The sequence below is a fragment of the Azospirillum endophyticum genome (assembly GCF_016595245.1).
Classification (GTDB): Bacteria; Pseudomonadota; Alphaproteobacteria; order Azospirillales; family Azospirillaceae; genus Azospirillum; species Azospirillum endophyticum.
The window spans coordinates 1-199,567 of record NZ_JAENHM010000084.1 but is presented as its reverse complement, the minus strand read 5'-3'; the positions used below and the strand labels follow the sequence as shown (position 1 = coordinate 199,567).

The window sequence follows — 199,567 nt, the reverse complement described above, 5'->3', positions numbered from 1 at the left end:
CTACTCTCGCGACGAATCGCGCGAGCATCAACAACCTAACCGATTCTGAGTCGGACTCTAAGGAGCACGGGCTTTTCGCTGTTCCGGCCTTCGTCCTCTCTCCAGGACGGCAGGTGCGAAGGGGCGGGCGCTGTGGGAGCCCCGTCGGAAGACCGCCGGCATCCGTGGGGCCGGGCCGCTGATCGGGGGAACTTGCCGACCATGAAGGCCGCAGCGCCGCCGATCAGGTGGAGGTGGCCTTCTACGCAGCGCTCGCCGCCGGTCTCAGCCCGAAGATCTCGCAGGGTACCGTGCCTGACGCTGTCCCCGCCGCTGTCCCTCGCCAGGGCCGATCTGGAGCGGGCCTTGGCGGTAGTCGCATACACGAGGCTCCGCCGGGTGTGCTTCCCGCATTTTAGTTCGCTCCACAAATGGTCTGTTCTCCCGTCATACCATGCCTTAGCATGGCTGCGGCAACGTGACCCTTATGGTGAGTCCCGTCTTCTTTCCGGTCGGACAGGAGTTTTCCGCTGGTCCAGGCGAACCGGCTGAAATGCAGACCACCGGCAATCCGAGCCGAACTCCCCCGGAATCCCGATATTCCAGAACGAGGATGCAGAAAAATGTCAGGCAAGAACCATGTGCGGGCTGCGGGTGCCTTCCGGCAGCTTTTGAAGGACCGCAAGCCGTTGCTGGGGACCTTCATCAAGACGCCGACGAGCCACACTGTCGAAGTGTTCGGCGAACTCGGATTCGATTTTGTCGTGATCGATGCCGAACATGCTCCGTTCGACCGCCGTTCGATCGATGTTGCGCTTCTGGCGGCACGCGCCGCCGGAATTGCCGGTCTCGTCCGTGTTGCAGAACCCAGCCCGTCGCAAATCCTTGCGGCTCTCGACGACGGAGCGGCGGGCGTGCTGGTTCCCCATGTCGCCTCGCCGGAAGCCGCCGCGGCCGCCGTATCGGCCTGCCGCTACCGGGGCGGAAGGAGAGGGTTCTCCAATTCGCCGAGGGCCGGTCGCTATGGTGGGATGGCGCTGTGGCCCCATGTCGAGGCGCAGGATGCCGCCGTCGCCGTCATCGCGATGATCGAGGACCCGGAGGCGCTCGACGTCCTGGATCCGATCATGGCCGTCGAAGGGCTGGATGCGGTTTTCATCGGCCGCGCCGACCTTACCGTCGCCCTCGGCGCCGCTTCACCAGAGGCGCCGGAGGTGCGGTCTGCGGTCATGCAAATCATCGAGGCTGCCTCCAGGGCCGACCTGCCGGTCTGCATCATGGCGGCGACCGTCGAGGAAGCGGAGTCCTTCGCCCAACTGGGGGCGACCGGCTTCATGATCGGTTCCGACCTGGGGCTGATGCGTCAGGCGGCAAGCCGCATCCATGGCGATTTCGCCGGAGTGAGGCAATCGTCCGGTGGGTGAGGGAAGGCAGGATGGATGACGCGCATGAAAGGGGCGCCCCATTGAAAATATAACGTTGACAGCACGAACCATCGGCGCAATCATATAAATATATTGAAACGGCATTTCAATATTCAAAACATCAGCCACGCAGCTCAGCAGAATACCAGCAAACTGCCGGTCAAGGCCGTCGTTTGCCTATCGGCAGGCGCGATGAATGAAATGCCATTTCAATATTTGAAACGTCACTGGAGTGATGCGGTGCCAGTCGATCAAAAGGCAGTCCGGAAGCCTGTCGATCACGCGATCGAGGGGCAGAAGGCAGAAGGGAAGGAGCCCGCGGGAACCAGCACGCTGGATCTCGCCCTTCGTGCGCTGGAATTCCTGGCGCATGAAAGCCAGCCCCTGTCCCTGGCCCACATCGCCGAAGCGCTTTCGGCGTCGAAAGCCACGATCTATCGCCATCTCGTAACCCTGCAACGCCACGGCCTGGTCAGCCAGGATCCAGATACCGGGCGTTACGAGGTCGGGGTGAAGCTGCTGGTGCTGGGCGAGGCGGTGCGTGCGCGCTTCGACGTGGTGTCCGCCGCCCGCGAGGAGCTGATGCGCCTGCGCGACGCCACCGGGCAGGCGGTCACCATCTGCCGGATGGTCGACGGCGACCTCGTGGTTCTGGACTTGATCCAGGGCCGTTCGGTCATCGAATTCGGCACCCGGCCAGGAACCCGCTTCGATCTGCACGCCAGCGCCCACGGCAAGGTCTGGATGGCCTTCGGGGCGCCGGCCCTGCTCGGGCGGACCCTAGCCGCGCCGCTGAAACGCTGGACACCCCACACCATCGCCGACGCCGGCCGCCTGCAAGAGGAGGTGGACGTCGTCCGCCGCCAAGGCTGGGCCGTCGCCGCCGACGAAATGATCACCGCCGTCAATGCCCTTGCGGCACCCGTCTTCGACCACCGCAACCAGATCGCCGGTTCGATCGCGATCGTCGGTGCCACCCAATTCATCCCTTCCCCCCCTGATGCCGTCCAACTGGAGAAGCTGCTTGCCGCCGCGCAGGCCATCTCCCGCGGGCTCGGCTGGAGATCGAGCCGATGAGCTATTCACTCGCCGTCGATATCGGCGGCACCTTCACCGACATCGTGCTGCGCAATTCCGACGGCCGGCTGACCGTCGACAAGACCTTGACCACTCACGAGGATCTGCTGTCGGGCTTCTTCGGCGGCGTCCAGTCGGTCCTGAAGAAGGCCGGCGTTGCGGCCGGCGATGTCGACGGCGTCGTCGTCCACGCCACCACCGTGGTCACCAACGCGTTGATCGAGCGCAAGGGGCCGCCGACGGCGCTGGTGGTGACGGAGGGGTTCCGCGACGTGCTCGCCATCCGCAACGAGCACCGCTACGACATGTACGACCCGCAGATCGAGTTCCCGGAGCCGCTGGTGCCGGACGAGCTGACCTTCGGCTTCCGCGAACGGACGCTGGCCGACGGCACGGTGCTGGTCGAGCCGACGGCGGATGACATCGCGGCTCTCGCCGAGCGCATCCGCGACAGCGGGGCGAAGGCTGTGGCGGTGTGCTTCGTCAACAGCTTCGCCAACCCGGCCAACGAGGCCGCCGTCGCCGCGGAACTGGCGCGCCGGCTCAACGGCGTATTCATCTGCACCTCGTCCGACGTGGCGCCGCAGATCCGCGAATATCCGCGCGCTTCGACCGCGACGGTGAACGCCTACACCATGCCGATCTCGCAGCCCTATCTGCGCCGGCTCAGCGACCGGCTGCGGACCGAGGGCTTCGGCAACACGCCGCTGATCATGCTCAGCTCCGGCGGGGTCGTCGGTGCCGAGACCGCCGGGCGCAACCCGGTGCGGATGATCGAGAGCGGCCCGGCGGCGGGCGCGCTCGCCGCCTGCCATTATGCCGAGATTCTCGGCATCGACCGGCTGATGTCCTTCGACATGGGCGGCACCACCGCGAAGGCCTGCCTGATCGAGAACCGCACCCCGCTGGTGACCGGTCTGTTCGAGGTCGACCGCCGATACCGCTTCAAGGAGGGCAGCGGCCTGCCGGTGACGGTTCCCTCCATCGACTTGATCGAGATCGGGGCCGGCGGCGGCAGCATCGCCCATGTCGATGGTCTCGGCCTGCTGAAGGTCGGGCCGGAGAGCGCCGGCTCCAACCCTGGTCCGGCCTGCTACGGCCGCGGCGGGCGCAGCGCCACCGTCACCGACGCCGACCTGATGCTCGGGCTGATCGATGCCGACAACTTCCTCGGCGGCGAGATGAGGCTGGACCGGGCGGCGACCGAGGCGGCCTTCGCCGAGCTGGCCGGTGCGCTGGGCGGCACGCCGGTGCAGGCGGCGCGCGGCATCTACCGCGTGGTGACCGAGGCGATGGCGTCGGCCGCCCGGTCGCACGCCACCGACCGCGGCGTCGACTACCGCGGCCTGCCGCTCTTCGCCTTCGGCGGCGCCGGTCCGCTGCATGCCTGCGGCGTGGCGGAGCTGCTGCAAAGCTCGTCGGTCATCGTGCCGCCGCAGTCGAGCGTCTTGTCGGCCTTCGGCACGCTGGTGACGCCGCTGCGGCTCGATCTCGTGCGCAGCGACCTGATGCGGCTGGACGGCGTCGACTGGGAACGGGTGGACCGCATCCTCGCCGAGCTGGAGAAGGAGGGACGCGGCGCCCTGACCGAGGCGGGCTGCGCCCCGGCCGACGTCCGTGTGCTGGTCGGCGCCGACATGCGCTACACCGGCCAACAGAATGAGGTCACGGTGATGTTCGACCGCGACCCGCGCAAGGCGCGCGACATCGACGCCTGCGTTGCCCAGTTCGCCGAGACCTACCGCGTGCTCTACGGCATGAACCCGTCGCACGTCCCGGCCGAGATCGTCACCTGGCGCGTCACCGTGCAGGGGCCGGCCATCCGCTTCCATTCCGCGGGCCGCATGGCCGGCGAGCCCGGCAAGCCCAAGGGAACCCGCCCCGTCCATGCCTGGCAGGACGGGCAGGCGGTTCCGGTCTACGAGCGCGGCGACCTCGCCGTCGGCCAGACCGTCGCCGGCCCGGCCATCATCGAGGAGCGCGAGACCACCACGGCCATTCCCCCTGGCTGGATCGCCGCCATCGACCCCATGGGCTGCATCGTCGCCACCGCGGCCCCCGCCGCCCACGCTTGACCCGCCCACGCCCGAACACACCCCATCACAGGAGCCGGAACATGGACGGCGTCGAACTTGAAATCCTTTGGTCCAACCTGATCGGCGTGGTGACGGAACGCGCCAAGGCGTTGCAGCGCATCGCCTTCAGCCCGATCGTCCGCGAGGCCGGCGACCTCGCCTGCGCGCTGTTCGACCAGCGCGGCCGCATGGTCGCCCAGGCCAACACCGGAACGCCCGGCCACATCAACTCGCTGGCCTTCGCCGGCGCCCATCTGGTCAAGGAGTTCGCTGGGCGCTGCGAGCCGGGGGACGTGTTGATCACCAACGACCCGTGGCTATCGGCCGGCCACTTCTTCGACATCACGACCCTGACGCCGATCTTCCGCGGCGACAGGCTGATCGCCTATATCGGCTCGACCATCCACCACACCGACATCGGCGGCTACGGCATCGGCGCCGGCGCCCGCGACGTGCATGAGGAGGGGCTGTGGATCCCGCCGCTGAAGCTCTATGAGCGGGGCACGCCCAACCCCGTGCTGCACGCGATGATCCGCCGCAACGTCCGTACCCCCGACGCGGTGTTCGGCGACCTCGCCGCCCAGGTTTCGAGCGGGCAGGCCGCCGCCGAGCATCTGGTCGCGCTGTGCGAGCGCCACGGGTTGGAAGACATCGAGGCGCTGTCCGACGAGATCATCGACCGCTCGGAGACGAGCACCCGCGACGCCATCCGCCGGCTCCGTCCCGGCACCTATCACGGTGAGTCGGTGTTCGACGTGCCGGGCGGCGAGAAGATCACGCTGAAGGCGGCGCTGACCATCGACACGGAGACCGGCACGATCACGGTCGATTTCGCCGGCAGCTCGATGCAGACCTCCACCGGCATCAACGTCGTCCTGAACTACACCCACGCCTACGCCACCTTCGCCATCCGCAGCTGCCTGAACCACGAGCTGCCCAACAACACCGGCAGCCTCGCCCCCATCCAGGTCAAGGCGCCGGAAGGATCGATCATCAACTGCCGCTACCCGGCGCCGGTCAACGCCCGCCATGTCGTCGGCATGTATGTGCCGATGCCGATCCTGAAGGCGCTCTACCAGGTCTTCCCCGAAAAGGTGCTGGCCGAGGGTTCAGGCGCGGTCTGGACCATCCAGATCGAGGGCCGCAAGGCCGACGGGCGCCCCTTCACCTCGTCGATGTTCAACTATTCGGGCGGGATGGGCGCGCGCGCCGGCAAGCCCGGCCCCAGCGCAACCTGCTATCCGACCGGGGTCGCCGCCGTGCCGGTGGAAATCCTGGAAGCCGCCATGCCGATCGTCTTCGACCGCAAGGAGCTGCGACGCGGATCGGGCGGGGCGGGGCGCATGCCGGGCGGCGACGGCCAGATCATCGCCTTCCACATGAATACCAGCGATCCCTGGCTGCTCAATGCGGTGCCGAGCCGGCTCGACATGGGGCCGGAAGGTCTCGGTGGCGGCGATCCCGGCCAGCCCGGCCGCTTCCTGGTCAATGGCGAGTCGGTCAGTCAGGCCCGCAAGCTCAGCATGAAGGCGGGGGACGCGGTGGTGCTGGAAACGCCCGGCGGCGGCGGTTACGGCGCGGCGTAGGGGGCGGCATCCTTCCGTCCCCTCCCTGACCCTCCGCCGCGCTCGGACTGGCCGGTTGGCCGGGCGCGGGGGGAGGCTCGGAGAGGGGGCAACCGCCGCAACGGCGCTCCAAGAAAAAAGCGAACCAAACACGGGAGGATAGGAGCATGTCCTTGCGAAACGCGCAGCGGACGGTTGCGATGACTGCAGCGATGGCTGCGGCCCTGCTGTTCGGCACGGCGCCGGCCCAGGCCGCCGATGTCCTGAAGATCGGAATCTCGGCCGGCCTGACCGGCTACGCCGCCACCGTCGACCGTGCCTGGCGCGACGGGGTGCAACTCGCCGCCGACGCCCTGAACGCCAAGGGCGGCGTGATGGGGCGGAAGGTCGAGGTGGTGGTCGAGGACAACCGCTCCGAACCGCAGGAGGCGGTGACCGCCTATCGCAAGATGATCTCCTCCGACGGGGTCGACGTCTTCATCAGTGGCTGCGTTTCGGCCGGCAATTTCGCCGCCGCCGGCATGGTGGCGCGGGCCGAGAAGCCGATGATGCTGTGCTCCATCCTGCCGCAGCAGGCCTCCCAGGTGAAATGGGCCTTCACCACCTTGCCGCCGGCCGGATTCGAGGTGGAGAAGCGGTTCGAGTACCTGCGCGACAAGACGCAGATCCGCAAGGTCGGCGTCCTGCACGATCCGACACCCTATGCGCTGCTGCAGAAATCCGTCGCCGAGAAGATCGCGGGCAAATACGGGCTGGAGGTGGCCGGCGTCGAATCCTACAAGCAGGATGACGCCGACCTCAGCGTCCAGCTCACCAAGCTCCAGTCGGCCGGTGCCGGTGCGGTCATCAAGATCGGGCTGGGCGGCACCACTTTGACCGCCGCCAAGAACATGAAGCAGCTGGGCTCCTCCATGCTGCTGATGACCAGCCTGGAGGATCTGGCCGTCTTCAAGCCGGTGTCCGAGGTGCTGGGCGACCGGTTCCTGTTCGTCGCCTCGCCGTCGCAGGTGTTCGACGCGCTGCCGGAAAGCGCGACCAGGACGGAAATCTCCAAGTTTCTCGAACCGTGGCGCGCCAAGTACGGCGATCGCGATCCCAACTGGGCGTCGCGCGGCTGGGATGGGGTGATGCTGACCGTGGCCGCCATCGAGGCGGGCAAGTCGGCCGCCGGTCCGTCCATGCGTGACCGGATCGAGACGATCACCGGCTTCCAGGGCACCACCGGCATCTACAACTTCACGCCCGAAAACCATCAGGGCATCACCGCGAACCCCTTCGTCCTGGCGACCATCGCCGACGACCGGGTGAAGATCGTCCAATGACGGCGGCCTTCCGCTCACCCGCGGTGTCTCCCGTTGCGGTTCCCGGTCCGTCGGCATCCGGTCCGGCCGCTCCGGTCCTGGCGGCAAAAGGGCTCAGCGCCCGCTACGGCCAAGTCCAGGCGCTGGCGCCGCTCGATTTCGAGGTTGGGTCCGGCGAGCTGGTGGCGGTGCTCGGCCCCAACGGGGCGGGGAAGTCCACCCTGCTGCGGGCCATCCTCGGGCTGGTCGCCACCGGTGGCGAAGTCAGTTTCCAGGGCACGGTGCTGCCCCGCCGCAATCCGGCGGCGGTGGCATCGAGGGGGGTGGTGCTGGTGCCGGAAGGGCGCGGCATCTTCGGGCCGATGACGGTGGCCGAGAATCTCGAACTCGGCGCCTGGAGCCTCGGCGGCGGACGGCGGAGCCGGGTGGCGCAGGAGCGCCGCCTGTCCTGGGTTTTCGAGCTGTTTCCGCGCCTGAAGGAGCGGCTTGGCCAAACCGCCGGATCGATGTCCGGCGGCGAGCAGCAGATGCTGGCGATTGGCCGCGCCCTGATGGCCGACCCGAAGATCCTGCTGCTCGACGAACCGTCGCTCGGCCTCGCCCCGCGGGTGACCGAGGAGATCCTGGAGACGCTGGGCGTCCTCAACCGCTCCGGCCTGCCCGTGGTGCTGGTGGAACAGCGCGCGCCCTCGGCGCTGAAGCTGGCGAACCGCGCCTATCTGCTGTCGCTCGGCCGGCTCGCCGCCGTCCTCGACCCCCGCGAGGTCCAATCGCATGACCAGCTCGCCCAATATTATTTCGCGTAAGGGCCCGGATTTGCGCAGGGTCTTCCCGGTGCCGGCCCAGCCGGCGCCGCGCAACCGGCTCGCCGCCGCGGCCCCCTGGTTGGTCGCCGCCTGCATCGTCGGCTACGCGCTGTTCGCCGGCGGCTATCCGGCCACCGTCGTCGGCTTCGCGCTGATCTATGCCATCTTCGTGTCGGGCTTGAACATCTTCATGGGGCTGACCGCCCAGGTCTCCTTCGGCCAGAGCGCCTTCGCGGCGGTCGGCGGCTACGCCTCGGCGATCCTGACGACCCAGTATGACTGGGGCTGGCTCCCCGCCATGGTCGCCGGCATCGCCGCCGCGCTGGCGGCGGCCTTCGCCATCGGCTATCCGACCCTGCGCCTGAAGGGCCATTACCTGTCGATGGCGACGCTCGCCATCGGGCTGATCGCGCATGAGATCGCGGTGGAATGGGAAAGCGTCACGATGGGCTATCTCGGCATCTCCGGAATCCCGCCCATCGACATCGCCGGCTATGAGCTGGCGGGCGACCGCGCGATCCTGATCATGCTCAGCCTCTGCGTCGCCGCCACGGTGTTCGCCGTTTCGCGCATCCGCAGCTCCCGCCTGGGCCGCGCCTTCGCCGGCCTTGCCGGCAGCGAGGATGCCGCCCGTGCGCTCGGCATCGACGTCGCGCGCTACAAGCTGGTCTCCTTCCTGCTGGCCGCCTCCTTCGCCTCCTTTTCCGGTTCGCTGTTCGTCCATGTGGTCGGCTATGTCAGCCCGGAAGTGTTCAGCCTGCACATGGTGATCCTGTCCTTCACCATGCTGTATGTCGGCGGCATCGGCACGGTCGCGGGACCGGTGATCGGTGCGCTGGTCGTCAGCGCCCTGCCGGAGACCTTCCGCGCCTTCCGCGACTACCAGGACCTGGCTTACGGCACCGCGCTGATCCTGCTGCTGATCTTCGCCCCGCGGGGACTGGCGGGCCTCTTCGCCGCCCTCGACCGGAAGCCTTCCTCCGACCGTGGGAAAGGGGGGACGGCGCCATGACCGCCTGTCTGGACGTCCGCGACGCCACCCGCAGCTTCGGCGGCCTCGTCGCGGTGAACGCGGTCAGTTTTCAGGTGATGCCGCGCAGCGTCACCGCGGTGATCGGACCGAACGGAGCCGGCAAGACCACCCTGTTCAACCTGATCTCCGGCGCCATCGCCCCCAGTTCCGGCCGGATCCTGTTCGAAGGCACCGACATCACCCGGGAGGCGCCCGAAGCCAAGGCGGCGCGCGGCCTGATCCGCACCTTCCAGCTGGTGAAGCTGTTCGCCGACCTCAGCGCGGTGGAGAACGTGAAGGTCGGCTTCCATCTGCGCAGCCGGGGCGGGCTGCTGGCGGCCCTGCTGCGCCCGCGCCGGGTCCGCGGGATGGAGGCGGCGATCGAGCGGCGCGCCCGCGAACTGCTGGACCTCGTCGGGCTGGGCGCCGCCGCCGATCTTCCGGCCTCGGCCCTCAGCTATGGACAGGGCCGGCTGCTGGAGGTCGCCCGCGCGCTGGCCGCCGAACCGAAGCTGCTGATGCTGGACGAGCCGGCGGCCGGGCTGAACGCCGACGAGACGGCGCGGCTGTCCTCCCTGATCCGTCGCATCGCGGAGGGGGGCACGGCGGTTCTCCTGATCGAGCACGACATGCATCTGGTGATGAACACCGCCGACGACGTGGTGGTGGTCGATTTCGGCAAGAAGATCGCCCAGGGCGCGCCCGACCGCATCCGCCAGGATCCGGCCGTCATCGCCGCCTATCTCGGCTGACCGGGGAGGAGACCCATGGACGCGACGCTCATCGGCCAGAGTCTGGTCAGCGGCCTCGGCATCGGCTGTGTCTACGGCCTGATCGGGATCGGCTTCTGCGTGATCTACAACGCCAGCGGCATCGTGAATTTCGCCCAGGGCGCCTTCGTGATGCTGGGCGGCATGATCACCCACGTGCTGCTGGTGCGCGGCGAGCTGCCCTACGGCCTCGCCATCCTGCTGGCGGTGCTGATCGTGGCACTGCTCGGCGTGGCGGTCGAACGGCTGGTGGTGCGCCCGCTGTGGAACCGCAATGCGCCGATGTTCGTGATGATCCTGGCGACGCTGGCCGCCCAGATCGTCATCGAGCGCCTGACCTACCTGGCGATCGACGACCAGCCCAAGACCCTGCCGGTCTTCACCGACCTGCCGCCGGTCATGCTGCGCGGCATCGCCGTCAACATGCAGTCGCTGTGGATCGTCGCCGGCTCGCTCGCCATCGTGGCGGCGCTGGCGCTGTTCTTCAAGACCACGCGCACCGGCAAGGCGATGCGGGCCTGCGCCATCAACCGCGAGGCGGCGGCCCTGCAGGGCATCCCGGTCCATTCGATGCTGGCGCTGGCCTTCGCGCTCAGCGCCGGGTTGGGCGCGGTTGCCGGCATCATGCTGACGCCGACGCAGTACACCGCCTTCGACATCGGCGTGCCCTTCGCCATCTCCGGCTTCATCGCCGCCATCATCGGCGGCTTCGGCCGGCCCTTCGGCGCCTTCCTCGGCGGGCTGATGCTGGGCGTGACGCAGGCCGGCGCCATCCTGGCCTTCGGGGCGGGGATGAAGACCATCGTCGCCCTGTCGATCCTGCTGCTTTTCCTGTTCGTCCGCCCGTCCGGCATCCTCGGCCCGGCCAAGTGACACTCCCACGGAATTTGGAGACATCCGACATGACGCTTCCCAACGTCGACTGGAACGCGCTGCCCTGGACCCCGGTGCGGCCGGGCGTCGACCGCAAAGTCTTCACCGGTGAGGGCGCCACGCTGGCGCTGCACCGCCTGATGCCCGGCCATGAGCCGCGCCCGCACAGCCATGTGCACGAGCAGATCGTCCTCATCCTTGCCGGCACCATCCGCTTCCACGTCGGCGGCGAGGAGCATCTGGTCGGTCCCAACGGCCTGCTTGCCATCCCGCCCAACGCCGAGCATTGGGGCGAGGTCGTCGGCGACGAGCCGGTGCTGAACCTGGACATCTTCACTCCGAAACGGCCAGAATATTTGTAAGCCCAGCGGAAGGTGCGCCGGAATGCGCCGCCCGATTGAAGGGGCCAGTCCAACAGGGGAACAGTGCCGGTGAATCTCTTCTCGCTTCTCGATCAGGCGGCGGCCCGCCATCCCGACCGCGGGGCGGTGTTCCGCGGGACCGAAGCGGTCCACAGCTTCGCGGGCTTGCGCTCGCGGGCCTTGCGCCTCGCCGCCGGGCTCCGCGCCGCCGGAGAACCGGGCGACCGGATCGCCATCGCCACCGAGAATGTGCCGGAATATGTCGAGCTGTTCTTCGGCGTCTGGGCCGCCGGCATGGCGGCGACGCCGGTGAACGCCAAGCTGCATGCCCGGGAACTTGTCCAGATCCTGGAGGATTCCGGTGCCTCCACCGTCTTCGTCTCGCCCAAGCTTGCCAGCGGGCTGGAGGAGACGCTGGTCGGCTCGCCGGCGGCATCCTGCCGCCGCATCGTTATCGGCGGGGCCGATTACGCCGCGCTGGCGGCGGGAGATGAGTGGACTGGCCCGATCGATCCCGACCCGCAGGCGTTGGGCTGGCTGTTCTACACCAGCGGCACCACCGGGCGGTCAAAGGGGGCGATGCTGTCCCACCGCAACCTGCTGGCCATGACCATCGCCCATCTCGCTGACGTCGAGACGGTGGACGAGGAGTGCAGCCTGCTGCACGCGGCGCCGATGTCGCACGGTTCCGGCCTCTACATGGCGGCCTATGTCGGCCGTGGCGCCCGCCAGGTGGTTCCGGCATCGTCCGCTTTCGAGCCGGCGGAATTCCTCGACCTCTGCGACCATCATCCTGGTTGCGGCGCCTTCCTGGCTCCGACCATGGTCCAGAGGCTGCGGCTGGAGGCCGAGCGCACCGGCCGCCGGCCGGCCAACCTGCGCAGCGTCGTCTATGGCGGCGGCCCGATGTATGTCGAGGAGCTGCGCCGGTCGCTCGCCGCCTTCGGGCCGGTCTTCGTCCAGATCTACGGCCAGGGCGAGGCGCCGATGACCATCACCTGCCTGCGCCGGCGCGATCATGCCGACGACGAGGCGGTGCTGGGCTCGGTCGGCTTCGCCCGCAGCGGGGTCGAGGTGGCGGTGGTGGATGCCGGCGGCCGGCCGTTGCCTCAGGGCGAGGTGGGGGAGATCGTCTGCCGCGGCGACGTGGTGATGGCGGGCTATTGGAACAATGCCGGGGCGACGGCCGACGTGCTGCGCGGCGGCTGGCTGTTCACCGGGGACATGGGCTCCTTCGATGCCCGCGGCTACCTGACGCTGCGCGACCGGTCGAAGGACGTGATCATCAGCGGCGGCACCAACGTCTACCCGCGTGAGGTGGAGGAGGTCCTGCTGCGCCACCCGGACGTCGCCGAGGTCTGCGTCACCGGCCAGCCCGACCCGGAATGGGGCGAGATCGTCGTCGCCTTCATCGTCGCCGAAGCCGGCCGCGACACTTCCCCCGCTAGCCTCGACGATCACTGCAACGCCAACATCGCCCGCTTCAAGCGGCCCAAGCGCTACCTGTTCGTCGACGGGCTGCCCAAGAACAACTATGGCAAGGTGCTGAAGCGCGAACTGCGCGAGCGTCTGGTTGCCGGTGCGTAGGACAGCAATGGAGAGGCCCATGGCAACCGCCATCGTCGGTTGGGCGCACACGCCCTTCGCCCGACACGAGACCGAAAGCCTGGAAAGCCTGATCGTGACGGTGGCGCGCGGAGCGCTCGAACATGCCGGCATCGGGGCGGCCGAGGTGGACGAGATCGTCCTCGGCCATTTCAACGCCGGGTTCTCGGAGCAGGATTTCACCGCGTCCCTGGTGCTGCAGGCCGACGACGCGTTCCGCTTCACCCCGGCGACGCGGGTGGAGAATGCCTGCGCCACCGGCTCCGCCGCCATCCACCAGGGCATCCGCGCGATCGAGGCCGGCAAGGCGCGCATCGTGCTGGTGGTGGGGGCCGAGCATATGACCGGCGTCCCAGCCCCCGATGTCGGGCGAAACCTGTTGCGGGCGTCCTATCTTCGGGAGGAAGGCGGGATCGAGGCGGGCTTCGCCGGCGTCTTCGGCCAGATCGCCGGAGCCTATTTCCAGAAATACGGCGACCAGTCGGACGCGCTGGCCCGGATCGCCGCCAAGAACCACCGCAACGGCGCCAGCAACCCGCTGGCGCAGATGCGCAAGGATTTGGGTTACGAGTTCTGCCGGCGGGAGAGCGAGAAGAACCCCGTCGTCGCCGGACCGCTGAAGCGGACCGACTGTTCGCTGGTGTCCGACGGTGCCGCCGCCCTGGTGCTGGCCGACGTCGAGACGGCGCTGCGCCTGCGGCGTGCGGTGCTGTTCCGCGGCACCGCCCATGTGCAGGATTTTCTGCCGCTGGCCAGGCGCGACATCCTGAAGATGGAAGGCTGCGCACGGGCCTGGAACGCGGCGCTGTCAGCTGCCGGCATCGGCCTGTCCGACCTGTCCTTCGTCGAGACGCACGATTGCTTCACCATCGCCGAGCTGATGGAGTACGAGGCGATGGGCCTGACGCCGGAGGGCCGCGGCGTCCAGGCGATCGAGGAGGGTTGGACTGAGATCGGCGGCCGGCTGCCGGTGAACGCGTCGGGCGGTCTGAAGGCGAAAGGCCACCCCATCGGCGCGACCGGGGTGTCGATGCATGTGCTGTCGGCCATGCAGCTGTGCGGCGAGATGCCAGCGCCGATCCAGGTGCGGGACGCGGCATTGGGCGGCGTCTTCAACATGGGCGGCACGGCGGTCGCCAACTATGCCAGCGTGCTGGAGCGCATCCGCTGACATCCGGCCACCCTTGGCATCAAGCGGCCGTGCTGTGATCACAGTGCCTGCCGCACCCCGGTACGGCCTTCAGCAGGTCGGCGGCGAGGTCGTAATCGGCGACCTGGAAGATCGGCACTTTCTCATCCTTCATGCCGGCCGGATGGCGCCCGAGATGCCGTCGGCGATCTACAGCATCGTGCGTTTAATTTGAAACGCACGATGCTGTAGGCTTTGATTGACGATCGGCTTCACGCTTCAAATCGATTCCGATTTTACGCGATCCGATCTACGGCTCCGGCGCCACGATCTTGCCGGTCCGGCCGACCCCGCAACCGCTCGGCACGAAGCCCGCCTTTCAGGCCGGCAGCAGGATGGTGAAGCGGGCTCCGGCTCCGGCGCTGCTGTCGACCGTCAGCGTGCCGCCCGCGCGGTCGACGAGTGTGTAGCTGATCGACAGGCCGAGCCCGGTGCCGTGCTGCGGCTTGGTGGTGAAGAAGGCGTCGAAGACGCGGTCCTTATGTTCGGGCGGGATGCCGATGCCGGTGTCCTCCACCTCGATCGCCACGGCCGGCATGCCGTCGACCTCGCGGTCGGTGCTGCGGATGGACAGGGTGCCGCCGTCGGGCATGGCGTGGATGGCGTTGACGAACAGGTTGATCAACACCTGCTGCAGGTCGGTGCGATTCATTCGTACCCGGCCGGTGGCGCGGTCGCTGCGGAGGACGGCGACGGACGCGCGGTTGACCAGATGCCGGACCAGCAGCAGGCTGTCGGCGATGACCTCCGCCGGGCCGGCCGGTTCCGCGGTTTCGGCGAATTCCGCCGGCTTGGCGAATTGCAGGAGCTTGTTCACCAGCAGCATGATGCGGTGGACCTGCTGGTCGATCAGCCGGAATTCGGTGGCGACGGCATCGGCCGCCGGGCCGATCGTCTCGCGGGCAATGTCCAGGTTGCCCTGGATGACGGCGATCGGGTTGTTGATCTCGTGGGCGATGCCGGCGGTGATCTCGCCGATGGCCGCCAGCTTTTCCGACATCACCAGGCGCTGCTGGGCCTGCTTCAGCCGGATGTTCGCGGCTTCCAGCTCCCGTGTCCGCTCGCTCACCCGGCGATCCAGCTCCTCCGCCCACAGGCGCAGCTCGCGGTCGCGCTCCTCCAGCCGGTCCAGCAGGACGTCGAGATGGCGGGCGACCCGCCCGATCTCGTCGGAGCGCTCCACCGGTCCGGTGCGGGCGCCGAGGTTGCCGCCCTCCACCGCAGCGATGGTGCGGTCCATCTGCTCCAGCGGCCGGAAGATGCCGCGGACCCAGCGCAGGAAGATCGGAACCGTCACCAACGCCGCGATGGTGAAGGCCGCCAGCACGGCGACCAGCGCCGCGTATTTGATCGCCTGGAAGGGAGCCTGGAGAAAGCCGACATAAAGCATGCCGACCCGCCGGTTGTGGCTGTCGACGATCGGTTCGTAGGCGGAGATGTACCAGTCGTTGACCACGAAGGCGCTGTCCCGCCAGACTTGGCCGTCGTCCAGCACCGCGCGGCGGACCGCCGCCGAAACCCGCGTGCCCAGCGCCCGTTTTCCGGCGAACAGGCGCACGTTGGTGCTGATGCGCACGTCGTCCAGGAACAGCGTCGCGGTGCCCTGGCTGCCGTCGGGCAGGGTGGCCGGCTTGTAGACGAGGTCGTTGATGGTGTCGATGAAGTCGAGGTTCTGGTTCAGCAGCCTGCCGCCGACCAGCGCACCCGTGCGGCCGTCCGGCAGCCGGACCGGGGTGGCCGACTGGATGACCATGCCGCGGGTCTCGATGGTCCGGTCGGTCGGCACCGCCGCCGGGGTCGGCACCAGTTCGATGCGGGCGCGCTCCGCCGCGTCGGGGGCCAGCCGCGCGAGCTGCTCTCCGTTCATCACGTCGATGGCGGTGGTGGCGCGGCCGGCCAGGGCTGAGCGGATCACCGGCCATTCGGCGGCGGCCTCCGCGGCGATCCCCGCTGTACCCGGCTCCTGCGGCGTCACCAGCCGGAGGAAATCGAGCGACAGGCCGTTGCGCCGGGATTCCAGGAAGGCCGCGATCTCGCCGTCGTTCCCGCCGGCGAGCATCCGTTCGAAACCGGCGCTATCGCCCAGCGCGTGCAGCGACTCGCCGCTACTCTCCATCAGCCGGTCGAGATACTGGCGGGCGATGGTCAGGTCGCCGTTGACCTTGATGGTCAGCAGCCGGTCGAACTGGGTCGACCACCAGATGGCGACGAAGACCAGCAGCGCCGGCAGCACGATGGCCGTCGGCATCAGGGCGATGGCGAGCAGGCGGAAACGGACCGACGGCCCCTTCGAGGCGGGGGGCTGGGGTACGGTGCCGGACATGCCGGTCAGACGTTCCAGGCCGCGCATTTGCGGTCCAGCGTCTTGCGCGAGACGCCGAGACGCCGCGCCGCCTCCGCCCGGTTGCCGGCGGCGGCCTCCAGCACGGCCAGGATGTGGCTCTTCTCCACCGCTTCGAGCGAAGCCGGTGCCGAATCCGGGGCCGTCAGCGGGTCCGCCCGGCCGGTCACCACGTCGCTGGGGAAGGTGCCGAGGATCAGCGAGCGCTCGATGACGTTGCGCAGCTCGCGGGCGTTGCCGGGCCAGTCGTAGGCCTGGAGGTCGGCCAGCACGCCCGGGGTGAGATCGAGCGGCGCGACGCCGAGCCCGGCCGAGATGTCGGCCATGAACAGCCGGGCCAGCGGTTCGACATCCTCCGCCCGGTCGCGCAGCGGCGGCAGATGGATGCTCATCACGTTCAGCCGGTAATAGAGATCCTGGCGGAAGCGGCCGGCCGCGACGGCGGCGGCGAGGTCGGCGTTGGTGGCGGCGATCAGCCGCACGTCCACGGCCGCCTCGCGTTCCGATCCCACCGGGCGCACCCGCTTGTCCTCGATGACACGCAGCAGCTTCGACTGCATGGCGGGCGCCAATTCGCCGATCTCGTCCAGGAACAGGGTGCCGCCCTGGGCGTAGAAGAACAGCCCCTCCCGCGAGGAGGCGGCGCCGGTGAAGGCGCCCTTCAGGTGGCCGAACAGCTCGCTTTCGATGATCTCCGGCGGGATCGCGGCGCAGTTGACCGGGACGAAGGGCTTGTCGGCCCGCGGCGAGCGGGTGTGGAGTGCCCGCGCCGTCACCTCCTTGCCGGTGCCGGATTCGCCGGTGATCAGCACCGTCGTCGGCAGGGGGGCCACCCGGTCGATGATCGCCCGGGCCTGGCGGATGCCGGTGGAGGTTCCGACCAGCGTCCCTGGCTCCTGCCGGAGACTGGCATGCCCGGTGAGCTGGCGCTTGAGGACGAAGTTCTCGCGCTGGAGCCGGGCGCGGTCGAGCGCGCGGCCGACGGCGTTGAGGATCTGGTTGGACCGGAACGGCTTCAGCACGAAATCGGAGGCACCGGCCCGCAAGGCCCGGATCGCGGTATCGAGATCGGCGAAGGCGGTGATCAGGATCACCTCGCCGAAGAAGCCGGTGTTGCGGAGATGCTGAAGCCAGTCGATACCGGAACGGCCGGCCATGATGTTGTCGAGGACGATCAGGTCGAAATGGCTGCCGTCCAGCATCCGGGACGCCGCCGCGGTGTCCTCCGCCTCGGCCACCCGCTTGCAGCGCGGCGCCAGCGCGCGGACCAGGAAATTGCGCATTCCCGGCTCGTCGTCGACGACCAGCACGGTCGCCTCCGCCATCCAGGGGCTGAAGGACTGGCCCGGTTCCCGTTCGGTCACGCCGTCCGCCGCGATCGGTTCGGGCGGTTCGGACGCGGGGTCCTGGGTGGAACGGGACGGGGCGTTGGTCATGGAGAGCTGTCTTCCGTTCCGGCCGGGGGCTGCCGCGATCCGGTCCGAACCCGGTGTCCGGTGCCGCGCGCCCATGATCGTGGACGCACGAACATGGCCCCACGATCATGGGTCGATCGCCGCCGCGCGGCAACAGTCGCGTCGCCGGATCGCTCCGACGACGCGAAGCCGTCAGTGGAACAGTGCCACCGCCTTCTGCAGGGTGATCCATACCCCCCAGGCCAGCGGGATGCCGACCGCGGCCCAGGCGAAGGCCACCAGGGCGGGCGGGGTCGTCCGCAGCGAGGCGACCTTCCCGGCCGCCTGCGGCAGCGGCATGGCACCGTCCTTGCCCTCTTCGACGAAGTCCTCGAAATCGGCATGGACCTCGCTTTCGCGGCGGGCGACGGCGGCGGCGCTGGTTCCCTGCTTGCGCGCGACCTCCTCGTCGGACATGTGGTGGCGTTCGGCGACCGGGCGGACCAGCAGGTTGCACAGGAAGCCGGCGACCAGGAGGCCGGCCAGGATGTACATGGTCTGGTCGTAGGCGGCGGAGCGGGGAATGCCGGCGGCGATCTGGTATTCGCGCAGGTAGTTGACCAACACCGGCCCCAGCACGCCGGCGGTCGCCCAGGCGGTCAGCAGCCGGCCATGGATGGCGCCGACCATGTGGGTGCCGAACATGTCGGCGAGATAGGCGGGAACGGTGGAGAAGCCGCCGCCGTACATCGACAGGATGATGCAGAAGAACAGCACGAACAGCGCCACGCTGCCCGAATGGGCCGCCCAGGGCGCCGCGGCATAGAGGGCGAAGCCGAGGACGAAGAAGACCGCATAGGTCATCTTGCGGCCGATGCGGTCGGAGAAGGAGGCCCAGGCGAAGCGGCCGCCGATGTTGCACAGGCTGAGCAGCCCGGTGAAGCCGGCGGCGATGGCCGCGATCTGGCCCTTCTGTGCCGCGGTCAGCTCGGAAAAGCCGGCGGCGACGCCGATCAGCTGGCCGCCGAACATCTCCTGCAACATGGGAGAGGCCATGCCGATGACGCCGATGCCGGCCGACACGTTCAAGCACAGGGCGCCCCAGATCAGCCAGAACTGCGGCGTCTTCCAGGCGACGTCGAGATGGACGTGGCGGTGGGTGACCATGCGGTTGGCTGCGGCGGCCGGCGCGGTCCAGCCGGCCGGCTTCCAGCCTTCGCGCGGAACGCGGTAGCTCAGCGCGCCCGCCACCATGAAGACGAAATAGATGGCGGCCATCGCCAGGAAGGTCTCCCAGACGCCGACCGAGGTCGGCGAGGCGAACCTCCTCATCAGCAGGTCGGCCAGCGGCGCGCCGATCATGGCGCCGCCGCCGAACCCCATGATCGCCATGCCGGTCGCCATGCCGCGGCGGTCGGGGAACCATTTGATCAGGGTCGACACCGGCGAGATGTAGCCCAGCCCGAGCCCGATGCCGCCGATCACGCCCGATCCCAGCCACAGCATCCAGATCTGGTGGAGGTAGACGCCGGCGGCCGAGACCACCAGCCCGCCGCACCAGCAGGCGGCGGAAACCAGACCGGCCTTGCGCGGGCCGGCATGCTCCAGCCAGCCGCCCCAGATGGCGGCCGACGAGCCCAGCAGCACGAAGAACAGCGTGTACATCCAGCCGAGCATGCTGATCTGCCAGTCGCAGCCGGTGGCGAATAGGGACTGGACGAAGCCCATGTCGGCCGGGCAGGCGAGCGGTTCGGTGATGCCGACGGCGCGCGACAGCGGCAGCCAGAACACCGAGAAGCCGTAGGCCATGCCGATGCAGAGATGGATCGCCAGCGCCGCCGGCGGCACCAACCACCGGTTGAAGCCGATGCCGACCACCGTGCGCTCACGGCTTAGGAAATGCGGGTGCGGATATGCGGGAACGGACATGCTTCCTCCGGCGTCGTTCTTATGCGTGGGTGTCGGGACCGCCGGGGCGGTCCCGCGCCGGGGGGCCTTTCAGCAAAAGCGATGCCATGATCGGTTGGCCATACGGATCAACGGGTCGATCGAGGCCGGCTGGACAGAATGTCCATTTCGTCGCCGCTGAGGAAATGCGGGAGGGACAAATTGTCCATCAGGCGATGTGTTTGGGGGATGAGGCGGCTGGATGGGAGATGGTGCCGCGGGAGCCGGCAGGCCTGTCGGCCGGCGACGATCGCGCGTGGCATGGAGGACCATCGGCATTCGGACGGCGCCGAATACCCCTATCGGTTCGTCAGCATCGACCGGCTTCTCGCCGACTTCGTCGCAGCCATCCGGCAATGGAGGACCGAGCATGATCGAACGTGACATCCGCGTCGATGCCGACGCACTGGATCAGGCGGCCGCGGAGGTCGCCGCCGCGTGGAAGGCCGCCGAAACCGGCCACCCCGCCGTTCCGACCGACCGGCTCTATTTCGCGAGTTGGGAGGCCTTGTGCGCTGTCCTGACGCCGAAGCGTTACGAGTTGCTGCGTCATCTTCGGCAGGCGCCGGCTGAGGGCATCCGGGCGCTTGCGCGGGATCTTGGGCGCGATGTCAAGCGTGTCCACCAGGACGTCACCGCACTCCGGGAACTGGGGCTGATCGAGCGTGGTGCCGACGGCCGCCTCACGATACCCGTCGACGAGATCGCCTTGTCGATCCGCTTCGCCGCCTGACCCTCGTCCGGACGAGGTGGGGCGGAGCCGTCCGCGTCACCGCAGCCCGATCGCCCGGTCGCGGGCGCTGAGGATGTGGGTGCTGATCGCGGCCTTGGCCTGGTCGGGATCGCGGGCCAGGGTGGCATGGATGATGGCCAGATGCTCGCGCATCGTCGGCGCCAGTACGGCGGTGTTCAGCTTGGTCTTCGACTGCTTGATCAGCCGGATCTTGATCTGGTTGACCCGGTAGGCATCGGAGATGATGGCGTTGCCCAGCGTGTCGATGATCGTCAGGTGCAGGGCCCAGTCGATGTCCTGGGCCTCCTTCAGCAGGTCGGGCGGAATTCCGCCGCCTGCACCGTCGGCCTCCGCCTCGGTACAGGCGGCGACGATGCGCTCATGGTCGTCGAGCAGCGCGCGGATCGTCGCTTCCGGCGCCTCCTGGGCGAAGACCGCCACCGCCTCGCGCTCCAGGAACAGGCGGAACTGGAAGGCGTCGCGGATCAGGTTGAGGTCGACATGCGCGACCTGCATGCCGCGCTGAGGCACGGTCTTCACCAGCCCCTCGGCCTCCAGGCGGGGGATCAGCTCGCGGATCGCCCCCAGCGGCAGTTCGGTCAACTCGACCAGCTCGCGCTGCGAGATGAACTGCCCGGGGCGGATCTCGTCCGCCAGCAGCCGCCGGGTGAAGCTTTCGTAAGCCCGGCTGCGCAGGTTGACCGTCTCGCGGTCGCGTTTGGCGGAGGTCGTCATCCGTTTGCTGTCCCGTCAGGAGGGCTCCGTCAGGCGGCCTTTTCCGCGAAGACCCGGTCGAAGAGGTGGCCGAGCGCCGTGGTGTCCGCCGGAGACATAGGCAGCAAAGGCGCCCTCACCGTCAACCACGCGCTGTCGCCGGTGGCGTGCGACACCAGCGCCTTCACCGCCGGGGTGACCGGATGGAGCAGCACCGCATCCACCAGCTCGACCAGCGCCGCATCGTCGCGGCCCTGATGGACGACGCTGCGCAGCCGGCCCGGCACCAGGTTGGCCATGCCGGAGATGGCGCCCTGGCCGCCGTCGCGCACCGCCTGGGCCAGCACCCGCTCGTCGCCGATCAGCACGGCGAGGTCGTGGCGGTGGGCGGCGAGAAGCTGCTGGCTGTAATTCCAGTCGCCTGCCGAATCCTTGACCGCGGTGATCGCCTGCGGGAAGGCGGCCTTCAGCCGGCCGATCAGCGCGATCGACAGCGGGACCGCGGTGACGGACGGGATGTGGTAGAGGATGATGTCGCGCGCCCGGTCGCCGAGCTTGGCGATCAGGCTGGAGAACCAGGCGAACAACCCGTCGTCCGACACGCCCTTGAAGTAGAAGGGCGGAGCGACGAGCAGCGCCCGCGCCCCGGCGTCGAGCAGTTGGTTGGCTTGGTCGAGCGCGTCGTGCAGCGACGCGGCGATGACGCCGCCGACCACATGGCTGCGGAAGTCGATGCCGGCCCCCTTCAGCGCGCCGATCATCTGGTCGCGCGCCACTTGGCCCAGCAGCGGCCCCTCGCCGGTGGTGCCGAACAGGGTGACCGAGTCGCAGCCGTTGGCGAGGCACCAGGCGGCGTGCCGGGTCAGGCGGGCCAGATCCACGCTGCCGTCCTCATGGAACGGGGTGGTCAGCGCGCAGGACAGGCCGAAGCGGCCAGTGGATTGAATCACTTTGCATTTCTCCCTGGGGATCGGCCGGGAACCGGCCGGAGTCCGACCTCGCGGCCGATGTGTTCCGACTAACATGTTACTAGGATGTTTTTCGATTGCAAGAGGTGCGCGCGGGATTTATACGTTGACCCAGCAATCAAATCGGTGGCGGCGCGGATCCGCGTCGCTCAGAGTGTGCATCCTGTGCCGGTCCGATCCGGGCGCCCGCACCGATCGCGGTCCCGACGACACAAAGGCCAGGCGAAAACGGGGAGGAGTGCATCTTGACGTCGAACGGAATGTCTTTGTCGCGCCGCCAGCTTCTGGCGGCGGGTGCCGCGGTCGGCGCCCTGGGCCTGAGCGGGATCGGCCTTCCGGCCTTCGCCCAGACCGGTGGTGCCAACTCCGGTGGGGTCAACTGGCGCAAATATGCGGGCACCAAGATCGAGGTGAACCTGATCAAGAGCCCGCGCGGCGACACGCTGACCAAATACCAGAAGGAATTCGAGGAGCTGACCGGCATCACCGTGGTGTCGGAACAGACCCCCGAACAGCAGCAGCGCCAGAAGGCGGTGATCGAGCTGACCTCCGGCCGGCCGAGCTTCGACGTCGTGCACATCAGCTACCATGTCCAGAAGCGCCAGTTCGAGAAGGGCAAATGGCTGGCCGACCTGACGCCCTTCATCAAGGATCCGGCATTGACCGATGCCGGCTTCCTCGACGATTTCTCCGAAGCCGGGGTCACCTTCGCCCGCAATCCCGACGGCGGGATCGGCGCCTTGCCCTTCTCGGTCGATTACTGGATCGTCTATTGGAACAAGGACCTCTTCGCGAAGAAGAACCTGTCCTTCCCCAAGACCTTCGACGAGATGGTGGCCGCCGCCGCTGCGCTGACCGACCCGGCGAGCCAGACCTACGGCTTCGTCGCCCGCGGCATGAAGAACGCCAACACCCCGGTGTGGACCAGCCTGCTGCTCGGCTATGACCAGTACAGCGTCGACGCCAACCGCAACCTGCTGACCGACACGCCGGAAGCCATCGAGGCGGCCAAGCTCTACCAGACGCTGATGACCAAGTCGGCGCCGCCGGGCGTCACCGGCTTCAACTGGGCGGAATGCCAGTCGGCCTTCCTCCAGGGCCGCGTCGGCATGTGGTTCGACGGCGTCGGCTTCGCCCCGCCGCTGGAGGATCCGGAAAAGTCGCGCGTCGTCGGCAAGGTCGGCTACGGCCTGATGCCCAAGGGGCCGAAGGCGCACGCCGCCGCCACCACCGGCGACGGCATCGGCGTCACCGCGGCGTCGAAGAACAAGGAGGCGGCCTATCTCTACTGCCAGTGGGCGACCGGCAAGCTGATGGGCGCCCGCCTTCTGCAGGCCGGGGCCGGCGTGCCGTTCCGCAACTCCGTCCTGTCGGACGCCGAGGTGCGCAAGGGGGTGAAGATGCCGGCCGCCTGGGTCGACGCCGTGGTCGAATCGGCGAAGATCAGCCGCCTCGCCCTGCCGGTCATCATCCCGGTCACCGAGTTCCGCGACGTGCTGGGCGGGGCGCTGACCAACATGATCTCCGGCAGCGATCCCGCCGCGGAACTGAAGCGCGCCACCGCCGACTTCAAGCCGATTCTCGAGCGCAGCGAGAAAGCGTGAGCATCCTGGCCTCCTCGGACCGCGTGGCCGGCGCCGCTTCCGTCGGCAGGACGAAGCGGCTGCGGCCTTCCTACTGGCCCTTCGTCGTGCCGGCGCTGGTCGTCGTCGTCGGGGTCATCGTCTTCCCTTGGGTCTTCACCCTGTGGATGAGCGCCATGGAGTGGCGCGTCGGCGAGGAGCAGCGCTTCGTCGGCCTGCAGAACTACGTCCGTCTGGCGACCGACCTGCGGTTCCTGGAGGCGCTGGGCCACACGCTGGTCTACACCGCGCTATCGGTGGTGGCGCCGCTGGTGCTCGGCACGGCGGCGGCGCTGGCCTTCAACACCAAGCTGCCGGCCCGCGGCCTGCTGCGCGGCATCTTCGTCATGCCGATGATGGCCACCCCGGTCGCCATCGCCCTGGTGTGGACGATGATGTTCCACCCGCAGCTCGGCGTGCTGAACTACCTGCTGTCGCAGATCGGCATCGGGCCGCTGCAATGGGTCTATCACCCGAGCACGGTGATCCTGTCGTTGGTGCTGGTTGAGACCTGGCAGTGGACGCCGCTGGTGATGCTGATCGTGCTGGGCGGGCTGGCGTCGCTGCCGACCGAGCCCTACGAGAGCGCGCAGATCGACGGCGCCACCGCCTGGCAGCGCTTCCGCTACCTGACCCTGCCGATGATCAAGCCCTTCCTGATGGTGGCGGTCATCATCCGCAGCATCGACGCGCTGAAGAGCTTCGACATCCTCTACACCATCACCCAGGGCGGGCCGGGCACGGCGTCGGAGACGATCAACCTGTATCTCTACAGCGTCGCCTTCACCTATTACGACATCGGCTACGGCTCGGCCATCGCGGTGGTGTTCTTCGTGCTGATCATCCTGCTGTCGCTGGTGCTGCTGCACCTGCGCCAGCGCAGCGCCTGGAATTCGGGAGACGGGAAATGAGCCGGCCGCTGAGAAAGCTCCTGGACAAGGCCGGCATGGCCGTCTGCGTCCTGCTGCTGGTGTCGCCGGCGCTGCTGTTCTTCCTGTGGATGCTGTCGCTGTCGCTGAAGTTCGAGATCGACAACGGCGCCTACCCGCCGATCCTGATCCCCGACCGCTTCGCCTGGAAGAACTACACGACGATCTTCGAGGGCAACAGCTTCCTGCTCTATTTCTGGAACAGCCTGATCGTCACCGGCGCCGCCACCCTGTTCGCGCTGCTGGTCGGCGTGCCGGCCGGCTACGGCATCGCCCGGATGCGGGCGCACAAGTCGGCGGTGGTCATCATGATCGCCCGCATGACGCCGGGCCTGTCCTTCCTGATTCCGCTGTTCCTGCTGTTCCAGTGGCTGGGGCTGCTCGGCACGCTGTGGCCGCAGATCATCATCCATCTGGTCGTCACCGTGCCCATCGTGATCTGGATCATGATCGGCTATTTCGAGACGACGCCGATGGAGCTGGAGGAGGCGGCGATGGTCGACGGCGCCACGCGCTGGCAGATCTTCGCCAAGGTGGCGCTGCCGATCGCCAAGCCCGGCATCGTCGTCGCCTTCATCCTGTCGGTGATCTTCTCCTGGAACAACTTCGTCTTCGGCATCGTGCTGGCCAGCCGCGAGACGCGGACCCTGCCGGTCGCCGTCTACAACATGCTGTCCTTCGAGCAGGTGAGCTGGGGACCGCTGGCCGCCGCCGCCCTGGTGGTGACGCTGCCGGTGCTGATCCTGACCGTGGCCGCCCAGCGCCAGATCGTGGCCGGCCTGACCGCCGGCGCCGTCAAGGGCGGCTGATCCTTTTCAAGAGAGAGACGACCCCATGGCCTCCGTCAGCATTCGGAACGTCCGCAAATCCTACGGTCCGGTCGAGATCATCAAGGGCGTGTCCATCGACATCCAGGACGGCGAGTTCGTCATCCTGGTCGGCCCGTCCGGCTGCGGCAAATCCACCCTGCTGCGCATGATCGCCGGGCTGGAGGAGATCAGCGGCGGCACCGTCGCCATCGACGACCGCGTCGTCAACGACGTGCCGCCGAAGGACCGCGACATCGCGATGGTGTTCCAGAACTACGCGCTCTACCCGCACATGACCATCGCCGACAACATGAGCTTCGCCCTGCGGCTGAAGAACACCGCCAAGAGCGAGATCGCCGCCAAGGTGGAGCGCGCGGCCGGCATCCTCGGCCTCGGGCCCTTGCTCGGCCGCTTCCCGCGCCAGCTCTCCGGCGGCCAGCGCCAGCGCGTCGCGATGGGCCGCGCCATCGTCCGCGACCCCAAGGTCTTCCTGTTCGACGAGCCGCTGTCCAACCTCGACGCCAAGCTGCGCGTGCAGATGCGCACCGAGATCAAGGAGATGCACCAGCGGCTGAAGACCACCACCGTCTACGTCACCCACGACCAGATCGAAGCGATGACGATGGCCGACAAGATCGTGGTGATGCATGACGGCATCATCGAGCAGATCGGCGCGCCGCTCGACCTCTACGACAACCCGGCCAACATGTTCGTCGCCGGCTTCATCGGCTCGCCGGCGATGAACTTCATTCCCGGCAGCATCGGCGGCGACGGCTTCACCACCGAGGACGGCTCCCGCCTGCCGCTGGGCGGGCGCGTGCCGGCGGCCTCCGACGGGCGCCCCGCCGTCTATGGCGTGCGGCCCGAGCATTTCCGCCTTGCCGACGAAGGGCTGGCCGCCGAGGTGGTGGTGGTGGAGCCGACCGGATCGGAGACCCAGATGGTTCTGCGTCCATTGGGGGTGAAAGCCGGGCGGGAGGATCGCAAGCGTGAGCTGACCTGGGTGCTGCGCGAGCGGACCGGCGCCCGGCCGGGCGAGGTGGTGCGGATCGCCCCCGATCCGGCGCTGGCCCATCTGTTCAACCCCGACACCGGGCTGCGCCTGTGATGACGCTGCCGACCAGATTGCCGACCAGAACGTTGGGCCGCACCGGCATCGCCGTTTCGGAGATCGGCTTCGGTGCCGCGCCGCTGGGCGACCTGTACGGCCGTCTCGACGAGGCCACCGCCGTCGGTGCCGCGGTCGCAGCGCTGTCGGCGGGCGTCACGCTGCTCGACACCTCGCCGCTCTACGGCCATGGGCTGGCGGAGGCGCGCTGCGGTGCCGCCCTGCGTCAGGCCGGGCGTGACGGCGTCGTGCTGTGCAGCAAGGTCGGGCGCTGGATGGACCCGACGCAGGGACGGGGGGACGGGTCGGGCTATGCCGGCGGTTTTCCGCACCGCGCGGTGATCGACTATTCCTATGACGGGACGCTGCGGTCGGTGGAGCAGTCGCTGCTGCGGCTGGGCACCGACCGCATCGACGTGCTGCTGATCCATGACGTCGATGTCTGGACCCATGGCGCCGACCGCATCGAGGCGCGCTTCGCCGAGGCGATGGAGGGTGCCTACCGGGCGCTTGACCGGCTGCGCGCCGACGGCACGGTCAAGGCCATCGGCGTCGGCGTCAACGAGGCGGAGATGTGCGTCCGTTTCGCCCAGGCCGGCGATTTCGACGCCATGCTGCTGGCCGGGCGCTATTCCCTGCTGGAGCAGCCGGCACTGGACGAATTCCTGCCGCTGGCCCAGGTCAAGGGCATCGGCGTGATGCTGGGCGGCGTGTTCAATTCCGGCATCCTCGCCAGCGGCGCGGTTCCCGGCGCCAAGTACAATTACGGCCCGGCCCCGGCCCATATCCTGGAGCGGGTCGGGCGGATCGAAACGGTCTGCCGCGCCCATGGCGTCCCGCTCGCCACCGCGGCTTTGCGTTTTGCTCTGGGACATCCGGCGGTGTCGTCGGTGGTGCTGGGGGCGGTATCGGCCGACGAAGTGCGCCGCAACCTCGACGCCATGGCGGCGGCGGTGCCGGCCGCGCTGTGGGCCGACCTGAAGGGGGCAGGCCTGCTGGCGGCGGGTGTGCCGGTGCCGCAATGACCGCGATCCTGACCCTGATCATTCGCCTGGAAGGACAAGCGCCATGCTGAAAGGGCTCGACCCGCTTCTGTCTGCCGATCTGCTGTGGGTGCTGGCCGCCATGGGCCATGGTGACGATCTGGCGCTGGTCGACGCCAATCACCCGGCGGAGACCATCGCCCGCGCCACTGTTTCCGGCCGGCTGATCGTCCTGCCGGGGGTGACGATGGCGCGCGCCGCCCGCGGCATCCTGAGCGTGTTTCCGCTTGACGGATTCGTGCCCGACCCGGTACGCCGGATGGAGGTGGTGGGCGATCCCGCCGCATTGCCCGTCGTCCAGCGTGAGGTGCAGGCCGTGATCGACCATGCCGACGACCGGCCGCTGCCGCTTCAGGGAATCGAGCGCTTCGCCTTCTATGAAGCGGCCCGCCGCGCCTTCGCCGTCGTGCAGGTCGGCGACCCGCGCCCCTATGGCTGCTTCCTGCTGCGCAAGGGCGTCATCGCCGCCGAGCCGACCGACTGAGCCGGCTGCCTTGAGCTGGCCGACTGGGCCGACACGACCAGACCCGCTTCCCAAACTCCGGATTCAGATATGCTCCAGCAGCTTCCCGTGGATGTGACCCATACCCTTCCCGTCGACGGTTATGCCGGCACGCTGGCCGGACGGGTCTGGCGGCCCGGCATCGGCCCGTCGGTGGTGGCCTTGCGCGCCGACGGCGTGTTCGACGTCACCGCCGCTTTCCCGACCATGAGCGACCTCGCGTCGCGCCCCGATCCGGCGGCGGAGCTGGCCGCGGTGGCGGGGGAGCGCATCGGTGCGCTGGCCGACATCCTGGGCAACACGCCGCCGGACGGCCGCGATACCGGCGCCCCCTGGCTGCTGGCGCCGACCGATCTCCAGGTTCTGAAGGCGGCCGGGGTCACCTTCGCCGTGTCGATGCTGGAGCGGGTGATCGAGGAGCGCGCGCGCGGCAATCCCGACGCCGCCGAGGCGATCCGCGCCGAGGTGCAGCGGCTGGTCGGCGACGATCTGGCGGCGCTGAAGCCCGGCTCCGAGGCGGCGATGAGCCTGAAGGAAGTGCTGATCGCCCAGGGCGCCTGGAGCCAGTATCTGGAGGTCGGCATCGGTCCGGACGCGGAGGTCTTCACCAAGGCCCCCGTCCTGTCGTCGGTCGGCACGCTGATGGATGCCGGTCTGCACCCGAAATCGACCTGGAACAACCCGGAGCCGGAGGTGGTGCTGATCGTCGCCCCCGACGGGCGCATCACCGGGGCGACGCTGGGCAACGACGTGAACCTGCGCGATTTCGAGGGGCGGTCCGCCCTTTTGCTGTCGAAGGCGAAGGACAACAACGCGTCCTGCGCCGTCGGTCCCTTCATCCGTTTCTTCGACAAGACCTTCACGCTGGACGACGTGCGGACCGCCGACGTCGCGCTGACGGTCGAGGGGCCGGAGGGCTTCCAGATGACGGGCCTGTCCTCCATCTCCCGGATCAGCCGCGATCCGGAGGACCTCGTCGCCCAGACCGTCGGCCCGGTCCACCAGTATCCCGACGGCTTCGCCCTGTTCCTCGGCACCATGTTCGCGCCGACCCAGGACCGCGACAATCCCGGCGGCGGCTTCACCCACAAGGAGGGCGACATCGTCACCATCGCGGCGCCCAAGCTGGGCGCCCTGGTCAACCGCATGCGGCCGAGCGACGCCTGCGAACCCTGGAGCGTCGGCATCACCGAGCTGATGCGCTCGCTCAGCCGGCGGGGCGCGCTGAAGGGGTGAGGGAGCGGGCGCTGCTGAGCATATGCCTGATCTGGGCGTAGCGCGCCAGCGCCTCCACCACCTCGAGCTGGGCATCGGGCCTCCAGCGGGCGGCGGTCAGGCCTTCGAGGATCATCCGCTTCTCGGCAGGCCCGAAGCCTGACAGCCGCTTCAGCACGCCGCGCAGCAGCGGCGGCAGCGGAACGGGCTGCGGGGCCGCCGCCCGGCCCGCCGCCGGCCCGCCGTAAGCGGTCAGGAACGTCGCGATCCGCCGGCCGTAGGCGGCCGGGCTGTAGATGTCGTCGCACAGCCGCGCCAGCCCGTCGAGCAGTTGCCGCCGGCTCATCCGCGCTGGTCGGATGTTGGTGTCGAACGGGCTGGCGGCACTCTGCGGGCTGGCATCGGCCAGCCGTCCCTCGGCGGCGAGGCGGTCGTGCAGCGGGGTCCCCGGCGGCGCCACCAGGGCGCCCACCGACAGCACCGGCACGGGGGACTCGTGGATAAAGCCGGCCAGCCGGTCGAAGATATCCGGCCCGTCGGCGTCGAAGCCGACGATGATGCCGCCGGATACCGCGATGCCGTGCGACAGGATGGCGGCCAGCGCGTCCGAGGTCGACTGGTACAGGTTCTGCCGCTTGCCGGCTTGGCGCAGGCTCTCCTCGTTGATCGTCTCGATGCCGATGAAGACGCTGTCCAGCCCGGCCGCCTTGCAGGCCGCCATCAGATCGGCATCGCGGGCGAGGTCGATCGACACCTGGGTCATGAATCGCATCGGCGCGTCGGCATGCGCCTCGTTCCACCGGCGCAAGGCGGCGAGCATGTCGTGCGCGCGGTTGCGGTAGACGGTGAAGTTGTCGTCGGCGAGGAAGACGCGGCGATAGCCGTGGCGATGCAGCACTTCAAGTTCGGCGACCACTTGGTCCGGGTCCTTGTGGCGCTGCTTGCGGCCGAGATACTGGATGACGTCGCAGAAGTCGCACTGGAACGGGCAGCCGCGGGAGGTCTGGATCGCCCCCAGATTGGCGCCCTGGTTGGGGTAGAGATCCCAGCGCGGTAGCGGGGAGCGTCGGAGATCGGGTCGCGTCCCCTGGTAATGGTCGCGCGGCTTTCCGGCCGCCAGATCGGCAAACAGCTCCGCCGCGATGTCCTCGATCTCGCCGGTGACCAGCACGTCGGCGTGGGGCCGCACATCTTCCGGGCTGAGCGAGGCGTAGGAGCCGCCGATCACCACCCGCCGCCCCAAGGCGCGATAGCGGTCGGCCAATCGCAGCATGCGGTTGCGCTGGGACACCTTGCCGGTGATCGCCACGATGTCGGCGTCTTCCGCGGCGGGATGGTCCGGCAGCGGGGTGATCGCCTCGTCGGTGAGGCGGATGTGCCAATTCGGCGGCACGAAGGCGGCCAGGGTCGTCGTCGATAGGTCGGCTACCGTGGTGCGCCCGCCGAGATCCCAGGCGGCGAAAACATCGGCCGTGTGGTAGCTGGGGAAATCCGCCGCCGGGTTGATGATGTGTATTCGCACCTGCACCCGCTCCCGTCCGCCATCCAATCCGATCACCGCGGATTAGGGGCTGAACAATCACGCGCGGGCAAGGCATTGTTGCGAGGAAGAAGGCTACAGGCGCACGACCCGGTTGCGCCCGGCGATCTTCGCCCCATAGAGCGCCTTGTCGGCCCGACCGACCAGAAGTGCCGGGGTGTCCCCGATTCGGAAGGAGGTGACGCCGAGGCTGACGGTCTTGCTGTCGACCACCGGTACGCGGCTTTCCTGGACGGCCTTCCGCATCGTCTCGGCCACCTGTTCGGCCTTGTCGGACGGCGTGTTGGGAAGGATCGCCAGAAACTCCTCTCCACCCCACCGCCCGAAGGTGTCGCAGTCGCGCAGCATCCGCTTCATCACCTGGGCCACATGGACGATGACGGCATCGCCGACATTGTGGCCGTGACGGTCGTTCACCTGCTTGAAATGGTCGATGTCGATCAGGATGACCGAGAAGGTTTCGCCGTGCCGGTTGCTGCGGCTGATCTCCTTATCAAGGGTGACGTCCAGCATCGCCCGGTTGCTGAGCTGGGTGAGCTTGTCGGTGATCGACAGGCGCGTCAGTTCCCTGTTCGACGCTTCCAGGTCGCGGGTGACGGCGTCGATGAAATGGACGAGGTGGGACACCACCCGGGAATGCTTGTTGGCGTAGGGATCCGCCACTTCCGCCGGAAGCTCGGCCGCCGGGGGGACGGCAGCGCCTTGTGCGATCCGCGGGCCCTCGCGCATGCCGACTGCCACCATCGTGGAGTTCAGAAGGTGCAGGCCGTGCCCCTGGCCGAAGAATTCCCCGTAGGTGTAGAAGCCGGCGGTCGGCGCGATCGTCTGGAAAGGCGCGGTTTCCAGGTCGGCGTCTTCCTGCATGAGGAAGCGGCGGCAGCCGCAGGTATAGAGAAAGACCGCTTCCGGGGCGAAGCGGCTCATGGTGTCCTGGATGGTCCTGGCCTCCGCGACGATCATGGACGGATTGCCGTAGCCGAGCCGGAACGTTTCCCCTACCCCGATATCGGCGACGAAGCGCAGGGCGCCGCCCGGCTCCACCGCAATCGGCACCCTCGCCAGCTCCTGTCCGTCGCGCTGGAACAGGAACGGGAATTCCAGCCCGTTCAGGAAGAAGTTCCGGTCGTCGGGAATGCCGAGGTATCGTCGGTAGATGTCGAAGGCCGGGCCATCGTCCACCGTCCTGACCAGCGTGCCCTCCACGCCGGTGACCGTCATTTCCCGGCTCAGCGGCTGCCAGCCGAGATAGGTCCTGCGCTCGATCGCCAACGCACTGCCGAAGAACAGGACGGCGACGGCCCCTCGTTCGAAGCAGGTCGTGCCGAGGCTGACCAGCGACCGTCCCATGACGGCATAATCGCCCGCTCCACCCCCGAACACCGGGACGTCGGCCGCGGTGTCGGCGATGCCGCGCAGCAGCTGGGCGGCATCGAGGCTGAGCGGTGTCGCCAGCAGAAGGAGGCCGGCCGGAGGCTCGCCGCCGCCTGCCGCCGCCCGGCCGATGCGGCTGCCGGCCGCGTGCTCTTCGCCCGGTTCACAGGCGAAGGCGACCGGCACCAGATCGGTCGAGTCGAAGAAGGAGAGGGCGAGCGTCGTCGTGCCGACCACGGTTCGCCCGTCGGCCACCTCGCCGACCGTGGTCGCCCCGATCACGACGGCCTTGGGGAGGGCGCGCAAAGCCTCTCCGGCAACGGTTTCGATCCATTGCCGATCGGTCGGCGCCGAGAATATCTGGACGAGGATCGAGCGGGCGCGGGCGCCTTGCTCTCGGATGTCCGAGGACGACAGCGCGTCGGACAGCGTCGCGACGTCCGTGAAGTGGAGGTTCCGTTGCCTCAACCGTCGAAGCCCCTGCCGACCGAGCCGGGGCGACTATAGGAGCGCGGAGGGAACAGCGTCAACTTGGTTACGGCGGGCTGCCGGAGCAGCGAATTCGGGTTGAGGTCCCCCTCTCATCCTGTGCCCGCGGGCTGCGGCCAAAGCAAAGGCTCTCGGTCCCGGGATGCCGGGACCGAGAGCTTCGGCGAGCGGCCATCAATCCACCGCCGGGGTCAGGCCTCCAGTTCCAGTGCGCCGCCGGAGACCGTGCCCGGCCGCGCCTGTGGTCCACCCACCGACCGCAGGTGCAGGCTGCGCCATGCCGGCTGGTAGCGGCCGTTCGCATCGGCCGAGACCACCACGGCATCGCCGTCGCGCACCGCGGTGACGCGGGTCACCAGCCCGGCGCCGTCCCGCCAGGCGGCGGTGTCGCCGTCGTCGTCGTAGAGCAGGGCCGTGGCGCCGGCCGCATCGCCATAGGCCACCAGTTCGCGCTCGGTGTCCGTCGCCGGATCGACGCGCTGACCGGCGGCGCCCAGCGGCAGCAGGGCGCCGGACCGCACGAACAGCGGGGCGCGGCCGAGCGGGGCCGCCACCGTCGCGACCGCTCCGCCCGGATGGTGCGTGCCGTCATGGAACAGGTACCAGCCGCCGGGATTCTCGGGCAGCCGCACCGACCGGCTGTCCGCTCCCGGCTCCAGCACCGGCGCGACCAGCAGGTCGGGGCCGAGCATGAAGGCGTCCTCGGTCGCGACCGCACCGGGATCGTCGGGGAAATCGTAGAACAGCGGACGCACCACCGGCTCGTCCGCCTCCGCCGCCCGCCACATCCGGGTATAGAGATAGGGCATCAGGCGGTAGCGCAGGCGGATCGCCTCGCGGATCGGGGCGATGACTTCCGGGTGCATCCAGGGCAGCGTGGTGACGCCGTCGCTGTTCCAGCTGTTCATCATGAAGCGCGGCCAGAAGGAGCAGAACTCGACGAAGCGGCAGAGCAGCTCCGGCCCCGGGCTCGGCCCATGGAAGCCGCCGGTGTCGTGCCCGATGTCGAACATGCCCGACAGGCTCATGTTGAGCCCTTGGGTCAGGTTGAAGCGCAGTGTCTTCCAGGCGGTGGCGTTGTCGCCCGACCAGGTCTGGCCGTAGCGCCACAGCCCGGCCGAGCCGCCGCGGGTGATGGTGTAGGGCCTCTTGCCGGGCGCCCAGGCCGCCTGGGTCTCATAGGCCAGCTTGGTCATCAGCAGCGCCTGGGCGGGACGCGCCAGCGTCTGGGGGAAGGGCCGGCCGTCGCCGGCCGCCACGGCATCCTCGTCCCAGATCTCGTATTCGTTGTTGTCGTTCCACACCGACACCATGCCGGGGGCGAGCAGCGCCGTCTCGATCCCGTTGCGCCACCAGTCGCGCGCCTTGGCGTTGGTGAAGTCGAGATGGTAGCCGAGCCCGTCCCAGAACTGCGCCACCGCCGGCTCGCCGCTCTCGCCGTCGCTCACCAGCCCGCCGACCCCGGTCACCTCCGACAGGCGGGGATGGTCGTCGAGCAGGCAGGGCTTCAGGTTGGCGACCGGGTGCAGCCCGGCGGCGTTCAGCTTGGCGAGCGTCGCGGCCGGATCGGGGAACTTGTCGTGGTTCCAGTTGAAGGCGTAGCGCCGCCCGCCGATCATGGTGTAGCCGGAGCCGAAATGGAAACTGTCGCAGGGGATGGCGTGCTCGGCGCAGCGGTCGACGAAGTCGGCGATGCGGGCATCGGCGTCGGCGGCGTCGGCGATCGCCATCGAGGTGGTGGCGAAGCCCAGCGTCCATTTCGGCCCGAAGGCATGGCCGCCGGTCAGGCGCGAGAAGGCGCGCACCACGTCCGGAACCCCCGGCCCGGCGAAGACGTAGGCGTCGAAATCGCCGTCGTCGGCGCGGTAGGAGCGGAACGTGCCGTGGTAGTTGTCGATGGTGGCGCCGAGGTCGATCTCGGCGGTGGCGAGGTTGTCGTAATAGACCCCGTGCGCGCCCGTCGGCCCGGCGACCAGGACGAAGGGGATCATCTTGTAGAGCGGGTCGCTCAGCTCGGCGTCGAAGCCGCAGGGATCGACCGCGTCGACGCGGAAGCGGCGGCCGGTGCGGTCCAGCGGGCCGGCCTTGTCGCCCACCCCGTAATGGCGTTCGTCCACGGCGCGCTCGACGAAATGCGAGAAGGCGTGGGTCTTGCGCGAGACGAAATAGGCCTGGGTGCGGCGGTCCTGCAGGAAGGGAACGTCCTCGCCCGCCCGGTACCAGGCGATGCCGAAGGGCTCCAGCGTCACGACGGCGCGCAGCTTGATCCCCCGCAGCGTGACCGTGCCCTCGCCCTCCTCGATGTCGGCGGAGGGGCAGGCGAAGCCGGTCAAATCATCGCGGTCCCGCCCCGCATAGGACGGATCGGCGCGGTCGGGCGCCACCGCCCAGCCGCGGTCGAGGCGGTAGCCGCCGTCGCGCCGCATCACGACGCGGCCGAGGTCGTCCTCCAGGAAGCCGATGCGCAGATCGACGCCATGGTCGAGTTCGAACAGGGCATAGATGCCGTCACGCCCGCGGAAACGGGCTCGGGTCAGGGCCTTCATGAAGGACTCCGGGCGAGAAGGGGTTCGGGACGGCAGGCGAGGCCTGCGGCGTCGAAGCGGTGGAGATGGTCGCGGCTGAACCGCACCGGCAGCACGTCGCCGCGGGCAAGACGGCTCTGACCGTCGCAGCGGATGGTGAGCGGAACGTCGTTGGGACCGGTGGTGTAGAGGAAAGTCTCGCCGCCGAGCTGTTCGACGAGCTCGATCCGCACGGTCAGGTCGGCCTCGGCCTCCTGGCAGGGTTCGACATGCTCGGGCCGGATGCCCAGCGTCGCCGCCGTGCCGGCCGCCTCTCCCTTCACCAGTTCCGTCGGCAGCAGGTTCATCCGCGGCGAGCCGATGAAGCCGGCGACGAAGAGGTTGGCCGGCCGGTTGTAGAGGTCGAGCGGCGTGCCGATCTGCTCGATCCGCCCGCCGTTCAGCACGACGATGCGGTCGGCCAGCGTCATCGCCTCGACCTGATCGTGGGTGACGTAGATCATCGTCCCGCCGATCTCGGCATGGAGGGCGGCCAGCTCCTTGCGCGTCGCCACCCGCAGCTCGGCGTCCAGGTTGGACAAGGGCTCGTCGAACAGGAAGATCTTGGGGTCGCGCACGATGGCCCGGCCGATGGCGACGCGCTGGCGCTGGCCGCCGGACAGGGCGGCGGGCTTGCGTTGGAGGTAGTCGGTCAGCCGCAGCATGCGGGCGGCGCGGTCCACCCGCGCCGATATCTCCGCCTTGGCGATCCCCATGTTCTCCAGCGCGAAGCTCATGTTCTGGTGGACGGTCATGTGCGGGTAGAGCGCATAGGACTGGAACACCATCGCCAGCCCGCGGTCGGAGGCGGCAAGCCGCGTCACCTCCGTCCCGTCGATGTGGATGTCGCCCGCCGTGACCGTCTCCAGCCCGGCGATGACGCGCAGCAGCGTCGATTTCCCGCAGCCCGACGGGCCGACGAAGACCACGAACTCGCCGTCGGCGATGCTGAGGTCGATGCCCTTCAGGACGGCGGTGGCGCCATAGTCCTTGCGGATGCCGCGAAGCTCCAGTCCGGCCATTTATTTCATCCCCGTGTTCGCGATGCCGCTGGTGATGAAGCGCTGCAGGAAGGCGAAGACGAGCGCCACCGGCAGCAGGGTCACCACGGTCATGGCGAGCAGATAATGCCATTGCGTCTGCAGCTCGCCCTGGAAGGCGTTGAGCGCGATCGGCAGCGTGTGGACCTCGGTCTTGGTCAGGACGGCCAGCGGCCACAGGAACTCGTTCCAGCGCCACATGACCGAGAAGATCGCCAGCACCGCCAGCGCCGGCATCGACAGCGGCATGACGATCCGGGCGTAGATGCGCCATTCCGACGCCTTGTCCATCCGCGCCGCCTCGATCAGGTCGCGCGGGATGGTCAGCATGTACTGGCGCAGCAGGAAGACGCCGGTCGGGGTGGCGGCACCCGGCAGGATCACCGCCCACAGCGAGTCGACGAAGCCCAGCTTGGTGACCACCAGATAGACCGGCGCCAGGATGATGGTGATGGGGATCATCAGGGTGCCGATCACCCCCAGCATCGCCAGCGACTTGCCGCGGAACTCGTAGATGGACAGGGCGTAGGCGGCCATCGAGTTGATCACCAGCGTGATGATGGTCGCGACCACCGTCACCACCAGCGAATTGCGCAGGAAGCGCAGGAAATCGAACTGGGTCAGCGGGTCGGTGTAGTTCTCGACCGCCAGCGCCATGTGGCGCACCGGCGTCCGGCGGTCGGCCGGCACGCGGATGGTCTGGCCGGGTTCTTTGGGATCAACCATCTGGGCGACGATGCCGACGCGGCGGACCTGCGCCAGCTCGCGGACCGAACCGTCCTCCATCGTCACCCGGAACAGCGGCAGGGGCTGCGGATAGCCCTGCACCGACACTTCGCTCTGCGCCATCGGCAGCAGCGACGGCGGAAATTCCAGCAGGGCGGCGGGCGTCTTGAAGGACGACAGCGCCAGCCAGGCCACCGGCCCGAACATCAGCAGCACGCCCAGCGCCAGATAGGCATAGCTGGCGACGTCGGTCCAGTGCCAGGAGGCGCCGCCGCGACGGGCCAGGAGCAGGCGGCTGAGTTTTCCGGTGCGGAGTTTTCCGGTCATGATGCCCTCCGCCGGGTCAGGAAAAGCTGGATCAGGGTCAGGACGAACAGCACGGCGCCCAGCAGCACCGACGCGGCGCCGGCCAGCCCGAAATTCTGCACCTGGTTCGCGAAGGCGGTGGTGTAGATGTACTGGACGACCATCATCGTCGCCGTGCCGGGTCCGCCGCCGGTCAGCACGAACACCTCGTCGAACACCTGCACCGAGCGGATCAGCACCAGCACCAGCACGACCAGCAGGTTGGGCCAGAGCAGCGGCAGGGTGATGCGGTGGAAGACGCGCCAGGGGCGGGTGCCGTCCATCTCGGCGGCCTCGTAGACGTCGCGCGGGATTGCCTGAAGGCCGGCCAGCAGGATCAGCGTGTAGAAGCCCATATGCGCCCAGACCGAGACGAAGACCGCCCAGAACATCGCCCAGCCGGGATCGACGAAGAACAGGATCTTCTCGCCGCCCGCCGTGGTCAGCACGGCGTTGAGCAGGCCGTCGCGCTGCAAAATCCATTTCCAGATCAGCGCGACGACGACCGGCGACAGCAGGACCGGGAAGAAATAGACCGCGCGGAAGAAGCCACGGCCGCGGATGGGCCGGTTCAGCACCAGCGCGGTGACGAGCGAGAACAGCACCATCGCCACCATCTGGAAGACGGTGAAGGTCAGCGTATTCCCCACCCCGCGCCAGAACAGATCCTCGCGGCAGCTCGCGGCTTCCAGGTAGGATCCGCAATCGAGCAGGCGGGCGTAATGCTCCGCCCCGACATAGGGCCGCTCCGACGGGAACAGCGCCGTCCCGCCCGTCACCGAGAAGACGATGTTGATCCCGATGGGCAGGAAGACGAACAGCCCGAAGAAGACGAGGTTCGGCAGCAGGAAGACGTAGGGCATGCGCAAGGCGCCGATCAGCCGCTGCACCGCCCGCATCGGCGGGTCGGTGAGGCGCATCAGGGCGTTGGCGCTCCCCGTGGTGACGGCGGCCGCGGCGGACGGACCGCGCGCGGGGGCACCGTGCGATCTAATGGTGTCGGTCATGATCCACCGCCCATGGTTGGAGCCAGGGCAATCGCTTATGGCAATCATGATCCTAGACAAGGAAGCCCGTCATTCCCGCGAAGGCGGGAATCCAGCCATCTCAGTCGCTTTGCACGAGAGTTTTCTGGATCCCCGCCTGCGCGGGGATGACGTAAGTCCCTTCATAGGACTCCAGAGTCCAAATGCGATTGCCGCGGGGTTGGGGCAATTTCCGGGAGTCACTGCTTCTTCTTGCGCTCGGCGATCTGCTGGGCGACGTCGCTGGCGATGCGCTGATAGGCGTCGTCCAGGGTCGTTTCGCCGACCACCACCTGGCCGAGGCGGCTGATGGCGGCGTTGAAGACGATGCGGCTGCTGGGATCGCCCTGGATGCGGTAGGCCACCGGATCGAGCTTGCCCACCGCGTCGCCGAACACCTTCAGCGCGGCGGCTGCCTGCGGCGAGGCCGACTTGTAGGCGATGCCTTTCTTGGCGAGGCCGATATGGCCCGGCACGAAGAGGGTGCGGGCATAGAACTCGCTGGCGACCTCTTCGCTGGCGAGATAGTCGAGCAGGCGCCCGACCTCGGCCGGATGGCTGCTGGTCTTCAGTGCGACCAGCGCTGCGCCGCCGGGCATGCTGGAACAGTTGGCCGGACCGCAGGGCGTCGGCACCGCGATCCAGTCGAAGGCGTCGCCGATGGTCTTGTCGAACTGCGCGGTCTGCCAGGATCCCGATTCGTAGAAGACCACTTGAGCGTTCTTGAATTCCTCGTTGGCGCCGCGATAGGCGGTGCCGGACACGGCGCCCCACAGCTCCTTCGACATCACGCCGGACTTGTGCCAGTCGACGACCAGCTTGGCGGCGCGCTTGAATCCGTCATCGACCGGCTTCAGCTCGCCGCCGACCTCGGCCATCTGCGCCCCTTGCGAGACGGCGAGGCCGAAGAAGCGGTGGCCCGAGCGGTCGAAGGCGACGGGGAACGGCGCCTGCACCTTGTCGGCGACCGCCTTGGCGGCCTTGCCCCAATCCTCCCAGGTCGCGTTCGCGCCCGGCATGGCGACGCCGGCCTGTTCGAACAGCGTCTTGTTGACGAAGGGGCCGGTCACCGTCAGCTGCGTCATGTAGCCGGGGATCGCGGTGGTGTTGCCCGGGACCCGCATCCATTGCAGGAACGGCCCGTAATTCTGCTCCCAATAGGCGGCGTCCTTCACATGGGCGCGGACATCCATCAGGTAGGGGGCGAGGCCGCCCATGTCGGTGATGCGGGCGAGGTCAGGACCCTGGCCGGAGGCCAGCTGCACCGGCAGCGTCTCGTTGATCGCCTTGAAGGGGACCTGGTCGAGGACGATTTTGACGTCCTTGTTCTTGTCCTCGAAGCGGCGGAGCAGGTCGTTCATGACCTCGCCCTCGTTGCCGTCGGAATACCACATGATGCGCAACGTGGTCTGGGCCTGCGCCAGGGCCGGGATCCCCGCGGACCCGAGGACCGACAACGCCAGCGCACAGCCGGCCACCCATGCTGTCCTTTTCATTGCGTTTCCTCCTGTGGGGGCCCTCCCGGACCCGTGCCGGCCCTTTGCCGGATTGATAGTCTTGCGGGTGCCGACGAGTGCCGGGAGACGGATTTTCCTCGGCGCCGCTCTTCGGACTTGAACATGGCAAACGTTTGCCTAAACTGTCAACAGGAATGTTCGATACACAAATGGAGTGGTTCATGAATGATCGGCGCCGTGAACCGGGCCAGAGTTCCGGACAGAACTCCGGACAGATTTCCCTGGCCGACATCGCGGCCGAGGCGGGGGTGTCGGTGTCGACGGTTTCGCGCATCGCCAACGGCGATCTCGGGCGGGCTTCCGCCGCGACCGTGGCCAAGGTGCAGAAGCTGATCGCGGATCGAGGTTATCGTCCGAACCCGATCGGCCGCAGCCTGCGCGGTGGCGACAGCCGGCTGGTCGCCATGCTGGCGCCCAACCTCGACAACCCGGCGATGGCCGCCATCGCCGCATCGACCGAAGCCGCCCTGCGTGCCGCCGGCTATGTGATGATCCTGTGCGACACCCACGACCGGTCGGATTTGCAGGACGAATATCTGCGCGCCATGCGCTCGCGCTTCGCCGAGGGGTTCATCGTCGTCAGCGCGGTCGCCAGCCCGGAGTTGGAGGCGTCGCTGGAGCGGGGCGAGCCGATCGTCTTCGTGAACCGGCGCAATCCCTATGGTGGCGGCCCCTTCATCGGGATCGACAACCGCCAGGCCGGGGCGGATGCCGCCGATCATTTGCTCACCTGCGGCGTGCGGGCACCGGCGGTGATCCACCCGGCGGATCTCTCCTCGACCATCCGGGAGCGGGTGGAGGGATTCCTCGACCGGCTGCGGGAACGGCGGCCGGACATGGCGGTGCGCCGCTGCGACGGGGCGGGGACCAACCATCTCGATTGCGGCCATGCCGCCGCGCTGCGGCTTGCCGCCGACGGCGGCTGGCCCGACGGCATCCTCTGCCCCAGCGATCTGATGGCCTACGGCCTGTTCCGCGCCGCCGGCGAGCAGGGGGTGCGCATCCCGGAGGACTGCCGCCCGGTCGGCATCGACGACAACGACCTCAACGATTGGATCGCCCCCTGGCTCAGTTCGGTCAAAATCCCCTACCACCGGTTCGGCGACGCGGTCGTCGCCAGCCTCCGCGACCTGCGGGCGGGAAACAGCGTCGGGGAGGTGCTGCTCGACCATCGCCTGGTTCGCCGCCGGTCGGGATCCTCCATGGCCGGGGATCCCGCTTGAGAGGCCGTGGCAACTTCGGGAGGTCTTCGCCGCATCCTGGGCATCCCCATTCCTATCCGTCGTAAGCCGGTCGGTGCCGCCCGATTTGGCCGGATGCCGATCGCGGCGGCTTGCCGTAGAGTCGGCTCCGCTTTCGATCGAGGGAAGAATGGACAACTGGAACGTCGACCTGTTTCTGGCCATCAACGGCCCGGCCGCACCGGCGCCATGGATGCTGCATCTGGCGATGGTTTGTGCGGAGGGCCTGGTCTATGTCGTGGCCGCTCTCGCCGCCGGGCTGTGGATGTGGGGGGCGCCGCAGCGGCGGGGCGGCCTGGTCGCCGTCGGCTGCGGCCTTCTGCTCGCGTTCGCGGTCAACACCGCGATCGGGATGGTCTGGTATCATCCCCGGCCCTTCGCGGCGGGCATCGGCCACCAGTTGATGGCGCACGACATGGCGACCTCCTTCCCCAGCGACCATGGGACGTTCCTCTTTACGGTCGGGCTGGGGCTGATCGCCACCGGGGCGGCGCGCCGGTGGGGGGCCGTGGTGCTGGCGCTCGGCGCCGCCACCGCCTGGGCGCGGGTCTATCTCGGCGTGCATTGGCCACTCGACATGGCGGGGGCCTTCATCCTCGGCGGCGTCTGCGCCCTGTTCGCCGTGATCCTGCGGCCGGTGGCCGACGCGCATCTGGCGCCGCTCGTCGAGCGCCTCTACCACCGGCTTCTCGACGGCCTGCGCCTGCCGCTCGCCATGTTCCCGCGGCGACGCTCCTCCGTCCGATGACCGGGCGGGCCCGATCAGGAGATGGGGTCGACCAGGAAATGGACCTGGAGCTTTCCGTGATGGGGTGAGCGTTCGACATGGGCGCTCACCCCGAAGACGTCCCGGATCGTCTCGGCGGTCAGCACCTCGTCCGGCGGTCCGGCGCAGACCACCCGCCCATGGTGCAGGATCGCGATGGTGTCGCAGAACAGCGCGGCGAGGTTGAGGTCGTGAAGCGCGACGATGCTCGTCGCCGGCAGGCGGCTGACGAGCGACAGGATCTCCAGCTGATGCCGGATGTCGAGGTGGTTGGTCGGTTCGTCGAGCAGCAGTTCGCTTGGGGTCTGCGCCAGGGCACGCGCGATGTGGGTGCGCTGGCGCTCGCCGCCGGAAAGGGTGTGCCAGAGCCGGTTGCGCTTCTCCGCCATGCCGACATGGCGCAGCGCACTCTCGACCGCCGCGTCGTCGGTGCCGGTCCAGGGCGAGAGCGGTCCGCGGTGGGGCGTCCGCCCCAGCCGGACGATGTCGAGTACGGTGAGCGGGGCCTCCGTGGTCGCCTGCTGTTCGACCAGCGCGACCCGCCGGGCGAGGATGGCGCGCGGCAGACCGGCGATGTCGGTGCCGCCGAGGGTGACGATTCCGGCGTCGACCCGGCGCAGACGGCCGATCAGGCGCAGCAGGCTCGATTTCCCCGACCCGTTGGGGCCGAGCAGGCCGAGCGTCGATCCCGCTGCCGCCTCGATGGTGACGCCGTCCACGATCATCGCGCCGCCGGCCGCCCAGCGCACGTCCTTGGTCCCTATGCCTCTGGTCGCAATGCTCACAGCGGCCGTCTCGCCTTGTAGAGGATGAGCGCGAAGGCGGGGGCGCCGAACAGGGCGGTGACCACACCGATGGGGAGGATCTGCTGGGGGACGACGATCCGGGAGACGATGTCGGCCAGCACCATGAACACCGCGCCGATCATGAAGGAGGCCGGCAGAAGCCGCATATGGCCGGGACCGACCAGGAAGCGCGCCGCATGTGGGACGACCAGCCCGACAAAGCCGATCGATCCGACGATGCTGACCATGGTCGCCGTCATCGCCGCCGTCAAACCGAACAGGACCAGGCGGACGCGCGTCACCGGGATGCCGAGTGCGGCGGCGGCATCGACGCCGAAGGCGAAGGCATCCAGGGCACGGGCGTGAAGGATGGCTATGGCGAAGCCGCCGACGGCGACCGGGGCTGCGAGGGCAACGTCCGGCCAGCGGACGCCGCCGAGACTGCCGAGCAGCCAGAACATGACGCCGCGCGCCTGTTCCGCATTGGCCGACGTCGTCACGATGTAGGAGGTCAGGGCGCTGAAGAGCTGGGACCCGGCGACCCCGGCGAGAATGATCCGGTCCGCCCCGGCTCCTGTGCCGGCCGCCAGCGCGCAGACCAGCGTGAAGGCCAGGATGGCGCCAGTGAAGGCGCCGCCCGACATCGACAGCGCACCGCCGCCAAAGCCCGCGATCATCACCGCGACGGCGCCCGTCGAGGCGCCGGCCGATATGCCCAGGACATAGGGTTCGGCCAGCGGGTTGCGGAGGAGCGCCTGGAGGATGGCACCGGACAGGGCGAGCGCCGCACCGCAGCAGGCGGCGACCAGCGCCCGGCTGAGCCGGTAATCCCAGATGACGCCCTCCTGGATCGGGCTGATCGCGAAGCCCATGCCCAACAACCTGTTGCCGACCGCCTTGGCGATGGTGCCGAACGGGATCGTCATCTCCCCGATCGAGACGGCCAGTCCGATGGCGAGGATGAGGAGGGCCATGGCAAGGGTGGTCAGGGCGAAGAGGGCCGGAGCCGGAAGGGCGGGCACGGCCCGCAGCCCCCATCGGCCGGCGATGGCCGGGTTGCGCATCACTCGGCCAAGCCGAACGCCTTGATGCCGTCGGCGAGCGCCTCGATGCCGTCGATCGTCCGGATCGTCGGGTTCATCGATTGCGCGTCCATCAGCACGAAGCGCTTCTTGCGGACGGCCTCCAGCTTGCCGGTGACGGGATCGCTTTCGAGGAAGGCCAGCTTGACGGCGGGGTCGTCGGCGGCGTAGCGGCGGCGGTCCATCGTGGCGATGACGATGACCGCCGGATCGGCGGCGGCGATCCTCTCCCAGCTCACCAGCGGCCATTCCTCTTCCGTGGTGACGACGTTCCTGGCGCCCAGCGCCTTCACGATGTAGGCCGGCGCGCCGTTCCTGCCGGCGACGAAGGCATCGCCCCGCACCTCCTTGCTGGAGAACCAGAAGACGACCGGCACGCCCTTGGCCTTGCCGCCGGCGACGCCAAGGGCAACGGATGCGACGGCGGCGGCCTCGCGCTTTCTGAGCGCCGCGACCAGCGCCTCGCCCCGGTCCCCGACGTCGAAGATCCGGGCGAGGTCCTGGATCTCCCGATAGACGAGATCCATGGTGAACATCTGCTTGCGCAGGCCGTCGCCACCCCCTGAGTTGTCCTTCTCGACGCAATCCGCGGGCGAGATGTAGGTCGGGATGCCGAGCTGCGTGAACTGCTCCCGCTTGGCCACCGAGCCGTTGGGGCCGACATGCCATTCGAACTGGGCCGCCACCAGATCCGGTTCCCGGGCGATCACCGCTTCGAAGCTCGGATCATTGTCGGCCAGACGCCTGATCCTGGCATTCTGCGCTTCGAAGGGTTTCATGACCGGCCCCATCCAGACCGCCGTCCCGACGATCCTGTCGGCCAGCCCCAGCGACAGCAGAATCTCGGTGGTGTTTTGGCCGAGCGCCACCGCCCGCGTCGGCGCCTTGTCGAAGGTGACGGACATCCCGCAATTGTGGATTGTCAGCGGGTATCCGGTCGCCTCGGCCGCCGAGGCCGAAGCGGTTACGAGGCCGAGCCCGGCGAGACCTGCGCAAAGGGCCAGCGCGGCCCGGCGCAAGGCGGGAAAGTGAGCGGCGTTCGGCATGTTCGATCCTGATGTCGGTGCGGCCGGAGGTCGATCCGGTCCGATGTCGATTGGGAAGGGAAGCACACGCTCCCATGATCGCTGGCGTCGGTTCGATCGGAGCAATCCGGGTTCTGCGGTCCGTTGTCAGCCCGCCGGGGCACGCATCCGGTCGAAGGCCGCCCAGACGCCGTCCACCCCGTCCCATTGGCCGCTGGTGGCGCCCTTGGAATATTCGGTGGCGCGCTGCTCGAAGAAGTTGGCGTGCTCGACGCCGTTCAGGATTTCGACCAGCCAGGGCAGCGGGTGCGGCTTCACCGGCTCGTAGCCGCCGTCCGCCGGCCTGAAATAGCCGTAGAGGGTGGGCAGCCGGAGTTGTGTCAGCCGCCAGTCGGCGACGTAGCGGACATAGGCCCGGATGTCCTCCGGCGTCATCCCCTGCACCGGCCCCAGGCCGAAGGCCAGGTCGATGAAGCGCTCCTCCAGCCCGACCATGGTGCGGCAGACGTCGAGGATGTCGTCGCGCACGGCGGGGGTCATGGCGCCGGTCTCTCGGTTCCATTCGTGGAACAGCCGGATGATGCCCTCGCAATGCAGGCTCTCGTCGCGCACCGACCAGGTGACGATCTGGCCCATCCCCTTCATCTTGTTGTGGCGCGGGAAGTTCAGCAGCATGGCGAAGCTGGCGAACAGCGCCATGCCCTCGGTGAAGGCGCCGAACATGGCGAGCGTGCGCGACACGTCGGCCACCGTGCCGACGCCGAAGCCGTGCATGTAGTCGGCCTTGTCGCGCATCTCCGCATAGTCGCGGAAGGCGGCGAACTCGGTCTGCGGCATGCCGATGGTGGTCAGCAGCAGGGCGTAGGCGTCGATGTGGACCGTCTCCATGTTGGTGAAGGCCGCCATCATCATCTGCACTTCCAGCGGCTGGAAGATCGGCATGTAGCGCTTGAGGTAGTTGTCGCTGACCTCGACGTCGCTCTGGGTGAAGAAGCGGAAGATCTGGGTCAGCAGGTTGCGCTCGCCGTCGGTGACGCGGTCGGAGGTCCAGTCCTTGATGTCCTCGCCGAGCGGCACCTCCTCGCCCATCCAATGCACCTGCTGCTGCTTCTTCCAGTAGGCGTAGGCCCAGGGGTAGCGGTCGACGTTGTAGGCGGCGGAGCCCTGCAGCAGGCCGACGCGGCCGGTGCCGATCAGGCTCATGGGGTCGAGGTCGAGAAGCGGGGGCATGGCGACGGATCCGTGATGGCGGGAAGGGACTGCGCGGTCGGACCGCCGGTCACTGGCAGGCGAGGCATTCCTCGTAGTCGGTGCGCGGCGCCTGGATCGCCTCGGCCTTGCCCGCCATGCGGTCCTTGCCGGCGAAGGCGGCGCGCTGCACCGACTTGGAGCGGCAGTAATAGAGGCTCTTCAGCCCCTTCTCCCAGGCGGTCCAGTGCAGCATGTGCAGGTCCCACTTGTCGATGTCGCCCGGCAGGTAGAGGTTGATCGACTGGCTCTGGCAGAGGAAAGGCGTGCGGTCGGCGGCGAACTCGATGATCCAGCGCTGGTCGATCTCGAAGGCGGTGCGGAAGACCGCCTTCTCGTCGTCGCCGAGGATGTCGAGGTGCTGGACCGAGCCCTCATGCTCGATGATCGACTGCCAGATCTCCGGCCGGTCGGCGCCCTTGGCGGCCAGCAGCCTTTCCAGATGCGGGTTGCGCACCGGCATCGAGCCCGACAGCGTCTTGTGGGTGTAGATGTTGGCCGGGATCGGCTCGATGCAGGCGCTGGCGCCGCCGCAGATGATGCTGATCGAGGCGGTCGGCGCGATCGCCAGCTTGTGGCTGAAGCGCACCATCATGTCGCGCTCGGCGGCGTCCGGGCAGGGGCCGCGCTCATGGGCCAGGGCGACCGAGGCGGCGTCGGCGTCGCGGCGCAGCTTGCGGAAGAAGCGCAGGTTCCACACCTTGGCCATGGCGCCCTCGAAGGGGATGCCGCGGGCCTGCAGGAAGGAGTGGAAGCCCATCACCCCCAGCCCGACCGAGCGCTCGCGCATCGCCGAATAGACGGCGTTCTCCATGCCAGCCGGCGCGTCCTCGATGAAGCGGGTCAGGACGTTGTCGAGGAAGCGCAGAACGTCCTCGACCAGCCCCGCCTCGTCGTTCCACTCGTCCCAGGTCTCCAGGTTCATCGAGGCGAGGCAGCAGACCGCCGTGCGGTCGCGGCCGAGATGGTCCTTGCCGGTCGCCAGCGTGATCTCGCTGCACAGGTTGCTGGAGCGCACCGACAGGCCGAGATCGCGCTGGTGCTTGGGCAGAGCGCGGTTCACCGTGTCGCCGAACAGCAGGTAGGGTTCCCCGGTCTGCATGCGGGCTTCCAGGATCTTCTGCCAGATTTGGCGGGCGTTGGCTTGCCTCAGCACGGCGCCGCTCTTCGGGCTGACCAGCGGGAAGGGCCTGTCGTCGCGCACCGCCGCCATGAAGGCGTCGGTGATGACCACCGCATGGTGCAGGTTCAGGCTCTTGCGGTTGAAGTCGCCGGACGACTTGCGGATCTCCAGGAACTCCTCGATCTCCGGATGGTGGATGTCGAGATAGACGGCGGCCGAGCCGCGGCGCAGCGACCCCTGGCTGATCGCCAGCGTCAGGCTGTCCATCACCCGGATGAAGGGAATGATGCCGGACGTGCTGCCGTTGCCCTTCACCGCTTCGCCGATCGAGCGGACCCCGCCCCAATAGGTGCCGATGCCGCCGCCGTTCGACGCCAGCCGGACATTCTCGTTCCAGATGTCGACGATGCCGTCCAGCGAATCCGGAACGGCGTTGAGAAAGCAGGAGATGGGGAGGCCGCGGGTGGTGCCGCCGTTGCTCAGCACCGGGGTCGCCGGCATGAACCACAGGCGGGAGATGGCGTCGTAGATCCGCTGGGCGTGCGCGGCATCGTCGGCATAGGCGGCGGCGACCCGGGCGAACAGATCCTGGTAGCCCTCGCCCGGCAGCAGGTAGCGGTCGTCCAGCGTCGCCTTGCCGAAGGCGGTCAGCAGGGCGTCGCGGCTGCGGTCGATGCGGATGACGGAGGGGTCGGGCGGCGTCCAGCGCTGCGTCGGGGCACGGCCGCCCGACAGAGCGGACATGTGCCGGGCGTGCGCCGGCGGGGTCCCGTGACGGTCGAAGCCGCCGGCCGGTTCCCGGCCGTCTGCCGGACGGGGGTCTGCCGGATCCTGGGTGAAGTCCCGGGCGAGGTCTTGAGCGAGCGCCGGCATCCGTGGTCCCTTGTTCTCGTGCGGCGGGACGACACGGGAGCACGACTTGCGGCGAGGGCGGGCGGGAAACGCCGCGGATCGGCAAGCGCACCACCGGGACACCCCGCCCGTGGACGTTCATTCGGTTACGGCAGGTCTCCTGGCTCGCGGGTCACCGCGGCTTCGTCCGGCCTTCCCGGTACCGCCCCTGGAAAGGGGATCGGCACCAGTGGCGCTGAAAACGACGAAACCGCTCTCCGCTCACAGTTGCGGGGGCAGCGCCGGCATTGCCGCGTTCAGCGGCTCACCGACTTCCCTCTTAGCCATGCATCTTGTGGGTACATGGAACCGTAACGCTAGATACGGTAGGCGGAGGCGGAGGGGGCGTCAAGCGCTTTTACGTCCGGCGTCATGGCCGTCAGGAAGCTGTCAGATCTGGAGCACATACTGTCCGCAAGGCCCGCAGTTCGCGGCATGAGCAACCCAATGAATCTGTGTTGGAGGAAACGATGAGCAGGACGTCGCCGACCGTCCGCCCCGCCGTCGCGGGCGCACCCGTCGACCCCGTGGCGGCCGCGATCCCGGCCAGCCCCTTGCTGGAGGTGTCCGGCGTCACCTTGCAGTACAAGACGTCGGACCATCTGGTGACGGCCACCTACCGCGTCGATTTCCAGGTCTTCAAATCCGACCGCTATGTCCTGCTCGGCCCGTCGGGTTGCGGGAAATCCACCCTGCTGAAGGCCATCGGCGGCTATCTGGAGCCGGTGGAGGGCGCCATCCGGCTGAACGGTCACGAGGTGACCAGGCCCGGTCCCGACCGTATGATGGTGTTCCAGGAATTCGACCAGCTCCTGCCCTGGAAGAGCGTGCGCGAAAACGTGCTGTTCGCGCTGACCACCAGCGGGCGCGCCAAGGGGGCCGAGGCGGCCGAGCGCACCGACCATTACATCAACAAGGTCGGTCTGGCGAAGTTCGCGCACAGCTTCCCGCACACGCTGTCCGGCGGCATGAAGCAGCGCGTCGCCATCGCCCGCGGCATGGCGATGGAACCGGACGTCCTGCTGATGGACGAGCCCTATGCCGCGCTCGACGCCCTGACGCGCCGCCGCATGCAGGACGAGCTGCTGCGCCTGTGGGACGACACGAAGTTCACCGTGCTGTTCGTGACCCATTCCATCGAGGAGGCGATCCGGGTCGGGACGCGCATCCTGCTGCTGTCGCCGCATCCGGGGCAGGTGAAGGCCGAGCTGAACAGCATCCCGCCGGAACAGCTCGGCACCGCCGCCCAGGCGGAGCTGGAAGCCCGCATCAACGACATGCTGTTCGTCCATTGAGGCCCGCCATGATGACGCACTCCACCGCGAACTCCATCCTCGTCGAGCGTCCCGAGATCATCCGGGACGTGTCCAACTCGACCGTCATCGCCGACGTCCAGAAGCCGCTCGGCGCGTGGGAGCGGCTGTACCGCGTCCCGCTGCTGCGCAAGGGCCTGATCCTGCTCGCGCTCGCCCTGATCTGGGAAATCTACGGCCGCTGGCTCGACAACCCGCTGCTGTTCCCGCCCTTCTCGGCGATGCTGCAGGCCTTCACCGCCGACCTCGGCAACGGCATCATCCCGGCGCGCACGCTGGTCTCGCTGCAGACGCTGGTGATCGGCTACGCCATGGGCATCCTGCTGGCGGCCCTGCTGACCACCGTCGCCATCGGCTCGCAGATCGGCACCGACCTGCTGGAGACGATGACCTCCATGCTGAACCCGCTGCCGGCCATCGCCCTGCTGCCGCTGGCGCTGATCTGGTTCGGGCTCGGTTCCGGCAGCGTGATCTTCGTGCTCGTCCATTCCGTGCTGTGGGCCATCGCGCTGAACACCCATGCCGGCTTCCGCTCCGTCTCCAACACGCTGCGCATGGTCGGCCGGAACTATGGGCTGAGCGGCCTCGGCCTTGTCCGCCACATCCTGATCCCGGCGGCCTTCCCGTCGATCCTCACCGGTCTGAAGGTCGGCTGGGCGTTCGCTTGGCGCACGCTGATCGCGGCGGAGCTGGTGTTCGGCGTCAGCTCCGGTTCCGGCGGCCTCGGCTGGTACATCTTCGAGAACCGCAACCAGTTGGAAACGGCGAACGTCTTCGCCGGCCTGTTCACCGTGATCCTCATCGGCCTGATCGTCGAGAACGGCGTCTTCGCCACCATCGAGCGGCGCACCATCCGCCGCTGGGGCATGCAGCACTGAGCCTTCGATAAGAATCCACACTGAAAAATCCACACGGGAGGACCCATCATGACCGCATTCGCAACCCTGCGCCGGGTCGGCGTGCTGGCGACCGCGCTCGTCGCCCTGGCATCCGGGGCGCTGGCGACCGGCCCCGCCCAAGCCGAGACCGCGGAGCTTCACATCTCCAAGGGCTACGGCATCCTGTACCTGCCGATGATCGTCATGGAGCACGAGAAGCTCCTGGAGAAGCAGGCCAAGGCGGCGGGCCTCGGCGACGTCAAGGTCGGCTGGCTGGAGCTGGACGGCGGCAACGTCATCAACGACGCCATGATCTCCGGAAACCTCGACATCGCCGCCATCGGCGTGCCCGGCTTCCTGACCCTGTGGTCGAAGGTGAAGGGCAACGCCAAGCTGGAGGTCTCGGGCCTCGCGGGGCTCAGCGCCACCTCGCTGTACCTCAACAGCAACAACCCGAACATCAAGTCGCTGAAGGACTTCACCGCGAAGGACAAGATCGCCCTGCCGGGCATCAAGACCTCGCTGTCGGCCGTCGTGCTGCAGATGGCCGTCGCCAAGGAGTTCGGCGACGACAATTACGCCAAGCTCGACCCGATGACGGTCGGCCTGCCGCATCCGGAGGCCTATACGGCGCTCGTCTCCGGCAAGACCGAGGTGAACAGCCATCTCGGCTCGCCGCCCTATTCCTTCATGGAGCTGGAAAATCCCCAGGTGCACCGGGTGATGAACTCGGTGGATGTGCTGGGCAACATCTCGCTCGACCTCGTCTATGCGCCCAAGCGCTTCATCGACGCCAACCCGAAGCTGACCGCCGCCTTCCTCGCGGCGCTGGAGGAGGCCGACAAGCTGATCGCCGACGAGCCGGCGCGCGCCGCCACGATCTACGTCCAGTCGGCCAAGGCCAAGCTGTCGGCGGGCGAGGTGGAACGGATGATCAAGGACCCGGACACCAAATTCTCGACCACGCCGAACGGCGTCATGCAATTCGCCAACTTCATGGGCCGCGTCGGCACGATCAAGAACAAGCCCGCCACTTGGCAGGACCTGTTCATCGCCAACGTCCATTCCCTGCCCGGAAGCTGAGCGATCCTCCGGTCTGGAACGGCACGTTCCCGACGAACTGGCCCGGGTCGCTCCCGGGCCCTCTTTTTTGCGTCAGGGCTGGTGCAGGAACGCCTTCCACTGCTGAAGGAAACGGTCGCGCTTCAGATGGTCCATGAAGACCAGCAGCGCGGGCCCGAGAGCGATCCGCTGCGTCGGGCCGCGCATCTCCTCCTGCAGGTGCGTCGCCGACATCGGGCCGCCGACCGTCGGCAGGATGGAGTAGAAGGCGGTCTCGGCGGCGACCACCGCCTGCCCGCGCTCCGACAGCAGGTAGTCGATGAAGCGCCCGGCCAGGTCGGGCGCAGCCGACCGCCGCGGGATGAGGGCGACCCGGGTCATGACCAGCGTGTAGTCGGTCGGCAGGACGATGCCGATATGGGCGCCGTGGATCTGCCGCTCCCGCGCGTAGGAACCGAGCAGGTTGTAGCCGATCAGGCTCTCGCCCCGCTCAATGGCGCCCACCATGTCGGCGGTGCAGCACATCTGTTTGGCCAGGGTCTCGCCGAGGGCGTCGGCGAGCTGCCAGAACTGGCTGGTCAGGACGGAGTCCTGCGTCGCGAACAGATAGCCGATGCCGCTGTCCTCGACATCGTAGGTCACCACGCGGCCCCGGTAGCGCCCCTTGCGGTCGCGCAGCAGATGGATCAGGTCCTCGCGGGAGCGCGGCACCTCGTCCTCCGCGACGAGGTCGCGGTTGTAGACGATGGCCGCCGGTTCCTGGGTGAAGCCGAAGGCGGCGCTGCGCCAGTTGGCCCAGTCCGGAAGCGCGTCCGTCGCCGGCGAGCTGTAGCGGCGGGCATGCCCGTCGTTGACCAGCTTCACCTGCAGGCCGGAGGCGGAGCTGATGACGAGATCCGGCACGGCGCCGTCACCGCCCCTGACCACGGAATCGTAGAGTTCCCCGGTATTCATTTCCCGGTACTCGACGGAGACCATCGGGTTCATCCGCTGGAAATCGCGGATCAGCGGCTCGATCGCCGGCCGGTCGGTGGCGGCGTCGATGCGCAGGCGCTCGGTGCCGGCCATCGGTGCGGGGTAGAGCACCGGTTCCAGGGCCAGGGCGGGGCCGATGGCGGCCAGCAGGACGCAGGGCAGCAGCAGGAGCGGCAGCAGGGCAAGTATCCGCCGCCCGCCCGCGGGGGTGCCGGCGGCTCCCGCGCCGGGACGGTCCGCGCTTGGGCTGTCGGGGCCTGGGAATTCCAGGCGGACGATCAGGCCGCCGCCCGGACGGTCGAGCAGCGACAGCTCGGCCTGATGTGCCTCCGCCACCGCCGCGGCGATGGAGAGGCCGAGGCCGCTGCCGGCGATCCCCTTGGCCAGCCGTCCGCGGCGGAAGCGGTCGAACACCACGCGCTTTTCCTCTTCCGGAATGCCCGGCCCGCGGTCGGCGATCTCCACCAGCGGGCCATAGTCGCCGCTTCCCGGCCGCACGCGCAGCTCCACGGGGCCTTGGCCGCCATATTTGCAGGCATTGTCGAGCAGGTTGGACAGGGCTTCGCGCAGGGTGACGGGATCGCCGTTCAGCAGCGCGTCGCCCTCGGCCGGATCGCGCGTCAGTTCGATGGGCGGAGCGTCGGGCCGGCCGGCGATCTGCTGGACGATCTGCCGCAGCAGCAGGTCGAGATCCAGAACCTGCGGCTGGACGGCTTCCGCGCGGTGGACGACGGTGGCGTGGTTCAGCAGCTGCGTCGTCAGTTCGCTGGCCTCGACGGCGTTGCGGTGGATGCGCTCGACGCGGTTGCGCAGGCGCTCGACATCCGCCTCCCGGCGCGCCAGCTCGGCCTGCGACCGCAAGGCGGCCAGCGGGGTGCGGATCTGGTGCGCCGCGTCGGCCAGGAAGGACTGGGTGGAATCGAGGTTGGCCTTGAAGCGGACCATCAGCTGGTTGATGGCGGCCAGAAGCTGCCCGACCTCGGTCGGCACCGGCGCGTCGATCGGGGTGAAGTCCTGCGGGCGCCGTGCCCGGATCAGCGCCTCGAGGAAACCCAGGGGCGCCAATGCCTGGCGGATGCCGAACCAGAGCAGCAGGGCGCCGGCCACGACGGCGAAGGCGATGGGTGCGAAGGAGTTGGCGACCAGCCGGGAAGCCAGCAGGTCGCGCGCTTCGCGGGTCTGGGCGACCACCACGGTCACCCATCCCGAGCGCGCCACGCCGCTGATGAACCGTCCCGTCACGGCGACCCGCACCGGCGCGTCGCTGTAGGTCGCGTTCAGGAAAACCGGCGTGTCGTCGTGCACCGTCGCTCCGGGCAGGTCCGGATAGCCGGTGACGAGGAGGCCGCCCGGCGCCAGGATCTTGTAGAAGACCCGGTCGTGCCGGGCCGTTCCCAGCACGCTCAGCGAGGAGTAGGGCAGGTCCACCGTGATGGCGCCGTTTTCCACCCGGACGGCGTCGGCGATGGAGAGGGCGGAGGCCGACAAAAGCTGGTCGTAGGCGCTGTCGGCCGCGTCGCGCGCGTAAGTGCGGACGAACAGGAACAGGATGAGGGTCACGACGCCGAGCACGACGAACATCCGGCTCAGCAGGCGCCGGCGCAGCGAGCCTCCGGCGGCGGCGCGGTTTTCAGCCGCCATCTTGCTTTTCGCCGACATAGCCGACGCCGTGCACGGTGCGGATCACCACCGAGGCGCCCTCCAGCTTGCGCCGCAGGCGGGAGACCGACATCTCCACCGCGTTCGGGGTGACCGCCTGTTCCAGGTCGAACAGCCGGTCGATCAGCGCGGCCTTGGTCTGCACCCGGCCCAGATTGCCGAGGAACAGCTCCAGCAGCCGGAATTCGCGCGCGCTGAGGTCGAGGGGCCGGCCGTCGACCGCGACCGTCCGTCCCGCCGCGTCGAACACCAGATTGCCGAAGACGGCCTCCGACGAGACCATCCCGTGCGACCGGCGCAGCAGGGCGCGGCATCGCGCCTCCAGTTCGCGCAGGTCGAACGGCTTGACGATGTAGTCGTCGGCCCCGAGGTCGAGCAGGTGGATCTTGGTGTCGATCTGGGATCGCGCTGTGGTGACCAGCACCGGCGTCCGGTCTCCCCGGCGGCGAAGCTGGCGGAGCAGGGTCTGTCCGTCGGGACCCGGAAGCATGACGTCGAGGATGATGAGCTGGTAGGTCTCCGTGCGCAGGAGCTCGTCGGCCTGATGGCCGTCCGCCGCCCAGTCGACGGCATGGCCGAGGCCGCGCAGGCTGTCGATCACGGCATCGGCCAGATCCTCGGTATCCTCGATAACCAGTATGCGCATCGACGCTCTCTCGCGGGCGGGTCCGCGATCATACAACGCGCGCCGCCGAACCGCCCCGGCTTTGTCGGAGGCGGTCAGCCGAGGCCGTTGCGGCCGGGCGACAGGATGCCGGCCGGGTCGCCGGCGATGCGCAGCTCCGACAGGAAGGAGGCGGCGGGCGCTCGGCGCAGCCGGTCGGGCACCGGCAGGCCGTTCGCCAGCCGGTATGGCGCGAAGCCCCGGTCCAGCGCCGTTTCGATCAGGTCCCGGTAGGCGGCGAGCGCCGCGTCGTCGGCCCCCGGCCCGGCCCGGTCGTAGCCCAGCGTGAAATAGGTCAGCAGGCAGCGGAAGCCGTTGGATTCGATTCCGACATTCAGGTCGATGCCGGCCTGTTCCAGCCGGCCGCGGGCCCAGCCCAGATAATCCGCCAGCGCCTGGAACTCGAAAGGGAAGGCGAGGCAGAGCCAGATCAGTCCGCAGCCGTCCCGGTCGGGATCGGCGGCGGTGGGGTCGGGATGGCGGTCCTTGTACCAGTAGACCGTGCGCAGGTTGCGTCCGTCCGGCACGCCCAGCCAATCCTCGAACCCCTCGATCCACGCGCCGTCCCGCCGGGCGACGTCCAGCTCCACCGCGCGCGACACGGCGGCGAAGCGCCGGGACAGCCGGCCGGCGCGGGCGTCCAGCACCTCGGGCGCCTCGGCGCGGATCAGGGCGGAGGCATGCCACTCGTCCAGCGCCGCCGCCGCCAGCCGGCCGGCCGGGACCGCCGTCCGCACCTCGTCCAGCGCCAGCCACTTGATGCCGTTCCACAGGGTCAGCGAGCGGTCGGGCAGCGACTGCTCGCGCTGGCAGTCGCGCCATGCCGCGAGGAAGCCGGGCAGGGCGTCGAGGCCGCCGACCTCCACCGACAGGATGGCGAGATCGCTTGGCATCGCTTCCAGCCGGACGAGGGCGCCGGTCACCACCCCCAGGTTGGACTGGCTGAACAGCCCGTCGACCAGCGGTCCCGCCGGCGCCGGATCCAGCCCGGCCGTCCGCCCCGCCCCGAGCGGGCCGCAGCCGGTCTGCAGCCTGCGGCCGTCGGGCAGGGCGACGTCCAGGTCGCACAGCGAGGACCAGCGCTCGCCCATGCTGCCGTCGCCGCGGTCGAGCGCGTTGGCGAGCACGCTGGCCTCCGCCGGGCCGCCGATGGCCGGCAGGAAGAAGCGGTCGGTCCTGTCCGCCAGGAAGTCGGCCAGGGACCGGAAGGTCACCCCGGCCTCGACCCGCACCAGCCCGCGCTCCCCGTCGAAGCCGGAAATGCGGTCGAGCCTTCGCAGATCGAGGATGACCGACCCGTCCCGCGTCGGCGCCCGTGATCCCAGCCCCCAGTTGGCGCCCCGGCTGACCGGATGGATCGGCAGGCGGTGGCGGGTGGCCACGGTCAGGCAGGCCGCCGCCTGTCCGGCGTCGCCCGGAGCGACGACGGCCGACACCCGGGCATCCGGTGCGAAGGTGCGCCGGCCCCAGTCCCGGCGGTCGGCCTCCCCGGTGCGGACATGGTCCGCCCCGACGATGCGGCGCCAGTCCTCCAACGCCTCCGCCGGCAGGTCCGGGCCGGGCGGGACGCTGGCGGAAAGGGGGAGGATCGGCGCAGGCATCGGCGGTTCCAAGTGGCGGTCCCCATGTGGCGGCGGCGGGAGAGTCGCGGCAGAATGCGCGCCACCGCCCGGCCGCGGCATCCCGCTTTCATGGTATGGTCATTTCCCGCCCCCTCTCGGTATGATGGCGGTTGCGTCGCATTTCCGAACCGACACTTCGCATAGGGTCGCCACAGTGGATCAGGCAGGGTCAGCCGCCGGGGACGACGGCGTCATATCGGTCCTCCTCGTGGAGGATGATGCGCCGACCCGCGATTTCCTGGCCGCGTCCCTGGCCGCGGGCGACGGCATCGTGCTGCAGGCCTCCGCCGGGACCCTGGCCGAGGCGCGCGCGGCGCTGGAGCGCGGCCGCCCGCGCGTGCTGGTGACCGACCTGAAGCTGCCCGACGGCCATGGCAGCGATCTGATCCGCGAGGTGCGGCAGCGCATGCCGGAGACCGAAATCATGGTGATCTCGGTCCTGGGGGACGAGCTGTCGGTGATGCAGGCGGTGCGGGCCGGCGCCTCCGGCTACATCCTGAAGGATGCGCGGCCGATCGACCTGATCGCGGCGGTGCGCGACCTGACCAACGGCCGCTCCCCCATCTCGGCCTCCATCGCCCGCCACATCATCCGCCAGACCCAGGCCGTTCCGCCCGCCATGGCGGAGGAACCGGCGCCCGCCCTGACCCCGCGCGAGATGGACATCCTGTGGGGGATCGCCAAGGGCTTCACCTACAACGACATCGCCGCCCGGCTGGGCATCAGCCGGCAGACGGTGCCCAGCCACATCAAGAACATCTACCGCAAGCTCGAGGTTAATTCCCGGAGCGAAGCGGTCTACACTGCGGTGGAACGAAAGATCATCAAGCTGTCGGACTGACGCGCGTGAGCCAACACATCGCAGGCCTGCCGGCGTCCGGCCCGCCCACGCTGCCGCGCCTGCGGGCTTGGCTGAAGGGACGCGGCCCGCTGCTGCTCGTGTATTACGTGCTGGCGACGGCCTTCGGCCTGGCGCTGGTGACGGCCGACCCCACCATGCCGGACGGCGTCGTCGCGATCGGGGAGGCGCATTTCGTTCCGGTGACCGCGGCGGGGGCGATCGGCAGTCCGCCGCCCGAAGCGATGCCGGCCGATGCCGCCGCCGTTCCGCTGCCCTACCGGTGCAAGGGGGTTCCCGAACCCGTCATCGGCTGTTCCGCACTATTCCGCCTGACCTTCCGCCATGACCCGCGGGAGGACGAACCCTGGTCGGTCTATCTGCCGATCCTGTCCGGGCGGATCACCCTGTGGGTGAACGGGGTGCTGCTGGCCGACAGCCGGAACCTCCAGTCCGATGTGGTCGTCAACCAGTCGGTGCCGCTGATCCAGCCGATCCCCCGGCCGCTCCTGGCGGATGGCGAGAACCGGATCGACATCCGCATGGAGGCCTGGAGCCAGTCCGGCGGCTTTCTCGACACCGTGCTGGTCGGGGCGGACCGCCTGCTCCGTCCCACCTATGTCGAACGCGAATGGATGATGGGGACGCTGCCGCGCCTGCTGGTGGCGTGGCAGGCGGCCTTGTGCCTGTCCCTGCTGATCGTGTGGATCGGGCACCGGGACGAGCCGATCCATCTGGTGATGAGCCTGATCCTGGGGCTCGGCGTGATCCAGGGGCTGCCGCTGTTCCTCGCCGGGCCGAACGGGCTGGAATGGCCGTTGCGCGTCATCAATTTCGCCGGGCTGTGGCAGGGCGCGCTGCTGCCCGTCGTGATGGCCCGGCTGGTCGGGCAGCGATTGGCGGTTCCGGTCCGGCTGCTGCTGGTCGTGCCGGCGACGGTCGTCCTGGCGTTCCTGGTCGCCACCCTCGACCCGGCGCGGCTGCAACCCTGGTTCGCCCTGCTGTGGCTGGCGCTCGTCATCCCCTGGGCGTCCACCATGCTGGGCTGGTCGGGCTGGATCGCGCTGTCCGCGGCGATCCGTCGGAACCATGCGGCGGCGCAGCTCGTGCTGGGGGGCATGATCGTCATCATCCTGATGGTCGCCCACGACATCCTGTCGGTGATCGGCGTGCTGGATCTGCGCGTGCCGTCGATGACCCGCTACATGGCGCCGCTGCTGATGACGGTGATCAGCGCTACCCTGATGTGGCGGTTCGCCCAGGCGCTGGGCGAGGTCAGCCGCTTCAACGACGTGCTGCGGCAGGAGGTGGCGGCGGTGGAGGCCGAACTGCGGGCCAGCTTCGCCCGCGAACAGGCGCAGACCCGTGCGGTGGCGCTGGAAAGCGAGCGGCTGCGGCTGACCCGCGACCTGCATGACGGGCTGGCCGGGCAACTGGTGTCGATCGTCGCCCAATGCGAACTGCCGCAGCGCGACTACCGCCGCATCGGCGCATCGGCACGTCAGGCGCTGGACGATCTGCGGCTGGTGGTGGCGTCGCTGGACGATGTCGGCAACGATCTGGGCATGATGCTGGCCCAGTTCCACGACCGTATCGGGCCGCAGCTCCAGGCCCAGGGAATCGAGCTCGACTGGCAGATGACGCCGCTTCCCGACGTCGAAGGGCTGAGGTCGGAGCATGCCCTGACCCTGTTCCGCATCCTCCAGGAGGCCGTCACCAACGCGGTGCGCCATTCGGGCTGCCGCCGGGTGACCATCGTCATGGCGCCGGCGCCGGGCAACGGCCCGGAGAGCAGGGAGGGCGGGCCTGTCGGGCGCGCGGTCCGCATCGTCGTGCGCGACGAAGGGTGTGGCATTCCCGGCGGAACCGGTGCCACGCGGGCCGGCAAGGGGTTGAACAACATGCGCCAGCGCGCCGCGGCGCTGGGCGCCGATCTGGCTATGCTCACCGGGCCCGACGGCACCCGGATCGTCATCGACCTGCCGTTCCGCCTTCCCGGATTCTGAAGGTTTCGATAGAGCGTTCTCCGCAGCATCGCCACCGCCGCGTGCAGTATCCGGGTTTTTCGTCAAATCTCCCATAAACATGGGATTACTCCCGAAGGCCCGCTCCCATACAAAAGACTGGGCGCGACCTTGGCGCATGCTCCGGCGGCGCAGAAAATTGGGGCGCAAGTCTTCCGATCATCCACTCACGAGGGGTTGCGGGCATGAGCAAGTTGCAAGTGGCGATGGTCGACATTTCCGATGACGAGCTTCTGGTGGTGGTTGGCGGAACCGGCACGACCAACGCACAGTCCGGTCATGCGCAGGAGGATGAGCACGGGGTCAGCCTCAGCGTCGGGGTCGACGTCGCCGGTGCTTCGGGGTCGGTCGGGGTCTCCACCTCCACCAGCCACACCGTCGGCGGCACCACCGTCACGACCGAGGTCGGCGCCGGCGCCAGCGGCTCGGTCGGCGTCTCCGTCGGGTCCGGCGGCGTCACCGCCACGGCGGACGGATTCGCCGGCAGCCAGGGCAGCATGACGGTCTCCCATGGGCCGGTCAGCCAGACCATCAGCTACGAGGCCGGGGTCGGCGGCAGCGCCAGCGTATCGGTGTCCTACACCGGCGTCGAAGCCTCCGCCTCCGGTTCGGTCGGTGTCTCGGTGACGACCGAAACGACGGTCGGCGGCAATGTCGGTCATGGCGTCACGGTCGAGGGCTCGGTCACCCAGACCATCGCGGTGGGCGCCGGCGCCGAAGCCACCGGCTCGATCGGAGCCAGCGGTGTCCATGGCGGTGTCAGCACCTATGCCGGCAACTATGTGGAGGTGACCGCCGCGGTCACCGTCGGCAACAACGACATCAGCAGCACCTCCCATGTCGGCGTCATCGATTCCGGTTCGGTCGGTGCCGGCACCGAAGTGACGGCCGGCTACTCCGCCGGCCATGTCACCCTTGGAATCGGCGCCACGGCGGCGGTCGGCATCGGCGGCGTCACCCTGGGCAGCGAGGTCACCGTCAACACCGCCCCGCTGGAGCATGCCGGCGCCCAGGCCGTCAGCGCGGCGACGCCCGCGGTCACCGATGCCGCCCACAGCGTCGCCAGCACGGGGCAGTCGACCGTCGCCGCAGCGACTCCGGCCGTGACCGATGCGGCCCACACCGTGGCGAACACCGCCCAGAGCACCGCCAGCACGGTCAGCAGCACGGCGCAGACGGCGGTGCACGACGTGTCCAGCACGGCGCAGAGCGCGGTCAGCAGCGTATCGAACACCGCCAAGTCCATCGCGAAGAAGATGAAGAAGTGGTGAGGCCGGGCGGACCGGTGGCGGACGGCACCGCCGCATGAGCGACAGCGCGACGACCGAACGGCCGGCGGCAGCGCCGCTTCCGGCCGCACCTCCGGCAAGCGGTGCGGGCGGCAAGGCCGGCTTCCGCGCCGAGGCGGCGGAGGCGGCGACCTCCGTGTCGCAGGTGGACGACGCGCTGGAGGTGGTGCGTCCGCCGGTCCTGGCCTTCTGCGTCACGCTGGCGCTGCTGGTGGTCGGCGTGGCGGTCTGGGCCTCCCTTACCGACGTGCCGATCAAGGTCACCGGCCAGGGCATCCTGGTCAGCCCGGCCGGCGTGATCGACGTGGTGTCGGAATCAAACGGCCGCATCAACGACATCCGCTTCAAGCCGGGTGACGTGATCCGCCCCGGCGACGTCGTCGCGCTGGTCGACCAGAGCGAGCAGAAGCTGAAGCTGGCCGAGGCGGAGGGCGAATTGCAGGACGCGCTCGCCGCCCGCGAGGACATGCGGCGCTTCCAGGACCGCGATTTCCATGCCGACGAGGTTTGGCGGCAGGCGCGCGAGCAGGCGGTCGGCGGCAACATCCGCTCGCTCCAGGAACGCCAGCGCATGATGACGGAGCGGGAGGAGCTGGTCCGCCAGCTCGCCGACCGCGGCCTGACCACCCGCGACCGCGCCATCGCCGCCAAGATCGAGCTGTTCACCATCCGCTCGGACCTGGAGACGCAGCGCAACGAGCTGCAGACCATGGCGCTCGACGCGACCCGCCGCCAGACCCAGCGCGAGAAGGACATGCTGGCCGCCGAGCAGCGGGTGGCGACCGCATCGCGTGCGGTGGAATCCGCCCGCGACCGGCTGCAGCGCTATGCCGCCATCCTGTCCCCCTATGGCGGGCGCGTGGTCGAGGCGAAGGCGAACATCGGGCAGGTGGTGTCGAGCGGCGCGCCGATCGTCAGCATCGAGCGTGACGGGAACTTGCCCGGACAGGGCGGCGATCTGGTGGCGCTGGTCTATGTCGGGGCGCAGGACGGCAAGAAGCTGCGCCACGGCATGGAGGCCGACGTGTCCCCGGCACCGGTCCGCAAGGAGGAGCACGGCCATCTGGTCGGGCGCGTCGACCGGGTGGCCGACACCCCGGCCAGCAGCGCCGGCATGCTCCGCACCCTGCAGAACGATGCGCTGGTCGGCGAATTCCAGAAGACGCTGCGCACCCCCTTCGAGATCCTGATCCGGCTGGAGCGCGATCCGGCCGGCGCGTTGCGCTGGTCGACCGGCAACCCGCCGAAATTCTCGATGGACGGCGGCACGCTGGTGTCGGTGGAGATCACGGTGCAGAAGGTGCGGCTGATCGCGCTCGCCCTGCCGATCCTCCAGCAATGGCTGCGGCTCGACCTGACCGACAGCATGGCGCCGCCGCCCGCCGCCGCCGTTTCCGCTCCGGCGGCGTCTCCGTCGGCGTCCGGGGCCTGAGATGCGCACCCCGTCGATCCTGCAGATCGAGGCGGCGGAATGCGGTGCCGCGGCGCTCGGGATCATCGCCGCCCATCACGGGCGCTGGCTGACGCTGGAGGAGCTGCGCGAGCGCTGCGGCATCTCGCGTGACGGCAGCCGCGCCGCCAATCTGGTCCAGGCGGCGCGCGAGTTGGGATTGCAGGCGCGCGGCGTCCGGACCGAGCCGGAGGGGCTGCGCGGACAGGCCGGGCCGATGATCCTGCATTGGGGGATGGACCATTTCCTGGTGCTGGAGGGCCGGCGCGGGCGCTGGTGGTGCCTGAACGACCCGGCGCGCGGCCGGCGCCGCGTCGACGATGCCGAGTTCCGCCGCCAGTTCACCGGCATCGCCCTGCTGATGGCGCCGGGTCCGGACTTCCGCAAGGGCGGATCGGCGCCCAGCGCGCTGCGCGGCCTCGCGCGGCGGCTGCATAAATCCTGGGGGGCGATTTGGTTCGCCGCCGCCCTCAGCCTGCTGCTGGCGATCCCCGGCATGCTGTTCCCCGCCTTCCGCCAGATCTTCATGGACAGCGTCCTGGTCGGCGGGCTGGCCGACTGGATGACGCCGCTGATCGGCGCGATGCTGGCGGTCGGCGCGGTCACCCTCACCTTCACCTGGCTGCAGAAAAGCGTGCTGCACCGTCTGGAGACCCGTCTGGCCCTGCTGGGCGGCATCGGCTTCATGGAGCGGGTGCTGCGGCTGCCGATGGGCTTCTTCGGCCAGCGCGGGCCGGCGGCCGTCGCCGACCGGGTCATGCAGAGCGATCGGCTGGCCGAGCTGCTGGCGGGCGAGATCGGCGGCTGCCTGTTCGCCATCCTGACCGCGCTGACCTATCTGGCGGCGATGGCCTTCTACCAGCCGATGCTGGCGCTGGTCGCGGTGGCCGCCGCCGCCGCGCTGGCCCTGGCGCTCGCCCTGCTGTCGCGCCAGCTGGAGGAGGGCCAGCAGCGGCTGCTGAACGAATCGGCGCAGGAGGCCAGCGACGCCAAGCAGGGGCTGCGCATGATCGAGACCTACCGCTCCGCCGGGGCGGAACGGCTGCTGTTCGAGCGGCTGGTCGCCCGCCATGCCCGCGTGCTGAACATCCGCCAGTCGCTGATGCTGCGCCGGGCGGTGCTGCGGCTGCTGCCGGCCTTCGTCGGCGGGGTGGCCTCGGCCGCCGTCGTCACCGTCGGCGGCGGCATCGTCGCCGAGGGCGGCATGACCATCGGCGCGATGATGGGCTTCATGGTGCTGCTGTCGGCCTTCCTGGCGCCGGTGTCGCGACTCGTCCAGCTCGGCGCCCGCATCCAGGAGGCGCGGTCCTACCTGCGGCTGCTCGACGACACCATGCAGCACCCGATCGCCGAGGAGTTCCGCCAGCCGGAGCCGCAGGCCCCCGCGGTGCTGCGCCGGCTGACCGGGCGGATCGAGCTGCGCGACGTGACCTTCGGCCATTCCCGCCGGGCGCCGCCGCTGATCCGCGGCCTGTCGCTGACCATCGAGCCGGGCGAGCGGGTCGGGGTGGTCGGCGGCTCCGGCTCCGGCAAGTCGACGCTGGCGCTGCTGACCGCCGGCCTCTACGAGCCGTGGTCGGGCGAGGTCCTGCTCGACGGCCGGCCGCTGCGCGAGATCCCGCGCCGGGTGCTGCGCCAGAGCGTGCAGGTCGTCGACCAGAACGTGACGCTGTTCGAGGGCAACGTGCGCGACAACATCGCGCTGTGGGATCCGACCGTGTCGGACGAGCGCCTGTTCGCCGCCGCCCGCGACGCGGTGATCCACGACATCATCATCGACCGCCGCGACGGCTACGCCTCCGCGGTGGCCGAGGGCGGGGCCAACCTGTCGGGCGGCCAGCGCGCCCGCATCGAGATGGCGCGCGCCCTGGTGCAGAATCCGCGGATCCTGGTGATGGACGAGGCGACGGCGGCGCTGGACGACCACACCCAGGCGCAGCTTCTCTCCAACCTGCGCCGCCGCGGCTCGACCATGCTGGTGATCGCCCACCGGCTGACGGCGATCCGCGACTGCGACCGGGTGCTGGTGATGCGGGAAGGCGCGATCGTCGAATCCGGTCCGCCGGCCGAGCTGTCGCGTCGTCCCGGCGCCTTTTCCGCGCTGATGCTGAGCATGGCCTGACGGGAGGATCCGCCGATGACCACCGCCGATCCCGTCGCCGTCGACACTGCCGGGCCGCTACCGCTTCCCGGCATCGCCTTCCAGCAGCCGGCGGTGGCGCTGGAGCCGGCCGGGGCCGTCTGGTTCCTGGAGGAGGGCGAGGCCGACGTCTTCGCCGTCGCCGCCATGGGGGCCAATGCCGGGTCCCGCCTGTTCCTCGGCCGGTTGCCGGCCGGCAGCCTCCTGGTCGGGATCGACGCCTTCATGCAGGAGCTGATCGCCGTGCCGGCGGCCGGGGCGCGGCTGGAGACGGTCGCCGATCCGCTGGAGGAGATCGAAGCCGACGCCCTGCTGGCCGGGATGGAAGCCTGGTCGTCCATGCTGGTCTGCGGCCTCGCCGCCATCCTCTGGCATCCCGACCGCGTCCACCGGCCGGGCCGCTGCGGGACCGCGGTCGATCTGGCCGAATCCCAACTCGTCATGGTCCAGGAGGCCGGCCTGTGGTGCGCGGTGCCCGCCCCCGGCGCCCTGTTGCTGGAGCAGGAGATGGTCCAGGGCATCATGCCCTTGCCGGCGCGGGCTTGGCTGAAGGCGGCGGGGCCGCTGCGCATCGTCTTCGGCCGCCGTCCGCTGCCGCGCGACCTGCCGGCCGCGCTGGCCGGCATCCAGGCGTTGACCGCGGCCTGCGGCGAGATGCTGATGGGCGCCCGCGGCCTGGCCGAGGCCGACGAGGCCGGCCGGCTGTCGCTGCGCGGCGCCCGCGAGACGGAGGAGGGCGGGCGCTTCGTCCATCTCGCCGGCCGGCTGCTCGACCATGCCCGCAAGCCGCCGGGGACGGCGGACGGCGGCCATCACGACCCGCTGTTCGCCGCGATGAGCGCGGTCGCCGCCCGCAACAACCCGCGCCTGCGGCTGCGCCGGCCGACCCTGCTGCGCGAGCGCGACCTCGACGTGCAGCCGACCATGGAGGAGATCGCCCGCGCTTCCGGTCAGCACATGCGCCCGGTGACGCTGACGGAGGGCTGGTGGCGCCGTCCGCTCGGCCCGCTGGTCGGCGCGACGCTGGACGGCCGGCCGGTGGCGTTGCTGCCGAAGGGGCGCGGCTACGAGCTGGTGGACGGGGAAGGGGCCGGCAAGGCGGCCGCACGCAAGCGGAAGCCGGTCCGCGTCACGCCGCAAGTCGCCGCCGGGCTGTCGGCCTCCGCCTGGACCATGGTGGAGCCGCTGCCCGACCGGCCGCAGACGGTCGGATCGCTGATGCGCTTCGTCCGGACCCCGCCCACCTTCTGGCTGCTGACCCTGGCGGTGGCGGCGCTGGGCGCCCTGCTCGGTCTCGCCATGCCGTTCGGGATGAAGTTCGCCTTCTCGTCCCTGGTGCCGGCGCGCGACCATGGCGGGCTGCTGGAGCTGGGCATCCTGCTGGGCTGCGTCGCCGCGGTCACGCTGGTGATCCAGCTCGTCGGCGAGGTGACGCGCCAAAGCATGCAGACCATGCGCGAGGCCGGGCTGCATGCCGGCTTGTGGGACCGGGTGCTGCGCCTGCCCATGCCGGTGCTGCGCGCCCATTCGGCCGGCGACATGGCGGCACGGGTCGGATTGGCGATGGCGCTGCCGCTGGCCGCCCAGGGCTTCCTGGTCGCCGGCATCGGCACCGGCGCGGTGCTGGCCGCCTCCGTCTTCGCCATGGCGTCCTTCCATGGCGGCGGTGCGGTGGCGGCGGTGCTGGCGCTGGCGGTCCAGCTCGGGCTGGCGGTGCTGTCGGCGGTGCTGCGGGCGCGCGTCTACAAGCTGGGCGAGGCGCTGAACGGGCAGGCCGATTCCCTGGCGATGCAGTTCCTGACCGGCATCGCCAAGCTGCGCCTGGCCGCCGCCGAGCATTGGGCGCTGACCCATTGGGCCGAGCGCTTCATCGGCATGCGCGAGAAGCGCATGGAGGTGCAGGAGATCGAGGGCCGGATGGCGGCGGTCAACGCCGCCCTGCCGGTGCTGGCGATGGCGGCGCTGTTCCTGGTCTTCCATGCCGCCGGCACCGACAGCGCCAGCATCGTCGCGATGATGACCGCCTACATGATCGCCAACGGCGCGGCGGCGGCCCTGGGCGACGGGTTCGGCGCCTTCTACCAGCTCCACGCCGCCCGTGCCTTCGCCGATCCGGTCCTGCACTGCGCGCCGGAGCCGACGCTCGGCCGCATCGACCCTGGCCGGCTGTCGGGGCGGATCGCGGTCAGCGGCCTGTACTTCACCTATGCCCAGGCGGAAACCCCGATCTTCGCCAACCTGCACCTGACCATTGCCGCCGGCGAATATGTGGCGGTCCTCGGCCGGTCGGGCTGCGGCAAGTCCACCCTCGTCCGGCTGCTGCTCGGGCTGGAACGGCCGCGGGTCGGCAGCGTCACCTATGACGGCAACGATCTGTCCTCGCTCGATCTCGGCCTGCTGCGGCGGCGGATCGGAACCGTCCTGCAGGGGGCGCAGCTGCCGCCCGGCGCGCTGATCGACGTGGTGCGCGGCCTGAGCGAGGCGACGGAGGCCGAGATCTGGGACGCGCTGGCGGCGGCGGCGATCGCCGACGAGATCCGGGCGATGCCGCTGGGCGTGCGCACGCCGATCGCCGACGCGTCGCGCACGCTGTCGGGCGGACAGGTGCAGCGGCTGCTGCTCGCCCGCGCGCTGGTGACCAAGCCGGACGTCCTGATCCTGGACGAGGCAACCAGCGCGCTCGACAACGCCACCCAGGCGGCGACCATCCGCACCCTGTCGTCGCTCGACTGCACCCGCATCGTCATCGCCCACCGGCTGGAAACCATCCGGGGCGCCGACCGCATCCTGATCCTGGACGGCGGCCGCGTCGCCCATGCCGGCAGCTTCGCCGACCTGCAGGCGCGCGGGCTGCTGGGGACGTAGCGGGGGCCGAAGGCTCACCGGGAGTCCTATGGGGGCACTACACGAGAGTGCGCTTCGACTTTGCGCATTTCAGGACTGCCGTCTCGGTTAGGAGGCGGTTCACAAGTTCAGCAATGGTGAGGGGTGATGGGGATTACGGCGCGTAGCAGGCGACGTCGACGAGCCGTCGAAGGAACGATGGCGGCGATCTGAGCATGTCGCCTTCAGCGGGCGACATGGCGGCCTGTTCGAACCACAGGTGCTGGCGCAGACGGGCCAAGGCATCGGCGAAAGTCGGCGCTGGTTTCGGATACCAGATGGCGCGCCGGGGCGACAGAGCGAGGCGGCCGGCATTCTGATGGACGTACAGCGTGATCAACGAGTAAAGCCCGAACAGCAGTGGGGCGGTGCGGAATACCGCCGGGTCTGCCCACTGTCGCTGGGTCTCGATGCCGAGATGAGCACGGCTCTCCTCATACGTCGTCTCCATTGCCCAGCGGCGGTTGAACCATTCCAGGACGGTGCGTGGCGACATCGACAGGTCGGTGCACAGAAAAGCTTCCGGATCGCGCCGGCCATCGGGATAGCGCACCATCACCCAGAGGATGGGCACGATCGGCTTGCCCTGGTGGTGCCACAGCGCCGTTCCGGAGGCATAGTCGATCCAGCCGCCGGGGCGCCACCGGGTTCGGCTTGGTTGAGCCGCCCGGTGCCAGACGGTAACCTTGTCGGTCAGACGGGCCCGCAAGCTGGGTTGGCGGGCGCCTTTCATTATCTGCCGCAAGGTCAAGGGCGGGTCTGGTGGCGGATCGAACAGGCGGGCATCCAGGCGCAGCCGAGTGATCGCGACCATGTGCGGGCTGACGGCGTCGAGCAGGGTCAGTGCGGCGAATTCGCCATCCATGACGGCGACCAGCAGGCGATCCGGCAGCCAGCGGTGGAGACGCAGCAGGATGCCCCGTGCCCAGACGGTGGTCGGCCGATAGTGCCGGCCCTGTGCCTCGCACCAGGCGCGGCTCGGCACCAGCGCGCTCAGCACCGGCAGCCCCCAGATACGGCCGGCGAACGGAACCTCGACCAGCAGCATGGCGGTCATCCAGCGCAATCCGCGGCTGGTGACCGTCTGCTCCGTCGAGGACCGGACGGAGTCGAAGCAATGGCTTGCTGGGCGAACACGGGCTCCCCTGCGCCGTTCAAAAGTATGGTCGACACCGATGACGATCGGGCCGTCCGGGACGAAGGCGTTGACCAGGGCGTTCAGCAGGGTGCGTGCGAGCTTCAGCCCCGACCAGCGATTCCGGTTGAGTACGCGGTGAAAAGCGGCGAAGCCGGGATCGTCCGCCAAGCCGAGGGCGCGGAGCAGGTTGGCCACGGTGCGGGGACCAACCGCCAGCACCGCACCGACCGCGAGCGCCGCCACCGTAGAGCGGGTGCGCCCCGAAAATGCATCCAGATAGGGCCACAGCCAAGCTACGAAGGTTTGGGGAAGAGAGACGGCTGGGCGTGGCATGGGGCACCTGCGGTGTCGTCGGACGTTGACCAGCCAACAACCTTTCGCCGACGGTATTGCGACGCCCGCGCAGGACAGGACAAGTGTCCCCAAATGCGCAAAGTCGAAAACACCTATCGCGCTCTCCTCTAGCTCACCGTGATGCCGCGCGCCGCCAGCATCTCCTCGACCATCCGAAGGCTCAGAGGGTAGCGATGGTACAGCCACACTGCGGTCATGATGACCTCGGCGGGGTAGCGGTAGCCGGAAAAACGGGGATAGGAACGCGTCGTCATGCCCCTACCGTACCCAGCCCGACCGCCCCCGGCAATCCCGCCGCCGCCAACTTGACGGTGCCCACGGAATAATGTCCGCCTCAAGGATCGGTTCAAGCTCCTGGTCCGGGACCACCTGTCGGAAACGATGGCGCAATTTCCCTATCTCTATCAGCCGCAACTGCCGCCCCACCATGCCGGAGGCTTGGACCCGATCTTCTGGTCCTTCGGCTTCCTCATGGCAACCTGGCTGGCACCGCGCGCCTGGAAGAGCATGACCAACCCGGACAAGCCTGAACACACCACGTTCCAGGCCTTGCACCCTCTTCTCGGCACAACGCCTATCATCGAGGCCGACTACCAGCCCTGGCCAAGGCAATCCTCGACCTTCGCGAACACTTCAAGGCCCGCCGCAACAGATCCATGCGGTGATCCCGGGGAATCGGTGAAGGGTGCGCTCACACCGCTTACGTCGCAACTATAGCTGTGCGCTGTCCTGTTTTCTCAGCCACGTTTCGATCACAGACGGATTGACAACGTATTCAGGCACCCGCCACTCTGCCACCGCTAGAAGGTTCTCGCAGAATGCCTCCGGCAGGCGCATCTGAGACTCTACCGTATGTCCTACCATGTGTGGGGTAAGGATGGCGTTTGGAAGGTCGCGCAGCGGACTATTCTCTTTCAGCGGCTCTGGGTCGAACACATCGAGGGCGATGCGCATAGCAGGTCGCTCTGCGGCGAGCGCGGCGAGCGTATCGTCGGGGACGATGCCGCCCCGCGTGATGTTGACAAACACCACGTCCGGTTTCATCCGGCGCAACGCGTCAAGATCCAGCATTCCTCGTGATTCAGGATTGAGCGAAGCCGCCATGATAACGACATCGCTTGTCGCGAGCACCTCATCGAGGCTCTGCGCGGCGACATATGCGGGCATCGGTCGCGTCGTGCGCACCGAGGCGACGAGCCTCACACCCCATGCAGACAGCCGTTCCGCGATAGCCTGTCCAATTTTGCCAAAGCCTATCAGGCCAACTTTCTTTCCCATGAGCATCCGCGCACGGACCTGCGAGGGACGCGGCAGGTTTTCGCGAAGGTAGCGCTCAGTGCCATGAAGGTCATAGAGCGAAGCCAGCGTGAAGAGAACTGCGGCCTCGGCCATGCTGACGGAGTTTTCCGTAATTTGGCCATTCGCCACGAGTATGCCGTTTGCTGTCGCGGCCGAAACATCGAACCCTTCGACCCCTGTGAACGGGGAAACCAATGCGCGCAAACGCGGCATCTTGGCAAACAACTCCCGGTCGGCTGTAAAGCTTGAGGACGCGCCAAGGATTTCCAAACACTGCAGCGCGTCAACTGCGGCAAGCAGATCGTTTCGCGTTAAGAACCGCGCCACACTATGGCCGCGTCGTTGCAACTCGTCATGGGCTGGATTGAAGAATCGATCAAAGGAGGACGATCCCACTAAAGCAACAATCACGGTTTTAACCTCCACATGAGTTACCTGGACAATCCTAGTTGGCGGGTCCTACCATTCAAGACCGAGCGTAAGTTGTGGTCGTAGACTGCGACCAGATCTGGCTAAATTGCATATCTTCGTTTAGTGTGTATGAACACAGAAATCCATTGGACCTAACGGCCGATCACCCCGTTGTCCATGAAACCTATTTCGCTACGTCGCCAAGCCACTTATCAGCGGCAACGTCAATGTGATCCACCACCGTTCCGAAAAAGAACGGTCAACGAGCCATATTTTGTCGACACCGCCTTGATTGTTCCGCGGGACAAGCTCGATTTGCCTGCCGCCGTTTCCGGCGACTGGCTTTTCTGCCCTGCTAACCTTTGCAATCGGCACGAGAAGATGACAATCCCAAAAAATCCAGCTTCTAAGCCAATTCATTTAATATAGTACCGGCGACTTCGCGCCTCACCTTCGGGCCATGATTGGCTGGAGAACCCAAAGCATCTGCTGACCTATAGAAACGGATAGCTCGGCTCCTGATCAAAAGACTTAATCTACCACAACTGCACCGGCTATCGATACCTGTCCTGGTGGCTTGTCCCCGAGTGTCCGGTGGCACAACGAGGCTCTCGCCTTCATCGCCGACGAGGCCACCTTCTGGATCGGCGCCTGATAGGAATTATAACCCACAACGCGCAAAGTCGAGCTTTCGTGTAGTGATCCCTATGGGCTCGACGGGCCATTCAATACAAGCCGGACGACTGTCGAGATTTCTTTCGAAACCAGCAAAGCCCAAGCTTATCGGCAACCGCCCTGACGGCTCGAATACACCCCCAGATGGATGTTGGCGGCAGCAAGCAGCGGCGCGGCGATGCCGGCGTCGCGGCCACGCTTGACCAAGTCGCCAATGATTTCGTCGCCCTCGACCGGGCGCCCGTTTTGCAGATCCCGGTACATGGACGAGGTCTGGGGGGATCCCTTGGTCGTCAGCAGGGCGCGGACCGCCTCGATCGTGGTTTCACGGGGCGGCATGCCGACCGTCGAAATTATGGTCTGGACCTCGTCGATGACAGCCAGGATGAAATCCCGTCCGCCGGGGGCCGCCTCGACCTCGCCGACCGTGCCACGCATCAGGCAGGTGACCGCCCCCATCGAGGCGAGCAGAAGCCACTTCTCCCACATTTCACGCTCGATCACCGGCGAGAGCCGGGCATCGAACCCGGCATTGGTCATGAAGGCGTCGAGAGCCTGCATCCGCGCCGAGGAGCGGCCGTCCATTTCGCCATAGGCCAGTTCCTGCAGGCCACTCAGCTGGACGATCCGGTCCTCCTCGTCGAGCGTGGTGGCGCATTTGCAGAGGCAGCCGCCCAGCGCCGCCCCGCCGAACCGTGCCTTCAGCCGATCCACATGCCGCATGCCGTTGAGAACCGGCAGGATCATGGTCTCGGGGCCGACGGCCGGGGCGAAGTCGTCCATGGCCGATTCCAGCATGTAACCCTTCACCGTCAGCAGGATCGCGTCGAACGGCTGTGCGGTCCCGCCGCCGATTTCGGCGGCGGTCAGGAGCCGGGGCTGCAGCGTCACGTCGCCGTGCGGGCTGCGGATTTCGAGCCCGCGCTCACGCAGCCGCGCCGCACGCGGCGGGCGGACGAGAAAGGTGACGTCCCGCCCGGCCTGCGCGAGCCGCCCGCCGAAATAGCCGCCGGTCGAACCGGCGCCGACCACCAAGAGCCGCATGGATCCCTCCCTTCAGTAGGTCGCAGCCGCAGCCGCGCTTGGACCGGCCGCCGCATGCGCCGGCAATGCGCGCAGGATATCTGCCCCCAGGATATCTGCAATGATCGCAAGCGCGCGCCTAGCCTCGTCCCAGGTGATGTCGAGATAGAATACGGCCCTCACCGCATGGGGGCCGGACGGCAGCATGTACAGCCCCCGCTGGTGCGCTTCCTCCACGAAGCTTGCGGACTCGACGTCGCGGAGTTGGAAGCGGACGATGTTGGTCTCGACCGTCGCCGGGTCCAGGATGATGCGGTCGATCTGCGCAAGATCCCGCGCGAACCGGGAGGCAAGCGCATTGACCTCGCCCAATCGTTGCCTGTGATGGGTGAGCGCGTGGAGGGCACCCGCGGCGATGATACCGGCCTGCCGGAAACCGCCGCCGATCTGCTGCTTGAAGCGTCGCGCCCGGGCGATGAAGTCCCGCGATCCGGCCAGGCAGGAGCCGACCGGCGCACCGAGCGCCTTGGAGAAACAGACGCTGACGGAATCGAAGGGGGCGGCATACTCGGCCTCGCTGATGCCGGTCGCCGCCGTCGCGTGCCAGAGCCGGGCGCCATCGAGATGCAGCGCAAGGCCGAGCCGACGTCCGGTCGCCGTGACGGCGCGAAGCCGCTCGAGCGGCCAGATCGAGCCGCCGCCGATGTTGTGGGTGTTCTCCAGGCAGAGAAGCTTCACCGGCGCCGGAATGGTGGCCGGGAAGAAGGGGTGGGACGTGCCCACCGCGGCTTCGACGTCGGAGGGCGAGAAGATGCCGCGTACGCCGGGGAGAAGCCGCGGCAACACCCCGGAGATCGCGCAAGGCGCACCGCCCTCGAGGATGTAGACATGCGCGTTCTGGTCGAACAGCACGGCATCGCCCGGTTCGGTATGGGCGCGGATGCCGACCTGGTTGGTCATGGTGCCGGTCGGCATGTAGACGGCGTCTTCCTTGCCGAGCAGTTCGGCGGTGGCGCGCTCCAAGGCCTTCACCGTCGGATCGTCGCCATAGACGTCGTCGCCGACCTCGGCATCGGCCATGGCCGCGCGCATTTCCCGCGTCGGCCTGCTGCATGTGTCACTGCGGAGATCGATCATGATCGTTCGGTTCCTGCCGGTTGGCCAATAGGTTCTTTTCAAAGGCGGACACGAAGTCGTCGGAAATCAGGACCTGCAGCGCTTGGCGCAGCAGGTCCGACTCCACCTGTCCGAAAGCCGCTTCGAAGCTCGATTGCGCATGGGCCCAGGACTCGTCCGTCGCCGCCAGCTTGGCCCGGCCATCCGCCGTCAGGCGGATCAGCCGGCTGCGCCGGTCGTCGGGATCGACCTCGACGGTGATGAGGCCGTCACGTTCGAGCGGCTTCAGCGTATGGGCGAGCGCGCCGGAATCCATGACCAATGCCTGGGCCAGTCCGCCGACCGTGGTCGGTTCGGAACGGCTGATCTGCGCCAGGATCGCGCGCTGTGTCGATTTCAAGCCGCTGGACGCGAGCGCCGTATCATAAAGCTGCGAGATGCGGCGCGTCGCCTTGCGCAGCGCCGTGCAGTTGCAGCGGCCGCCACCGGCGCCCTTTTGATCGTCCCTTCGGCCCGCCATCCACGTTCTCCCAACCGCGATCATCGATCGATTGCCAGCATATGCAGGTTAATTCGAAGATGCAAGCATATGCATGTATTTGATCGTCGTCAGATGGATGCCATCGCCGGTTGGCGCGTGTCCATGGTGCGGGATTCGGCAGCTTGCCTCTTGGCGCAGACTATCCCTGCAGCGGAGCCGGCGTCTGTGACTGCGAAAAGCGCTCGATGGTCAGATCGACCAGGGCGCGCAGCCGAGCCAGCCGGCGGAGATCCTGGTGATAGCCGATCCAGACGTCGCGTCCGGGTGGAGGCTCGCCGAGATCGACGATCCGCAGCCTGTCCGACGCGTCGCCGATGGGGCGCGGCAGAACCGCCAATCCGGCACCCGAGGCGGCCATGGCGGCCTGGACGTCGCGGTTGTTGCTGCGAAAGGCGGTGCGGGCGTTCGGGAGCATCCGGCGGAGCCATGCGACGTCCGGCATGCCGCCGAAGGCGGCGTCCATCGTGACCAGCGCGCAGCCCGTACCGTCGCCGGCTTTCGGCCTACGGCTCCCGGCGGCACCATACAGGGCGTAGTCGATGCGGGTCAGCTTGCGCTGCACCACCTCCGGTTCGTCGAACGGGCGGATGCGGAAGACGAGGTCGGCCTCGCGGCGGGAAAGGCTCAGCAGCCGTGCTTCGGTCAGCAACTCCACCGTCACGCCGGGGTGGAGCCGCGTGAATTCGTGCAGGATCGGCGTCAGCATGTGGAGGCCGAACCAGTCCGAGGATGACACCCGCAGGCTGCCCTCCAGCTGCCCGCCTTGTCCGGCCAACGCGCGCTCCAGCGCCAGGCTTTCCTCATCCATGCGCTCGGCATGGCGCAGCACCGCGGCCCCTTCGTCGGTCAACACGAAACCGTCGCTGGTCCGCTGGAACAGCGTATGCCCCACCGCCGCCTCCAGCGCGCGCAGACGGCGCCCCATGGTCGGCTGGGTCTGTCCGATGCGCCGCGCCGCCGCGCCGAGCGTGCCCGCGCGGGCGATCGCCAGGAAAATCCGAAGGTCGCTCCACTCCATGCCACATCATACAGAATTGAATGGAGATCAAACAGGATCATTGATTTTCAAACATCTGCGTTGGGACCACCCTTCGGATCAGTCAGGACGACGCGCAATTCCCACTGAGGAGCAAAACCATGACACAGGATGCGAGCGGCACGATGCGGGCGATGGTGTTGGATGCGTATGACGCCCCGTTCCGGCTGGCCGAGATCGCGCGGCCGGCGGCCGGTCCCGGCCAAGTGCTGGTCCGCATCGCCGCCAGCGGCGTCAATCCGCTGGACACCAAGATCCGTGCCGGCGCGGCGGCGCACGCGAAGCATCCGCTGCCCGCCATCCTCGGCATGGATCTGGCGGGGACGGTCGTCGCCACCGGTCCCGGCGTCACCGCCTTCAAGCTTGGCGACGAGGTCTACGGGATGATCGGCGGCGTCGGCGGTCGCCAGGGTTCGCTGGTGGAATATGCCGCGGTCGAGGCCGACCTGCTCGCGCGCAAGCCGGCAACCCTGACGATGCGCGAAGCCGCCGCGCTGCCTCTGGTCACCATCACGGCCTGGGAAGGCCTGGTCGACCGTGCCGACGTCCGGTCGGGCCGGACGGTGCTGGTCCAGGGCGGCGCCGGCGGCGTCGGCCATGTGGCGGTGCAGATCGCCCGCGCCTTCGGTGCGACCGTCTGGGCGACCGTGTCCGCGGAGAAGAAGGCGGTCGTCGACGCTCTGGGAGCGACCGCCATCGACTACCGCACCGAGCCGGTCGAAGCCTATGTCGCCCGCCACACCGGGGGCCGCGGTTTCGATCTGGTCTATGACACCGTCGGCGGTCCGGTCCTCGACGCCTCGTTCCAGGCGGTGCGGCGCTTCGGCCATGTGGTCAGCTGCCTGGGCTGGGGGACGCATGGGCTGGCGCCGCTTTCGTTCCGTGCGGCGACCTATTCGGGCGTCTTCACCCTGCTGCCCCTGCTGACGGGAGAGGGAATGCCGCATCACGGCGAAATCCTGCGCCATGCCGCCGCCCTGGTCGAAGCCGGCAAGCTGCTGCCCCGCCTCGACCCCCGGCGCTTTCCGCTGGAGCGGGCCGGCGATGCGCATGACGCCATGACGGACGGCAGCGCCGACGGCAGGATCGTCGTCGACATCGACATCGACATCGACATCGCCGGCTGACGGGTGGCCGGCTCGCGCGGAAGACCGAAAGCTCGGGGAGCCATTGCGGAGCAATGTGGAATGCCTACACTGCGGCCGTCAGTCTTCCAGTCAACGGCATGATCATGGACCGGATCGATGCGATGAAGGTGTTCGTGGCCGCCCTGGACGAAGGCAGCCTGGCGGGAGCAGGGCGCCGGCTTGGCCGGTCGCCGGCGGCGGTGAGCCGGGCCTTGGCCCTTCTTGAAGCCAATGTCGGGGTGCGGCTGTTGCACCGGACCACGCGGTCGATCAGGCTGAGCGAGGCCGGCGAACGCTACGCCGCGGTGTGCCGGCGCATTCTCATCGACCTGGAGGAAGCCGACATGCTGGCCGCCGGCGAACGGTCGGCACCGCGCGGCACGCTGACGGTCACGGCGCCGGTGGTAGGCGGCGAGGAGATCATGCGACCGATCCTCGACGCCTTTCTCGACGCCCATCCCTCGGTTTCGGCGAAGCTGTACCTGCTCGATCGGCCGGTGACCCTGATCGATGAGGGCATCGACGTCGCCCTGCGGATCGCACATCTGCCGGACTCCTCGATGGTCGCCGTGCGTGTCGGCGAGGTGCGGCGCGTCGTCGTCGCGTCGCCGCGCTATCTCGCGTCCCAGCCGCGCATTGATCAGCCGGCCGACCTCGCCAAGCACCGGATCATCGCCATGACCCATTTCGGCCTGGATTCGTGGAGCTTCCCGCCGGTCGGCCCATCCGCCGTCCCGCGGGCCGTGTCCTTCACCCCGCGCTTCGTCGTCAACAGCGTGCGCGCCGCCGTGGCGTCCGCGGTCGAGGGGCACGGGGTCACCCGGCTGTTCACCTATCACGTCGCGGAGCAGGTCCGCGACGGGCAGCTCGAGATCATCCTGAAGGATGCAGAGCATGCGCCGTTGCCCGCGCATCTGATTGCGCCCGAGGGCCGCCTCTCGACGCCCAAGGTGCGCGCCTTCGTCGATTTCGCCACGCCGCGGCTACGCGCGGCCTTTTCCCGTCTCAAGGCGGACGCCGAACGCTGAGGCGGACCATTATGCCGTTTCGTGGAAGGGTATGTGCCTTGCGTCGGCTATTCAGCCGGTTTGCGCAACGGCGTAGATGATGCGGCGACGGCGGCAATAGAGCCTGCCGAACCCATCATCGAGGCACACCATGGGAAGCGAACAGAAGGTCGCGATCATCACCGGCGCGTCGCAGGGCATCGGTGCCGGCTTGGTCAGGGCATACCGCGACCGCAATTACCGCGTCGTCGCCAATTCCCGGTCGATCAAGGCCGGCGGCGATCCGGACATCCTGGCCGTCGGCGGCGACATCGCCGACCCTGCGGTCGCGGAGCGCGTGGTCGCCACCGGGCTCGAACGGTTCGGCCGGGTGGATACCCTGATCAACAATGCCGGCATCTTCCTCGCCAAGCCCTTCACCGACTATTCGGGCGATGATTTCGCGGCCGTGCTGGCGACCAATCTGGCGGGGTTCTTCCATATCTCGCAACACGCGGTGACGGCGATGCTGAAACAGGGCGGCGGACACATCGTCAACATCACCACCAGCCTGGCCGACCAGCCGATCGCCGGCGTTCCCTCCGTCCTGGCATCGCTGAGCAAGGGGGGCCTGAACGCCGCCGTCAAGTCGCTGGCCATCGAATACGCGGCCAAGGGCATCCGGGTGAACGCGGTGTCGCCCGGCGTCGTCAAGACGCCGATGCACGCAGCGGAAACCCATGATTTCCTGGCGAAGCTCCACCCGGTGGGACGCATGGGCGAGATCGGCGACATCGTGGAGGCGGTCCTCTACCTGGAAGGCGCCGGCTTCGTCACCGGCGAGATCCTGCATGTGGATGGCGGGCAGAACGCCGGCCATTGGTGATCCCGGGCCAGCGCGGTCGAACGAGAAGACGAGGACGACATCATGCCGATGGTCACGATCCAAATCACCCGCGAGGGGTCCGCGCCGGACCGCCCTGCGGCCACCGCCGCAGAGAAGGCGGCGCTGATCAACGGCGTCAGCCAGCTGCTTCTCGACGTCCTGAACAAGCCGCTCGAGTCCACCTTCGTGGTCATCGAAGAGGTGGCGATGGACAACTGGGGTGTGGGGGGCCTTCCGGTCGCCGAGTTCCGCCGTTTGCGGGCGGCCGGAGACTGAACGGGAAACGCGCGTTCGGTGCGGAGCGGGGCGGGTCCGCGGACGGAGCGTCCGGCCCGCTTTTCCCGCCGGACCGGGCTTCAACTGCCGGATGCCGGCAGCGAGGCGGTCGCCCGGAGAATTCCATGTCGACCCTTCCGATGGCCTTCGCCCCTTTTCCGCCATCGTGGGAAGTCCTTTCATGTCGAATGGGTGAAGGACCGAGACCGCGGCTATGACGAACCGGGATCCGCAGCTGCGTCGGCGGCGGCCGGCGGAGTTCCGGACCCTGCCCGATAAAATCCCCACCCGGAGGAAAACCGTCCGGCCTTGTCGCACGTATATGACAAGGGCCGAAAACGGGCCGTATATCCCCACGGCATCTCCCTCCAGTGTAGCGGAAGCATGGATCTCGAACCTCCGACAGAGGCGCCGCAAGCCGGAACCCTCGCCAAGCTTCGCCACCACCAGCACATCATCCGCGACGTCAGTCGGCTTTTGGAGAGCCGCATCCCGTTCGACCGTCTGCTTTCCCTCCTCGCCATCCGCCTCGCCCGCAGCGCCGGCATTCGGCACAGCATGATCCTGCGTTACGACAACGCCCGGGGCGATCTCCTGCTGGTCGCCGGCGCCGGCTGGCAGCCGGGGGCGGTCGGCACCGCCCGCTTCCCCGTCGGGGCGACCTGTCCAGCCGGGCGCGCCCAGCAAACCCGCCTGCCGACCGTCGTCGAGGATCTGCGGAACACCGACGAGTTCCGCATCCCCGGGCTTCTGCAGCAGCATGGCGTCCGCTCTCTGATCGACGTGCCCGTCGTCAGCGGCGGTGCCCAGTGGGGCGTGCTGGAGATGGGCAGCACGGAACCCGGCCGCTTCGATGCCGATGACGAGCATTTCCTCCTGACCATCGCCAACCTGCTGGGCGTGGCGATCACGCGGAGCGCCGACCACGCCGCCGCCGCGACGGCCAGGGCGGAAGCCAAGGCGGTGCAGGACGCGCAATCCCTGCGCCTCGACGAGATTCAGCATCGCATCAAGAACAACTTGGCGATCATCGCGTCGATGCTTCTCCTCGAACAGCACGCGCACAGCGACAGCGGCATCAAGGCCCGGCTGCTCGGCCTGGTGGACCGGGTGACGGCGATCGGCTTGGCGCACGAACAGCTGGACATCCGCTCGGACGGGGCGGTGGTGGCAGTGGCGGCCTATATCGGCCAGCTGGCTCATGCCGCCTCCCTCCAGCATGTCGGCATCCGCTTCGAAACCGACCTGCAGCCGGTCGTGATGTCGCTCGACCATGCCGTGCCTCTGGGATTGATCGTCAACGAACTGATCACCAACGCCGTCAAATACGCCTTCCCGGGCGAGCCCGGCACCATCCGGATCACGCTGCATCACGATCCCGAGGCCGCTGAAGCCACGCTGGCGGTGGCGGACGACGGCGTCGGCATCGCGGGGAAGCCACAATCCGGAAGCCTGGGAACGCGTCTGATCAAGGGGTTGGCCACCCAAATCGGCGGCACCGTCCGAGGAGTGGCGGTCGAACGGGGAACCCGCACGGAAATCCTGTTCCCGATGCCGGTCCTCTGAGTGGGTCTTGCCGGATGCAATCCGGCTTGGCGTCTCGCGCCGGCCCGGCATTTTGTGCCGGCCCGGCAGTTCCCACACGGCAGATCGGGACATGAGCGGCAGCGGCGGCTCCCGGCAAGCAGGGCGGCCGAACGGCCGGGGTGGCGGACGACAAGCCGTCGGGGCAGTGGTGTGAAAATTGCTTGGATTTGCGTGACCTTTACGGAAAGGGGCACGAATGTCCACCAGCAGCATCGGCAGCCAAACGCCCATCGAGGGCCTGCACGGCGTGAACCGGCATCGGCATGCCGGAAAGACGGACAAGACGGAGAGCTTCGGCCTCGACCAGGCGAGTGGGAACGCGCCGGTCGAGACTGCCGCCGCCGGCCGGGGCGTCGACGGGAAGGACGAGCCGTCCTCCGATACGCTCAGCGTCGAGATGCCGAACGGTTTCAAGATCAGCGGAACCCATCTCGGCGGCGGCAGCGCGTTCAGTGCGCAGCTGCTCGGCTCGATGGAGGACATGATCGGGTTTCTGAACGGCTTCAATCCGGCCGGCGGGGAGTCCGGTGCCGGCAGCGGCTCGGGGACCTCTGGCGTCGGGAGTACGGCGGCGGGAGCCGGGAACGGGTTCGCATCCCGATCCCTCGACACCTTCCACACCGACCTCGGCAACGGCGAGTCCGTGACGCTCCATTACGGAACGGAGAAGGACGGCGGCAACACCGACGCCTCGGCGGCGGACGCGATGGCGCAGGCCATGCAGCAGATCGTCAGCAGATACAAATCCCACAGCCAGCCCGATCTGGCCGACCTGTATGCGCAGCTCGGCTCCCCGGCGGCGAAGGCCTGAGGGCGGAGACTTGCCGGCGATGCCTTGACGGTGGGGCGGACCAAGCCTTCGATCCGGCGAGGGCAGGATGCAGCCGCCCGGCGCAGGGCGGCATCCTGCCCCTGGTTCGATTTCATGCCCCGGAGATGCCGATCGGGCCGACCGATTCCGGTCTGCCCAATCCGGCCAACAGGTGCTCGATGAAGCTGCGCACCTTCGGCGAGACGTGGCGGGTCGCCGGATAGACGACGTGGATGGCCTCGTCCGTCACCTCCAATGCGGACAGGACCGGGACGAGGCGTCCGGCGCGGATGTCGTCCTCGACGATGAAGTCGGCCAGCCGCGCCAGCCCCAGCCCGCCCACCGCGGCATGGCGCAGCAACCACAGGCTGTCGGTCTGGAAGCTGCCGGCCGGGCGCAGGATCTCGCGCCGGTCGCCGACCAGGAATTCCCACTCCGTCCGACCCGATCCCGACAGCAGCGTCAGGCACTCGTGGCGGGCGAGCTCGGCCGGCGACTGCGGCACGCCGTGCCGTTCCAGATAGTCGGGGCTGGCCACCACATGACGGCGCAACGGCCGCAGGCGGCGGGCGATCAGGGTGGAATCGGCCAGCCGCCCGGCCCGGATCGCCAGATCGAACCCTTCGTCGATCAACCGCTGCATGCGGTCGCTCAGGCTCGCTTCCAGCGTTACGCCGGGGTGGCGGCGCAGATAGGAGGGCAGCAGCGGCGCGACCAGCATCTGGCCGAACATCACCGGCATGGTGACGCGCAACGTGCCGCGCGGTTCCTCGCCCATCTCGGTCAGCGACTGTTCCGCCTCGTCCAGCGCGGCCAGGATGGCGCGGGCCCGCAGGCAGAAGGTGGCGCCGGCGTCGGTCAGCGCGATCCGCCGCGTCGTGCGCGCCAGCAGCCGGGTGCCCAGCCGGTTCTCCATCTGGGCGATCCGCCGGCTGATCGCCGACGCGGACAGCCCGAGCCGCTCCGCCGCCGCCGACAGGCTGCCGCTGTCCACCACCTCGACCAGAACCGTCAGGTCGTCCAGCCGGTCCATTTTCGCTCCCATCGTTCCGGCCCGGGCGATTCGGGCGCATTCGTGCATTTTGCGCAAAGATCTTGTGCGTGTCCCCCTATGTTTCGCAAATCCGGGATTTGACAGGATCGGAACCACCGGACACGCCGACAGGGAAACGCCCGATGCGTCTTCAACGCCAGCTCCGCAGCATCCGGGCGCAGACCGGGAAGACCCTGCCGAGGGTGCTCGCGATGATGGACCGGGTCATCGCCGACCTGAAGGCGCGCGGGGTCGAGCTGGGGGCGCTGCGTCCCGGACTTCAGGCCCCCGACTTCGCCCTGCCGAACCAGCTCGGCCGCACGGTATCCCTGTATGAAACGCTGGAACGGGGACCGGTCGTCCTGCTGTTCTATCGCGGCGAATGGTGTCCGTATTGTTGCGCCCAGCTCAGGGCCATGCAGTTGGCGCTGCCGCGACTGACCGCTGGCGGCGCCCGGCTGATCGCGGTATCGCCGGAGCTGCCCGACCACAGCCTGACGCTGGCGGAGCGCAACGCGCTCGACTTCGACATCCTGTCCGACCAGGGCGCGGCGGTGGCTCGCAGCTACGGCCTCGTCTACCGCGTTCCGGACGAGCTGCGCGACCTCTACCGCGACCGCGGCCTCGACTTCAACGTCCGGCAGGGGCGGCCGCCCGGCGATCCCTGGCATCTGCCGATCCCGACGACCTACCTGCTGTCGCCGAGCGGCGTCGTCCGCTTCGCCGCCATCGACGCCGACTTCACCCAACGCCCGGAGCCGCAGGCGCTCGTCGACCTGCTGCACGACCGCGTACCGGCGGCCTGACCGGCGCCGGCCATCCCGCAACAGAGAGGACCACGACCATGACCGCCCTCAAGACCGCCATCAAGCCCTTGGCCCTGCTCCCCATCGCTGGCGCGCTGGCCGGTGCCCTGACGCTGATGGCCGGCCCGGCCGCCGCGCAGTCCAACATGGAGAAATGCTACGGCATCTCCAAGCCGGGCGAGAACGGCTGCGCCCACGCCAAGGGCCTGCATTCCTGCGCCGGCAATAGCAACCTGACCTATGACGGCGGCGACTGGAAGCTGGTCAAGGCCGGCAGCTGTGCCGAGGAGATGGGGGCGTTGAAGCCGTTCGACGGCGCCAATCCGAAGAAGAAGGGCTGAGGCGATGGCCGCGGCGCCGTCCTCCGCCTCCGCACGGCCGGTGCCGGCCGCCGCCGGCATCGGCCTGCGCGAGCCGCATCGGGAGGCGTTCGTCGCGGCCGGCTGCCCGATCCCCTGGGTCGAGATCCATCCGGAAAACTATCTGGTTCCGGGCGGCCCGCGTCTGGCCGGCATCCTGCGGGTCCGCCGCGACGTGGCCGTCGGCTGCCACGGCGTCGGCCTGTCGCTGGGCAGCGCCGACGGGCTCGACCCCGACCACCTGATGCGGCTGCGCGCATTCTACGATCGGCTGGAGCCGGGGCTGATCTCGGAACACCTGTCTTGGAGCGTCACGGACGCGACCTATCTCAACGATCTGCTGCCGCTGCCCTACACCGAGGGCAGCCTGGACCGGGTCCGCCGCAACATCGACCACGCCCAGGACGTTTTCGGACGGCGCATCCTGGTCGAAAACCCGGCCGCCTGCATCGCCTTCGCCGACAGCGCCATTCCCGAAGCCGAGTTCCTGGCGGAACTGGCCGCCCGCACCGGCTGCGGCCTGCTGCTGGACGTCAACAACCTCCATGTCTCCTCGGTCAATCTCGGCTTCGACCGGACGGCGTGGCTCGACGCCATCCCGGCCGACGCGGTCGGCGAACTGCATCTGGCCGGTCACGCCCGGATGATGGTCGGCGGCGAGGAGTTGCTGATCGACGACCATGGCAGCGTGGTCGGCGACGCCGTGATGGCGCTCTATGCCGACGTGCTGGACCGCATCGGTCCGCGCCCGGTGCTGATCGAATGGGACAACGACCTGCCGCCGCTCGACCTGCTCCTGGCCGAGGCGGGCAGGGCGCAACAGCTGCTTGCGGGCCGGTTGCCTGAGCACGGACAGCTCGATGCGCTCGGGATGCCGGAGGTCCATCGTGCCGGCTGACGCGAAGCTGGCGGGGCTCCAGCGCGACTTCGCCGCCTTCCTGCTGCGCGGCGATCCGGCGGTCGCCGGGGCTTTGCGGCCGGATTTGCCGGCCGGACGGCTGGCGGTCTACCGCAACACGGTGATGGGGTCGCTGGTCGCCGTCCTCGGCCATGCCCATCCCACCCTGCATCGTGTTCTGGGTGAGAAGCGCTTCGCCGCGCTCGCCTGCCGCTTCGCGGCGGAGGCGCCGCCCCGCCTGCCGATGCTGTGGAGCTATGGCGCCGGCTTCGCCGACTGGCTGGCCGGGCTGGACCCGGCTGCCGGCCTGTCGCCCTGGGCGCCCGACCTCGCCCGGTTCGACTGGGCGATGCACGAGGCGCTGTTCGCCGCCGACGCCGAACCGCTCGACATCGCGCGGCTCGCCGCGATCCCGCCGGAACAGGCCGGTGCGCTGCGGCTGGTTCCGCATCCATCGCTGCGGTTGGTGCGGACGGGCTGGAACATCCATGCGCTGTGGAGGGACGCCGCCGCCGCCCCGGTGCCGCTGCCGGAAGCGGTGCTGGTCGGCCGCAGCCCCGCGGACGGGGACGACGGCACCGCCGGAGGCGAGGTGCGCTGCGCCCGGCTGACCGCGGCCGACGGCGCGCTCGCGGCCCGGCTGCTGGCCGGCGCCACCCTCGGCGAGGCGGCGGAGGATGAGGACGCTGCCGGCGCCGACCTCCAATCCCTGCTGGCGCTGCTGCTGCAGAACCGCCTGCTGGCCGGCTTCGCGCTGGACCGGCACCCGTCCTTCACCCGACCCGGAGGGATCGACCCATGATGCCATCGTCCGCAAGCCTGGGGCGGCCGTCCGCCCGGCGCCGGCATGCGCTGGACATCCGCGACCGCGTCGCCGGATGGCTCGACCGTTCCGCCATGCCGCTGTTCGACCTCGCGGTCCGGCTGACGATGGCGCCGATCTTCTTCCGCTCCGGCTTGCAGAAGATCGGCGACTGGCCGGCGACCCTCTTCCTGTTCCAGGAGGAATACCGGGTGCCGCTGCTGCCGCCGGATGTCGCCGCAGCGCTGGCCGCCGCCACCGAGCTGACCATGCCGGTCCTGCTGGTGCTTGGCTTGGCGACGCGGCTGGCGGCGGTGCCGCTGCTGGCGATGGCGCTGGTGATCCAGTTCGTGCTGGGTGCCGGAAACCCGGCCTTCAGCAATCCGCAGCATTATTTCTGGATGCTGCTGCTCACCGGTCTGATCCTTCGCGGCGGCGGCCGGCTGTCGCTCGACCATTGGCTCCTTCGCTTCAGCCGCCGCCAGACCGGAGACCGGCCATGACCGCTGCACAGACCAATTCCCCGGCCCCCGGGCACCGGCCGAGCTCCGGACGTCGCCGGATCGCCCAGCTCGGCTGGCTGCTGTCGTCGGGGCTGGTCGCCGTGCTGCTGCTGGTCCTGGCGGTCAGCGTCGTCACCGTGCAGGGCATCCGGCAGGTGGACGAGCGCTGGAATGCCTATGACCTGGGTGCCGTGGCCAAGGCCGACGCCCTGTCCGAGATGCGCGGCGCGCTGGGGTTCGGCGGGGTGATCCATCGCTTCGGCGACTATCTGCTGACCGGCGACCCGGCCCGTGCCGCCGAGATGCGGCGGAGCCTGAAATCCGCCGCCGCCAATCTGGAGGTCTACCGCTATGCCGGCGAGCTGAGCGCGGCCGAGGGCAAGGCGCTCGACACCGTCGCCGCGGCGCTGGCGCAGCTGGACGCCAAGCTGGCTGAAGCGGTGGCCGCGGTGGCGGCCCACACGCCGCTCGACCGGCTGGCCCGCATTGCGGCATTCGACACCGCGCCCGCGGTGGCCGCCATGCAGACGCTGAACGGCGAGCTGGAGCGGGCCCGCGCCGGCCTCGGCGAAGCCAACCGGCAGGGCATTGCCGCGCTGAACGGGACGGTGATGACCGGCGGCGGGGCCGCGCTGGCGCTGCTCGTCGCCATCGCCGGGCTGTTCCTGTGGTTCACCCATCACCGCGTCGTCCATCCCCTGGCCCGGCTCGCCGCCTGCATGGAGCGCTTGGCGGGCGGCGATCTGGACGGCGTCGTGCCATCGGTCGGCCGCCGCGACGAGATCGGTGCCATGGCCGACACCGTCGGGGTGTTCCGCGACGGGCTGGTCCGTCTGCGCGCGGCAGGGGAACGCGAACGCGCCGAAGCGGAAGCGGCGCGCAGGCGCGGGGAGGAGCTGGAAGGCAACCTCCGCTCCTTCGAGGCGGAAATCGGTACCCTCGCCGCGGCGCTCACCGGCCGGGCCGGCACCCTGCACCGCACCGGGCAGGATCTGGCGTCCTCCTCCAGCCGGACCGTCGGCAGCACGCAGGAGGTCTCGGCCGCCGCCGCCCGCACCGCCGGAACCGTCCAGGCGGTCGCCGCCGCCACCGAGGAGCTGTCGGCCTCCATCGCCGAGATCGGGCAGCGGGTGCACGGCTCGGTCGCCATGACGACGGCGGCGGTCGAACAGGCCGGCCGCTCTTCCGCCACCGTCGCCAGCCTGGCGGAGGCGGTGCAGCGCATCGGCGACGTGGTCGGGCTGATCAACGCCATTGCCAGCCAGACCAACCTGCTGGCGCTCAACGCCACCATCGAAGCCGCCCGTGCCGGCGAGGCCGGCAAGGGTTTCGCCGTGGTGGCGCAGGAGGTCAAGAACCTCGCCAACCAGACGGCACGGGCGACCGAGGACATCACCCGGCAGATCGCGACGATCCGCAGCGCCACCGACGGCGCGGTCGGTGCCATCCAGGGCATCGGCGGCAGCCTGGAGCAGGTCTGCCGCATGGCGCAGGAGATCGCCGACGCCGTGACCCAGCAGGACGGGGCGACGCGCGAGATCGCCCGCAACATCCAGGAGACCGCCGAGTCGGCCGGGGCGGTCAGCGCCGCGATCTCCGAGGTTGCGCAGGCCGCCGAACAGGCCGGAATGGTTGCGGAAAGCATGTTTTCCGCCGCACAATCGCTCGGCAGCGAGACCAAGCGGCTGGAGAGTGCGGCGCACAGCGTCTCGCAGGCGCTGCGCGCGTGAATTCCAGGGGTTTCGGGGAAGAGGAAAGGCCGGCGTGACCGACACCGTCAGCGAAGACTCCGGGGCCATGCCCGGCATGGTTCCGCAGGCCATGCCCCGCGCGGGTGCCGAAGCGGGGCGGCGGACCCTGACCATCGCGCGCTCGGCGCTGCTGCTGGCGGCGGCCCTGGTCGTCGGTCTGGCGGTGATGCTGGCGGTCGGGCTGCAGCTGATGCGCGGCATGGACGCGGTGGCCGATGGCTGGCGCGATTACGATCTGCAGGCCGCCACCAAGTCGGACGCCCTGTCGGAGGTGCGCGGGCATCTCGGCCTGGGCGGCGTCATCGACCATTACCGCGAGGGAACACGGGACGGCGCCGCCGGCCATGCGTCGCTGGACCGCGCCCTGGCCCTGGCCCGGGCCAATCTGGCGATCTACCGCGACATCGTCACCCCCAGCGAGGACGAGGCGCGGGCCATCGCCGCCATCGCCGCCTTCCTCGACGCCATCCAGGTGCAGATGGAGGATCCGGCGGCGGCCATCCCCGCGGAGGCGTTCGACGCCTGCCGCCGCGATGCGGTCAAGGGGCTTTCGTCCCTGAACAGCCACCTGAGCGCGCAGCGCGCCCAGCTGACCGCCGCCACCCTGAACGACATCGAGGCCCTGCAACGGCTGATGGCGGTCGGCGGCGCCGTCGTCGCCGCGCTGGTCCTGGGGCTGGCCGGTGCCGCGGTGTGGTTCACCCGCAGCCGCATCGTCGGACCGCTCGGCCGGTTGGTCGAGGACGCCCGCCGGCTGGCCCGCCGCGACCTCGACCGGCCTTTCCTGGGTGGGGGGAGACGGGGTGGATCGGGCGCCCGGGTTGGCGGATTCTACCACGACGAGCTGGGCCTGCTCGGCCGCAGCCTGGAGGACAGCCGGGTCGCCCTGCGCGACCTGTTCGCCGCGATCGACGAGAAGACCCGCCGGCTGGGCGAGAGCGAGCGCCGCTATGCCATGGCCGCCGCCGCCGCCAATGACGGGCTGTGGGACTGGGACCTGGACAGCGGCGATCTCTATCTGTCGCCCCGGCTGCGCCAGATGCTTCATCTGCCGGCGGACGGCGGGGAGCCCGGCCTCGCCGCCCTGCTCGCCCATGTCCACCCCGACGACCGGCATGCCGTGCTCGCGGCGATCCGCGAGGGGGAGCAGGGGGCGGACGGCGCCAGCTTCGACGTGGAGTTCCGCGTCCTGCCGCCGGGCCGGGGGCAAGAAGACGCGGGGCAGGAGAACGGGTGGCAGGACAACGGGGTGGAGGGCGGCACCGGCTGGCTCCATCTGCACGGCATCGTCGCCGCGGGTCCGGACGGCCGGGTGGCACGGCTGGCGGGTTCGGCCGCCGATGTCAGCGACCGCAAATCCTACGAGGCGCGGCTGGTCCATCAGGCCACCCACGATTTCCTCACCCGCTTGCCCAACCGCGCGTATCTGGTCCGCTGGCTGCACGACCGGCAGGCGGGCGCGCAGGACACCGGGCGGAGCGATCTGGCTCTGCTGTTCCTCGATCTCGACGGCTTCAAGGTCGTCAACGACAGCCTGGGCCATGCGGTCGGCGACCGCGTCCTGGTCGCGGCGGCGGAACGGATCGCCGGCCTGCTGGGGCCGGGGGAGTTCGTCGCCCGGCTGGGCGGCGACGAGTTCGTCGTCGCGATCCCTGCCGGGCAGGAGGAGGCGATCGCCCGCGCCCGGGCGCTGGAGATCGCCTTCCAGCGCCCGCTCTGCGCCGGCGGCATGGATTTGCGGGTCGGACTCAGCATCGGCCTGGCGGTCGACGACGGAACCGGCGACGATCCGGACAGTCTGCTGCGCGACGCCGACATCGCCCTCTACCGCGCCAAGGAGCATGGCAAGGGGCGCACCGTGCTGTTCGACGCCTCGCTGCGCGAGGCGATCCTGATCCGCAGCCGCCTGCAACGCGATCTGACCCCGTCGCTGGAGGCCGGCGACATCTTCCTGGTCTATCAGCCGATCGTGTCGCTCCCCGACGGACGACTCACCGGGTTCGAGGCGCTGGTCCGCTGGCGCCACCCCGACCTCGGTCTCGTCAGCCCGGCCCAGTTCATCCCGATCGCCGAGGAGACCGGCCAGATCCTGCCGCTCGGCCGCCATGTGCTGGAACGGGCTGTGGAACAGCTCGCCCGCTGGCGCGGCATGGCGGGAGGCGCCGCCCTGACCGTCAACGTCAACCTGTCGGCCCGCCAGATGTGGGACGAACGCTATGTCGACGACATGCTGGACTTCTTGGCCGACGGCCGCGCCGAAGGGCTGAAGATCGAGGTGACGGAGAGCATGACCGTCAACGACCACGATCAGGCCCGCGCCATCCTGGAACGCTTCCAGGCGCTCGGCGTGGCGCTGTGCATGGACGATTTCGGCACCGGCTATTCCTCGCTGTCGCATCTCGGCCGTCTGCCCTTCGACGTCCTGAAGATCGACAAGAGCTTCATCAGCGCGCTCGGTACCGATCCCAGGCAGGAATCGCTTCTGCGCGGCATCGTCGAACTGGCCCACCGCATCGGGCTGGAGGTCGTCGCCGAAGGGATCGAGACCGAGCAGGAACGGACGGTCCTCACCGGCATCGGCTGCGACTACGCCCAGGGCTACCTGTTCGCCCGCCCGCTTTCCGTGGCCGACGCCGAAGCGCTGCTGCTGGCCGCCGGCCGGCCGTGATCCGCCCGGCCGGCGCCGCGCAGCGCCGGCAGCATGTCCTCGGGTTCGGGGCGGCGGGTGTAGTCCGGGTTGACCTCGGCATAGAGGATCGTCCCGTCCTGGCCGATCACGAAGCGGGCCGGCATCGGCAGGGTCCAGCTGGGGTCGCCGTTGAACGCCGGCAGGTCGTTCTTCAGGTCCTTGTACAGAGCGACCAGATAGTCGGGCAGTTCGAAGCGCAGGCCGAAAGCGGCGGCGACCTCGTTGCGCGGGTCCGACAGGATCGGGAAGCCGAGCGCGTTCTGGCGCACCGACTTGCGGCTGTTCGGGGCCGTCTGCGGCGAAATGGCGACCAGATTGGCGCCGAGCGACTGGAAGGTCGGCAGCGCCGCCTGCAACGCCTGGAGTTCCATGTTGCAGTAGGGGCACCAGACGCCGCGGTAGAAGCTGACCACCAGCGGCCCCTCCGCCAGCAGGGAGGTGGACGACACCGCCTTGCCGTCGGGGTCGTCGAGGGTGAAGGCGGGGGCCCTGTCCCCGGCCTTGAGCGCATGGCCGGCGGCGCCCGAGGCGATCAGTTCGGCGGTGGCGCGGTGCATCGTCTCGATCACCGGGCGGGGAACGTTGTAGGGCGGCTTGCCCGCCTGGAAATCGGCCTTGAAGGCGTCGAGCTTGTCCTGAAGCGACATGGGGAAATCCTTCTGATGAAAGGGAGGGAAACGGATCAGCTATTCGCGGCGGCGGAGCGGGCGACCTCGGCCGCGCTGATGCCTTCCAGCGCCAAGCCGTAACCGGCGCCTTCGTCGATGATCCGGCGCAGCTTCTGCGTCAGGGCGATGCGCGTGTAGCGGCTGGTGAGCGGCGGCAAGGCGGCCAGCCCTTCGGCGATCTCATGCGCCCGGGCGAGCAGCCGGTCGGCCGGCACGATCTCGTTGACGGCGCCCCAGTCCTTCGCGGTTTCGGCGTCGAGAATTTGGCGGGTCAGGATGAAATACCGGCCGCGCACGCTGCCGATCACCTCCGGCCACAGCAGGTTCACGCCGTCGCCGGGGACGATGCCGAAGTCGAAATGCGGCTTGTCCTGGAAGACCGTTTCCGGCGTGGCCAGCACGATGTCGGCCAGCAGCGCGTATTCGGAATGCAGCAGCACCGGTCCGTTGAGGGCGGCGATCAGCGGCACCTCGATGTCGAGGATGTTCATCAGGACCTTCTTGCCTTCGCGGAAGATCTTGTCGTATCCGCGCGGGCTGAAGAAATCGAAGCCCTCGGGGCTGATGGCGTCCATGAAGGCATCGCCCGATCCGGTGAGGATCACCACGCGGTTGTCCGGGTCCGACCCGATTGCATGGAACAGGTCGACGAACTGCTCGTGGGTGTGGCCGTCGAAGACGAGCTTGCCGCCCCCCGTGTGCAGCCTCACCTCCAGGACGCCGCTGTCCGAGCGGGCTAGGCGGGCGTTGGCGAAGGCATTGCGATAGGTCTCGAAACGGGACATCAGGGTCACTCCTTGGATCGGCTTGGTTCGGGGCGGACATGTCGGCGGCTTGGGGACCGGGAGCCTCGACGCCGTCCGGCGCCGCAAATCCGCGAACCTCGATCATGGTTCGCTTCTTCCTTGCAGCGTCGCCGCCGATGGGAGAGGTATCGCTATTCCAAGCTCCGGGTGGCAGTCCGGCCGGAGCGATAACGGCAATTCCCGTCAGGAATGACCATGGACCGATTGCAGGCGATGGCCGCCTTCGTGCGGGTGGTGGAGAATGGGTCCTTCTCGGGCGCGGCCCGGCAGCTCGGGGTGGGCCAGCCGGCCATCTCCAAGACGGTCGCGCAGCTGGAGGAGCGGCTGCAGGTGCGCCTGCTGCTGCGGTCGACCCATGGCCTCACCCCCACCGAAGCAGGACTGCGCTTCTATGAGCGCGCACGGCTCGCCATCCGGGAAGCCGACGAGGCGGAGCTGGAGGCGCGCGGCGCCGGTGCCGGCCTGTCGGGCCGGTTGCGCATCTCCGCCGCGACCACCTTCGCCCGGCTGCTGATCGTGCCGCGCCTGCCCGAATTCCTGAACCGGCATCCGGAGCTGGACATGGAGGTGATCCTGGACGACCGGGTGATCGACCTAGTGTCGGAGGGGATCGACGTCGCGCTGCGCATGGGCACGCTGCCGGACTCGGCGGCGGTGGCGCGGCGGATCGCCAGCGGCGGCCGTTCGGTCGTGGCGACGCCCGGCTATCTTGCCCGCGCGGGCGTGCCGCGGACCCCGGCCGACCTTGCGGGTCATGAGGCGGTGGTCTACAGCCAGCTCAGCAACGGCTGGTCGTTCCGGCAGGGCGGGACCGAAGCGTCGGTCGTGGTGCGCGGCCGGCTTCGGGTCAGCGCGGCGGAAGGGATCAGGGCGGCGGTGCTGGCCGATCTGGGACTGGCGGTCGCCTCCGACTGGATGTTCGGTCCCGAGCTTGCGAATGGTGCGGTGCGGCGCGTGCTTGAAGACTGGACGCTGCCGCCGATCGATCTGTGGGCGGTGTTTCCCACCGGCCGGCTGGCCAGCACCAAGGCGCGCGCCTTCGCGGATTTCGTCGCAGGCCTCGTGAACGGCGACGGTGCGTCGGCGGAGAACGCAGACTTGGGTGGTCGCCATTCCCAGCGGGACCATTCCCAGAAGGCATAGGCATTAGTCGCGTAGCCCGCCTACGCGCCACCTCAGGAATGGGTCAGGGTCCGAACCGTCAACCGTAACCGACGGAACAAGGAACCGCTCCATGACCCAATTCACCAGCCACACCCTCGACACCGCCCCGGATGCCTCAAAGCCAATTTTCGAGGGCGTGAAGGCCGCTTTCGGCTTCGTGCCCAACCTGCAGTCCTATATGGCGGAATCGCCGGAATTGCTGGCCGGCTACACGGCGCTGTGGGACCTGTTCTCCAAGACCACGCTCAGCACCCATGAGCAGCAGGTCGTCTATCTGACCGCCAATTTCGAGAACGAGTGCAACTACTGCATGGCCGGCCATACCACGCTCGCCCGGATGCAGAAGATGGACGAGGACATGATCGCCGCGCTGCGTGCCGGCAGCGAACTGCCCGACGCCCGGCTGGAGGCATTGCACCGCTTCGTCACCCTGGTGGTGCGCAATCGCGGCTGGGCCGCCGACGCGGCCGTCGATGCCTTCCTGGCGGCCGGTTTTACCCGCCGGAACGTCCTGGAGGTGGTGCTCGGCGTCGCCACCAAAGTAATGAGCAACTACACCAACCACATCACCCACACGCCGCTCGATGCATTCATGAAGGGCAATGAGTGGAGCAAGCCTACCAGTGCCTGACACAGGGCGGAGCGCCGTTCTAGCCACGCACCCGACAGGCCTCGTACTGAATCGATCCATATGGAGTTGAGATGATTATCTCTGGAAAACGCGCACTGATCACCGGCGGCTCCAGCGGTATCGGCTTTGCCGCCGCCCAGGCGCTGGGCGAAAAGGGAGTGGCCCTCGCCATCACTGGCCGGCACCCCGATCGGCTGGCCGCCGCGGTCGACGCCTTGCAGAAGGCTGGAGCGTCGGTGACAGGCATCGTGGCCGATGTCGCGACCACCGAGGGGCGTCGGCAGACGCTCGAACGGGCGCTCGGCGCATTAGGCGGGCTCGACATCCTGGTCAACAACGCCGGCGGCGTTCGCGCCGGGCGGCTGGAGCAGGTCACGGAGGAGGAGATCCTCGCGATGATCGCCGTCGACCTGACTGCGCCCATCCTGTTGACGCGGGCTGCCTTGCCGGCGCTGCGTGCCAGCGGCGAAGGACTGGTGGTGAACATTTCGTCGGGCCTGGGGCTGGTCGGCGCGCCATTCTATGCAACTTATGCCGGCGTAAAGGCCGGTCTGGCACGGTTTGGCGAAGCCCTGCGCCGTGAACTGAAAGGTGAGGGCGTCCATGTGCTGACTGTTTATCCCGGCGCCACCGACACACCGATGATGGTGTCGAACAACGCTGGTCCGGAGTTGGGCTTCACCCGCGAGACCGCACAAGCCGTGGCCGCGGCCATCGTAGCGGGGATCGAAGCGGAGGCGCTGGAGGTGATCCGCGGCGGCGAAGTGCGGGCGGCGATGATCGCGCTCAATCGGGACGACCCGCTGGCCATCGATGCGCGGTTCCTCGACCTCAAGGCGCGTCTTGAGGTGGCGGTCAGGGGGCATGCCGCCCTGTGAGCGAAGGCCGGTGCCGGGCGACCGTCCGGAATCATGCGGCCCGGACCGTGCCGAGGAAGCTGGAGACCTCGCGGTCGAGGCGCTTGCTGCCGTCGGAGAGGGCGCCCGCCGCATCAAGCACGTTGGACGCGACGCTGGCCGTGCCGCCGAACGCCTGATGAGCGGTCCAATACGGCCGACCGCCATCTTCGCGATGAACGACAACACCGCGATCGGAGCCTTGTCGGCGCTGGTCAAGCTCGGCCTGTCGGTGCTGCTGACCTCCGTAGGCGTGCCCTTCGACCGCATCGCGGCGGAGGCCCTGGACCTGCTGTCCCGGGGCGCCGCGTCGGCCAGCGACCGGATCCGGGTGGCCCAGCCGACGCTGATTCCCCGGGCATCGACGGCTCCCTGCCGGTCGGGCCGACGGTGAGCGGGCTTCGGCTCGGCACCGGCGCCCGCCCAACGACGGTTTTCCCGGCGGGTTGCGAGGCGGCCCCTCTTGTCGAGCGGCCACCTCGGCCGCCTTTCAGATCACGCCGAGACGGGCATGGGCGGTTGACGTTTCGCTGACGGCCGCCGGCTTGATCCGGAACCATGCCGCATAGAGGGCCGGAAGGAAGAGCAGGATCAGCACCGTGCCGACCGCCGTGCCGCCGATCAGCGTGTAGGCCATCGATCCCCAGAACACCGAATGCGTGAGCGGGATGAAGGCCAGCACCGCGGCAAGGGCGGTCAGGATCACCGGTCGCGTCCGCTGCACCGTGGCTTCGATGACGGCGTGATAGTCGTCGTAGCCGGCCGCCTTGTTCTCCTTGATCTGCTCGGTCAGGATCAGCGTGTTGCGCATCAGGATGCCGGCCAGCCCGATCAGCCCCAGGATGGCGTTGAAGCCGAAGGGCTGGTTGAAGGCGAGCAGCATGGGCACGACGCCGACGACGCCGAGCGGCGCCGTCAGCAGGACCATGGCCATCATCGAGAAGGACCGCACCTGCAGCATGATGAAGACCAGCATGGCCGCGATCATGACCGGGAAGACCTTGCCGAGCGCCGTGTTGGCCTTGGCGGATTCCTCGATCGACCCGCCCATCTCGATGCGGTAGCCGGGCGGCAGCGAGGCGATCAGCGGCTCCAGGGCCGTCATGATCTGCTTGGAAACCTCCGGAGGTTGGGTCGCCTCGTTGATGTCCGAGCGGATCGTGATGACCGATGTCCGGTCCCGGCGCTTCATCAACGGTTCCTCCAGCCTTATCTCCGCATGGCCGATCTGGTCGAGCGGGATCGGCTGGCCGGTCCGGCTCGTCAGCGAGAAATCGGCCAGACGCGCCGGGTCCAGGCGCTCGCCGCCGGCGCTGCGCGCCACGATGGGCACATTGCGGATGTCCTCGCGCACCTGGGTGACGGCAATCCCGGTGAGAAGGAACTGGAGTTGCTGCCCCACCTCGGCCGGCGAGAGGCCGATGAGGTTCAGGCGGTCCTGATCGGGCGTGAAGCGGAGCACCGGCGTGCGGTTGCCCCAATCCCGGCTGGCCTGCCGGACATCCGGCACGCTGCGCATGATGGCGAGGGCCTTGTCGGAAATGTCGTAGAGCTTTGCCGGATCGGGGCCCATCACCCGGAATTCGACCGGGAACGGCGTGTAGGGGCCGAACACCAGCTGGGTGACGCGCACATGGGCCTCGGGCACCACGCCCTGCGCCACGGCCTGCCGCAGCCGGTGCTTCAAGGCCTCGCGCGCCTCGGCGTCCGGGGTCAGCACGACGATCTTGGCGAAGGCGGGATCGGGCAGTTCCGGTGCCATGGCGAAGAAGAAGCGGGGAGCGCCCTGGCCGACATAGCTGGTGACGATCTTCGCCTCCGGCTGATCGGTCAGCCAGCGTTCGATCTTCTCGACGGAGGCCGTGGTCGTCTCGATGCTGGTGCCTTCCGGCAGGCGGACCTCCACCAGCACCTCGGGGCGGTCGGAGGTCGGGAAGAACTGCTGCTTGACGCCGCCCATGCCGACGATGGCGAAGACGAAGGCGAGGCCGACGACGCCGCAGGTCACGATCTTGTGACGCACGGCGAAGGCGATGAGCCGCCGCAGGCGCCGGTAGTTCGGGGTGCCGTAGATCGCCGCGTGACCGCCGGCGACCGGTTCGATCGCCGGCAGCATCTTGACGCCCAGATAGGGGGTGAAGACCACCGCGACGACCCAGGAGACGATCAGGGAGAAGCCGACGACCCAGAAGATGTTGCCGGCATATTCGCCGGCGCTCGAGTGCGCGAACCCCACCGGCAGGAAGCCGGCGATGGTCACCAGCGTTCCCGACAGCATCGGCGCCGCGGTGTGGCTCCAGGCATAGGCGGCCGCCCTGATGCGGTCGACGCCCTCCTCCATCTTCACCACCATCACCTCGATGGCGATGATGGCGTCGTCCACCAGCAGGCCGAGCGACAGGATCAGCGCGCCCAGCGTGATGCGGTCGAAGAAGCGGCCGGTTTCCAGCATGATCAGGAAGACGACGGCGAGCGTCAGCGGCACGGCCGCCGCCACGACGATGCCGACGCGCCAGCCGAGGCTGAGCAGGCTGACCAGCAGCACCACGCCCAGCGCCATGGCGAACTTCATCATGAACTCGTTGACCGCCGAGGTGATGTTGACGGCCTGATCGCTCACCTTGGCGAGCGTCATTCCGAGCGGCAGCGACCGCGCAATGCCCGCGGCGCGTTCCTCCAGCGCCTTGCCGAGCGCGAGGCCGTCCCAGCCCTCCTGCATGACCGTCGCCAGCATGACGGTGGGTTCGCCCTGATGACGGATGATGTAGGTCGGCGGATCCTCGTAGCCGCGGCGGACCTCGGCGATGTCCGACAGCTTCAGCGTCCGCCCGGCGGCGACGATCGGCGTGTCGGCGATCGCCTGCACCCCGTCATAGGCGCCGTCGATCCGGATGAAGACCTGCGGTCCCTGGGTGTCGATCGAGCCGGACGGCGTGACGGTGTTCTGCCGCTGCAAGGCGGCGATGATGTCCTGGGCCGACACGCCGAGGGTCGCCAGCTTGGCATAGGAGAACTCGACGAAGATCCGTTCCGGACGCTCGCCCAGGATGTTGACCTTCTTGACGCCGGGCACATGCAGCAGGTCCTGGCGGATCGCCTCGGCCTGCCGGGCCAGTTCGCGCATCGGCAGGCCCTTGGCCTTGAGCGCATAGAGGGCGAAGCTGACGTCGGAATATTCGTCGTTGACGAAGGGACCGAGCACGCCGGGCGGCAGGTTGCGCGTCTCGTCGCCGATCTTCTTGCGGGCCTGGTAGAACTCCTCCTGCACCCTGGCCGGCGGCGTGCTGTCCTTCAGCGTGAGGGTCATATAGGCGTAGCCGGGCCGCGTCGTCGTCTCCACCCGGTCGTACCAGCTCAGTTCCTGAAGGCGCTTTTCCAGCGGTTCGGCGACGAGATCCTGCATCTCGCGCGCCGTGGCGCCCGGCCAGACGCTGGTGACCGTCAGGGTCTTGATGGTGAAGGAGGGGTCCTCCGCCCGTCCGAGCATGACGAACGCGAAGGCGCCTGCCGCTGCCAGCAGAAGGATGAAGAACAGGGTGACGGCGCGTTCGCGGACGGCGAGCGCGGAAAGATTGAGGCTCATCACTGGACCCCGCTGTCGGAGGCGGTCCTGACACGGGCCCCCTCCTGGAGAAGATGGGCGCCGAGCGACACCACCGGATCGCCGAGGCCGAGCCCGGAGATCACGGCGGTGTCGCCGCTCACCCGGACCAGCCGGACCGGCTGGAAGCGCACCGTCGAGCTGGTGCGATCCAGGGCCCAGACACCGGTCCTCCGGCCATCGTCCAGCACGGCGCCCAGCGGCACCTGCATGTCCGCCTGCCCCGTCGGGCCCGCCAGCCTGACGGTGACCGTCGCGCCGAGAGGCGCCGCCGCCGCGTCGCCATCGAGCACGTAGCGGGCTTCGTATGTGCGGGTCTGGGCATCGGCGGCGTCCGACAATTGACGCAGATGTGCGCCGTAGCGCTGCCCCTCGGTCCCATAGAGGCTGGCTTCGGCCGGCGAACCGATCGGCGGCCGGATGGTTTCCGGCAGCGCCACCACCGCCTCGCGCGGGCCGGTCTGGGCGATCCGGACGACGGTCTGGCCGGCGGCGACGACCTGTCCCGGCTCGCCGAGCGTTTCGACCACCGTTCCGTCGCTGTCGGCCACCAGGACCGAGTAGGTCGCCTCGTTCTCGGCGACCCGCGCATCCGCTTCGGCGCTGGCGAGCTGCGCCCTGGCGGTGTCCAGCGCGGCCTTCGCCTGTTCGTGACGCTGGCGGGAGGCCCATCCGTCATTGACCAGGCTGGCGTAGCGCCGCTCGTCCGCCTGGGTCTGGACGACCGCCGCGCGTGCCGCGGCAACCGCGTTGCGTTTGGCGGTGAGCGCGAGGCGCAGGTCGGTCTCGTCGATGCGCATCAGCGGCTGGCCGGCCTTGACCGCTTGGCCGACCGTTGCCAGCCGCTCCACGATCTTGCCGGGGACGCGGAAGCCGAGGTTGCTCTGCACCCTCGCCCCGACGACGCCGGTGAAGCCGCGGTCCGATCCGTTCACCGGAGCCGCGGTGGCAAGCCGGACGACGGGAGCATCCTGGCGGGGGTCGCCCACCGCCGACGCCTCCTGCGTGTGCATGGACAGCGTCACGAATGCGGCCGCGCCCAGCGCCGCCGTCAGAACGCCGCCCGCCACGATCATGGGTCTCTTCTTCATGCCCGCCCCCGGTTAAATTAGATTGCGTACGACATCTATATTGGATATAGAGGTCGTACGCAATCCAAATCCGGCGGCCTGATCGCGAGAGGGAACGGCCCGGCGGACGTCGTGAAATCCGGCCGAGGCCGCATTCGCGCCTGCCACGGCATTCCAGGCCCCGAATCCCGCAAGACGAGGACAGTGATCTCCATGGACAAGACCAATCGTGCCGTCGCCCTGGTGACAGGCGCATCGTCCGGCATCGGATATGCCGCAGCCAAGGCGCTGCAAGCCGCCGGCTTCGACGTGTTCGGGACCAGCCGCCATGCGACCACCGAGGGACCCGACGGTGTCTGCATGCTGACCTGCGACGTGACCGACGATGCATCGGTGACGAAGCTCGTCGAAGATGTCCTGGCCGAAGTCGGGCGGATCGACCTCCTCGTCAACAATGCCGGCGTCGGCCTCTTCGGTGGCGCAGAGGAGTCCTCTCTTCAGCAGGCCCAGGCACTGTTCGATGTGAACGTGTTCGGCGTCATCCGCATGACCAACGCGGTTCTGCCGATCATGCGCCGGCAGAAAAAGGGCAGGATCATCAATCTGAGTTCGGCGCAGGGGTTCATCCCGGCTCCGTATTTTGCGCTCTATTCGGCAACGAAACACGCCGTCGAAGGCTATTCCCAATCCCTTGACCATGAGTTGCGCACGCTGGGCATTCGGGTCACGCTCGTCGAGCCGGCCTATACACGAACGTCCTTCGACGGAAACCTCATCAAGCCGGACCGGTGGATCGATGCCTATGAGTCCGCGCGTGCGGGCATGACCCTGGCTGTCGGGGAGGCGATCAGGAAGGGCGACACCCCGGAGATCGTTGCCGAAACCATCGTGAAAGCCGCAATGGCTTCCGAACCGAAACTGCGCTACCCGGCCGGGAAGCTGGCGCGCCAAGTCAGCGTGCTGCGCCGTTTCGTCCCGGCTGCCGCCTTCGACAAGAGCCTGCGCAAGATGCTGCGGCTGCCGGTCTGACCGAGCCGCGACGTCGCCCGTGCCCGAGGGGAAACAATCACGTCACGTTCGGTCTGATGAAGGAAATGCCATGACCGCCCTGTCCCGCCGGGAGGGCCCAGCGGCCCCAGCGCCTGGGTATAAAGTGCCATCCGGCGTTCTCGCCGGGCCGATCGCACCGACGATGCTCCGCCTTGCCGTGCCGACGACGCTGGTGCTCGTCGTCCAGACGCTTGTCGGGGTGGCCGAGACCTGGTTCGTCGGCTTTCTCGGGACGGAGGCGCTCGCCGGGGTCGCCCTGGTGTTCCCCGTTCTCATGCTGATGCAGATGATGGCGAATGGCGGGATCGGCGGCGGTGTCTCCTCGGCCGTCGCACGGGCCTTGGGAGCGGAGCGCCGCGACGATGCCGAAGCGCTGATCTGGCATGCGTTCGTCCTCGCCTGCGCATTCGGCATCCTCTTCACAGCCGCGGCCCTGCTTGCCGGACCGGCTCTCTACCGGGCGATGGGAGGCGAAGGGCCGGCGCTGACGGCGGCGCTCACCTATTCCGGAGCCGTGTTCGCCGGCTCCATCCCGCTCTGGGTCACCGCCTTGCTGTCATCGGCCCTGCGCGGCGCCGGAAACGTGACGGTGCCGGCGCAGGCGATCTCAGCCGGTACCGTCATCCTCATCCTCCTGTCGCCGGCCTTGATCTTCGGCTGGGGGCCTTTTCCCCGCCTCGGCATTGCAGGCGGCGGGATTGCGGTGGTCGTCTATTATGCATGCGTGGCGCTTGCCCTGATCCTGTATCTGCGCTCCACGAGAAGCCTGCTGAAGCTCAGGATCGTTCCGCTGCGCGCGGCCTTGTTCAAGGACATCATGAGCGTCGGCCTCCTGTCGGCGGTCGGCACGGTCCAGGTCAATCTCACCGTCACATTCGTCACCGCCGCGGTCGGCCGGTTCGGCGCCGATGCCATCGCCGGGTACGGCATCGCCTCGCGCCTCGATTACCTCCAGATCCCGCTGGTCTTCGGGCTCGGCACCGCCATGGTGACCATGGTCGGCCACAACATCGGGGCCGGACAGGGAGCGCGGGCGCGTCGCGTCGCCTGGATCGGGGCCGCCCTTGCCTTTGGGATGACCGAGTCCATCGGCCTTGCCGCAGCGATCTTCCCGCAAGGCTGGATCGGTCTGTTCAGCGACGATCCCCAGGTGCTGGCGATGGGCAGCCTCTATCTGCGCACCGTCGCGCCGGTGTATGGCGCCGTCGGGCTGGGTCTGGCGCTCTATTTCGCAAGCCAGGGAGCCAAGCGCGTGCTGTTTCCCGTCCTGGCGGGCACGGTGCGCATGATCCTTGCGGCCTTCGTCGGCTGGTCGGCGGTCGCATGGTTCGGCGCCGGCCTTTCAACCCTGTTCCAGGTCACTGCCCTGGCAGCGGTCTCATACGGCTTTCTCACGGCCGCCGCCATGATCGGCGGTGCCTGGGGCCGGCAGTCCGCCTACCGGCCGCTGGTCCGGGAAAGCCTTGCCGAATAGGAGGGGGTTAGAGAATTGCATCCGTCATCCATATCTCTTACAGAGTTCGATCGAAATCTAAACGGGGGCTTGTCATGCGTGTAAGCCGTGTCCAGGCCGAGGAAAATCGGCAGACTGTGATCAACGTGGCGAGCCGTCTTTTTCGGGAGCACGGCTTCGACGGCATCGGCCTCAAGGATTTGATGGAGGCGGCCGGCCTCACACAGGGTGCCTTCTACAAACAGTTCGCATCGAAGGAGGATTTGGCGGTCCAGGCCTCCGAACGGGCGCTGGAGAGCGCCTCTTGCCGATGGGCGGCGGCGATGACGGCAGAGCCCGCGGACCCGCTCGGCGCGGTGCTCGGCTTCTATCTCAGCGTCGGGCATCGTGAGGAAAGGGCGGATGGCTGTCCGGTCGTCGCGCTCGGTTCGGACGCGGCCAGACACGGCGACGAGGTGAAGGCGCCATTCGAAGCCGGGATCAGGACATATCTTGAAACCCTCGAGCGGCTGATTTCGCAAACGCAAGGCGAAGAGCTCGAAAGCAAGGCGATGGCCATTCTCTCGATGATGGTCGGTGCGCTGACGATCGCGCGTGTCGTCAACGACCCCGACCTCGCCAAGTCCTTCCTGGATACGGCCGTTGCACAGGTTCGGAACATTGCAGCCGCGTGAATGGACGTGACCACGATGGAAACCGGTCGATCGGAGGGTGTTTGACCATGCCAGCCGGCACATCCGTCCGGCGGACCGCAATCCTGACGATTGCCGGCCGGACCTTTCTTCGACAGGGCTATGCCGATGCCTCGATGGATGGCATCGCCGCCGAGGTCGGCGGCTCCAAAAGCACGCTCTATCGTTATTTCCCGTCCAAAGCAGCGCTGTTCGCAGCCTATGTCGAGGAAGTCGGGACTTCGGCCCGGGCCGACCTTGCCGCCGTGACGGTGGAGGAAAGGGAAGCCGAGGCCGTTCTGGAGGACACGGCGCGCGCCTATCTGGACTTGACGCTATCCCCTTCGGTGCTTGCCGTGACCCGTCTCGTGATGGCCGAAACCGGTCGTTTTCCGAAGATTGGCCGCATCTTCTACGAGCGCGGAATTCAGCACGCGGAAAGTCGGATCGCCGCCATATTGCAGCGCTTGTCCGAGCGGAGCGACTCACCCGGCTGGGACTTTCTGGCGCTGCCCGGCGCTGCCGCCCATTTCCGGGCTCTCTGCGAAGCCGGACTGCATGAGCGATGCCTGTGGGGCGTTTACGAATCGGTTTCCGGGGACGATGTCGCCGGCGTTGCCCGGCAGGCGGTTGCCTGCTTCCTGCGAGGCTGGCCGGGGCAACTTGAGGGCAGCGCGATCGATGTCAGCTAAACAAAGCTAAGGCGGAACGGACAAAGAGTTCGTTTCATGGATCGACATCCTCGCTTCCTTTTACGCCAAGAGCTGCATAGAGCGGGGTTTTTCCGACCTTGATCCGCGCGGCGGAGTTTTCCCTCGGTCACCACCGGCATGCGCCTGCCTTCCGTCCGCGGGCAAAGGCAGCGACCAAGCCGGCGCGGGTCTGTTCCCGGATGAGGTCACGCTCGAACTGCCCAAGCGCGCCGAAGATGTGGAGCACCAGCCGGTCCGCCGGACGTGGTTGTATCGACCGCTCCGTTTGTCCGGTAACCCATCCGATAAAATACGTGTCCGGAAAGCCATCATCAACGTGGGAAGAGTGTTCAGCCTTGTTCTTTCATCTTCATCCGAACAACATGGATTAGCTCATCCCTAATTTGCTTTGTTGCTGCGAATGGAATATCAAAATTCAAACTATGGTAAATGCGTGAAACTACATATCCGTCTTTGTCGTTCATTGCGTCTTGATCAAGGAAATTTATGATCCAATTGTTTACCTCTTCTAAATCCGTCTTATCATCGTCATCTTCCAAAACATGACATCCGCCATCCATCCACTCTCTCTTTAGGCTTTCTATCTGGTCCCTGCTCATTCGATCCATTCGGTCAAAATTCCTTTCTGAGAACAGGATTCGATCTATTGATGCCTTTTCCATAGGAGGCATCAAGAGTTTCCCAGGGCAATCGGGTGAAGTCTTAAGTTTCCTATATCAGGAACCTCGTCATCCCCGCGAAGGCGCTACGGGATGCACAGATCTCGCGCTTGCAACAATGCATGCAGTCTGGCGTTGAGCAAGGCCCCTCTCCCCTCGCGGGAGAGGGGTTGGGGTGAGGGGGGGCAAACTGAATTTCCCAGGCCTCTGGCCAGCCGCACCCCTCATCCCGCCCCGCAAGGGGAGAAGGGCCACTCGCTACCAGGGGATGTATTTCCTTCGCGGATGCGAGATCTGTGCATTCCGTAGCGCGAAGGCGGGTATCCAGGCTTTCCCACAAGATTCGTTCTGCGAACTCTGGATCCCCGTCTTCGCGGGGATGACGGGAAATCCTAATGTCAAGACTGAAGTGCTTCGTCCGATTGCCCTGAAGAATTTCTTTTCATAACCCCAATATACGACGTGCTCTCACCGCCGCTAAACTGCACTTTTCCGGCCAACAGCGGAAACATGAAGGCCTGTCAAATTATCGGGCCGGTGGCGGACATCTTGATTACCGGACGGGATGACGGACAAGAATACCCATGCCGGTGTTCTCAGCCTGTTCCGCCTTGCCGTCGTTTGCCTACCACCCGTCGCGCGCTCCTTGGCATCGATCTGGGTTTGAGAGGGACGAACCGCTTCCTTTCTGAAATTCCGGGCTGATGTTTTGAGTCCTTCATGCCGGGCCATGGAGCAGCGCCCCGACACCGGCAGTTTCCCCGGGCGGCCCGCGGCTCCGCGGTAGAACCGCTGCCGCCCGGGAAATCCGCCGTCCTCACATGACGGCGCCGATCTGCCAGGGCACGAACTCGTTGTCGCCGATGCCGTTCTCCTCGCTGCGGGTGCGGTGCCCCGAGGCGGTGTCCAGCATCAGGCGGAACAGGGCGGCGCCGGCCTCCGCCACGCTGGTGCCACCGTCCAGAACGGCGCCGCCGTTGAAGTCCATGTCGTCGCCCATGCGGGCATAGAGCGCGCTGTTGGTGGCGATCTTCAGCGACGGCGTCGGCTTGCAGCCATAGGTCGAGCCGCGGCCGGTGGTGAAGGCGATCAAATTGGCGCCGCCCGCCACCTGCCCGGTGGCGGACACCGGGTCGTAGCCCGGCGTGTCCATGAAGACGAGGCCGTGGTCGGTCACCGGCTCGGCATAATCGACCACCGCGTTCAGGCGGGTGCCGCCGCCCTTGGCGACCGCGCCCAGCGACTTCTCCAGGATGGTGGTGATGCCGCCGGCCTTGTTGCCGGGCGACGGGTTGTTGTTCATGTCGCCCTTGTGCAGCCGGGTGTAGTCCTCCCACCAGCGGATGCGGTCCATCAGCTTGCCGGCGACGGCGGGGGAAGCGGCGCGGGCGGTCAGCAGATGCTCGGCGCCGTAGATCTCCGGGGTCTCGGACAGGATGGCGGTGCCGCCATGGGCGACCAGCAGGTCGACCGCGGCGCCCAGCACCGGGTTGGCGGTGATGCCGGAATAGCCGTCCGAGCCGCCGCATTGCAGTCCGACCGTCAAATGGCTGGCCGGCACCGGCTCGCGCCGGACGTCGTTGGCGATCGGCAGCATGGCGCGGACCAGGGCGACGCCGCGATCGATGGTCTCACGGGTGCCGCCTTCCTCCTGGATGGTCAGGGTGGCGATCAACCCGTCCGGGCGCGGCGCCAGCGTCTGGGCCAGCGGCGCGATCTGGTTCATCTCGCAGCCCAGCCCGATCAGCAGAAGCCCGGCGAAATTGGCGTGGTCGGCATAGCCGCGCAGGGTGCGGCGCAGGATCGCCATGCCCTCGCCGGTGCCGTTCATGCCGCAGCCGCTGCCGTGGACGATGGCGACCACCCCGTCGACGTTCGGGTATTCGGCCAGCGCAGTCCCATTGAAGGCGTCGGCGATGCGCTTGCAGACGGTGGCGGAGCAGTTCACGCTGGCAATGACGCCGATGTAGTTGCGGGTGGCGATCTGCCCAGACGCCCGGCGGATGCCGAGGAAGGTGGCCGGCTCCGTGCCGCGCTCGGCCTCGACGATGCGGGTGGAGCCGTGCTCCAGCCGGGCCTCGCCCATGCCGAGATTGTGGACGTGGACATGCTGGCCGGGTTCGATCGGCTGGGTGGCGGTGCCGATCACCTGCCCGTACTTGACCACCGGCTCACCCGGCGCCACGGCGCGGATGGCGATCTTGTGGCCGCTGGGGATGGTGGCGGCGGCGGTGCCGGCGAAGCCGCCGACGGCGACCGGGCTGCCCGCCGGGATCTCGCGGGTGGCGACCGCGACGCTGTCCGCCGGGTTCAGCAGGAGGAGTTCGGGAACGGAAGACGGCATCGGTCCTGTCCTTGAAGATCGGGGCGAAGAGAAAAGGGGGGGGCGGCTGTGGTCAGTCCAGCCGGTAGAAGGCGGCGGCATTGCCGCCGAACACGGCGTCATGGGCGTCTGCGGGAACCAGTTGGCGGCACATCTCCAGCCAGCCGGCATAGTCGCCGGCCAGCCGCAGGACCGGCCAGTCGCTGCCCCAGATCAGCCGGCCGGTGCCGAACAGGCCGACCAGCCGCTCCGTATAGGGGCGGATGTCGTCGATCCCGGTGCGAATCCCCGCTTCGGTCAGCAGGCCGGACAGCTTGCAGTGCATATTGGGCAGGCCGGCGAGGGCGGCCATGTCCTCCGCCCAGCCCGGGGTGCCGCCGGCGGCGATCTCCGGCTTGGCGGCATGGTCGATGACGATGGCCAGCGCCGGGTGCCGCCGGGCGAAGCGCAGCAGCGACGGCAGGTGCCGGGGCAGGACCAGCGCGTCGAAGCACAGGCCGGACTCGGCCATCGCTTCGGCTGCCGGGTCGATGGCGGGATCGTCCAGCCAGTCGGCGGCCTCCGCCTGCACCATCGGCCGCAGCCCCTTCAACTCGGGGTGTGCGGCGAGCGTTCGCACCCGTCGCGGTGCGTCCGCCGTCTTCAGGTCGGCCCAGCCCACGACACCGCGGATGAAGCGATGTTGTGCGGCAAGGTCGAGCATGAAGTCGGTGTCCGCCGCGCTGGACAGGGTCTGGACCAGGATGGTGCCGTCGACGCCGTTCTCCCGCAGCAGCGGCAGCATGTCGGGCGGCAGGAAATCGCGGTAGATCGGGGCGAGTTCCGGCTGCGGCCATTCGCCCTGCCGGGCCGCGAGGAGCCAGAAATGCTGGTGGGCGTCGATGCGCATGGGTCAGATCTCCGCCGGGTTCCGGGCCGGAATGGGGGCCGCCTCGTCCAGCAGGCCGCGTGATTTCAGCGCCTGCCAGAAGGCGGCGGGGATGGGCGCCCGAAGCCAGGCGAGATTCGCCGCGAGCTGCCCGGCATTGCGCACCCCGGTGACGCAGGAGACGACGGCCGGGTGGGCCAGCGGGAATTGCAGCGCGGCGGCGGGAAGCTCCACGTCGAACGCGCGGCAGGCGGCGGCCAGCGCCTCCACCCGCGCCACCGTCTCCGGCGGGGCGTCGGCATAGTTGAACTTGCCGTTGCCGGCGAGGATACCGGAATTGAACACCCCGGCGGCGACGATCCGGGTGCCGGACGCGAGGCAGCGCTCCAGGAAGGGCGACAGGCTCGCCTGCTCCAGCAGGGTGTAGCGGCCGGCCAGCATGGTGCAGTCGAGATCGACCTCCGCCATGGCGTCGCGCGCCACCTCCCATTCGTTGACGCCGAGGCCGATGGCGGCCACCGCGCCGTCGCGCCGCAGTTCCTCCAGGGCGCGGAAGCCGCCGCCACGGGTCAGCGCGTCCCAGTGATGCGCATGGGCATCGCCATGGGTGACCCGGCCGATGTCATGGACATAGAGGATGTCGATGCGGGCGAGGCCGAGGCGCTGGAGCGAATCCTCCACCGAGCGCAGGATGCCGTCGTGGGAGTAGTCGTAAACGGGATGGAAGGGCAGGGGATCGGCCCAGCCGTCGGCATCGACGCCCTGCACCCGCGTGCCGCCGCCATTCGGGCGGATCAGCCGGCCGACCTTGGTCGACAACACGAAGCCGTCGCGCGGCCGGTCGCACAGCGCGGCGCCCAGCCGACGCTCCGACCGGCCATAGCCGTAATAGGGAGCGGTGTCGAAATAGCGGATGCCGGCATCCCAGGCCGCCGCGACGAGCCGGTCGGCCTCGGCCGGATCGGTCGGTCGATAGAGCCCGCCCAGCTGCGCGCAGCCCAGCCCGGTCGCCGGGAGCGACAGGCCGGAGCGCGGCAGGATACGGCGGTCGGTCAGGATCATCGGAATCGCCTCGTTGCGGAGAGCTGCTGCAGATAATGGAAAAATGGGCGTGCGCGGCAAGGGACCGGGCACCGCGCACGCCCGAGGCGGAGGAGAAGAGGATAGGAAATGTTCAATACAGGACGTTCTGGGCTTCCGGCGTCGCCAGATTGGCCTTGGTCACCAGCACCACGCCGGTGTCGAGCGCCTTTTCGACCTTCTCGCGCTTGGTCAGCTTGACCGCCGTCTGCACCCCGAGATAGCCCATCTGGTAGGATCCCTGGACGGCGATGGCCTCCAGCGTGCCGTCCTTGACGAAGCCCTGGAGATCCTGGTTGCCGTCGAAGCCGACCGCGGCGATGCGGCCGGCCTTGCCGCTCTGGGCCAGCGCCCGCCCCATGCCGATGGCGGTCGGCTCGTTGGCGCCGAAGATGCCCTTCAGGTCGGGGTTGGCGGCCAGCACGTCGGTGGTCTGGTTCAGCGCCGTCGCCATCTGCGACTGGGAATAGAAGGGACCGACGATCTCCAGCTTGGAATGGTCCTTGATGTATTTGGTGAAGCCGCCGACCCGGCCGATCTCCGACCCGGCGCCGGCGACATAGGACATGACGGCGATCTTGCCGCTGGTGCCGACCTTGTCGATCAGCGCCTTGGCGCACAGCTCTCCCGCCTTGACGTTGTCGGTGGACAGCATGGCCTGGTAATACTGCTTGCCGGCGTCCGACACGGGAGAGTCGATCAGCACCACCGGGATCTTCGCCTCCCACGCCTTCTTCAGGGCCGGGACCAGCGCGTCGGGGTCGGAGGGGGCCAGCACGATGCCGGCGACCTTCCGGTTCACCGCGTTCTCCACCATGTTGACCTGATCGGCGATGGCCGATTCCGCCGCCGGCCCCTGGAAGGTCATGGTGTAGCCGTCGGCCTCCTTCTGGGCGGCCGAGGCGCCCTTCTGCACATTCTGCCAGAAGGTCGAGTTCACGGTCTTGACCACTACCGCAATCTCCTTGTCAGCGGCGAGGGCGGAACCGGCGGCGAGAGCGATGGCGGACGCCAGACAGGCCGAAACGAAGCGCTTCATGGTTTCACTCCCTGTTGGTTTGTTTTGGGCAGACGCTTGCTGGTCGAAAACGCCGGTCAGCGCCGGTTGCGGATCTGGTCGATCCAGACGGTCAGCAGGATGACCAGACCGATGATGATCTGCTGGGTGAAAGCCGACACGCCGTTCATGTTCAGCCCGTTGCGCAGGATGCCGATCACGAAGGCGCCGATGGCGGTACCGGAGATCGTCCCCACCCCGCCGATCAGCGAGGTGCCGCCGATGACGGCGCTGGCGATGGCGTCCAGCTCGTACATCACGCCCTCGTTGGGCTGGGCGGTGACGAGGCGGGACATCAGCACGCAGCCGGTCAGGCCGGCCAGCGAGCCGGACAGGACGTAGGTGAACAGGGTGACGCCGGCGACGTTGACGCCGGACAGGCGGGCGGCTTCCGCATTCGACCCCACCGCGTAGATGTGGCGGCCCAGCGTGGTGCGGCTCAGCATCACCGACACGGCGATGGCGATCACCACCATCAGCACGACCGGATAGGGGATGCCGGGGAAGACCACGTCGGGAAAGCCGTCCTCGCCGATGCGGACGATGCGGAACATGGCGCCGTTGCCGAGCTCGCCGAAGGAATCGCCCAGGCCCGACACGGCGCGGGCGCCGGTGATCTGCAGGGCGACGCCGCGCGCCACCATCATCATGCCCAGCGTGGCGATGAAGGGCGGCAGCTTCAGCCGGGTCACGCACAGCCCGTTCAGCAGGCCGCAGAAGGCGCCGACCAGGATGCCCAGCCCCATGCCGAGCGGCACCGGCACGCCGGCCTTGACCGCCAGCGCCGCCACCACGCCGGCCAGCGCCAGGACCGAGCCGACCGACAGGTCGATGCCGCCGGTGATGATGACGCAGGTCGCGGCGATGCCGAGATAGGCGATGGAGGTCACCTGCAGGGCGATGGTCATGCCGTTGCCGATGCTGAGGAAGGCGTCGCTGGTCGCCGAGAAGACGGCGACCAGCACCAGAAGCCCGGCGAGCGCCGCGAATTTCTGGATCAGGTCCTTGCGCCGGTCGTTCATCACCCGGCCGCTCATCGTCTGGGGGCCATCGCCCGACGGCTGGCGTGGGGAGGAGGCGGTGGTCGAGGCGGGGTCGATGACCTTCATCGTAGAGTTGCTCATGGCGTTCCGGTTCCCGCTGCCGCCGGGCGGCCATGGCCCGAGGCGAAATGCATGATGTCTTCCTGGCTGGTCTCGCGCGTGTTCAGCACGGCGGTGATCCGTCCTTCGTGGAAGACGGCGACACGGTCGGTCAGGCCGAGGATCTCCGGCAGTTCCGAGCTGATCAGCACCACGCCGATCCCCTCGGCGGCCAGCCGGTCGAGAAGCTGGTAGATGGCGAACTTGGCGCCGACGTCGATGCCGCGCGTCGGCTCGTCGAAGAACAGGATGCGCGACTGGCGGAACAGCCATTTGGCGATGACGATCTTCTGCTGGTTGCCGCCCGACAGCAGCCGGGCCACTTGGTGCGGCGACGGCGTGCGGATCGACAGCATCTGGATGTAGCGCCAGGCCGCCTGCTCCTCCGCCTTGCGGTCGATGAATCCCAGCGCGTTGGACACCGCCTCCATGTTGGCCAGCGTCAGGTTCTGCGTCACCGACATCTTGACCGCCAGCCCATGGCTCTTGCGGTCCTCCGACAGGTAGGCGATGCCGTGGGCGATGGCGTCGCGCGGCGTCTTCACCGCAATCTCGTGGTCGCCCAGCCGGATGGTTCCGGAGTCCAGCGGGTCGGCGCCGAAGATCGCCCGCGCCACCTCGGTGCGGCCGGCGCCCATCAGCCCGGCGAAGCCCAGGATCTCGCCGCGCCTGAGGTCGAAGCCGACATCGTGGAAGACGCCGCGGCGGGTCAGCCCGCGCACCTCCATCAGCACGTCGGATGTCGGTACGGAGGTCCGTTCCGGGAACTTGTCGTCCAGCGAGCGGCCGACCATCCGCGCGACGATTTCATCGACGCAGGTGTCGGCGAAGGCGCGGGTATCGACGTAACGGCCGTCGCGCAGAACCGTGACCCGGTCGACGATCAGCGCCATCTCGTCCAGCCGATGGGAGATGTAGACGATCCCCACCCCCTGCTCCTTCAGTTCCCGGATCACCTGGAACAGCAGGGCGGTCTCGGATTCGGTCAGGGACGAGGTCGGCTCGTCCATGATGACGATCTCGGCGTTCAGCGACAGTGCCTTGGCGATCTCCACCATCTGGCACTGGGCGACCGACAGCGATTTCACCGGGGCGTCGGGGCGGATGTCGACGCCCAGCCGGTCGAGGCAGGCCTGGGCCTGCCGGCGCAGCGCGGCACGGTCGACGAAGAATTTTCCGGGCCAGCCGCGTTTCGGTTCGCGCGCCAGGAAGATGTTCTCGGCCACGCTCAGATGCGGGACGAGGTTCAGTTCCTGGTGGATGATGGCGATGCCGGCCCGTTCGGCGTCGAGCGAGGAGGCGAAGCGCCGGACCTCGCCCTTGTAGGTGATGCTGCCCCCGTCGGGCTGGTACTGGCCGCTGATGATCTTCATCAGCGTCGATTTGCCGGCCCCGTTCTCGCCGCACAGCGCATGGACCTCGCCGCGGCGCAGGTCGAAGTCGACGCCGTCCAGCGCCAGCACGCCAGGGAACCGCTTGGTGATGTCGTCCAGCCGCAGCAGTTCGGTTCCCGAGGGCAGGGGACGGAACCGGCCGGGGGCCGTGTCGAGCGACGCTTGCTGCATGGCACCTCCCCATCCGGTGCGCCCGGTCCGTCCGGGCCGCACCGTCTGGCTGCTTTGTCGAGCAAACCGCTAACTTCGGGCCGCTATTTCCAGGCCGTGCCGCCGGAACCTCGGCAGGTCACGGCCGGGACGGCGTCACTCCGCCGCCCGCACCTGCTGGCGCTGGCGGCCGAGGCCCTGGATCTCCAGCTCCATCCGGTCGCCGGGCTTCAGGTAGGTCGGCGGCTTCAGCCCCAGCCCGACGCCCGGCGGCGTGCCGGTGGAGATGACGTCGCCCGGATGCAGGCTCATGAACTGCGACAGATAGGAGACGATGTGGGCGACGCCGTAGACCATCGTCCGGGTCGAGCCGTTCTGGTAGCGGTGGCCGTTGACCTCCAGCCACATGTCCAGCGCCTGCGGATCGGGCACCTCGTCCTTCGTCACCAGCCAGGGGCCGATGGGGCCGAAGGTGTCGCAGCTCTTGCCCTTGGTCCACTGGCCCTGGCGTTCGATCTGGAATTCACGTTCCGACAGGTCGTTGACGACGCAATAGCCGGCGACATGGTCCAGCGCCTCGGCCTCCGACACGTATTTGGCGGTCTTGCCGATGATGACGCCGAGCTCGACCTCCCAGTCGGTCTTGACCGAGCCGCGCGGGATCTCCACCGGGTCGTCCGGTCCCTGGATGGTCGAGGTCGCCTTCATGAAGATCACCGGCTCCGACGGGACGGTCGCCCCGGTCTCCGCCGCATGGTCGGAATAGTTGAGGCCGATGCAGACGAACTTGCCGGTGCCGGCGACGCAAGGCCCCAGGCGGGTGGCGGCGTCGACCACCGGCAGCCCGTCGACCGGCAGCGCCGCGATCTCCGCCAGCCCGTCCGGCAGCAGCCAGCGCCCGGCGATGTCGTCGACATGGGCGGACAGGTCGCGGATGCGGCCCTGGGCGTCCAGCAGTCCCGGTTTCTCGGCCCCCCGCGGGCCATGGCGCAGAAGCTTCATCGAGCGTTTCCCCAAATTTTCCGTTCAGGAGTTTCTTGTCGTTTCGGCTGACCGGTCAGGTATTGGTCCAGCCGCCGTCGATGGCGATGGCCTGTCCGGTCATGAAGGAGGATTCGTCGGAGGCGAGATAGACGGCGAGCTTCGCCACCTCCTCCGCGGTGCCCAGCCGGCCCATCGGCTGGCGGGCGATGAAGGCGGCGCGGGCGGTTTCATAATCGCCCAGTGCCCGCATGCGGTCGTGCAGCGACGGGCTGTCCACCGTGCCCGGGCAGATGGCGTTGGCGCGGATGCCGCGGGTGACGTAATCGGCGGCGACCGATTTGGTCAGGCCGATCACCGCGGCCTTGGTGGTGCCGTAGATGAAGCGGTTCGGCGCCCCGATGATCGAGGAGGCGACCGACGACATGTTGACGATGGAGCCGCCGCCCGCCTCCAGCATGCCCGGCAGGAGGGCGCGGATCATCCGGTACATCGACCGGACGTTCAGGGTGACGGCGAAGTCGAAGGCGTCCTCGTCGCACTCCAGGATCGTGCCGGCATGGACGAAGCCGGCGCAGTTGAACAGGATCGACGGGGCCGGCACCTCGGCCGCGAAGGCACGGATCGCCGCCGGGTCGCAGACGTCGAGGCGGCGGGTGACGATGCCGGGCACCCCGGACAACTCCGCCAGCAGCCCCTCGTTGATGTCGGTCGCCACCACGCTGGCGCCCTCCTCGGCGAAGGCCAGGGCGGCGGCACGGCCCATGCCCTGGGCCGCAGCGGTGACGATGGCGGTCTTACCCTGCAATCTGGCGGTCATGGCGCTCCCCCGCTCGATGTCCGGCCCGCTCGGGGTTCCGCCGGATGCATCGCGTTTCCCACAATCCGCATCGCGGATCGCTCGTTTTATATACACAGCGTCGTTGCGCCTGTAAATCGCTGCGTCAGTCGAGGGAGAAATTTTCCGATATACGCCGGGCGGCCTCGTCGAGGGACGCGAGGATCTCGTCCGGTCCTTTGGGAACCTGCCGGGTGCGCAGATAGGGGCAGGTCAGGGCGGCGACGGCACCGCCCTCGCGCCGGTCGGTCACCGGACAGGACAGATCGACCACGGCTTCGGTGATTCCGCTGGGGCGGGCGACATGGCCGGCGGCGCGGATGGCGTCCAGCGTGCGGTCCAGCGCGTCCAGGTCGATCCAGGGATCGTCCCGCCGCAATTCGTCGTAGAGTCCATGGCGCCGCCGGGCGCTCATGAAGGCCATCAGGCAATGGCCGGAGCCGGTCAGGATCAGGGGCTGGCGGTAGCCGATGCGGACGGTGAAGCCGATGTGGCTGGTGCTTTCCACCCGCGCCACCACCACGATCTGGGTGCCGGACATGACGGCGAGATGGCAGGAGTAGCCGGTCGTCTCGGCGAAGGCGTTCATGAAGGGCAGGGCGATCTCGATCAGCGAGCGGTTGACCGGCCGGTTCATCCCCAGCCGGAACAGCCGGTCGGTGACCCGGAAGCGGTCGTCGCCCTCCAGCCGCTCGATATAGCCCCGTTGCGCCAGCACCGAGACCATGCGGAAGATCTCGCCCTTGGTCCGCCCGACCCCGTCGCCGATCTGCTGCAGCGACAGCGGATCGCGGCATTCGGACAGGAATTCCAGGATGTCCAATCCCTTTTCCAGCGCCGGGGCGGAGTATCGCCGTTCGCGGTCCGCTGCATCGGACGTATCGGCAGGCGTATCCGGCGGATCGATGTCGGTCCCGTTCACGGTGGCGTTCCCCCCTTTTGCCGACGCGGCGTCGTTTTACCTATGATTCTCCGACTTCATAGGAAAGACAACAGGGGACAGGGGGAGGGACTCTGTTTGAACGGGCGGCTCCTACGCCAGCGTGCCGTCCGCCACCAACGCTTCGACGGCGGCGACGAGCGCCGCTTCCGCGGCATCCGACAGGCGTCCGACCGGCGGGAGCGACCGGCCGATCGGCAGGCCGACCAAGGCGAAGGCCCGCCGGACGGCTTCGGGAAACTGCTCGGCGAACAGGGCGTCCATCAGGGGATTCAGCCTGCCCTGGGCCGCCAGCGCGTCGGCGACCCGGCCGGCCTCGGCGAGCGCCTGGATCTTCGCCCAATAGCCGGGCAGCAGCGAAGCCGAGGTCAGGATGCCGCCCTTGGCCCCGAGGATCACCTGCTGGACGAACAGGGTGTCCTGGCCGCTCAGCAGGCTGAACTCCTCGTCGACCAGCTTCGACAGCCGGTCGAGATGGTAGAGATCGGTGTTCGACGCCTTCATGCCGACGATCAGCCGCTCCTCGGCCAGACGGGCGATGGTTTCCGGCGCCGTGACGATCTGGCTGCGGAAGGGATTGTCGTAATAGAGGATCGGCAGGCCCAGTTCCGGGGCGAGCGCCCGGAAATAGCGCAGCACCCCCTCCTGGTCGGTGCGGGTGTAATAGGGCGGGATGACCATGAGGCCGTCGGCACCCGCCTGACGGCACATCCGCCCGATGTCGAGCGCGCCGCCGAAGCCGGGAGCGAGCACGCCGCCGATCACCGGCACACGTCCGGCGGCGGCGGAAACGGTGACCTCCATGATGCGGCGGGCGGTGGCGAGGTCGAAGGAGGCCGCTTCGCCGGTGCCGCCGAGCGGGAGAAGTCCGGAGGCGCCGCGCTCGATCTGATAGGCGACGATCCGTTCGAGCCCGCTCTCGTCGAGCGATCCGTCGTCGTTCAGCGGCGTCGGGAAGGCGGGGATCAGCCCCCGGAACAGCGGCAGCGGCAAGGGCGGGGCCTCCTTATACAGATCTTGGAAGGGCGGGGCAGGTCACAGGGATGCGGCCCGCCCCTTCCTGTGCCGGCGTCAGCGGCCGAGATGAATCCAGGTCGCCTTCAGCTCGGTGTATTTCTCGAGCGCATGCAGCGACTTGTCCCGCCCGAAGCCAGATTGCTTGAATCCGCCGAAGGGCGAGGAGATGTCGCCATGGTCGAAGCAGTTGACCCAGACCACGCCGGCGCGGAGCGCGGAGGACGCCTTGAAGGCGGTGTTGATGTCGCGGGTCCAGACCGCCGCGGCGAGGCCGTAGCTCGTGTCGTTGCCGATGCGGATCGCATCGTCCACGTCCGCCGCGGCGATGGTCGCCAGCACCGGGCCGAAGATCTCCTCGCGCGCGATGGTCATGCCGCCGGTGACGTCGTCGAACAGCGTCGCCTCGATGAAGCAGCCGTCCGACGCGATGCGCTTGCCGCCGAGCCGGAGGGTGGCGCCCTCCGCCTTGCCCTTGTCGATGTACTCCATGACCCGCTCAGCCTGCCGGGCATCGACCATGGCGCCCATCTCCGTCGCCGGGTCGAGCGGATCGCCGACCTTGATGGCGCCGCCGACGGCGATCACCTTCTCGACGACCTCGTCCTTCACGCTCCGCTCGACGATCAGGCGCGAGCCGGCGTTGCAGACTTCTCCCTGGTTATAGAAGATGCCCCAGGCCGCCGCCGTCGCCGCCGCATCGAGATCCGGCGCATCGGCCAGGATGATGTTCGGGCTCTTGCCGCCGCACTCCAGGCCGACCCGCTTCATGTTGGACTGGCCGGAATATTGGAGGAAGTATTTCCCGACTTCGGTCGAGCCGGTGAAGGCCACCGCGTCGACGTCCATGTGCAGGCCGAGCGCCCGCCCGGCGGTCTCGCCGAAGCCGGGAAGCACATTGAACACACCGTCGGGAATGCCGGCCGACGCGGCAAGCTCGCCGAGCTTGATGGCGGTGAGCGGCGATTGCTCCGCCGGTTTCAGGATCACCGAATTGCCGGCGGCGAGGATCGGGCCGAGCTTCCAGGCCGCCATCAGCAGCGGGAAGTTCCACGGCACCACCGCGGCGACGACGCCGAGCGGCTCGCGGCGGATCAGCGACACCGCGGTCGGGGCCGTGGGCGCGATCTCGTCATAAAGCTTGTCGATCGCTTCGGCATACCAGTCGATGCATTGCGCCGACAGCGGCAGGTCGACCGCGAGGCTGTCGCGGATCGGCTTGCCCATGTCGAGGGTTTCGAGCAGCGCCAGCTCTTCGGTGTTGGCGGCGATCAGGTCGGCGAAGGCGGCTAGACGCTTCTTGCGCTCGCGCGGCGCCATGCGCGACCAGACGCCGGATTCGAAGGCCTTGCGCGCCGCCGCGACCGCATGGTCGACATCCTCGGCGTCGCAGGCGGCGATTTGCGCCAGAACCTTGCCGGTCGCCGGGTTGACGCAGTCGAAGGTCTTGCCCGAGCGGGCCTGGACATAGCGTCCGTCGATGAAGGCGCTGCCGGTAACGCTGAGCGCGGCGGCGCGAGCGTGCCAATCGATCGTCGCTGACATGGGATCTCTTTCCACCAAGGGGTCGGTGAAGGGCCGTTCGGCCATCATCAGGTGGCGGGATGATAGGTGATCATGGCGAACCGCTCCACCGCAAATTTTTCGTTTTCTGAAAAATGAACTGACATCACTGAAGCCGGTTGCTATCTTGACGATCAATATATGGCTGCCGCCGCACTGGCGGCGGTCCTGATCAGATGAACGGATGCGCCACATCGATGCCGCACACGAAGACCGCTGACGATGGCGCCGAGCGCGTCCAGGCGAACGGTGCCAACACCGGCACCAATGTGGATGAAGAGACGCAGAAGCTCGGCAAGCGGATCCGGGATCTGCGGCTCAAGGCGGGCATGACGCTGACCGATCTGGCGAAGGCGACGGGCGTGTCGATCGGCACGCTGTCGCAGTTGGAACGGGGATTGGTGTCGCCGACGGTTCGGACCGTCTACACGGTCGCCGCCGCCTTCGGGGTGATGCCGGCCTGGCTGATCGACCCGTCGTCCTCGAAGAACACCGAAAGCCGCTATATCGTGCGGGCAGGGGAGAGGTCGCCGCTGCTCGACCTCGACGGCATCCGCAAGGACGTCGCCTCCCCGGCCGCGAGCAAGCGGCTGCGCGGCTTCTTCATGGCGATCCAGCCGGGCTGCAGTTCCGGCGCGCAGCCCTACACGCACAAGGGCGAGGAGATCGGCTTCGTCCTGTCCGGCGCGCTGGAACTGCAGATCGATGGCGAGACCTTCATGCTCTACGAGGGCGACTGCTTCGCCTTCTCCAGCGACAAGCCGCACCGCTTCGCCAACAGCAGCGCGCGGCCGGCCACGGTGTTCTGGGTGAACGCCGACATCTGACCCGGGTCGTCGGGGCGCACGGCATCGGCATTTTTAGAATATTGAAAATTCCCGTTGCCTTACTGAAAATTGGCGACCATAGTTTCATTATACCCCGCCGGGGGGAGCGCCAAGGGCGTCCCCCGGATCCCGTGCCGGAACTGAAGGACGTGCTGCGTTGACCAGTTCATCCACCGCATCGGGCGCATCGGGTCTCGGTCCCTGGTCGGCGATAGTGCTTCTGGCCCCCCTGACCGTTCTGATGTTCGCCATCCTGCTTTATCCGCTGGGCCTCACGCTGTGGACCAGCCTCTATGACGGCCAGTTGTCCCTGCGAGCCTATGCCGAGCTGGCGTCGAGCACCCTGTTCCTCAAGGTCCTGCGCAACACCTTCGAGATCGCGATCACCGGCACGCTGGTCAGCCTGGTCTTCGGCTATCCGGTCGCCATGCATCTGGCGGCCCAGCCGCCGCGGCGGCGGACGGCGTGCCTGGTGATGGTGATGCTGCCGTTCTGGACCAGCATCCTGGTCAAGAGCTTCGCGCTGGTGGCGGTGTTCGGCAACCAGGGGCTGGTCAACCAGCTGCTCGGCTTCCTCAGCGGCGGCCAGATCAACCTGCCGATGATGTTCAACCGGGTCGGCGTGGTGCTGGGCATGATCAATTTCCTGCTGCCCTTCATGATCCTGTCGATCCTCGGCAGCTTGCTGGCGCTGGACCGCCGGCTCATCCTCGCCGCCGAGACGATGGGCGCCGGCCCGCTGCGCATCTTCTGGAAAGTCATCCTGCCGCTCAGCATGCCGGGCGTCGTCGCCGGGGTGCTGATCAACGTGACGCTGTCGATCGGCATGTACATCACCCCGGCCCTGCTCGGCGGACGGCAGGACATGATGGTCGCCAACCTCGTCGATTTCTACACCCGCCAGACACTGGACTGGACCGCCGCCTCGGCGACGGCCGTGGCCCTGCTGGCGATCTCGGGCCTGCTGGTCGCGATGCTGGGGCGGGTGCGCGGCGGCCTGTCGGGAGGTGCGGCATGAACCCGCTGTTCGGCTCCAGCCATGTCGCCCGCCGCCTCGTCACCGCCGCCGCCTGGCTCTGCTATCTCTTTCTGCTGGTCCCCAGCCTGATCGTCGTGCCGATCTCCTTCGGCAATTCCGGACAGATCGAGTTCCCGCCGCGGGAATTCTCCCTCGGGCTCTACCGGCAGTTCTTCACCGACCCGGCCTGGTGGGGATCGATGGTGCAGAGCCTGGTCGTCGCCGTCGCCACCACGGTGATCGCCCTGCTGCTCGCGGTGCCCGCCGCCTATGCGCTGGCACGGTCGGAGCTGCCCGGCCGGGGCTTGCTGCGCGGCCTCTTCATGATGCCGATGCTGGTGCCGGTCATCGTCCTCGGCCTCGGGCTCTACCTGCAATTCTCCAACTGGGGTCTGCTCGACACCACCGCCGGCGTCGTCCTCGCCCATGTCATGCTGACCACGCCCTACATCATGATCTCGGTGATGTCGGGACTGCAGCATTCGGACATTGCGCTGGAGACGGTGGCGTCGATCATGGGGGCCTCGCGGCGGGTGGTGTTCTTCCGCGTGGTGCTGCCGCAGCTCGGGCCGGCCATCGCCGTCGGCGCGCTCTTCGCCTTCCTGATGTCGCTGGACGAGGTGGTCGTCGCCTACTTCCTGACCGGCACCGACGCCATGACGCTGCCGGTCAAGATGTACAGCTCCATCCGCTGGGAACTGACGCCGGTCCTGGCTGCGGTATCGACCCTGCTCACCGTCCTGTCGTTGCTCATCGCTCTGGGCATCATCGCCCTGCAGCGCAAGACCGAGGCGCATTCATGAACGCTCCGTCCGCTTCCGCCATGGTCCAGCTCCAGGGCGTCACGAAACGCTATGGCGAGTTCGAGGCCCTGCACAGCATCGACCTGTCGATTGCCAAGGGCGAGTTCGTCACGCTGCTGGGGCCGAGCGGCTCGGGCAAATCGACCCTGCTCAACCTCATCGCCGGCATGATCGCGCCGAGTTCCGGCCGGATCATCATCGACGGCCGCGACGCCACCACCCTGCCGACCAACCGGCGCGGCCTGGGCATGGTGTTCCAGAACTACGCGCTGATGCCGCACATGACGGTGTTCGAGAACATCGCCTTCCCCTTGCAGGTACGCGGCCTGCCCAAGGACGAGATCCGGCGCAAGGTCACCGGGGTGCTCGACCTGATCCAGCTTGGCCACGTCGCCGGCCGCAAACCGCGCGAACTGTCGGGCGGCCAGCAGCAGCGCGTCTCGCTCGCCCGCTGCATCGTCTACAATCCGGCGCTGATCCTGATGGACGAGCCGCTCGGCGCGCTCGACAAGAAGCTGCGCGAGCAGATGCAGCTCGAGATCAAGCGGCTCCATGCCGAGCTCGGCATCACCATGCTCTACGTGACGCACGACCAGGACGAGGCGCTGACGATGTCCGACCGCATCGTCCTGATGAACGGTGGCCGGATCGAGCAGCAGGGACAGCCCGACACCCTCTATTTCAAGCCGGAGACCGTGTTCAGCGCCGAGTTCATCGGCAGCTCCAACCTGATCCCCGGCGAGATCGCGGCGGGGGAGGGCGGCACCGTCACGCTGAAGACCGCGCTCGGCGCCTTCCCGGTGCCGGCGCCCGACCGGCCGGTCAGGCCCGGCGACCGCGGCGTGCTGCTGGTCCGGCCGGAGAACATGATGCTGACCGACCGCGCCGATCCCACCAGCGTCGCCGGCCGGATCGAGGATTCGATCCTGCTCGGCGGGGTGGTGCGGCATTTCGTGCGCTGCGCCGACGGCAGCATGGTCATCGTCCAGGAACTCAACCAGCCGGGCCGGGCCGGCGCCCGCCGCGACGAGACGGTCCGCGCCGGCTGGACCATGGATCACGCCCGGCTGCTGCCACCGCCACCCAACACATCGCTGCCCGCCGGCTGACGCCGACCGGTTTTGACCACTGCCGAAAAACGAGGGGGAAACTGCCCATGACCAAGACGACGTTCCTGACTTCGCGGCGCGGGCTGCTGAAGGGCGGTGCTGCCGGCCTCGCCGGCATCGTGGGCCTGACGGCGGCTCCGGCGGTGTTCTCCCGCCGCGCCCATGCCGCCGACACCACCCTCACCGTCACCTCCTGGGGCGGCGACTACAACAAGATGGTCCGCGAGGTCTTCGCCGACCCCTTCACCCAGGAGACCGGCATCAAGGTCGCGCTGGTCGACAACGGCGACATGGCCAAGGTGAAGGCGCAGGTGCAGAGCAAGGCCGTGCAGTGGGACGTCATCGACGCCCCCGCCGCCTTCGCCACCTCCGGCGCCCGCGACAAGCTGTGGGAGGACCTCGACCTCTCGATCATCAAGCCGGGCCCGCTGGTGCAGGCCGCGGCTCCCGACTACATGCCGCTCTATCTCTACAGCGGCGGGCTGGTTTGGGATGCCAAACGCTCTCCCGACGGCAAGCATCCCGTCGATTTCGCCGGCTTCTACGACGTGGCGCGCTTCCCCGGCCGCCGGGTGATGCGGTCGCTGGCGTCGGAAACGCTGGAGGCCGCGCTGATCGCCGACGGCGTCGCGCCGAAGGATCTCTATCCGCTCGACGTCGAACGGGCGTTCCGCATGCTCGACCGCATCAAGCCCCATGTCAGCAAGTGGGCGGCCACCACCCCCGATCAGGTGAACGCCATCGTCCAGGGCGAGGCCGACTTCTCCTACAGCTATTTCAACCGGGTGAAATCGGCCCAGAAGGCGGGCGCCAGCCTGGACTTCTCCTTCGCGCAGACGATCAATTCGCTCGACTATTTCGCCGTTCCCAAGGGCACGAAGAACAAGGAGGCGGCGATGCGCTTCATCGACTTCTGCCTGCGGCCGGACCGTCAGGTCGCCTGGGCGACGCGCGGCTACTACCTGCCGAACAGCGTCGCGGCGCTGGACGAGGTGAAGGCCGGCCCCGCCAGCCAGTATCTGCCCGACCTCACCAACGGCAAGAACGTGATCGTCGATTCCCAATGGTGGAGCGAGAACTACACGGCGATGCAGAAACGCTATGCCGAGTGGATGCTGACCTGACCGCCGGACGATCCCGCCCTCCGCGTCGCTCTTTCCTCCCGCCCCTTGCCGCTGCCATCGGTGCGAATGCCATGTCCCACGATGCCTTGCCTGCCGATACCTTGCTTGCCGAATTGGCCTCGATCGTCGGGGAGCGGTATGTCGTCACCGCCGCCCCCGACACCGCGGCCTTCCTCACCGACCATCGCGGCCGCTACACGGGCGAGGCGCTGGCCGTGGTCAAGCCGGCGAGCACGGCGGAGGTGTCCGGCGTGGTGAAGGCCTGCGCCGCGGCCGGGGTGGCCATCGTGCCGCAGGGCGGCAACACCGGGCTGTGCGGCGCCGCCACGCCGGTCGGACCGCGGCCGAGCATCGTCCTGCGCCTCGACCGCATGAACCGCATCCGCGCGGTTTCCGCGGCGGAGGAGACGATCACGGTGGAGGCGGGCTGCATCCTCGCCGACATCCAGGCGGCGGCGGCCCGCGACGGGCTGCTGTTCCCGCTGAGCCTCGGCGCCGAGGGCAGCTGCCAGATCGGCGGCAACATCGCCACCAACGCCGGCGGCATCGCCGTTCTGCGCTACGGCAACATGCGCCAGCTCGTGCTCGGGCTGGAGGTCGTGCTGGCCGACGGCACGGTGCTGGGCGGCCTGCGCCGGCTGCGCAAGGACAATTCGGGCTACGATTTGAAGCAGCTGTTCGTCGGTGCCGAGGGCACGCTCGGCATCGTCACCGCCGCGACGCTGAAGCTGTTCCCGGCCATCCGCTCGCGCTCCATCGCGATGATGCAGATAGCGGGCGTGGCGGATGCGCTGACCCTGTTCGCACAGGCGCGGAAGACCTTCGGCGAGCGGATCTCCAGCTTCGAGATCATCGGCTCGTCCTATATGGATTTCGTGCTGAAATACGTGACCGGCACGGTGATGCCCTTCGCCCAGCCGGCCCCCTGGTATCTGCTGCTGGAGGTGGGGGATTCTCGGCCCGACGCACCGCTCGCGGCGGACATGGAGGCGTTTCTCGGCGAGGCTTTCGAGGCCGGCCTCGTCAGCGACGCCGTCATCGGCTCCAGCCTCGCCCAGGAGGAGGCGATCTGGAAGCTACGCCATGGCGTCACCGGCGAATTCAAGCTCGCCGGCAAGACCATGTCGCACGACACCTCGGTTCCGGTCGCCGAGCAGCCGGCCTTCGTCGAGCGGGTCGAGGCTGCGGTGCTCGCCGCCTATCCCGACGCCAACGTGATGATGGTCGGCCATATCGGCGACGGCAACATCCATGTCGTCGTGCTGTTCCCGCACGAGCGCTTCGCGACGGCCGAGGCGTTCGAGGCCGCGTCGGACGACGTCGACGTGATCATCGACGACATCGCGATGGATCTCGGCGGCAGCATCACGGCCGAGCACGGCGTCGGCTACACCTATCGCAAGCGGCTGGCGCGGACCAAGAACCCCGACGAACTTCTGCTGATGCGCGGGATCAAGCAGATGCTCGATCCGAACGGGTTGATGAATCCGGGCAAGATCTTCCTGCCGGCCGAACCGGCCTGAGAGTTTCGCGGGAAAATTGTCGCCTCCTTCCGGAAAGCCGCCATCATGACCGCGCCCCTCTCGCTGCCGCCCAACGTCTATTCGCTGGACGCCCCGCCGTCTCTGCCGACCCGACCGCTCGATGGCTCGCGCCGGGCCTCGGTGGCGATCGTCGGCGCCGGCATTGTCGGGCTGACGACGGCGCTCCATCTCGCCGAAGCCGGGGTGGACACCGTGGTGATCGACCAAGGCGAGCCGGGATGGGGCGCCTCGGGAAACAACGGCGGCCAGCTCAATCCAGGTCTGAAATTCGATCCTGACGAGATCGAGCGGATCTGGGGCCCCGATCTCGGCCCCCGGATGGTCGAATTCGCCTATGGGACGACCGACCGGACCTTCGCGCTGATCGACCGGCTGGGCATCGCCTGCGAGGCGCGGCGAAGCGGGACGCTCCGGGTCGCGCGCAGCGCCAGATCGATGGGCGGCGTGGCGGAGACCGCGCGCCAATGCATGGTCCGTGGCATGCCGGTGTCCTTCCTCGACCGGGAGGAGACGGCCGTCGCCACCGGGACCTCGGCCTATCACGGCGCGATGCTCGACCGGCGCGGCGGTCATCTGAATCCGCTGGCCTATGTGCGCGGTCTCGCCGCGGCGGCCATCGCCGCCGGCGCCGCGGTCCATGGCCGCACACCGGCCCTGGCGCTGAATCGTCGTCCCGGCGGCTGGTCGATCGAAACGCCGACCGGCACCATCGAGGCCGGGAAGATCCTGATCGCCACCAACGGCTTCACCGGCGATCTCTGGCCGGGGCTGCGGCGCACGGTGGTGCCGGTGTTCAGCGCCATCGCGGCGAGCGAGCCGCTCGGCGCCGACCGCCTTCGGGGCGTCCTGCCCGACCGTCCGGCGGTCTACGAAAGCGGCCGGATCACCGTCTATTACCGGATCGACGCCAAGGGGCGGCTGCTGATGGGGGGCCGCGGCCCGATGCGGCCGATCGGCTCGCCGGCACCGCTCGCCTATCTGACCGACTATGCCGAGACGCTGTGGCCCCAGCTTGCCGGCCTGTGCTGGACCCATGGCTGGAACAGCCGGCTCGCCATGACGAAGGATCATTGGCCCCACCTGCACGAGCCGGCGCCGGACGTGCTCGCCTATCTCGGCTGCAACGGTCGCGGCGTGGCCCTGGGAACGGCGATCGCCAAACAGCTGGCGCGGCGGCTGATCGACGGGAGTGCCGCCCGGCTCGACCTGCCGGTCGTCGAGCCGAAGGCGATCCGCTTCCACGCCCTGTGGCCGCTTGGCGTCTGGAGCGTCGTGCAGCACGGCCGTATCCTGGACCGCCTGGGGCTTTGAAGCCGGGGCGCCGCCTCATGCCGGACGGGCAGGGAGGTCGGGCGCCGCGGCCGTCCCCCGGCGGATCAGGGTCGGCACCAGGGGCGGCATCGCCGCCGGCCGCTCTCCCTCCAGGCAGGCGAGCAGATAGTCGGCGGCGCGCCGGCCGATCTCGTGGTTGTCGACATGCATGGTGGTCAGCGGCGGATCGAGCTGGCGGCTGATGGCGATGTCGTCGAAGCCGGTGATGCTGAGATCCCGCGGCACCGACAGCCCCATCGCCCGCGCCTCCAGCAGGGCGCCGACCGCCAGGTAATCGTTGCCGCAGATCACCGCGGTCGGCACCGGATCGGTCGCCAGGATGGCGCGCACGCTCTGCCGGCCGAAATCGATGCTCCATTCCCCTTCGCGCAGATGCTGGGGACGGACGCCGAGCCCGCGTTCGGCCAGTGCAGCGCGCACGCCGTCGAGGCGGGCGGCGACGCGGTCGTTGCCGGCCGTCGGCTGGATGATGACCCCGATCGTCTCATGACCGAGGTCGAGCAGGTGCCGCGCGATGGTGTGGAAGGCCTGCCGGTTGTCGAAGCCGACGCAGGCATGCGGGCTGCCCGGCCGGTGGCTGTAGGTGACGACATAGGGAATGTGCCGCGCCTGGATGCTGGCGAACAACTCCGGCCGGTGCGCCTCGCCGACGATGGCGAGCGCCTCCACCCCGCGGGCCAGCATCGCCTGCACGTCATGGACCGCCTGGTCCTGGTTGTAGTTGAAGCAGCTCAGCAGCAGCGTGATGCCGCGTTCGGCGAAGGCCGCCTGCATCGCCCCGACCTGGGCGGCGAACACCTCGTTGTCGAGGGTGGGGATCACCGCGCCGACGATGGAACTGCGGCGACGGGCCAGCGCGCTGCCGGCGGCGTGCGGCATCCAGCCCATCGCCTTGGCGGCGGCCAGTACCCGTTCGCGGATCGCGGGGGCAACCTTTTCCGGATTGTTGAAAACGCGCGAGACGGTGGCGGTGGACACCTCCGCCGCCGCTGCGACATCCACCGCACGCGGCGGACGTCCGGGCTTCGGCTCGCGCTCTGACATCGGCGGCATCTCCATGGAATGATGGGAATTCTATCTTCTGAAAGCGGTTACATATCCTCTATGCCGCGTCAAGTTTGTTGTTGCATCAGTCCGTGACGCGATCTATGTAAGCGCTTACATCGGCGATGACGGCCGCGTGCCGGCCCCTCTCCCGACCCCCGATTTCAACAGCAATCCGCGAAGGCCCGCCCGCGAACGGGCCGCAACAGGAGGAATGGTATGCGCAACGGTCTTCAGGCCTTTCTGGCGGGCGCCGTCACGGCGGGCATGCTGCTGTTCAGCGGCGCGGGCAACGCGGCCGAGATCGGCGCGCATACGATGAAGCTGGCCAGCGCCGGGGCCGACGGTTCGCCGCTGGCCCTGGGCATGGCGAAGTTCGCCGAGATCGTGAAGGAGAAGAGCGGCGGCAAGATCAAGGTCCAGCTCTTCACCAACGGCGTGCTGGGCGGCGACGTGCAGATGATCTCGGCCCTGCAGGGCGGCATCGTCGAGATGACGGTGCTGAACGCCGGGCTGCTGTCCAGCCTGGACGACAATTTCGTGATGGTCGACCTGCCGTTCCAGTTCGACACGCCGAAGGTGGCTGACGCCGTCATGGACGGCCCGGTGGGCAAGGCCCTGCTGGACAAGCTGTCGCCCAAGGGGCTGGTCGGTCTCGGCTATTGGGAGCTCGGCTTCCGCCAGCTGACCAACAGCCGGCGGCCGATCGCCACCGTGGACGACATCGCCGGACTGAAGATCCGCGTCGTGCAGTCGCCGATCTACATCGACCTGTTCAACACCCTGGGCGCCAACGCCGTGCCGCTGCCCTTCCCGGAGGTCTACACCGCACTGGAAACCAGGACGGTGGACGGCCAGGAGAATCCGGCCCCCAGCATCCTGACCGCCAAGCTGAACGAGGTGCAGAAGTACCTGACCCTCAGCAACCACATGTACAACCCGCAGGCCGTGCTGGTTGGCGCCAAGTTCTGGGCCAAGCTGAACGAGGACGAGCGCAAGCTGATCCAGGACGCCACGCTGGAGGCGCGCGACTACGAGCGCCGGGTCTCGCGCGAGCAGGCCGGCAAGGCGGTCGAGGAGCTGAAGGCGAAGGGCATGACCGTCACCGAGCTGGCCCCGGCGGAGATCGAGAAGTTCCGCGCCAAGATCCGTCCGGTGGTGGAGAAGTTCTCGCAGAAGGTCGACCCCGCCCTGATGGCGCAGGCCCAGGCGGAAATCGCCAAGGCGCGCGCCGCCCAGTGACCGGGCGCCCATCGAACGGGCAGGAAGGCAGCGGAGCAGAGCCATGATTGTCGTCTTTGGATCCATCAACCTCGACATGATCTTCGCGATGGATGATCTGCCGGGTGCCGGCCAGACCCTGCTGGCGCGATCGCTGGAGCTGCATCCCGGCGGCAAGGGGGCGAATCAGGCGGTCGCCGCCGCCCGTGACGGCGCCGCCGTGACGATGGCCGGGGCGGTCGGCGGCGATGGGCTCAAGGAGACCGCGCTGAGCGGCCTGCGCGGCGCCGGCATCGACCTGTCCCGCGTGGCCGTGACGGACCGGGCGACCGGCACCGCCGCCGTCTGCACCGACGCGGCGGGCCGCAACCAGATCGTCGTCGCCGGCGGGGCCAATCTGCAGGCGCGCGCCGATCAGGTGGAGGACACGCTGCTGCCGCTCGGCACCACCCTGCTGGTGCAGATGGAGTCCGATCCCGCCGAGACCGCGGCTCTGATCCTGCGCGCCCGGCGGCTGGGGGCGCGGGTGATCCTGAACCTCGCCCCGGCGGCGCCGTTGCCGTTGCCGGTGCTGAAGTCCGTCGACATCCTGGTGGTGAACGAGGACGAGGCGGCGTGGCTGGGCACCCATCTGGGATGCGGCGGCGACGCACCGTCGCTGCACCGCCTGCTGGGCGGCACGGTGATCCGCACCCTGGGCGGCGACGGCGTCGAATGGTCGTCGGCCGACGGGATTGGGCATCAGCCGGCCCCCGCCGTCGCCGTGCGCGACACCACCGGGGCAGGGGATTGCTTCGTCGGCGTGCTGGCGGCCCAGCTCGACCGCGGCCGGCCGCTCGCCGCCGCCATCCGCCGCGCCGCCTGCGCCGCTTCTCTGTCCTGCACGCGGGCCGGCGGACAGGCCAGCCTGCCGGCCGCGGCGGAAACCGACGCGGCACTCGGCGGGCTGGCAATGGCCTGACGGCCCGATCGGCGCCCCCGGCGGACGCACTTCATTTCCTTGCTTTTGCCCCTTTCCCGATTGGAACGAGTCATCCATGGCGCAGCGCATTGACGGCATCATCCCGGTGATGCTGACCCCCTTCACCGATGCAGGCGAGATCGACTATCCGGGCCTGGACCGGCTGATCGACTGGTATCTGGACAACGGCGCCGACGCCCTGTTCGCCGTCTGCCAATCCAGCGAGATGCAGTTCCTGTCGCTGGAGGAACGGGTGCAGCTGGCGAAGGCGGTCGTGGCGAAGGTCGCCGGCCGGGTGCCGGTGGTGGTGTCCGGCCACATCAGCGACGACCTCGACGCCCAGGTCGAGGAGCTGACGGCGATGGCCGCCACGGGCGGCGACGCGCTGGTGCTGGTGACCAACCACCTCGACCCGAAGAACGAGGGGACCGAGGCGTTCCGCCGCCATCTGTCCCATCTGCTGGAGCGGCTGCCGCGCGACATCCCGCTGGGGCTGTACGAATGCCCGGCGCCCTACCGCCGGCTGCTGAGCGACGAGGAACTGCGGCTGTGCATCGACAGCGGCCGCTTCGTCCTGCTGAAGGACGTCAGCTGCGATTTGGCCACGGTCGAACGCCGGCTGGCGATCGCCGAAGGCTCCGGCCTCGCCATCATCAACGCCAACGCCGCCATCGCGCGCGACGCCATGCGGGCGGGATCGCCGGGATTCACCGGCGTCTTCACCAACATCCACCCCGACCTCTACCGCTGGATGCGGCTGTCGGGCGACCGTCACCCGGAGCTGGCGGACGAGCTGGCGACCTTCCTGGTGGTGGCCGCCGTGTCCGAAGGCCTGGGCTATCCGGCCTTCGCCAAGATGTACCACCAGCGCCTCGGCACCTTCGGGTCGATCCGCTGCCGCGTGATCCAATACGACGTGCGCGAACGCTTCTGGGCGCTCGACGCGGTGCTCGACAAGGTCGTCGCCGGCACCGACGCCTTCCGCGCCAAGATCGCGGCCCTGCCGGCCGAATGAGCGGCCCGGCGGGGAAGGGTGGACGAAAAAAGCCATAGGGAGGAACGGATGGGCCGCTTCATCGACGGGTATGTCTTCATTCTGAAGGTCGCGATCGTGGCCTGTCTGGCCGGCATGCTGGTGCTGGTCTTCGGCAACGTCGTGCTGCGCTACGGCTTCAATAGCGGCATCACGGTGTCCGAGGAGCTGTCGCGCCTGCTCTTCGTCTGGATGACCTTCATGGGGGCGGTGGTGGCGCTGCACAAGCATGGCCATCTCGGCATGGACAGCCTGGTCGCCCTGCTGCCCAGGACCGGGCGGCTCGTCTGCTTCTGCGCCAGCCATCTGCTGATGATCTACGCGACCGTCCTGCTGCTCGGCGGCAGCTGGGACCAGACCGTCATCAACCTGTCGGTGACGGCCCCGGCGACCGGCCTGTCGATGGGCTTCTTCTATGGTGCCGGCGTGGTGTTCGCCGTGCTGGCCTTGGCGATCCTGGTGGTCAACCTCGTCCGCGCGGTGACCGGCCGCCTCGGTGACAACGAGCTGATCATGGTGACGGAGTCCGAGGAGACGGTCGACGCCGCCCATTCCCCCTCCGGCCGTCCCGCCTGATCCCCGAAAGCCCGAGCGCCAAGGAACGTTCCATGACCGTCACCGTCTTTCTCGGCTCATTGCTGGGGGCCATGGCCATCGGCACGCCGATCGCCTTCGCGCTGCTGCTGTGCGGCGTGGCGCTGATGTTCCACCTCGACCTGTTCGACGCCCAGATCGTCGCGCAGAACGTCGTCAACGGCGCCGACAGCTTCCCGCTGGTCGCCGTGCCCTTCTTCATGCTGGCCGGCGAGGTGATGAATGCCGGCGGCCTGTCGCGCCGCATCGTCGCCGTGGCGATGGCGCTGGTCGGCCATATCCGCGGCGGGCTCGGCTATGTCGCCATCCTCGCCTCCTGCATCCTGGCCAGCCTGTCCGGCTCGGCGGTGGCCGATGCCGCCGCCCTGTCGGCCCTGCTGGTGCCGATGATGGTGCGGGCCGGCCATGACAAGGCGCGGTCCTGCGGGCTGATCGCCGCCGGCGGCATCATCGCGCCGGTCATTCCGCCCAGCGTCGGCTTCATCCTGTTTGGCGTCGCGGCCAACGTGTCGATCACCAAGCTGTTCCTGGCCGGCATCGTGCCGGGCCTGATGCTGGGGCTGGGGCTGGTCGCCGCCTGGTGGCTGGTGGTCCGCCAGGAGAGCCTGACCCCGCCGCCGCGCGCGACGAAGGGGGAGGTCGCAGCGGCGGTGAAGGACGGCTTCTGGGCGCTGATGCTGCCGGGGATCATCATCTTCGGCCTGAAGTTCGGCATCTTCACCCCGACCGAGGCTGCGGTCGTGGCGGCGGTCTATGCGCTGTTCGTCGCCACGGTGGTCTATCGCGAACTGAAGCTGTCGCAGCTCTTCGACCTGTTCGCCTCGGCGGCGACCACCACCGCGGTGGTGATGTTCCTGGTCGCCGCCGCCATGGTATCGGCCTGGATGATCACCATCGCCAACCTGCCGGCCCAGGTCGCCGACATGCTGGAACCCTTCATGGGCAATCCGACGCTGCTGATGGCCGCCATCATGGTGCTGGTGGTGATCGTGGGAACGGCGATGGACATGACTCCGACCATCCTGATCCTGACGCCGGTGCTGATGCCGGTGATCAAGCAGGCGGGCATCGATCCCGTCTATTTCGGCGTGCTGTTCATCATCAACAACGCCATCGGCCTGATCACCCCGCCGGTCGGCACCGTGCTGAACGTGGTGGCCGGCGTTTCCAGGATCAGCATGGGCAGCCTGATGCGCGGCGTCTGGCCCTTCATGGCCGCCCAACTGCTGGTGCTGGTCCTGCTGGTGCTGTTCCCGTCACTGGTCCTGGTTCCGGCCCGCTGGTTCGCCGGCTGAAAATACGGACCCACACCGGTGGTCGCCGATCGCGACCGCCGGTGTGGGGGCTGCCAGAAGCATATGCATGAAGCCGCGTGCAACTCGGACCATCATGCGATGTCGCATAAATTTCAATATTTCCATAACTGATGTTATGCGTTTTCAACCTGTATGCGGGGTGGGTTCTATTCTGAAGTGCAACTTTCTTGTAAGCACAGGGGTTTACGGGTGGTGAGCGCTGATGGGTGAGCAGTATTCGCAGATCGATTTTGCCGAGCGGCGCCATATACAGGACATGCACGACGCCAAGATGCCGGTGACGGCAATCGCTGCGGCTCTGGGTCGTCACCGCTCGACCATCCACCGGGAACTCCGGTGAGACGGTGTCTCACGAGACGATCTACCGCTTCATCTATGGCCCGGAAGGCAAAACCCTCAATCTCTACGCACTTTTTAGCCGTCGCCCGGCGTCGGCGTCGCAAGCGCATGGGTCCCAAACCACGCAGCAGTCCGATTCCCGCCGCGCGCTCGATCGCCAATCAGTCAGGCCGAGGTGGAGACCCGGCAGAGCTTCGGGCAATGGGAATGTGACTTGGTGATCTTCAGCCCTCAGTTTGGCGAGTCCAACATCACGTCTCTTCAGGAGTGTCAGAGCCGTTATCACATCCTTATTGCCAATGCGGCGGTATTTGCCTCTGGGCGTTCCGGTAGCGGAGCGCAATGGCTCGGCACTTTCCGCCCTTGCGAAGCGGCTCAACGATACGCCACGCCGCTGCCTTGACTACAGCACCCCAGCCGAAGTCTTTGCAGCCAATCTGACGGCTTCCAAGACGGGGCAGTAGATACCGGCAATGGCCGGACCATGTGAGAGGCCGAGAAACCAGCAGGTCTCCCCTGCCCCGTCGCTCGCACCGGTGGGTCCACAGGCTTGATCCGCCCTCGCGATGGAGGCGCGCGGATCAAGCCTGTGGACTACCGGCACGAACTCTCATCCCCTGCGCCAATGGCTAAGAAGCAGGCCGCCAGATCAACAAAAGCGTGTCGTCGCACTTCAGCTTGACTCCGCCGCGCGTGGTCTTCATGAGCGGCCGAGCATGGACGACAGTTCGGCGGCCGCCGTCCTGACGGAGGCGATGCACCGTTCGAGAATGCCGTCGGGCAAGCGTGTTGCCGGTGCGCTGATGAGAATGGATGCGTCCGCGAGTCCGTCCGGTCCCAGAATGGGAGCGCTCACGGAGACGAGGTCTCGCGTCACTTCGCCCCGGCTCACGCAATAGCCATTGGAGCGGATTTCCTCGAGCTGCGCCATCACAACCGATGCGTCCGTGCTGGTGTTGTCGGTCAGGGCCGGCAGTGGCCGTGACAGGATTTCGCCCCGAAGCAGCGGGGGCGCAAAGGCCAGCAGCAGCTTGCCCGATCCGGCGTGAAGGGGGCGACGCCGGTTGAGCGTCGTATGGACCCGCAATTCGCGCTGCGGCTCCCAGAACGCGACGCAAAGGCTTTGGTCGCCTTCCCGGATGCGAAGCTGCGCGGTCTCGTTGAACTCCCTTCCGAGGCGCTCCAGGATGGGTTGGCCAAGTTGCACGAGATCCACTTGTTCCATCGCCGCCCGTCCGATCAGCGCGGCGGCGTAACCGAGTTTGTAGACACGGGTCTGGGGGGTGCAGGTCACGAGCCCGCGCATCTCGAGCGTGCGCAACAGCCGCAGGACCCGCGCCTTGCTTTCCCCGCTGCGTCGCGCGACCTCCGACAAGCCCAGGCCCGGTTCCGACGCAATGAGGAGCAGCAGGGCCGCCGCTTTGTCCACCGCGTCGACGAAATAGCGGCTCTCACTGGTTTCGCTCAATCGATCAGCCCCCAATTCGCCCGGCCGGCTAACGACCGAAGGCCTGTCTACCGCGCAGACGCCAAAAGCGAAACCCCCAAATCGGTTCACTAGATGAACCAGTGGATCGGCTATATTGACACGTACAAAAAAGGTCTTATGGTGACGTCCGATCGCCCGTGGGGAGGCGAGGCATAGCCAGAGGACTTGCTATGATGACCTTGGATCGCCGGCAGATGCTGGCCGCAACGCTCGGGGCTTTCGCGACCATGCCGCTGATCGCGCGACCTGGGCTTGCCCAGGACGCCCGAGCACTTCGCGTGGGTCTCGGCGCCCCCAACACCAGCATCGACCCGCACGCGGCCAACAACGTGCCGAACAACGCGGTCAACGCGCACATCTTCGAGTCTCTCGTCGTCAACGATCCGGCCTCCAAGCCCGTGCCGGGACTGGCGGCGTCCTGGCGGCCGATCGACGACACGCGCTGGGAGTTCAAGCTCCATGAGGGCATCACCTTCTCGGACGGCTCGCCCCTGACGCTGGAGGATATTCAGGTCTCCGTGCAGCGCGCGACCGATCTGCCGAGCCCGTCCTCCTTCCGCAACTACACGCGCACCATCAAGTCGGTCTCGTCGGGCGATGCACCCAACAGCATCATCATCGAGACCAAGGCTCCCGACCCGATCCTGCCGAACTCGCTGACGCGCCTTCGCATCATCCGCGCGAAGTTCAAGGACGCATCGTCCGCCGACTTCAACTCCGGCAAGGCGGCCATCGGCACCGGCCCCTACCTTCTCGACAGCTTCACCAACGGCAGCCAGACGCTTCTCAAGCGCAACGACGCCTATTGGGGCGGGAAGGCGCCCTGGGCCACCGTCGCCCTGCGCGTCCTCACGGATGACGGCGCGCGGGTCGCCGGGCTCCTGGCCGGCGATCTCGACCTCATCGACGCAGTTCCCACCGAAGGCGAGCGCCTGATCAAAGGCAAAGACGGCCTGCATCTCGTGACCGGCGTTTCCAGCCGTTTCGTCTATATGGCGATGGACCAGGAACGCGACGTCACTCCATTCGTCACAGGCCATGACGGCCGCCCGCTGACGAAGAACCCGTTCAAGGACGAGCGGGTCCGTCAGGCCATCGGCATGGCGATCAACCGCGATGCCATCGTCGAGCGCATCATGGGCGGCAACGCGCTGGTGGCCACTCAATTCCTGCCGAAGGGCGGGTTCGGCACGTCGGATGCGATCGCGGGGCCGACCTACGATCCGGCCAAGGCCAAGGCGCTGCTGGCGGAAGCGGGCTATCCCAACGGCTTCAAGCTGACGCTGCACGGTCCGAACGACCGCTATGTGAACGACGCCAAGATCGTCCAGGCGGTGGCCCAGATGCTGGCGCGCATCGGCATCTCCTCGACCGTGGAGGTTCTGCCCTGGTCGGTCTATTCCGGCCGGGTGAGCGCTGCCGAATTCAGCTGCATGCTGGGGGCCTGGGGCGTCAACACCGGCGAGACGTCCAATCCTTTGGTCGCGCTCAGCGTGACCTACGACAAGAAAGCCGGCACCGGCTCGAGCAATTACGGCCGCTACTCCAATCCGCGCCTCGACGCGTTGGTCAAGGAGGCCACGAGCACGCTCGACGACGCCAAGCGGGCTTCGCTCCTCGGCGAAGCGAGCGAGATCGTCTTCAACGGGCACGCTCTGATCCCGCTTCATCACGAGGGGGTCAGTTGGGGCGCCAAGCGGTCGGTCGAATACACCGCGCGCGCCGACCAGTACACGATGGCGCTCGCGGCCACGCCGCGCGCCTGACGCCCGCCCGCTCCCCTTCTCCCCTCTCCGCACCTTCACCCCGCCGCCGCCGCCCCGCCGCGGGGGCCGCTGCCGCGCGGCCCGATGTCAAAGACCCAAGGACGAAACCACATGAAGAACGCGATGATCGTCGCTCCCCAACCCGAAGCCGTCGAGGCCGGGGCGATGGTTCTGGAGCGCGGCGGCAACGCCATCGACGCCGCGATCGCCTGCGCCTTCGTGCAAGGGGTGGTGGACCCCCAGATGTGCGGCATCGGCGGCTTCGGCTCGATGCAGGTCTACATGCCCTCGCGCGGCGTGCATGAGATCGTGGAGTTCTATGGCAAGGCCTCGCTGTCGGCGAGGGAGGACATGTGGACGTCGAAGCTCGTCGGCCAGTCGCGCGACGGTTTCGCCTATCTTCTCGACGGCAACATCAACGAGATCGGCTATCTTGCCGCCTGCACGCCGGGCAGCGTCAAGGGCTACGACCACGTCCTCGGCCGCTTCGGCACGATGGACTGGAGCGACGTCATCGCGCCGGCGCTCGACCAGGCCCGGCGGGGTTTCATGGTGCGACCGCATGTTCACTGGTACTGGTCGCTGGACCAGAAGAGCTCGGGTCAGATCAACACGGTCGACAAGCTGCGCTACAGCCGCACGGGCCGGGAGATCTATTTCCGGCCTGACGGCAGCCTGAAGCGGCCGGGCGACATCGTCACCAATCCCGATCTCGCCAACACGCTGGAACGCCTGATGCGCGGCGGCGCCGATCTCTTCTACACCGGCGAGATCGCCGAGGAGATCGCCGACGACATGGTGCGCAACGGCGGCCTGATCTCGCGCGAGGATCTGGCCGCCTACTCCCTGTCGTCCACCGAGCCGCTGCGGGGGGACTACCGGGGCTACCGGATCGCCACCAGCCCGCCGCCGGGAAGCGGCATGTCGATGCTTCAACTCCTGAACATCCTGGAGAACTTCGACATCGCCGGCATGGGGCATGGCTCGACCGAGCATGTGCGCCATCTCGCCGAGGCGATGAAGCGCATGACGATCGACAAGGACCGCTACATGGGCGACCCCGCCTATGTCGAGGTGCCGGTCGAGCGCCTCACGTCCAAGGCCTATGCTCGCGAATTGGCCGATTCCATCCGGGCCGGCGAGCGGGCGAGCGTCACCCGCCTCGACAGTTCCTCGCGCGACACGACCCATGTCTCGGTGATCGACGCTCAAGGCAATGTCGTGGCGCTGACCCATTCGCTCGGCAGTCCCTCGGGCGCGATCAGCGACGGCCTCGGCTTCATGTACAACGGGCTGATGAGCCGTTTCGACCCGCGTCCCGGCCGCGCCGGCTCCATTGCGCCCGGCAAGCGTCGCCCGAGTTCGGCCGCGCCCACGATCGTGTTCAAGGGCGAGGACCCTTTCATCGTCATCGGAGCGCCGGGTGGCAGCTACATCGCCCCGGCCGTGGCGCAGGGTATCATGAACGTGATCGACTTCGACATGTCGATGCTGGAAGCCGTCAGCGCACCGCGCGTCGTCGCCGTATCCAACGCGATCGACGTGTCGAACCGCATCACCCGACGCGTCACCGACGCGCTGGAGGCCGACGGGTACGACGTGAAGCGGTCCTGGCAGAGCTATCCCTTCGCGGCTCTTCACGGCATCCGCATCGACGAGGGGCGCTGCACCGGCGGGGCGGACCCCCAGCGCGACGGCATGGCCCTGTCCGTTCCCGCGCCGGTGGCGTGATCGCAGACGCGGGTCGGCGCCGCCTGCCCGCATCTCCCCTGCCTCATTCCCGTCAGGAGGCCTTCGATGATCCTGTGGCTCTTGAAACGGCTCCTTCAAGCCGTTCTGGTGATGGTCGCGATGTCGATCATCGTTTTCGTCGGCCTCAACGTGATCGGCAACCCGGTCGACATCCTCATCTCGCCCGACGCCGATCAGGCGGAGCGGCTGCGCGTGATCGCCGAACTCGGCCTCGACCAACCCCTGGTCTGGCAATATGTGGAGTTCCTCAAGGCGGCGCTCCAAGGCGACCTCGGCAACAGCTACGTCTTCAACCAGCCGGCGCTCCAGGTCATCCTTCAGCGGATGCCCGCCACGCTGGAGCTTGCGGTGATCGCGGTCGGCTTCGCCACGCTGGTCGGCCTGCCGCTCGGCCTCTATGCCGGCCTGCGCTCGCAATCCTGGCTCGCCAAGTTTCTGATGGCGGGCAGCATCCTCGGCTTCTCCTTGCCCACCTTCTGGATCGGCCTCATGCTGATCATGGTGTTCGCGGTGCAGCTCGGCTGGCTGCCCTCCGGTGGGCGAGGCGAAACGGCCTCGCTCTTCGGCCTGCAATGGTCGTTCCTGACGGCGGACGGCTGGCGCCATCTCCTGCTTCCGGCCCTCAACCTCTCGCTTTTCAAGATGGCGCTCATCATGCGCCTGACACGGGCGGGCGTGCGCGAGGTGCTGCCGCAGGACTACATCCGCTACGCCCGGGCGCGCGGGCTCACCGAGCAGCGAGTCATCAGCCTGCATGTCCTCAAGAACATCATGATCCCGATCGTCACCGTGATCGGCATCGAATTCGGCTCGGTGATCGCCTTCTCGGTGGTGACCGAGACGATCTTCGCTTGGCCCGGCATGGGCAAGCTCATCATCGACAGCATCAACGTCCTCGACCGGCCGATCATCGTCGCCTACCTCCTGCTGATCGTGGTCGTGTTCGTCTGGATCAATTTCGCGGTCGACGTGGTCTATACGCTCCTCGATCCGCGCGTTCGCCTCGGCCAGAAGGGAAGCGCCCGATGACCCCGGTTCCGGACCAGCCGCCGACACCGACTGCCGGCCCGATCGGCGGCCCAATCGGCGGCGCGACGCGGGGGCCCTGGGTCCGGGTCGCCCGCGACTTCGCCCGCTCCCCGCTCGCCATGACGGCCCTTGTCGTGCTCGCTCTCGTGGTGCTGGCCGCCGTCTTCGCGCCGCTCCTGACGCCGCAGAACCCCTACGACCTCATGCAGCTCGACATCATGGACGGGATGCTGGAGCCGGGCTCCCCGTCGGCGGCCGGGGGCTACACCTATCTCCTGGGCACCGACGACCAGGGGCGCGACCTCTTCTCGGCCATCCTCTACGGCCTGCGCATCTCGCTCAGCGTCGGCGTCGTGTCGGCCCTGGTGGCGGCCCTTGTGGGAGCCTCGCTCGGACTCTTCGCCGCCTATGTCGGCGGGCGGACCGAGACGGCGATCATGCGCATCGTCGATCTCCAGCTCTCCTTTCCCTCGATCCTCGTGGCGCTGATGATCCTCGCCTTCCTCGGCAAGGGCGTCCAGAACGTGGTGCTCGCGCTCATCATCGTGGAATGGGCCAGCTATGCGCGCACGGCGCGCGGCACCGCGCTGGTGGAGAGCCGGCGCGAATACATCCAGGCGGCGGACTGCCTCGGCGTTCCCATGCGCCGGATCATCTTCCGCCACCTCCTGCCCAACTGCCTGCCGCCGCTGATCGTCATGGGCACGATCCAGGTCGGACGCGCGATCTCTCTCGAAGCGACCCTGTCGTTCCTGGGCTTGGGCGTTCCCGTCACCGAGCCGAGCCTCGGGCTCCTGATCTCCAACGGCTACCAGTACCTTCTGTCCGGGCAATACTGGTTGTCCTTCTATCCCGGCATCGCCCTCCTCGTGACCATCGTCGCGATCAACCTTGTGGGCGACCAGTTCCGCGACGTGTTCAATCCGAAAGGCCGTGGCTGATGGTTCAGGCGAAAGCGCAGCGCGATTCCTCGCCCCTTCTTGCCGTGCGGAATCTCAGAACCTCGTTCCAGGTGGAAGGGCGTTGGACGCGCGTCCTCAACGACGTGTCCTTCGAGATCGGCAACAGGCAGACCCTGGCCGTGGTCGGCGAATCCGGCTCGGGCAAGAGCGTCACGGCCATGTCGATCATGCGCCTCCTGCCGCCGGCCACGAGCCGGATCGAGGGCGAGGTCCTGTTCGGCGGGCGCGACCTCCTCAAGCTGCCGTCCGAGGAGATGCGGCGCATCCGTGGCGGCGACATCGCCATGATCTTCCAGGAAACGAGCCTCAATCCGGTCTATACGATCGGCTTCCACATGGTGGAAACGCTGCGCCAGCACCGCAACCTCTCGGCCGCCGAGGCGCGGCGCGAGGCGGTGGCGCTTCTCGACAAGGTGCGCATTCCCTCTGCCGCCAGCCGCCTCGACGATTACGCCCATCAGTTCTCGGGCGGCATGCGCCAGCGCGTCATGATCGCCATCGCGCTTGCCTGCAACCCCAAGCTCCTGATCGCCGACGAACCGACCACCGCGCTGGACGTGACGATTCAGGCGCAGATCCTTCAGACGCTGCGCGACCTCCAGGCCGAGGAGGAAATGTCGATCCTCTTCATCACTCACGACATGGGCGTCGTCGCCGAAATGTCGGACCGCACGATCGTGATGTATCACGGCGATGCGGTGGAAGAGGGCGAGACCCGGCAGATTTTCGCCGCGCCCAGGGCACCCTACACCCGAAGCCTCCTGGCGGCCGTGCCGCGTCTTGGCGAAATGGCCGAAAGCCCCGGACCTTCGCGCTTTCCCGTGATCGACCGCGCCACCGGCGCGGTTGTCGCGCCCGCCGCGTCAGGGTCCGTGCCGGACGGGAGCGCTCCGATCATCCTCCAGGTCGAGGATCTGGTGACGCGCTTCGACATTCACGGTGGAGCGCTCGGCGGGCTGACGGGACGCGTTCACGCGGTCGAGAAGGTGTCCTTCGACATTCGCGAAGGCGAAACGCTGTCGCTGGTCGGCGAGTCGGGCTGCGGCAAGTCCACCACGGGCCGGACCATCATGGGGCTGACGTCCCCGAACAGCGGCTCGGTACGCATGGAGGGGCGGGAGGTCGGCTCGCTCGGGCGCCGGGAGCTGCGCATGACGCGGCGACGGATGCAGATGATTTTCCAGGACCCCGTATCCAGTCTGAACGCCCGGATGACCGTCGGCACGGCGATCGCCGAGCCCTTTCTCGTCCACAAGCTCGGCGGCAAGGCGCAGGCGCGCGATAAGGTCGCCGATCTCTTGGAAAGGGTCGGGCTCAGACCCGACATGGCCAACCGTTACCCGCACGAGTTCTCCGGCGGGCAGCGCCAGCGCATCAGCCTGGCCCGCGCTCTGATCCTCGATCCCAAGCTTATCATCGCCGACGAATCCGTTTCCGCCCTCGACGTCTCGGTCAAGGCACAGGTTATCAACCTGATGCTGGACCTCCAGTCCCAGCTCAAGCTCTCCTACCTCTTCATCTCGCACGACATGGCAGTGGTGGAGCGCGTCAGCCACCGGGTGGCGGTGATGTATCTGGGCGAGATCGTGGAGATCGGTGCGCGCGCGGCGATCTTCGGCAATCCGCAGCACCCCTATACGCGAAAGCTCCTGTCAGCCGTCCCGGTCGCCGATCCCTATCAACGCGGCCAACGCAGGATCGAGGTCAGCGAGCTCAAGAGCCCCGTGCGGGCGGTCGATTTCGTCCCGCCGAACCGCGAGTACCGGGAAGTTTCGGCAGGTCACTGGGTTCAGCTCGCTGACAACTGATCGTGGTGGCAGGTCGACCATGAGGAAACCGCTCGGCGGCTATCCGACATCGCTTTACATCGGGTCATTGAACGGCGACGACTGGGCTCCCGTCACCAACCCCGTGCAACGGATGAAGCAAGAAGATGTGCTATCTCATACCGTCGCTTGCGGGCTGGCTCGGGGATGGTTTCTTCTTCCGTGAAGGCGTGATTCACTGCCGCACCCTACGACCGGGAGGCTGCGATGGCGCATGGGTTGGCAGCCAGAACGGGCGTTCGAACCCCTTGGAAGACCATTGCCCGCAGTCGATGTCGCGCCTCTCGCGCCGGCTCGCCCTGTCATGGCAGAAGGCGCGGCCCGTGCGTCCCCTGCGCAGCGCCAAAGCGGCGGAAGCTTTCGCAAAGGGGGCCTCGCAAGGGCGTAGAGACCGCCCGTGCGACTGACACGGACACTCAAGTCAAGCTGTGGTTCAAGGGCGAGGCGAGGATCTGGCCGAAGGGGCACCGGACCAACCGTTCGACGCCACTCAAAGGGACGCTCGTGCCGCGCCGCGATCCACGATAACCTCCGGTTATGAACATCCGGCAACTCGAAGCCTTCAAGGCCATCGTCGAACTCGGAAGCTTCACGCGGGCGGCCGAAAAGCTGCATCTGTCCCAGCCTGCGGTGAGCAAGCTGATCCTGCTGCTCGAGCGCTCCTGCGGCTTCTCCCTGTTCCATCGGCAGAAGAACGGCGTCATTCCGACCGCCGAAGGCGAGATGCTGTATTCCGAGGTCGAACGGGTCTTTCTCGGCGTCGATTCGGTGTCGGCACGGGCCCGCGCCATCCGGCAGTTCGACTATGGCGAGATCGAGATCGTCGCCTTTCCGTCGCTCGCGACCCGTGTCCTGCCGCCGATCCTGGCGGACTTCCTGCGGTCGAAGCCCGGACTGCGGGTGACGCTGTCGAGCCGCAATTCCTGGCTTCTCGTCGACCGGGTCGCCTCGCAGGGGGTCGATGTCGGCTTCGGCATGGTCGCCTCCGAGCGTCCCGGCGTCCGCTTCGACAGGCTGTGCTCGATGGACGCGGTCTGCGTCCTGCCGGCCGGCCACAGGCTGGCCGGTCGCGCGGTGATCGAAGCCGAGGATCTGCACGGCGAGCGCTTCGTCGCGATGGCCGAGGAGGACCGGGCCCAGCTCAAGGTCGATCAGGCCTTTTCCGAATGCGGCGCCGCGCGCGACATCGTCCTGAAGGCGCAGCTGACCGAAGCCTGTTGCTCCTTCGTGGGCGCCGGAGTCGGCGTCGCCGTCGTGGACCCGTTGAGCACGGTCGATTTCGTCCCGTCCCAGCTTGTCGTGCGCCCCTTCCGGCCGCGGGTGACCTACGACATCTGGGTCGTCACGCCGAGCTTCCGCGCCATCTCGCTGGGCTCGCAAGCCCTGATCGCGCATGTCCGCAGCCGGCTGACGGTCAGGATCGCGGAGCTTGCGAAGGTGATCGGCACGCCGGAATAGGGCTGCGGCAGGCATATCCCCTGGTTATGGCTGAGCCGCCATAAGCGATTTGACCCGACCGCCGCCCAAGCCCTCAATTCCAGCGGAGCAACCGGATCGCCGGCAGGAGCGCAACGCCTGCCCGATCCCCCGTCCGTTGACGATGCGAGGTGGATGATGGCCGCGATTACAGTGCTCACCCCGACGGGGACGCTAGGATACGGTTTCGGCGACGACGCTTTGGCCCGCGGCATGTCGTTGGGACCGGCCGTCATCGCGGTGGACGCCGGGTCGACCGATCCGGGACCGCATTACCTCGGCTCCGGCAAGCCGCTGGTGTCGGACGTCAGCATCAAGCGGGAACTGACCGCGCTCATCCGCGCCGGCCGCGCGGCCGGAATCCCGGTCATCGTCGGCAGCGTCGGCGGTGCCGGGTCGGGCGTCCAGGTCGAGCGGACGGCCCGGCTGGTTCGCGAGATCGCCCGGGAGCAGGGCCTGAACTTCAGGCTCGCGACCATCCGCTCGGACATCCCGATCGAACGGGCCGAACGGGCCGTCGCGGCGGGCGAGATCGTCGATTTCGAAGCCGGCGCCCCCCTGACCAAGGAGCTTCTGGACGAGACCGTGACGCTGGTCGCGCAGATGGGGCACGAGCCGATCTGCGCGGCGCTCGACGGCGGCGCCGAGGTGATCATCGCCGGCCGGGCCTGCGACGATTCGGTGATCGCCGCCTTCCCGATCTGGCGCGGGGCCGATCCGGCGCTGGCGATCCATATGGGAAAGATCCTCGAATGCGGCGCCTTCTCGGCCGAGCCCTTCGCCATGGATGTGATGCTGGGCACGGTGGAGGAGGACAGCTTCCTGCTGGAGCCCGGCAGCACGGCGCGGCGCGCCTCGGTCAAGTCCGTCGCCGCCCATTCACTGTACGAACGCGAGAACCCCTTCAAGCAATCCGGCCCCGGCCACGAGATCGATCTGTCCGGCTGCTCGTTCGAGCAGGTCGGGGAACGTCAGGTCCGGGTGCGCGGCGCCACGCTGACGGAAACGGCCGATTACTACGTGAAGCTCGAAGGGGCCAGGCTTGCCGGCTACCGCTCCATCGCCATCGCCGGCATCCGCTGCCCGACCACGATCCGGGCGCTCGATGCGATCCTGGACGATGTCCGCCGGAAGGCCCTGGACTACTTCGCCCCGGCACCGATCGCCGTGGCCTTCCACGTCTACGGTGGCAACGGCGTGATGAAGGAACTGGAGCCGGACACGACGCCCCAGCGCGAAATCGGCCTCGTGATCGAGGTGACGGCCGCCGACCAGGAACTGGCCCATGCAGCGTGCCACCAGATCAGCGGCGCCATGCTGCACTACCATTACCCCGGCATCATCAACACGTCGGGCAACCTCGCCTTTCCCTATTCCCCCTCGGATCTCGACCTGGGGCCGGTCTACGAGTTCAGCGCCTACCACCTGATGAAGGTCGACACCCCGACCGAGTTGTTCCCCGTCCGCTACGAGGATCTGTGAAGATGACCACGCGCCCCCTCAAGGATCTGGCCGACATCGTCCGCAGCAAGAACGCGGGCCCCTACCGGATCACCTTCGACATCCTGTTCAAGGACAAGGACCGCTACGAGGCCGTCCGCGCGACCGGCGCGATCAGCGCGGAGTCGGTCGCCAGGGCCTACGGCATCGATGTCTCGCAGGTGTCGTCCTTCTTCGAGATCGACATGGCCAACGCGATCAAGATCACCATCAGGCGCCCGCGCGCCCAGGGTTCGTCCGGGGATGGCGACATGTACGGCTGCCAGCACCATGTCCCGCTGATGCTCATCGCCGTGCCGGTGGGCTGACCGCCGCCGATTGTTCGCCGTGATGGAGGGGGCCGAACTCTGTTTCGAACGCAGCGCCCGTCCGGCGTCGTAAGCCAGCCCATTCCGGTGGGAATGAGGGTCCGCTACCGGTCCGGCGCGGTCTCCTCCAGTAGCCGGTCCCGGACCGCGACCAGCGGGGGTACAGGTCGCGGTCCCCGGGGCGGAAGAGGTCGTAGTACCGCCGAACGAGTGGGCGCCAGGGCGGCGGTCAGGTCGCGGAGAGGGTCGTGGCGAACACGTCCAGCCGCTCCAGCGTGAACGCGACGAAGCTGTCGACCAGATTGAACGAGCGCGCCGCCTTCGGCCGGATCAGCCAGATGTCGAACTCGACGGCAGGCTCGAACCGGCGGACGGCGATGCGCGCGTCCTCGTTGTTGAAGGCGCTGATCGGATCGACCACGGCGACGCCGGCCTTGGCCGCGACGAAGGAAAAGGCGGTCTCCGACTGGCCGGCCTCGATCCGGCTGCGCCGCGCCACCTTCAACTCGTCGAACACCCGGTCGATCATGAAGCGCGAGTGATCCTGCGGACCGAGCGAGACGAAGTCCTCGTCCGCGAGGTCGTGGGCGTGGATGGTGTGACGCTCGGCCAGAGGATGCCCGGCCGGCAGGATGCAGACCCCGCGCAGGCGGTGCAGATGCGTGCTGACCACCTCGGGGCGGTCGCCCGGCAGGATGCTCAGGCCGAAATCCACGTGCTGGGCGGCAACGGCGTCGATCAGGCTGCGCGAGCGCATGCTTTCCAGACGGAAACGCATGTCGGGATGCGCCTCGCAGAAGCTCCACACGATCTCGGGCAGCACACGCCGGGCAATGGCCGGAAAGGCGCCGACGCTGACGGATCCCCAGTTCTGGTCGCGCAGCGCCGTCGCCACCCGTGCGATCTGGCCGACGCCGATGAACATGCGCTGAACCTCGTTGTAGAGCGCTTCGGCCTCGCGGGTCGGCGTGATCTTGCTGCCCTGGCGGTTGAACAAGCGGAAGCCGCAGCTCCGTTCGAATTGCGCGATCAGCTGGCTGACGGCGGGTTGCGAGATGCTCAGCCGCTCCCCCGCACGCGTCACGCTGCCGCTTGCCATGACTGCCTGGAAGGCCTCGATCTGTCGGACGTTCATCGCACTCGACCATAAGATCAGCTTATTGTCAGGGGCAAATTATCTATTATGACATTATGAAAGACAACGCGATCATAGGCTCCGAAGCGCCGGTCCCATCGATTTTTCGTGCGCTCAAGCAAAAGGGGATCTTCATGACGCCTCGTTTCGCCAAGCCGCTTGCCCTCCTCTCCCTGCTGACGACCAGCCTCGTCTTTTGCGCCGAGGCACAGGCCGATCAGCTCGACCGCGTGAAACAGCGCGGCAAGCTGATCGCCGGCATCCGCAACGATTACGTGCCCTTCGGCTTCCTCGACCAGAAGGGCGAACTGACCGGCTTCGAGGTCGATCTCGCGCGGGCCGTCGCCAAGGACCTGTTCGGCTCGGAGACCGCGATCGAGCTGGTGCCGGTCGTCGCCTCGAACCGCATCGAGTTGCTGAACGCCGGGCGCATCGACGTGATCTTCGCGACGCTGGGCAAAACGGCCGAGCGCGAGAAGATCATCGACTACACGACCGAATACTATCTGATGGCCGGGATGGTGCTGCTGACGCCGAAGAGCGCGGAGTACAAATCCTGGGAGGATGTCAAGGGCCGCAAGCTCTGCGGCAGCCAGGGCAACGTCTACAACCGGACCCTGATCGAGAAATACGGCGCCGATCTGGTCCTGTTCACCGGAACCTCGGAGATCTACAAGGCCTTCCAGGACAACAGATGCGATGCCATCGCCTATGACGGCCCGAACCTTCACATGAAGGTGGCCGAGGAGGGCTGGAGCGACAAGTACAAGATCGCGCTCGACACCTTCGACTACATCCCCATCGGCGGCGGCGTCCGCAAGAACGAACCCGCGTTCCTGAATGCCGTGAACAAGGCCATCATCCGCGCCGAAGCGGCGGGCCTGATGGCCGAGGGCGAGAAGAAGTACAAGCTCGGCGTCAGCGACTACGTGACCAAGCGCGCCGCCGACGCGAAGGTGAAGGCCGCCGCGGCGAATTGAGCCGCGCAGGGCGGCCGGGTCATCCGGCTGATCGGAAAGAAACCATGCACAAGATCGAGGTCACGTCGCGGCGGGCGCCACGGGTCGTGGAGCGGGCCCTGTGCCTGAACGACTTCGAACCGATGGCGGAACGGAAGCTGCCGCGGGCGATCTTCAAATACGTCTCCGGCCACGCCGAGGACGGCGCGACGCATCGTAGGAACCTGCAAAGCTTCGCCGAACGGTCCTTCATCCCGAACGTCCTCGTCGACGTCTCCCGGACCGACGCGTCGACGCGCGTCTTCGGCGTCGATTACGCCGGCCCGTTCGGCATCGCGCCGATGGGCTTCAGCCGGCTGGTGGCGCCGGACTGCGACGTGCTCTTCGCCCAGGAGGCGGCGCGGGCGAAGCTTCCATTCATCCTGAGCGGGGCCTCGCTGACCCGGCTGGAGGAGGTGCGCCAAGCCGGTGCGACCAGCTGGTTCCAGGCCTACATTCCCGGCGACGAGGCGCGCATCCTTCCGCTGGTCGAGCGGGTGGAGCGCGCCGGCTTCGACACGCTGGTGGTGACCGTCGACACGGCGGTGCATGGCCAGCACGAGCTCGCCGCGCGCCACGGCTTCCGCTCGCCGGTGCGGCCGACCGCCGATCTTGCCTGGCAGGGGATGACGCGGCCGGTCTGGCTGTGGCGCGTGCTTCTGCGCAGCCTGCTGACGCGCAACGCGCCGCATTTCGAGAACATGGACGCGGAGCGGGGGCCGCCGGTGTTCTCCCGGACGCTCGTCCGCGACATCGGCCTGCGGTCGAGCCTGTCCTGGACGCACATCGAACGGCTTCGGCAGCGCTGGAACGGTACGCTCGTTCTCAAGGGGGTCATGTCCGCTGCGGACGCGCGGATGGCCGAAAAGATCGGGGTCGACGGCGTCATCGTCTCCAACCACGGCGGCCGGCAGATCGACTGCGCCCAAGGCGCGCTCGACCTGCTGGAGCGCATCGCCGATCAGGTCGACCGCTTGACCGTGATGTTCGATGGCGGCGTCCGGCGTGGCAGCGACGTCCTGAAGGCGGTGAAGCTCGGTGCCCGGCTCGTCTTCGTCGGGCGGCCGTTCCTGCTGGCGGCGGCGGCCGGCGACCGGGTCGGCGTGGAGCACGCCCTGTCCCTGATGAAGGACGAAATCACCCGGACCATGGCGCTGCTGGGCATCAACCGGCTCGCCGAGTTCGACGCGGTTCCCCTCATCCGTGACGGTCGGGGCTGAACGCATGCGGAAACCCGTCAAACGCCAGACCATGGGGACGCCGGCATGACGCTCGATTTCAGCTGGCTGCTCGATCCACTCTATCAGACGTGGTTGCTGCGCGGCATCGGCACGACGATCCTGCTCAGCCTGCTGGGCATGGTCCTGATGTTCGTCATCGGCATCGTCGGCGCCGCCCTTCTTCACCTGAAGGTGCGCTTCCTGCAATCGCCGGTCACGATCTTCGTCGAACTGTTCCGCAACACGCCGCCGCTCGTCCAGCTGTTCTTCCTGTACTTCATGCTGTCGGAGATCGGTCTGACGCTCACCGATCCGGTAACGGGCGGGCGCATTCCGTTGTTCACCGGCTTCACCTGCGTGGTGCTCTCGCTCGGCCTCTACAACGGCGCGATCGCCGTCGAGATCATCCGGTCGGGCCTGCTCGCCGTGCCCGCCCAGACCGTCGAGGGCGCCCGTTCGCTGGGATATTCCCGGCTGCAGACCTTCCGCCACGTGGAACTGCCCATCGGCCTCAGGATGAGCATCCCGCCCATGACCAGCAACATCGTCAGCCTGATCAAGACTTCGTCCCAGGCCGTGCTCGTGGCCGTGGCCGACATCATGTACGGCGCGACGCAGATCATGCTGGAAACCTTCCGCAACCTGGAGGTCATGCTGCTGATCTGGGTCATCTACCTCGCGATCGCCAGCCTCGCCGTGCTGGTGGTGCGCCGGATCGCCGCCGCCTTCCGCATCCCCGGCTACGGATCGTGACGGCCATGAATGCGGAACTCAAACTTTTCGCGCTGGGCACCGTCGGGGTCACCTTCGTCCTCGCGGCGCTTCTCGTCACCGTCTACGGCGCGGAGACCGGACGCGTCCTCCAGGCGCTCGCCATGCGGACGCCGCTGCTTCTCAGCGGCTCCCCGGACTTCAGCCGGTTCGAGGGCGGCTTCGCCGCCAACATCGTCATCAGCGTCTGGGCGATGATGATCGCCGCCGTCGCCGGCACCGCGCTCGGCATCGGGATGATCTCGCAATCCGTCCTGGTCCGGGCTCCGTCGGTCCTGCTCATGAACGTGCTCAGGAACTCGCCCTGGCTCGTCGTGCTCTACGCGATGCTCTATCTGCTGCCGTTCGAGATCGAGGCCTTCGGGACGATCTTCTCGTTCTCGCCGGTGATCAAGGCGATCATCGGGCTGGCGCTGCCGGTGACGGCCAACATCGCCGAGGTGTTTCGCGGCGGCGTGGAGGCGGTTCCGACCGGCCAATGGGAATCGGCCCGCTCGCTGGGCTATCGCCGGCTGCAGATCCTGCGCCGCGTGGTGGTGCCCCAGGCGATCCAGTTCATGACCCCGAACCTGATGACGACCTACGCGATGCTGTTCATCGGCACCAGCCTGGTCGTGGTGACGGGCGCCAACGACATCCTCTCGGTCGCCCGCACCGTCATCGCCAGCGACGGCGCGCATTACGCGACGGCGATCTACCTCTACGTCCTGTTCCTCTTCTTCCTCTTCTGCTTCCCGATCGCCATCCTGACGCGTTGGCTGGAGCAACGGGTGCGAGTTCGCCAATGACCCATCACCGGCATTCCCAGCAATCCGCCCCGCTCATCGAGATGCGGGACGTCCACAAATCCTTCGGCGCCAACGCGGTCCTCAACGGCGTGTCGCTGTCCGTCCGCGACGGCGGCGTGGTGTGCATCATCGGGCCGTCCGGCTCGGGCAAATCGACGATCCTGCGCTGCATCAACGGCCTGATGTCGATCGACCGGGGCACGATCCGCGTCGGCTCCTTCGCGGTCGAGACGCTGAAGAGCGACAAGGCGCTGGTGCCGCTGCGCCATCAGGTCGCCATGGTCTTCCAGCAGTACAACCTCTTCCCCCATCGCACGGTGCTGCAGAACCTGACCATGGCGCCGGTGCAGGTGCTGGGCGAGAAACCGGCCGCCGTGCGCGAGCGGGCGCTCGCCCTGCTCGCCAAGGTCCGGCTGACGGGAAAGCAGGATGCCTATCCCGGCGAACTGTCCGGCGGCCAGCAGCAGCGCGTCGCCATCGCCCGCGCGCTCGCCATGCAGCCCAATGTCATCCTGTTCGACGAGGTGACCGCCGCGCTCGACCCCGAGATGGTCAGCGAGGTCCTGAACGTCATCCGCGATCTGGCGCGCGAGGGCATGACCTGCGTGCTGGTCACCCACGAGATGCGCTTCGCCCAGGAGGTCGCGGACGAGGTGTTCTTCACCGACCGCGGCGTGATCGTCGAGCATGGCCCGCCCGGCACGCTCTTCCAGAATCCCACCGACCCACGGCTGAAAGCCTTTCTCGAAAAGGTCCTCTGACGGCCCTGTCCTCAAGGAAACCCCATGACCCACCCTCTCAAGGTCCTGGTCCCCGACGTTCATCTCCGCGACCTCGACGTCGAGCGCGGCGTGTCGGGAGACCGGCTCGACTACCTCGTGTTCGACGAAACCGACCCGGCGGCCATCCCGGACGAGGCCTGGCGCTCCTGCGACGCGATCCTGGTCTGGCACCGCATGCGAATCACGCCGGAGGTCGTCGCCAAGCTCGACAAATGCCGCCTGATCGTCCGGGTCGGCGTCGGGTTCGACAATGTCGACGGCGCGGCATGCCGGTCGCGCGGCATTCCGGTCTGCAACGTGCCCAATTACGGCACGTCGGAGGTCGCCGACCACGCCTTGGCCATGCTGCTGCACCTCGTCCGCGGGCTCGGCTCCTACGAGAAGCGGCTGAGGGCGGATCTCGCTGCCGGCTTCCTGGCGGAGAACGTTCCCGTGGTGCGCCGGATCCGGGGGGCCACCTTCGGCGCGGTCGGCATGGGGCGCATCGGCACCGCGATCATGCGCCGGGCCGCCGCCTTCGACATGACGGTGATCTACGTCGATCCCTATCTCCCGGAGGGCCACGAACTCGGCCTTGGGATCGAGCGGGTCAAGACCCTGCCGGAACTGCTGTCCCGCTCCGACGTGGTCAGCCTGCACGTGCCCCTGTCCGAACGGACCCGCAACATCATCGGCAAGCCGGAACTGGCGCTGATGAAGCCCGGCGGCATCCTGCTCAACATCGCGCGCGGCGGCCTCGTCGACGTGGACGCGGTCCACGACGCGCTGAAGAGCGGGCATCTCGCCGCCGCCGGTCTCGACGTGCTGCCCAAGGAACCGCCCATGCCGCCGCCGCCGCTGATCGCGGCGTGGCAGGCGGAGGAGGCTTGGCTTGCCGGGCGTCTCGTCCTGACGCCGCACGCCGCCTTCTATTCCGAGGCCGGTTATCGCGACATGCGCGTTTTCTCCGCCGAGATCCTGCTCGACTTCCTGTTCGAGGGACGGCTGCGGAACAACGTCAACCCGGGCTGGGACGCGAAGGCTTCCTGAAGCCGCCGGACCCCGCCCTCCATCATCAGGAACGAGCCATGGCCTTCCAGCAGCACGACACCCAGTTCCGGGTCCTGAGCGACGAGGAACTCGACGCTTGGCGGGCGATCCCGCCGGCGGTCGCCTCCGACTGCATGAACCGCACCCAGGTGATGAACGCCGCGATCAAGCCGATCACGGATGGTCAGATCCTGTGCGGCCAAGCCCGGACGGTCACGACCATGGTCGGGGATTGCGGCCCGATCTGCGCGCTCATCAGCAACGCCCGGCCCGGGGAGATCGTGATGGTCGATGCCGGCGGTGTCGAGGACACGGCGGTCTGGGGCGGCGTCATGGCGGAGGAGGCCATCCATCGCCGGTTGGGCGGCGCCGTCATCGACGGCGCCGTCCGCGACGTCGCGGACATGCGCAAGGCCGGTTTCACGATGTTCTGCCGGTCGGTCGTGCCGCGTGGGCCGCATCACGGCTTCGGCGGCATCATCGACGGGACGATTTCGGTGGCGGGGGTCCCGGTGCGCTCCGGCGACATCGTGCTGGGCAACGACGACGGCGTGGTCGTCGTCCCCCTGGAGCAGGCCGCCACGGTGCTGGCCGCCGCACAAGCCCACCTGCTCAAGGAGGAAGGCTGGATCCGGGACATCCGGGCCGGCGTGCCGATTCCAACGATGTTCGAGATGCCGAGCGCCAAATGACGCAGCCGCGCCAAGCCGCTCTCATTGGCACCGCTCCCGCTCAGAGGTTGATGCAGAACTCAACCTGTTGACGGGATTCGCTCCGAGACGCGGGCAGACCCCCTGATGTGGTGTAGGAGCGGCTGTTGGGAGACCGGTCAAGTCGATTTGCCCGATCCGCCCGGATACCCGCTCAGGCACTTGCTATGAAGCGGGAGCCAGTTCGGCCCCGGTGGCGACGACGTTGGGCAATGTGAACCCTTGGAGCGAGATGGCCGGGCGGCGACCGGCCACCAGATCGCCGACGACCCGCGCCGACCCCATCGCCAGGGTGAAGCCGAGGGCGCCGTGTCCGACGTTCAAAAGCAGGTTGGGCAATGGCGTCGGTCCGAGGATCGGCATGCTGGTCGGCGTCGCCGGGCGCAAGCCGCACCATGGCTCGACCTGTCGATAGTCGGAAACGTCGGGGAAAGCGGCCCTCGCCTCGCGGATCAGCAGTGCCAGCCGCTGTTCGTCCATGTCCCGTCCGTACCCGACGATGTCGGCCATACCCGCGACGCGCAGCCGATCGCCCAGCGGAGCGTAGACGATCTTGCGGGCATAATCCGTGACGCTGACGCGGGGGGACGCCGCCGGCGCGCGCACCGACACCGAGATGCTGTACCCCTTCAGCGGATAGATCGGCAGATCGACCCCGGCCGTGCCGGCCAGCGCCCGGCTTCCGGTTCCCAAGGCAAGGACATAGGCGTCGGCCTCGATGGCGCCCTGATCGGTTTCGAGCGCCAACACCCGCTCCCGGTCGCAGACGAACCGCTTGGCCGCGAGGCCATAGGCGAATTTGACGGCGTAGGGCTCCGCGCGGAGCAGCGTTTCCAGCCCGACGCAGAACCGATGGCAATCGGCGGCCTGCTCGCCGGGCGTAAAAATCCCGCCGGCCAGACGGTCGCGAATGCGGGACAGGGACGGCTCGATCGTCAGGCACTCCGCCGCATCCACGGCGTGCTGAACGCAGCCGAAGCGTTCCTGGTAGCGCATCTGCGCGACGGCGCCCCGGAAACTCTTCTCGCTGGAGTAAACCACCAGCTTGCCCGTGCGGGAATGCGAAAAGTCCAGTTCGGTTTCGGCGACGAACTCTTCCAGCAACGCGCGGCTGTACAAGGAGAGGCCCAGCAGGCACTCGGTGGCGCGGCGGCTCTGCCGGCCGGTGCACGCCGCCAGGAACTGCAGGCACCAGTGCCACTGATGCGGGTCGAGGCGCGGATGGAAACGCAGCGGCGAATTGCGGTCGAGCAGCCAGAGCGGCAAATCCCGCAACGCGCCCGGGCCGGCCAGCGGCGCGACGTAGCTGTAGCTGAGCTGACCGCCGTTGGCGAAGCTGGCACCACGCGCCGGCCCCTGCTCCCGGTCGACGACCGTGACGTCATGGCCGTCCCGGGCAAGGCAATAGGCGGTGGTCAGGCCGGCGACGCCGGCCCCGAGAACGATGATGTGCATGCGTGCGTCTTTCATTTGAAGCGCGGCCCCCGCTCACGCGGCGCGCAGCTGCGCCAGGAACCGGGCCACCGCTCCGTGCAGGTTTTCCGCTTCGATGACGAATTCGCTGGCGACCGCCTGCACCTTGCGGACCGTCGCCGACGAGGTCTCGGCCGCCACGCTGACGTCGGTGATGTGGTGCGACACCATCCGTGTGCCCGATGCCACCCCCTGGACGTTGCGGGCGATGTCGGCGGTGGCGGCGCCCTGCTGTTCGACCGAAGTGGCGATGGTGGCGGAGATCTCCTGCATGGCGGCGATCGTGTCGGCGATTTCGCGGATGGCGGTCACCGCACCGCCGGTGGCGCTTTGCATGGCGCCGACCTGCGCCTTGATCTCGTCGGTCGCCCTGCCCGTCTGCGAGGCCAGGCTCTTCACCTCCGAGGCGACGACCGCGAAGCCGCGGCCCATCTCGCCGGCCCGGGCCGCCTCGATGGTGGCGTTCAGAGCCAGCAGGTTGGTCCGGTGGGCGATCTCGCTGATCAGCGTGACGATGCGCCCGATGCGCTCCGCCGCCGTCTCCAGGCCGGCGACCATCGCGTTGGTGTGATGGGCCTTGGCGGTGGCCTCGCGGGCGACAGCGGCGGCGCGGCTGACTTGGCTGGACACGTCGGCGATCGATGCCGACAGCTCCTCGGCACCGCCGGCCACGGCATCCACGCGCACCGACGCCTCGTCGGCCAGACAGGCGACCTTGGCCGCCTCGCGGCTCGAACACTCGGCGGCCTCGAAGACGACGCCGAAGCGCTGCTGGAGTTGGCCGGCACGCTCGTTGAGCGCCGCCACCACGCTGTGCACGCTGCTTTCCAGGCGGTTCGAGATGCCGGCCATCAGGCGCTGCTGCTCGGCCGCCGCCCGATCGGCCTGTGCCGCCGCTTCGGACTCCAGCCGCCCACGCTCCAGCAGCGCGTCGCGGAACACCTGGACGGACCGCGCCATGGTGCCGATCTCGTCGGACCGCGAGGCGTGCGGCACCGCAACGGCCGTATCGCCGGCCGACAGCCGCTGCATGACCTGCGCGATGCGCAGCATCGGACGCGACACCAGCCGCGCCACGAACGCATAGAGGATGACCGCCCCGATCACCGACGCCGCGGCTCCGATGGCCATGATCAGGCGCTGCCCGGCGAATTGCTCCGACGCGGCCCGCGACTGCGCGGCAAGGGTCGCGCGTTCCGCTTCGATGGTTTCGCGGACCGAGCGGCGGATGCGTTCGATCGCGGCGCGCGACCCGTCGGTGGCGGTCATGATCCGGATGTCGCCCTGCACCGCGTCGCGCCACAGGTTGACCGCCTCGACGGTCGCCTCAAGCCGGGCGCGGTGAGGCAAGTCGGCCGGGCGGAGCGCCTGCGTCTCCTCGACGAGGGTGTCGAACCGCCGCTTGAGCGTATCCTTGAACGGCGCCAGAACCTCCGGATTGGTGGAGGCCAGATAGAGGCTGACGGCCATGTCCTGCTCGGAGACGTTCTGGAGGAGCTGCTGCAGCCGGCCGATCACCTCATAGCCCTGGACGGTGGCCTCCCCGCTGCGGCCGATCGCCTCCAGACCGCGCAGATTGACGCCGGCCACGGCGAGCGACACCGCCGTAAAGACACCGAAGAGGAGCAGCAGCTTGCCCGCGATGCCTCTGGCGCGCGTGCCCGGACCTGTGTTCATGAACGCCTCCTGCGCGGGTCAGGCCGCGCTGCTGTGGGGATTGCGGATGACCCGCCCGGGACGCGCACCGACGATGCGGCCGTCCCGCAGCACCGGCTGGCCGTTGACGAAGACGTGGACGATGCCGTCCGCCGGCTCGGTGGGGTTGCGGAAGTCCGCGCGATCGCACACCGTGGCCGGGTCGAAGACGCAGAGGTCGGCGTAGGCACCGGCGCGGACGGCTCCGCGGTCGGGAATGCCGAACTGCCGCGCCGGCAGTCCCGTCATCCGGTGAACCGCCTCCTCCAGGGTGAACAGGCCGGTTTCGCGGCAATAATGGCCGAGCACGCGCGGGAACGTGCCCCAAAGCCGCGGGTGCGGATGCTGGTCGTGCGGCAAGCCGTCGGACCCGATCATGCAGAGCCGGTGCTTCAGGATGCGGCGGACGTCCGCCTCGTCCATGTTGACGTAGATCGCCCCGGCCGGCGTCAGGCGCTCCGCCGCTTCCTCCGGCGTGCAGCCCCAGTCGGCGGCGATATCCTCGACCCGCCGGCCGGCTGCCTCGGGGAAGGGGGTGGACCAGGTCACCCAGGTCTCGCTGGACCGCTTCAGCTTTTCCGGCAGCAGAACGGTGGAACTTGCGGTGTAGGGGTAGGCGTCGAGGGCGACGTCCGACAGCTCCGCCGCCGCGTCGATGGCCGCCAGCGTCAGGACGCTGCGCCCCCAGACCGACACGCCCAGGCACTTGTGGTGGGAGATGACCAGCCGCACGCCGGCGGCCCGCGCGGTGGCGAAGGATTCCTCCAGGGAGGCCAGCACCCCCTCCCCTTCGTCGCGCATGTGGGTGGTGTAGACCGCACCGTAGCGGCCGGCGACCGAGGCGAGCGCCACCACCTCCTCCATCGGCGCGTTGCGGCTGAAGGGATAGGCGAGGCCGGTGGAGAAGCCGAAGGCTCCCGCCCGCATCGCCTCGTCCAGCATCGCCTGCATGGCGGCGACCTCGCCGTCCGACGCCGCCCGTGCCGGGTCGGCCCCGACCGACGCGCGCAGCCCCATATGCCCGACCAGCGGCACCACGTTCACCGCGGGCGATGCCACCTCCACCGCCGCCAGATAGGCGGGAAAGCTGCCGAAGAAGTCGTCCGTCGCCTTGCCCAGCACATTCAGCGGGGCCGGCACCGCACCGTCTGAGGCCGCGGCATCGAGGATCACCGGAGCGAGGCTGACGCCGCAATTGCCGGTGACCACGGTCGTCACGCCCTGCGTGACCTTCGGCTGAGCCTCCGGCTGCATGAGGATCAGCCGGTCGTCGTGGGTGTGGACATCGATGAATCCGGGCGCCACCACCAGCCCCGTTACGTCCAGCTCCAGCGTGCCGCTGGCCGGCGGCAACGGACCGACCGCGACGATGCGGTCCGCCGCGATGGCGACATCCGCCGCGAAGACCGGTCGCCCGCTGCCGTCGGCCACCATGCCGTTGCGCAGGACCACGTCGTAGTGCGGGCGCGGTTCCCCGCTTCCGTCCCCGCCGCAGGGCTGCGGCAGAGACGGGCTGACGAGCTTTTCCATGATGCGTCCCTTATGCCTTGACCCGGCGCGCTGCCCGCGCCCGCAGTCCCTCGATGGCGCCCATCAGCAGCACCGACATGACGATGATGAGCGTGGAAACCACCGCGATGGTCGGCGACAGGTCGAAGTCGATGTCCTCGAACATCTTGCGCGTCAGCGTCTTTTCGGTGCTGCTGGACAGGAAGTAGGAGATCACCGCCTCGTCGAGCGAGGTGATGAAGGCGAAGGCCGCGGCGGTCGCGAAGCTCGGTCCCAGCAGCGGCAGCGTGACGTGGCGGAAGGCGCGCAGCCGGCTCGCCCCCAGGCTGGCCGCCGCCATCTCCAGGCTGGGATCCATCTTCTGCAGGCCGGCCGAGACGGTGATGACCACGAAGGGCAGGCAGACCACCGTGTGGGCCAGCACGAAGCCGGTCAGCGATCCCAGAAGGTTCCACTTCATGTAGACCATGTACATGGCGACGGCGATCACGATGTGCGGCACGATCATCGGTGCCAGCACGACGGCGCGCACCGCACCCTTCAGCGGCACCCTGCCCCGCACCAGCGCCAGCGCGCCCATGGTGCCGAAGGTCATGGCCGCGACGGTGGTCAATCCGGCGACCTTCAGGCTGAACAGCGTGGCGCCGATCCATTCCGGGTCCTGGAAATACGCAACGTACCAGCGCAGCGACCAATGGGCCGGCGGGAAGGCCAGGTACTGGGTGTCGCTGAACGACGTCGGAATGACGACCAGGGTCGGCAGCAGCAGGAACAGGAAGATCAGGGCGCAGACGCCTTTGAGCAGCGCGTCGCCGAATTGTTTCGAGAGGGTGTGGCGCCGGGCGGCCGCGGTGGCCGCCGGCGCGGAATGCGCGTGCGAGGTCATGACGCGGCCTTCTTGTCGAGCCCGAGGAAGCGGTTGAACACCGTGACGAGCAGCAGGGTGATGCCGAGCAGAAGGGCTGCGAGCGCACCGGCGAAGGGCCAGTTGAGCAGCTCCGTGGTCTGCTGGCCGATGAGCGTGGCGACCATCAGCGTCTCCGGCCCGCCGACCAGGGCCGGCGTGACGTAGAAGCCGAGCGACAGGATGAAGACCATCAGCACGCCCGAGGCGACGCCCGGCAGGCTCAGCGGCAGCACCACCAGGAAGAAGACACGGAAAGCGTTGGCGCCGAGGCTCTGCGCCGCCAGCGGCAGGTCCCGCGGGATGGTGCGCAGCGCCGCCCAGATCGGCAGGATCATGTAGGGCAGCAGCACATGGGTCATGGCGATGGTGACCGACAGCTCGTTGTAGAGCAGCGGCAGCGGCGCGTCGGTCAGCCCCAGCCCCATCAGCACGGAGTTGAGCAGGCCGTTGCGTTGCAGGATGATGATCCAGGCGTAGCTGCGCACCAGCACGCTGGTCCACAGCGGCACCAGCACGCAGGCGGTCGCGACGGCGAGCCGCCATCCGCTCAGCCGGGTCATCAGGAAGGCGACCGGATAGGCCAGCACCAGCGTCAGGGCGGTGACCGTGATGCCCAGCAGAAGGGTCCGGCCGAGGATGCGCAGGTAGAGCGGGGATTCGGCGATGTGGACGAACTCGGCAAGGGTGAAGTCCGGGTTCCAGACGCTCACCGCAAGCAGGCGGCCGACCGGCAGGATGAACGCCACGCACAGGCCGATCACCAGCGGACCGACCAGCAGCAGGGAGAGCGGCGCCGGAAACCTCCGTCCGTCGGGTTTCCACAATGTGGCCGCGAGCCGTTTGAACGATGCTGTCATGGCGGCGCCCCTCAATAGACCAATGCGTTGGCGGGGTCCCAGGTCAGGGACACCGCCTCGCCGCGCGCGGGCTTCATCGCGTCGCTCTGCACCGGAACGCGCACGGTCATCTCGGGCAGGCCGTCCGCGCGCAGCAGGTAAATCAGCGTCGGGCCGGCGTAGATCACGTCCGCCACCGTGGCGGCGACCATGGCACCCGTTCCCCCAGGGGTTGCGGGTGCCAACTCGATGCGCTCCGGACGGACCGCCAGACGCACGCGAGCACCCACTGCCGCGCCGTGCCGGGCCGCCGCGGCCGGCGTGCCCCGCACGACTGCCCCGCCAGCGAGCCGCAGCTCCCACTCCTGGCCGGCGGCGGCCACAAGCTCGCCGTCCAGCAGGTTGGTCTCGCCGATGAAGCCGGCGACGAAGGGGTTTGCCGGCCGCTCGTACAGCTCCGCCGGGGTGCCGACCTGCTCCAACCGGCCGCGATTCATGACCGCGATGCGGTCGGCCATGGTCAGCGCCTCCTCCTGGTCGTGGGTGACGTAGATCACCGTGACGCCCAGCGATTCCTGGAGGTGCTTGATCTCGATCTGCATACGCTCGCGCAGCTTCTTGTCGAGCGCCCCCAGCGGCTCGTCCATCAGCAGCACCGGCGGCCGGTAGACGATGGCGCGGGCCAGCGCCACGCGCTGCTGCTGGCCGCCGGAAAGCTGCGCCGGCAACCGCTTCTCCATGCCCTCCAGACCGACGATCTGCAGCGCGTCCAACGCCTTGAGCCGGCGCTCCCCGGCGGGGACGCCGCGCATGCGCAGCGGGAACGCCACATTGTCGAGGATGGTCATGTGCGGGAACAGCGCGTATTTCTGGAACACCATGCCGACGTCGCGGCGGTGCGCCGGCATGCGTGACACGTCGACGCCGTCGATGCACACGGCGCCGCTGTCCGGCTGCTCGAAGCCGGCGATCATCATCAGCAGCGTCGTCTTGCCCGACCCGCTGGGGCCGAGCAGCGCCACGAACTCACCCCGGCCGACGGAGAGGCTGACACCGTCCACCGCCGTGAAACTTCCGTAGTGTTTGATGATGCTGTCCATCGACACCGTTCCGCCTCGGATGGGCTTCAGGCCGGAATAGCTCTCATGGATGGGGTGGGCTGTGGTCATGGAGATCTCCTCTCAGGAGACACCCGCCGCTGCATGGCGGCCGGGCGGGGTTCTTGGTGCGGCGGCGGAGAAAATCGCGGGACGCCGTGCGTCACACCGCGGCACGGCACAGCGTGGCGCGCCGCCCTGGAACCGGGCTGTCGATGGCGCGTTCCGCCTCGGCCGCGAAAGACAGCAGCATGGCGTCGTCATGGCGCCTCGCGGCGAATTGCAGGCCCACCGGCATGCCCCGGGCGGTGAAGCCGATCGGAATGGACAGCGCCGGGAGGTCGAGATAGTTGGCGAAGCGGGTGAAGACGGTCGGCACCTGGTCCTCGTTCACCGCGGACACTGGAATCGCGCCGTCGGGGCAGGTCGGAAGCGCGATGACGTCGAACCCGCGCATCGCGGCGTCGAACCGCCGCTGGTGCTGCCGCCGCTCCGCGATCATCGTCTCGTGCGGCGACTTGGCCCGGCCGTTCAGGATGCGGTTGCGGACGACCGGCCCGAACAGCTCCGGTGTCGCCTCGATCGCCGCCCCGTGGATGGCATAGGCTTCGTGGAGCGCAACATGGCCGGCCAGTGCCGAGTAGGTTTCCAAGCGCTCCGGGCCGCGGAAGCGTCCGACCCGATGCCCGGCCTGCGCCAGGCTGTCCAGAGCCGATCGGTAGAGCGCCTGGACCTCCGGCGTCACCGTGTCCAGCTCGGCGTCATCGAGATCGCCGATCCGCAGCGGGGCGACGGCTTCCTGCGAGGATCCGCCCGCAGGTCCGCCGCCTTGCAACAGCGCCGTGAAGACCGTCCGCACGTCTTCGACGGTCTGGCCGAGCAGCCCGACGACGTCGTGCGTCGGGCTGTAGGGCACCACCCCATCGAGCGGCACCAGCCCCGGAGATGGCTTGAAGCCGACGATGCCGCAGAAGCCGGCGGGAATGCGCACCGACCCTCCGGTGTCGGAGCCCAGGGCGATCGGCGTCAACCCGGCGGCGACGGCCACCGCGGACCCGCTGCTCGACCCGCCGGGAACGCAGTGCTCCCCGAGGTTCCAGGGGTTGCGGGGGGGTGGAGACGCGCTCTGGGTGCCCCAGCCGCCGCAGCCCAGTTCGACCGTCGCGGTCTTGCCGAGAACGATCATCCCGGCGTCCTGCAACCGCTTCACCGGCCAGGAGGATGCGGGCACCGGGGTCGGCGGTCGCGCGTTCGACCCGCCGCGCGTCGGCAGGCCGGCCACGTCGAACAGATCCTTGACCGCCAGCGGAATGCCGTCGAGCGGCCCGCGCGCCAACCCGCAGCGGCGGCGGGCATCGCTTTCGCGGGCCAGCGACAGGGCGTCGTCGGCCAGGGCGACGAAGGCGTTCAGCGTCGGATCGTCCCGATGAATGCGATCGAGACATTCGGAGACGATGGCTTCGGAGGACAGATGGCCCTCGGCCAGAGCCGTCGCCAGTTGGGTCAGGGCCAGGCCGGACCCATTCGGGTGGCAAGCGTCCATGGTCGCTGTGTCCAGGATTGATGCGCCGTTTCGATCGGCACCGTCGTTTCAGGCCCGCGTTTTCAGGCCCGCGTTTTCGGGCTTAAGCGGCGGTCGGGCGCGTCACTTGCTGAGCCAGCGGTTCCACCGTTCGATGACCGCGGCGCGGTTGGCGGCGATCCATGCCGGGTCGATCACGGCCATCTTCGCCATGTTTTCCGGCGCCGAGCCGCGCGCTGCGCGGTCCTCGGGACTGAGAAGCGCCAGCATGTTGCGGTTCGAGGTGTCGTATTTGAAGGCGTTCGCGAAGGTGAGGTGGGCTTCCGGACGGGTCAGGTAATAGTCGAGAAAGGCGTAGGCCTTGTCCTGGTTCGCTCCGCCCTTGAGCATCGCCCAGTAGCCGATGTTCGGCACGGCGTCGTTCCAGACGACGGAGATGGGCAGTCCCTGGTCCTTCAGGACGAAGCCGCTGCCCGACCACATCATGGCCATGACGACCTCGCCGGAGCGGAGCAGCTGCATGCTCTGGTCGCCGGTGCGCCACCAGACGGCGATCGACGGGCGCAGCTCGTCGAGTTTCTTGAACGCCCGGTCGAGGTCGAGCGGGAAGAGTTTGTCCCGCGGCACCCCGTCCGCCATGAGCGCGGCCATGAGCGGCCACCAGGGCGCACCGGCGTTGGGCATCGCGCGCGGCCCGGGGAAGCGCTTGACGTCCCAGAAATCGGCCCAGGTCTGCGGCCCGCCCTGAGGAAACTGCTTGGCGTCGTACACGATGCTGACGCCGCCCATGGTGCGTAGCAGGCCGCGCTCGGTGCAGGCTCCGTCGACCGCCTGGGAGAGGTTCGTGAGCCTGGAGCAGTCCAGCTTGGCCAGGCTGTCGGCCTGCGCCACCAGATCCTCCGGCCACGCCGTGACGATGTCCCAGCCGATGGCGTTCGCCTCGCGCATGGCCTTCACCTTGGTCCAGGTCTCGGCGTTGCTTGCGGCCACCGGACGGATGCGGACACCGGTCTTTTCAGTGAAGGGCTCATAGAAATTCTTGCGCAGAGCCTGCTCGAACGCGCCGCCCGTCGCGACGACGACCAGCTCCTTGTCTTGTGCACGCGATGGAGCCGCACTGCCCAGCGCGACCGCCAACGACGCGGACAGGAGGGTAAGGGTCCGCAGTGAGAGCAAGATGTCCTCCCTTATGAGTGGTCAACGCACAGTTCGCAGAACTGCGCATTTCGCAGATGAGCCTTTGTGAAATATACCTTACATCATTGCACGGAAGGTCGCAATGTGTATTTCATGGAGGACAGTTCGTGAAATTTGCACGACACGCGCAACTGGGAAGACCGAGTGATGAACCTGCTGGAACGGATCGGCCTGCGCCGCGACGACCTGACGGAAAGCGAGCAGGCGCTCGCCCGCTACGTCGCGATGAACTACGCCGGTCTGGCCTACGAGCCGGCCGCCCAGATTGCGCAGAAGTGCGATGTCAGCGCGGCGACCGCGACGCGGTTTTTCACGAAGCTGGGCTACGACAGCTTTGCCGACGTGCAGCGTGAAGTCCGCGAACAGATCGAACAGCGCCTGAGTTCTCCGCTCGGCCGCTTGGGGTCGAAGGGATCCAATGCGGAATCCATGACGGATCTGGTCGCCCGGACCCTGGAGCGCGATCTGCGCAACATTCAGGCGGCCGCCGCCGGGATGCAGCCGAGCCGAATCACCGGCATGGCCGAGATTCTCGTGCAGTCGAAGGGGACGCTCTACGTCTACGGGGAAAAGAAGGCTCATGCCGTCGCCTTCTACCTGTACGCCCAGCTCAATCTTTGTCTGGACCGGGTGGTGATGCTGACGTCCGAGCAATCGCTCCTTGCGGACCGCTTGCTGCAGGTCGGCCCCGACGACAGTCTGCTGGTCGTCGATCCCCGACGCTATGCCCGCTCATCGCTCCATGTGGCGCAAACCTTCGTCGAGCGCTCGGCCCAGGTGCTGCTGCTCGGCGACAGCGAAACGTCGCCCATGGCCGCGATCGCAAGCTTCGGCATCCACTGTCCGGTCGAAGGGGCCTCGCTGTTCGACTCCTATGCGGCTCTGATGTTCGCGGCCAACGCTCTCAGCAACGTCGTGGCTGCACTCCGCAAAGCTGAAATCGCCGACCGCCTGAGGGAAGCGGAGCGGCTCTGGGCCCGCTTCGAGACATTCGCAACCAAGAGCAAACAACCCGACGAGGAATGATTCCCGTATCTTTGAGTCGTTGCAGGGACAGCGGCGGTGACGTAGCGAAGGTGTTGGCAGGCCGGCCATAGGCGGTCGGCACGGCAAGGTGCCGGGCATTCGTCGCCGCCTCCGAGCGAGGACCGCCCAGCCCTCACCCGCGCCTTCACCACATGGCGCGAGGCCGCCGACGTTGCCCAGGCCGGCTGATTTGGGAGGCGAATGCAGGTCTGCTGCCCGCAACGCCACTCCCCGCCGGCAACTTGACGACACCGTCGATCCCCTGCCTGGCCGCCTCCGCGGACGGATTGGCGCGGGCCCGGTCGATCAGTTCCCGCATGTCGCGCTTAAGACCGGCAATCAGGCAAGGCGCCCTCCGGCGACGCAGGATTCGTGATACCCCGAATATCTCGGCGCTACCTCCACGAGGATGTGGTTTGTCCGGCACGCCCGCCACTACGCTGGAGACGCACCGATGCACGGTTCAGAACCCGCAATGAAACGGAGATGAGCCATGGGGCAGTTGCGAAGATCTTGAATTGCCGAGGCCCAATATCGGCGGCCGCCTGCGGGCGATGACGCCGCGAGGCGCCGTGTATTCACCGTTCCCCGGCAAGACGCATCGGCATTCCCTGGAGCCGCAGCCGGCGGGAGGACGGTGGCTTTTACGGCAGTCGCGACACCCGGATGCTCCGCCCGAGCGAGAGATCGAGCCGCCACCGCTTGCCCCCGATCCGCGCACGTTCCCTCGTCCATTCGGCTGATGGCGCCGTGCTCCGATCGATGCCCGAAGAACACAGGCCCAGAACTTGTGGGATGACCAAACCAGCGATACAACGGGAGGAACCATGAAGACCGGTCTGAACACCGCGATTTTCCTGGCGTTTGCATGTCTGGCGATGCCCGCCGGCGCCCAGGACTACCCGCAGCCGCCTGGCAACCTCGAGAAGCTGCAACAATTCAAGACCACCGGCGACGTGACCGAAATTCCGGTCATCCCGCAATCCGGCCCGAAAGCGGCGGCGATGAACAAGACCCTTTCGAGGATCAAGTTGCCGCAGGGCTTCAAGATCGCGCTTTATGCCATCGTCCCCGATGCCCGGCACATGGCCGTCGGGCCCCAGAGCGTGGCGGTCTTTGTTGGAACGCGCAAGACCAAGGTCTACGCGGTCACCGATCGGGACAAGGACCGCGTCGCCGACGAAGTGAAGGTCTTCGCGCCGACGATCGGTTTCTCGGTGCCGAACGGGCTCTGCTTTTCGAAGGACGGCTTCCTGTTCGTCGTGGAGCAGAACCGGGTGCTCACCTTCCCCGCCGCCGAGTTCTTCTACGAGGGCGCCGACGTCGCCGCCTTCCAGGTGGTCAAGGGGGGCGAACTTATCCCCAAGGAGGAGGAAAGCTACAACCACACCGCCCGCGTCTGTCGGGTGGGCCCGGACGACAAGCTCTACATCGCGCTCGGGCAGCCCTTCAACGTGCCCGCATCCGACAAGCTCGACCTCTACAGGAAGTGGGGGATCGGCGGCATCATCCGCATGGACCGCGACGGGAAAAACCGCGAGGTGTATGCCTCGGGAGTGCGCAATTCCGTCGGCATGGACTTCAACCCCAAGGACAAGGCGCTCTGGTTCACCGACAACCAAGTGGACGGCATGGGCGACGATGTTCCGCCGGGCGAGTTGAACCGGGCGGAAAAGCCGGGCCTCAACTTCGGCTTTCCCTATTTCGGGGGCGGCAAGATACGCACCGCCGAGTACAAGGATCAGCAGGCACCGAGCGACGCCGTATCGCCGCAGGTCGAATATGATGCGCATGCGGCCGATCTCGGCATGACCTTTTACAGCGGCACCCAGTTCCCGGCAAAGTACCGCGGCGGCATCTTCGCCGCCGAACACGGGTCGTGGAACCGCACCAAGCCCATCGGGGCGCGGATCATGTTCACCTCCCTCAAGCCGGACGGCACTGCGGACAAGACCGAGGTGTTCGCCGAGGGCTGGCTCACCCCGGACGGCGAATATCTGGGACGACCGGTCGATGTGGCGGTGCTGGCCGACGGCTCGCTGCTGGTGTCGGACGATTTTGCAGGAGCCATTTACCGGATCTCCTATGGGCAATGAGGGGGTGGTGCAGGCGGCAAGCCGATCGCCCCGGGATCGCCCCGGGGGCGGTCGGCCAGGAGGATGAGGATGCGATACCGGTGGAGTGTGCTGATCCTGTTGGGACTGGCCGGCTATGCGGCCGGAGCCCAAGCCGGAGATCCCAAGGCAGGGAGGCGAAAGGCCATCCAGTGCCAGACCTGCCACGGGCTGGACGGGCTCTCCAAGATTCCGGAAGCCCCCAACCTGGCCGGGCAACCGGAAACCTACCTCAGGAAAGCGCTCGCGGATTACAAGACCGGGGCCCGCAAGAACGAGATGATGTCCGTGGTCGCCCCGTCGCTGAGCGAGGCGGACATCGACGATCTCGCATCCTATTTCGGTTCCATACGGATTGAGGTGACGCCGCCGTAGCGCAGGCCGACCAAGGGCAGCATCTCCTCGACCATGCGCGGGCTCAACGGAAAGCGGAAGTACAGGGACACCACGTAGCTTTTCACCACACCAGGAAACCGGTAGTCGGCGCAGATCTGGTCGGGGGCGCGTCGTCATGCCGGCCCGGTAGCGTCACCTCCGCGGCCCAACCAGCTTGAACTTGACAGTTCCCCCAGCAGTGCTTCCGGCAGACGCGGCCGGCACCGGAACGGTGTGGGGACCGTGCTTGTTCTCTGTTCAAGTCAGCAGGAAAAGGAGAATGCGATGGGCTTGTTCGACTTCTTCCGCCGCGATGCCGGACCCAAACTCGGGGGCGGAGACCCGACACCGGACGCCTTGCGGCAGCATCTGAACAAATTGGGCTTCGATACCGACGGGCTCGACATCACTGTCAACGACGACACGGTAACGGTCCGAGGATCGGTCATCAGCCAGGAGCAGCGCGAGAAAATCGCGGTGGCTTTGGGGAACGTCCACGGCGTCGCAAAGGTCGAAGATCAATTGGGGGTGACCACGAGTGGCCGTAGCGACGAAGCCGCTGCGCCCGCTGGTGGTGGCAGCGGAGTTCCGGTCGAACCCTCCGGGCCAGCCGATCGTCCGAGCCAATTCTATACTGTCCAAAGCGGCGATACGCTTTCCAAAATTTCCAAGCAATTCTACCATGATGCAAACAGGTATTCCGCCATCTTCGAGGCCAATCGCCCGATGCTGAAAGACGCAGACGAAATCTACCCGGGACAGGTTCTGCGCATTCCGCCCGCAGCGTGATATCTTTTTTCAGGGCCGTTCCCGTTTCAGGACGGCCCTGATCTCTGTGCCCCACAGCGACTCGCCCAGCGGTCTGCTCCTGCGCCTTGATCCCTCATTCGAAGGCTTGCCTCCGCTACCCGCGAGTAAAGAACTGCGGTCGCGTGACAATGATTACGCGAGATCGGGACGCGCGTCCGCTCCAGCGGTCATGGACTGATCGCCGCGGAAAGGACCGGGTAGCGGGCGATGGTGGCGGAGATCGCCGTCGCCGCCGCGCGTAGGGCGAACAGCCGCTCATCGACCAGCGTCTGCGGCGTCAGCAGCCCGGTATAGCCTGAAGAATTCACCGCGGCGACGACCTCGTTGCCGGTTCCGTGGATCGGCACGGCCAGCGCCGTAATGCCGTAGTCGAGTTGGTCGACGGTCGCTGCGTAGCCGTCGGCGCGGGCCTGCAGGATTATGGCGCGCAGGGCGTCCTTGTCGGTGACGGTATGGCGGGTCAAGGCCTGGGGCGTCATCCTGTCCAGATAGGCGTCCAATGCCGCATCCGACAATCCGGCCAGCAGCACGCGGCCCAGCGAGGTGGCGTGGGCCGGATAGCGGGCGCCGATCACCGCAGTCGCGCGGCGGGCATGCTGGACCGAAACATGCGCAATGTAGATCACCTCCGTACCGTCCAGCGTCCCGACGGAAGACGCATCGCCGTAAGTGTCGACCATCCGCTTCAACTCGGGCTTCAACAGGTCTTCGATGCGGGCCGAGACGTAGTAGGCCGAACCCAGCGCCATCACCTTCGGCCGCAGGTGGAAGCGCTTGTTCTTCTGCCCGACATAACCCAACGCCATCAGCGTCAGCAGGGACCGCCGCGCCGACGACGGCGACGCGTCGATCCGCCGCGCCACCTCGCTCAGCGTCATCTCGCCATGGTCGGCGTCGAACGCCTCGATGACCGCCAAGCCCTTGGCAAGCCCTTCGACGAACTCCGCGGGCTTTTCCGAATCTTCCAAATCAATCCTCGCCTCTTGCGGATCCACGATCACCGCCAGCATTCCCCACGCCGACCAAGGCAACCGGATGCAAGAGCGGAAGCTAACGCCGCGGATCATTTTCGATCAAGAATTTTCGCATTCCGAAATGTCGTGCCGGATTCTTGGCCCGAGGCCGGACTGGACATGGCCGAGGGACCGCCGCATCGGCAGAACGATTCGTTCGCGCCACAATCATTTTTCTTGACTCCATCACCGATAAGCGAAAGAATTTTCGCTATGAGAAAAAACTTACCGGGAGCGACCCGTTGAGAATCGGCAAGCAGGACAACGCCTTCACCGCCATCGCGACCTCCGATGCGGACAGCATCACCGTCCGCGGCTACGACCTCTGCTCCGAGCTGATCGGCGTCGTCGATTTCGTGGACCATTTCTGGCTTCTGGTGACCGGCGGGCGGCCGAGCGCGGCTCAGCGGCTGGTGACCAACGCCTGCCTCGTCTCGCTCGCCGAGCATGGGCTGGTGCCCAGCGTGCAGGCCGCCCGCATGACGCTGGCTGCGGCGCCCGAGGCCTGGCAGGGCGCAATGGCCGCCGGCCTGCTCGGCATGGGCAGCGTGGTCGCCGGCAGTTCGGAGGTGGCAGGCCGCTATCTGGCGGAGCTGGTGCAGGAAACCGAGGCGTCCGGCGCGGAGCCGGCGGTGGTCTGCGCCCGCAGCCTCGAAGGGATGAAGGCGTCGCGGCGGAAGGTTCCCGGCCTGGGGCACCCGCAGCACAGCGGCGGCGACCCCCGCGCCCACCGGCTGATCGCGGTCGCCGAGGAAGCCGGCATCGCCGGCCGGCATGTCGCCGTCCTGAAGACCCTCGACGCGCTGGGCGCCGGCATCTTCGGGCGCCCGCTTCCGATGAACGTGTCGGGCGCGATCCCGGCGGTGATGCTGGACGCCGGCTGGCCGCTGGACGCGATGAAGGGCATTCCGCTGCTGGCACGGTGCGCCGGTCTGGTCGCCCACCTGTTCGAGGAAACGCGGCGTCCCATCGGCTTCATCATGTCCCATCAGGCCGACACGGCGATCGGTTACGACGGCCGTCCGTCGTCCGACGCCCCCGGCAAGGCGGAGTGACGGCCATGACCAAGCTGCTCGCCGGCATCCGCGTCGTGGAGATGGGGACCTACATCACCGGCCCTGCCGCCGGAATGCACCTCGCCGACCTCGGCGCCGACGTCATCAAGGTGGAACGGCCGGGCGAAGGCGATCCGTTCCGCGCCTTCAAGGGCGGCCTCTACTCCCCGCATTTCCAGACCTACAACCGCAACAAGCGCTCCATCGCGCTCGACCTGCAAAAGCCGGACGACCATGCCGTCTTCGACGGCCTGATCGCCGGGGCCGACGTCTTCATCCAGAATTTCCGCCCCGGCATCGCCGAGCGCATGGGGTTCGGACCCGGGCAGCTCCACGCCGCCAACCCGCGGCTGGTCTATTGCGCCATCTCCGGCTTCGGCCGCACCGGCCCCTACCGCGACCGCCCGGCCTTCGACACGGTGGCCCAGGCCGCCGCCGGCTACCTGCGCCTGCTGACGCCGCCGGACCGGCCGCGCGTCATCGGGCCGGCCATCGCCGACGCGGTGACCGGCCAGTATGCCGCCCTCGGCATCATGGCGGCGCTGCTGCACCGCGCCGCGAGCGGGCAAGGCCGGGTGATCGACATCTCGATGCTGGAGGCGATGGCCCACTTCAACCTGGACAGCTTCACCCACTACTTCAGCGCAGGCGAGGTGATGGGGCCGCTCAGCCGTCCCAAGGTGTCGCAGTCCTACACCTTCGCCTGTGCCGACGACCGCTGGCTGGCCATCCACCTCTCCTCTCCCGTCAAGTTCTGGGAGGGACTGACCGACGCCGTGGGGCGGCCGGACTTGCGCGAGGATCCGCGCTTCGCCGAACGTCCTGCCCGCATCGCGAACCAGGACGCGCTGATCGACATCCTGGCGCCGCTGTTCGCTGCCCGGCCACGCGGCGACTGGTGCGCGATGCTGGAAAAGCACGGCGTTCCCCATTCCGCCGCCTATGACAGCGACGAGGCGCTGGACGACCCCCAGGCGGTCCACCTGCGGCTGGCCGTGGAAGCCGAACATCCGGTGATGGGCAGATTCCGCACGGTGCGCCCGCCCTACATGGTCGACGGCGAACCGGATCTCCGGATCCTGCCGCCGCCCACGCTCGACGAGCATGGTCCGGCCATCCGCGCGCAACTGGCGTCCGGCAGCGGCCAAAGCCGCTGGCCGGCGGCCTGAACGACAAGAACGGGAGGAAAGCGAGATGATGAAGGGTTTCAAGGCGTTCCGGAACACCGGCCTCGCCCTGCTGGCGGCGGTGGCGACGACGGCGCTGACGGCCGGCACCGGCCACGCGGCGGACACGATCCGCATCGGCCTGTCCACCAAGGCCTGGTTCCCCTCCTTCGTGGCGGAACTCACCCAGCAGCAGGGCTTCTTCACGAAGCATGACGTCAAGGCCGAACTGACCGTCTACCAGAGCGGCTCCGAAGCCCTGACCGCCATCGCCGCGGGGGCCGCCGACCTGATGTCGAGCAACCCGAGCATCGTCGGCGAGGGGCGCGAGGCCGGCGTGAACGTCAAGATGGTCGCCATGCTGGCGACCCGGAACTTCGGCTGGCAGATCATGGTGCCGCCCAAGAGCGGCATCAAGACCGTCGCCGAGCTGGCCAAGCGCAAGGTCGGCATCACCTCGGCGGGATCCAACACCGACCTGCTGGCCAGCTGGGTGAAGAAGAAATACGCCATCGACTTCATCGCCATCCCGGTCGGCGGCGCCGGCCTCGTCCCCAACCTGATCAGCGGCAACCTGGACGCCGTCGTCATCTACCCGCCGCTCAGCTATCAGGTCGCGCTCGACGGCAACGGCCGGGTGCTGACCGATTTCAGCGACGAGATGCCGCCCCATCTCGAGGCCGGCTGGGCGGCCGACGACGACTATGCCGCCAAGCACAAGGATGCGCTGAAGCGGGCGCTGACCGCGCTGTTCGAAGGCGTCGCCTACATCAAGGCCAATCCCGACGCGGTCATCCCCCAGCTCGCCAAATACGACGGCGTCTCGGTCGAAGTCGCCAAGCAGGAATACGCCAGCACCTTCGGCCATCTGTCCGACGACGGCGCGATGACCAGGGAACTGGTCCAGGAGACGCTGAACCTCTACGCCAACGGCAAGAAGGAGCTGGATGCGGCGGCGCTGTTCGACGGCTCCTTCACGCCCGTCGCGATCACGCGCTGAGCCCGGCGATGGCGACGCGCGATGCGGTCCTGGGCTACGGGGCGGCGGGAGCCGTCTTCCTGGCCCTGTGGGAGGCGGCGCCCCGGCTGGGCTGGGTGGATGAGCGGCTGCTGCCGCCCTTCTCCGACGTCGCTGCGGCGCTGGGCGCCATGGCGGCGACGGCGACCTTCTGGCAGCAGGTCCAGCTGACGTTGCTGGAGACCTTGACGGCCTTCGCCATCGCGCTGCCGCTCGGTGCGCTGCTGGGGGTGCTGGTGCAGGAGAGCCGGCTCGCCTCGCTGATCTTCAAGCCGCTGATCTTCTTCGTCTTCAGCATTCCGAAGTCGATCTTCCTGCCGATCTTCATCCTGATCCTGGGCATCGCCTTCTGGCAGAAGGTCGCCTTCGGCGTCTTCTCCACCGTCTTCATCGTGATGATGACGACCTTCTCGGCGGTGGAGTCGGTGCGCGAGGACCAGCTGCGCGTCGCCCGCTCGCTGGATGCGTCGACGATGCAGAAGATCCTCTTCGTCTACCTGCCGAGCATGACGCCGGTCCTGCTGGAGGCGGTGCGGGTGGCGATGATCTTCAACTTCACCGGCATCCTGCTGGCCGAGATGTATGCCTCCCGCGAGGGGATCGGCAACGCCATCGGCGTCTGGGGCCTGGGGTTCCAGATCAAGGAGCTGCTGGCGATGGTGCTCTTCGTCTCGGTCCTGGCCATCGGCTTCAACGAGGCGATCCGCTACGTGGAAGCCAAGTGCGAACACTGGAGGAACTGACTGTGATGCCCCGCATGACCGAAGCCGCGGCGTCCATCCGGAAGCGGCACGGCTCCCCCATGTCGCTGGTCGGGCCGGATCATCCGGCGGCCGATGCCGGCAAGACGCTGGAAGTCCGCGACCTCGACCACACCTACAGCGTCAACGGCAAGACGACGCAGGCGCTGAAGGACATCGCCTTCGACGTCTCCGCCGGCCGATTCCTCTCCATCGTCGGGCCGAGCGGCTGCGGCAAGTCCTCGCTGCTGATGATGCTGGCCGGCCTGTTGACGCCGAGCGAAGGCGTGATCGCCGTCGGCGGCCGCCCCCTGACCAAGCCGGACCCCACCCGCGTCGGCGTCGTCTTCCAGGACGCCAGCCTGTTCCCCTGGCTGACCGCCCGCCGCAACGTCGAATTCCCGCTGTTCCTGCGCGGCGTCGACAAGGCCTTGCGGCGCGAGAAGGCGGAGGAGGCGCTGGCCCTGGTCGGGCTCGAGCGCTTCGCCGACAGCCTGCCCCACGAGCTGTCCGGCGGCATGAAGCAGCGCGTCTCGATCGCGCGCGGCCTCGTCCAGGATCCGCCGATCCTGCTGATGGACGAGCCCTTCGCCGCGCTGGACGAGCAGACCCGCATCACCATGGGCGACGAGCTTCTGCGCATCTGGGAGAAGGCGCGCAAGACCATCGTCTTCGTCACCCATGGGCTGAGCGAGGCGATCTACCTCTCCGACGAGGTGCTGGTTCTGTCGGGGCGTCCCGGCCGCATCCTCGACCGCGTCGTCATCGACCTGCCGCGTCCGCGGTCGCTCGACATGATGGCGCAACCCCGGTTCGCAGAGCTGCGCGAGGCGATATGGCATATGATCAAAGCGTGACGCAGGTCCCGCGCGGCCGCGACGCGTCCGCCGGGATGAGCCTGGAGACCAAGGCCCGGATCTGCCGCTACGCCATCATCGCCGCGGTCATCGCCGCCTGGGAGATCGTGCCGCGGCTCGGGCTGGTGCCGCGCCTGTTCCTGCCGTCGCTCAGCAGCACGCTGGCGGTGCTGGCGGCGCAGTCCGGCGACTTCGCGATCCAGATGCTGGTGACGCTGCAGGAGGTCGCCATGGCGCTGGTCTTCGCCTGCGGCTTCGGCATCCTCTTCGGCCTGTGGGTCGGCAGCACCCTGACGGTGCGCAAGGCGCTGCTGCCGGTGGTGTCGGCGCTGTTCGCAGTGCCGCTGGTGGTGCTCTATCCCCTGTTCACGGCGTGGTTCGGCATCGGCTCGGCCTCCAAGGTGGTGTTCGCCAGCGTCTACGGGCTGCTGCCGACGGTGCTGGGGACGGCGGCCGGCGCGCAGACGATCGACCGCCAGCTCACCCAGGCCGCCCGCAGCATGGGCGCGACGCGCCTCCAGCAGATCCTGTGGGTCACCCTGCCGGCCTCCGTCCCCACCGTGCTGGCGTCGTTCCGGCTCGGCGGGGCGCTGGTGATCGTCGGGGTGGTGGTCGCCGAGATGATGATGTCCAGCGCCGGCATCGGCTTCCTGCTGTCGAAGTACCGGACGCAGCTGAACAGCCCCGGCGTCTTCGCCGCCATCATCCTGATCCTGGCGCTGGCGATCGGGTTCGACCTCGCGGTGCAGGCGATCGAGAGGCGATGGACGGCCGGAGGCGGCCGGAACAAGGCGGCCCGCCGCCCGGCGGACATGTCGTGAGGGACCGGAGGTCGGTGCGATGAAGAAAGTCACCTTGAGCTTCGACAACGGCCCGGATCCGGACACCACGCCGCAAGTGCTGGATGTGCTGGCCCGTCACGGCCTGCGCACCACCTTCTTCGTGGTCGGCGAGCGGCTGCGCGACCCCGGTCGCCGCGCGCTGTGCGCGCGGGCGCGGGCGGAGGGGCACCGCATCGGCAACCACACCTACGGCCACATCATGCCGCTGGGCATGAGCGCCAACCCGGACCTGCCGGCCTGGGAGATCGGCAAGGCGCAGGACCTGATCGGCACGCTGTCCGAGCCGGCGCCGCTGTTCCGCCCGTCCGGCGCGCTGGGCGCGCTGAACGACACGCTGTTCAGCCGCCGGGCGCTCGACTATCTGGTGGCCGGCGGCTACACCTGCGTGCTGTGGAACGCGGTTCCGCGGGACTGGGACGATCCCCGCGGTTGGGTCGGCCGTGCGCTGGACCTGTGCGAGCGGCAAAGCTGGCCGCTGGTCGTGCTGCACGACATCGACACCGGGGCGATGGACTCTCTCGACCGCTTCCTGGACGAGCTGGCGCAGCGGGACATGACCGTGGTCCAGGAGTTTCCGCCCGACTGCGTCCCCATCGTCGGCGGCCGGATCGTCGGGCCGGTCGAGCGCTATGTCGCCGCCTGACGCGGGGGCGGATCTCCCCGCCGCCGGCCGCACCGTCACCCTGACGACCCCGGACGGGGTCGATCTGGCGGTGCAGGACTGGCGACGGCCGTCGAGCGGACGGGACGTCGTGCTGCTCCACGGCTTCTCGCAGTCGCACCAGTGCTGGCGACGGCAGACCGCCGGGATGCCGGCGGAGCGGCTGCGGCTGGTGACCTACGACAACCGCGGCCACGGCCGGTCCGCCAAGCCGGCGGAGACCGCCGCCTACCGCGATCCGTGGCGGTGGGCCGACGAGCTGCGGACGGTGATCGTCGGCATGGACCTCCGCCGCCCCATCCTGGTCGCCTGGTCCTACGCCGGGCGGATCGTGCTGGACTATCTGACGCGCCATGGCGACGGGGCGATCGGCGGCCTCGTCATGGTCGGCGCCACCAGCACGCTCGCGCCCGCCTGCGTCGGACCGGCCGCCGCCCTGATGACGGCGATGGGGCACGAGGATCAGGCGACGGCGGACGCCGCCGCCGCGGACTTCATCGACCGCTGCACCCGCTTGCCCCTGGCTGACGAGGATGCGACGGCGATGCGGGCCTATACCGCCCTGACGCCCCCGGCGGTGCGGCGCGCCCTGGCTGGCCGGCCGGCGGACTACGACGCGACCCTGCGTGCGCTCGGCGTTCCGGTGCTCGCGATCCATGGCGAGGACGATGCGGTGATCCGCCCGGCGATGGCGGAGCATACCGTGCGGCAGGCCGGGCGGGCCGAGCTGCGCCTCTACCCGGGCGTCGGCCACATGCCGTTCTGGGAAGCGCCCGACCGCTTCAACGCCGACCTGACCGCCTTCGCCGACACCTGCCCGTAAGGATATGCGCGTGTCCGTTTGCCGGGGGGAGCCGGCACGGGCGGTAGAGGCGATCATCATCCGGTCCGATGGACCGCCCTCCGCAGCCGAGGCGCGGCAGGGACATCCTGCCGACCGGGCGCTTGATCCGGTCGAGCAGCATGCCGGCCACCGCAGCGGCCACCTCTTCGTCATGCCATTTCCGAAAAAGTCCGGCCTGTGGTCGGCACTTTCCGTCCCCTCGGCCGCCCGGCGCGGCCGATGCCGGGGTCGACGCCGAGGCGGGAGCCTGGTCTCCGCTCGCCTGCCTCGGCGCCAGCCTCGTCGCGGCAAGGAGTGCCGAGTTCTCCGCCCGAACGCGAGGCGGCGGACCGTCCCAATCCGGATTGTTCGCCGTTCCCATTGACAGGCGCATCCTCGACACGTCATGTTATGATCGTACTTTGGATGCAATGTACGAAAGCCGTCGTGAACGGCGCCCATCCGAAGGCTTGGTTTGTTCGCTGCCGATGCCGCCTCCCCTTCCGGACGTGGCGGCGCGCCCGCCGCAACTCATGGGAAATCAATGCGCCCGCCCGAACCGCTCATCACCTGCATCGAAGACCTGCGCGTCCTCGCGCAGCGCCGGGTGCCGCGAATGTTCTACGACTATGTCGATTGCGGCTCCTGGACCGAAGGCACCTACCGGGCCAACTCGGCCGATCTCGCCGCCATCAGGTTCCGCCAGCGCATCGGCCTCAGCATCGCCGGCCGCTCCACCGCCACCAGCCTGCTGGGCGAGACGGTGACGATGCCGGTGGCGCTGGCGCCGACCGGCCTGACCGGCATGCAGCACGCCGACGGCGAGATCCTGGCGGCCCGGGCAGCCGAACGGTTCGGCGTTCCCTTCACCCTGTCGACCGTCAGCATCTGCTCGATCGAGGATGTCGCCGCCGCGACGCGCAAGCCCTTCTGGTTCCAGCTCTACGTGATGCGGGACCGCGATTTCGTCGCCCGGCTGATCGATCGCGCCAAGGCGGCCCGCTGCTCCGCGCTGGTGCTGACCCTCGACCTCCAGATCCAGGGGCAGCGCCACAAGGATCTGAAGAACGGCCTGTCGACGCCTCCCAAGCCGACGCTGCGCAACCTGATGAACCTGGCGACCAAGCCGCGCTGGTGCCTCGGCATGCTGAACACCCGGCGCCGCAGCTTCGGGAACATCGTCGGCCATGTCTCCGGCGTTTCCGACGTCGGTTCGCTCGCCGCCTGGGTCGGCCAGCAGTTCGACCAGACCCTGTCCTGGGAGGACGTCCGCTGGATCCGGAAGAAGTGGGACGGCAAGCTGATCGTGAAGGGCGTGCTGGACCCCGGCGACGCGGTGCTGGCCGTCGAGAACGGGGCGGATGCCATCGTCGTCTCCAACCATGGCGGGCGCCAGCTCGACGGCGCGCCGTCCAGCATCGCCATGCTGCCGTCCATCGCCGAGGCGGTCGGCCGGCGGACCGAGGTGCTGTTCGACAGCGGCATCCGCTCCGGCCAGGACATCCTGAAGGCGGTGGCGCTCGGCGCCGACGGCGTCATGGTCGGCCGCGCCTTCCTCTACGGGCTGGGCGCCCTGGGCGAGGCGGGCGTCACCCGCTGCCTGGAAATCCTGCACCGCGAACTCGACCTGACCATGGGGCTGTGCGGCGTCACCTCCATCGGCGCGGCCGACCGGACCATCCTGCTCGACGGCGGGCCGGCGGGCGGACGCGCCGACGGCCCATGGCCCGCCGCCCGCCCGGTTCCGCCGGCCCTCCGGCCGGAAACGGCCATCCCGGCGGCCTGACGCCGCCCCACCCTTTTCCTGCGACCCCGGACCGGCCGGACCCACGAAAGCCGGCATGACGAGAAAAGGACACGAGATGTTCGGCAAGTACAAGATGCACGAGAACAGCGGCGTCAACCCGCCCTACGCGCCGGCCTATCCGCTGGAATGGGAGTGCCCGCTGCGGACGGTCGAGGTGGTGACCCGGGTGGACCAGGCCAAGCTGGCCAAGCTGCTGTCGGACACGCCGTTCGAACTGGTGAACGATCGCGTCGCCTTCCGCTTCATGCTGTCGCCCGGCCACACCCTGGCGATCCACGCTGGCGAGATGTTCGACCTGATGGTCTCGGTGCCGGTCCGCTACGAGGGGCTGTTCACCCACACCCACATCTTCATGTACTGCTCCGACCCGATGGGCATCGCCGCCGGGCGCGAGGTCTTCGGCTACACCAAGAAGGACGCGACCTACCGCTTCGCCGAGACGGCGGACGGGGCGGTCGAGGGCTGGGTCAAGCGCCGCGGCACGCCGCTGGCGGAATTCAGCTTCACACCCGACCCGGAAGCGCCGCTGGTGCCCCTGGTCGAGGGCGCCGAGCAGCCGGCCGGCGAAATCCATGTCCGGCGGGTTCCCCATCCGGAGCGTCCGGAACCGGTCTACGCCGACATCGTCTATCGCCGGACTCCGCTGGCCTATTCGCCGCCGCGCCAGGGACGGGCGAGCATGACGCTGCATGCGTCGGAGTACGACCCGATCGCCGCCCTGGAACCGGAAATCCTCGGCGCGCATTTCATGGCCTCCGACGTCTATGGCGGCGGCTTCGCGGTCGAGGACCGGCGCCTGCTGAAGCGCCTCATCCCCTGAACCCATCACCAGAGACATTCAGAACGGGCGCGGCCATCGCGCCGGACCGCCGGGCCGATAGAAGCGGAGTGAACCCGCAGGGCCGCGTTCCCCAGACGATCGGGAGGAAAATCATGACGACATCGACCCGTCCGCTCCACCGCCGCGGCCTCATGGCTTCGGCCGCCGGCCTGCTCTGCCTGGCCGCCGTCGCGGCACCGGCCGCCACGGCACAAGCCCAGACGCAGGCCCAGACACCCCTGCGCATCGGCGTGCTGACCGACATGTCGAGCCTCTATGCCGACATCACCGGCAACGGCTCGGTCGTCGCGGCCCAGATGGCGGTGGAGGATTTCACCGCCGGCCGCAAGATGCGCCCCATCGAGGTGCTGAGCGCCGACCATCTCAACAAGGCCGACATCGCCGCCTCGCTCGCCCGCGAATGGATCGACACCAAGGGCGTCGACGTGATCGTCGACCTGCCGAACTCCGCGGTGGCGCTGGCGGTCAACAACATCGCCCGCGACAAGAACAAGGCGATGCTGGTCGCCGGCGCCTCCACCTCGGATCTCACCGGCAAGGCCTGCTCGCCCAACACCATCCAGTGGACCTACGACACCTATGCGCTGGCGGTCGGCACGACGCGGGCGGTGGTCGGCTCCGGCGACAAGACCTGGTTCGCCCTGACCGCCGACTACGCCTTCGGCCAGGCGATGGAAAACGACGTCCGCAACGTCCTGAAGGAGCTTGGCGGCACCATGGTGGGCAGCGTCCGCACGCCGCTCAACACCCAGGATTTCGCCTCCTTCCTGCTCCAGGCGCAGGCGTCGCCGGCCAAGGTGGTCAGCCTGATCAATGCCGGCGGCGACACCATCAACTCGATCAAGCAGGCGACCGAGTTCGGGCTCACCGAGTCCGGCAAGCGTCTGGTCGCCATGGTCCTGTACCTGCATGACGTCCATTCGCTCGGCCTGAAGATCGCGCAGGGTCTGCAATTCACCGCCGCCTTCTACTGGGACCTCAACGACCAGACCCGCCAGTGGAGCAAGCGCTTCGCCGAGCGCAACGGCGGCAAATACCCGAGCCAGCTCCAGGCCGGCGTCTATGCCGAAGTCCTGCATTATCTGAAGGCCGTCGAGGCCGCCGGCGGCCAATCCGCGGACGGCAAGGCCATCATCGCCAAGATGAAGGAGATCCCGACCGACGATCCGCTGTTCGGCAAGGGCAGCATCCGGGTCGACGGCCGCAAACTGCACGACATGTACCTGTTCGAGGTCAAGACGCCGGCCGAATCCAACTATCCCTGGGACTATTACAAGGTCAGGCAGGTCATCCCCTCGGATCAGGTATGGCGGCCGCTGAAGGACGGCGGATGCGCGCTGGTGGCGCAGTGACCGTCGCCCTGGTGACCGGCGGCGGCGGCGGCATCGGACGGGCGACGGCGACGGCGCTCGCCGCGGCCGGGGACGATGTCGCCATCCTCGACCTCGATGCCGGCCCCGGCCGCGAAACCGCGGAGCTGGTGGAGGCCGCCGGACGCCGGGCTCTGTTCCTGCGCACGGACGTTTCGGACGGCGCCCGGATGGCCTGGGCGGTCGACGAGGTGGAGCGGCGCCTGGGACCGATCACCGCCTTCGCCAACAATGCCGGGATCGAAGGCGTCGTCGCCCCCATCCACCTCTATCCCGACGAGATCTTCGACCGGCTCCTGCAGGTCAACGCCAAGGGCGTCTTCCTCGGCCTCAAGCATGTCCTCGCCCGCATGATCCCGCGCGGCGAGGGTGCGATCGTCAATACGGCATCCACGTCGGCAATCCGCGGACGCGCCGGGCTGGCGGGCTATGTCGCCACCAAGCACGCCGTGCTGGGCCTGACCCGGGTGGCGGCGCTCGACGTGGCGGGGACGGCGATCCGGGTCAACGCGGTCCTGCCGGGACCGATCGAGACGCGCATGATCCGGTCCCTGGACGAGCAGGCCGGCAGATCGGGCGGCATCCGGCGGGCGGGAGCGGCCGCCTACGGCAGCCCCGAGGACGTCGCCGGGATCATCCGCTTCCTGCTTTCGGATCAGGCGCGCCACGTCAACGGCGCCGCCTGGACGGTCGACGGCGGCTCCACGGTCGCCTGACCGGCCGCCGGCCTTCACATCAGCCATCACACAGGATCCATCCGATGAAATTGTGCCAGTATGGTGACGCGAACCGGGAGAAACCCGGCCTGATCGACGGCGAGGGACGGCTGCGCGACCTGTCCGGCCTCCGCGGCGCCTTCACGCCCGACGATTTGTCGCCGGAAGGCCTGTCCAGCCTGTCGGCGATCGATCCGCGGGACCTGCCCCTCGTCGGCGGGTCGCCCCGCCTCGGCGTGCCCTACCGCGGCATTTCCAAGGTCATCTGCATCGGCCTGAACTATTCGGACCATGCCGCGGAAACCGGCCTGCCCGTCCCGTCGGAACCGATCATCTTCCTGAAACCGACCTCGGCGATCTGCGGGCCGGACGACGACACCATCCAGCCGCCGCATTCGACCAAACTGGACTGGGAGGTCGAACTGGGCGTCGTCATCGGACGGACCGCCAGCCATGTCGGCGAAGCCGATGCGCTCGGCCATGTCGCCGGCTATTGCGTGGTGAACGACGTGTCGGAGCGCTCCTTCCAGATGCAGTCGTCGCAATGGGACAAGGGGAAGGGCTGCGACAGCTTCGCGCCGATCGGCCCCTGGCTCGTCACCGCCGACGAGGTTCCCGATCCGCAGAATCTGGACATGTGGCTGGACGTCAACGGCGAGCGCATGCAGACCGGCAATACCCGGACGATGATCTTCGGCGTGGCGGCCCTGATCTCCTATTGCAGCGCCTACATGACGCTGTTTCCGGGCGACGTCATCGCAACCGGCACGCCTCCGGGAGTCGGCATGGGCAAGACCCCGCACCCGGTCTGGCTGAAGACCGGCGACGTCGTCACCCTCGGCGTCCAGGGGCTGGGCCGGCAGCGGCAGACCGTGGTGCCGTGGCGGAGATAAGGGAAGGCGCCGGACCGTCCGGCGTCCTCACCCGCCGGCCGGCGAGAGATAGGCGGGGAACTGGAGCTGGGTCGTGCTCGCGATGATCTCGAAACGCCTCAGCCAACGGTCGTCCGCGACCTTCAGGTGATCGTGGAGGGCCTGGGCCGCGCCGTCGACGTCGTCGCGCAGGGCGCGGTCCAGGATCTGCCTATGCTCCTTCAGGGCGCCGTCGATCATCTCGACCGGCACGCCCAGGAAGGGATGGAAGAGATAGCGCGTCGGTCCGAACACCATGTGGGTCCGCTCCAATGCCCGCAGGATCTCCTTGTTCGGGCAGCAGGACAGGATGTCGACGTGCAGGTCGCGTTCGATCCGGTCGAAGGCCGCGCTGTCGGGCGTGGCGCAGTCCAGCGCCTGCACGACGCGGTCGCGGGCTTGGCGCAGCGCCGGCACCGGAAGCTGCGGCAGCGATTTCTGCAGGGCCTTCGGCTCCAGCAGGCGGCGCATCTCGTAGAGGTCGCGGATATGGTCCGGCGTGATGCGGCGCGACAGCCAATGGCCGGCATCGTCCTTCTCGATCAGGCCCATGCCATGCATGCGCGCCAGCAGGTCGCGGGTCACGGTGCGGCTGACGTCGAAATGCAGGGCCAGCTGCTTCTCGTTGATCCTCACCGCCCCGAACAGGATGCGGATGAAGAGTTCCTGCTCGACCTCCTTGTAGATGCGCTCCCACTGCGGTGTCGACTGAATCTTGACAGGTTCCAGGCTGGCGAGCGATCCGTCGGCGACGCCGGCCCCGCGTCCGGCGACCACATATCCCTTTCCGTCATGCTCTTCGACCAGAGCCTCCACGCACAGCGTCCGCAAGGCATGGCGGGCAGGCGAGCGGCTGATGCCGAAGGCTTTCGCCACCTGGGCTTCCTGCAGGCGCTCCCCCGGCCCGATCCGGCCGTCCTCGATCATCGCCTTCAGCAGACGATAGGCCCGCTCCTGCAAGGAAGCGGCCTTCTCCGCCTCATCGGAGCCGTCGCTTGGCAATCCCGCCACCTTCATCCTTCCACTCCCCCTGCTCTGGCAATCGTCGCGATCAATGGATTGGCGGGAATTTACGGAACAGGAATTCGCCCCCTCGCCGCTTTCCTTTTCTCGACCGCATCCGAAGATGGGAAGAGGCGCCGGCATATCCCCCTCGATCCTTGTGTTCCGGCTCTTCCGTTCCGGCAGGATGCCGGGCGATCCGCCTGTGGTTGCGCAGGATGCAAGAAGCACCCCCGACTCTATCCAATGCCTCCCCCACCGCCAAGACGGTTGGGCAACCGGCCCGTCGACCCGCGGTTCCAGAATGCATGGATGACATATGGATTGACCAACGTACAATGGATGCACTATACACATAACAGGGTCGTTCACGAGGCCGGAGCGCAGATCTCGCGTGGAAGCCTGAAGCGTTGGCACCCGGAAAAACCGAAAATGGGAGACTTCCGATGCACAAGAGGAAGAGCGGTCGCCCGCTCGTGCCCTGACATGCACAGCGGATATCACTCTCCGTTGGGCGACCAGCCTGATGCGGCATCCGCCCGCAAGGTGTCTTCCACCGACATCATCCTGGAAGCCCGTGGTCTGACGAAGGAGTTCAAGGGCTTCGTCGCGGTGAAGGAGGTGAACCTCCAGGTTCGCCGCGGCACCATCCACGCGCTGATCGGCCCGAACGGCGCCGGCAAGAGCACGGTGTTCAACCTGCTGACCAAGTTCCTGACGCCGACGCGCGGCCAGATCCTCTACAAGGGCCGCGACATCACCCGCACCAAGCCCGCCGACATCGCATGCAAGGGGCTGGTCCGCTCCTTCCAGATCTCCGCCGTCTTCCCGCATCTGAGCGTGCTGGAGAATGTCCGCGTCGCCCTGCAGCGGCCGCTCGGCACCAGCTTCCATTTCTGGAAGTCCGAATCGTCGCTCCACGACCTGCATCACCGGGCGCAGGAGCTGATCGAGGCGGTCAACCTCACCCCTTGGGCCAACCACACCGCCGCCGAACTGCCTTATGGCCGCAAGCGCGCGCTGGAGATCGCCACCACCCTGGCGCTCGACCCCGAGGTGATGCTGCTCGACGAGCCGCTGGCCGGCATGGGGCATGAGGACATCGAAGGCACCGCGGATCTCATCAAGCGCGTCGCCGCCGACCGCACCGTGCTGATGGTCGAGCACAATCTGTCGGTCGTCGCCCACCTGTCGGACACCATCACCGTTCTGCGCCGTGGCGAGATCCTGGCGGAAGGGCCCTATCAGGTCGTCTCGAAGAACCCGCAGGTGATGGAAGCATATATGGGCACGGGGGGGACCGGACATGCCTGACGGAATGCAGACAAAGACCGCCCGCACCGGAACGGCGATGCTGGAGATCGCCGACCTGCACGGCTTCTACGGCGAGAGCCATGTGCTGCACGGCGTCTCGTTGGAGGTGCGGCAGGGCGAGGTGGTGACGCTGCTGGGCCGCAACGGCGCCGGCAAGACCTCGACCATGCGCGCCATCATGGGGATCATGGGCAAGCGCACCGGCTCGATCCGCTTCCAGGGCACCGAACTGATCGGCATGGCGCAGCACCGGATCCCGCGGCTCGGCATCGGCTATGTGCCGGAGGAGCGCGGCATCTTCTCCTCGCTCAGCGTGGACGAGAACCTGACGCTGCCGCCGGTGGTCAAGGAGGGCGGGATGACGGTCCCGCAGATCCACGACCTGTTCCCCAACCTGAAGGGCCGCGGCAGCACGCAGGGCACGCGGCTGTCGGGCGGCGAGCAGCAGATGCTGGCGATCGCCCGCATCCTGCGCACCGGCGCCACCCTGATCCTGCTGGACGAGCCGACCGAGGGTCTGGCCCCGGTGATCATCGAGCAGATCGGCGTCGCGGTGCGGGCGCTCAAGGCCCGCGGCTTCACCATCGTGCTGGTCGAGCAGAACTTCCGCTTCGCCGCCACCATCGCCGACCGCCATTACGTGATGGAGGAGGGCCATGTGGTCGACATGATCCCCAACGACCAGCTCCACGCCAACATGGACAAGCTCCACACCTATCTCGGCGTGTAGAGCGGGAGAGCCATTCATGTTCCAACTCCTTGGCATTCCGCCGCAGGCCCTGTTCGGCCAGCTTCTGCTCGGCCTGATCAACGGCTCCTTCTATGCGCTGCTCAGCCTGGGACTGGCGGTGATCTTCGGCATGCTCAACGTCGTCAACATGGCGCATGGCGCCTTGTACATGGTCGGCGCCTTCGTGGCGTGGCTGCTGCTGACCTATCTCGGCGTCGGCTATTGGGGGGCGCTGGTGCTGGCGCCGCTGGCGGTCGGGGCGGTCGGGCTGGTGCTGGAGCGCACCATGCTGCGCCGGCTCTACAAGGTCGACCATCTCTACGGGCTGCTGCTGACCTTCGGGCTGGCGCTGATCTTCGAGGGCGCCTTCCGCCACCAGTACGGCGTGTCGGGCCAGCCCTATCCGATTCCCGACCTGCTGAAGGGCGGCACCAACCTCGGCTTCATGTATCTGCCGACCTACCGGGGCTGGGTGGTGGCGACCTCGCTGCTGGTGTGCTTCGGCACCTGGTTCGCCATCGAACGGACCAAGCTGGGGGCGTATCTGCGGGCGGCGACGGAGAACCCGACGCTGGTGCAGGCCTTCGGCATCAACGTGCCGGTGATGGTGTCGCTGACCTACGGCTTCGGCGTGGCGCTGGCCGGGCTGGCCGGCGTGCTGGCGGCACCGATCTACCAGGTGTCGCCGCTGATGGGGTCGAACCTGATCATCGTGGTGTTCGCGGTGGTGGTGATCGGCGGCATGGGCTCGATCCTCGGCGCCATCGTCACCGGGCTCGGACTGGGGCTGCTGGAGGGGCTGACCAAGGTCTTCTATCCGGAAGCCTCCAACATCGTGGTGTTCGTGATCATGGCCGTGGTGCTGATGGTGAAGCCGGCCGGCCTGTTCGGACGGGAGAGATAAGCCATGACCATGCAGACCCAGGCGTTGCGACGGACGGGAGTGGAGGCGGGATCGCGCCGGGCGTTGCTGATCGGCGGCGGCCTGCTGCTGGCCCTGGCGGCGCCCTTCCTGCTGTACCCGGTGTTCCTGATGAAGGTGCTGTGCTTCGCGCTGTTCGCCTGCGCCTTCAACCTGCTGATCGGCTTCGCCGGGCTGCTCAGCTTCGGCCATGCCGCCTTCTTCGGCGGAGCCGCCTACGTCACCGCGCATGTGGTGAAGGAATGGGGCTGGGCACCGGAGTTCGGGCTGCTTGCCGCCACCGTGGTCGCGGCCGGGCTGGGGTTGGTCTTCGGGCTGATCGCCATCCGCCGCCAGGGCATCTACTTCGCTATGATCACCTTGGCGCTGAGCCAGATGGTGTTCTTCCTGGCGCTGCAGCTGCCCTTCACCCATGGCGAGGACGGCATCCAGGGCGTGCCGCGCGGCACCCTGTTCGGGCTGTTCGACCTCGGCCAGCCGCTGACCATGTACTACACCGTGCTGGCGATCTTCGTCGCCGGCTTCGCCCTGATCTGGCGCACCGTCCACTCGCCCTTCGGTCAGGTGCTGAAGGCGATCCGCGAGAACGAGCCGCGTGCCGTCTCGCTCGGCTACCGCACCGACCGCTACAAGCTGGTCGCCTTCGTGCTGTCGGCCTCGCTGGCAGGGCTTGCCGGCGGCACCAAGGCGCTGGTGTTCCAGCTCGCCAGCCTGACCGACGTGACCTGGCAGATGTCGGGCGAGGTGGTGCTGATGACGCTGCTGGGCGGCATGGGCACGCTGTTCGGCCCGGTGGTGGGTGCCGGGCTGGTGGTGACGCTGGAAAGCTACCTCGCCTCCACCAGCCTGCCGGTGCCGGTGGTGATCGGCTGCATCTTCGTCGTCTGCGTCCTGGTCTTCCGCCGCGGCATCGTCGGGGAACTGCTCGCCCGCCTGCCCGGAAAGGGGAACCGCTGATATCTCGCCTCGACGGAAGACAGGGCGTCCCGACCATCGGGAGGCAAGCGGCCCACATTGGGACAGGGAGTATCCATGCCTGTTTCCCTGCCCCGTCCAGGGTCGAAATTGACAAACTTTGCCATATCCCCTATCTCCTGGATCCAATCACGGTCAGGAGCCTGCCATGGCGACGATGAATGTCAGTCTTCCGTCGGAGATGGTCGATTTCGTCGAACATGAAGTGGCGACGGGTGGCTACGCGTCGTCGAGCGAGGTGGTGCGCGAGGCATTGCGCCTTCTGCAGCGCGATCGTGCGCAAGAGCAGGAGAAGATGGCCATCCTGCGGCGCGAGGTCGCTGCCGGCTTGGCGGCGGCGGCGCAAGGCGATTTCTCCTCCCGGTCGGCTCTGGACATTGCCGAGCAGGTGGCTCGGGAATGAGCCATCTGCTGACCGGTCCGGCCGAGCGCGACATTCTTGAAATCCTGCGCACGACACGGACACGGTTCGGGACCGTCCAGCTGCGCATTTATGCGGCGCTGATCGACAAGGGGATTCTCATGGTCGCCCAGGATCCCGACCGCCCGGGGATGCTGCCGCGTCCGGAACTGGGACCCGACGTCCGCATGCTCCATCTGGAACTCGCGGCCGGACGGCGTGGCGCGGCCGCTCACTGCCTCTACTACACGACCGGCCGGTTGCCGGACGGAACGATCGGCACCATCATCCTGCGCGTACTCCATGAGGGAATGGAGCCGCGCCGCAAGGTGGGCCGATCCCTGACCGGTTTGGCGTCGTAACCAGCCTGGCCGAATGCCGGGCATGGGCGCGCCTTTTCGATGCCTGTGCTGTTCAAGCAGCGGATGCATCGGAGGTTCCCTTGTCCAGCAGGCCAAGCCCACTCACCACCCCCGACGGCCGCTACATCGTGGTGCGCGGCCGCCTGTGGCGTGCCGCCAACCCGGCCCTGTCCGATGAGGACCGTGCCGGTCTGGTCGCCGATCTGATGACGGCACGCCGGGCAGTGGCGGCCGCACGGCGCACCGCCGACCACGGTGCCGAAGCGGCGGCACATGCCGCCGTCGATCGGGCGAAACAGGCTCTCGGCGAGCGGGGGCCCGTCTGGTGGTCCGATGGCGCGCCGGACCTGAACCGGCACATGGTCCGGACGACCCCCTACGCGTCCTGGTTCCGCATGGTCGACGGCAGCGAAGACCGGTAATCCGCAAGTGGCGGCCCGAATTCCGGTCAGGACGCGGAGCCGGCCGGCTCCGTCAGGCGGCGCAACGCCTCCACCGCCGCTCCGGGCGTGGTGAGCACCGGAACGGACAGCAGCGGCTGGATCCTTGCCTGGGCCCGTGCCATCGAGAACTGGCCGAGAACGACGACGTCGCAGTCCTGCAACAGCCCGGCTGTCCGGGACACGCGCTCGTCGTGGCCGTCGCCGTCGCCGCCCTTGAGCGCGGCCATCGCGCCGTCGGCGATGGCGACGGTGACCTCGATCCGCCGGCCGGCGGCGGCGGCCATCGCCAGCAGCTCGGTGCGCAGCGATTCGGCGGAGGGGCCGAAGCTGACGACGATGCCGATCCGGCCGCCGATCGCCATGGCCGCCTCGAAGGCCGCCTCGTTCGGGCGGAACACCGGGATCGGCAGATGCGGCTTGACCGCGTCGATGGCCGGAGCGAAGGCGGAACAGGTGAACAGGATGCCTGCCGTCCGCGCGCCCGCCCCTGCCGTGTCGGCGGCATAATCGGCCAGCGTCCGGAAACGGTCCATCATCGCTTGGTCGAGCCGGCCCGCCTCGGCCAGATCGACGGCAAGCGAGGTGTCGAGAAGGTCGAAGATCCGCGCCGCCGGCCAATGTGCCTTGAAGGCGGCCCGCGCCGGACCGACCGATTCCTCCAGCGCATGGATCAAGGCGATGCGCGGCCCCTGTGCGGCCGCCGTCCTGGCGGCGGTCCTGTCGGCAATCCTGTCTGCGGTCATCGGCGCTCTCCCTCCCCGGTTTTTCCCTCTGCGGCTGTCCCCTCCCCGCCCTTCCGTCGGGCGGCCAGCGCCAGCATCAGCCCGCGGTCGCGCTCCGCCTCCAGCGTGGCGACGGAGCGGCCGGCGGCCTCCTGCGCGATGCCGTCGACCAGCAGCCGGCGGATTTCGGGCGTCAGGCTCGGGGTGCCGAGCGTCGCCCAACGCCGCTCCTGGCTCGGGCCGAGATGGTCGAGGTAATGGGCGATGCCGCCGGCGCCGCCGCCCAAGTGATAGGCCATGTGGGCGCCGATCACCGACCAGCGCAGGCCGGGACCATGCACCAGCGCCGCATCGACCTCGGCGACATCGGCGATGCCCTCCGCCACGATGTTCACCGCCTCGCGCCACAGGGCGGAGGCCAAGCGGTTGGCGATGTGGCCGACCGCGTCCTTCTTCAGCGCCACCGTCACCCGGCCGAGGCCGCGGTAGAATGCCTCCGCCCGGCCCAGCGTTCCGGCGTCGGGGGTGAACAGTTCGACCAGCGGCATCAGATGCGGCGGGTTGAAGGGGTGGGCGGTGACGAAGCGGTCGCGCCGCGCCACGCCTGCCGCCAGATCGCTCCAGGTCAGCGAGGAGGTGCTGCTGGCGATCACCGCGTCCGGCGGCGCCGCCGCCTCCACCGCGGCATAGAGGCCGTGCTTGACCGCGGTGTTTTCCGGCGCGTTCTCCTGGATCCACCCGGCGCCCCCGACCGCGGCGGCGACCGACGGCGCGACGGACAGGCGGCCGGGTTGGGCGGCCATGGTCCCGAGCGCCCGCAACTGCCCGAGCAGCGGTTCCACGCGCTCCGGCAGGGCCGCCAGCACGCCGCCGTCGGGATCCCAGGCGACCACGTCCAGCCCATGGGCCAGGAACAGGGCCGACCAGCTCTCGCCGATCAGCCCGCAACCGAGCACCGCGACGGACATCGTCGACTGTGGAGGCGACTGCATTTGGGTATTTCCTGGGCTGTGTGGCCGGATCGGCTGGCCGGCGCATTCTTGACCGAGGCGACCACGGAAGACAACAGCGCGGCCGAGGCGCGAATAACGGCGATCCAAACGACGGCGATCCGAACGACGGCGACCGGCGGCATCCTGGTGCCCAGCCCCGGCGCATATGCACAAAACTTGGCCCAATGCGGTCGAAAATTGGGCAGTTTTATCGAGCCTCGCGGTCTCCGGATGCGCAAGTTCCGTGGAATGCGCGCTCCTGCCGGTTGGCACGCGGCTTGCGAAGCTTCAGGCGCAAAGCCGCTAGGGTTCCGGCCGGTCCGCACTGTGAGGCGGTCCGGCGGCTGGTCCGAGAGCGGCGACCTGTCCGGTGAACAGCGGACGGGCACACGGCGGGACAAAAGCCCGGGAGGTTCCGAACACGGAGGCGTGCAGCCCCGGTGGGACTTCCCCCCTACGCCTGCACTCCTCCCTTCACGATGCTCCGGCCGGGACGACCCGGCCCGTGGTCCTGACGGGGCCTCGCCCGGAGCCTTCGCCGGGACGGCCCGGCACGGGATGGAGGCAAGTCCGTGGACAGCCAAGACGTTCTCTATGAAGACGAGATCCCCGGCGGCAAGCATTGGTCCTTCACAATCCGGCGCGGCACGGTCCTGCGCCTGATCGACCGCGAAGGCGGCGCCAATGTCGGCATGCTGTTCTACAACCCGCAGAACCCGTTGGAGCGCTACAACGCCCCCGACACCCTGAAGTGCCAGCATACCTTCAAGCTGACCGCCGGCCACTGCCTCTATTCCGACATGGGGCGCATCTTCTGCTCCGTCGTCGAGGACACCGCCGGCTGGCACGACACGGTGTGCGGCAACTCCACAAAGGCGCTGGTGGCCGAGCGCTGGGGCCACAAGGATTATCAGGCACACCGCAACGACTGGACGCTGAACGGCCATGACAGCTTCCTGGTGGAAGCCGCCAAATACGGCCTCGGCCGCCGCGATCTCGCCGCCAACGTCAACTGGTTCAGCACGGTGCGCACCGAGGAGGACGGCACGCTGGTCTTCGACCCGTCCGCCGCCAAGGCCAGCGCCCATGTCGACCTGCGCTTCGAGATGGACACGCTGGTGCTGCTGCACACCTGCCCGCACCCGCTGAACCCGGCCGCCGAATATCCGCGCAAGCCCATCCTCTACCAGTTCCGCAAGGCCGAGCCGGTCGCCGAGGACGATGCCTGCAAGACCGCACGGCCGGAGAACGGACGCGGCTTCGCCAACACCCACCTCTATCACCTGTGCGGCTGAGGGACTGAAAAATGACCAAAGCCAGCATGACGAAAGAAAGCATCCTCGACGCGCAGACCGCCGCCTATCGCAAGACGGTTCCGGCCGGCGATTACTGGATGGAGGTGGTCCGCAAGGGCCAGATTTTCCGCATCGTCGATCTGGAGGGCAACCAGGCCGCCGACACCCTGTTCTACAGCGCCGCCGACCCGGCCGAACGCTACAGCGCCGTCGACACCATCCGCGAACAGCGCAACGTCTATCTTTCGGTCGGCACCAAGCTGATCTCCACCCAGGGCAACTCGATGCTGGAGATCGTCGCCGACACCGTCGGCCGGCACGACACGCTGGGCGGCGCCTGCGCCACCGAAAGCAACACCGTGCGCTATGCGCTGGAGAAGAAGTGCATGCACGCCTGCCGCGACAGCTGGATGCTGGCGGTGGCGGAGAACGAGCGCTTCGGCCTGACCAAGCGTGACATCACCCACAACATCAACTTCTTCATGAACGTGCCGGTCACCCCCGACGGCGGCCTGACCTTCGCCGACGGCGTCAGCGGCCCCGGCAAATATGTGGAGATGCGGGCGGAGATGGACGTGATCGTCCTGATCTCCAACTGCCCGCAGCTCAACAACCCCTGCAACGACTACAACCCGACACCCATCGAGGTGCTGGTTTGGGATCGGGCGTGAGGGGACCGCACATGTTCAGCAAAATCCTGATCGCCAACCGCGGCGAGATCGCCTGCCGCGTCATCCGCACGCTCGACCGTATGGGCATCGCCTCGGTCGCCGTGCATTCCGAAGCCGACGCCCAGTCCCTGCATGTGGCGCTGGCGGGGGAGGCCGTCTGCATCGGCCCCGCCGCCGTGGCCGACAGCTACCTGAACGCCGAACGCATCCTGGCGGCGGCGAAGCAGACCGGCGCCCAGGCGATCCATCCCGGCTATGGCTTCCTGTCGGAGAATCCCGGCTTCGCCGAGGCCTGCGCGGCAGCCGACATCGTCTTCATCGGCCCGACGCCGGAGCAGATGCGCGCCTTCGGCCTGAAGCACAGCGCCCGCGCACTGGCGGAGCGCAGCGGCGTGCCGCTCTCCCCCGGCAGCGGCCTGCTGACCGACGCCGCCCATGCCAAGGCGGAAGCCGGACGCATCGGCTATCCGGTGATGATAAAGAGCACGGCCGGCGGCGGCGGCATCGGCATGCAGCTTTGCCGCGACCCCGACACCCTGGAGCCGATGTTCGAGGCGGTCAGCCGGCTGTCGCGCAACAATTTCAAGGACGGCGGCGTCTTCCTGGAGAAGTTCATCGAGCGCGCCCGCCACATCGAGGTGCAGATCTTCGGCGACGGCCGCGGCACCGTGGTGGCGCTGGGCGAGCGCGACTGTTCCGCCCAGCGGCGCAACCAGAAGGTCATCGAGGAGACGCCGGCCCCCGGCCTCCCCGACGAGTTGCGCCGCCGGCTGTTCGACGCGGCGGAGCGGCTGGGCCGCGCCGTGACCTACCAATCCGCCGGCACGGTCGAGTTCGTCTATGACGACGACGCCGGCGAGGCCTATTTCCTGGAGGTCAACACCCGCCTTCAGGTCGAGCATGGCGTGACCGAGGAGGTCACCGGCATCGACCTCGTCGAATGGATGATCCGGCAGGCGGCCGGCGAGGCTCTGCCGCTGGAATCGTACAGAAACAAGGCACAAGGCGCCGCGATCCAGGTGCGCGTCTATGCCGAGGATCCCGGCCGCAACTTCCGCCCCTGCTCCGGCCTGCTGACCGAGGCGGTTTTCCCGGCGGACGCCCGCGTCGAGACCTGGGTGGAACAGGGCAGCGAGGTGACGCCCTTCTACGATCCGCTGATCGCCAAGATCATCGTGCGCGGCGACGACCGCGCCGACGCCCTGTCGAAGCTGCGCGACGCGCTGGCCCGCTGCCGCCTGTCGGGGATCGAGACCAACCTCGCCTATCTGCGCCAGATCGCAGCCGATCCGGTCTTCGCGGCCGGCGGCATCAACACCCGCTATCTGGAAACCGTCGCCTATGCGGCGCGCACGCTGGAGGTCGTCACCCCCGGCACGCTGACCACCGTGCAGGACCATCCCGGCCGCGTCGGCTATTGGGAGGTCGGCGTGCCGCCGTCCGGCCCGATGGACCCGCTGGCCTTCCGGCTCGGCAACCGCACGCTCGGCAACCCCGACGGGGCGGCGGGGCTGGAGATCACCGTGTCCGGCCCGACGCTGCGCTTCAATGCCGAAGCGGTCGTCTGCCTGACCGGCGCGGCGATGCCGGCCGACCTCGACGGCGCGCCGGTGCCCTTCTGGCAGCCGGTCAGCGTGCCGGCCGGCGCCACCTTGCGCATCGGCACGGTCAGCGGCGCCGGCTGCCGCGCCTATCTGCTGCTGCAGGGCGGGCTGGACGTGCCGGACTATCTCGGCAGCAAGTCCACCTTCACGCTCGGCAAGTTCGGCGGGCATGGTGGGCGGGCACTGCTGCCGGGCGACATCCTGCATCTCGGCGCCGCGCCGGCCGGGGCGGCGGGCGCGATCCTCGCGGAGGAGCGGCCCGCTTACGGCCGTACCTGGGAGATCGGCGTCCTCTATGGCCCGCACGGCGCGCCGGACTTCTTCACCGACGCGGACATCGCCGCCTTCTTCGCCGCCGACTGGGAGGTGCATTACAACTCCAGCCGCACCGGCGTCCGCCTGATCGGCCCGAAACCCACCTGGGCGCGCAAGGACGGCGGCGAGGCGGGGCTGCATCCCTCCAACATCCACGACAACGCCTATGCCATCGGCGCCATCGACTTCACCGGCGACATGCCGGTGATCCTCGGGCCGGATGGTCCCAGCCTGGGCGGCTTCGTCTGCCCGGCGACCATCGTCCATGCCGAACTGTGGAAGATCGGCCAGCTGCGGCCGGGCGACAAGGTTCGCTTCACGCGGCTGACGGCGGAGGAAGCGGCGAAGTTGGAGGAGGCAATCTCTCCCTCTCCCCCCCGGGGAGAGGGTCGGAGTGAGGGGGACGCGCTGCATGAATCCGCTCAGCGTGCAGCAGCCTCCCATACTCGCCAATCCTCGCCCCGCGACCCCCTCACCCTAACCCTCTCCCCGGGGGGGAGAGGGGATCATGTCGGGGTGGAGAGCGCCGCCGACTCCCCCATCCTCCACCACATCCCCGCGACCGCCAGCCGTCCGGCCGTCGTCTACCGCCGGGCCGGCGACAAGTATCTGCTGGTCGAGTACGGCCCGCTGGTGCTGGATCTCGACCTGCGCTTCCGCGTCCACGCGCTCCAGACCTGGCTGCGGGCGCAGGCGCTGCCGGGAATCCTCGACCTGACCCCCGGCATCCGCTCGCTCCAGATCCATTACGACAGCCGCCGGCTTCCGCAGGGCGCGCTGCTCGACCGGCTGACCGGCGCCGAGAACGAACTCGCCGCCATCGACGATCTGGCGGTGCCGACGCGCATCATCCACCTGCCGCTGTCCTGGGACGACGAGGCGACCCGCCTCGCGATCGCCAAATACATGCAGTCGGTGCGCGCCGACGCCCCCTGGTGCCCGAGCAACATCGAGTTCATCCGCCGCATCAACGGGCTGGACGACGTCGAGGCGGTGAAGCGCATCGTCTTCGACGCCAGCTATCTCGTCCTCGGGCTAGGGGACGTCTATCTTGGCGCGCCGGTGGCGACGCCGGTCGATCCGCGCCACCGTCTCGTCACCACCAAATACAACCCGGCCCGCACCTGGACGCCGGAAAACGCGGTGGGCATCGGCGGCGCCTACATGTGCGTCTACGGCATGGAGGGGCCGGGCGGCTACCAGTTCGTCGGCCGCACCTGCCAGATGTGGAACACCCACCGGACGACCGACGCCTTCGAGCCGGGCAAGCCATGGCTGCTGCGCCACTTCGACCAGATCCGCTTCCATCCGGTCAGCCATGACGAGCTGATGGCCTTCCGCGCCGACTTCCCGCTCGGCCGGGCCAGCCTGCGCATCGAGGAGGAAAGCTTCCGCCTCGCCGACTACCGCCGTTTCCTGGCGGAGAACCGCGACGGCATCGCCGCCTTCAAGACCCGCCAGCAGACGGCGTTCGAGGAGGAGCGGGCGCGCTGGGAGGCGTCGGGCCAGATCGGCTACGCGGCGGAGCTGCCGGACGCCGCCAGCCCGGAGGCCGAGGCCGGCCTGCCGCCGGGCGGCGAGGCGGTGCCGAGCCCGGTGCCCGGCAGCGTCTGGAAGATCGCCGCCGAACCGGGCAGCAGCGTCAAGGCGGGCGACCCGCTGCTGATCGTGGAATCGATGAAGATGGAAATCGCCGTCGCCGCGCCGATGGCCGGCACGGTCGCCGAGATCCGCTGCGCCGAAGGGCAGGCGGTGACGTTGGGCCAGACCCTGGCCGTCCTGCTGCCCGAAGCTGCGTGAGGAAGACCCCGTGATCATGATCAACCTGGAAATCGCGGCGCTGTCCGCCGCCTATGCCGACGGCAGCCTGACGCCCGAGGCGATGCTGGACGAGGTCTATGCCCGCATCGCCGCGCGCGGCGAACGCCCGGTCTGGATCCACCTGCTGCAACGGGCCGACGCCGGCCGGCAGCTGGAGGCCGCCAGCGCCCGCAAGGCGGCGGGGGCGGCGCTGCCGCTGTTCGGCATCCCCTTCGCGGTCAAGGACAACATCGACGTCGCCGGCCTGCCGACCACCGCCGGCTGCCCCGACTTCGCCTTCGTGGCCGACCGCTCCGCCACCGTCGTGCAACGGCTGGTCGAAGCAGGCGCCATCCTGATCGGCAAGACCAACCTCGACCAGTTCGCCACCGGTCTGGTCGGCACCCGCTCCCCCTACGGCGCCTGTTCGTCGGTGTTCGACGAGCGGTACGTCTCGGGCGGGTCCAGCGCCGGGTCCGGAGTCGCCGTCGGGGCGGGGCTGGTCAGCTTCGCGCTCGGCACCGACACGGCGGGATCGGGACGGGTGCCGGCCGCCTTCAACAACATCGTCGGGCTGAAGCCGACCAAGGGGCTGGTCAGCACCTCGGGCGTGCTGCCGGCCTGCCGCACCCAGGACGTGGTGTCGATCTTCGCCGGCACGGCGGGCGACGCGCTGGCGGTGCTGCGGGTGGCGGGGACCTATGACGAGACCGACCCCTATTCCCGCAAGGGCTCGCCCACCGCGGCGCAGCCGGCGGCGTGGCCGCTGGGCTTCCGCTTCGGCGTGCCGGCGGACGGGCTGGAGTTCTTCGGCGACGAGGCGGCGGCTTCCCTGTTCCAGTCGGCCGTCGACCGGCTGACGGCGCTGGGCGGTACGGCGGTGGAGGTCGATTTCGCCCCCTTCCGCGACGCCGCCCAGCTGCTCTATTCCGGCCCCTGGGTGGCAGAGCGGCTGGCCGCCATCCGCGACTTCGCCGAAACCAGGCCCGACTCCATCCATCCCGTGGTGCGCGGCATCGTGCTGGGGGCCGCGAAGATCGGCGCGGCGGACGCCTTCGCCGGCTTCTACAAACTGGCCGAGCTGACCCGCCGGGCGGAGGCCGAATGGGCGAAGATGGACGCCCTGCTGCTGCCCACCACCGGCACGACCTACACCATCGAGGACCTGCTGGCCGACCCGGTGCGCCTGAACAGCAACCTCGGGCTCTACACCAATTTCGTCAACCTGATGGATTTGTCGGCCATCGCCGTGCCGGCCGGCTTCCGCGGAAGCGGCCCGAAACAGGGGCTGCCCTTCGGCGTCACGCTGATCGGCCGCGCCTTCGCCGACGGGGCGCTGGCGACGCTGGCCGACCGCTTTCACCGCGCCCAGGCGCTGCCCATCGGCGCCACCGGCCAGCTGCCGGAAGGCCCGGCGCTGGAGGTGGACGCGCCGGCTCCCGGCACGGTCCGCCTCGCCGTCGTCGGCGCCCATCTGACCGGCCAGCCGCTCAACCACCAGCTGACCGCCCGGCAGGCCCGTCTGGTCCGCAGGACGCGCACGGCGCCGGGCTACCGCCTCTATGCGCTGGCCGGCACCAGCCCGGCCAAGCCGGGGCTGGTGCGCGACCCCGACGGGGCCGGCGGCATCGAGCTGGAGCTGTGGGAGCTGACCGAGGCCGCCTTCGGCAGCTTCGTCGCCGAGGTGCCGCCGCCGATGGCGATCGGCACGGTGACGCTGGAGGACGGCGGGACCGTGAAGAGCTTCCTGTGCGAACCCATCGCGCTGACGGGCGCGGAGGACATCACCGGCTTCGGCGGCTGGCGCCGCTGGCTTGCGCGCTGACGAAACACGGCAGACGACACTCAACGGGAAGGAAAATTTGATGATGCGGACCTTGCTCAAGCGCGTCGTGTTCGGCGTGGCCCTCGCTGCCACGGTGGCGGCCGTCCAGTCGCCGGCCGTGGCGGCGGAGAAGAAGAATTTCCGCGTGGCGTGGTCGATCTACGCCGGCTGGATGCCGTGGGGCTACGCCGCCGACAGCGGCATCATGAAGAAATGGGCCGACAAATACGGCATCAAGGTCGAGATCGTGCAGGTCAACGACTATGTCGAATCGATCAACCAGTACACTGCCGGCGCCTTCGACGGCTGCGTCATGACCAACATGGACGCGCTGACCATCCCGGCGGCGGGCGGCGTCGACAGCACGGCGGTGATCACCGGCGACTATTCCAACGGCAATGACGGCGTGGTGCTGAAGACGGGCAAGACCCTGAAGGACATCAAGGGCCGGAAGGTCAATCTGGTCGAACTGTCGGTGTCGCATTACCTGCTGGCCCGCGGCCTGGATTCGGTGGGCTTGCGCGAAAAGGACGTGACGGTGGTCAACACCGCCGACGCCGACATCGTGTCGGCCTTCACCTCCTCGCCCGACGTCACCGCCACCGTCACCTGGAACCCGCAGCTCAGCGAGGTCGTCAAGACCCAGGGCGCCACCCTGGTGTTCGACAGCTCCAAGGTGCCGGGCGAGATCATGGACCTGATGGTGGTCAACTCCGCCACGATGAAGGACAACCCGGCCTTCGCCAAGGCACTGGTCGGCGCCTGGTACGAGATCATGGGGCTGATGACCAAGCCCGACACGGCGGAAGGCAAGGCGGCGCTGGAGGCGATGGCCAAGGCGTCCGGCACCGATCTGGCCGGCTACAAGCAGCAGCTGACCACGACGAAGATGTTCTACACGCCCACCGACGCGGTGGGCTTCGCCACCGGGTCCGATCTGGTCAAGACCATGGATCTGGTGCGGACCTTCTCCTTCGACCACGGGCTGCTGGGCGAGGGTGCGCGCAGCCGCGACGCGGTCGGCATCGCCTTCCCCGGCGGCACGATCCTCGGCGACGCCAAGAACGTGAAGCTGCGCTTCGACGCCGCGGTGATGAAGCAAGCCGCCGACGGGACGCTCTGACCGATGCGCCGGATCATCAACCGGCGGCCGGGACGCGGGGGCATCGTCTTCTGGGGTGCCCTCCCCTTCCTGGGTGCGGCGGCGCTCTATGCCGTCGCCTCCGCCCTGCGGCTGGCCGAGAACCCGAACGACAAGCTGCTGCCGCCGCTGTCGGCGATGGTCGCGACGGTCGCGCGGCTCGCCTTCACGCCCGACGCCCGCACCGGCGATTACCTGATGTGGGCGGACACGGTGGCGAGCCTCCACCGGCTGGGCCTTGGCCTCGGGGTGGCGACGGCGGCGGCGTTGGTGATCGGCATCGCGATGGGGCTGATCCCCTATGTGCGGGCGGGGCTGTCGCCCTTCGTCGCCATCCTGTCGATGGTGCCGCCGATGGCGGTGCTGCCGGTGCTGTTCATCGTCTTCGGCCTGGACGAGCTGTCCAAGGTGGTGCTGATCGTGGTGGGCGTGACGCCCTTCCTGATCCGCGACCTCGCCATGCGCACGGGCGAGCTGCCGGCCGAGCAGATCGTCAAGGCGCAGACGCTGGGCGGCAGCACCTGGCAGATCGTGCTGCGGGTGGTGCTGCCGCAGATGCTGCCGCGGCTGGTCGACGCGGTCCGCCTGTCGCTCGGCCCGGCCTGGCTGTTCCTGATCTCGGCGGAGGCCATCGCCGCGACCGAGGGGCTGGGTTACCGCATCTTCCTGGTCCGGCGCTATCTGGCGATGGACGTCATCCTGCCCTATGTCGCTTGGATCACCGTGTTGGCCTTCGTGTCGGACTATCTGCTGCGCCTGTTCAACGCCCGCTGTTTTCCCTGGCTGAAGGCCGGAAAGGGGTCCGCATGAGCCATGTGTCCGTCCACGGCCTGTGGAAGGAATATCCGGGTCAGGTGGTGCTGGAACGCGTCGACCTGGACATCCCGTCGGGCGAGTTCTGCGCCCTGGTCGGCCCGTCGGGCTGCGGCAAGACGACCTTCCTGCGCATGCTGCTGGGCCAGGAGCGGCCGACCCGCGGCGGCATCCTCCTCGACGGCCGACCGCTGGTGGCCGAACCCGGCCCGGATCGCGGCGTGGTGTTCCAGCGCTATTCGGTCTTTCCCCACCTGACGGTGCTGGAGAACGTCATCCTTGGCCGCGAGTTCGCCGGTTCGCGCTTCCTCGGCCGTCTGTTCGGCGCCCGCCGCCGCGCCGCCGAGGAGGAGGCGAAGGGGATCCTGGCGGCGGTCGGGCTCGGCGACCATCTGCGCAAATATCCGGCCGAGCTGTCCGGCGGCATGCAACAACGCCTCGCCATCGCCCAGGCCCTGATCCTGAAGCCGAAGATCCTGCTGCTGGACGAACCCTTCGGCGCGCTCGACGCCGGAACCAAGGCACAGATGTACGAGCTTCTGCTCCGCTTGTGGTCGGAGCGCAAGATGACGGTCTTCATGGTCACCCACGACCTGAAAGAGGGCTTCACCCTGGCCACCCGCGTCCTCGCCTTCGACAAGGTGCGGGTCGATCCGACCGATCCCGGCGCCTACGGCGCACGGATCACCTACGACCTGCTGCTGACCGGGAAGACCGCGGTCCGGGAGAGGCTGGCCGCCACGGCCGGATCGTCACGGGAAACGGAGAACCGCCTTGAAACGCCTGTTGCGACCCATTGAAATGACCGGGCCGGACGTTCTGGCCTGGACCGGGGCGGCTCTGCACGCCCTGCTGCGGACCCGCGCGACCGCCGCGCACCCCTGGCTCTTCGCCGCTCCCGACCCCACGCGGCGCCCGTCGGCGATGCCGGCGACCGACGGGTGCGACGGATCGGCCGCGCCGTCAGGCCGGACGCCGCCATGACTGCCCGAAATACGCGGTCCGCTCATTTTCCAGGGCGGTCGCGTTGCTCCTGATCTTGAACAGGTCCTTGCGGGCGACAAGGCCCAGCAGGCGGCGGTCGGCCGGGTCGACGATCGGCACGCGGCTGACGTCATGCTCGATCATCAGATCGACCAGGCGCCCGAGCACGATGTCGGGAGGCGCCACGACCACCGACCGGTCGGAAACCGCATCGTAGAGCGTCAGTCCGGCGTGATCGTCCGAGCCGCTCCAGCGCAGGACATCGGTGCGCCCGACCATGCCGATCACCCGGCGGTCCCGGTCGACCAGCGGGTATGATTTATGGCGGTGTCCGGCCGCCCTGAAAAAGGCGATGGCCTCGTCGACCGTCATCGTCCCCGGCATCGTGTCGACCGCCGTCACCATGACGTCCGAGGCTCGCAGAAGCTCGAAGGGGTCGGTGCTGTATTCCCGTGTGAGGTGATGGCCTCGGCGCGCGATCTTCTCGGTCAGGATCGAGCGCTTCAGCAGCAGGACGGTGACCGCATAGGAGGCAGCGGTCGCGGCGAGCAGCGGCAGCAGGACATCGACGTTGCCGGTGAGCTCGACGGCGAAGACGATCCCGGTGAGCGGCGACCGCATCGTCCCGCCCATCATCGCCGCCATTCCGAGCAGGGCCCACAATGACGGCTCCCCCGGCAGCCCAAGCCCGAGCAGCCAGCCCGAGGCTCCGCCCAGGATCAGCAGCGGCGCCAGCACGCCGCCGGACGTCCCGGACCCCAGCGCCACGACCCAGATGATCAGCTTGACGACCAGAACGCCCAGGACCTCGCGGGCGCCGGTGCCGGGCGCCAGGAGGTCGCGGATCACGTCGTAGCCGACGCCCATCGCCCTCGGCTCGACAAGGCCGCCCAGCCCGACCGCGATCCCGCCGATCGCCGGCCACCACATCCAGTGGATGGGCAGCCGCTGGAACAGGTCCTCGACCTTGTAGAGCATGACCGTCATCAATCCGGATTGCAGGCCGGCGACGATGCCGAGGCCGATGCAGGCGAACAGGCCCCACCAGGGAAGGGCGACCGGATCGGCGAAGGGAAACAGCGGGCCGGCGCCGAACAGCAGCGGGCGCCAAGCGGCCGAGATCAGGCAGGCGGCGACCACGGGCAGAAAGCTGCGGGGTTTCCACTCGAACAGCAGGAGCTCGACCGCCAGCAGAAGGGCGGCGACGGGGGTGCCGAAGATCGCGGTCATGCCGGCGGCGGCCCCGGCCACCAGCAGCGTCTTGCGTTCGGCGGCGCTCAAATGGAAGCACTGGGCGAAGAGGGAGCCGATCGCGCCCCCGGTCATGATGATCGGACCTTCGGCACCGAACGGACCGCCCGTTCCGATCGACAGCGCCGACGACAGCGGCTTCAGGACAGCCACCTTGGGCTGCAGGCGGCTTCCGCCGATCAGGATCGCCTCGATCGCCTCGGGAATGCCGTGGCCCCTGATCTTCTCGCTGCCGAAGCGGGCCATCAGCCCGATCGCCAGCCCGCCCAGCGCGGGGGCGGCGACCATCCAAAGCGAAGGCTGCAGCCCGGCCAGCGAGGCGTCGGCCGTGCTGAAGCGCCCGAACCAGACGACATTGGTGACCAGGGTGATCAGCCTGATCAAGGCCCAGGCCGCGCCGGCGCCCGCGCTGCCGACGCATAAGGCCATGGCAATCAGGATCAGGACCCGGCGATCGGTGGTGAAGTCGGCCAACCCCTTGGACGGCGCCGAACGGTCTTGGACTGCGGGAAACGGGAGCATGCGGATAGCCGGAAAATTGGGGAAATGCGCAGGACCGGGGGACGGGCGGCGGTGCCGGTCCCCGAGCCGCGCCTTGCATTTATATCGTGATCCGATATATTTCAACACGAAACAACGGTTGGACCGAGATGATCGACGATGGGAGCATGGCCGCGAATTCGCCGGCCGGGAGCAGGTCGGAGCAGGCGGTAGGCGCGATCAGGCAGAGCGATTACCGGGCCCTGGCCGAGTTTCGCCACACGCTCCGCCGCTTTCTCGCCTTCAGCGAAGCCGCCGCCCGGGATGGCGGCCTCACGCCGCAGCAGCATCAGGCCATCCTGGCGATCAAAGGGCATGGCGACGGGGGGATGAGCATCGGCGATCTGGCCGACAAGCTTCTCGTTCGCCACCACAGCGCCGGCGAACTGGTCGACCGCCTGGTGAAGGCGGAGCTGGTCACTCGCCTCGAAAGCGCCGACGACCGCCGCCGCGTGGTCCTCGTCCTGACGCCGCAGGCGGAGGCCGTCCTGGAAGCGCTGTCGGCGGCCCATCTGGAAGAGCTGAGAAAAACGAAGCCCTTGCTGCTGCAACTGCTCCACTCCCTGCCCTAAGCAAAGCTGTGAAGGCTGGCGAACGGAATCGACGCGCATCGCCCCCGGGGCGGTGCCGGTCAAGGCGCTGGCCGCGTTGCCGGTGGCCGAGGAGGTGCTGTCGGTGCCGGTCGCGAATCGCCCGAACTGGACGCTGCCGCGCCTAGCCCGGGAGATCGAGGCGCGCACTGGGCAGCGCATCTCGTGCTCCCGCCTGTCGGTGGTGCTGCGCAAAAAGGGGCTTTCCGCTGGCGCCGGCCGCGCCACACGCTGAAAGGGCGGTAGGATCCAGACGCCGTGGAGCGCGGCGGTGTGCGACGCAAGCTGTTGAAAGCGCAGGCGGAAGCCGGCGACATCGTGCTGCTGTTCGGCGACGAGTCGGAAGCGCTGACGCATCCCTATCTGGCGCACGCCTGCGCCAAGAAAGGCGCCGATCTGCGCATCCCGGCACCCGGCCAAGCCGCCAAGGTGGCCCTGCTCGGCGTCCTCGACTGGGGCCGTCGCGACCTCATTGTCCACACCAGCCGGACCAAGCGCAGCACGGATTTCGCCGCGCTTCTGGAAATCCTTGACCAGCGCTACGGGCCAAAGCCGGGCCGCGATCCGGAGCGGCCGGTGGTGCTGATCCTGGACAATGGTCCCATACACACGAGCAAGGCGACCCGAGCCGCGCTCGCCACCCGCGCGCACTGGCTGAACATCGAGTGGCTGCCGAAATACGCTCCCGAACTCAACGACATCGAGGAGGTCTGGCGGGATCTGAAACGACATCACTTGGCCCATCAAACCTTCACTGGTGCCGCTCATCTCGATCAGACCATCCACAACGCCGTACTCAAGCTCAACGACGAACGAAGCCGACATCCGTTGGGCAACCCACGAATCTCTGCTTAGAGGCTGTTAGGGACTCGGGGTAGCCGCACGCGGTGTGGTTGCCCAGATATTGGAGAT

175 protein-coding genes, 2 pseudogenes and 2 riboswitches are annotated in these 199,567 nt (G+C 68.3%); of the genes and pseudogenes, 116 read left to right on the top strand and 61 right to left on the bottom strand.

Annotated elements, in window-relative coordinates; translation table 11 throughout:
• Positions 1 to 602: 602 nt before the first annotated feature.
• The 12 genes from JHL17_RS33645 (at position 603) to JHL17_RS33590 (ending at position 14,020) form a co-directional block, all read left to right on the top strand.
• The gene (locus tag JHL17_RS33645) at positions 603 to 1,403 is read left to right on the top strand and encodes an HpcH/HpaI aldolase family protein (RefSeq protein WP_200199000.1); all 801 of its coding nucleotides are present in this window, start codon (positions 603 to 605) and stop codon (positions 1,401 to 1,403) included.
• Between the two features lie 93 nt (positions 1,404 to 1,496).
• Entirely contained in the window at positions 1,497 to 2,480 is a 984-nt protein-coding gene (locus JHL17_RS33640; protein ID WP_200198999.1) for an IclR family transcriptional regulator, read from the top strand.
• Positions 2,477 to 4,555 carry a hydantoinase/oxoprolinase family protein gene (locus JHL17_RS33635; RefSeq protein ID WP_200198998.1) on the top strand — a complete coding sequence of 693 codons (2,079 nt, stop codon included), beginning with the start codon at positions 2,477 to 2,479 and terminating at the stop codon, positions 4,553 to 4,555. The genes JHL17_RS33640 and JHL17_RS33635 overlap by 4 nt, the downstream gene beginning before the upstream one ends.
• Before the next feature lie 41 nt (positions 4,556 to 4,596).
• Positions 4,597 to 6,141, top strand: a complete 1,545-nt coding sequence (locus JHL17_RS33630; RefSeq protein WP_200198997.1) for a hydantoinase B/oxoprolinase family protein — start codon at positions 4,597 to 4,599, stop codon at positions 6,139 to 6,141.
• A gap of 179 nt (positions 6,142 to 6,320) precedes the next feature.
• On the top strand, positions 6,321 to 7,442 hold the full coding sequence (locus JHL17_RS33625) for an ABC transporter substrate-binding protein (RefSeq protein WP_200198996.1): 1,122 nt from the start codon (positions 6,321 to 6,323) through the stop codon (positions 7,440 to 7,442).
• Positions 7,439 to 8,227 carry an ABC transporter ATP-binding protein gene (locus JHL17_RS33620; RefSeq protein ID WP_200198995.1) on the top strand — a complete coding sequence of 263 codons (789 nt, stop codon included), beginning with the start codon at positions 7,439 to 7,441 and terminating at the stop codon, positions 8,225 to 8,227. Before JHL17_RS33625 ends, JHL17_RS33620 begins: the two co-directional genes overlap by 4 nt.
• The gene (locus JHL17_RS33615) at positions 8,196 to 9,239 is read left to right on the top strand and encodes a branched-chain amino acid ABC transporter permease (protein WP_200198994.1); all 1,044 of its coding nucleotides are present in this window, start codon (positions 8,196 to 8,198) and stop codon (positions 9,237 to 9,239) included. The genes JHL17_RS33620 and JHL17_RS33615 overlap by 32 nt, the downstream gene beginning before the upstream one ends.
• Positions 9,236 to 9,991: an ABC transporter ATP-binding protein gene (locus JHL17_RS33610; RefSeq protein WP_200198993.1), complete on the top strand. Its 756-nt coding sequence runs from the start codon at positions 9,236 to 9,238 to the stop codon at positions 9,989 to 9,991. The genes JHL17_RS33615 and JHL17_RS33610 overlap by 4 nt, the downstream gene beginning before the upstream one ends.
• Positions 9,992 to 10,006: 15 nt before the next feature.
• Positions 10,007 to 10,882: a branched-chain amino acid ABC transporter permease gene (locus JHL17_RS33605; protein WP_200198992.1), complete on the top strand. Its 876-nt coding sequence runs from the start codon at positions 10,007 to 10,009 to the stop codon at positions 10,880 to 10,882.
• A gap of 29 nt (positions 10,883 to 10,911) precedes the next feature.
• Positions 10,912 to 11,244 carry a cupin domain-containing protein gene (locus tag JHL17_RS33600; protein WP_200198991.1) on the top strand — a complete coding sequence of 111 codons (333 nt, stop codon included), beginning with the start codon at positions 10,912 to 10,914 and terminating at the stop codon, positions 11,242 to 11,244.
• Positions 11,245 to 11,313: 69 nt separating this feature from the next.
• Complete coding sequence (locus JHL17_RS33595; RefSeq protein WP_200198990.1) at positions 11,314 to 12,831, top strand: AMP-binding protein; 1,518 nt, start codon at positions 11,314 to 11,316, stop codon at positions 12,829 to 12,831.
• Positions 12,832 to 12,850: 19 nt separating this feature from the next.
• A complete protein-coding gene (locus JHL17_RS33590; protein ID WP_200198989.1) occupies positions 12,851 to 14,020 on the top strand; it encodes an acetyl-CoA acetyltransferase in 1,170 nt (389 codons plus the stop codon).
• A 337-nt stretch (positions 14,021 to 14,357) separates the two neighbouring features.
• Here JHL17_RS33590 and JHL17_RS33585 read toward each other — a convergent pair whose 3' ends face one another.
• The 3 genes from JHL17_RS33585 to JHL17_RS33575 form a co-directional block, all read right to left on the bottom strand.
• On the bottom strand, positions 14,358 to 16,388 hold the full coding sequence (locus JHL17_RS33585; protein WP_247894004.1) for a sensor histidine kinase: 2,031 nt from the start codon (positions 16,386 to 16,388) through the stop codon (positions 14,358 to 14,360).
• Positions 16,367 to 17,815 carry a sigma-54-dependent transcriptional regulator gene (locus JHL17_RS33580; protein ID WP_200198988.1) on the bottom strand — a complete coding sequence of 483 codons (1,449 nt, stop codon included), beginning with the start codon at positions 17,813 to 17,815 and terminating at the stop codon, positions 16,367 to 16,369. The genes JHL17_RS33585 and JHL17_RS33580 overlap by 22 nt, the downstream gene beginning before the upstream one ends.
• Before the next feature lie 171 nt (positions 17,816 to 17,986).
• A complete protein-coding gene (locus JHL17_RS33575) occupies positions 17,987 to 19,702 on the bottom strand; it encodes an OFA family MFS transporter (protein WP_200198987.1) in 1,716 nt (571 codons plus the stop codon).
• A gap of 388 nt (positions 19,703 to 20,090) precedes the next feature.
• Between JHL17_RS33575 and JHL17_RS33570 the strand changes: the two genes are divergently transcribed.
• Positions 20,091 to 20,453 carry an HVO_A0114 family putative DNA-binding protein gene (locus JHL17_RS33570; RefSeq protein WP_200198986.1) on the top strand — a complete coding sequence of 121 codons (363 nt, stop codon included), beginning with the start codon at positions 20,091 to 20,093 and terminating at the stop codon, positions 20,451 to 20,453.
• Between the two features lie 36 nt (positions 20,454 to 20,489).
• Here the strand turns inward: JHL17_RS33570 and JHL17_RS33565 are convergent, their stop codons facing one another.
• Together JHL17_RS33565 and JHL17_RS33560 are read right to left on the bottom strand one after the other, a co-directional pair.
• A complete protein-coding gene (locus JHL17_RS33565; RefSeq protein WP_200198985.1) occupies positions 20,490 to 21,188 on the bottom strand; it encodes a GntR family transcriptional regulator in 699 nt (232 codons plus the stop codon).
• Between the two features lie 29 nt (positions 21,189 to 21,217).
• Positions 21,218 to 22,117: a dihydrodipicolinate synthase family protein gene (locus JHL17_RS33560; RefSeq protein WP_345773930.1), complete on the bottom strand. Its 900-nt coding sequence runs from the start codon at positions 22,115 to 22,117 to the stop codon at positions 21,218 to 21,220.
• Between the two features lie 263 nt (positions 22,118 to 22,380).
• Here JHL17_RS33560 and JHL17_RS33555 point away from each other — a divergent pair, with 263 nt between their 5' ends.
• From JHL17_RS33555 to JHL17_RS33525, 7 genes are all read left to right on the top strand, one after another.
• A complete protein-coding gene (locus JHL17_RS33555; RefSeq protein ID WP_247894003.1) occupies positions 22,381 to 23,739 on the top strand; it encodes an ABC transporter substrate-binding protein in 1,359 nt (452 codons plus the stop codon).
• Complete coding sequence (locus JHL17_RS33550; RefSeq protein ID WP_200198983.1) at positions 23,736 to 24,668, top strand: ABC transporter permease subunit; 933 nt, start codon at positions 23,736 to 23,738, stop codon at positions 24,666 to 24,668. Before JHL17_RS33555 ends, JHL17_RS33550 begins: the two co-directional genes overlap by 4 nt.
• Positions 24,665 to 25,495, top strand: coding sequence for a carbohydrate ABC transporter permease (locus JHL17_RS33545; RefSeq protein ID WP_200198982.1), 831 nt, complete (start codon positions 24,665 to 24,667; stop codon positions 25,493 to 25,495). The genes JHL17_RS33550 and JHL17_RS33545 overlap by 4 nt, the downstream gene beginning before the upstream one ends.
• A 25-nt stretch (positions 25,496 to 25,520) precedes the next feature.
• A complete protein-coding gene (locus JHL17_RS33540; protein WP_200198981.1) occupies positions 25,521 to 26,603 on the top strand; it encodes an ABC transporter ATP-binding protein in 1,083 nt (360 codons plus the stop codon).
• Positions 26,603 to 27,628, top strand: a complete 1,026-nt coding sequence (locus tag JHL17_RS33535) for an aldo/keto reductase (protein WP_200198980.1) — start codon at positions 26,603 to 26,605, stop codon at positions 27,626 to 27,628. Before JHL17_RS33540 ends, JHL17_RS33535 begins: the two co-directional genes overlap by 1 nt.
• Before the next feature lie 43 nt (positions 27,629 to 27,671).
• Entirely contained in the window at positions 27,672 to 28,130 is a 459-nt protein-coding gene (locus JHL17_RS33530; protein WP_200198979.1) for an RbsD/FucU family protein, read from the top strand.
• A gap of 69 nt (positions 28,131 to 28,199) precedes the next feature.
• Positions 28,200 to 29,384, top strand: coding sequence for a fumarylacetoacetate hydrolase family protein (locus JHL17_RS33525; RefSeq protein WP_247894002.1), 1,185 nt, complete (start codon positions 28,200 to 28,202; stop codon positions 29,382 to 29,384).
• Here the strand turns inward: JHL17_RS33525 and JHL17_RS33520 are convergent.
• From JHL17_RS33520 to JHL17_RS33490, 7 genes are all read right to left on the bottom strand, one after another.
• A complete protein-coding gene (locus JHL17_RS33520) occupies positions 29,356 to 30,885 on the bottom strand; it encodes a radical SAM protein (protein WP_200198978.1) in 1,530 nt (509 codons plus the stop codon). The two genes, JHL17_RS33525 and JHL17_RS33520, sit on opposite strands and share 29 nt — an antisense overlap.
• Before the next feature lie 93 nt (positions 30,886 to 30,978).
• On the bottom strand, positions 30,979 to 32,742 hold the full coding sequence (locus JHL17_RS33515; RefSeq protein ID WP_200198977.1) for a sensor domain-containing diguanylate cyclase: 1,764 nt from the start codon (positions 32,740 to 32,742) through the stop codon (positions 30,979 to 30,981).
• 212 nt (positions 32,743 to 32,954) lie between these two features.
• Positions 32,955 to 35,309 carry a glycoside hydrolase family 31 protein gene (locus tag JHL17_RS33510; protein ID WP_247894001.1) on the bottom strand — a complete coding sequence of 785 codons (2,355 nt, stop codon included), beginning with the start codon at positions 35,307 to 35,309 and terminating at the stop codon, positions 32,955 to 32,957.
• The gene (locus tag JHL17_RS33505) at positions 35,306 to 36,349 is read right to left on the bottom strand and encodes an ABC transporter ATP-binding protein (RefSeq protein ID WP_200198976.1); all 1,044 of its coding nucleotides are present in this window, start codon (positions 36,347 to 36,349) and stop codon (positions 35,306 to 35,308) included. The genes JHL17_RS33510 and JHL17_RS33505 overlap by 4 nt, the downstream gene beginning before the upstream one ends.
• Entirely contained in the window at positions 36,350 to 37,420 is a 1,071-nt protein-coding gene (locus JHL17_RS33500; protein ID WP_200198975.1) for a carbohydrate ABC transporter permease, read from the bottom strand.
• Positions 37,417 to 38,445, bottom strand: coding sequence for a carbohydrate ABC transporter permease (locus JHL17_RS33495; RefSeq protein WP_200198974.1), 1,029 nt, complete (start codon positions 38,443 to 38,445; stop codon positions 37,417 to 37,419). Before JHL17_RS33495 ends, JHL17_RS33500 begins: the two co-directional genes overlap by 4 nt.
• Before the next feature lie 218 nt (positions 38,446 to 38,663).
• The gene (locus JHL17_RS33490) at positions 38,664 to 39,959 is read right to left on the bottom strand and encodes an ABC transporter substrate-binding protein (RefSeq protein WP_200198973.1); all 1,296 of its coding nucleotides are present in this window, start codon (positions 39,957 to 39,959) and stop codon (positions 38,664 to 38,666) included.
• A gap of 182 nt (positions 39,960 to 40,141) precedes the next feature.
• Between JHL17_RS33490 and JHL17_RS33485 the strand changes: the two genes are divergently transcribed.
• Both JHL17_RS33485 and JHL17_RS33480 read left to right on the top strand, forming a co-directional pair.
• Positions 40,142 to 41,203 (top strand): LacI family DNA-binding transcriptional regulator, encoded by a 1,062-nt coding sequence (locus JHL17_RS33485; RefSeq protein ID WP_200198972.1) that lies wholly within the window; start codon positions 40,142 to 40,144, stop codon positions 41,201 to 41,203.
• Between the two features lie 148 nt (positions 41,204 to 41,351).
• Complete coding sequence (locus tag JHL17_RS33480) at positions 41,352 to 41,969, top strand: phosphatase PAP2 family protein (protein ID WP_200198971.1); 618 nt, start codon at positions 41,352 to 41,354, stop codon at positions 41,967 to 41,969.
• 14 nt (positions 41,970 to 41,983) lie between these two features.
• Here the strand turns inward: JHL17_RS33480 and JHL17_RS33475 are convergent, their stop codons facing one another.
• The 5 genes from JHL17_RS33475 to JHL17_RS33455 form a co-directional block, all read right to left on the bottom strand.
• Positions 41,984 to 42,736, bottom strand: coding sequence for an ABC transporter ATP-binding protein (locus JHL17_RS33475; protein WP_345773929.1), 753 nt, complete (start codon positions 42,734 to 42,736; stop codon positions 41,984 to 41,986).
• A 32-nt stretch (positions 42,737 to 42,768) separates the two neighbouring features.
• Positions 42,769 to 43,794 carry a FecCD family ABC transporter permease gene (locus JHL17_RS33470; RefSeq protein WP_425599672.1) on the bottom strand — a complete coding sequence of 342 codons (1,026 nt, stop codon included), beginning with the start codon at positions 43,792 to 43,794 and terminating at the stop codon, positions 42,769 to 42,771.
• 41 nt (positions 43,795 to 43,835) lie between these two features.
• On the bottom strand, positions 43,836 to 44,900 hold the full coding sequence (locus tag JHL17_RS33465) for an ABC transporter substrate-binding protein (RefSeq protein WP_200198969.1): 1,065 nt from the start codon (positions 44,898 to 44,900) through the stop codon (positions 43,836 to 43,838).
• Between the two features lie 126 nt (positions 44,901 to 45,026).
• Positions 45,027 to 46,109 carry a ribonucleotide-diphosphate reductase subunit beta gene (locus tag JHL17_RS33460; protein WP_200198968.1) on the bottom strand — a complete coding sequence of 361 codons (1,083 nt, stop codon included), beginning with the start codon at positions 46,107 to 46,109 and terminating at the stop codon, positions 45,027 to 45,029.
• A 49-nt stretch (positions 46,110 to 46,158) separates the two neighbouring features.
• On the bottom strand, positions 46,159 to 48,123 hold the full coding sequence (locus JHL17_RS33455; RefSeq protein WP_425599671.1) for a ribonucleoside-diphosphate reductase subunit alpha: 1,965 nt from the start codon (positions 48,121 to 48,123) through the stop codon (positions 46,159 to 46,161).
• A gap of 112 nt (positions 48,124 to 48,235) precedes the next feature.
• A riboswitch (cobalamin riboswitch) is annotated at positions 48,236 to 48,470 on the bottom strand.
• 141 nt (positions 48,471 to 48,611) lie between these two features.
• On the opposite strand from JHL17_RS33455, the gene JHL17_RS33450 reads away from it, so the two are divergent.
• The 3 genes from JHL17_RS33450 to JHL17_RS33440 are packed head-to-tail and all read left to right on the top strand — an operon-like array spanning position 48,612 to position 51,415.
• Positions 48,612 to 49,436 (top strand): ABC transporter ATP-binding protein, encoded by an 825-nt coding sequence (locus tag JHL17_RS33450; protein ID WP_200198967.1) that lies wholly within the window; start codon positions 48,612 to 48,614, stop codon positions 49,434 to 49,436.
• Between the two features lie 8 nt (positions 49,437 to 49,444).
• On the top strand, positions 49,445 to 50,332 hold the full coding sequence (locus JHL17_RS33445) for an ABC transporter permease (RefSeq protein WP_247894000.1): 888 nt from the start codon (positions 49,445 to 49,447) through the stop codon (positions 50,330 to 50,332).
• A 48-nt stretch (positions 50,333 to 50,380) separates the two neighbouring features.
• Positions 50,381 to 51,415, top strand: coding sequence for an ABC transporter substrate-binding protein (locus JHL17_RS33440; protein WP_200198966.1), 1,035 nt, complete (start codon positions 50,381 to 50,383; stop codon positions 51,413 to 51,415).
• Between the two features lie 72 nt (positions 51,416 to 51,487).
• Here the strand turns inward: JHL17_RS33440 and JHL17_RS33435 are convergent, their stop codons facing one another.
• The 3 genes from JHL17_RS33435 to JHL17_RS33425 all read right to left on the bottom strand — a co-directional run bounded on the left by JHL17_RS33435 (position 51,488) and on the right by JHL17_RS33425 (position 56,293).
• On the bottom strand, positions 51,488 to 54,010 hold the full coding sequence (locus tag JHL17_RS33435; RefSeq protein WP_200198965.1) for a sensor histidine kinase: 2,523 nt from the start codon (positions 54,008 to 54,010) through the stop codon (positions 51,488 to 51,490).
• Entirely contained in the window at positions 54,000 to 54,674 is a 675-nt protein-coding gene (locus tag JHL17_RS33430) for a response regulator transcription factor (RefSeq protein WP_200198964.1), read from the bottom strand. The genes JHL17_RS33435 and JHL17_RS33430 overlap by 11 nt, the downstream gene beginning before the upstream one ends.
• Before the next feature lie 74 nt (positions 54,675 to 54,748).
• Positions 54,749 to 56,293, bottom strand: coding sequence for an FAD-binding oxidoreductase (locus tag JHL17_RS33425; protein ID WP_200198963.1), 1,545 nt, complete (start codon positions 56,291 to 56,293; stop codon positions 54,749 to 54,751).
• Between the two features lie 229 nt (positions 56,294 to 56,522).
• On the opposite strand from JHL17_RS33425, the gene JHL17_RS33420 reads away from it, so the two are divergent.
• From JHL17_RS33420 to JHL17_RS33395, 6 genes are all read left to right on the top strand, one after another.
• Positions 56,523 to 57,155, top strand: a complete 633-nt coding sequence (locus JHL17_RS33420; RefSeq protein ID WP_345773928.1) for a LuxR C-terminal-related transcriptional regulator — start codon at positions 56,523 to 56,525, stop codon at positions 57,153 to 57,155.
• A 5-nt stretch (positions 57,156 to 57,160) separates the two neighbouring features.
• Positions 57,161 to 59,158, top strand: coding sequence for an ATP-binding protein (locus JHL17_RS37920; RefSeq protein WP_200198962.1), 1,998 nt, complete (start codon positions 57,161 to 57,163; stop codon positions 59,156 to 59,158).
• A gap of 203 nt (positions 59,159 to 59,361) precedes the next feature.
• On the top strand, positions 59,362 to 60,447 hold the full coding sequence (locus JHL17_RS33410; protein WP_200198961.1) for a RodZ family helix-turn-helix domain-containing protein: 1,086 nt from the start codon (positions 59,362 to 59,364) through the stop codon (positions 60,445 to 60,447).
• 34 nt (positions 60,448 to 60,481) lie between these two features.
• The gene (locus JHL17_RS33405; RefSeq protein WP_200198960.1) at positions 60,482 to 61,897 is read left to right on the top strand and encodes an NHLP bacteriocin system secretion protein; all 1,416 of its coding nucleotides are present in this window, start codon (positions 60,482 to 60,484) and stop codon (positions 61,895 to 61,897) included.
• A gap of 1 nt (position 61,898) precedes the next feature.
• Entirely contained in the window at positions 61,899 to 64,037 is a 2,139-nt protein-coding gene (locus JHL17_RS33400; protein ID WP_200198959.1) for a cysteine peptidase family C39 domain-containing protein, read from the top strand.
• Positions 64,038 to 64,052: 15 nt separating this feature from the next.
• Complete coding sequence (locus JHL17_RS33395) at positions 64,053 to 66,920, top strand: ATP-binding cassette domain-containing protein (RefSeq protein WP_200198958.1); 2,868 nt, start codon at positions 64,053 to 64,055, stop codon at positions 66,918 to 66,920.
• 133 nt (positions 66,921 to 67,053) lie between these two features.
• Here JHL17_RS33395 and JHL17_RS33390 read toward each other — a convergent pair whose 3' ends face one another.
• Both JHL17_RS33390 and JHL17_RS33385 read right to left on the bottom strand, forming a co-directional pair.
• The gene (locus JHL17_RS33390; RefSeq protein WP_247893999.1) at positions 67,054 to 68,409 is read right to left on the bottom strand and encodes an IS701 family transposase; all 1,356 of its coding nucleotides are present in this window, start codon (positions 68,407 to 68,409) and stop codon (positions 67,054 to 67,056) included.
• Positions 68,410 to 68,540: 131 nt separating this feature from the next.
• Positions 68,541 to 68,684: pseudogene (locus JHL17_RS33385) on the bottom strand (IS6 family transposase); the annotation flags it as partial.
• A 127-nt stretch (positions 68,685 to 68,811) separates the two neighbouring features.
• Here JHL17_RS33385 and JHL17_RS33380 point away from each other — a divergent pair.
• The gene (locus JHL17_RS33380; protein ID WP_200198957.1) at positions 68,812 to 69,147 is read left to right on the top strand and encodes a hypothetical protein; all 336 of its coding nucleotides are present in this window, start codon (positions 68,812 to 68,814) and stop codon (positions 69,145 to 69,147) included.
• Here JHL17_RS33380 and JHL17_RS33375 read toward each other — a convergent pair.
• The 5 genes from JHL17_RS33375 to JHL17_RS33355 form a co-directional block, all read right to left on the bottom strand.
• Positions 69,142 to 70,155, bottom strand: a complete 1,014-nt coding sequence (locus JHL17_RS33375; RefSeq protein WP_200198956.1) for an NAD(P)-dependent oxidoreductase — start codon at positions 70,153 to 70,155, stop codon at positions 69,142 to 69,144. The two genes, JHL17_RS33380 and JHL17_RS33375, sit on opposite strands and share 6 nt — an antisense overlap.
• 765 nt (positions 70,156 to 70,920) lie before the next feature.
• Positions 70,921 to 71,859 (bottom strand): ketopantoate reductase family protein, encoded by a 939-nt coding sequence (locus tag JHL17_RS33370; RefSeq protein ID WP_200198955.1) that lies wholly within the window; start codon positions 71,857 to 71,859, stop codon positions 70,921 to 70,923.
• A 12-nt stretch (positions 71,860 to 71,871) separates the two neighbouring features.
• Entirely contained in the window at positions 71,872 to 72,918 is a 1,047-nt protein-coding gene (locus JHL17_RS33365) for a threonine aldolase family protein (RefSeq protein WP_247893998.1), read from the bottom strand.
• 37 nt (positions 72,919 to 72,955) lie between these two features.
• Positions 72,956 to 73,474 (bottom strand): MarR family winged helix-turn-helix transcriptional regulator, encoded by a 519-nt coding sequence (locus tag JHL17_RS33360; protein WP_200198953.1) that lies wholly within the window; start codon positions 73,472 to 73,474, stop codon positions 72,956 to 72,958.
• Positions 73,475 to 73,634: 160 nt separating this feature from the next.
• Positions 73,635 to 74,513: a LysR family transcriptional regulator gene (locus JHL17_RS33355; protein WP_200198952.1), complete on the bottom strand. Its 879-nt coding sequence runs from the start codon at positions 74,511 to 74,513 to the stop codon at positions 73,635 to 73,637.
• A gap of 119 nt (positions 74,514 to 74,632) precedes the next feature.
• Here JHL17_RS33355 and JHL17_RS33350 point away from each other — a divergent pair, with 119 nt between their 5' ends.
• The 6 genes from JHL17_RS33350 (at position 74,633) to JHL17_RS33325 (ending at position 80,204) form a co-directional block, all read left to right on the top strand.
• Positions 74,633 to 75,658, top strand: a complete 1,026-nt coding sequence (locus JHL17_RS33350) for a zinc-dependent alcohol dehydrogenase family protein (protein WP_200198951.1) — start codon at positions 74,633 to 74,635, stop codon at positions 75,656 to 75,658.
• Between the two features lie 104 nt (positions 75,659 to 75,762).
• On the top strand, positions 75,763 to 76,686 hold the full coding sequence (locus JHL17_RS33345) for a LysR family transcriptional regulator (RefSeq protein ID WP_200198950.1): 924 nt from the start codon (positions 75,763 to 75,765) through the stop codon (positions 76,684 to 76,686).
• 130 nt (positions 76,687 to 76,816) lie between these two features.
• Positions 76,817 to 77,530, top strand: a complete 714-nt coding sequence (locus tag JHL17_RS33340; RefSeq protein WP_200198949.1) for an SDR family NAD(P)-dependent oxidoreductase — start codon at positions 76,817 to 76,819, stop codon at positions 77,528 to 77,530.
• 42 nt (positions 77,531 to 77,572) lie between these two features.
• Complete coding sequence (locus JHL17_RS33335) at positions 77,573 to 77,806, top strand: tautomerase family protein (protein ID WP_200198948.1); 234 nt, start codon at positions 77,573 to 77,575, stop codon at positions 77,804 to 77,806.
• Positions 77,807 to 78,190: 384 nt separating this feature from the next.
• Complete coding sequence (locus JHL17_RS33330) at positions 78,191 to 79,372, top strand: sensor histidine kinase (RefSeq protein ID WP_200198947.1); 1,182 nt, start codon at positions 78,191 to 78,193, stop codon at positions 79,370 to 79,372.
• Between the two features lie 217 nt (positions 79,373 to 79,589).
• Positions 79,590 to 80,204 (top strand): hypothetical protein, encoded by a 615-nt coding sequence (locus tag JHL17_RS33325; RefSeq protein WP_200198946.1) that lies wholly within the window; start codon positions 79,590 to 79,592, stop codon positions 80,202 to 80,204.
• A 112-nt stretch (positions 80,205 to 80,316) separates the two neighbouring features.
• Here the strand turns inward: JHL17_RS33325 and JHL17_RS33320 are convergent, their stop codons facing one another.
• A complete protein-coding gene (locus JHL17_RS33320; RefSeq protein ID WP_200198945.1) occupies positions 80,317 to 81,237 on the bottom strand; it encodes a LysR family transcriptional regulator in 921 nt (306 codons plus the stop codon).
• Positions 81,238 to 81,380: 143 nt separating this feature from the next.
• Here JHL17_RS33320 and JHL17_RS33315 point away from each other — a divergent pair, with 143 nt between their 5' ends.
• From JHL17_RS33315 to JHL17_RS33285, 7 genes are read left to right on the top strand one after another with little or no spacing between them, the layout of a single operon-like run.
• Complete coding sequence (locus tag JHL17_RS33315) at positions 81,381 to 82,043, top strand: peroxiredoxin-like family protein (protein ID WP_200198944.1); 663 nt, start codon at positions 81,381 to 81,383, stop codon at positions 82,041 to 82,043.
• Between the two features lie 38 nt (positions 82,044 to 82,081).
• The gene (locus tag JHL17_RS33310) at positions 82,082 to 82,384 is read left to right on the top strand and encodes a BufA1 family periplasmic bufferin-type metallophore (protein ID WP_200198943.1); all 303 of its coding nucleotides are present in this window, start codon (positions 82,082 to 82,084) and stop codon (positions 82,382 to 82,384) included.
• 4 nt (positions 82,385 to 82,388) lie between these two features.
• Complete coding sequence (bufB, locus tag JHL17_RS33305; RefSeq protein ID WP_247893997.1) at positions 82,389 to 83,300, top strand: MNIO family bufferin maturase; 912 nt, start codon at positions 82,389 to 82,391, stop codon at positions 83,298 to 83,300.
• Positions 83,290 to 84,102, top strand: a complete 813-nt coding sequence (locus JHL17_RS33300; protein ID WP_200198942.1) for an HvfC/BufC family peptide modification chaperone — start codon at positions 83,290 to 83,292, stop codon at positions 84,100 to 84,102. Before bufB ends, JHL17_RS33300 begins: the two co-directional genes overlap by 11 nt.
• The gene (locus tag JHL17_RS33295; RefSeq protein ID WP_200198941.1) at positions 84,099 to 84,605 is read left to right on the top strand and encodes a DoxX family protein; all 507 of its coding nucleotides are present in this window, start codon (positions 84,099 to 84,101) and stop codon (positions 84,603 to 84,605) included. Before JHL17_RS33300 ends, JHL17_RS33295 begins: the two co-directional genes overlap by 4 nt.
• Complete coding sequence (locus JHL17_RS37445) at positions 84,602 to 86,335, top strand: methyl-accepting chemotaxis protein (RefSeq protein ID WP_247893996.1); 1,734 nt, start codon at positions 84,602 to 84,604, stop codon at positions 86,333 to 86,335. The genes JHL17_RS33295 and JHL17_RS37445 overlap by 4 nt, the downstream gene beginning before the upstream one ends.
• A gap of 34 nt (positions 86,336 to 86,369) precedes the next feature.
• The gene (locus JHL17_RS33285) at positions 86,370 to 89,024 is read left to right on the top strand and encodes an EAL domain-containing protein (RefSeq protein WP_200198940.1); all 2,655 of its coding nucleotides are present in this window, start codon (positions 86,370 to 86,372) and stop codon (positions 89,022 to 89,024) included.
• Here the strand turns inward: JHL17_RS33285 and JHL17_RS33280 are convergent.
• Positions 88,955 to 89,692: a peroxiredoxin-like family protein gene (locus JHL17_RS33280; protein WP_247893995.1), complete on the bottom strand. Its 738-nt coding sequence runs from the start codon at positions 89,690 to 89,692 to the stop codon at positions 88,955 to 88,957. The two genes, JHL17_RS33285 and JHL17_RS33280, sit on opposite strands and share 70 nt — an antisense overlap.
• A 35-nt stretch (positions 89,693 to 89,727) precedes the next feature.
• Positions 89,728 to 90,498: an enoyl-CoA hydratase/isomerase family protein gene (locus JHL17_RS33275; protein WP_200198939.1), complete on the bottom strand. Its 771-nt coding sequence runs from the start codon at positions 90,496 to 90,498 to the stop codon at positions 89,728 to 89,730.
• Between the two features lie 216 nt (positions 90,499 to 90,714).
• Here JHL17_RS33275 and JHL17_RS33270 point away from each other — a divergent pair, with 216 nt between their 5' ends.
• From JHL17_RS33270 to JHL17_RS33255, 4 genes are all read left to right on the top strand, one after another.
• Positions 90,715 to 91,662 carry a LysR family transcriptional regulator gene (locus JHL17_RS33270; protein ID WP_200198938.1) on the top strand — a complete coding sequence of 316 codons (948 nt, stop codon included), beginning with the start codon at positions 90,715 to 90,717 and terminating at the stop codon, positions 91,660 to 91,662.
• Positions 91,663 to 91,753: 91 nt separating this feature from the next.
• Complete coding sequence (locus JHL17_RS33265; RefSeq protein WP_200198937.1) at positions 91,754 to 92,314, top strand: carboxymuconolactone decarboxylase family protein; 561 nt, start codon at positions 91,754 to 91,756, stop codon at positions 92,312 to 92,314.
• A 71-nt stretch (positions 92,315 to 92,385) separates the two neighbouring features.
• Entirely contained in the window at positions 92,386 to 93,192 is an 807-nt protein-coding gene (locus tag JHL17_RS33260) for an SDR family NAD(P)-dependent oxidoreductase (protein WP_200198936.1), read from the top strand.
• A gap of 157 nt (positions 93,193 to 93,349) precedes the next feature.
• On the top strand, positions 93,350 to 93,604 hold the full coding sequence (locus JHL17_RS33255; protein ID WP_200198935.1) for a type 1 periplasmic-binding domain-containing protein: 255 nt from the start codon (positions 93,350 to 93,352) through the stop codon (positions 93,602 to 93,604).
• 96 nt (positions 93,605 to 93,700) lie between these two features.
• On the opposite strand, the gene JHL17_RS33250 is transcribed toward JHL17_RS33255, so the two are convergent.
• Entirely contained in the window at positions 93,701 to 96,793 is a 3,093-nt protein-coding gene (locus JHL17_RS33250) for an efflux RND transporter permease subunit (protein ID WP_200198934.1), read from the bottom strand.
• Complete coding sequence (locus JHL17_RS33245; protein ID WP_247893994.1) at positions 96,793 to 97,902, bottom strand: efflux RND transporter periplasmic adaptor subunit; 1,110 nt, start codon at positions 97,900 to 97,902, stop codon at positions 96,793 to 96,795. The genes JHL17_RS33250 and JHL17_RS33245 overlap by 1 nt, the downstream gene beginning before the upstream one ends.
• 192 nt (positions 97,903 to 98,094) lie before the next feature.
• On the opposite strand from JHL17_RS33245, the gene JHL17_RS33240 reads away from it, so the two are divergent.
• From JHL17_RS33240 to JHL17_RS33225, 4 genes are all read left to right on the top strand, one after another.
• Positions 98,095 to 98,910, top strand: coding sequence for an oxidoreductase (locus JHL17_RS33240; RefSeq protein WP_200198933.1), 816 nt, complete (start codon positions 98,095 to 98,097; stop codon positions 98,908 to 98,910).
• A 163-nt stretch (positions 98,911 to 99,073) separates the two neighbouring features.
• Entirely contained in the window at positions 99,074 to 100,405 is a 1,332-nt protein-coding gene (locus JHL17_RS33235; protein ID WP_247893993.1) for an MATE family efflux transporter, read from the top strand.
• A gap of 74 nt (positions 100,406 to 100,479) precedes the next feature.
• Positions 100,480 to 101,058 carry a TetR/AcrR family transcriptional regulator gene (locus JHL17_RS33230; protein WP_200198931.1) on the top strand — a complete coding sequence of 193 codons (579 nt, stop codon included), beginning with the start codon at positions 100,480 to 100,482 and terminating at the stop codon, positions 101,056 to 101,058.
• A gap of 47 nt (positions 101,059 to 101,105) precedes the next feature.
• Entirely contained in the window at positions 101,106 to 101,747 is a 642-nt protein-coding gene (locus JHL17_RS33225) for a TetR/AcrR family transcriptional regulator (RefSeq protein WP_247894009.1), read from the top strand.
• Between the two features lie 127 nt (positions 101,748 to 101,874).
• Here the strand turns inward: JHL17_RS33225 and JHL17_RS38065 are convergent, their stop codons facing one another.
• The 13 genes from JHL17_RS38065 to JHL17_RS33160 all read right to left on the bottom strand — a co-directional run bounded on the left by JHL17_RS38065 (position 101,875) and on the right by JHL17_RS33160 (position 115,759).
• Positions 101,875 to 101,994, bottom strand: coding sequence for a recombinase family protein (locus JHL17_RS38065; protein WP_425599670.1), 120 nt, complete (start codon positions 101,992 to 101,994; stop codon positions 101,875 to 101,877).
• A gap of 103 nt (positions 101,995 to 102,097) precedes the next feature.
• Complete coding sequence (locus JHL17_RS33215) at positions 102,098 to 102,376, bottom strand: hypothetical protein (protein WP_200198929.1); 279 nt, start codon at positions 102,374 to 102,376, stop codon at positions 102,098 to 102,100.
• Between the two features lie 868 nt (positions 102,377 to 103,244).
• Positions 103,245 to 104,771, bottom strand: coding sequence for a UxaA family hydrolase (locus JHL17_RS33210; RefSeq protein WP_200198928.1), 1,527 nt, complete (start codon positions 104,769 to 104,771; stop codon positions 103,245 to 103,247).
• Positions 104,772 to 104,823: 52 nt separating this feature from the next.
• A complete protein-coding gene (locus JHL17_RS33205) occupies positions 104,824 to 105,639 on the bottom strand; it encodes an amidohydrolase family protein (RefSeq protein WP_200198927.1) in 816 nt (271 codons plus the stop codon).
• Positions 105,640 to 105,642: 3 nt separating this feature from the next.
• Complete coding sequence (locus JHL17_RS33200) at positions 105,643 to 106,680, bottom strand: aldo/keto reductase (RefSeq protein WP_200198926.1); 1,038 nt, start codon at positions 106,678 to 106,680, stop codon at positions 105,643 to 105,645.
• Positions 106,681 to 106,792: 112 nt separating this feature from the next.
• Positions 106,793 to 107,737, bottom strand: a complete 945-nt coding sequence (locus JHL17_RS33195; RefSeq protein ID WP_200198925.1) for an ABC transporter substrate-binding protein — start codon at positions 107,735 to 107,737, stop codon at positions 106,793 to 106,795.
• 56 nt (positions 107,738 to 107,793) lie between these two features.
• Positions 107,794 to 108,879 (bottom strand): ABC transporter permease, encoded by a 1,086-nt coding sequence (locus tag JHL17_RS33190; RefSeq protein WP_247893992.1) that lies wholly within the window; start codon positions 108,877 to 108,879, stop codon positions 107,794 to 107,796.
• A complete protein-coding gene (locus JHL17_RS33185) occupies positions 108,876 to 110,462 on the bottom strand; it encodes a sugar ABC transporter ATP-binding protein (RefSeq protein ID WP_200198924.1) in 1,587 nt (528 codons plus the stop codon). Before JHL17_RS33185 ends, JHL17_RS33190 begins: the two co-directional genes overlap by 4 nt.
• Positions 110,463 to 110,597: 135 nt before the next feature.
• Entirely contained in the window at positions 110,598 to 111,443 is an 846-nt protein-coding gene (locus JHL17_RS33180) for a fumarylacetoacetate hydrolase family protein (RefSeq protein ID WP_200198923.1), read from the bottom strand.
• A gap of 55 nt (positions 111,444 to 111,498) precedes the next feature.
• A complete protein-coding gene (locus tag JHL17_RS33175) occupies positions 111,499 to 112,242 on the bottom strand; it encodes an SDR family oxidoreductase (RefSeq protein ID WP_200198922.1) in 744 nt (247 codons plus the stop codon).
• A gap of 124 nt (positions 112,243 to 112,366) precedes the next feature.
• Positions 112,367 to 113,182: an IclR family transcriptional regulator domain-containing protein gene (locus JHL17_RS33170; RefSeq protein ID WP_200198921.1), complete on the bottom strand. Its 816-nt coding sequence runs from the start codon at positions 113,180 to 113,182 to the stop codon at positions 112,367 to 112,369.
• Between the two features lie 111 nt (positions 113,183 to 113,293).
• Positions 113,294 to 114,193, bottom strand: a complete 900-nt coding sequence (locus JHL17_RS33165) for a dihydrodipicolinate synthase family protein (protein WP_200198920.1) — start codon at positions 114,191 to 114,193, stop codon at positions 113,294 to 113,296.
• 78 nt (positions 114,194 to 114,271) lie between these two features.
• Positions 114,272 to 115,759 carry an aldehyde dehydrogenase gene (locus tag JHL17_RS33160; protein WP_200198919.1) on the bottom strand — a complete coding sequence of 496 codons (1,488 nt, stop codon included), beginning with the start codon at positions 115,757 to 115,759 and terminating at the stop codon, positions 114,272 to 114,274.
• Between the two features lie 215 nt (positions 115,760 to 115,974).
• Here JHL17_RS33160 and JHL17_RS33155 point away from each other — a divergent pair, with 215 nt between their 5' ends.
• The 7 genes from JHL17_RS33155 (at position 115,975) to JHL17_RS33125 (ending at position 123,513) form a co-directional block, all read left to right on the top strand.
• Positions 115,975 to 116,604, top strand: a complete 630-nt coding sequence (locus JHL17_RS33155) for a cupin domain-containing protein (RefSeq protein ID WP_200198918.1) — start codon at positions 115,975 to 115,977, stop codon at positions 116,602 to 116,604.
• Positions 116,605 to 116,761: 157 nt separating this feature from the next.
• Positions 116,762 to 117,622: an ABC transporter permease gene (locus JHL17_RS33150; RefSeq protein WP_200198917.1), complete on the top strand. Its 861-nt coding sequence runs from the start codon at positions 116,762 to 116,764 to the stop codon at positions 117,620 to 117,622.
• Positions 117,619 to 118,425, top strand: coding sequence for an ABC transporter permease (locus JHL17_RS33145; protein WP_200198916.1), 807 nt, complete (start codon positions 117,619 to 117,621; stop codon positions 118,423 to 118,425). Before JHL17_RS33150 ends, JHL17_RS33145 begins: the two co-directional genes overlap by 4 nt.
• Entirely contained in the window at positions 118,422 to 119,534 is a 1,113-nt protein-coding gene (locus JHL17_RS33140; RefSeq protein WP_200198915.1) for an ABC transporter ATP-binding protein, read from the top strand. Before JHL17_RS33145 ends, JHL17_RS33140 begins: the two co-directional genes overlap by 4 nt.
• Positions 119,535 to 119,581: 47 nt before the next feature.
• Positions 119,582 to 120,658: a polyamine ABC transporter substrate-binding protein gene (locus tag JHL17_RS33135; protein WP_200198914.1), complete on the top strand. Its 1,077-nt coding sequence runs from the start codon at positions 119,582 to 119,584 to the stop codon at positions 120,656 to 120,658.
• Between the two features lie 71 nt (positions 120,659 to 120,729).
• Entirely contained in the window at positions 120,730 to 122,181 is a 1,452-nt protein-coding gene (locus JHL17_RS33130) for an FAD-binding oxidoreductase (RefSeq protein WP_200198913.1), read from the top strand.
• 45 nt (positions 122,182 to 122,226) lie between these two features.
• Positions 122,227 to 123,513 (top strand): NAD(P)/FAD-dependent oxidoreductase, encoded by a 1,287-nt coding sequence (locus tag JHL17_RS33125; RefSeq protein ID WP_200198912.1) that lies wholly within the window; start codon positions 122,227 to 122,229, stop codon positions 123,511 to 123,513.
• Between the two features lie 15 nt (positions 123,514 to 123,528).
• Here the strand turns inward: JHL17_RS33125 and JHL17_RS33120 are convergent, their stop codons facing one another.
• The gene (locus JHL17_RS33120; RefSeq protein ID WP_247893991.1) at positions 123,529 to 124,578 is read right to left on the bottom strand and encodes a LacI family DNA-binding transcriptional regulator; all 1,050 of its coding nucleotides are present in this window, start codon (positions 124,576 to 124,578) and stop codon (positions 123,529 to 123,531) included.
• Positions 124,579 to 124,797: 219 nt separating this feature from the next.
• Between JHL17_RS33120 and JHL17_RS33115 the strand changes: the two genes are divergently transcribed.
• The 6 genes and pseudogenes from JHL17_RS33115 to JHL17_RS33090 all read left to right on the top strand — a co-directional run bounded on the left by JHL17_RS33115 (position 124,798) and on the right by JHL17_RS33090 (position 130,675).
• Complete coding sequence (locus JHL17_RS33115) at positions 124,798 to 125,820, top strand: TRAP transporter substrate-binding protein (protein ID WP_200198910.1); 1,023 nt, start codon at positions 124,798 to 124,800, stop codon at positions 125,818 to 125,820.
• A gap of 43 nt (positions 125,821 to 125,863) precedes the next feature.
• Positions 125,864 to 126,760 carry a ribokinase gene (locus tag JHL17_RS33110; protein WP_200198909.1) on the top strand — a complete coding sequence of 299 codons (897 nt, stop codon included), beginning with the start codon at positions 125,864 to 125,866 and terminating at the stop codon, positions 126,758 to 126,760.
• A 76-nt stretch (positions 126,761 to 126,836) separates the two neighbouring features.
• Complete coding sequence (locus JHL17_RS33105; protein ID WP_200198908.1) at positions 126,837 to 127,775, top strand: dihydrodipicolinate synthase family protein; 939 nt, start codon at positions 126,837 to 126,839, stop codon at positions 127,773 to 127,775.
• 48 nt (positions 127,776 to 127,823) lie between these two features.
• Positions 127,824 to 128,369 carry a TRAP transporter small permease gene (locus JHL17_RS33100; protein WP_200198907.1) on the top strand — a complete coding sequence of 182 codons (546 nt, stop codon included), beginning with the start codon at positions 127,824 to 127,826 and terminating at the stop codon, positions 128,367 to 128,369.
• 32 nt (positions 128,370 to 128,401) lie between these two features.
• Positions 128,402 to 129,682, top strand: coding sequence for a TRAP transporter large permease subunit (locus JHL17_RS33095; protein ID WP_200198906.1), 1,281 nt, complete (start codon positions 128,402 to 128,404; stop codon positions 129,680 to 129,682).
• A 223-nt stretch (positions 129,683 to 129,905) separates the two neighbouring features.
• Positions 129,906 to 130,675, top strand: a pseudogene (locus JHL17_RS33090) (transposase).
• A 67-nt stretch (positions 130,676 to 130,742) separates the two neighbouring features.
• On the opposite strand, the gene JHL17_RS33085 reads toward JHL17_RS33090, so the two are convergent.
• On the bottom strand, positions 130,743 to 131,510 hold the full coding sequence (locus JHL17_RS33085) for an IclR family transcriptional regulator (RefSeq protein ID WP_200198905.1): 768 nt from the start codon (positions 131,508 to 131,510) through the stop codon (positions 130,743 to 130,745).
• Positions 131,511 to 131,701: 191 nt separating this feature from the next.
• Here JHL17_RS33085 and JHL17_RS33080 point away from each other — a divergent pair, with 191 nt between their 5' ends.
• The 8 genes from JHL17_RS33080 (at position 131,702) to JHL17_RS33045 (ending at position 142,150) form a co-directional block, all read left to right on the top strand.
• The gene (locus JHL17_RS33080) at positions 131,702 to 133,297 is read left to right on the top strand and encodes an ABC transporter substrate-binding protein (protein WP_200198904.1); all 1,596 of its coding nucleotides are present in this window, start codon (positions 131,702 to 131,704) and stop codon (positions 133,295 to 133,297) included.
• Positions 133,298 to 133,408: 111 nt separating this feature from the next.
• A complete protein-coding gene (gene ggt, locus JHL17_RS33075; protein WP_247893990.1) occupies positions 133,409 to 135,028 on the top strand; it encodes a gamma-glutamyltransferase in 1,620 nt (539 codons plus the stop codon).
• 66 nt (positions 135,029 to 135,094) lie between these two features.
• Positions 135,095 to 136,078 (top strand): ABC transporter permease, encoded by a 984-nt coding sequence (locus JHL17_RS33070; RefSeq protein WP_200198903.1) that lies wholly within the window; start codon positions 135,095 to 135,097, stop codon positions 136,076 to 136,078.
• Positions 136,075 to 137,019: an ABC transporter permease gene (locus JHL17_RS33065; protein WP_200198902.1), complete on the top strand. Its 945-nt coding sequence runs from the start codon at positions 136,075 to 136,077 to the stop codon at positions 137,017 to 137,019. The genes JHL17_RS33070 and JHL17_RS33065 overlap by 4 nt, the downstream gene beginning before the upstream one ends.
• Positions 137,019 to 138,848, top strand: coding sequence for an ABC transporter ATP-binding protein (locus JHL17_RS33060; protein WP_200198901.1), 1,830 nt, complete (start codon positions 137,019 to 137,021; stop codon positions 138,846 to 138,848). Before JHL17_RS33065 ends, JHL17_RS33060 begins: the two co-directional genes overlap by 1 nt.
• 555 nt (positions 138,849 to 139,403) lie before the next feature.
• Positions 139,404 to 140,324 carry a LysR substrate-binding domain-containing protein gene (locus JHL17_RS33055; RefSeq protein WP_200198900.1) on the top strand — a complete coding sequence of 307 codons (921 nt, stop codon included), beginning with the start codon at positions 139,404 to 139,406 and terminating at the stop codon, positions 140,322 to 140,324.
• Between the two features lie 153 nt (positions 140,325 to 140,477).
• Complete coding sequence (locus tag JHL17_RS33050; protein WP_200198899.1) at positions 140,478 to 141,824, top strand: acyclic terpene utilization AtuA family protein; 1,347 nt, start codon at positions 140,478 to 140,480, stop codon at positions 141,822 to 141,824.
• A 2-nt stretch (positions 141,825 to 141,826) separates the two neighbouring features.
• Positions 141,827 to 142,150, top strand: coding sequence for a DUF4387 domain-containing protein (locus JHL17_RS33045; protein WP_200198898.1), 324 nt, complete (start codon positions 141,827 to 141,829; stop codon positions 142,148 to 142,150).
• A gap of 229 nt (positions 142,151 to 142,379) precedes the next feature.
• Here the strand turns inward: JHL17_RS33045 and JHL17_RS33040 are convergent, their stop codons facing one another.
• Entirely contained in the window at positions 142,380 to 143,285 is a 906-nt protein-coding gene (locus JHL17_RS33040; RefSeq protein ID WP_200198897.1) for a LysR substrate-binding domain-containing protein, read from the bottom strand.
• 134 nt (positions 143,286 to 143,419) lie between these two features.
• Between JHL17_RS33040 and JHL17_RS33035 the strand changes: the two genes are divergently transcribed.
• The 7 genes from JHL17_RS33035 to JHL17_RS33005 are packed head-to-tail and all read left to right on the top strand — an operon-like array spanning position 143,420 to position 149,565.
• On the top strand, positions 143,420 to 144,265 hold the full coding sequence (locus JHL17_RS33035; RefSeq protein ID WP_200198896.1) for a transporter substrate-binding domain-containing protein: 846 nt from the start codon (positions 143,420 to 143,422) through the stop codon (positions 144,263 to 144,265).
• Between the two features lie 44 nt (positions 144,266 to 144,309).
• Positions 144,310 to 145,503 (top strand): alpha-hydroxy acid oxidase, encoded by a 1,194-nt coding sequence (locus JHL17_RS33030; protein WP_200198895.1) that lies wholly within the window; start codon positions 144,310 to 144,312, stop codon positions 145,501 to 145,503.
• 45 nt (positions 145,504 to 145,548) lie between these two features.
• Positions 145,549 to 146,256 (top strand): amino acid ABC transporter permease, encoded by a 708-nt coding sequence (locus JHL17_RS33025; RefSeq protein WP_200198894.1) that lies wholly within the window; start codon positions 145,549 to 145,551, stop codon positions 146,254 to 146,256.
• Positions 146,257 to 146,261: 5 nt separating this feature from the next.
• Positions 146,262 to 147,062: an amino acid ABC transporter permease gene (locus JHL17_RS33020; protein ID WP_200198893.1), complete on the top strand. Its 801-nt coding sequence runs from the start codon at positions 146,262 to 146,264 to the stop codon at positions 147,060 to 147,062.
• Positions 147,059 to 147,823, top strand: coding sequence for an amino acid ABC transporter ATP-binding protein (locus JHL17_RS33015; protein WP_200198892.1), 765 nt, complete (start codon positions 147,059 to 147,061; stop codon positions 147,821 to 147,823). Before JHL17_RS33020 ends, JHL17_RS33015 begins: the two co-directional genes overlap by 4 nt.
• 24 nt (positions 147,824 to 147,847) lie before the next feature.
• Complete coding sequence (locus JHL17_RS33010) at positions 147,848 to 148,873, top strand: C-terminal binding protein (RefSeq protein ID WP_200198891.1); 1,026 nt, start codon at positions 147,848 to 147,850, stop codon at positions 148,871 to 148,873.
• A 38-nt stretch (positions 148,874 to 148,911) separates the two neighbouring features.
• Entirely contained in the window at positions 148,912 to 149,565 is a 654-nt protein-coding gene (locus JHL17_RS33005; protein ID WP_200198890.1) for an RraA family protein, read from the top strand.
• Between the two features lie 183 nt (positions 149,566 to 149,748).
• On the opposite strand, the gene JHL17_RS33000 is transcribed toward JHL17_RS33005, so the two are convergent.
• The 8 genes from JHL17_RS33000 to JHL17_RS32965 form a co-directional block, all read right to left on the bottom strand.
• Positions 149,749 to 151,038 carry a D-amino acid dehydrogenase gene (locus JHL17_RS33000; protein ID WP_200198889.1) on the bottom strand — a complete coding sequence of 430 codons (1,290 nt, stop codon included), beginning with the start codon at positions 151,036 to 151,038 and terminating at the stop codon, positions 149,749 to 149,751.
• A 33-nt stretch (positions 151,039 to 151,071) separates the two neighbouring features.
• Positions 151,072 to 152,733, bottom strand: a complete 1,662-nt coding sequence (locus JHL17_RS32995; protein WP_200198888.1) for a methyl-accepting chemotaxis protein — start codon at positions 152,731 to 152,733, stop codon at positions 151,072 to 151,074.
• Between the two features lie 18 nt (positions 152,734 to 152,751).
• Positions 152,752 to 154,281 carry an N-acyl-D-amino-acid deacylase family protein gene (locus tag JHL17_RS32990; protein ID WP_200198887.1) on the bottom strand — a complete coding sequence of 510 codons (1,530 nt, stop codon included), beginning with the start codon at positions 154,279 to 154,281 and terminating at the stop codon, positions 152,752 to 152,754.
• 10 nt (positions 154,282 to 154,291) lie between these two features.
• Entirely contained in the window at positions 154,292 to 155,146 is an 855-nt protein-coding gene (locus JHL17_RS32985) for an ABC transporter permease (protein ID WP_200198886.1), read from the bottom strand.
• Entirely contained in the window at positions 155,143 to 156,024 is an 882-nt protein-coding gene (locus JHL17_RS32980; protein ID WP_200198885.1) for an ABC transporter permease, read from the bottom strand. Before JHL17_RS32980 ends, JHL17_RS32985 begins: the two co-directional genes overlap by 4 nt.
• A gap of 11 nt (positions 156,025 to 156,035) precedes the next feature.
• Positions 156,036 to 157,172 (bottom strand): ABC transporter ATP-binding protein, encoded by a 1,137-nt coding sequence (locus JHL17_RS32975; RefSeq protein WP_200198884.1) that lies wholly within the window; start codon positions 157,170 to 157,172, stop codon positions 156,036 to 156,038.
• A 91-nt stretch (positions 157,173 to 157,263) separates the two neighbouring features.
• The gene (locus JHL17_RS32970; RefSeq protein ID WP_200198883.1) at positions 157,264 to 158,643 is read right to left on the bottom strand and encodes an amidase; all 1,380 of its coding nucleotides are present in this window, start codon (positions 158,641 to 158,643) and stop codon (positions 157,264 to 157,266) included.
• 102 nt (positions 158,644 to 158,745) lie between these two features.
• Positions 158,746 to 159,798 carry an ABC transporter substrate-binding protein gene (locus JHL17_RS32965; protein ID WP_200198882.1) on the bottom strand — a complete coding sequence of 351 codons (1,053 nt, stop codon included), beginning with the start codon at positions 159,796 to 159,798 and terminating at the stop codon, positions 158,746 to 158,748.
• A gap of 168 nt (positions 159,799 to 159,966) precedes the next feature.
• On the opposite strand from JHL17_RS32965, the gene JHL17_RS32960 reads away from it, so the two are divergent.
• From JHL17_RS32960 to JHL17_RS32945, 4 genes are all read left to right on the top strand, one after another.
• A complete protein-coding gene (locus tag JHL17_RS32960; RefSeq protein WP_200198881.1) occupies positions 159,967 to 160,845 on the top strand; it encodes a MurR/RpiR family transcriptional regulator in 879 nt (292 codons plus the stop codon).
• Between the two features lie 827 nt (positions 160,846 to 161,672).
• Positions 161,673 to 162,941, top strand: a complete 1,269-nt coding sequence (locus tag JHL17_RS32955; RefSeq protein ID WP_200198880.1) for a PQQ-dependent sugar dehydrogenase — start codon at positions 161,673 to 161,675, stop codon at positions 162,939 to 162,941.
• Positions 162,942 to 163,004: 63 nt separating this feature from the next.
• On the top strand, positions 163,005 to 163,334 hold the full coding sequence (locus JHL17_RS32950; RefSeq protein WP_425599668.1) for a c-type cytochrome: 330 nt from the start codon (positions 163,005 to 163,007) through the stop codon (positions 163,332 to 163,334).
• A 285-nt stretch (positions 163,335 to 163,619) separates the two neighbouring features.
• Positions 163,620 to 164,123, top strand: coding sequence for a LysM and BON domain-containing protein (locus JHL17_RS32945; RefSeq protein WP_200198878.1), 504 nt, complete (start codon positions 163,620 to 163,622; stop codon positions 164,121 to 164,123).
• 188 nt (positions 164,124 to 164,311) lie between these two features.
• Here JHL17_RS32945 and JHL17_RS32940 read toward each other — a convergent pair whose 3' ends face one another.
• Entirely contained in the window at positions 164,312 to 165,112 is an 801-nt protein-coding gene (locus JHL17_RS32940; protein WP_200198877.1) for an IclR family transcriptional regulator domain-containing protein, read from the bottom strand.
• A 287-nt stretch (positions 165,113 to 165,399) separates the two neighbouring features.
• On the opposite strand from JHL17_RS32940, the gene JHL17_RS32935 reads away from it, so the two are divergent.
• From JHL17_RS32935 to JHL17_RS32875, 13 genes are all read left to right on the top strand, one after another.
• Complete coding sequence (locus JHL17_RS32935; protein WP_211113665.1) at positions 165,400 to 166,212, top strand: citryl-CoA lyase; 813 nt, start codon at positions 165,400 to 165,402, stop codon at positions 166,210 to 166,212.
• Between the two features lie 5 nt (positions 166,213 to 166,217).
• The gene (locus JHL17_RS32930) at positions 166,218 to 167,381 is read left to right on the top strand and encodes a CaiB/BaiF CoA transferase family protein (protein ID WP_200198876.1); all 1,164 of its coding nucleotides are present in this window, start codon (positions 166,218 to 166,220) and stop codon (positions 167,379 to 167,381) included.
• Positions 167,382 to 167,406: 25 nt separating this feature from the next.
• A complete protein-coding gene (locus JHL17_RS32925; protein WP_200198875.1) occupies positions 167,407 to 168,378 on the top strand; it encodes an ABC transporter substrate-binding protein in 972 nt (323 codons plus the stop codon).
• Between the two features lie 8 nt (positions 168,379 to 168,386).
• A complete protein-coding gene (locus tag JHL17_RS32920) occupies positions 168,387 to 169,139 on the top strand; it encodes an ABC transporter permease (RefSeq protein WP_200198874.1) in 753 nt (250 codons plus the stop codon).
• A 5-nt stretch (positions 169,140 to 169,144) separates the two neighbouring features.
• Entirely contained in the window at positions 169,145 to 169,993 is an 849-nt protein-coding gene (locus JHL17_RS32915) for an ABC transporter ATP-binding protein (protein ID WP_247893989.1), read from the top strand.
• A complete protein-coding gene (locus JHL17_RS32910) occupies positions 169,990 to 170,814 on the top strand; it encodes an ABC transporter permease subunit (protein ID WP_200198873.1) in 825 nt (274 codons plus the stop codon). The genes JHL17_RS32915 and JHL17_RS32910 overlap by 4 nt, the downstream gene beginning before the upstream one ends.
• A gap of 19 nt (positions 170,815 to 170,833) precedes the next feature.
• Positions 170,834 to 171,478: a polysaccharide deacetylase family protein gene (locus JHL17_RS32905; RefSeq protein WP_200198872.1), complete on the top strand. Its 645-nt coding sequence runs from the start codon at positions 170,834 to 170,836 to the stop codon at positions 171,476 to 171,478.
• On the top strand, positions 171,465 to 172,319 hold the full coding sequence (locus JHL17_RS32900; RefSeq protein ID WP_200198871.1) for an alpha/beta fold hydrolase: 855 nt from the start codon (positions 171,465 to 171,467) through the stop codon (positions 172,317 to 172,319). Before JHL17_RS32905 ends, JHL17_RS32900 begins: the two co-directional genes overlap by 14 nt.
• Before the next feature lie 544 nt (positions 172,320 to 172,863).
• The gene (locus JHL17_RS32895; RefSeq protein ID WP_200198870.1) at positions 172,864 to 174,105 is read left to right on the top strand and encodes an alpha-hydroxy acid oxidase; all 1,242 of its coding nucleotides are present in this window, start codon (positions 172,864 to 172,866) and stop codon (positions 174,103 to 174,105) included.
• A 55-nt stretch (positions 174,106 to 174,160) separates the two neighbouring features.
• Positions 174,161 to 174,946: an acetoacetate decarboxylase family protein gene (locus JHL17_RS32890; protein ID WP_200198869.1), complete on the top strand. Its 786-nt coding sequence runs from the start codon at positions 174,161 to 174,163 to the stop codon at positions 174,944 to 174,946.
• A 113-nt stretch (positions 174,947 to 175,059) separates the two neighbouring features.
• Complete coding sequence (locus JHL17_RS32885) at positions 175,060 to 176,319, top strand: ABC transporter substrate-binding protein (protein ID WP_200198868.1); 1,260 nt, start codon at positions 175,060 to 175,062, stop codon at positions 176,317 to 176,319.
• Positions 176,298 to 177,053 (top strand): SDR family NAD(P)-dependent oxidoreductase, encoded by a 756-nt coding sequence (locus JHL17_RS32880; RefSeq protein ID WP_200198867.1) that lies wholly within the window; start codon positions 176,298 to 176,300, stop codon positions 177,051 to 177,053. The genes JHL17_RS32885 and JHL17_RS32880 overlap by 22 nt, the downstream gene beginning before the upstream one ends.
• Before the next feature lie 44 nt (positions 177,054 to 177,097).
• The gene (locus tag JHL17_RS32875) at positions 177,098 to 177,946 is read left to right on the top strand and encodes a fumarylacetoacetate hydrolase family protein (protein WP_200198866.1); all 849 of its coding nucleotides are present in this window, start codon (positions 177,098 to 177,100) and stop codon (positions 177,944 to 177,946) included.
• 27 nt (positions 177,947 to 177,973) lie between these two features.
• Here JHL17_RS32875 and JHL17_RS32870 read toward each other — a convergent pair whose 3' ends face one another.
• Positions 177,974 to 178,981, bottom strand: coding sequence for a GntR family transcriptional regulator (locus JHL17_RS32870; protein WP_200198865.1), 1,008 nt, complete (start codon positions 178,979 to 178,981; stop codon positions 177,974 to 177,976).
• A gap of 495 nt (positions 178,982 to 179,476) precedes the next feature.
• On the opposite strand from JHL17_RS32870, the gene JHL17_RS32865 reads away from it, so the two are divergent.
• The 7 genes from JHL17_RS32865 (at position 179,477) to JHL17_RS32835 (ending at position 184,091) form a co-directional block, all read left to right on the top strand.
• Positions 179,477 to 180,280 carry an ABC transporter ATP-binding protein gene (locus tag JHL17_RS32865; protein WP_211113664.1) on the top strand — a complete coding sequence of 268 codons (804 nt, stop codon included), beginning with the start codon at positions 179,477 to 179,479 and terminating at the stop codon, positions 180,278 to 180,280.
• Entirely contained in the window at positions 180,273 to 181,010 is a 738-nt protein-coding gene (locus tag JHL17_RS32860) for an ABC transporter ATP-binding protein (RefSeq protein WP_200198864.1), read from the top strand. The genes JHL17_RS32865 and JHL17_RS32860 overlap by 8 nt, the downstream gene beginning before the upstream one ends.
• 16 nt (positions 181,011 to 181,026) lie before the next feature.
• Positions 181,027 to 181,914, top strand: a complete 888-nt coding sequence (locus JHL17_RS32855; protein WP_200198863.1) for a branched-chain amino acid ABC transporter permease — start codon at positions 181,027 to 181,029, stop codon at positions 181,912 to 181,914.
• Between the two features lie 9 nt (positions 181,915 to 181,923).
• Positions 181,924 to 182,889, top strand: coding sequence for a branched-chain amino acid ABC transporter permease (locus tag JHL17_RS32850; protein ID WP_425599673.1), 966 nt, complete (start codon positions 181,924 to 181,926; stop codon positions 182,887 to 182,889).
• Between the two features lie 166 nt (positions 182,890 to 183,055).
• The gene (locus tag JHL17_RS32845; protein WP_200198861.1) at positions 183,056 to 183,310 is read left to right on the top strand and encodes a type II toxin-antitoxin system ParD family antitoxin; all 255 of its coding nucleotides are present in this window, start codon (positions 183,056 to 183,058) and stop codon (positions 183,308 to 183,310) included.
• Positions 183,307 to 183,669: a type II toxin-antitoxin system RelE/ParE family toxin gene (locus tag JHL17_RS32840; protein WP_200198860.1), complete on the top strand. Its 363-nt coding sequence runs from the start codon at positions 183,307 to 183,309 to the stop codon at positions 183,667 to 183,669. Before JHL17_RS32845 ends, JHL17_RS32840 begins: the two co-directional genes overlap by 4 nt.
• 80 nt (positions 183,670 to 183,749) lie before the next feature.
• Positions 183,750 to 184,091 carry a hypothetical protein gene (locus JHL17_RS32835; protein WP_200198859.1) on the top strand — a complete coding sequence of 114 codons (342 nt, stop codon included), beginning with the start codon at positions 183,750 to 183,752 and terminating at the stop codon, positions 184,089 to 184,091.
• A 26-nt stretch (positions 184,092 to 184,117) separates the two neighbouring features.
• Here the strand turns inward: JHL17_RS32835 and JHL17_RS32830 are convergent, their stop codons facing one another.
• Positions 184,118 to 184,855, bottom strand: coding sequence for an aspartate/glutamate racemase family protein (locus JHL17_RS32830; protein WP_200198858.1), 738 nt, complete (start codon positions 184,853 to 184,855; stop codon positions 184,118 to 184,120).
• Positions 184,852 to 185,826, bottom strand: a complete 975-nt coding sequence (locus JHL17_RS32825) for a 3-hydroxyacyl-CoA dehydrogenase NAD-binding domain-containing protein (protein WP_247893988.1) — start codon at positions 185,824 to 185,826, stop codon at positions 184,852 to 184,854. The genes JHL17_RS32830 and JHL17_RS32825 overlap by 4 nt, the downstream gene beginning before the upstream one ends.
• A gap of 292 nt (positions 185,827 to 186,118) precedes the next feature.
• A riboswitch (guanidine-I (ykkC/yxkD leader) is annotated at positions 186,119 to 186,240 on the top strand.
• 158 nt (positions 186,241 to 186,398) lie between these two features.
• On the opposite strand from JHL17_RS32825, the gene JHL17_RS32820 reads away from it, so the two are divergent.
• Genes JHL17_RS32820 through JHL17_RS32785 form a run of 8 tightly spaced genes read left to right on the top strand, consistent with a single transcriptional unit; the run spans position 186,399 to position 196,274 of the window.
• The gene (locus JHL17_RS32820) at positions 186,399 to 187,121 is read left to right on the top strand and encodes an urea amidolyase associated protein UAAP1 (protein ID WP_200198857.1); all 723 of its coding nucleotides are present in this window, start codon (positions 186,399 to 186,401) and stop codon (positions 187,119 to 187,121) included.
• Between the two features lie 11 nt (positions 187,122 to 187,132).
• Positions 187,133 to 187,792, top strand: a complete 660-nt coding sequence (locus JHL17_RS32815; protein WP_247893987.1) for an urea amidolyase associated protein UAAP2 — start codon at positions 187,133 to 187,135, stop codon at positions 187,790 to 187,792.
• An 11-nt stretch (positions 187,793 to 187,803) separates the two neighbouring features.
• Complete coding sequence (gene uca, locus JHL17_RS32810; RefSeq protein ID WP_200198856.1) at positions 187,804 to 191,511, top strand: urea carboxylase; 3,708 nt, start codon at positions 187,804 to 187,806, stop codon at positions 191,509 to 191,511.
• A gap of 16 nt (positions 191,512 to 191,527) precedes the next feature.
• Complete coding sequence (gene atzF, locus JHL17_RS32805; RefSeq protein WP_200199003.1) at positions 191,528 to 193,336, top strand: allophanate hydrolase; 1,809 nt, start codon at positions 191,528 to 191,530, stop codon at positions 193,334 to 193,336.
• Between the two features lie 40 nt (positions 193,337 to 193,376).
• Positions 193,377 to 194,459 (top strand): putative urea ABC transporter substrate-binding protein, encoded by a 1,083-nt coding sequence (locus JHL17_RS32800; protein ID WP_247893986.1) that lies wholly within the window; start codon positions 193,377 to 193,379, stop codon positions 194,457 to 194,459.
• A 3-nt stretch (positions 194,460 to 194,462) separates the two neighbouring features.
• Complete coding sequence (locus tag JHL17_RS32795; protein WP_200198855.1) at positions 194,463 to 195,287, top strand: ABC transporter permease; 825 nt, start codon at positions 194,463 to 194,465, stop codon at positions 195,285 to 195,287.
• Entirely contained in the window at positions 195,284 to 196,090 is an 807-nt protein-coding gene (locus tag JHL17_RS32790) for an ATP-binding cassette domain-containing protein (RefSeq protein ID WP_200198854.1), read from the top strand. The genes JHL17_RS32795 and JHL17_RS32790 overlap by 4 nt, the downstream gene beginning before the upstream one ends.
• 1 nt (position 196,091) lies before the next feature.
• Positions 196,092 to 196,274 carry a hypothetical protein gene (locus tag JHL17_RS32785; RefSeq protein WP_200198853.1) on the top strand — a complete coding sequence of 61 codons (183 nt, stop codon included), beginning with the start codon at positions 196,092 to 196,094 and terminating at the stop codon, positions 196,272 to 196,274.
• Here the strand turns inward: JHL17_RS32785 and JHL17_RS32780 are convergent.
• Positions 196,254 to 198,047 (bottom strand): chloride channel protein, encoded by a 1,794-nt coding sequence (locus JHL17_RS32780; protein WP_200198852.1) that lies wholly within the window; start codon positions 198,045 to 198,047, stop codon positions 196,254 to 196,256. The genes JHL17_RS32785 and JHL17_RS32780 overlap by 21 nt on opposite strands.
• 128 nt (positions 198,048 to 198,175) lie before the next feature.
• Here JHL17_RS32780 and JHL17_RS32775 point away from each other — a divergent pair, with 128 nt between their 5' ends.
• The 3 genes from JHL17_RS32775 to JHL17_RS32765 are packed head-to-tail and all read left to right on the top strand — an operon-like array spanning position 198,176 to position 199,510.
• Positions 198,176 to 198,637 carry a MarR family winged helix-turn-helix transcriptional regulator gene (locus tag JHL17_RS32775; RefSeq protein WP_247893985.1) on the top strand — a complete coding sequence of 154 codons (462 nt, stop codon included), beginning with the start codon at positions 198,176 to 198,178 and terminating at the stop codon, positions 198,635 to 198,637.
• Positions 198,638 to 198,689: 52 nt separating this feature from the next.
• Positions 198,690 to 198,890: a hypothetical protein gene (locus JHL17_RS32770; RefSeq protein ID WP_200198851.1), complete on the top strand. Its 201-nt coding sequence runs from the start codon at positions 198,690 to 198,692 to the stop codon at positions 198,888 to 198,890.
• Positions 198,891 to 198,928: 38 nt separating this feature from the next.
• Positions 198,929 to 199,510: an IS630 family transposase gene (locus JHL17_RS32765; protein ID WP_200198850.1), complete on the top strand. Its 582-nt coding sequence runs from the start codon at positions 198,929 to 198,931 to the stop codon at positions 199,508 to 199,510.
• Positions 199,511 to 199,567: the final 57 nt, after the last annotated feature.

Coding starts and splice junctions, on each gene's coding strand:
- JHL17_RS33645 (WP_200199000.1), top strand. CDS start 603: ATGTCAGGCAAGAACCATGTGCGGGCTGCGGGTGCCTTCCGGCAGCTT.
- JHL17_RS33635 (WP_200198998.1), top strand. CDS start 2,477: ATGAGCTATTCACTCGCCGTCGATATCGGCGGCACCTTCACCGACATC.
- JHL17_RS33630 (WP_200198997.1), top strand. CDS start 4,597: ATGGACGGCGTCGAACTTGAAATCCTTTGGTCCAACCTGATCGGCGTG.
- JHL17_RS33625 (WP_200198996.1), top strand. CDS start 6,321: ATGACTGCAGCGATGGCTGCGGCCCTGCTGTTCGGCACGGCGCCGGCC.
- JHL17_RS33620 (WP_200198995.1), top strand. CDS start 7,439: ATGACGGCGGCCTTCCGCTCACCCGCGGTGTCTCCCGTTGCGGTTCCC.
- JHL17_RS33615 (WP_200198994.1), top strand. CDS start 8,196: ATGACCAGCTCGCCCAATATTATTTCGCGTAAGGGCCCGGATTTGCGC.
- JHL17_RS33610 (WP_200198993.1), top strand. CDS start 9,236: ATGACCGCCTGTCTGGACGTCCGCGACGCCACCCGCAGCTTCGGCGGC.
- JHL17_RS33605 (WP_200198992.1), top strand. CDS start 10,007: ATGGACGCGACGCTCATCGGCCAGAGTCTGGTCAGCGGCCTCGGCATC.
- JHL17_RS33600 (WP_200198991.1), top strand. CDS start 10,912: ATGACGCTTCCCAACGTCGACTGGAACGCGCTGCCCTGGACCCCGGTG.
- JHL17_RS33590 (WP_200198989.1), top strand. CDS start 12,851: ATGGCAACCGCCATCGTCGGTTGGGCGCACACGCCCTTCGCCCGACAC.
- JHL17_RS33585 (WP_247894004.1), bottom strand. CDS start 16,388: ATGCGCGGCCTGGAACGTCTGACCGGCATGTCCGGCACCGTACCCCAG.
- JHL17_RS33580 (WP_200198988.1), bottom strand. CDS start 17,815: ATGACCAACGCCCCGTCCCGTTCCACCCAGGACCCCGCGTCCGAACCG.
- JHL17_RS33575 (WP_200198987.1), bottom strand. CDS start 19,702: ATGTCCGTTCCCGCATATCCGCACCCGCATTTCCTAAGCCGTGAGCGC.
- JHL17_RS33570 (WP_200198986.1), top strand. CDS start 20,091: ATGATCGAACGTGACATCCGCGTCGATGCCGACGCACTGGATCAGGCG.
- JHL17_RS33565 (WP_200198985.1), bottom strand. CDS start 21,188: ATGACGACCTCCGCCAAACGCGACCGCGAGACGGTCAACCTGCGCAGC.
- JHL17_RS33545 (WP_200198982.1), top strand. CDS start 24,665: ATGAGCCGGCCGCTGAGAAAGCTCCTGGACAAGGCCGGCATGGCCGTC.
- JHL17_RS33540 (WP_200198981.1), top strand. CDS start 25,521: ATGGCCTCCGTCAGCATTCGGAACGTCCGCAAATCCTACGGTCCGGTC.
- JHL17_RS33535 (WP_200198980.1), top strand. CDS start 26,603: ATGACGCTGCCGACCAGATTGCCGACCAGAACGTTGGGCCGCACCGGC.
- JHL17_RS33530 (WP_200198979.1), top strand. CDS start 27,672: ATGCTGAAAGGGCTCGACCCGCTTCTGTCTGCCGATCTGCTGTGGGTG.
- JHL17_RS33525 (WP_247894002.1), top strand. CDS start 28,200: ATGCTCCAGCAGCTTCCCGTGGATGTGACCCATACCCTTCCCGTCGAC.
- JHL17_RS33510 (WP_247894001.1), bottom strand. CDS start 35,309: ATGAAGGCCCTGACCCGAGCCCGTTTCCGCGGGCGTGACGGCATCTAT.
- JHL17_RS33505 (WP_200198976.1), bottom strand. CDS start 36,349: ATGGCCGGACTGGAGCTTCGCGGCATCCGCAAGGACTATGGCGCCACC.
- JHL17_RS33500 (WP_200198975.1), bottom strand. CDS start 37,420: ATGACCGGAAAACTCCGCACCGGAAAACTCAGCCGCCTGCTCCTGGCC.
- JHL17_RS33495 (WP_200198974.1), bottom strand. CDS start 38,445: ATGACCGACACCATTAGATCGCACGGTGCCCCCGCGCGCGGTCCGTCC.
- JHL17_RS33490 (WP_200198973.1), bottom strand. CDS start 39,959: ATGAAAAGGACAGCATGGGTGGCCGGCTGTGCGCTGGCGTTGTCGGTC.
- JHL17_RS33485 (WP_200198972.1), top strand. CDS start 40,142: ATGAATGATCGGCGCCGTGAACCGGGCCAGAGTTCCGGACAGAACTCC.
- JHL17_RS33480 (WP_200198971.1), top strand. CDS start 41,352: ATGGACAACTGGAACGTCGACCTGTTTCTGGCCATCAACGGCCCGGCC.
- JHL17_RS33465 (WP_200198969.1), bottom strand. CDS start 44,900: ATGCCGAACGCCGCTCACTTTCCCGCCTTGCGCCGGGCCGCGCTGGCC.
- JHL17_RS33460 (WP_200198968.1), bottom strand. CDS start 46,109: ATGCCCCCGCTTCTCGACCTCGACCCCATGAGCCTGATCGGCACCGGC.
- JHL17_RS33455 (WP_425599671.1), bottom strand. CDS start 48,123: ATGCCGGCGCTCGCTCAAGACCTCGCCCGGGACTTCACCCAGGATCCG.
- JHL17_RS33450 (WP_200198967.1), top strand. CDS start 48,612: ATGAGCAGGACGTCGCCGACCGTCCGCCCCGCCGTCGCGGGCGCACCC.
- JHL17_RS33445 (WP_247894000.1), top strand. CDS start 49,445: ATGATGACGCACTCCACCGCGAACTCCATCCTCGTCGAGCGTCCCGAG.
- JHL17_RS33440 (WP_200198966.1), top strand. CDS start 50,381: ATGACCGCATTCGCAACCCTGCGCCGGGTCGGCGTGCTGGCGACCGCG.
- JHL17_RS33435 (WP_200198965.1), bottom strand. CDS start 54,010: ATGGCGGCTGAAAACCGCGCCGCCGCCGGAGGCTCGCTGCGCCGGCGC.
- JHL17_RS33430 (WP_200198964.1), bottom strand. CDS start 54,674: ATGCGCATACTGGTTATCGAGGATACCGAGGATCTGGCCGATGCCGTG.
- JHL17_RS33425 (WP_200198963.1), bottom strand. CDS start 56,293: ATGCCTGCGCCGATCCTCCCCCTTTCCGCCAGCGTCCCGCCCGGCCCG.
- JHL17_RS33410 (WP_200198961.1), top strand. CDS start 59,362: ATGAGCAAGTTGCAAGTGGCGATGGTCGACATTTCCGATGACGAGCTT.
- JHL17_RS33405 (WP_200198960.1), top strand. CDS start 60,482: ATGAGCGACAGCGCGACGACCGAACGGCCGGCGGCAGCGCCGCTTCCG.
- JHL17_RS33400 (WP_200198959.1), top strand. CDS start 61,899: ATGCGCACCCCGTCGATCCTGCAGATCGAGGCGGCGGAATGCGGTGCC.
- JHL17_RS33395 (WP_200198958.1), top strand. CDS start 64,053: ATGACCACCGCCGATCCCGTCGCCGTCGACACTGCCGGGCCGCTACCG.
- JHL17_RS33390 (WP_247893999.1), bottom strand. CDS start 68,409: ATGCCACGCCCAGCCGTCTCTCTTCCCCAAACCTTCGTAGCTTGGCTG.
- JHL17_RS33380 (WP_200198957.1), top strand. CDS start 68,812: ATGGCGCAATTTCCCTATCTCTATCAGCCGCAACTGCCGCCCCACCAT.
- JHL17_RS33370 (WP_200198955.1), bottom strand. CDS start 71,859: ATGCGGCTCTTGGTGGTCGGCGCCGGTTCGACCGGCGGCTATTTCGGC.
- JHL17_RS33365 (WP_247893998.1), bottom strand. CDS start 72,918: ATGGCCGATGCCGAGGTCGGCGACGACGTCTATGGCGACGATCCGACG.
- JHL17_RS33360 (WP_200198953.1), bottom strand. CDS start 73,474: ATGGCGGGCCGAAGGGACGATCAAAAGGGCGCCGGTGGCGGCCGCTGC.
- JHL17_RS33355 (WP_200198952.1), bottom strand. CDS start 74,513: ATGGAGTGGAGCGACCTTCGGATTTTCCTGGCGATCGCCCGCGCGGGC.
- JHL17_RS33350 (WP_200198951.1), top strand. CDS start 74,633: ATGACACAGGATGCGAGCGGCACGATGCGGGCGATGGTGTTGGATGCG.
- JHL17_RS33345 (WP_200198950.1), top strand. CDS start 75,763: ATGGACCGGATCGATGCGATGAAGGTGTTCGTGGCCGCCCTGGACGAA.
- JHL17_RS33340 (WP_200198949.1), top strand. CDS start 76,817: ATGGGAAGCGAACAGAAGGTCGCGATCATCACCGGCGCGTCGCAGGGC.
- JHL17_RS33335 (WP_200198948.1), top strand. CDS start 77,573: ATGCCGATGGTCACGATCCAAATCACCCGCGAGGGGTCCGCGCCGGAC.
- JHL17_RS33330 (WP_200198947.1), top strand. CDS start 78,191: ATGGATCTCGAACCTCCGACAGAGGCGCCGCAAGCCGGAACCCTCGCC.
- JHL17_RS33325 (WP_200198946.1), top strand. CDS start 79,590: ATGTCCACCAGCAGCATCGGCAGCCAAACGCCCATCGAGGGCCTGCAC.
- JHL17_RS33320 (WP_200198945.1), bottom strand. CDS start 81,237: ATGGACCGGCTGGACGACCTGACGGTTCTGGTCGAGGTGGTGGACAGC.
- JHL17_RS33315 (WP_200198944.1), top strand. CDS start 81,381: ATGCGTCTTCAACGCCAGCTCCGCAGCATCCGGGCGCAGACCGGGAAG.
- JHL17_RS33310 (WP_200198943.1), top strand. CDS start 82,082: ATGACCGCCCTCAAGACCGCCATCAAGCCCTTGGCCCTGCTCCCCATC.
- bufB (WP_247893997.1), top strand. CDS start 82,389: ATGGCCGCGGCGCCGTCCTCCGCCTCCGCACGGCCGGTGCCGGCCGCC.
- JHL17_RS33295 (WP_200198941.1), top strand. CDS start 84,099: ATGATGCCATCGTCCGCAAGCCTGGGGCGGCCGTCCGCCCGGCGCCGG.
- JHL17_RS37445 (WP_247893996.1), top strand. CDS start 84,602: ATGACCGCTGCACAGACCAATTCCCCGGCCCCCGGGCACCGGCCGAGC.
- JHL17_RS33280 (WP_247893995.1), bottom strand. CDS start 89,692: ATGTCGCTTCAGGACAAGCTCGACGCCTTCAAGGCCGATTTCCAGGCG.
- JHL17_RS33275 (WP_200198939.1), bottom strand. CDS start 90,498: ATGTCCCGTTTCGAGACCTATCGCAATGCCTTCGCCAACGCCCGCCTA.
- JHL17_RS33270 (WP_200198938.1), top strand. CDS start 90,715: ATGGACCGATTGCAGGCGATGGCCGCCTTCGTGCGGGTGGTGGAGAAT.
- JHL17_RS33265 (WP_200198937.1), top strand. CDS start 91,754: ATGACCCAATTCACCAGCCACACCCTCGACACCGCCCCGGATGCCTCA.
- JHL17_RS33260 (WP_200198936.1), top strand. CDS start 92,386: ATGATTATCTCTGGAAAACGCGCACTGATCACCGGCGGCTCCAGCGGT.
- JHL17_RS33255 (WP_200198935.1), top strand. CDS start 93,350: ATGAGCGGTCCAATACGGCCGACCGCCATCTTCGCGATGAACGACAAC.
- JHL17_RS33250 (WP_200198934.1), bottom strand. CDS start 96,793: ATGAGCCTCAATCTTTCCGCGCTCGCCGTCCGCGAACGCGCCGTCACC.
- JHL17_RS33245 (WP_247893994.1), bottom strand. CDS start 97,902: ATGAAGAAGAGACCCATGATCGTGGCGGGCGGCGTTCTGACGGCGGCG.
- JHL17_RS33240 (WP_200198933.1), top strand. CDS start 98,095: ATGGACAAGACCAATCGTGCCGTCGCCCTGGTGACAGGCGCATCGTCC.
- JHL17_RS33235 (WP_247893993.1), top strand. CDS start 99,074: ATGCTCCGCCTTGCCGTGCCGACGACGCTGGTGCTCGTCGTCCAGACG.
- JHL17_RS33230 (WP_200198931.1), top strand. CDS start 100,480: ATGCGTGTAAGCCGTGTCCAGGCCGAGGAAAATCGGCAGACTGTGATC.
- JHL17_RS33225 (WP_247894009.1), top strand. CDS start 101,106: ATGCCAGCCGGCACATCCGTCCGGCGGACCGCAATCCTGACGATTGCC.
- JHL17_RS33215 (WP_200198929.1), bottom strand. CDS start 102,376: ATGGATCGAATGAGCAGGGACCAGATAGAAAGCCTAAAGAGAGAGTGG.
- JHL17_RS33210 (WP_200198928.1), bottom strand. CDS start 104,771: ATGCCGTCTTCCGTTCCCGAACTCCTCCTGCTGAACCCGGCGGACAGC.
- JHL17_RS33205 (WP_200198927.1), bottom strand. CDS start 105,639: ATGCGCATCGACGCCCACCAGCATTTCTGGCTCCTCGCGGCCCGGCAG.
- JHL17_RS33200 (WP_200198926.1), bottom strand. CDS start 106,680: ATGATCCTGACCGACCGCCGTATCCTGCCGCGCTCCGGCCTGTCGCTC.
- JHL17_RS33195 (WP_200198925.1), bottom strand. CDS start 107,737: ATGAAGCGCTTCGTTTCGGCCTGTCTGGCGTCCGCCATCGCTCTCGCC.
- JHL17_RS33190 (WP_247893992.1), bottom strand. CDS start 108,879: ATGAGCAACTCTACGATGAAGGTCATCGACCCCGCCTCGACCACCGCC.
- JHL17_RS33185 (WP_200198924.1), bottom strand. CDS start 110,462: ATGCAGCAAGCGTCGCTCGACACGGCCCCCGGCCGGTTCCGTCCCCTG.
- JHL17_RS33180 (WP_200198923.1), bottom strand. CDS start 111,443: ATGAAGCTTCTGCGCCATGGCCCGCGGGGGGCCGAGAAACCGGGACTG.
- JHL17_RS33175 (WP_200198922.1), bottom strand. CDS start 112,242: ATGACCGCCAGATTGCAGGGTAAGACCGCCATCGTCACCGCTGCGGCC.
- JHL17_RS33160 (WP_200198919.1), bottom strand. CDS start 115,759: ATGTCAGCGACGATCGATTGGCACGCTCGCGCCGCCGCGCTCAGCGTT.
- JHL17_RS33155 (WP_200198918.1), top strand. CDS start 115,975: ATGCCGCACACGAAGACCGCTGACGATGGCGCCGAGCGCGTCCAGGCG.
- JHL17_RS33145 (WP_200198916.1), top strand. CDS start 117,619: ATGAACCCGCTGTTCGGCTCCAGCCATGTCGCCCGCCGCCTCGTCACC.
- JHL17_RS33140 (WP_200198915.1), top strand. CDS start 118,422: ATGAACGCTCCGTCCGCTTCCGCCATGGTCCAGCTCCAGGGCGTCACG.
- JHL17_RS33135 (WP_200198914.1), top strand. CDS start 119,582: ATGACCAAGACGACGTTCCTGACTTCGCGGCGCGGGCTGCTGAAGGGC.
- JHL17_RS33130 (WP_200198913.1), top strand. CDS start 120,730: ATGTCCCACGATGCCTTGCCTGCCGATACCTTGCTTGCCGAATTGGCC.
- JHL17_RS33125 (WP_200198912.1), top strand. CDS start 122,227: ATGACCGCGCCCCTCTCGCTGCCGCCCAACGTCTATTCGCTGGACGCC.
- JHL17_RS33120 (WP_247893991.1), bottom strand. CDS start 124,578: ATGTCAGAGCGCGAGCCGAAGCCCGGACGTCCGCCGCGTGCGGTGGAT.
- JHL17_RS33115 (WP_200198910.1), top strand. CDS start 124,798: ATGCGCAACGGTCTTCAGGCCTTTCTGGCGGGCGCCGTCACGGCGGGC.
- JHL17_RS33110 (WP_200198909.1), top strand. CDS start 125,864: ATGATTGTCGTCTTTGGATCCATCAACCTCGACATGATCTTCGCGATG.
- JHL17_RS33105 (WP_200198908.1), top strand. CDS start 126,837: ATGGCGCAGCGCATTGACGGCATCATCCCGGTGATGCTGACCCCCTTC.
- JHL17_RS33100 (WP_200198907.1), top strand. CDS start 127,824: ATGGGCCGCTTCATCGACGGGTATGTCTTCATTCTGAAGGTCGCGATC.
- JHL17_RS33095 (WP_200198906.1), top strand. CDS start 128,402: ATGACCGTCACCGTCTTTCTCGGCTCATTGCTGGGGGCCATGGCCATC.
- JHL17_RS33080 (WP_200198904.1), top strand. CDS start 131,702: ATGATGACCTTGGATCGCCGGCAGATGCTGGCCGCAACGCTCGGGGCT.
- ggt (WP_247893990.1), top strand. CDS start 133,409: ATGAAGAACGCGATGATCGTCGCTCCCCAACCCGAAGCCGTCGAGGCC.
- JHL17_RS33070 (WP_200198903.1), top strand. CDS start 135,095: ATGATCCTGTGGCTCTTGAAACGGCTCCTTCAAGCCGTTCTGGTGATG.
- JHL17_RS33065 (WP_200198902.1), top strand. CDS start 136,075: ATGACCCCGGTTCCGGACCAGCCGCCGACACCGACTGCCGGCCCGATC.
- JHL17_RS33060 (WP_200198901.1), top strand. CDS start 137,019: ATGGTTCAGGCGAAAGCGCAGCGCGATTCCTCGCCCCTTCTTGCCGTG.
- JHL17_RS33055 (WP_200198900.1), top strand. CDS start 139,404: ATGAACATCCGGCAACTCGAAGCCTTCAAGGCCATCGTCGAACTCGGA.
- JHL17_RS33050 (WP_200198899.1), top strand. CDS start 140,478: ATGATGGCCGCGATTACAGTGCTCACCCCGACGGGGACGCTAGGATAC.
- JHL17_RS33045 (WP_200198898.1), top strand. CDS start 141,827: ATGACCACGCGCCCCCTCAAGGATCTGGCCGACATCGTCCGCAGCAAG.
- JHL17_RS33040 (WP_200198897.1), bottom strand. CDS start 143,285: ATGAACGTCCGACAGATCGAGGCCTTCCAGGCAGTCATGGCAAGCGGC.
- JHL17_RS33035 (WP_200198896.1), top strand. CDS start 143,420: ATGACGCCTCGTTTCGCCAAGCCGCTTGCCCTCCTCTCCCTGCTGACG.
- JHL17_RS33030 (WP_200198895.1), top strand. CDS start 144,310: ATGCACAAGATCGAGGTCACGTCGCGGCGGGCGCCACGGGTCGTGGAG.
- JHL17_RS33025 (WP_200198894.1), top strand. CDS start 145,549: ATGACGCTCGATTTCAGCTGGCTGCTCGATCCACTCTATCAGACGTGG.
- JHL17_RS33020 (WP_200198893.1), top strand. CDS start 146,262: ATGAATGCGGAACTCAAACTTTTCGCGCTGGGCACCGTCGGGGTCACC.
- JHL17_RS33015 (WP_200198892.1), top strand. CDS start 147,059: ATGACCCATCACCGGCATTCCCAGCAATCCGCCCCGCTCATCGAGATG.
- JHL17_RS33010 (WP_200198891.1), top strand. CDS start 147,848: ATGACCCACCCTCTCAAGGTCCTGGTCCCCGACGTTCATCTCCGCGAC.
- JHL17_RS33005 (WP_200198890.1), top strand. CDS start 148,912: ATGGCCTTCCAGCAGCACGACACCCAGTTCCGGGTCCTGAGCGACGAG.
- JHL17_RS33000 (WP_200198889.1), bottom strand. CDS start 151,038: ATGCACATCATCGTTCTCGGGGCCGGCGTCGCCGGCCTGACCACCGCC.
- JHL17_RS32995 (WP_200198888.1), bottom strand. CDS start 152,733: ATGAACACAGGTCCGGGCACGCGCGCCAGAGGCATCGCGGGCAAGCTG.
- JHL17_RS32990 (WP_200198887.1), bottom strand. CDS start 154,281: ATGGAAAAGCTCGTCAGCCCGTCTCTGCCGCAGCCCTGCGGCGGGGAC.
- JHL17_RS32985 (WP_200198886.1), bottom strand. CDS start 155,146: ATGACCTCGCACGCGCATTCCGCGCCGGCGGCCACCGCGGCCGCCCGG.
- JHL17_RS32980 (WP_200198885.1), bottom strand. CDS start 156,024: ATGACAGCATCGTTCAAACGGCTCGCGGCCACATTGTGGAAACCCGAC.
- JHL17_RS32975 (WP_200198884.1), bottom strand. CDS start 157,172: ATGACCACAGCCCACCCCATCCATGAGAGCTATTCCGGCCTGAAGCCC.
- JHL17_RS32970 (WP_200198883.1), bottom strand. CDS start 158,643: ATGGACGCTTGCCACCCGAATGGGTCCGGCCTGGCCCTGACCCAACTG.
- JHL17_RS32960 (WP_200198881.1), top strand. CDS start 159,967: ATGAACCTGCTGGAACGGATCGGCCTGCGCCGCGACGACCTGACGGAA.
- JHL17_RS32955 (WP_200198880.1), top strand. CDS start 161,673: ATGAAGACCGGTCTGAACACCGCGATTTTCCTGGCGTTTGCATGTCTG.
- JHL17_RS32950 (WP_425599668.1), top strand. CDS start 163,005: ATGAGGATGCGATACCGGTGGAGTGTGCTGATCCTGTTGGGACTGGCC.
- JHL17_RS32945 (WP_200198878.1), top strand. CDS start 163,620: ATGGGCTTGTTCGACTTCTTCCGCCGCGATGCCGGACCCAAACTCGGG.
- JHL17_RS32930 (WP_200198876.1), top strand. CDS start 166,218: ATGACCAAGCTGCTCGCCGGCATCCGCGTCGTGGAGATGGGGACCTAC.
- JHL17_RS32925 (WP_200198875.1), top strand. CDS start 167,407: ATGATGAAGGGTTTCAAGGCGTTCCGGAACACCGGCCTCGCCCTGCTG.
- JHL17_RS32920 (WP_200198874.1), top strand. CDS start 168,387: ATGGCGACGCGCGATGCGGTCCTGGGCTACGGGGCGGCGGGAGCCGTC.
- JHL17_RS32915 (WP_247893989.1), top strand. CDS start 169,145: ATGCCCCGCATGACCGAAGCCGCGGCGTCCATCCGGAAGCGGCACGGC.
- JHL17_RS32905 (WP_200198872.1), top strand. CDS start 170,834: ATGAAGAAAGTCACCTTGAGCTTCGACAACGGCCCGGATCCGGACACC.
- JHL17_RS32900 (WP_200198871.1), top strand. CDS start 171,465: ATGTCGCCGCCTGACGCGGGGGCGGATCTCCCCGCCGCCGGCCGCACC.
- JHL17_RS32895 (WP_200198870.1), top strand. CDS start 172,864: ATGCGCCCGCCCGAACCGCTCATCACCTGCATCGAAGACCTGCGCGTC.
- JHL17_RS32890 (WP_200198869.1), top strand. CDS start 174,161: ATGACGAGAAAAGGACACGAGATGTTCGGCAAGTACAAGATGCACGAG.
- JHL17_RS32885 (WP_200198868.1), top strand. CDS start 175,060: ATGACGACATCGACCCGTCCGCTCCACCGCCGCGGCCTCATGGCTTCG.
- JHL17_RS32880 (WP_200198867.1), top strand. CDS start 176,298: ATGCGCGCTGGTGGCGCAGTGACCGTCGCCCTGGTGACCGGCGGCGGC.
- JHL17_RS32875 (WP_200198866.1), top strand. CDS start 177,098: ATGAAATTGTGCCAGTATGGTGACGCGAACCGGGAGAAACCCGGCCTG.
- JHL17_RS32870 (WP_200198865.1), bottom strand. CDS start 178,981: ATGAAGGTGGCGGGATTGCCAAGCGACGGCTCCGATGAGGCGGAGAAG.
- JHL17_RS32860 (WP_200198864.1), top strand. CDS start 180,273: ATGCCTGACGGAATGCAGACAAAGACCGCCCGCACCGGAACGGCGATG.
- JHL17_RS32855 (WP_200198863.1), top strand. CDS start 181,027: ATGTTCCAACTCCTTGGCATTCCGCCGCAGGCCCTGTTCGGCCAGCTT.
- JHL17_RS32850 (WP_425599673.1), top strand. CDS start 181,924: ATGCAGACCCAGGCGTTGCGACGGACGGGAGTGGAGGCGGGATCGCGC.
- JHL17_RS32845 (WP_200198861.1), top strand. CDS start 183,056: ATGGCGACGATGAATGTCAGTCTTCCGTCGGAGATGGTCGATTTCGTC.
- JHL17_RS32840 (WP_200198860.1), top strand. CDS start 183,307: ATGAGCCATCTGCTGACCGGTCCGGCCGAGCGCGACATTCTTGAAATC.
- JHL17_RS32830 (WP_200198858.1), bottom strand. CDS start 184,855: ATGACCGCAGACAGGATTGCCGACAGGACCGCCGCCAGGACGGCGGCC.
- JHL17_RS32825 (WP_247893988.1), bottom strand. CDS start 185,826: ATGCAGTCGCCTCCACAGTCGACGATGTCCGTCGCGGTGCTCGGTTGC.
- JHL17_RS32815 (WP_247893987.1), top strand. CDS start 187,133: ATGACCAAAGCCAGCATGACGAAAGAAAGCATCCTCGACGCGCAGACC.
- uca (WP_200198856.1), top strand. CDS start 187,804: ATGTTCAGCAAAATCCTGATCGCCAACCGCGGCGAGATCGCCTGCCGC.
- atzF (WP_200199003.1), top strand. CDS start 191,528: ATGATCAACCTGGAAATCGCGGCGCTGTCCGCCGCCTATGCCGACGGC.
- JHL17_RS32800 (WP_247893986.1), top strand. CDS start 193,377: ATGATGCGGACCTTGCTCAAGCGCGTCGTGTTCGGCGTGGCCCTCGCT.
- JHL17_RS32795 (WP_200198855.1), top strand. CDS start 194,463: ATGCGCCGGATCATCAACCGGCGGCCGGGACGCGGGGGCATCGTCTTC.
- JHL17_RS32790 (WP_200198854.1), top strand. CDS start 195,284: ATGAGCCATGTGTCCGTCCACGGCCTGTGGAAGGAATATCCGGGTCAG.
- JHL17_RS32785 (WP_200198853.1), top strand. CDS start 196,092: ATGACCGGGCCGGACGTTCTGGCCTGGACCGGGGCGGCTCTGCACGCC.
- JHL17_RS32780 (WP_200198852.1), bottom strand. CDS start 198,047: ATGCTCCCGTTTCCCGCAGTCCAAGACCGTTCGGCGCCGTCCAAGGGG.
- JHL17_RS32775 (WP_247893985.1), top strand. CDS start 198,176: ATGATCGACGATGGGAGCATGGCCGCGAATTCGCCGGCCGGGAGCAGG.